We start from the raw sequence: 230,686 nt of genomic DNA on the forward strand, positions 1-230,686 counted from the left end.
TTCAGGATAAGTTGGAGGTACAGCTCCATGAATTGTTAACTGAAAACGACTTGGACGCCGTTTATATTGAAACGACAGGCGCTGCACATCCTGTTGAAGTACTGGATGGTATCATGTCGCCGCTTTTCGCTAAAAGGCTAGAATATAAAGGGATAATAACAGTTGTCGATTTATTAAGGTGGCGCGATCGGGAAGAGCTCTCGCCGCAGCTGCGGCAGTTGCTTGCTGAACAAATTCACCATGCCGATTTCATATTATTGAATAAAGCGGATTTAGTTAGTGAGATGGAAGCCGCACAGCTGATTTATACGATTCAGGCGCTGAATACGGATGCTGTATGTTTATTGACAGAGTATGCAGCCGTTTCCTTGGCATCGCTGCAACAAATGCAACGAAAAAAACAAAAGGGAGTTCAAAAGCTTAATGTCCACGACCATTTGCATCTATCTGCAGTCGTTCATACTTTTGAAGGAGCTGTGGAACAAACTGACTTTGAAGATTGGCTTAGGTCTCTTCCGGAAACGGTCTATAGAATGAAAGGATACATTTCCTTTACCCATTCCCAATACCCTCATTTATTCCAATACTCATACGGAATGCCGATGTATATGAACGAAATGATAAAAATGCCATTGAATATCGTCATAATCGGTGAAAAGTTGGAGAGGGAGAGTATTATCAGTACGTTGAAGGCTATGGAAGCGAAAGCGGCTCAATAACGTTTACCGCCTATTTATGAAGGGAAATATAAAAGAGACTTTCTAAGGAGGCGGTATACATGCCATGGAATAATAATGATTACCCGGATTCAATGAAGAATTTAGATAAAGATGTCAGGGAAAAGGCTATTGAAATTGCAAATGCAATGTTGGAAGAAGGATATGAGGATGGAAAGGCCATTCCAATTGCCATAGACCGGGCTAAAAAGTTTGTGGGAAAAGATTGAAAAAGTGGTCAGACCCATTACTGGGTCTGACCATTTTTATTGCTGCATTCCAAAGGCGGCAAATGTCTTTTCGTCTTCTATTAATCCGCAAGCAGCACATTGAACCCGAACTTCAGGACCATTATATGCTAGATGGAATGGCTGAAGGGAATCGTTCGAATATTGTTCAACGATCTCACCGGATTGCGGATCCTTTTTAATGGGGGTTGCTACTTGCTGAATGAGATTGAAGCGAGATTTATTTGTTCGGCAATTTGGACAGCGGTATACTTGAGACATTGTACTCACTCCCTTTTGAATTTTTAAAAGCGTAATCGTATTATTAAGATAGTCTTTACAAGGTTGATTCATAATATGTATAAATTAGTAATGGATGGAAGGGATAAAATGAAAGAAACAGAAATGCAAGAAGAATTGTTGGAGGCTTATTTAAGTATATGGAATAATCGCAAGGTGACGGATGGAGGCGGAAGGGAAGTGTTATCTGAACTCATCCGTCGTGAGCTTTTGGATGAAAATGCACATCCCCGTGCCCGTAAACCAGTCTTGGAGAAGTTTTACCTCAGCATTAAACGTGTGATGCAATCTTCACTTTCTAACGAGATGAAAACCGCCATCGCCATGGCCTATGTCACTGAACTGGAAAGATTATGATCGCCATTCAGACATTGCGAACGCTGTTGGCAAATTTTCTTACCCGCTTCATACTTTTTTCACAACTCATTGTTAAAATTTTATAAAACTAGTTATTTAATGAATAAGGAGCTAAAAATATGAAGTGGAGCATTGCGCTTTTACTTGCCGTCTTACTGCTTACTGGATGTACTAGCAGTAATACTTTTACTAAAATAAACAAAGGTGAATCTTTCTTGGCGACCGTCAATATCAAGGATACTTCCCTTACTTTCATAGATGAAAACTATCATTCTTTTGCCACATGGGATATTTCAGAACCATTTACCGGTGCGTTGCTACTGGCAGATAAAGATACTATCTTGATTTATGGGAAAGAGATGGAGAAAGTCCAGGCGTATTCTTTATCAGCTGGAAAACTGATTAACAGTTGGGAAGTAGGGAAAGGAATCGTCAATATGCAGTTGTTGCATGATGGAAAAAGCATCGTGGCGGTCAATCAATCGAATCACTCCATATACTTTTTTAATGATGAAGGGGAGGAGCAGGATATCGTCAAGGTAGGTAAAAGCCCCTTGACCGTTCTGCAAGGAGTGGAGGAGAATCGTTTGTATGTCATTAACTTTGGTGATACCAAATGTTCAGTGATAAATCTTGAAACGAAAAAGGTCGATTTTGAATTTCCGATACATAGTTCTAGCACCGGCTCTTTATTAAGGGAGACAAAGGATGAAATATGGATAGGGGGCCATGGTGATGGGGACCAAGTGGAAGAAAATCTATATATTTATTCGGCAAGTACAGGAGAGTTGAAGAGTAAGTTGAAGGCTCCCACCATGCCGATAAAGTTCCTTGAGAATGATGAGGGCATTTTTGTCCTTAGTCACGGTACAAGCTCCTTATATAAATTAAATGATCAATATGAGGAAGTGAAAAGCAAAGTGGTCGGAGTCAATCCTTTTGAAATGGCGAACTTTAAGGAAGATGTGGTTGTGGCGGGGTATGATAGTGATGAAGTGTATGTGATGGATACTGAAACAGTCGATGTAAAAAAAACGATTAAAGTCGGCGAAGGTCCATTTCAATTCATGTTGAGGGAGTAGATTGACATGCATGTTTACACCATTTTAGTCGTTGATGATGAAGAAGATATGCGGAATCTAGTTGAAATGTATTTGCTGAACTCAGGTTATCGATGCCTTCAGGCTGCAAATGGAAAAGAAGCCGTAAGTATGGTTGAAAAAGAGGAAGTCGATTTAATTCTATTGGATATCATGATGCCAGGTATGGACGGTTTCTCGGTTTGTGAAAAAATCCAGGAAAATTGGGATATCCCTGTGATCTTTGTCAGTGCGAAAGGTGAAGAATGGGATAAAGTGAAAGGGTTGAAGCTCGGTGGGGATGACTACATCGTCAAGCCGTTCAATCCAGGAGAATTGGTCGCAAGAGTTGAAGCGGTATTACGAAGGACAGGAAAACTGTCTATGAATGAAGAAAGTCAAAACTATGTCCGATTCGGTAAAATCAGTTTAAACTTACAATCTAGAACGGTCTCGGTGGAAGGGGAACCGATCAATTTAACCTTAAAAGAATTCGAATTGCTTTTATTCCTAATGCGTCATAAAAGTCAAGCACTCAGCCGGGAACAACTTCTTGAAAATGTTTGGAGCGGGGAATATGGAGGATCTTTACGGACCGTGGATACCCATATTAAAACATTGCGGATGAAATTAAGGGCGGCCGATTACATCCAAACCGTCTGGGGAATTGGTTATAAGATCGAGGAGAAGAAATGAGAGCCAATTGGAAATCCCTCTCTTTTAAATTATGGCTGACCATCATCTCTGCCATCATCCTATCCGTTCTGTTCGCATACTCCCTTTCTCAATATTATTATAAAAATCTATATGTGGAAAAGCTTAAAACGGATTTAGTCAATGAAGCATCATTGCTTGGCGCGGATTATTCTGGTGGTGAAATCAGCGATGACTTCAAACAAAAGGTTGAATGGTTTAACAGCAAGAATGACAGCGAGGTCTTTGTCGTCAACAACCCGAGGGAATTGAGTGCCTGCCTTCCTTTTGAAATCAATTATGACACCCTAATATCTGAAGAAGAACGACAAATGCTTTTAGAAGGAAAAGCGGTTGAAAAAGAAGGCTATGAGAAAAGGTTTGAAAAGAATATCGTAGCGGCCATTATCCCCCTTATTGACGAAGACCGCCTCGAAGGCATCATCTATACATATATTCCAGTAGACTCAATTACGGTCTTACTTAAGGAATTTGCTGCAAAATGGATTGCAGCGGTTCTTTTGTTCTTGGTTGTCGCGATTTTTTTTACAACGAAATGGTTGAAAAAGCTAATCAGTCCGATTAAGGAAATCGAAGCTGCTGCTCATCGTGTCTCTGAAGGGAATTATGACATACAGGTTCAAGTAAGGAGTCATGATGAAATAGGTAAACTGGCACAAGCCTTCAATGATATGGCCAATTCCATCCATTTGGAAGAAGAAAGGAAAAAAGAGTTTCTTGAAAATGTTGCACATGAACTCAGAACTCCGCTAAGTTACGTAAAGGGTTACACGCAGGCTATATTGGATGGTGTCGTGAAGAATGATGAAGAGGAACGCAAATACCTTCAACTCATTTCAAGGGAAGCTCTTAGGCTGCAACGACTTGTAGGTGATTTGATGGACTTATCAAAATTGGATAGTGATTCATTCGTATTACATAAAACCCCGATTGCCTTTGCACAATTCATCGAAGATGTGCTTGTTAAATATGAACCGATCATAAAAGAAAAGCAATTGGGCCTTCAGCTCCAGCTAGACCCGGACCCAATTATTTATGGGGATGAAGGGAGGATGGAGCAAATCCTTCATAACATTTTTGATAATTGCATTCAGTATACCGATTCTGGAGGGTCAATCAATATTACCCTAATTCAGCATAAGGAAGATTGTGAGCTAATGGTTACTGACACAGGTAACGGGATCCCTGAAGCAGATCTGCCATATGTAATGAATCGTTTTTACCGAGTGAATAAAGCGCGCAGTCGTTTTGATGGCGGGTCAGGGCTCGGACTTTCCATCGTTAAGAAATTGGTGGAATTGCAAAATGGCAAAATAGAAATTGAAAGCAAGGTAAAAAGAGGAACAAAAGTCAGGGTTGTGCTGCCGACAATAAAAGAAGAATGGAATTCATAAAAAGGGGATACGTGTAAAGATGAAAAAAATCATGTTATTTTGCATGGCGTTAATTTTGTTGGCTGGTTGTGGCAAGGAAGAGGAAATCCCGCAAATGTTAAATGTCGATTTATCAGTCGTTCCTAATAAGGGCAAAGTGAATGAGCCTGTGAAGTTCCAGGCGAAAGTAACGTATGGCGATGAAGAAGTGACAGATGCAGATGATGTCAGTTTTGAAATTTGGCTTGCAAATAGTGATGATCATGACAAGATTCCTGCAAAACATAAAGGGAACGGTATTTATGAACTGGAAAAACCGTTTGAAGAAGAAGGGACCTATTATGTATATGCGCATGTAACGGCACGGGATATGCACAACATGCCCAAGAAAGAATTCGTCATAGGTAAACCAAGTCCTCCAGAACAAAATGACGATAAAAAGGAAATGGACGAGATGAACGACGAAGAAATGAAATGATTAAGATACCAAAACAATTCGGGTTTTATATCCGGATTGTTTTTTATTTTGTAAAAATGTTCATTGTAATAGGGTTGTGTGAAATAGATATGTACCTTTTCTTACAAAAGTAGGACAAAAAGTGAATTTAAAACGAAAAATTTGTAACATAAAAGTAATGAAAGTCATACTATTTAGCTTGGAGACGATATGTCAACTAAAAGTTATTAGTATTCCATGGAAATAGTTCTATGTAACTACCATTGACAAGGAATGTCTGGAAAAATATGAGCATTTATACTATTGGCAGAAACATAGATAGCTAAAGCATTCTTGCCTGCATTCTCTGATAATTGAATAATAATAGTTTCTCATTAGAATCCTGTGAATTTTGATGGAAATTGATGGTGCATATATTACAAAAAATGCATGATATGATAATTCCAGAAGCAAAGCACAACAAAAAACGAACATCACAGGAGGAAATACGAATGAAAAAGAAAATGTTTATGTCAGCAGCAGCGGCTGCAGCTATTATATTCACAGGAGTAGGAGCTAACCAAGCTGAAGCAGCCAACTGTGATACTGTTAAACCAGTAACTTTTAAATATACTAATAAAGAGGATATGCAAAAAGTCCTTGACCAATATCTAGCTAAATACAATATCACTTTACCTGCTGCACAGGTGCAACAGCAACAAAAACCAGTTCAAAAACCAGTTCAAGCACCAGTTCAGCAAGAAGCTGGAAAAACGAACCAAGCAAAACCTGAAGCTACACAAGCAAAACCTCAAGCACCAGAAGTAACACCGGAAAAATCCACTGATAAAAAACCAGAGACTAGCTCTGAATTAAGTGCTTTTGAACAAGAAGTTGTGAAATTAACGAATGCAGAGCGTGAAAAACAAGGATTGGCTGCTCTAAAAGTTGACACTGAGTTGAGCAAAGTTGCACGTATCAAGTCTCAAGACATGAAAGATAAAAACTACTTTGATCACAATAGCCCAACTTACGGCTCACCTTTCGATATGATGAAACAATTCGGAATCAGCTATAAAACTGCTGGCGAAAACATCGCTCAAGGTCAACAAACACCTGAAGAAGTGGTACAAGCTTGGATGAATAGCCAAGGACACCGTGAAAACATCATGAATTCTAGCTTTACTCATATTGGAGTAGGTTACGTAGAATCTGGTAACTACTGGACTCAACAATTCATCGGAAAATAATAGATTAATAGAAAAGTGCACCCCAAAAACATGGGGTGTGCTTTTTTTTTGCGGGAATAATTGATTTCATTTAATGGAATAAAATCAATTGTTATGGATGCTGTTTATAGTATGCACCAAAATTTAAAATAGTTAAGCACCAAAAAATAGCAGGAACCACACCTTATGATTAGTGTGGTCCCGATGAAGCAACTTAAATCTCGGATACATCGATTTCTGAATACTGGGTATTGAAACTTTTCTGAAGACGTATTTCCAATGTTGATTCTTTATATTGGGCTGATGCCCCTTTTTTCTTCACAATTGCGGGGAGTGTGATGACATGCCGATCCGACTCTTCTGGAATCCCCTCGATGATGGATTGGTTAGAGGTATGGTAAAGTTTCATTTTCTTTAGCCAAGATTCATCTTCTATGGGAATTCTTACAAAGACATATAAGTGGGTTTCAAATACATCAGCATGTAAAGGATGTTCTGTTCTGACATTTTCCTTATGTGATTTTTGTGAGCCGCTATCATGTTGATTCATCATACCTTGCATATTGTCAGGGATTACCTGTGAAAATACTTTTTCAATGAATGATTGAACATCACTTTGCTGCATATTTTTCATGAAATCCTTTTGGTTCGGGTTATTCTTAAAAGAAAAAAGTGAATTCCAGGGAAACATGTTGAATTCCTTTCTCCTGCATGTGGACTGACAGGGTTATTTCTTATATTTTATGCAGGCGAAAGCCTATAGGTTCGTTTTTATAATTACTAAATTATAGAAATTGAGCACAACTTATGTATAATTAAGTAAAATCCTTTAGATAAAGAGGGAAAGCCTGTGGATGAAAAAGTAGCTTTTATTACTGGAGGAGCAACGGGAATCGGCAAAAGAATGGCATTTTCACTGGCGGATAATGGAATGTCCATTATCATTACTTATCGAAAAAGTAAAAAGGCAGCTTTTGACTTGGTGGATGAATTACAAGAAAAGTATCATGTAAAGGCACTTGCGATACAAGGCGATGCTTCAAGGGAGAAAGATTGCAAAAATATCATTCAGTTGATTTTGGATGCCTTTGGCCATGTTGATATCTTCATTCATAACGCTGGGCCTTATATTCATGATCGTAAACCAATGACAGAGTATAGCAGTGATGAGTGGAAGTACATCATGGACGGTAATTTAAATGGTTTTTTCTATATGGCCAAGGAGCTTATTCCGCTAATGCGAAGACGATGTTGGGGAAGGGTCATTTCATTAGGCTTTGAACGGAGTGAAACCGCACCAGGTTGGATCTATCGTTCTGCTTTTGCCGCTGCAAAAAGCGGATTGACCTCCCTAACAAGAACATTAGCTGCGGAAGAAGCCACCTATGGGATCACCGTGAACATGGTCTGTCCTGGCGATATCATAGGTGATTGGAAAGAGGACGAGATTAAGGTTGCGAAAATGGTGAAAGATGCTACTGTTCCAATCGGCAGACCGGGTACAGGGGAGGATATAGCGAGGGTCATCACATTCCTATGTGATGAAAAATCGGATTTCATTACCGGAAGCATCATACCGGTTACAGGCGGGAAGGATGTTCTCGGGAAAATATATAAGGACTAGTGGTTTAGGTTGTGATCATCTGAATGAAAAAAGAGTGAGGCCATTATCCAGCCTCACTCTTTTTACGCCATTTTTTTAAATTTTACTTGCTGTATGAACCTTAAGCGCGCCGCCAATCCTATAGCTCCGAGAGCCAATCCGGAAATTAAGCCGATCCAATAACCGAAGGCTCCCAAATCCGAATACTTTGCAAAGAAAAAGCCAATGGGAAGCCCGAGAATCCAATACGAGACCAGAGACATCGCAAAGGTGACATTTACATCTTTATATCCACGCAATATCCCCTGTATAGGGGCTTGCAGAGCATCTGAAATCTGAAAAAAGATGGCATATATTAAAAAATGTGAAGTCAGCATCATTACGTCATGATCTTTAGTGTATGCAGAGGCAACAGGTTCCCGGAATAGAAATAATATAGTCGATAAGACAAGCGACATCGTCAGTGCCATGGAAATGCCAATCCAGCTGTACTCTTTGGCATCTTTATAACGAGCTGCCCCAATTTCAAATCCAATGACGATCGTCAATGCCATTGATATGCTTAACGGCATCATATAAAGCAGTGACGCAAAATTCATGGCAATCTGATGCGAAGCGATTGTCACGGTATCATACTTACTCATCAAAAGAGTAACGGCCGAGAAAATGCTTGTTTCGAAAAAGATAGCCAGCCCGATAGGCACCCCAATCAATAATAAGGATCTCCATTCTTTCCAGGAGACTAGAAAAAATTCACTGAAAACCTTATAAGTTGAAAATGGATTGATTTTCACCACTACGATTATGGCAACAAGGGCAATTACCCAATAAGTTATGGCTGTAGCATACCCGGAACCGACGCCGCCAAGTTCGGGGAATCCAAACTTCCCGAATATTAACAGATAATTAAATAGGACGTTAATTGGAAGTGCGCACAACGTAATGATCATGGAAATCCTAGTCTGACCCAGTGCATCTATGAAGGCTCTCAACGCATTATATACGAATAAAGGAATGATTCCGATGGAAAGGGCAATCAAATAATCATGCGCCACCCGATGCACCTTATCTTCTAGATTCATGGCATTCAATATGGGGTTCAAAGAAAACGCTCCAATGATTAAAATGACCAAGGCTAAAGTGATAGCTAAATAAATGGCCTGCATAACTGAAAAGGAAACGGATTTAGACTGTCTGGAACCAACGAGCTGTGAAACCACAGGTGTTAAAGCAATCAATATCCCGCTCAGCCCCGTGTATACGGGTGTCCAAAGAGAACTGCCAATCGACACACCGGCAACGTCCTGGGTACTGTACTGTCCCGACATCATGACATCAAAAAAAGTCATCGCATATAGACCGATTTGAGTGATTAAGATAGGAATCAATATATAAAATAATAGGCGGATCTTTTGTGATTTTGTATAAGTCTGTTTCATAGATGTACCTCAATATCAATATTTGTAATTTTCAACACAATGAAAGAATTATATCACATAAGCATGTGATGTATTAAGATTTTATTGTTGAAGCTAAAAAAGACTTGCCCTTGTAAGGAAAGTCCTAGACTGTCTTGAATTCGAACGTTGATTGGAACGTAAGGCACTCGTTTTCCCTCGGCGCCTCTGAGCCTGCGGGGTATCCCTTGGACGCGTATTCCAGCAGGAGTCTCGTACACCCGTTCCAATCAACTTTGTTTTGACATTTCGTGAGTACAAAACATCCAAAACAATTTGTGCGACTTGTTCATTTTTTACATTGTCCAGAAAGTGGTGATATGCCAAATTTGGCAAGAATAAATGGAAGAAGTAAAAACTATATATGTGTGTCGCAAAAAAGACAAAAAGGTTTCGGAATGAGACATTCCGAAACCTTTTTGTCAGTCGCGCATGGATTCAAAATCATTCATGGCTTCCATATTTGAGTCTTTCTGAAGAATGAAGGCTTGAGCAGGGATGGCAATTTGTACATCTTCCTGTTCCAATATCTCCATAATTTTAAAGTTCACATCTTCTTTGATTGATAAATATCCTCCAAAGTCAGTCGCTTTCGTGAAGAAATAAAGGTAGAGATTGAAACCGGAATGACTAAATTCATCAAATTTAACCAGAATGGTTTCCGGGTGTACATCTGTGTGATCAATCAACATGTATTCAATGTCTTTAATGACATTTTCCAACTTATCTTTTGGTGTTGTAACACTCACACCCAAATGGAAAGCAATCTGTCTTTTTCCCATTTTTGACCAGTTGATAATCGGTTCATTCGAAAGGGTAGCATTTGGTACGGTAACCAGCGCTTGGGCAAAAGTCCTGACTTTGGTGCTTCGGAAGGTGATGTCTTCGATGGTTCCCTCTACACTTGGCGTTTTGATCCAATCTCCTATGGTAAACGGTTTTTCGGTAACGATGACGATTCCTCCAAAGAAATTGCTGACGGTGTCTTTAGCGGCAAGAGCGAAAGCCAAGCCACCCAAACCAAGCCCAGCAACAAATCCATCAACATTGAATCCCCATTCTTCCGCAATGATGGAGGCACCAAAAGCAATGATGATCAATTTGATGATTTTCGTAAAGAACGGCATGACAATTTCATCGACTTCAAGGCCAAATTTACTCACTAATTTTGGGAATAAAATGGTTAAGATCGAACTGATATTGAAAATCGTCCAAAAGAATAAGAAAACAAAAAATGATCTGTATATTTTCGATCTTAGTTCGAGCGATGGTGTGTCAATCGGAAAATAGTGCATTGAAATAATTACACCAATCAAAACGATGAGCAATCTTACCGGCTGTTCTATAGCGAGCATTAAGTTGGCGGCAAATTCAACTTTATGTTTTTCTGCGATTCGAAGAAAGAATTTGAATATATATGTAGTAAATACTTTCCGAAGCAAAAGGAAGATTAGAAAAATACCTATTGATATTCCTAATTTGGTCCAGGCTTCAATTCCATCAAATTGATGGAGAGATTCAGAAACTTCTTGCAATGTATTACTCCTCCAATGTATCTTGTAGTATTGTAGAATACTAAGATTATAATATATTCATGCTGAAAAAGGAAAAATAATCGATGATTACATTCAGAAAAGGGTTTTACGGCTCACTTAATCCTTTTTCAAGTTATTAATGGCAAGAATATATGGTAATATGGATGCAAAGTGATTTTTTAAGTTTGGAAGGTGGAAATATTGACTAAGAAAATAGTGTTTACCGGAGGCGGTTCTGCCGGTCATGTATCAGTTAATGCAGCAATCATCCCAGAGTTTTTAAAGCATGATTGGGATGTTACTTATATTGGTTCAAAAAAAGGCATTGAAAAAAATATTATCGAAAAGGAATTTCCCGAGGTCCGTTATGAAACAATATCAGTTGGGAAATTCCGACGTTATTTGTCTGTTGAAAATATGAAAGATCCTTTCCGAGTAATAAAAGGAATTTTTGATGCACGAAAAATTTTAAAAAAGACCAAGCCGGATTTCATTTTCTCAAAAGGTGGATTCGTTTCCGTTCCCGTCGTTTTGGCAGGCAGGATGCTGAGAATTCCAATCGCGATTCATGAATCGGATTATACGCCTGGCCTGGCCAATAAAATTGCCATGCCGCTTGCATCAAAGATTTTCACTACCTTCCAGGAAACGGAAAAAGGCCTTCCGAAGGAGAAAGCCATGTATCTTGGAGCTGTTTTGCGCGATGGGATTTTTAAGGGGAAACCTTCTGCTGGTAAGGCATTTTGTGGATTCACGAATAATAAACCGGTGTTACTCGTTATGGGCGGCAGCCTTGGTGCCGTAAAAATCAATAACTTGATCACGGATAACCTAGATGCCCTATTAAAGGATTATCAGATCATTCATATTTGTGGCAAGGGAAATGTGAAGACTGAATTGAAACAAAGGGGATATGCTCCATTTGAATTCGTTCATGAAGAATTATTTGATCTTTTGGCGGCAGCTGATGTCGTTGTGTCTAGGGCTGGTTCAAATTCAATCTTTGAATTCCTTGGTTTGCAAAAGCCGATGTTGCTTATCCCTCTAAGTGCCAATGCATCCCGTGGCGATCAAATATTGAATGCTTCCAGCTTTGAAAAACAGGGCTTTTGTAAAGTCATTCAAGAAGAAGAACTAAATGATCAGATATTTAATGCTACATTAGCAGACTTAGTGAATCAATCTGATGAATATCAGGAGAAAATGCGTCAAAAACGCCCATTCAAAACGGCAACTGAAATGTATGATTTATTACTTGAAATCATGACTGCAAAAAAATAAGTATCAATCCCCTCTTTAAAGCATATCTTTTTCGAACAGAGGAGGGGGTAACATGGCATATGAATATTCAAAAGGATGGTTCATTCAGCAATTAAAAGCCGAAGGGATTAGCTATCATCCCATTGAGAAAAAAAAGCTGGAGCTGTATAAAACCCATATTCTAAGGCGTTTATACAGCGACCTGCAAAAAGATAAACCATAAAAAGAACCGCAACGTCATCGACGTTGCGGTTCTTTTTATAGGAAATGATTTATTAAAGGAAAGAAACAGGAAATGAGGATACCTGCGATAGCCATTGCCGCACCTGCAACTGCTCCAGTAAACTCACTTTCCTGGGCCGCTTGGGCTGTTCCGAGGCCATGGGCGATTGTACCATAAGCGATCCCACGGGCGAAGGGCATGGTAATGTTTAATTTATCCATCATTTTTGGTGCAATCATCGTACCCAGCACCCCGGTCAAAATAACGAAGGCTGCTGAAATATTAGCGTTACCACCATAAAGTTCCGTAATTTCTACCGCGATTGGCACTGTAATGGACTTAACCGCCAGCCCTTGAAGTATGAACTGCGGAAGTGAAAGGGCTTTTGCAATGGTGAAGGCAATGATCAATGTGACCATAAGACCAAAAATCATGCCGCTAATCGCCGGTATTGCATATTTGACAATTATCTTTCTGTTTTTATAAAGCGGTACAGCCAACGCAACGGTAGCAGGGCCCAAGAAATAGGTGATGATGTCTTTTCCTGGTGAATAATCATCGAAGTCCAAACCGCTGATCAGTAATACGAGAATAATCGAAACCGTACTGAAAAATACAGGCGTCGTAAAAGGTGATGGATGTTTAGCATAAATTTTTCTGCCAATGAAATAGGCTAGGATGGTTATCAAGATGCTATAGATTGTGATGAGCTCTGTCATGCTGATTAACCTCTCCTCTATGGGATAACTTCTGAACAGTCCAAGCTGAAACGATGAATCCAAAAATCAAGCTGACTCCCAAAGTAAGTGCCAACGGCAAACCAAATTCAATGAAAAGCCATCCCATGGTCATTAAACTGATCGAAATGGGAATGAAGAAAAAGGCCAGGTGCTTCACTAAGAATCCTGAAGTAAGTTCGATCCACTCGACTTTTAGAACCTTTGTCTGTAATAAAATGAATAACAGGATCATGCCGATGACATTGCCTGGAATCGGTAAATGAAGTAGATCAGCTAAATAATAGCCGAGCTTACAAATGATGAGCAACAGTATAAGTTGTACGATAAAAGCAAAAGTTTTTTTCATGATTAGATCCTTTCAATGATGCCTTTAATGTTGAATTGGTCAATTGTATTCATTATAAAAAAATATTTCTAAAAAGAATAGGGAATTGCAACAATCTTTCCTGAACATCTATGAAAATGGAAAAAAGAGCTTTCCAATTTTGGAAGCTCCCGGCCTTTATATGAAAAGATAAGAAAATTCATCTGTAATCAACTGCATTGTATTATCTTTTTATGCTTCAAGTAATTGCTGTTCGTCATCATCATGCTGCCTAAGGATATGAAAGGTGTATAAATCTTTAGGGATTTCATACAAATCGAAGATATCTCCTTCATGATTGATCTGATCATAAAGGGACTTTCTTGTTTCGTTGGCATTGACAGCATAGGGAAGTTTTTCTGCGGCTTTTATAGAGCGGATATTTTTTTTGCGAATACGCATGAAGACCGTTTCCAAACCGAGCTCGAAAAAAAGCTCTTTAAAAAAAGCGTCTTTTGCGATGGCATTATACCCTTTTCCATGATAAGGCTTGCCAAGCCATGTGCCTAAGAAACCTGCACCATTTTCAATATCGTATAAAGAAATGCAACCGATCGGATTTTCCCATTCATCCAAGATTGTTCGTGAAATGAGTTCCCCAGCATCTTCAGCCTCGATCGTTTGCTTAGTAATGAAAACATATTCTTCATATGAATCTACTTTATGGCGCACGAAAGGGAAGACATCTGGATGCGTCATTTGTTCATAAAGAGAAAAACAATCTGTGAAATCTCTCTTTTTTAACATTTCCGTCCCTCCGTTTGAGGGCAGATTTTATGCGTAGTCGCTGCCCACCCTCGAAATTTTTTAAGTCGTTCATCAAAAAATTTCGGGGTGGGAATCGAACCCACTAGAACCGGAAACCGGTGGCGCACCATTTGCCTTCCCTATTTTTATTGTCAGAAATTATATAAATCTAAAGAACCTTACGAAGGTATAATACTAAAAAAAAAACGGTTTGGGAATAGGTTTTTTGCCTTTTTTTTTCGTCAAATTCCAACTTTTTTTTGAAGGTTAAAATTGGAGTGCAAACGCCTGCTTTTTTTCTTGAAAAACTGCTTTTTTCGCCTGTTTTTAAAGGGGAATGGAAGCTTTTTAAAAATCACCTGTGAATTGCATGAATAAAATGATTGCTCCGAGTGACCATACATATATGGAGAATATTTTCAGTGAACGCTTCTTCAAGAAATCGATCATCCATACTACGGCAATATATCCGAATATGGCTGAAGCAAGTGTACCGACGAAAAGTGCGGTGATTGGAAGCCGTTCAACCTCTCCTGTAAATATTGGTTTCATTTGAAATGCAATGCCCCCTGAAATGGCTGGAATTGAAAGCAAAAAGGAAAAATAGGCTGCAGTGGCCCTATCAAGCTTGCAGAAGAGCCCAGCTGCTATCGTCAAGCCGGAACGCGAAAGAGCTGGCATGATGGCAGCTGCTTGGAAGGTTCCGATGATCAGGGCATCTTTAATGGAAATTTCATTCAGTGTTTTTCCCCCTTTTTTCACCCCGTCCGCTATCCATAAAATCAGTCCGGTTGCTAAAAATTCCCATCCGATGGTCAGGCCGGATTTTGAAAGGCCATCAAACCAATCACCGAGTAAAAGGCCGGCAATCACTGCAGGAATCGTTCCAGCAACGAGAAGCAGAGTCATTTTGGAGAAAGGTTTTTTTAAAATGGAGAGGATGTCATTCTTGTATACTGCCAATAATGCCAGCAAGGTTCCGATATGCAGCATGGTATCCAAAAAAATGCCGGCCTCGTCAAGATGGAATATATGCCGTCCTAAATATAAATGTCCTGTACTTGATATAGGTAAAAACTCAGTCAAGCCTTGAATGATTCCAAGGATGAAGGCTTGAAATTCGTTCAGCAATAAAAATCACTCCAATCTAGTAGGTATAGGACAATCCATTATTTTATCTGTATGCATAAGACGGATGAATATGTTCAGATTTTTCGTCATATGAATTACCTCAATGTTTTATGAAGAAAGGATAGTCCCATTTAAAGTTTTTCGAATATAATAAAAGGAAAATGAAACTATTTTTCATCTTATTCGTAAATATTTATAGGAGAGAGGAGGAGTTAACATTATGCCTACTAAAGATGAAAGAGTGTTTGCTGCCCTTATATATGTGATCAGCTTTTTTACAGCATTTATCGGTCCTTTGGTCCTTTGGTTATTGAAAAAGGAATCGTCACAATTTGTGGATTATCATGGAAGGGAATACCTTAATTTTTTCATTTCCTATACCGTATATTCGATTGTTGCAGGGATATTGACAATTGTATTGATTGGATTCTTGCTATTGCCGGTCATCGGGGTTGCTTTAGTCATATTCACCATCATTGCAGCCGTTAAGGCCTATGAAGGAACGGATTACCGCTTCCCATTGATTTTTAGGATATTATAGGATGATGAAAAAGGACTCCGATCCATTCGGAGTCCTTTTTATCTGGAATGAACCATTAGGGGGAATTGCCCTATTATTAAAAAAGGGAATAGATCACATTAAAGCGAATAAAGTATTATGATATGTACTTCAATGCACTTTAAGGGAAGTGGACGCCGGATCGGCTTGCGGCACACCTAAATCATTGGTTGCCATTAAGGTGGCAAGCTTTCTTGTAAGGAGTGAGGAGCAGAGCTGGATATGAATATACGCGAATATTATCAAAAAACGAGCAGTTCAAATTTTCATGCATCCTGGATTTCTCTTGGAATGGCCGTAATTTTTTTCATTTGTCATATTTTTTCGCTGATCCCAGGAAATATATTATTGATAACGGTTCCCTTTATTTTTTTTAGTATGGCCCAATATGTCAGTCATCGAATTTATGAAAATAGAGTCAAGGAATTGCCTATTGGACCCATCGAAACGAACGCCGGGTTATTAAAAACTGAATATGTTTTATTGACATTTATGCCAGCACCCACATTGCGGTTACTTCTCTATGCGCCTAATGGATCTTTAATGGGTGAGATCCGGGATGTGAATATGAAGTGGTTCATGTGGATGATTCCCAATTTTTTATCGATGCTTTTGGCCAAACGATATGAATTGGTGGACCATGGGGGTCGTGTACTTGCTAAATACCATATCAAAAGGGGTCTTTTCAATAAAATGACAATCATGGATGATCAAGATTGCCTTATTGGATCGTATCAAGAAAATAGATCGCTTCTGAAGATCAGTGGAATGATATATAAGGAAGACGGTACGGAATGGATGCCCATTCAAACACAGGGAAGTTTAAATTCTTTTGAGATGACGACAAAAGACGGGGAAAAGATCGTTTCATACCAAGAAGGCTGGATGCCTTTGGAGTGGGGGAAACGATTCAAGACAAATACACCTATACTTTCTTTTTCATCAAATGTTGCTGAAATTCCTAAAATCATCGTCTTTGGTTTCTGTGCAGCCACTCTGAATCATCGTTCAAATTGACTATGGTTACCCTTTAGCAAATCTTTTCAATATTTGATATAATCATAGTGGATACATAGATTAAATACATTTAAAAAGGTGGTAAATATGAGTTTACTTAATGAGATTCTGGATTATAATGAACAGTTTGTAGAAAAAGGTGAATATGTTAAGTATAGGACGGATAAGTTTCCTGAGAAACGTATGGTCATCATAAGCTGTATGGACACTCGGCTCGTTGAACTATTGCCAAAATCCTTGAATGTCAAAAATGGCGATGTCAAAATCTTGAAAACTGCCGGGGCAATCGTCTCCCACCCATTCGGAAGTGTCATGCGGAGTATCCTTGTTGCTATTTATGAGCTAAAGGCAGATGAAGTATTGGTCATACCTCACCATGACTGCGGGATGGCATCGGTCGATGCAGATTCTGTAGTGGACAAGATGGTCGAACGTGATATACCTAAGAGCACCATCGATACACTGGGAGCTGCAGGAATCGATATCCGCAGTTGGCTTCGCGGATTTGATGATGTTTATGAAAGTTGTAAGAACAGTGTGGAAGTGATTAAAGGACACCCTTTGATCCCTAAAAATATTCCTGTACATGGTCTAATCATTTCGCCTGATACAGGGAAGTTGGAATTGGTAGTCGACGGGTATGCAGTAGGACAAAAATAATAAATTCATCGAGGCTGTCGGGATTATTTCCGGCAGTTTTTTTCGAATTTTGATCTTTTCTATTTATTTTTATCCTTTTTTTTGTTAAAATCGCCAAGTGTAGTTTGTCACTAATACAAACGGGTGGGCGAGGGACAAATTTAATAAGGATACAACATGAAGAAATTAAACTTGGAAACGTTTTTTCATTTTTCCGACTACGGAACGAATGGAAAACGTGAAATCCTTGCTGGAGTGGTCGGCTATTTTACGATAGTCTATATTCTCATCGTGAATTCCATGATTTTATCGGAAGCGGGCATACCGATTAATGGTGCAGTGATTGCCACAATTCTTTTATCCGCTTTAAGCTGTATCATGATAGGGGTATGGGCAAATGTCCCGATCCTCCTCGTTCCAGGCATGGGCGTAAATGCCCTTTTTGCTTATACCATGGTTCAAGGAATGGGCCTATCTTGGCAATCGGCGCTTGGTGCTGTTTTTATCTCTGGGATTATTTTTGTAGTTATTGCCTTTACAAAATACTCTACGTTAATCAGTGATTCGATTCCAAGTTCGATAAAAGATGCCATATCTGTTGGTCTTGGCTTATTCTTGATGCTAATCGGTCTCGAAAAGGGCGGGATCATCACGGGAGGTTCATCATCTATCATCGCGCTGGGAGATTTAAGCGATCCAGCGGTGTGTGCGACGGTTTTGACCTTTTTACTGGCTATCACCCTATTCATCAAAAATGTCCCCGGTAACTTCATGATTACCATTCTGGCAGGTAGCCTTATTGCCTATTGGTTCGGGACGGTTCAACTAACGGAAATCCACTTTTCAGGCATAGACACAGCTTCCTACGGTGACCTCTTCTTTTCATTATCGTTCATGGAAGCGGACCGTATTGAATTTTGGATAAGTGTCTTTGCGATGACAATGGTTCTTGTTTTTGAAAATATTGGTCTTGTACATGGGCATGTAGACAGTATTAATCGCCAGGATGCCTATAAAAAGTCGCTTGCCGCGACAAGTGTCTCCGTTCTGTTTTCAGGTCTATTCGGTTCAAGTCCTACGGTTGCAACAGTAGAAACGGCAGCTGGTATAGCATCAGGAGGCAGAACTGGTTTGACCTCAGTGGTGACAGGTTTGCTATTCATATTATCACTGCTGTTCATCCCGGTGATTAAAGTAATCCCTGATAGCGCCATTGCTCCCATTTTGATTATAATTGGGATTTTGATGCTCGGAAACATTAAAAAGTTAGATTTCAGTGATTTAACCGAGAGTATACCTGCAATCATGATCATCACGATCATTCCATTTACGTACAGTATTGCAGATGGAATGGCCTTCGGTTTCATTCTGTACCCGTTCTTGAAGCTTGTAACCGGGAGAGCGAGAGAAGTCTCACCCCCGATGTATGTGAGTGCAGGAATGTTTATCGTCTATTTCATTGTTGGTATGATCGGTTAATATTTTGGAAGAGCGGTTGGAATGAGATAGTTCTTATTTCAACCGCTCTTCTTATTTTGTTTTTTCAACGGAAAAATGGATTCATTGTAATTTACTCGATGACACATCCATCCTGAAAATGCTATGATATAGAATATTAAAAAAATGATAATTGAAAAGCAGCATATTAGGGGATGTGACAGGATGATTATTGAAGGTTTAAAGAGCCATGGTTCAGGTAATGATTTCTTAATCATTGATGAATTGACAACGGCCTTGACGTTTACTGAAGAACAGCGGGAAAATTTAGCGAAGGCCCTATGTAATAGGGAAAGGCTTGGTGCGGACGGTATTTTGTTTGTGCTGAAAAGTGAACATGCTGATGCCAGGATGCGTGTATTTAATGCGGATGGCTCGGAAGCTTCGATGTGTGGGAATGGACTTCGCTGTGTTGCACGTTACGCGAATGACGTTTTAGGGCTTGATAAAATGATCGTGGAAACGATGAAAGCAAATTTACTCGTTGAGAAAACGGAAGATATCTTTAATGGAATTCCGACTTTCAAGGTGGAAATTTCTCCAGTTAGTTTCAATGTGAAGGATCTGCCACTTATCATTGAAAAAGAACAGTTGCAAAACGAAACATTGCCGGAACTTCATGATACCCTATTATTTTCGGCATTGGCGGTTCCCAATCCGCATCTAATTACGCTCGTCGATAGTGAAGTCTTACAAAGTGATTTGCAGGCAGCCCTTTCAACGAAGGTCAATCAACCGAATGAGCTCTTCCCTGATGGTGTCAATGTTAGTTTTGTGAAAGAGTTGGAACCCGGTAGCATTTATGTGCGGACATTTGAACGGGGAGTCGGCTTCACGAATGCATGTGGTACGGCGATGTCGGCTTCCAGCCTAGTAACATGTTCTGTTGGATTAAACGCATTGGAAAGTGAAATATCCGTCTACAATAACGGCGGAAAGGTTAAATGCGTCGTGCATTATGATGACGAAGGTCAAAAGTATTCAATAGATTTAATCGGGAATGCAACCTATGAATTCAAGGTATCGATCGACCTAGACTTAGCCCAACCGGAAAAATTTGAAATCCTGGAAAAACAGGACTTTGAAGCGGAAACAAGCTTATATGCTAAGTTGCAGGATGAAGTTCAAAGTTATTTGAAAACTACATTATAAGGAAAGTACCAACTAGGTGTTAGTCTTAGTTAAAAAGGGGTCCGGAATGTTTTAATTCCGAACCCCTTTTTTAAATTTGGTTAAAAGATTAGAGATTGTGCAAGGCCAAGTCGAAAATTACTAGATTGCGAAATTCACGAGTAAAAGTGCCAAACTTACGAGTAAAGTCTAAAAATCAAACGTAAACGTGCCAATCTTAAAGGGCATATGCCCGGTAGATTTCCGGGTTCATACCCTAAGGCCTGCTTAATTAAATGAAGTGTCAAACTTTTTGGGTAAACTTCATGAGTTGGTCTTTTTTTGTTTTAGAAAAGACAATACATCAAGAAAGGCAGGTCCGTTATCGAAATGTCGGTAATCTAAGAATGGACATCCGTCCCTTTTGATTCTATTTGGTACGGTATCAACCGTAAAGTCTTTAAGGTGGAGGGTTTCTTCCACTTCCTCCCAAAATAATGGTGTAGCAACTCCAGCGAAAGAATTTCCGCGTGGGGAATAAGGCACAATGATGGTTTTTCCTTCACTATGCTGTACAAAGTCCAAGTAAAGCCGATTATGCCGTTTAATTTTCAATCTTTCCACTGTAAAATCATCGGGATAGGAACTTGTTAAGTAATGACCTAGAAAATCGGTGAATATCCGTGTTTCCTGATAAGTAAATCTGTCTTCAGGTAAAGGGATGTGAATTTGCAGGCCTTTGTTACCTGAGGTTTTCACATAAGCTATTATCCTTAAGGAGTCCATCACCTTTTTTATTTCTTGTGCGGCTTTTATCGCCAAGGAAAAAAATTCGATCGATGGTGGATCTAAGTCCAGGACGATTTCATCGGGTCTTGTTTTTCCGGCTTTCTGAAATGGGGCATGGAATTCCAATGCCAGTTGGTTACCAAACCAAAGAAGCGTTTCAATGTCGTTACACAGCACAAATTCTATATCTTCATCCATGAATGTTTTAATAAATCCGGGGGCATAATCAGGCTTGTTTTTCTGGAAAAATTTTTCTTGACCCATGGTGCCATGAGGATAGCGGATCGTCGTCAACAGTTTATCTTTTAAAAACGGTAAGAAGAAAGCGGAAACCTCCCTCAAATAATGTAAGTATTCAACTTTTATCACCTGTTTATCGTCAGTTATCCATAGTGGTTTATCCGGTGAGGTTATTTGTACAGTATCGGGAAATGTGTATTGGTTTATCACGAATTTTTCCCAAGTACATTCAGTGGGAGACATGTGTAATAGCCAATTTGAAAACTGAGGTTCACGCAATTCATTTTCCTCATATACGTGTAAAAATTGTACCTCGATGCAAATGGATGGATGGATATAAAAAAATTTTGCGTCTTCATCTGTAGCATTTTGCTTGATCAGTTCATACAAGATCTTTTTATCTTTTGCACTCATTCCATTTTTGACGCTTCCGATTTTCGTTACCACACCTTCCTTGAACACTGCGAGGGAAACGTAACCATTTTCTTTATGCAATGCTGTGATGAAACAGGAGACAGTCTTCCAATTTTTCACCTTGATCCAGGAAGTGGAACGCTTTCCTTCTTGCCAAGTACCCCGGATTTCCTTGGCTACAACCCCCTCACCATCTAATAAGGTGACTGCATTTAATGCCTTATCCAAAACGTCGAAACTTTCAATTAATTGGATCAAAGCTTCAGAGGTGGGGTCAGGAGGCATAGGAAACCCAAGTTTTTTACCCAGATTCAACATGAATCCCCTTCGTTCTTCCATGGATTTAGTCGTTATGTCCATTCCTTTGATACGTAGCAGGTCAAACGCTATAAAACGGCATGGGGAAAAATGAGCTTTTTCGGAAATCAATGATTGTTTCCGAAGGCGACCACGCCACTGTATTTGAAAGAAGTCTGCTTTTGCTTGATTGGTTAGCCAGACCAATTCTCCATCGAACTGCAGCGGGAGATAATCTTCTATGTCCAGGCGTTTAATGAAATCAATGATTTCCGGGAAGAGGGGAGACAATTCCTTTTCGTTTCGACTTGAGATGCTAATCGTATCAAAGTCAATCGTTAAAATGGCCCTAAAACCGTCATATTTGACTTCATAACGCCAATCCTTGGAATTAGGGGCTTCGGTGTAATAGGTTGGCAGCATCGGTTTCATTTTGGGTAAATACCTCCGAAAAAAGTGATTAACATTATTTTGCCAAAAAAACGAAGTGTTAGAGTTGCCAAATGTTTTTTCGGTTTTTTTTTAATAAGGGGGAATAATAACAATTGTTCCTTCATTTAAAAATAAGTTATGAGGTGACGAATATGCATACGATGTGGAAGGGAAGCATATCATTCGGTTTGGTGAACATTCCGATTAAACTTCATGCTGCAACGGAAGATAAGGATATTTCTTTAAGGACGTTGCATAAGGAGTGTAATTCACCGATTAAATACGAAAAAGTATGTCCGGTCTGTCAAAAAGAAGTGGGGAAGGACGATATAGTCCGCGCTTATGAATACACAAAGGGAAAGTTTGTTGTATTGGAAGACAGTGAAATGGAACAGTTAAAAAAACAAAATGAAGAAAAAGCCGTGGAAATCGTGGATTTCGTAAAAATAGAAGAAATAGATCCCATTTATTTTAACCGAAGCTATTACATGTCCCCGAATGATGGAGGGATAAAAGCTTACTCCCTTTTGCGACAGGCCCTCAAGGAATCAAAGAAGGTGGGATTAGCGAAAATCATCATCCGCTCAAAGGAACAAATGGCGGTCATTCGAGTTGTTGATAATACTTTAGTGATGGAAACGATTCATTATCCGGATGAAGTCCGCTCCACAGCGGATGTTCCGAATATCCCTGCCACTGATTCCATAGTTGAAAAAGAAATCGAGACGGCCGTTTTATTGATAGATCAATTAACGTCTACTTTCGATCCGACAAAATACACCGATGATTATCGAACAGCGTTACTTGAATTGATTGAATCAAAGAAAACGGGACAGAAGACAATCACAACCAAAACAAAAGAACCTGTTTCCAGCAATGTAACCGATTTAATGGAGGCTTTACAGGCATCCATTGATCGAACGAAACATGAAGAACCGGTAAAGAAAAAGACGGCACGGAGGAAAGCGGCACCGAAGAAAAAGAAACAAGCCTAAACAAGAAGCTGAGCGGAAGCTTGAATCGCTCGGCTTCTTGTCGGGAATGGGCATGTATGAAAGAATGGATTGCTGAAAATACATATGTAAAGCATGTACAAATAGAAAAGCGGTATAGGATGCGGATAATGAACGAAATAAAGAGAAGAAATTGGTGGTTGAGAAAGAAGGCAAAAAAAATTCGCTCCCTAAAGAGCGACAATGAGGAATTCAATCGTGAAAATCAACATATAGGCGAACAGTTGTAGTTTTCGACTATATATTGTGTTCATATTCTATCATATTTAATTCTGAAATAGCAACAAAATTACAATAACTAACCTATGTTTTTTTCTGGTAATCAATGATATTAGGCCAATTTAATGGTTGAAGGGGGGCTTTTGCATTTTCTGATCTGGTAGATTCTTTCAAATCACTATAGAATAAAATGGATTTTTAGTATAATTTATTCATATTGGGATGATATAAATTCAATAGGATTGGAAGAGGCAAAATGGAAAATGGTAAAATCGTATCACTTCATGCAGGAAAGCCAAAACAGGAAAAATTTTCGAATGTTGATATCTTTTCAGCCATGGATAAACAAGCACAGGATAAAGTGACAGTGACTAAATTAGGCATAATTGGCGATGGGGTTGGTAATGTAAAGTTCCATGGAGGCACTGATCGGGCTTTGTGTTTTTACCCCGTTGAACATTATTCATTATGGAATGAAAAATTCGCTAAAAGGCTGGATATCCCTGCATTCGGTGAAAATTTAACTGTAGCGGGGATGAAGGAAGAGACAACATTTATCGGTGATATATATCAAATAGGTGAAGTAATTGTTCAAATTAATCAAGGGAGGATTCCTTGCTCGACGATTTCCCACTTTAACCAGGAACCTAAGTTTTTGGAATTCGTCTTTAAAACTGGTTACACTGGTTACTTTGCAAAAGTCATTCAAGAAGGAACGATAAAGAAACAAAATGAAATCGTGCTATTAGATCGTTTGCAAGAAAAAATCTCCGTTCATTATGCTACAGAGGTGATCCTTCATAATCGGGATGGGCTGGATGGGGCTTACACGTTGCTTACTCTAGATTCGCTTGCGGAAGACTGGAAACAGAGGGTAGAAAAGAGGGTTCAAGCTGCAAAGGATTGAATGATTTTTGGAAAAAGTAAAAAAAATGATGATTAAGGTATTGAAATTGACAGATTATTGATGTAAATTAAATATAAATTAATTTTGAAATCTTGTGACAATTATATAAATGGATCTTATCGAGAGAGGTGGAGGGACTGGCCCGAAGAAACCTCAGCAACCAGCCTAGGCAAAGGTGCTAAATCCAGCAAGCAGAGCTTGATAGATGAGGAGAATGTTTCAAAAAACCTTCTTCTTTGAGAAGGTTTTTTTTCTTTTCTCTCATACTCATAAAAAACGACAAAAACAGGATTGTTTTTGAGAGAGGGTGTAATGATGAATTTTCGTAAAGAATTAAAAGAAAGAATGTTAGTTGGCGAAGGGGCAATTGGAACCTTATTGTACTCTTATGGTATCGATCAATGTTATGAGGAATTAAATTGCACGAATCCACATCAAATAGAATCCATCCATCGCGCCTATTTAGAAGCAGGCGCAGATATCCTTCAATCGAATACATATGGAGCCAATTTCAACAAATTGAAACGGCATGGACTTGAAGATGAAGTAAGCAGGATCAATCGCCAGGGAGTCATCCTGGCTAGAAAAGCGGCAAAAGGCAAGGCATATGTCTTCGGTACGATAGGGGCGCAGCGGAGTATACGGAAATCGGATTTAAGCATGGAAGAAATTAAGCGAGGTTTTCGTGAACAGCTATACAGTCTGCTGATGGAAGATCCGGATGGAATTCTCCTTGAAACATTTTATGACCTGGAAGAACTGGAAACCGTGCTGCAAATCGTTAAAAAAGAAACGGAACTGCCAATCATCGCAAATGTTTCAATGCATGAACTGGGTAACCTACAAAATGGAATCCATTTAAATGAAGCATTTCAAAGACTGGAGCAATTGGGTGCCGATGTTGTTGGAGTGAATTGCCGTCTCGGTCCACATCATATGATTCGTGCCTTAGAAGAAGTGAATTTGCCAAAGCAAGCCTCGATTGCCATTTATCCTAATGCCAGTCTCCCGGATTATGTGGATGGAAGACTTGTCTATAAAGCAGTGCCGGAATATTTCGGTTCAAGTGCCCTGGAACTTCGAGAGCAAGGAGCAACGATCATAGGAGGGTGCTGTGGAACGACTCCTCTACACATTCAAGCTGTAAAGAATGCGATTGAAAGTCTGGTCCCAGTGAAAGAGAAAATTACGAAATCCCGTGAGATAGAAATAATTGAAGTGAATGATAGGGAATTGGAACTCCCTCTGTACGAAAAAGCCAAAACGGAAAGAACAATTCTTGTAGAACTTGATCCTCCGAAAAAGTTGGGAATAGAAAGTTTCATGACTGGTGCGGAAGTTTTGAAAAATGCAGGGGTCGATTCGATTACTTTAGCGGATAATTCACTTGCTTCACCAAGGATATCGAATGATGCACTTGCTAATTTACTGAAGAATCAATTGAATATAACGCCAATGGTGCATATAACATGCCGTGACCGGAATTTAATTGGCCTGCAGTCACATTTAATGGGCCTGCAGACGGTGGGGCTGAACGAGTTATTGATCATCACCGGAGATCCCTCTAAAATAGGGGACTTCCCTGGTGCCACTTCCGTTTATGATTTATCGTCGTTTGACTTGATAAGCATGGTCAAACAATTTAATGAAGGTGTCTCCTATTCCGGCCAAAGTTTGGGGCAACGGTCAAATTTTAAAATTGCCGCAGCATTTAATCCCAATGTGAAATATTTGGATAAAGCCGTACAGCGGATGGAAAAGAAGATTGCCTGTGGAGCTCAATCCTTTTTGACACAGCCAATTTATTCAGTTGAACAGATCGAAGAAGTATATGAAGCGACAAAACATTTAGAAACACCAATATTCGTTGGAATCATGCCCTTGACAAGCACACGAAATGCCGAATTCATCCATAACGAAATCCCGGGTATCAAATTGCCTGATAATGTTAGAAGGGCTATGGCTTTAGCAGGGAATGACCCAGTAAAGTCAAGAATTGAAGGCGTAAATATCGCGAGAGAGCTAGTGGACGCAGCAAGAGAGAAATTCAAGGGCATTTATTTAATCACACCTTTCCTCCGCTACGAAATGACGGCGGAACTTACGAAATATATTAGAGAAGTCGATAGTAAACAGACATCAGGGGTGGCAATACATGAATAAAAAAGCGATTCAAGAGCAATTGGATTCTAAGATTCTTCTTCTTGATGGAGCCATGGGAACAATGCTTCAGGCGGAGAATTTAACAGCAGAGGATTTTGGCGGGGAACAGTTCGAGGGCTGCAATGAGTACCTATCATTGACGCAACCGGAAATCATTCAATCCATCCATGAAAAGTATTTAGCAGCAGGTGCTGATATCATTGAAACAAATACCTTCGGAGCCACAAGCATCGTACTTGACGAATACCAAATAAGCACGATTGCTTACAAGCTTAATAAAATTTCAGCAGAGCTAGCCGTTAAAGCTTGTGAAAAGTATTCAAATGATGAATGGCCGAGATATGTAGCTGGCTCGATGGGTCCCACTACAAAAACGCTTTCCGTAACAGGTGGAACGACTTTCGATATTTTAACCGAGTCTTATGAAGAACAGGCACTCGGCCTATTGGATGGCGGAGTAGACTTGCTATTGGTGGAAACCTGTCAGGATATGCTAAATGTCAAGGCTGCCTTTTCCGGAATCAAAGCAGCTTTTGCTAAAACCGGAAAAGATGTGCCTGTCATCATATCAGGTACGATCGAACCGATGGGCACGACACTTGCTGGCCAATCGATAGAAGCTTTCTATTTATCTGTTGAACATATGAAACCAGTGGCAGTCGGACTGAATTGTGCAACAGGCCCGGAATTCATGATAGACCACATTCGTACGCTTGCAGATATAGCAAACAGCGCCATCAGTTGTTATCCGAATGCAGGACTCCCTGATGAAGAAGGTCACTATCATGAGTCACCGACTTCCCTTGCAGAGAAAATGAAGCAATTTGCTGAAAAGGGTTGGGTCAATATCATTGGGGGATGTTGTGGTACGACTCCTGAGCATATTAAGGAACTATCCAGGGTCCTTGAGGGCATCCAGCCCCGTACAATAACGGAATCTGCCCATGGCCATGCCGTATCAGGCATAGAGCCGCTCATTTATGATGATTCTATGCGTCCTTTATTTGTAGGTGAGAGAACGAATGTTATCGGATCTCGAAAGTTCAAAGAGCTAATTCGTGGGAAGCATTACGAGCCAGCTGCGGAAATAGCGCGTGCCCAGGTGAAAAAAGGCGCCCATGTCATTGATATTTGCCTTGCTGATCCTGATGGGGATGAGCTTGGCGATATGAAGGAGTTCGTAGAAGAGGTCGTCAAAAAAGTCAAAGTCCCATTGGTCATCGATACTACTGATGAAGCCGTACTTGAACAAGCGTTAAAACATTCACAAGGAAAATCCATCATAAATTCCATTAACCTTGAAGATGGTGAAGAACGCTTTGAAAAAATTGTACCATTCGTCCATCAATATGGTGCTGCCGTCGTGGTAGGGACGATTGACGAAATTGGGATGGCCGTCGATGCCGAACGGAAAATCGAAGTGGCTACACGGTCTGTGGACTTACTTGTTAATAAGTATGGAATAAACAAAAGTGACATCATTTTTGATCCACTGGTTTTTCCTGTTGGTACGGGAGATGAACAGTATATCGGATCTGCGTTAGAGACAGTGAAAGGAATTAAGGCTATCAAAGAAAAGTTTCCGGAATGCTTAACGATACTTGGCATTTCGAATGTTTCTTTCGGTCTGCCAGCAAGGGGAAGGGAAATTCTAAATGCCGTTTTCCTCTACCATTGTACAAAAGCCGGTCTCGATTATGCGATCGTGAATACAGAAAAACTTGAACGTTTCGCTCTAATACCTGAAGAGGAAGTGAAATTGGCTGAAGCACTCCTGTTTGATACATCTACAGAAACTTTAGCTATCTTTACTGAGTTTTATCGTGGAAAAAAAGCGGAGAAGAAGGACAATGGTGTCATTCTGCCATTGGACGAACGTTTAGGTAATTATATTATCGAAGGAACGAAAGAAGGATTAATTGAGGATTTAAATAAGGCCATTGAGCGCGGTGATACCCCATTGGAAATCATCAATGGACCATTGATGGATGGAATGAGTGAAGTGGGACGGTTATTTAATGACAATCAACTTATAGTTGCAGAAGTACTTCAAAGTGCAGAGGCAATGAAGGCGGCAGTATCTCACCTTGAGCCACTCATGGAAAACTCTGAAGATAGTGCTAAGAAAGGAAAAATCCTTTTAGCGACAGTCAAGGGAGACGTACATGACATCGGCAAAAACCTGGTGGATATCATCCTATCCAATAATGGCTATGAAGTCATTGATTTGGGAATCAAGGTCGCACCGCAACAAATCATTGAAGAGGTCCGTAAACATGAACCAACCATCATTGGCCTATCTGGTTTACTTGTTAAATCAGCACAGCAAATGGTTTTAACCGCACAGGATTTAAAACAAGCGGGAATAGACACCCCAATTTTAGTGGGAGGGGCAGCTTTATCCCGTAAATTCACCGATTTTAAAATATCACCAGAATATGGCGGCTCGGTTTTATATGCCAAAGATGCGATGGACGGTTTGGCTGTAACCAATATTTTGCATGATACGGACAAAAAAGTGGTGTATTTAGAGGAGTTGGTCGAGAAAAGAGAAAGATCGAAGGCTAATGCCGCTATTGCAGCCACATTGGAAAAACCAGTGCGGAAGCAGTCCACTGCTGCTCCTCTAAGCAATGTTCCTGTCCAAATACCACGTGATATCAAGCGTCATGTCCTGAAAAACTATCCATTGGATGTCATTCAGCCATACATTAATCGGCAAATGTTGATTGGGCATCATTTGGGGCTAAAAGGCAAAGTTGCCGAATTACTAAAACAGGGGAATGAAAAAGCAGTACAGCTGAATAGTCTTATTGATGAATTGATTGAATTCTTAAAGAACGAACCGGACTACGGCTTACAAGCGGTTTATCAATTTTTCCCTGCTCAAAGTGAAGGAGACAGGCTATTGGTATACAACCCGGATAATCATAAGGAAGTTTTGGAGACATTTGACTTCCCACGGCAAGATACGAGTCCGCACCTTTGTTTAGCTGACTTCGCCAAGCCGGTCTCCTCAGGTGAAATGGATTATGTCGGCTTTTTCTTGGTTACTGCCGGAAAAGGGATCAGAAAATGGGCAGAAAAGCTAAAGCTTGAAGGTGATTTCTTGAAAAACCATGCCCTTCAATCACTTGCTCTCGAAACAGCTGAAGGATTCGCGGAAAGAATACATCAATTAATGCGTGATGATTTAGGTATAAGCGATCCGATAGAAATGTCTATGAAAGAGCGTTTTGCAGCTAAGTATACGGGACAAAGATTTTCATTTGGTTATCCAGCTTGTCCTAATCTGGAAGATCAGGAGAAGTTATTCCGCTTGTTACAGCCTCAAGATATTGGCGTGGAATTGACTGAAGGATGCATGATGGAGCCTGAGGCTTCCGTTTCAGCCATTGTATTTGCTCATCCAGAAGCTCGCTACTTCAATGTCGATCGATAACACGAAGGTAAGGCAGCGGTATTTTTTACCGCTGCCTTATTGCGCATGAAACCCCTCGATTGGTACATCTTAATGGTCAAAAGGAAGGGGATGCAATTTATGAAGGATCTGCTTAAAATATTTCTTTCCATGGTGAGTTCTTTCATTATCATTTTGTCCATGACCAATGTGCAGGCCGTTAAAGTACATGCAATGGTTCCCGAAGAGATGACACCGCTCGTAAAAAGTAAAGAAGATCAGAAATTCGCTTATTTGACTTTCGATGATGGTCCATCTTTGAATACCATGGATATATTAGATATTTTGGACCGCTATCATGTTAAGGCAACATTTTTCGTAAAAGGTAATGAAGAACCATACGCAAAGGAATATTATCAGGAAATGATTTCCCGGGGTCATGTGATTGCCCTCCATTCCTATACACATGATTATTCCATCGTTTATCGATCAACTGAAAGTTTCTTTCAAGATTTGAATAGGCTTGAAACCATGCTGCAAAAAGAGTTTGGGATAAAAACCCGTATTGTACGCCTTCCTGGCGGCTCGAATAATCATCTTCGGCATCAGGCTGCAACCAAGCCCATCATAAATGGAATCCTTCAACAATTATCGGAAAAAGGGTATATTTACTTTGATTGGACCATCGATTCAACAGATGGCATCAGTCCATCAATAAGTGAACAACAAATCATTAATTCCGTACAAAAAGGGACGAAAGATCAAAAGCATGTTAATATCTTATTGCATGATATCAATAGTATGAAAAATACAGTGAAAGCATTGCCGGATATTATAGAATACCTAAAAAAAGAAGGGTATAACTTTGATACTATTGATGAGACAACTCCAAAAATACAATTTAATTGATGAACACATTGATTATATATAGTAAATTAAGGTATAAGGTATTGAGATTACATTGCGAAAGGATTTATCGTTTCTATGATGCCATCATTGTTTTTATCACATGGAACACCTCTATTAGCGTTGGAAAAGAATAGCTACACTTCCTTTTTGAAGGATTATATGAAAGATATGAATAAACCTGCTGCCATCGTTATATTGTCTGCGCATTGGGAAAGTGAGGAGCAGTTAATTTCGGCAGTGAAAAAGCATGAAGTCATTTATGATTTTGTTGGTTTTCCTGAAGAGATATTCCAGATAACATATCCTGCTCCGGGATGCCTGGAGCTGTCAGATCAAATATTGACCTTGTTGTCCAAGATAGATGTATGGGGCGAACTTGATGAAAGGCGCCCCCTTGATCATGGAGCATGGGGGCTTTTACACATCATGTATCCAAAAGCTGATATCCCGATCGTATCTTTGTCGATTAATCCTGACCTTCCATTAGACAAGCAGTATGAAATCGGGAAAGCTTTGAGGGAATTAAAGGAAAGTAATGTCCTGATCATCGGAAGTGGTGGAATTGTCCATAATTTCACCCATTTACAGAAGGATATGCTTGTGGCTGAGGGTTGGGCTATCAATTTTGAGAACTGGGTCGAAGATAAAATCATGAATTGGGATTTGGAATCTTTGTTTAATTATGAACAAATTGCTCCTTTTAGTACTGATGCTGTACCTTCCAAAGAACATTTCATTCCATTGGTCATCGCTATGGGCTCAGGAGATGACAGCAAAAAAGCGGCTCTCCTGCACAGGACTTTTCAATATGGGAATCTGAGTTTAACAGCTTGGAAGTTTGAGTGACTTAAAGTTTTTATTCTAGTTAAAAATACAGGAAATTGATCATTATACAAAAACTTTTTTTTAGCGAAAAATGACTTAAATGAGCAAAAAAGTCAATTAAAAGCGTATTATGACGAATTAAACAGAAATATAGTTGCAAAAAGGTTGCATAAAGTGGTTTAACCTTTGGATATTTCGACAAAAACATGTTAATATAACATCTGAAAACGTTTTATCCTTTAAAATTTTATTATTCAAATACCAAAGTTATTAATTATAAAAACATATATTTGGGGAAAAGTTAGAAGAAAGAAATTTGGGGATGGATAAAACGAAATGCAAAAAATTATGAGAGAAATTTGGGGGTTTACAAAAATGACCATCAAGGATGCTAAGGCATACGACCCATGGAAAGCTTTTTCTGGTCCAAACCTTGGGTATGTCATGGAGCAGTACGATCTATTTCAAGCCAATCCGGAAGAAGTAGATCCGGAACTGAAAAACTTCTTTGAAGTATCAGGTCCTCCTTCATTCGATGTATCGGCTGAAACAACAATCGAAAGTGCACCAACTGTACAATCTGGAGAAGTTCTTCCAATGAAGAAAATTATGTCTGCAGTAACGTTAGCGGAAAACATCCGTGCATACGGACATCTTGCTGCAACTATCTATCCTTTAAAAGAAGAACCACTGGACACTGAAGAAATTCACTTTGAAAAATATGGTTTGACTGCAGATGATTTAAGAAAAATACCGGCTGATTTAATTTGTCCAGAATCACCTGAAGACGTGAAAGACGGATACGAAGCCGTACAATACCTAAAACAACTTTATACAAAAACGATAGCCTTTGAATTTCACCATGTTAATGACTTGGACGAAAAGCAATGGCTTACAGATATGGTCGAATCCGGAAGCATGTTCCCGGAAGTGTCCAAAGATAAAAAGGAACTATTACTTAAGAGATTGAATGAAGTCGAAGGTTTTGAAAAGTTCCTTCATCGCACATATGTAGGACAAAAACGTTTCTCTATTGAAGGACTGGATACATTAGTGCCGATTTTAGATGAAATGATTTCACAAACTGTTCAAAATGGAACGGGTAATGTGAATATTGCCATGGCTCATCGGGGACGTTTGAATGTTCTTGCACATGTACTTGGAAAGCCTTATGAGGTCATTTTCTCTGAATTCCAACATTCACCTAATAAAGATTTGGTTCCTTCCGAAGGTTCAACAGGCATTAACAACGGTTGGACTGGTGATGTTAAATACCATTTAGGTCTGGATAAACAGATTACTAAAGCAAATATACAAAAAGCAAGAATTACACTTGCCAATAACCCAAGTCACTTGGAAGTAGTCGGTCCAATCGTGGAAGGGTATTCTCGTGCGGCACAAGAAGACCGTTCAGAAAAAGGATTCCCTGTTCAAGACATTTCCAAATCACTTGCAATCCTAATTCATGGTGATGCAGCATTCCCTGGTGAAGGAATTGTACCGGAAACGTTTAACTTAAGCCGTTTACGCGGTTATCAGGTTGGCGGAGCTATCCATATCATCGCCAATAACATGATTGGTTTTACAACGGAAAGTGAAGATTCACGTTCAACCAAATATGCTAGTGATTTGGCAAAAGGCTTTGAAGTGCCGATCGTACATGTTAACGCAGATGATCCAGAGGCATGTATTGCCGCTGTGAACCTTGCGAACCAATATCGCGAAAAATACAAAAAAGATTTCTTGATCGACCTGATCGGTTACAGACGTTTCGGCCATAACGAAATGGATGAACCGTTGGTGACACAACCTGAAATGTATGCATTAATCCATAAGCACCCAACCGTTAAAGAGCTTTATGGTAAAAAACTCATTCAATCCGGCGTGTTCACTGAAAATGAAGTTAAAGCAGTTGCTGAGCAAGTGGATACAAGACTTGCAGATGCGTATGCGAAAATTTCCGGAAATAAACCGGAAGCTTCTAAAGAGTGTAACCCTCCTGGCATTATTGAAAAAGGACTTCCAGCCATTGAAACGGCAGTTTCGAAACAAGAACTGGTTTCAATTAACGAAGAACTTGTTAAGTGGCCTGAAGGATTCACCCCTAATAAAAAATTAGGAAAGATTTTATCACGTCGTTTAGATTCCTTTGGTGCTGACGGTAAAATTGATTGGGCTCATGCTGAAACACTTGCATTTGCATCCATCTTGAGTGACGGTACTCCAATCCGTTTGACAGGACAAGATTCAGAACGTGGAACATTTGCCCAACGTAATATCATGTTACATGACAGTGTTAATGGAAAAACATATTCACCACTTCACACACTTGATACTGCTAAAGCTTCTTTCGCTGTTCATAACAGCCCGCTTACGGAAACGGCAGTTCTTGCTTATGAATATGGTTATAATGTATTCGCACCTGAAACACTTGTACTATGGGAAGGCCAATTCGGTGACTTTGCAAATACAGCACAAGTGATCTTTGACCAATTTATCGCGGCAGGCCGTGCAAAATGGGGACAAAAATCAGGTCTTGTCATGCTGCTTCCGCATGGTTATGAAGGACAAGGACCAGAGCATTCCAGTGCACGCCTAGAACGTTTCCTTCAATTGGCGGCTGAGAACAACTGGACAGTTGCTAACTTAAGTTCGGCAGCTCAATATTTCCATATCCTTAGAAGACAAGCCAAGATTTTGGATCAAGAGCAAGTACGTCCACTTGTCATCATGACACCTAAGAGCATGCTTCGTAATCAAGTGATGGCCTCTACAGCTGAAGAATTCAGTGAAGGCTCATTTGAGTCATTCGTAGAAACAAAAGCACTAGGCAAAAAACCTAAATCGGTTGAACGCATTGTTTTTGCATCAGGTAAATTAGCGGTTGAACTTCGCGAAAAAGCGGCAGCTGAACAAAAAACGGATTGGTTGCAAATCATCAGTATCGAAGAAATCTATCCATTCCCGTTCACTGGCGTTCAAGAAGCGTTGAAAAAATATACAAATCTTAAAGAAATCTTCTGGGCTCAAGAAGAACCTAAAAACATGGGGGCTTGGACATTTGTTGAACCACGCCTTAATGCAGCGGCTCCTGGTAACCTTTCAGTAACATATATAGGAAGGAAGCGCAGATCAAGCCCGGCTGAGGGAGATCCACTTGTCCATAAAAATGAACAACAACGGATTATGACTCAAGCAATAACACGCAATAATGAGGGGGAGAAATAAAATGGCTGAAGTAAAAGTACCTGAATTAGCAGAATCAATTTCTGAAGGATCTATTGCGCAATGGTTAAAACAACCCGGTGACCACGTTGAAAAAGGGGAATATGTCCTTGAACTGGAAACGGATAAAGTAAACGTAGAAATCATTTCAGATTATACGGGTACACTTTCGGAACATTTAGCAGAAGAAGGCGATACTGTCCAAGTTGGACAAGCTATCGCTATCGTTGATGAAAATGGATCAGCTGCAGCAGCTCCAAAAGCGGAAGCTCCTAAGGCTGAAGAAGCCAAAGCAGAGCCAGCTAAAGCGGAAGAAGCTCCAGCTCCAGCTCCTGTTAAAGAGGCTCCTAAAGCAGACACGAAAGAAGCATCATCCACTCAACAAGTTATTGCTTCACCAGCTGCAAGGAAATTGGCACGTGAAAAAGGAATCGACTTGACTCAAGTTCCTGTAGCCGATCCACTTGGTCGTGTACGTGTACAAGACGTAGAAGCTGCAAGTAATGCACCTGCGGCACCAGCTGCAGCTCCAAAACAAGCTCCTGCAGCCAAACAAGCAGCAGCTCCTGTTGAAGTGAATGATGATCGTATTGAAGTGGTTAAAATGACTCGCCGTCGTCAAACCATTGCCAAGCGCCTAGTTCAAGTACAATCCGAAGCAGCCATGCTTACTACTTTTAACGAAGTCGATCTTTCAGCAGTCATGGAATTGCGTAGCCGCCATAAAGATTCTTTCGTGAAAGCAAATGATGTTAAACTTGGTTTCATGTCATTTTTCACTAAAGCAGTCATTGGCGCATTGAAGAAATATCCGTTATTGAATGCAGAAATCAAAGGCGACCATATCCTTAAAAAGAATTTTTATGATATTGGTGTAGCCGTATCCACTGACGAAGGTTTAGTCGTTCCGGTTGTAAGGGATGCTGACCGCAAAAGCTTCGCTGAAATCGAAAAGAACATTTCGGATTTAGCTGTTAAAGCGCGTAACAATAAACTAGGACTTTCAGATTTATCTGGTGGAACTTTCACCATTACAAACGGAGGGACTTTCGGTTCCCTATTATCTACACCAATCTTGAATGCCCCTCAAGTTGGAATCTTGGGCATGCATACAATTAAGACACGCCCAATCGCTGTTGGAGATCAAATCGAAAACAGACCAATGATGTACCTTGCATTATCTTACGATCACCGTATCGTTGATGGTAAAGAAGCAGTTGGATTCTTAGTAGCAATCAAAGATATGCTTGAAGATCCAGAGCAACTTTTACTTCAAGGTTAATGAAATAATATGTAAAAACCCCTCTGTCATAATGACAGAGGGGTTTTCTGTGTAAATAAAAAGGCGTATTTTAATAGAAAATAAAAGATAGGGAGACTGGATGAATGGTTTTGAAAGAAATTTTGAATGAATTTGAATATTTTTAAACGTTTGTGATTGATTATTGTTACTTTTTCATATATGATGATGATATTAAAGTGAGGTGGGCGGATTGCTGACAACTGAAAGGCACCAGATCATCTTATCGATCCTTAAAGAACAAGGAACGATAAAGCTTCAGGAGCTTGTAGATCAATTACAAGCCTCGGAGTCGACCATACGTAGAGATTTAGTGCAACTAGAAGAAATGAAGCTCTTGAAACGTGTGCATGGCGGGGCCTCTTTACTTCAAAGAAAAGGCCTTGAACCAACTACTATGGAAAAGCTAAATAAAGCAATTGCTGAAAAACAAGGGATAGCAAAGCTAGCGTCTACATTCATTGAGAAAAATGAATGTATATATCTTGATGCTGGTACTACAACTGCAGAAATGATTCCTTATTTAAAGGATAAGAATGTAACTGTCCTGACAAATGGTCTTATGCATATTCCAAAACTGATCGAATTGGAAATCAAGACCGTTTTAGTTGGTGGAACGATAAAATTCTCGACAAATGCAGTTATTGGAAGTAATGCTGTACAATTTTTAAATGAATACCGTTTTGATAAATGTTTCTTGGGAATGAACGGAATCCATCAAGAATTGGGTTTTACAACTCCGGACCCGGAAGAAGCTCTACTGAAGAAAATGGCATTACGCCTTTCTAATGAAACCTATGTGCTTGCTGACAGTTCAAAACTGAATGATGCCACTTTCGCAAAGGTTGCAGATGTAAGCGATGCCATCATCATTACTGATTGCAATGATGAAGAGGCGATTGCTCAACTTCATAAAAATCCTCAGGTAAAGGTCGTGACCATTTAATGATATATACAGTGACACTAAACCCATCCATCGATTATCTGGTCGAAGTGGAAAGCTTTCAAATAGGCAAGGTGAATCGAACTAGTTATGATGCCAAATTCCCAGGAGGGAAAGGGATAAATGTTTCCCGAGTGCTTAATAGACTTGGAAATGATACGACAGCTTTAGGATTCATCGGGGGACAAACTGGTGAATTTGTAAAAAGATTTTTAAGACAAGAAGAGATCTTCACCGACTTTACAGAGATAGCGGGAGATACAAGAATCAACATTAAATTGAAAACTGGGTTGGAGACCGAAATTAATAGCCAAGGGCCAGTTATATCTAAAGGGAATTATCAACAATTATTTAGCCAGATTGAACAGTTGCAAAATAATGATATTCTCATTTTGTCAGGCAGCATCCCTTCAAGCGTTCCTTCGGATGTATACGAAGCCATGGCTAAATCTTGTTCAGATAACGGCATTAAAGTGGTGGTAGATACAAGTGGTAAGGAATTATTGAATGTCCTTCCACATCGGCCATTTCTGATAAAGCCTAACCATCATGAATTGGGTGACCTTTTTTCTACTGAAATTAGAACTGTGGATGATGCTATCGAATATGGCACTAAATTGGTTGAAGCAGGAGCACAGAATGTCATTGTTTCAATGGCAGGACAGGGTGCCGTGCTTTGCTCAATGGGGGAGTCATATTCGGCAAATGTACCAAAAGGAAAAGTCATTAACTCAGTGGGCGCCGGTGATTCCATGGTGGCTGGTTTCATAGGGACATATGAAAAAACTGAGGATATATTATCTGCTTTTCGATTCAGCCTTGCAGCAGGGAGCGCAACAGCCTTCTCATCCGATCTTTGTACTTTGGATAAAATCGAAGAGTTATTACCGCAAATTGATATCGTTCAACTAACAGGAGGCTGACTCTATGAAGATTACAGATCTATTAAAATTGGATACAATCATAATCAATTTACAAAGTGTTACAAAGCAAGCTGTCATTGATGAACTATCAGGGCAGTTAGCCAAGGCTGACAGATTAAATGATGGGGAGGCTTTCAAAGCCGCTATCTTAAAACGTGAAGAACAAAGCACAACAGGGATTGGTGAAGGGATAGCCATTCCACACGCTAAAACAAGTGCTGTAAGGATTCCTGCCATCTGTTTCGGTAAATCAGTTAATGGAGTGGATTATGAATCGCTGGACGGCCAGCCAGCCCATCTGTTCTTTATGATTGCAGCAAGTGAAGGTGCGAATGCGGATCACTTGGAAACCCTTTCCCGGCTTTCATCACTTCTGATGGATGATACATTCAGAGCCAAATTGATGTCGGCTTCCTCTGGTGAAGAAGTGTTAGAGATCATCAATCAAAAAGAACTGGAAGCGGATGAAGAAGAAAGAGAAGAGAGGCAATCAAATAACGGTGATAGCAGTAATAAAAAAGGAAAAATCCTTGCCGTTACAGCCTGTCCAACAGGAATTGCCCATACTTATATGGCAGCTGATGCGTTAAAGGCGAAAGCGAAAGAAATGGGAATTGATTTCAAAGTAGAAACAAATGGTTCAACAGGAATCAAGAATGGTTTAACATCTGCCGAAATTGAAGAGGCGGATGCAATTATCGTTGCAGCGGATAAGCAGGTGGAGATGGATCGTTTTAATGGAAAACATGTCATCATTGTTCCGGTTGCCCATGGGATTCGGAAGACCGAGGAGCTATTAACAAGAGCTTTGAATCAAGATGCCCCTGTTTATAATGGAAATGGAAATGATAAAAGTGATGAAGGTGACTCTTCAAAAGGAGGGCTTGGGATATACAAGCACTTGATGAATGGTGTAAGTAATATGCTTCCATTTGTTGTCGGAGGCGGTATCTTGGTTGCGCTTTCTTTCTTTTTTGGAATCGAGGCAGCCGATCCCGCTAATCCGGATTATAATCCCATTGCCAAAGCATTAAGTGATATCGGGGGTGGAACGAGTGGTGCCTTCTTCTTACTTGTCCCTGTCCTTGCCGGATTCATTGCTTCGAGTATAGCCGATCGACCAGGTTTTGCTCCTGGTATGGTTGGGGGATTATTGGCAGCACAAGCGAATGCCGGTTTTCTTGGTGGACTAATAGCCGGTTTCCTTGCAGGTTATGTCGTCTTACTTTTAAAGAAATTGTTCTCCAAGTTACCACATACACTCGAAGGCATTAAACCAGTTTTACTTTATCCTGTCTTCGGAATGTTAATTACAGGTTTGATCATGCTATTTCTCATAAATGAACCAGTAACCGCAATTAACATGGGCTTGACCAATTGGCTGCAAGGTTTATCTGGTACGAACGCAATCTTCCTTGGATTGATTCTTGGGGGGATGATGGCTGTAGATATGGGTGGTCCCCTAAACAAAGCTGCCTTTACATTTGGGCTAGCGGCCATTGAAGCTCAAAGTTTCGGACCGCATGCTGCTGTAATGGCTGGTGGAATGGTTCCTCCTCTAGGGATTGCCTTTGCCACTACATTCTTTAAAAGCAAATTCACTGAAATGGAAAGAAAATCAGGATTCACTAATTACTTCATGGGTGCTTCGTTCATTACAGAAGGAGCCATTCCTTTTGCGGCAGCGGATCCATTGCGTGTTATCATCAGCAGTGTTGTCGGTGCAGCGACAGCGGGAGCACTATCAATGGCTTTTAACGTGACTCTCCCTGCACCACATGGTGGAATATTTGTTATCCCACTTGTCAATCACCCATTTCTCTATTTGCTGGCCATTTTAATAGGATCCCTCATCACCGCCTTACTATTGGGGTTCTGGAAAAAGAAACAGATATAAAAAACACTGAAAGAAAGCGGGTCCAAGTACATTGGATTCGCTTTCAGTTTGTAGACAAAAAGGTTTCGGAATGGTCTCATTCCGAAACCTTTTTGATTTTTTATTGGATTTGAAGCAGTTATAGATAGAGGCTCTAAGAATGGCTATCATGCTTATTGTCGGCTGCCGCATGAAACGAATAGTCAAACGGTTTTGCTCTCTTGCACATAGTAGCCACTCTTTAGAATCAGTTGTACTTTCTTTAATCTCTTTGTTTTTTTCATCGAGCTTTGTCTAATTGGGTTTTCACAATATTGAAGTGATAATGTATCTATAAGAAAAATCATTGTAGATAGATGTTTGTTACCGATTAACGAAACTTATCAGTCATTAAGAACGTACAATATTGTAATGATGACCAAAAACAGGGAGGGAGAAAGTATGGACTTGACCCCAAAACAACGAAGCTTGTTGCTATCATTAACCACTGATTGGCAGACACCGATGCAAATTGCCGGCCGTCTTCCGAAAGAATGGGGAAATCTATCCAGTGTAAATCAGTTGCTTAAAGATTTATTGCGTGAAGGATTGGTGCAAGCTAATCCAGTTATGTTCGGTCTGTTCCGATTAACCACGGATGGCACGACCATAAAGGAGTTAGAATTGGGTGAGAACTAATGAAAAATCGGCAACGTACACAAGAGGATAAAATTCATTTTATTCGATTAGCTGTTTTTTTAATCGTAAATCAACAATAAAAATTAACATAGCCTAAAACAAAAAAGACTGTAAACAAAAAGAGTTCTATCTAACATGTTAAAACAAAGTTGATTGGAACGGAAGGTGCGAGACTCCTGCGGGAATACGCGTCCAAGGGAGACCCCGCAGGCGCAAAGGCGCCGAGGAGGCTCCCGGACCGCCCGCGGAAAGGGAGTGCCTGGAGGGGAAATCAACATATACAAGCGCTAGATGGGATTATTCGCGCAGTCCTCAATTGATCAATCCGTATTCAAACCATATTCCCCCATAGCTTTTAAGGCTGCAGGTTTCTCTTTTAACAATATAATCTCCGAGAAAAACTTCCTCAATCGGTCGAAGAGGCTAATTGGAATTGTGATTTAAAATACCCCCTCATTGCTAATAAATCCAATATTAAAACAAAAAAATAATAAGGGTGGCTTAATCTTTTGATTACAGTCGATAAGTTTTGCTAATCTTAATATCGACTGGTTTATTAAAGCATGAATTTTTATGTTTATGGGTAAAGGAATATCTAAACGAACAAAAGGAGTGAACGGACATGTTGAAGAAAAATATCTTAAAAACGACTAAAAGGGATGATATGATTGATGTTACGACAGAAGTACAGGCATTCATCTCGGAAAGCGGGATTCAAGAGGGGATAGCTCTTATTTATTGCCCACATACAACTGCTGGGATCACGATTAATGAAAATGCAGATCCAGATGTCAAAAAGGATATGCTTAGACGATTGGATGAGCAATACCCATGGAATCATACTTTGGATTTACATATGGAAGGAAATACAGCAGCCCACTTGAAATCAAGTACGGTTGGTTCTTCACAACAGGTGGTCATTCATAAAGGGAGTTTAATCCTTGGTACATGGCAAGGGGTGTATTTTTGTGAATTCGATGGCCCTAGAGAGAGACAATATTTTATAAAATTAGGTGTCGACCGGTAAAATCGTAGGTTCACAAAGGATGAAGTGGGAGGAAACGGATTGGATGATGTTTGGATTGAAGGAAGCAGAGTAATATTGAGGAACGTTAAACAAGCCGATTTAAAACGTTTGTGGAGCCTGAAATATGGAGAAGTCAATCCAGAATGGAAAAAGTGGGATGCCCCTTATTACCCTCTTGAACTCATTGATTTCAATACGTATACCGATAAAGAAACGAAGCATAGAGCCTATGATGAGAAGGTGGGAGCTTACTCCGAGCTTTTGATGGAGAAAAATAATCAAATAATCGGTTCGGTTGTATATTATTGGGAACATGAACCATCACGTTGGCTTGAAATCGGCATAACGATTTTTAATCCTAAGTATTGGAATGGCGGTTATGGAACCGAGGCATTAAAGATGTTTATAGGCTATTTGTTTGAACATATGATTATTGAACGAGTAGGACTGACGACTTGGTCAGGTAATGAGCGTATGATGGCTGTTGGAGAAAAAATAGGAATGCAGGTAGAGGGAAGAATGAGAAAATGCCGTTATGTTAATGGATTTTATTATGATTCAATCAGAATGGGAATACTGCGTGAAGAATGGGAATCTTTAAAATATCGAAGTTAACTGATCTATGTAATTATTTTCCTTGTTTTCCTTGGAAAAAATTTAGCACTGTTTTATCTAAAAGGGTCTGTTATCCTAGGTAGATGCTTAACGAGGAGGTTACAGGATGAAATTATCAATATTAATACCCGTGATAATAACTCTAAGCGTCATCGTTCTTGGGATAGTTTTTCCTAAAGGAACGACCAGTAAAGCTTCTGATGGGGCAACCGAACATGTCATCAAACAAGGTGAATCGATATGGGATATTGCGAAGCAGTATGGAGTACCAATCGGAAAGTTAAAAGAAGTCAATCATAATGTCAATAATGTTGCCGAGCCTGGTAAAACATTGATTATTCCACATGTAATGAATGAAAAAGATAAAGAATTATTGGCAAGACTTGTGCACGCAGAAGCAAAAGGGGAGCCATACAGAGGAAAGGTAGAGGTAGCAGGAGTAGTTTTGAATCGCCTTGATAGCAAAGAATTCCCTGATACGGTCCGGGAAGTAATCTATCAAAAAAATCAATTCTCGCCTGTTGGTGATGGCAGCATAAACAAACCTGCCGGAGCTGATGCCAAGAAGGCTGTCAATGAAGCGTTAGCAATTCATGGTTACACAAATGATGCATTGTATTTCTGGAACCCGAGTATTTCGGACAGTGAATGGATGAAACATTTGGAGGTAATCAAAATTATCGGCGGCCACCATTTTGCTATATCAACTTAAATGAAGAACCGGCACACCCGTGTTAAGGGAGAGCCGGTTTTTTACCTATAAAAAGGTTTATTAAACGATATCAGCCCACATTTCTCGGGGATTCAATTCATATATGCTGTTTTCGCGGTACATGATGCTGCCGATAATGAGTTCACGTCTTATTGTTGCATAATCATCATGGAAGGTCTGGATGAATTCATTCAATTCTTTTTCTGAATACTTTCGCCCGTTTTCCAATGAGCTGGCTATATGATAAAGAACGATCATTTTCTTTTTTCTTTGGGCGGGGATGGTTTTTAATCGACCATCTGCTGTAAAAAAATTATTAAGGACCTTTTTATGCTCTAAAATCAGCTTTTGATTATCCACTTTATTAGAATCCTCCTTATTTGAAACCATATTAGGTAATGCTGCAGAATAATGCTCCAGGACATCTTCATTCAAAAAATAATATACAGTATTTTTTTCCCTACGGTCCGTCACTAAATTAACGTCCTTCAATTTCGTTATATGGTGTGATATGGTTGGAGCTGTTAATTTTAATATTCCGGCAAGTGCCTGGCCGTGTTTTGGACCATTTGCAAGAATGGATAGAATCCTTATCCTAGTCACATCACCTATCGTTTTATGGAAAGCGACCAATTTTTCTAATTGCACTTTTATCCCTCCTCTAGTTAGATCGTTGTCTAATTAGATGATAATCTAACTAGTCAGTGGTTTTCAAGTTAATTTTTACTTTTCTATAATGCTTTGAAGAACTAATGTATAATTGAGATGTATAGTAATAGATATTTATCCGTTGATTAAGGAGCTGTAATATGGCTAATACGCATGTTTATACAAAAAAAGAAGAAGTGGTCAATGCGATAACTCACGGTGTCGGTGCTTTGCTGAGTATTGCCGCTCTTGTATTTTTAATCATTTTCTCAGTCCAGAAAGGAACGCCTTGGCATGTAGTCATTTCAGTCATTTATGGAGTTTCGATGCTTCTTTTATATGTCTCATCTACTTTAGTGCATAGTTTTCCACCGGGAAAAACGAAGGATATATTTGAAATCTTTGATCATTCAGCCATATATATTTTCATTGCGGGAACATACACACCGATCATGCTGCTAGTGATACGAGGATCACTCGGCTGGACATTGCTTGGAATCATTTGGGCAGTCGCAATCATTGGCGTCGTCTTCAAAGCTTTCTATGTGAAAAAATTCCTATTCCTTTCAACCATTCTCTATATTGCGATGGGGTGGATGATCGTTATCGTATGGGGACCGCTTTCAGCTACGATGCCGTCAGCTGGTATACAATTACTGATTGCAGGCGGGTTACTTTATACGTTTGGGGCTATCTTTTATGTTTGGCGCGGTTTTCCGTTCCATCACGCCGTTTGGCATGTATTCGTGCTTGGGGGGTCTGTTACGCACTTTTTTGCTGTATTGCTTTATATCATTCCACTGTGATCAATCCTGAGGGATTCTTGAGGTTTTAAATTAACCCTTTTAGGAAATAGATAAGGTATATAGACAAAGGAGGAAGTGCTAATGAGAAAATCCATCAAAATATTAACAGTCCCGTTTGCCGCTATGCTTGTTTTGGTTGGATGCGGGGAAGAAAATGATGAAGTGAAAAATCCTCCGGTTCAGGAAAATGAAAATCAAGCGGAAACAAATCCTGAAACGGGGACGGATAATAATGAAAAACTGCCTTTCACTTACAAGGATTTTCAATTGGAAGTTGATTATGCGGGCAATGATAACGAATATGAAGCTGAATATGATACAATGGGAGCTCAAACAGAAGCTTCAATCGATGACAAACTAAACAAACATGAAGTTCAAGGTGATGAAGCAATGGCAGAATTGACACCCATTTTAGAAAAATTGACATTCACCAAGGATTCAACAGAGGAAGAAGTCATTCAAGAAGTGACAAAAGCTTTTGATTTAAAGGATGACTATGAAGAATTCGACTTAGAGGTCGTTTTCGATGATAATACGAAAAAAGAATATAAAGTGAATAATAAATAACTAAAACCGTTACTATCCTCTTCTTAAAGTGAAAAAATGGTAATGCTTATTCGCAACAGTTGTCAAATAGCTGTTACTATAGTAAAATAGGTACGGTTAGCAAAGGGGTTCACATACGATTGCTATTCATATTCGGACTTATGGGGATAGGACCGCAATAAACACTTGTAAAAAAAGATTCTTTTTATAAGAGTCTTTTTTTTGTATAAGTGGTCTTTTTTAAAATTATGGTACCAGTAAATAGTAACAAGATGAAAGAGAGGGTACCGAAAAGCGGTACCCTCTCTTTCATTCAAATAATGATTCTCATTGGGAAATTGTTGGGTTTTCTTTTGGCAGCATGTTAGCCGACGCTAACCTTGAACGGATTGTGATACCAAGCCATGATGCAAGGAAGGCCTTCAGAATGCCTACAATAATAAATGGAGCAAAACCACTGGAAAACGCTACTGTCCATGATAATGAGCTCATATATTTTAACCAAACCGTACCGATGATCAAGGTGAGGATCATCCCGATAATATTGGCAACAAAAGCCATAGCAACTGAAAAACGAGTTTTTTCCAGTATCAAGCCGGTTATATATACTGTCGGGATATAGGATAATAAATAACCACCAGTCGGCCCGAATATTTTGGCTAGTCCGCCAGACATTTCAGCGAACACGGGTACTCCTGCAGCCCCTATGAACAAGTATAATAAAACGGAAGAAGTTCCATAGCGTGAACCTAGTATCGTGGCAGCCAGTCCTACAGCTAGCGTCTGTCCTGTAATGGGTACCAAGGGCAGTGGAATTGTAATTTGGGCAAGTATTCCGATAAGTGCTGCAAATAAGGCTGTAACCATCATCATTCTTAACTTCTCATGACTTTCCTTCATCGTGCTTCCTCCTATTGTAAACCTATTATCGAACGAGTTAACATATAATGAATTTTAATATGTTAAGCAAACACTGTCAATAATATTATGAATTTTATAAAGCAGTTTGTTAAATGATCGAGTTGTAAAAAAACAAAAAAATGGAGCGTATCTTCAAACTTGGAAAAATATGAAACTTCTTGATGCTGTTATTCGTATGAATGGTAAGCAAAGAAATGGGAGGGGATTATGAACATAGATTTTACATTAGGAAGATAAAACGCTTAGCCTAGGTCGTAAAAAGGATGCGGCTTAGAAAAATCAAATTTAAAGGATGAAAGAGATGGATTTATTTGGAGTTCCATTTGAAACAGTCTATTTATATGGATTAATCATATTCGGAGGGCTAACTTTCTTATTTATCTTGTTTAATGATATATTTTCTGGCCTGGAATTACCGGATATATTAAATCCAACGCTCATTTTTAGTTTTTTGACCGTATTTTTTGCAAGTGGTTTTTTGCTTGAATCACTTACAGGACTGAATAGTGGATGGAGTGCTGGCATTTCACTGCTTATTTCATTTTCCATCGTCACCTTATTGAATGTATTTGTTTTGATTCCCATCTCATCAGCGGAAGAAAGTCTAACATTTCATGAAAATGACCTGAGAGGAAGGGTTGGCAGGGTCCTGACATCTATCCCTGTTGACGGATTCGGGGAAGTCCTGATTGAAAGTCTCAGTGGAAACATCGCGAAAACTGCGGCCAGTTATAAAAATGAAGGAATTATTTCGGATACAAAAGTCTTGATCATCGAAGTTAGAAATGGGGTTGTCTACGTATTGCCCCATCAGGATTAAAAAAAGTAGGAGGTAGTTTATGTTTAATTTGATTTGGGTTGTCGTCGCCATTGTGGCATTTTTACTTATCGCACTTATTGCTGTCTTTATTACGAAATATCGCACGGCCGGTCCTGATGAAGCATTGATTGTGACCGGAAGCTACTTAGGAAGCAAAAATGTACACATCGACGAATCAGGAAATAAAATCAAGATCGTTCGTGGTGGAGGTGCATTCGTTCTGCCGGTGTTCCAGCAAGCAGAACCATTGAGCTTGTTGTCAAGCAAACTTGAGGTCTCAACTCCCGAAGTATATACAGAACAGGGTGTTCCAGTCATGGCTGATGGCGTGTCAATTATCAAGATTGGCAGTTCGATCACGGATATTGCCACAGCGGCGGAGCAATTTCTTGGCAAATCGAAAGATGACCGAGAACAGGAAGCCCGTGAAGTATTAGAAGGACATCTTCGTTCCATACTTGGTTCGATGACAGTAGAGGAAATTTATAAAAATCGCGAAAAGTTTTCCCAGGAAGTACAGAGGGTAGCCTCACAGGATTTAGCTAAAATGGGGCTCATCATCGTATCATTCACAATAAAAGATGTTCGTGACAAAAATGGATATCTTGAATCCCTAGGTAAGCCAAGAATTGCACAAGTGAAGAGAGATGCAGATATAGCTACCGCAGAAGCAGAGAAAGAAACGCGAATCAAACGTGCCGAAGCATCGAAGGAAGCACAGCGAGCCGAACTTGAGAGGGCAACAGAAATTGCCGAAGCCGAAAAAATAAACAAACTGAAGGTAGCTGAGTTCAGACGTGAGCAAGATATTGCCAAAGCCCGGGCTGACCAAGCATATGATCTTGAAACGGCCAGATCCAAGCAGGATGTAACGGAACAGGAAATGCAAATCAGGATCATCGAACGACAGAAGCAAATCGAGTTGGAGGAAAAAGAAATCCTTCGCCGTGAAAAGCAATATGATTCAGAAGTGAAGAAAAAGGCCGATGCCGACCGTTATGCGGTAGAGCAAGCTGCCTCCGCTAACAAGATGAAACAAATTACAGAAGCGGATGCCGATAAGTATAAAATTGAAGCCATGGCGAAAGCAGAAGCGGAACGTGTTCGAATGGATGGTCTTGCTAAAGCGGACGCACAAAGAGCACAAGGTACCACTGAAGCGGAAATCATCCGGTTAAAAGGGGTAGCCGAGGCTGAAGCCAAGCAGAAGATCGCTGAAGCTTTTGAACAGTTTGGTCAGGCAGCCGTTATGGATATGATTTTGAAAATGCTGCCGGAGTATGCTAAACAAGTGGCAAGCCCGCTTAGTAATATCGACAAAATTACTGTTGTGGACACGGGTGGAAGCGGTGCGAATGGCGGGGCTAATAAAGTGACCGGGTATGCAACGAATTTAATGGCGACATTACAGGAATCATTAAAGGCATCTTCGGGCATTGATGTCAAAGACTTACTTGAAAATTTCTCAGGAAAGCGCAATTTCCCATTTTCCTCCATCAATCAAGAGAATGTTGAAGCGAATAAGAATTTGGCAGCAGGCAAGGAAGAGTAGCAGGGTGAGAAATAAAGTTAGGTAAGAGCGTTATTTATGCTCTTACCTTTTTTGAATAGTGTTTGTTTAAAAAAGGAAGGACCAGGGTAATCGAAACCATAAGAATTTAAAAGAGTCCTAGTTCCAGGTGGAATAATGGTCATTTTTTACGAAATGAGTGATATATCAATAGTTTCAGAAAAGCTGAAGTTGAAACAACAAGGAATAGGAATTTGGGAAAAAACCAATCCTGTCCCAATTAATGCGAAAGTAAATTATTTGTCAAACTCAAGAGAATATTTTATTTCCTATACTAAAGGGATAAAAAGAACGTTTAATTCTTATTATGATAGGGCTTCTTATGAAGCACCTATAGTTAGTGGAAAAGCGAGATTTCACCCTTGTCAAAAGCCAGTTGCTATTCTCGAAAAAATAATTGTAACTCATTCTAATAAAGGTGAAACAGAATTAGATTGTTTTATGGGTTCAGGATCAACAGGACAAGCTGATATAAATCTAAATCGGAACTTTATTGGCATCGAGTTAGATAATACCTACTTTAATGGAGTATTGAATGCTTTGAATAAAGATACGGCAAGTATAAATGGTGTTGTTGCTGCTAAAACCTCTGAAGACATCAGATTACACCTCTCGTGACAATTACAAATTGGACTACTCAAGGCTTTAACCATGAACATAACAATTCGAATTTAACACCGTTTCCCGGGGGGATTATATTAGTAATTCTATATCTAATGCTTAATAAGCGTAAACCGAGAATTATTTAGATTTATCTATTCCTGATTTTCGCCAAATCCCTATCCTAGAGATAATGATGATTTTACATAGGATCATGGTGAAGTAAAATACCTGGGCGTATATGCTTTTTCAAAAGAGGAAAATAAGTTTAACCGAAGTAGATATCCTATTGACTATTAAGAAAAAAGGCTTTAGTAGGAGACAGTTCATCAGAATCCAGTTCATGAAATAATAAAAGAAGATACCGGGAGAGTAGTAAGAATTAAGTAGTGATAAGTGTAACCTAATGACACGTTGGAAAATCCTAACTTGAAGGGGGGATTCCCCCTTCAATCACTTCTACTAATTAATCAAATCATAACATGCTGATCAAGTTTAATAGGACTGTTTCTTTTCACAGATTCAATACTTGCTAGTGCAATTTTCAAAGCCCATCGAGCATCTTCCGCAGTTACTAATGCTGGTTTATTATGAATCACACAGTTTACAAAACCTCTTAATTCTGCAATGTAAGCATCAAACAATAAATCTTGATCATATCGACATGTATTAAAACTTACCCCGTTATGATTATATCTCGTCATGCTAGATTCACGGATTCCCCCTGCAGTAAGCATACCTTCAGATCCGAAAACCTCTGCCCTAACATCATAACCATATACTGACTGGAAATTCGCTTCTGCAGTTCCTATCGCACCATTATCAAATTTTATCGTTACAACAGCAGTATCTAGTAATCCATTACACTTTAAATCTGGACGAATTAATGCATCTGCCATCGCATACAATTCAACAGGCTTTGCACCAGGATTCAAATACATTAATGCATCAAAGTCATGGATTAAGGTTTCTAAAAAGATCGCCCATTCTGGAATTAATTCCGCTCTATTTAGCTTTGGATCTCTTGTTGTTGATTTTAACAATTGTGGCATACCAATTTTACCAGATACAATTTCTTCATGGACAGCTTTAAAGCCTTTTTCAAACCTTCTATTAAAACCAACTTGAACCAAAATATTACTTTTTTCACACTCTTCAACAATTTCGTTTGCTTCTTTTAAATTAACAGCCATAGGTTTTTCACAAAATACCGCTTTACCTTGTTTCATAGCAGCAAGGACATGACTAGCATGTGTACGTGCTGGTGAAGCAATCACCACGGCATTTATTTCAGGATCTTGAATTAATTCAATCGGATCTGTGTATGCTTTTGCATTTATGTCTAATTGATTTATAAATTTTTCTGCAGCACCAGGTGAAGGGGATGCAACCGCATATAATTTAGCTTGTGGTAATCGATAGGCAAGCGTCTCCCCATGAAAAGTTCCCATTCTTCCAGCACCAATTAAACCAACTTTTAGTTTATTCATAAAATAACCTCCTGAGAATTTATGTAGTATATACATTTACCTATTTAGGAAAGTCCCTGTTTTCAACTCAAAGTGTGAGTGGCACCTTACGAAAACAAGCTAAATCCCACACCCTCAAAGGATACAGTGAGACAGGAACGATTGCATGGTATTTTACACTCTGGAAGATAGGGGCTGTCGATTGATAGTCTCTATTTGTCTTGTATATCTTTAGGCAGCCTGAGTAGTTACTTATGTATATTTTTAGAATAGATAACTTCAGCTTCTCAAATATTTCATTTCTTATGTCAGCTCATCATTTTTTAAAGAACTGCTCCTTAGTTTGACGGGCATAGGACAGGCCCTCTAATGATAAATTTACAAATGTTTCTTTTTCAATAGACTTAAAACACGCCTCAATAGCATTCATATTTTGAATGGTATCTTCTAAAAGACCCTCTTGCATTTTCCCTTCTAATATTAATTGAGAGAAATACTCTACTTCTAAAGTGTATTGCTGTCCATATAAATCTTCTACCCTATAATTTCCACTTTCATCAACTATAACAATATGCGCATTTCCATTTTGAGGTATAAAGGCTCTTGGTGCTTGAACGGTTCCTTTTGTCCCAATAATTTCATATTGACCCACTCTTGTTCGGTCCATTGCAGCATCAAACTCTGCTATAATCCCATTTTCAAGCTCAAATATTCCCGTTACTGACATATCTACTTTATTAGATATGTCATTTTGAGTTGAAGCAAAAACCCGTTTAGGTTCGGTATTTAAAATATTTCTAATTGAATGAATACAGTAACAACCGACATCATAGATACTGCCTCCGCCTAATTTTTGATTCATTCGAATATTTCCAATTTGATCCTCAAGGAAAAAAGAAAGGCTCACCCTCATAATCTTTACTTCACCAATTTCACCGGAAGCAATAATTTCTTTTACTCTTTTATGTTGTGGGTGAAATTGATACATAAAACCTTCCATAAACATAACGCTGTTTTTCTTACATACTTCGATCATTTCTTTTGCTTCTATTACAGTCAAGGCTGCGGGTTTCTCACAAAAGACATGCTTTCCTTTCTCAGCTGTTTTCTTTACCCAGGTTGAATGGAGTGCATTTGGTAAAGGAATGTAAACTGCATCGATATCTGGATCATCTAACAACTCCTCATAAGTCCTGTAAATCTTAGGAATCCTAAAATTTGAAGCAATTTCGAATACCTTATTATTTGAACTGGCGATTGCAACTACTTCTGTATTAGATGCATCCGTAAATGCTGGAAGTAATTCATCTTGAGCAATGTATGCAGTGCTTAAAATTCCCCAACGAACTTTTGTAGCCATTTCTTCCAACTCCTTTAATTAGCTTTATAAAAAGGTATCTGTATAAATAAATCATTTTTATTTATACGATTAAAAAAGCTATTTATTTAAATAATTGTTTTTGTTTTGCGAATAGGAGGGGTTTATCAAGCTTAATCTGCTGAACCCATCTGGTCTTTCTTCTCCAAACTAAAGTTTCACTAGCTTGAACAGGTGTATTTCACCAAATAAAGCTGAGATATCCCCCTTATCATTTCTGCTTTTTTCTAAGAAACATCGGCAACCGAAGGTTTTGAAGTAAAAAACTTTTTTCATTACATGCTTTGCAAGGTTCACTTTATCTATTTTAAGATACACAGGGCTTTGCTAATTTTTCTTTTTGATGCAAAAATACCCTTATGTAATCGGTTTCTTTTTAAAAAATTATAATGATTGATGATTTTTCCTATTAATTTAACTAATTATATAAAAACATATAATAATAGTAATTGGGTTTTGAAGACATGTTTTTACACTTTAAAGACTTCCTTTAAAGAAGCTGGGTAAGTGTGACAAATTGTTCAGTTCAAAAGGTTCTAAATGGAAAACATCGTTATGGTACAAATACCATGAAAGTGGAGAGAAGCGTTATCTGCTCTTACAATATGTTTTTTCTACTTAGGTAAAGGAAGGGGGAAATTGAATTCCCCCTAAAACTACCTAAGAAAAGATATGTAATTTTGCGTAGGTAACCCGGCCCCTTTCGATAAGCCTTACTCCATTAAATGGCCCAATTGTTGAATATGCAAGTAAATATAAAACCCCTGTATTACATTTTAATACAGGGGTCTGTTCGAACATTTTTATAAACGGTCAAACTTTTTTTAAAATAGAACCTCATATAATTAGAGGAATTCAGCTATTAGACCTTCGGAATTTGTCCAGACAACAGGAAAGAAATGTTCCTAGATTTAGCCTAATTAACGGTTTTGTGAAACAGAGAAAAATCCTTCCAAAAGGGGTTTGGAGGGTTATTTAGCATGGCCAAAAACAGTATATAATAAGGAAAATGAAATTTTTAGAGAAAGATATTGACATCCTATTCGCTGGTTTAGTTGATTAATGAACCAAAAATTCTCAATCTTTTTAATAAAAGAATAATCCATTTAAATAGTATAAGGACATGTTTTGATTAATCTTTTTTCTAAACATGTCCTTATACTATTTGTTCAGTTATCAAGGTTTCGTGTATTAATTTGATCAAATTTTGTTTCAAAGTTACAATAACACTTTATTTACTTGAGATTCTATTGGTCTATTAGGCAAGACACCTTGCCCAATAGACCAATAGATGAAAGAATTTAATAATCGATACCGGCAGCTTCAGCTAAATATTCAATTAGATGAAGGGCGCGCATTGATTGTGTGAGTCCTTCACGATCAATACCAAGTTTCATCTGTAATAGGCAGCCAGGATTTGTTGTAATAATAACAGCTGCCTCTGTGGCTTTAGTGTGCTTCATTTTCTCGTCAAGAATCTGCATGGATGAATCATAATTTAAAATATTATAAATGCCTGCAGATCCACAGCACATGTCAGCCTGATCCATTTCAATAAGTTGTATTCCAGGCACTTGTTTCAATAATTCGACTGGTTCTTGCGTTACTTTTTGAACGTTCGTCATATGGCAAGAGCGCTGATACGTAACTCTCTCGCCAGCTCGGGCTGCTATCTCTGGTAATCCGCATTCAACAAGAATTTGGCTGATATCTTTTGACTTAGCTGAAAAAGCTCTTGCTCTGTCTGCCCATTCGCTGTCATCTGAAAGTGAATGACCGTATTCATCCAACATGGCGCCGCATCCTCCAGCATTATTGACAACAAAATCAGCTTCCACTTTTTCAAAAGCCAGAATGTTTTGTTTCGCAAGATTGCGTGCTTCATCCATTTCTCCAGAATGGGCGTGCAGTGCGCCGCAGCATGTTTGTTTCGGTACAACGACAACATCACAGCCCGCTTCTGAAAGAAGCTTAATGGATAATTGGTTAATGTGGTGGAACATCGCATCCATAATACAACCGGTGAAAAAGGCAACTACATATTTCGGATTCAATTTTGCTTTCACCTCTGTCAGGGCACGCCCTCGTTCCACCGGTGAAACCGGTTCCGGCATGATTGCTTCGAATGCACCAAGATTATAAGGTAACTTTTTCATAATACCTGATGAACGAGTCACTTTTTGCAGCCCACTTTTTTTGTACAGCCAAATGGAGTGTCCAGTGACGTTCATCATCTTCCTACTTGGGAAAACCTTTTTCAGCATTGATTTTCGAAGTAGTCGCACAGGAATAGAAAAGGTTTTGCGTTTGACAAGTGCTGCGCGAGTGGATTCTAAAATAGAACCATATTCTACACCTGTCGGGCAGGCTGTTTCACACGCCCTGCAGCCTAAACACAAATCGAATGGTTCTTCGAGAACAGATAAGTCTGTAATTTTTCCTTCACCGACCATTTTCACTAAGTTAATTCGACCACGTGGTGAATGTGTCTCTTTTCCGAATGTTGTATAAGTCGGACACACAGGCAAACAATAGCCGCATTGGACGCAGTTATTCGTTTTGTCGTATTGAAGTTCTGCTCTTAACTGTTTAAGTGATGTTTCCATGTTAGCTCAACTCCAATTTTTGTCCCGGTTCAGGGAAAATTTTCCCTGGGTTCATAATGTTATTTGGATCCCATACTTCTTTAATCCGTTTCATAATATCGAGGCCAGCTGCCCCTAGCTCCATTTCCAAAAAGGGAGCTTTCATCATTCCAATGCCATGCTCGCCGGACAAGGTTCCTCCAAGCTCAATTGCCGCCATAAAAATATCCGCAACAGCTAGTTCAACGCGACTCATTTCTTCTTTATCCGTTTTATCACAAATAATGTTAGGATGAAGGTTACCATCACCTGCATGCCCAAAAACAACGAGATGAACACCATACTTGTCTCTTATTTTCTGCAGTCTTTCACACATTTGAGGAATTTTGCTGCGAGGAACGGTGGCGTCTTCTGAAATTTTCGTAGGCTTAATCCGAACAATGGCCGGAGATACGAGCTTTCGTGCTCTCCATAGTTCCGCTTCTTCGACTTTGTCCTTTGGAATTCTAACTTCTCTTGCTCCTACGGCACGACATAATTCAGAAGCCTGGGCAACTTCTTCTTGCAAAGCAAGTGGATGGCCATCCATTTCAATTAAAATAAGTGCAGCCGCATCAACAGGTAAGCCAAGTGGCTCAAACTGTTCAACTGCTACAATGGATGCCTGATCCATCAATTCCATTTTTGAAGGGAAGATACCGGCAGAAAGAATTTTGGAAATCGCACTTCCTGCATCTACTAAACTATCAAAAATAACCATTATTGTTGCAGTAGCCTTCGGTTTAGGAATGAGTCTGAGCACTGCTTTCGTAATGATGCCGAGTGTACCTTCTGATCCGACAATCAGCTTCGTTAAGTCGTATCCGGTCACATTCTTAACGGTACTCCCGCCTGTTTTTATGAGTTCTCCTTCAGGTGTAATCACTTCAAGGCCAATAACATAATCTTTCGTTACGCCGTATTTCAGCCCCCTCGGCCCTCCAGAGTTTTCAGCTAAATTGCCGCCAATTGTCGAGACGTGAGAACTGCTTGGGTCAGGTGGATACATAAATCCTTTTTGTTCAGCTGCTTTATGTATATTCGATGTCAAAACACCAGGAGAAACCACTGCTACAAGGTCCTCTTCGTGAATTTCCAGAATATCATTCATCACAGATAAATCGAGGACGATGCCCCCTTTAACCGGAAGCGGCCCGCCACTTAAACTAGTAGACTGGCCCCGTGGATAAAGAGGGATTTTTTCCCGATTCGCAAACTTCACGAGGGATACTAGCTCTTCTGTACTTTTTGTCTGAATGACGAGGTCCGGCAAATACGTCCCGAATGAAGCATCGAATGAATAGCTAAAGCGGTCACTTTCAGCTGTATAGACTTTTCCCGTTTTTATAATTACATCGATTTCCTGAATGTGATTGGCGGTTACTACTTTCATTTCATTATCATCCTTTCTGTTTTGCTATACTGTATAATCCTGTAAAAATAAACTTAATTTTTTCTCGGCGTTTCTTAAATGAATCTGGCATTGAAGTTTAGCCAATTCGGGCTCTTCTGCTTCAATTGCCTGAAGAATGCTTTGATGTTCATCGTAGACTGCTTTACGTTTTCGTTTTAATTGTTCGTTTGGACGAAGAGTAATGTTTAACGCTTTTTCATAGAGAGTAGATAAGCTTTCAAGCGTTTGAATCATAATCGGATTTTGCGTAGCCTTAATAATGGAACTGTGAAATTCTATATCAGAATGGATGGCTGTAGTTCCTTTTTCAATAGATTCTTCTTCCATTCTTTTTAAAATATTCTTCATTTGGTCAAGGCATTTTGGTGTACGTCTTAGGGCAGCTAAATAGGCCGCTTCAGGTTCCAGAATCTTTCGCATCTCAAATAGATACTTAATATTTTCAACATCATCTCTTTCAACTTGTATGCGATGTATGAATGTTGAACTTGTCGTTTCTTCCACATAGCTTCCGCCTCCTTGACGGGAGTTAATGACACCAGCAGCACGCAGCATGCTTAATGCCTCGCGTATGGGTGCTCTGCTTACAGAAAAATGAGCCGTTAACTCCTTTTCCGTTGGCAGCTTAGAACCTGGACGGAACTGCCCTGTTTCAATCATGTTTAATAATTCACGGGAGATCATTTGAGAAACACTTTCTTTTTGGGACAAAATAATCTATCACCTTTCATGTTTTATCTCAATAGAGAAGGATAAAAGCTAATAATTTGTATGACATATTTATGGAATGCATTGAGATTTTATTCTAACTTTTAGAAATATATCGAATCGAAAGCGCTTTCAATTTGTTTATAATAAAGAAAAACCTTTAATTAAACTACGAAAAACGAATATTTGTATTACAAATATTGTATAAAAAACTGTTGAGTTAATCAAGAGTTTTCTTTAATGACTACAACCTGGTTTCGCAAACTGTAAAACTTAATATTAAAAGGGAAGAACTTTAGAAACTATACTGATGTAAAAGGGTACTTTTAAGTTGTTTTCAGTCCTCAATTAATGGAATGTTATTTAGCTTATTCTCATTAATAAATAAATTGAGGTTTTTGTTTTTAAATATTTAAATTTATGAGGGAGCGACATGAGCAATGCAACTATGTTTAGAAAGACAAACGACTAGAAAAGTGAAAAGACGAATTGTACCATTTCTTATTGTCTTGTATGTAATCGCATTCATTAACAGAGCGAATTTAGGTTATGCGGCTTTGGACAAGAACGAAGCACTGGCACTAACAAGCCAGATGTTTGGAAGCGTTTCTGGTATTTTCTTTATCAGCTATTTCTTGTTTGAAATTCCAAGCAACGTGTTGCAGGAAAAGTCCGGTGCGCGAAAATGGATTGCACTTATTCTTGTTACGTTGGGAGCCGCCGTAGTGTTGACATAAATAAAAAAACATTCCATTGCATAAAAATACAAAATAATATATTTTTATAATAAACATTCTAAGATCTAATAAGGAGATAAAATATGGATATTTATCATGCAGTAACTAGTGATGTTAAAAATATTTATAATTTAATACAAATTCACGCTGAACAAGGAGTAGTTTTACCTCGTACAAAATTATCCCTATATCAACATTTACAATGTATGTATGTCATGAAAGAGGATAATAAAATACTTGGGGTTGCCGGATTACATGTTTTAGGCCAGGACCTGGCAGAGGTACGTTCATTAGTCGTTGCTCCAAGTCATTCTGGTCAAGGGATAGGTCGTAAATTAGTTAATCATATTATAAATGAAGCCTCACGACTTGAAATTAGCAGATTAATATCATTAACATACGAAACGGAGTTTTTTAAAAAATGTAATTTTGAAATTATTTCAAAGGATACTTTGCCAGAAAAAGTGTGGATTGATTGTATGAATTGCCCCAAGTTTAACTCTTGTGATGAAGTTGCAATGATTAATTATATTGGATAAAAAAATTATCATCAGTCCATTCAATATGGCTGTCCTGAATAAAGGCGGATTACACATTTCCGTTAATGTTATTTTAAGTAGAAAGCACCTTATGATAAGAGGTTAGAAAGAGAGGGTGACACACGAGAGTGATGAGTATCTTTAAGTAAAATATGTATTTATAGCTCTAAAATATAAAAGTAAAGGTTACGAGAGAAAGAGAATGGCCCCCTAACGATGGTGCCATTTTCTTCGTCCTTTCGGAGAGAAATTAACGCCGAAAAAACAATTTTGGAATAAATTCTAAATCAAGTACTAGCGATTGAATTAGATATTACAAATTATATAAAGATTAAAACAAAAAAGATTGTCAAGAATAGTACCTGGCAACCTGAAAAATAATGCTCTTTTTACTATAGGGATATTAAAAAAATAATAGACTAATAATATTATGTTGTATAATCTTTTATTCGTACGTAGTCGTAGGAAGATCAAAACCCCATACGGTCGCACTTTCTTTACCTAAATTAAGGGGTACTCGAATTACATCTCAGATCCTTGTAGATAGTTTTTAACTTTTGTTAATTCTAAGTCGTTTAGGGGTTTTCCTTCATAAATTGCCCAAAGAAATAGATATTGTTCCAGATAGAATTTCTAATTTTTTGTCACATTTACCGATAGCCATTGCTAACCGCCTTAGTCATTATGGCAACAGTTTAAACGCAATAGTTATTTTTTTTTTGATATTTGTTCTTCGAATATAAAGAATAGTAGCTCTAACTTACCAAACGTCAAATCATATTTCGAAATCTAGGAATATGTTTAAACTCAACATCAGCTAGTGTCCGTGCAAATACATTAAGAAAGCAAAAGTAAAATGTGTTTTTTTACATAACTTTGAGGTAGCGTACCTAGTCTGATCCCGAAGAAGACGGTATTTATCACAAAGATTCATAAAAAATACAAATGCGAAAATGGGATAATTTTTAAGAAAAAAAAAGATTGACAAAGGCAAGTAGTTAGTTTAATTTTTAATTAAGAATATTCTGATTAATAAAAAAATTTTTAAACTTTATTCTGATTTACACACGGTCGACTGGAAAATGGTGGTGTATTTGAATATCTTTTTATAAGATTACATCAAGAACTAAATAACATATTATTTTTTTAAAACATTTGCTTTTTCTGGTTATACTGGTAATACCGGTGTAACCAATAAAAGAAATAAGGTGATTAAAGATGAGTGGAAATTTATTATATTTTGAAGTAGCTGAAGAAATAGAGAACAAAATTAACAAAGGAATTTATGAAGAAGGAGAAAAACTTCCTTCTGAGAGAGAGTTAACACAATCATACAATGTAAGTAGGAATGTGATTAGGCAAGCACTCACTATTCTCAGGTAAAAAGGGTTAATTACCATAAAACCAGGAAAAGGAGCTTATATTACAAAGATAAAAGATACATTAGTTACTGAAACTTTGAAAAGAGTAATTGACAAATATGACTCCTCTATTGAAGATATCCAGGAGGTTCGTCATGAACTTGAAACTTTAGTCATTAAATTAGCTGTTAAAAAGGCTAGTAGTGACAATATCGAAGAATTAAAAAGCATTTGTAACCAAATGGATGAAGACATCAGTATCAGTAGTTTTTTAGACTGGGATTTAAAATTTCATAGGACTTTAGCTAGTTCAACTCAAAATCCAATTTTTTCTGTTTTAGTTAATTCATTCTTTGATATGACTGAACATACGACTTTCTTATTAACTAACTATACAAGTAGTTTTATCAATGTAATGGATAAAGCTCAAGAACATCATTGGATGTTGATAAAATCAATTGAATCAAGAGATGTTGATCGTGCGATATTAGTCATGCATGATCATATGAATTTATTCGGTGAAGAAATCAGTTTACTCAAGATTGATAAACTAATTTAAATAACTACTTTGAAAGGGGTGATGTACTAAGGTTTTAGTTGTACGAAAAAACAAAAAAGGGGTTGTAAAAAGTGGATAAGAAGCTACCGATTTTTCACCCTGGGATTCCAGCTACAGTAAGTATTGTAATTGCGGTAATTACTGCATTGTTATGTGCAAACTGGCTAGACAATATTATGAAATTATAGTTAGGAGTGAAAAAGTGAAACCACCTTTAAAGTATTCTATTTATTCAATTTTATATTTTTCCGAAGATGGAATTTGGGAGTATGAAATATACCAAGGATTAAAGAATCATTACAATAAACAATCGCTAAGTAAAATTCGCTCTATATTACTTGAGTTATCGAATAAAAGTTGGACAGATGAAGTGGAGGTGGTAACTCACAATGACTCTATTTTAAGGAAGTATAAATTACAAGCACGTCACAAGGAATTTATTGATTACCAACTCTCACCTCGAAAAATTATTGATGAATTAGGTTTAAAAATAGGAAATCTAATTACGGGGAGGGGCACTGCATGAGCGCCGAGTCTTTAGAAAAAATTAAAATGTTGCAAGAATCTCGTAAAGTTCGAATAGGGATGGTGTATGCAGCACTTGGTGCTCCGATGCTAGGAGTAGCTTTTGGTTTTGCAGGTTCAGCAGGGACTTTAGCCCCTTTTAATATGGCATTCCCTACAGGTTCAATGGCATTTCAATTTTTTGAATATATGTTTGGTCTGCTTGCTATCTTTATCTATTCTTTTATGGTTGGAAGCGCAAAAGATAATTTTAGAATTTTCAAATCAAAAATTTCATGGTACGGAGTTTTTACCGCCATGACGGGTATGATTGGCGATTTTCTATTCTTTTCAGCTTCTGCGATAGTAGGAGGAGCAATTGCTGGTCCTTTAGCAGCATTGTTTGGATTTTGGGGAGCTGTCATTACTTCGCTAGTCTATAGGGAAAAGATACTACAAAAGTGGACAATAGTAGGAGTTATCTTTATAGTAGCTGGAATTTGGGTTGCATCTGGTGGAATGAGTATTGCAGCTCCAGAGGGTGTTTCGGGAACAATTGTTTTGATAGGTGCTGCTATGGGACTGCTTTCTGCCATCATGTATGGAGTTGAGAACTTTGCGATTGCTGCTGGTTCAGATATGATCCCTGAAGAAAGTACATTGTTTTGGAGAGCTGGCTGGGCATTAGTCGCTTTGATTATTCTTAACTTCACAATAATGCCTAAGTTTACAGATATTGCTAGTATAATGTTTCAAGAACCTATGTGGTGGGCATATGCTGCAGTAACTGGTGGTGCTTGGGGAGTCTATATGATTGTCGCTCTATATATAGGAATAAATACAGCAGGAACAGTTGGTGGAGGATTATTAGCGAGTACAGGGTTTGTATGGACAACACTTCTTTCGATGACTGTTTATGGCGGGACTTGGAGCACTTCATTATTAATAGGTTCCCTAATCATGTTTGCTGGAATTAGTGTTATGTTATTAAGGCCGTCCAATTCAATAAGTAAATTAAGAGAATAGAAAAGGAGTAATGCCAATTGGATGAGATCAAAAACGAATATTTAAAGATATCTAAAAAAGAAGCCAATTACTTAATTCGTGGTGTCCTTGCAAGTTCAATGGTATTTGTTATTCCATTTATCATTATTATTATAAATGGTTGGTGGGAACCGTTAGGTACTTCACAAGACGGCTGGCGTTGGGTCGCTACTTCAACAGTACTTATTGCTTTAGTATATATAGCGTTAATCTTTGATAAGAAGTATAGGAAACATTAATTTTTGAATCAGTAACGGATTTCATTTCTTTAAACGGTCAAGTAACTATATAGATAAATTTTGTAATATTTAAAATAGTTAGAATTAATAAGGGGGAACAAGTATGAGTAAGTACATTTGCGGCATTGACATGGGAGGTACATTTACTGATTTTGTATCTTTTAACACAGAAACACAAGAAGTAGAAGTTTGGAAAAATCTATCTACTCCTAAACAACCTATTAATGGTTTATTGACTGGATTAAATAATTTTGATGAGCTAACAAGTGTAGGTCAAATACGTCATGGCACAACCATTGCCACAAATGCAATTTTAGAAAGAAAAGGGGGAAATGTGGCATTTATTACAACAAAAGGCTTTAAAGATGTCCCATTTATTCAACGGGGAAATCGAAAAAAACATTATGATATCAGTTGGATTAAGCCTGAACCACTGGTAAAACGGAGGAATTGTTTTGAGATTACAGAGCGATTAACTCATAAAGGCGAAGTATTACAGGAAATAAATGAAGAAGAAGTAAAACAAATCGCAGAAGAAATAAGAAATAGAGGCGATATTGATTCTATTGCAATTAACACTCTATACTCCTATGTAAATCCCTCACATGAACAACAAATAAAATCTCTCTTTAAAAAATACCTACCTGAAATTCCAGTTTCGATTTCATATGAAGTTCTCCCAAAATGGAAGGAATACGAAAGAGGCAGTACAGTTATTGCAGATGCCTATATTAAACCGATTGTTTCAAACTATGTGAAAACGTTAGAAGAAAACTTTGAAGATATGAACATCACAAAAAATGTAGGAATCATGAAATCAAATGGTGGAATTATGACCATCGATGCTACTGATCAAGCTCCGATTAACACTGCAGTTTCAGGCCCAACTGGAGGAGTTGTAGCTGGAAAATCAATTGCAAATCTATGTGGAATTGATAATCTTGTCACACTTGATATGGGTGGAACTAGTACAGATGTAGCGGTAATCGTAAACGGAGAAGAACAATTTACGACGAACTTTGAAATTGAATGGGGAATCCCTATTCAAGTACCAATGATAGATATTCGTACAATTGGTGCAGGTGGCGGAAGTATTGCTTCTATAGATAAAGGCGGAATGCTAAATGTTGGACCAGAAAGTGCAGGTGCACATCCAGGACCAGTGTGTTATGGAAATGGTGGAGAGAAACCGACTGTAACGGATGCCAATTTAGTATTAGGCCGTTTAAATCCACAAAATTTCCTTGGTGGAAAAATGAAACTTGATTATGATGCTGCGTATAAAGCTATCGAAAAACTGGGTGAACAAATAGGAATGTCTGTAGAAGAAACTGCACTGGCAATTGTGAAGATTGCCAATAACAATATGGTTGGAGCATTAAGAATGGTATTAATTGAACAAGGATATGATCCACGTGACTTTACAATGCTCAGTTTCGGTGGAGCGGGCCCTGTACATGCAAGCGACATTATTGATATCGCTGGTATTCCAAATTGTATTGTTCCAGTGTACCCAGGACAATTTTCGGCGTTTGGCTTTGTCCAATGTGATGCCCGAGTGGATTTGCAGCGAACTGTCCAAATGACCTCTAAGTTTTTTGATATTGATCGAGCAAATCGAGTATTCCAAGAATTAAAAGAAACCGGTATGAATGACTTAATTTCACAAGGATACAGAGAAAATCTTGAAGTTATTACATCCATTGAAATGAGGTATTTAGGCCAAAACTATGAATTAGATATTCCTTTTACTTATGCCCAAATTAATGAAGATAATGTTCAACATATTTGGAATACTTTCCATGATATGCACAATGATCGTTTTGGTTTCAAAATTGACGGTGAAGTGATGGAGATTGTTAACTACAAAGTTACAGTCATTAGTAAACCTGAGAAAGCAAAATTAAAAAATATTGACTTAGCAAATGGAGGAATCGCAGTTCCAAAAGATGAACGTTTAGTTCGATTTGATGATGAATTTTTGGCAACAGCTATTTATGATCGAGATACACTATTAGCCGGTCATAGAATTGCTGGTCCGGCAATTATTGAGGAAAGTGCATCTTCAACTGTAATTAGGCCAAATCATATCGTAATAGTTGACGACTTTGGAAATCTTCATATTAAAACAAAGGAAGGGTGTTAATAAATGGATTATGTAACAATGAATATTATTAATTCTGCAATGATATCAATTTGCCGTGAGATGGGAATTACTCTCATGAAAACCTCTTATTCTACTATTTTTAATGAAGCTTTAGATTTTACATGTGGTCTTGCAAATACAAAAGGGGAATTAATAGCAGTTGCTGACTTCTGCCCTGCAATGATTGGTGGTATGCCAGTTTTAATTGATAACTGTATCAAAGAAATACCTGTTTCTGAAATGAAGCCTGGAGATGTCATTCTTCATAATGATCCATACAGAGGGGGATTGCATATTCCAGAACATACATTATTTAAACCTATCTTTGTAGACGGGGAAGTGGTTGGTTATGCGGTCGCCATTGGACATATAGCAGAAATTGGTGGAATCGTTCCAGGAGGTTTTGCTGCAGAAGCAACGGAAGTATTTCAAGAAGGGATAAGATTACCTCCTGTGAAAATTATTAACGAAGGAAAAGACAATGAGGCTGTGTGGAAAATTATGCTAGCTAATGTAAGGACACCAAGACATAATTACGGTGATTTAAGAGCGTTAATCAGTTCTGTTAATTTGGGTGAATCAAGATTATCAGAGCTAATCATTAAATATGGAAAAGAAATCTTTACACAGACAGTAGATGATCTATTGGATTACTCTGAACGTCGTATGCGTGCAGAATTAAAGGAAATTCCAAATGGTTATTATGATTTTGAAGATTATATTGAAAATGATGGAATTGAAGATAAGACTTTCACGATTAAAGCAAATGTGTATGTGGAAGATGAAGAAGTCATTGTAGACTATACGGGAACTTCACCACAAGCACGTGGACCGATTAATGCTACTTATGGTGTATCTGTTTCAGCAGCTTATAATGCCTTATTGCATATTACAGATCCTGAAATTCCAAAGAATTCTGGATGTTTTAGACCTATTAAAGTAGTAGCTCCTCCAGGAACAGTAGTAAATGTTGATTTCCCAGCACCGGAAGTAGGGGGCAATACGGAAACACATCCAAGAATAGCATTAGCTATTATAGGAGCTTTCTCTAAGGCAGTGCCAGAGAAGGTCATGGCTTGTGAAGGTGGTACTCATCTAAACTTTGTATTTGGAGGGCATCACGATGACTATGATGAATATTATGTTTGCTATGATTTAGAAGCTGTAGGATGGGGTGCGCGCCCATATGCTGATGGAAATAATATGGTTGACTCGATAAACGGAAATTGCCGTACGACACCAACTGAAGTTTTTGAAACGAGATTTCCATGGCTTATAGAATCTTTTAATTTAAATCAAGATTCTGGCGGCCCTGGAAAGTATCGTGGTGGATTGGGTGCTGAAAAGGTTTTAAAATGTGTGGCCCAAGAAATAACTGTAAGCCAAATGTCAGATCGACATCAAATTGCGCCGTTTGGATTATTTAACGGTCAAGAAGGTGGACTGGGTGCAACGCTCGTGATGAAAAATGGAGAGAGTGAATGGAAAAATGTAAAAGAAGCTTATGGAAAGGTTTCTTCAAGTAAATTCTCCAATCTTACGTTGAAAAAGGGAGATAGAGTAAAGATAGTTACACCTGGTGGTGGCGGATATGGAGATCCATGTGATAGAGATAGAAGTAAACTGGAAGAGGATATTAAGGATGGTTTTGTGTCCGAAGGAGCAGCATTATCAATCTATTAAAATCCCTGAATGTTAAAACATTTAATTATGAGGAGATGATTTGATGAAATTCTCGAGTAATGGTTATTACGTGGAAAAATATGAAAAATGTTCAGTATGCGGAAAATTAGTTTATGAGAATAGAATTGAGACATTAAATATCCATGGAGTACAATCATTATTTTGCTCAGATTGGTGTGTGGATTGGGAAAAGATTAGGGTTCAAAAAAAGAAACAAGCCCAAAAATTATTAATCTAAATAAAAAATTACAGTAGTGGATATGATAACAAATTACTAATAACACATTAAATAAGGGCAAGAAAAACGTCATACATGGCCTTTCATACCCAAATGAAAGGCCATGTATGATATGAAAATAAATGAAGTTGTAAATTGTGTAACGGGAGGTCTAAAATGGAAATATTAAAGTCTCCAAAAAAATATCAGCTATTTATAAATGGGGAGTGGAAGGATTCAATTTCCAATCAAATTATTGAAGTGGTAAATCCAGCAAATGGAAATGTTGTGGGGCAAGTCGCTTCCGGAAACATGGTAGAGACAAAGGAAGCAATAGATGCTGCTTGTAATTCATTTTTGAGTTGGTCAAAAGAGACTCCTAAAGCAAGAGCGGATATTTTATTAAGACTCCACTCCCTTTTATTAGAAAATGAAGATCATTTTGCGTCGGTCATTACAAATGAAATGGGAAAACCTATTGTTCAGGCACGTAGTGAAGTGCAGATTGCTGCTGAACATTTTCGTTGGAATGCTGAAGAAGCACGGAGAATTTACGGTCAAACGATGCAATCATCTGAAAAGCAAAAACGTCTTTCCATTATACGTCAATCAGTTGGACCGGTTGCAGCAATCACACCATGGAATTTTCCTCTTTCAATGGTGGCTAGAAAATTAGCACCCGCACTTGCTGCAGGTTGCACAGTCGTATTAAAACCAGCCGAACAAACCCCTATATCTGCTATTGAATTTTTTAAACTAGCAGAGAAGGCTGGAGTTCCTAAGGGAGTTATTAATCTTGTGATTGGAAATCCAAAGGAAATAGGAGATATCCTATTAGAAGATAAACGAATTAGGAAGATTACTTTTACTGGTTCAACAGAAGTGGGAAAACTTTTATATAAAAAAGCAGCTAACCAAGTTAAACGAGTTTCTTTGGAACTTGGCGGACATGCACCAATTATTGTATTTGAAGACTGTGATTTAGAGAGTACAGTGAATCAAGTAGTAAGGAGCAAGTTTAACAATACAGGGCAAACTTGTGTATGTCCTAATAGAATTTATGTACAGGAGTCAATTAAGGATACATTTATTAATTTATTTAAGGAAAAAGTCCAATCTCTAAAAATGGGGTATGGAATAGATGAAAATATTGATGTTGGACCAGTGGTGAATAAAAGTGGGCTAGACAAAGTAAAAAAACATGTAGAGGATGCTCTGCAAAAAGGGGCCACCTTAGTAGTTGGAGGGAAAGTTTCTGATAAAGATCATCACAAAAATGGTTATTTTTATGAACCTACAGTCTTAGATTGTGTAAATGAACAAATGTTAATTGCTAATCAGGAAACATTTGGTCCCGTCGCTCCTATATTTAGCTTTGAAATTGAGGAAGAAGTAGTAAAAAAAGCGAATAATACAGACTATGGTCTGGCGGCATATATATTTACAGAGAATCTTTCTCGTTCAGTTAGAGTTTCTGAGGCATTAGAATACGGAATGGTAGGGATTAATGATACAGTATTCTCGCAAGTAGAAGGATCTTTCGGTGGAATAAAAGAAAGTGGCATCGGGAGAGAGGGCGGCCCTGATTGTCTAGACGATTTTCTGGAAATGAAATTGATTACTACAATTATTCGAGATTAGACAATGTGTTGACAAATGAAAAAAACAGTAGAGAACTTTCTTAAATGGTAATACCAGTAGCACCATTTAACAAATTTTAGATAGAAAGGGTGTTAGTCTTATGAGTAATAAAAATAGATTTCAAGAGTTGGCCGAGTTAGATAAAAAACACTTTCTACATCCTACATCCTCGATAAAACAACAACAAGAAGATGGTCCTGCTTTTATTTTTTCTGAAGGAAAAGGTATTTATCTTTATGACATATTAGGGAATAAAGTTATGGATGGAATGTCGTCACTTTGGAATGTGAATATAGGACATGGCAGAAATGAAATAGTAGAAGCTGCAGCGGAACAAATGTCAAAGTTAGCATATAGCTCATGCTTTAATACATTTAGTAATGAGCCTGTTATTAAATTAGCAGAGAAAATTTCTCAAATCACACCAGGTGATTTGAATACGACTTTTTTCACTTCTGGAGGATCGGAATCAAATGATACAGCTATTAAACTAGTACGACATTATTGGATATTGAAAGGCGAAAAAGACCGAAAGAAGATTATTTCTAGGAAAAAATCCTACCATGGTTTAGCAATGGGAGCCACTAATGCTACAGGTCTAAAACCATTTCGGGATTTTTCAAACACATTTTCTCCAGACTTTTTCCATGTAGAAGATCAATCAATAGAAGCACTTGTTGATTTAATTGAAAAAGAAGGACCTGAAACTATTGCTGCATTTATTTCGGAACCTGTTCAAGGGTCTGGAGGGGTGCATGTTCCTCCTGTGGATTATTTTAAAGAATGTCGAAACGTATGTGATAAGTATGGAATTCTATTTATTGCAGACGAGGTTATAACTGGATTTGGAAGAACAGGGAAATACTTCGGGATGGAACATTTTGGTGTTATGCCTGATATTATGAGTATTGCAAAAGGGGTTACAAGTGGATATGCACAATTAGGTGGTGTGGTAATAAGTAAAAAAATTCATGAAGATCTAATTGAGCTTTCTACGGATACGTTTCTTCACGGGTATACTTACAGTGGTCATCCAACTGCATGTGCTGTCGCTTTAAGAAATATCCAAGTTATTGAAGAAGAAAATTTGATTGAAAATGCTAGATTGATGGGTGAAGAGATGTTGAAGGGATTCAAGTGGATTCAACAAGAACAAGAAATTGTTGGAGAAGTACGAGGGCTAGGTTTATTAGGAGCAATTGAATTAGGAAAAGGTCAGAGTACAAATGAAAGGTTGAATAACCCTCTAGCACCTTTGGTTGTAAAAGAAGCTGCAAAAAGAGGATTATTGTTTAGATCGGTTATTTTTGAAGGCCAAGATACGCTTGTATTTTCCCCTCCTTTAATTATTAATAAGCATGAGGTTCATAAAATGATAGAAATTATATCTGATTCTATATCTGCAGTTAAAATGAAGCATAACGAAAAAGAGCTTATCTAAAATATTAAGGTATAGATTCAGAGAAATGAGACAGATGGTATTAATTCATGAAGTAATTTTTTTCTTATGATGGAGAAATCTTATGATTATAGGAGCACCAAAAGAATTAATAAATAACGAAAATCGAGTTGGAATAACTCCAGCTCGTGTAACAGTATTTAATAGTAATGGACATGAAGTTTTTGTTGAGACAAATGCTGGTCTAGGAAGTGGCTTAATAGATCTCTTTCATATTCTAGATAATTATTCCAAGTTTTTTGCTCTTTATCCGTAAATGATAGTACCCAAGCTTTTCTATTATCGTTAGATGAAGATTTTCTATTGATTCTACCGACTTGTTGAATTATCGAGCGATCATTTTTAAATGAATTATAAAAAAATACTATTGAAAATCTATTATTATCAATACCTTCGACTAATTTATATTGATGAATAAAACACTTTATATCCTCGTTATTTTTTATAGAACTATACTCTTTATAAGCTAAAATGGGGCTCATCATCGTATCATTCACAATAAAAGATGTTCGTGACAAAAATGGATATCTTGAATCCCTAGGTAAGCCAAGAATTGCACAAGTGAAGAGAGATGCAGATATAGCTACCGCAGAAGCAGAGATAGAAACGCGAATCAAACGTGCCGAAGCATCGAAGGAAGCACAGCGAGCCGAACTTGAGAGGGCAACAGAAATTGCCGAAGCCGAAAAAATAAACAAACTGAAGGTAGCTGAGTTCAGACGTGAGCAAGATATTACCAAAGCACGGGCTGACCAAGCATATGATCTTGAAACGGCCAGATCCAAGCAGGATATAACGGAACAGGAAATGCAAATCAGGATCATCGAACGACAGAAGCAAATTGAGCTGGAGGAAAAAGAAATCCTTCGCCGTGAAAAGCAATATGATTCAGAAGTGAAGAAAAAGGCGGATGCCGACCGTTATGCGGTAGAGCAAGCTACCTCCGCTAACAAGATGAAACAAATTACAGAAGCGGATGCCGATAAGTATAAAATTGAAGCCATGGCGAAAGCAGAAGCGGAACGTGTTCGAATGGATGGTCTTGCTAAAGCGGACGCACAAAGAGCACAAGATACCACTGAAGCGGAAATCATCCGGTTAAAAGGGGTAGCCGAGGCTGAAGCCAAGCAGAAGATCGCTGAAGCTTTTGAACAGTTTGGTCAGGCAGCCGTTATGGATATGATTTTGAAAATGCTGCCGGAGTATGCTAAACAAGTGGCAAGCCCGCTTAGTAATATCGACAAAATTACTGTAGTGGATAGGTGGAAGCGGTGCGAATGGCGGGGCTAATAAAGTGACCGGGTATGCAACGAATTTAATGGCGACATTACAGGAATCATTAAAGGCATCTTCGGGCATTGATGTCAAAGACTTACTTGAAAATTTCTCAGGAAAGCGCAATATCCCATTTTCCTCCATCAATCAAGAGACTGTTGAAGCGAATAAGAATTTGGCAGCAGGCAAGGAAGAGTAGCAGAAAAGAATTAAAAAACAAAAAAACATATTATTTTGAATAAGTTTCGGCAACTCTCAAAACCATTACAGATAGGTATTTGAATTTACTTTTTGAGAATAAAATAACAGAGAGCCATTTTCAGCAAGACATAGATCAATTGACCAATAAAATTGATCTATTACTGAATGAAAAAGTTGAAATAGAACTAAAGATTCGAAGGTATAGTTATTGAATAAATTTGGTAAAACAATACGGCTCATTAATTGATGTTTTATTAGAGAAAAGAGTAATGCTGGAGAGTTAATTGGAGAATGTTGGAGTATCAAACACAGGAGACTTTGTTAGCTTTAAATAAAAATAAACAACCAAGGATGTTTGGTTGTTTATTTTTTGCTTTTTAATAAAAGCCTTTATTGATTTTTAGTTGCGCTAGTACTAAATGTTTGAAACTTAAAACTTTATTTATTTAATCAACTGAACATAATTGCATTGAGTTATAAATTTTAAAAGAAAAAGGTTTTTACTTATTTTTGATGTTTCACCCTATATATTGCAATCAAAGAAATATCATTTGAAAAAACACGGAACATAGATTGAATTTACAATCATTTGGCTTTAGAATCGTTCAATAAAGAAATGCCAGTTTCTTATATTGTTGATTATCTTAAAGGAGAACCCCATCTGATACTGAATTCTATTTAAACTTCCAGAACCGGGATTTTACAAGGTCAGCACAAACGAAATATATCTTAGAAATGATAGAAAATAATCTAACAAACAACACAAGAGAAAAAACTATAAGTGGTAGGAGTGATTCATGTGTTTTTATTTTTTACTTTGTAAGCGTTGACTATTTTTGAAATCGTGTTATATTTAAGTCAAATCAAATGCAATTTTAGGATTGTGACTGTTCGGCAGGCGATACCTAAACCCATTCTAGTAGGAATCATTGTGTTCTTCTACCTAGATGCGGTTTAGGTATTTTTTTATGCCCAAAAGGGAGTTGAGAATAAAAAAGTTAGGAAAAGAAAAAAAATGAAGTCTAAAATCAAATCCATTTATTAATAAGGGAGATTAAACAAATGGGGAAATTCTCGAAATTAGCCACTGAGATTGTTGAGAATATTGGAGGAGCGGATAACGTCTCTGACTTGTATCATTGCATGACAAGATTACGGTTTAAATTGAAAGACAATAGTAAAGCAAACAAAAAGGGAGTCGAGCAACTCGATGGTGTAATAACAGTCGTTCAAGGAAATGGCCAATTTCAAGTAGTCATCGGAAATGATGTAAATGCTGTTTATACAGAAATTGCTACTCAATATCCAATACGAATGTCTAGTGAAAAAGATCATCAAACAGAGAAGACAGGGAATATTATTACTCGCTTCTTCAATACGATGTCTTCTATTATGACACCGATTGTACCAGCTTTAGCTGGCGCTGGTATGTTAAAAGCACTTTTAGTTATCTTAACAACATTTGAGTTGTTATCGGCAGAAAGCGGCACGTATAAAATTTTAGCAGCAGCATCAAGTAGTGTATTTTACTTTTTGCCACTTTTATTAGCTATTTCAACAGCAAGAACCTTTGATGCAAATATGTTTATCTCACTGGTAATTATGGGCGCCTTGTTAGAGCCGAACTTTACAGGATTGATGGAGAAACCAGGGGATGTAACAAGTTTTCTTGGTATCCCAGTTATTTTAATGTCTTATTCGGCAACGTTAATACCAGCTATGTTGTCAATCTGGGCATTCTCACATTTAGAGAGATTTTTAAGGAAAATAATTCCACAAAACCTTCAAATTTTTGCTGTAGCATTAATTTCACTATTAATTATGGTACCGATAACAGCAATGGTGATTGGACCGATTGGAGTATTTTTAGCTAATAACATCGCTTCAGGTCTTGGGTTCTTAATTGAAAAAAATGGATTACTTACAGGCGCCTTAATTGGTGGCGGATGGACTTTCTTGGTAATGTTTGGTCTCCATTGGGGCGTCGTACCGGCTATGATTAATAACATTTCTATTAATGGTTATGACGTAATCAAACCGCCAACTGCAGCAGCAACCTTTGCTCAAGCAGGTGTTGCCCTAGGCGTATTCCTAAAAGCAAAAGATAAGAAATTAAAAGCGTATGCACTATCTGCTTTAATGCCAGCAATCTTAGCGGGTGTAACAGAACCAATTGTATACGGACTTTCAGTTAAGCTGAGAAGACCTTTAATCGCGGCTGTAATCGGTGGAGTTATTGGTGGTGCTTTTATAGGAGCAATGCATACTACTGTAATTGCCTATGTATTTCCGGCTTTAACTACACTTCCAGCTTTTGCAACTAGCACGTTTATTTACTATATCATAGGTATCTCAATTGCGTTTTTTGTAACTGCTGCACTAACCTATATTCTAGGGTTTGAAGAAGACGTACAAGTGGATGAAGAGTCTAATGAAAAAGTTACTCCAGTAGTTAAGCAGGCTGATACGTTAGCAACACAAACATCTAGTATTATGTCACCCATCAAGGGGAAAATCATTTCATTAACTGACGTTCCGGATGAAGTATTTTCTACAGAGGCAATGGGACGTGGAGTTGCAATGATTCCTGAAGATGGAAAAGTATTTGCTCCAGTTTCCGGTACAGTTACGGCGTTTTTTAAAACTGGTCATGCAGTTGGCATAACATCAGATGAAGGCGCGGAGATCCTCATTCATGTTGGCATTAATACAGTTGAACTTGAAGGGCAACACTTCCGACCAGCTATCTCACAAGGGCAGCGGATTGAGAAGGGCGATTTGTTGCTTGAATTTGATCTTGATCTGATAAAAAAAGCAGGCTACGAAATAATAACACCAGTGATTATTACCAATACAACAAAGTACGCCGATATAATCGCAACCGATAGCCATCATGTTACTTGTAACGATAAGCTCTTAACACTTGTAAACTGAGTGAGAAATGTACAATCTTTCCTAATTGATAATTCTTAATAATTTGAATAAATAAATTTTGGGGGTATATTGTGATGGAACATAAAACAAAAGCAACTTTTCCAAAAGATTTTCTTTGGGGATCTGCTTCGGCAGCTTACCAGGTTGAAGGTGCATGGAATGAAGGTGGAAAAGGTCCTTCTGTGTGGGATATCTACACAAAAATTGAAGGTACTACTTTTAAAGGAACAAATGGTGATGTAGCGGTAGATCATTATCATCGCTATAAAGAAGACGTTCGTTTAATGGCTGAACAAGGTTTAAAAACGTACCGTTTTTCTGTCGCATGGAGCCGTATTTTCCCTAGTGGAAAAGGAGAAGTAAACGAAGAAGGGCTGCGATTTTATAATAATCTTATTAATGAATTACTTGCCAATAAAATTGAACCAATGATTACTCTATATCATTGGGATATTCCACAGGCATTAATGGATGAATATGGCGGTTGGGAGTCACGTCAGGTAATTGAAGATTTTGACCAGTATGCTATTACGTTATTTAAGCATTATGGAGATCGCGTAAAATACTGGATTTCATTAAATGAACAAAATTATTTTGTTAGTTACGGGTACGAAACCGCTTTGCATCCTCCAGGAGTTAAAGATCGAAAAAGAATGTATGAAGTAAACCACATTGCCAATTTGGCAAATGCAAAAGTGATTCAATCGTTCCGTCAGTATGTTCCGGAAGGAAAAATAGGACCTAGTTTTGCTTATAAGCCATACTATCCAATGGATTCCAATCCTGAAAACATCCTTGCTTTCGAAAATAGTGAAGACTTGAATAACTATTTCTGGATGGATATTTACGCATGGGGACGCTACCCAATTACAGCTTGGAAGTATCTCGAAGAAAACAATTTAACCCCAACGATTCAAGAAGGTGATTTTGAATTGCTGGCTTCGGCAAAACCAGACTTTATGGGTGTAAACTATTACCGCACAACAACGGTTGATAAAAATCCATTAGAAGGTGGCGTTGACCTCGGTGTTAAAAATACAACGGGTAAAAAAGGGTCTTCTAAAGATTCAGGTATTCCGGGCATGTATAAGTCGGCGAAAAACCCTTATTTGGAAGCAACAAACTGGGATTGGGAAATCGATCCTCAAGGTTTACGAATCGGGTTGAGAAGAATCGCTAATCGTTATAATTTGCCGGTTCTCATTACAGAAAATGGACTTGGAGAATTTGATAAGTTAGAAGAAGGCGATATTGTAAACGATGATCATCGGATTGATTATTTAAAATCTCATATTGAAGCGATTCAAGATGCCCTTTCAGATGGTGTTGAAGTTTTGGGTTATTGCTCATGGTCTTTCACCGACTTATTAAGCTGGTTGAATGGTTATCAGAAACGTTATGGTTTCGTATATATAGACCGGGATGAAGAAAGTGAAAAAGATCTTCGTCGTATTAAGAAGAAAAGCTTTTACTGGTATCAAAATGTAATTGAAACAAATGGAGAATCTTTGCAAGGGCAATCATTAGCACAGCAAGGGGAAAATCCATATGAGTAAAGATGTTTTTCCGAAAGACTTTTTATGGGGTGGCGCTATTGCAGCCAATCAAACAGAAGGCGCTTGGAATGAGGATGGGAAAGGGCCTTCCATCAATGACGCGATTAGAAATGGAATTGTCGGTGGTTCATTGGATAACGAGATTGTAGATGGAAGATATTATGCCAGCCATGAGGCTATCGATTTTTACCATCGCTATAAAGAAGATGTAGCTTTATTTGCTGAAATGGGGATGAAATGCTTTCGAACATCTATCGCATGGTCTCGAATCTTTCCAAACGGAGATGAGACAGGGCCCAATGAAAAAGGACTGCAATTCTACGATGACTTATTCGATGAACTATTAAAGTATGGAATTGAGCCTGTTATCACCATTTCCCATTTTGAAACGCCACTGTACCTGGTTAAAAAATATGGAGGCTGGAAAAACCGTAGGTTAATCGGATTTTTCACGAATTATTCTGAAGTGATTTTTAGACGCTATAAAGAGAAAGTGAAATATTGGATGGCGTTTAATGAAGTCAATCATCTGCACACTATTCCGTTGGCAGCCGGTGCGATTGAACTGAAAAATGAAGAAACAAAACTGCAAGATATTTATCAGGCCAGCCACCACATTTTTGTAGCGAGCGCGCTTGCTACGAAAATGTGCCATGAGATTATTCCAAATTCACAAATGGGTGCCATGTTATCTCTTAGTCCTATCTATCCAAATACATGTAATCCTGATGATGTATTCGATGCTTATGAACTTAGAAGAAGATCTTTATTCTATTCAGATGTATTGCTGAGAGGCTATTATCCAAATTATACAAAGCGTATTTGGAAAGAGTATAACATTCAGGTTGAAATGGAACAGGGCGACGAAGAAATTATAAAGCAGTATACGGCTGATTATCTTGGCTTCAGCTATTACCGCAGTACAACACACCAAGCCGGGATGCCAATTTTGGGGAATACCGGTGGTATCATGGGTCTCGACAATCCTTATCTGGAAAAAACTGATTGGGGCTGGCCAATAGACGCAAAAGGGTTACGGTATGTTTGCAACGAAGTATATGACCGCTATCAAAAACCATTGTTCATTGTTGAGAATGGGTATGGCGGTCATGATGAGATCAATGAAGAAGGTAATATCATTGATGATGCCCGGATGGATTACCTGAATAAGCATTTGATTCAACTTTCAGAGGCCATTGAAGATGGCTGTGAGATTATCGGCTATACATGGTGGGGCCCAATCGATATTGTTAGTGCAGGTACCGGAGAAATGAAAAAGCGTTATGGTTTCGTCTATGTCGATAAAGATAACGAGGGTAACGGTACATTGGAAAGACGCAAGAAAAAGAGTTTTTATTGGTACAAACAAGTCATTGATACAAATGGAAAAGTTTTATTTGAAGATAAGCTGGTTCAAAAAATTTGATGAGGGAGAGTGTTTTCGTGCACGAAAACACTTTGTTTTAGCGGCCGAATCCGGTATTCAGGCTCGTCCAGCAACCGTATTGGTACAGCAGGCAAGCCAATTCAATGCGGATATCAATCTAAATTACAATAATAAAGTCGATAATATAAAATCCATCATGGGTGTTATGTCTTTAGGGATTCCCAAAGGTGCTGAAATTAAAATTTCAGCGAAGGGTTCTGATGCAAAGCAAGCTCTTGGTGCTTTAGAAGTAATCATGAAAATAGAAGGTCTGACAATTTAATAGCCGAAGAAAAACCCAAACATAGGACTTTTACCGGTAAAGCAGACAAAACCTAAATCATTGATTAATGGGGATCAATGTTTGGGTTTTTTCTTTTCAAAATAACTGATACGAAATAATATAATTAAATTAGTAATTCCTATTCAATTTTCTTTATAGAGAAAAATAGTACTGAAAAACAGAAAGTTAATTAATGAAGTAAATAATTCTCTTTGAAAACGGTTTCTAATTATATTATAATAGATAAAAATAAATGAAAAATAGGGATTGTGACTGTTCGGCAGGCGACACCTAAACCAGCATACAAATAGCAAAAAAATTGTTATTTGTATGCTGGTTTAGGTTTTTTATTTTCCAAACTTAATTGGTAGGTAGGTGAATAAAAGATGAGAATCAAAAAGATTTTCAACAATAATGTTCTTTTGGCGAAAAATGACAATAAAGAAATTGTTATCATGGGAAAGGGAATAGGGTATCTCAAAAAAACAGGTGATAAAGTAGATATGTCGATTGTTGATAAGACATTCATTTTGGAAACAAATGGACTATCTGAAAAGTTGGCTCAACTGGTTAGCGAGATTCCAGCAGGATATTTAGAAATTTCAAATGAGATCATCCAATATGCAAAGCATAAGTTGGATGCATCTTTCAATGATAATATCTACCTTACATTAACGGATCACATTAGTTTCGCTATTATTCGATACGAACAAGGTATCGAAATGAAAAATGCACTGCTATGGGAAATAAAAAAGCTTTACAAAAAGGAATATAATGTCGCTTTAGAGGCTTTGGAGCTAATTGAAAAAGAAACAGGAGTAAGACTCCCAGAAGATGAAGCCGGGTCAATTGCTATGCATTTTATAAATGCCCAGCAAGGAGGACGCGGTATGGAACAAACGACGACAATGACCAAAATCATTAATAATATTTTAAACATCGTTAAATACCATTATGGCATAGACTTGGATGAAGATTCTCTGAACTATAACCGTTTTTTGACGCATTTAAGGTACTTGGCTTATCGTTTACTAAACCGAGAGCTAATTTCTGAAGAAGAAAATTCTTGGTATGACCAGGTGAAAACTAAATACGTTGAAGCATTTGAGTGTGCTGAAAAAGTGAAATTATATTTAGAGAAATCATATGATACTAAGATTACAAAAGATGAAATGGTCTATTTTATGATACATATTCATCGAGTCACAGGTAGAGAGCAAAAGTAAAACTGATAGGAGGATTTTAAATTGTGTATTGTGTTACTTAAGGCCGTCAATTGCCGAACTGCCGGTACATCATCTCATCAGATAATGGCGGCAAATGAAGAAGGGGATTACTGGAAAGTTTGAAGTATTTAAGAGTGCATTCGGGAGATCAGGATGTATCGGAACAAGATACAATTTTGGAAAAAAGTAAGAACCATTGCAGAGCATTACCGTAATGAGAGGTCACTTCTTATGATGTGGAAGGCGGGCTTAATGGGACGGAGCGGAATGCAAAGAGAACATTAAGTGTGTTTGTCACTTTCGGCGCTATTTTGCGCTAGTTTTGTAGTTTTGAGTGCTATAACTTTAAAACCCAGCTACCTTCACATGAGAAGATTAGCTGGGTTTCTTAATTATTTATTCAACAATCGCGCCCATTGCGGAATAGAGTAACCGTTGCTTATCACTTTACTACCCTTTTATAATATGGGTATTTTTAACAATCGTCGTAACAAAAATAATCTATTCAGTTGCAACCATACCACTATTTTGATATGGCAAATCATTTTTTATGTCTTCTTATTGCGGGTGGTAACAACTTTGCTGGTATTACCCCATGCTGTAGGCACGGTCCTACCCGATGTTAACCTGTAATAACTTTCTCTTTTGGATAATGATAATCATCTTCCTTATAGTCTTCTCCTCCGATGATAAAAAAGAAAGAAGTCAAACCAATTCTTCCAATAAACATTAAAATCATAAGAATACATTTCGCAAAAATACTAAGATCTGGGGTAATCCCCATGGATAAGCCTACTGTACCGAAGGCAGAGCAAACTTCCAAAAAGATAGCAACAAGCTGCTGCTGATTATCGGAAATACTTATAGCAATAACCGATATGAAGCACATGACGATAGCTAAAAACGTAATGGCTAATGATTTCAAAATATCATACTGATGAAGTTCACGATTAAAGACTTTGATATCACGCTTTCCTTTCGCAAAGTTATAAATAAATAATAAATTTAAAGCGAGCGTAGTCGTCCTGATTCCACCGCCCATAGAATTGGGAGATCCGCCTATAAACATGAAAATACTCATAACTAGAAGCGTAGGCATTGAAAATTCTGTAATATCCATTGTAGTAAATCCGGTGCTTCTTGTAGTCGCTGATTGGAAAAAAGCATAAAAAAACGCTTTATGCCATGACACATCCTTAAAAAAATGTTGAAATTCAAGTAGCAAAATAAGGATTGTCCCAATAACAAGAAGAACTCCGTATGTAATTGTCGTTAACTTTGTAAATAATGAAAAACGGAAAGGGTATTCACTATTTTTCCTAGATAAATATTTCTTCACTTCTATTAATACAGGAAACCCAATTGCTCCAATGATAATTTGTATAATCGTTATCATTTGCACAAAATAATCATTCGCATAAGGAATATAAGATTCTCCGGTTATATCCATACCAGCATTTGTCGTCGCGCAAACCGATGCAAATAGGCCTTGAAGAAATGCTTCCTTCCAAGAAGGATAATAATCCAAGAAATGAAATCCCAAAATGAGTCCTCCGAAAAGTTCAATAAAGAGAATCATCTTTAGAATATCCCGAACTAAACGAACGAGTCCTGATAATTCAAACTGATTATTGTCAATCATTATTAGACGCCGTTTTTTTAATCCAATTTTCTGGCCCAAAAGTATCCAAAAAAATGTGCTCATGGCCATAATGCCAATGCCCCCAAATTGTAACACGAGCATAATAATAAAATACCCAAATACGCTATAAGTTTCCGATATATTAAATATGGTCATACCTGTGTCAGTCACTACACTGACAGCCATGAAAACTTTATCGAAAAAAGACACTTCTACCCGAGGTTTATAAACCTCGGGAAGGCTAAATAGTAGAATTGATATAATAATTGCTAGTAAATAATAGCCTGTAATAATTTGGGCAGGCGAACGTTTTTCCAGCCAGACTCGTACTATACTCAAATTGCACCCCCTCCAATTTTTTTCGTATTCCTTTTATTACTTAAATATATTATGTAGCTTTAAGTTTTTTTTATACAAAGTAGGGGTAACACTCAAGGGCGAGAAAAACAGACAAAGGTTTTAAACTCATTCAGAAAAAAGCCATTTGTCAAAGTCATGATGCTACTCCTTTAGTTACTTAGCCCTTAAAATTACTCCTGATGGATATTTATAGAATTTGTTCCAAAACTCGTTCCAAAACTTGTGTGTTTTCGGTATTGAAAAAGGATCTTCATCGAAGTTCCTTTCAGAATGTAGACAAACTCGATGAAAATCGAGTTTGTCTACATTTTTTTATGGCTTGTACAATTTGGCCTTTGATTTCCACTCCAGGCACTCGCTTTCCCCGGGGGGGGCCGGGAGCCTCCTCGGCTTTCGCCTGCGGGGGGTCTCCCCTGGACTCGCTTTTCCCGCAGGAGTCTCGTACCTTCCGTTCCAATCAACTTTGTTTCAACTTTTAGATAGAACACTTTAGTCATTTTTGTTTCAAAATGGAAAGAAGCCTTTTCTACCAGATAAATTTGATAAAGAAGAGCCCAAAGAGATTAAAGAAAGTACAACGCTTATAAAACACCAGCGATTACAAGCTACCTATTTAACAAAGAAATCATACCGGCTTTACCTTATACACGTCCTCGCACAAAAGAAGGATTCTTCTACAAACAGGACTATGTATACGATGAATATTTTGATTGTTACCTTTGCCCTTCAGGAGAGCTATTAAAGTACTCAACAACAAATAAAGAGGGCTTTCGCGAGTATAAATCCCCAAAACACATCTGTGCAACATGCTCATTTTTATCTCGGTGTAAGGAATTTCAAAAGGGGTTCGGAATTTTTTAATTCCGAACCCCTTTCAGTTTGTTTAATTAAATTCTTCGGATTAGTACCAACCAGTCATTCCTGAGGCTATGCCCCAATTGATATAGCCTTTAGCCTTAGCTTTATACCCAGCACCATTATACACTTGAGCGGTATAACAGGAGGTTTGACCTTTCATTATCGCCCCGTTACCACCACCACTAGCACAAGTATATCTCTTTCTGTAAGTACCACTACTAGTGTAACTATACAGCGTTGCATTCGCATAGTAAGCACCGTTATCGTACGGAGCGGCACGATAAAGATTTATTTTACCCCAAGATGTTTTACACTTCGCACTCCATTTCAGCTCCATTTTTCCATAAATATTATCGTCACTGTCACCAATATAACTATAGGATTTGGTGACTGCATCATTTGCACAACCTGTTGAAACAGGGTCTGAACCATCATAAGATAGGGCAAATGCTTTATTTATTGGTGTAATTGCAAAAAACAGACCAAAGACCAGAGTAACGATCATCCCAATATTTAATAATTTTTTCATTATAACAAACTCTCCTAAAAACATTACCATGTAAAAATTTGTATTACGATGAACTAAGGAACTATTTACATTTATATAAAAACGACCATTTTTTAGACAGCAACTAAGCAAAAAAGCTACTAAAGTGTTAATTTTCTGAAATTAAATTAAAAAAGAAATCAAATGATGAATACTATATATAAATCTAGTTACTTATCGGCATGACAATTACTTAGCAAAATTCTTGATACAATTGCGCTCGTTTATAGATAAAGCACACCAATCCTATTAATCTTCGATGCTTACCAGTTCTGCTTTGACAATTTGATACTTGCTCAATACAACTTTTTTTCCATCGGCATCTTCCACAGCAATAAGATTTACTGCGATACCTGAAAGGTTCCATTCAAGCGAACCTTCAATTCGAATGTTTTGGAGCAGTTCACCGTTTGTTAATGTAATATGGTAGATATGAACCTTCTTATTATCCTTCTTATTCAAAATGTATGTTCTCCTCTCAGCTTTTTGATGAATTTTATGGTATTTCTATAGTTCGATAGTTTAACAGAATCTCCTGCTATTGAGTATTTGATGGATAGTTGTACTGTATATCTTATTCACTTCCAGTTAACATATACAGGGGTTATCGGTAGTTAATTAGGTTCAATTTCCTCGGCAGTAAAGACAACACTACTTATAAATTCGTCCTGCGCAGGAGCAGTTGAACGGTTCAAAAATCCATCTATCTTCACATAAGGAAAATAGATGGGTTTCTTAATTATTTACATCCAATCATTTATAGAACCATTCTGATCGGTTTAATAATAAATCGACTGCTCATTGTTCGGCAATTGCACCCGTTTGCGGAACATCTTAATTTTAAACAGAAACGGCATTTTGTCACCTGCTCATCCGATGTGAATTTTTATAAACAGTATATCTTTTAAAGTCTGAATGTTTATAACAAAGTTCGGTCAAAAAATCTGTGCTGATTGCAGGATCTTTTTAGCTCAGCAATCGGGCCAAATTGCAGATGTCGTATGGCAGGTGTATTTTCTTAATAAACCTTCTTCAGAAGCTCAAAAACCTCTTCTATGGTAAGGCCAAGGGATTTGTAATAAGAAGTGTCAACAACCATTTGCTTCATGATCATTTCATTACGTTTTTGAAGCATATCACCGGGTGAGAGTTCGGCTACAAAACACCCTTTACCAGTTATAGTATAAATCAAATCACTTCGTTCAAGTTCTTCCCAAGCTTTTTTTATAGTGATAACACTAACGCTCAATTCTTTGGCTGCTTGTCGTATTGGGGGTAAACTATAACCTTTTTCTATCTCACCCTTGAGAATTTTAGCGCTGATTTGTTCAAAAAGCTGCTGATAGATTGGTTTTTCAGATGTGTTTGAAATAGCTATGTTCATTAAATATCCACTTTCTCCAATCGTTTAATGGCTATATTGCAGGCTGCAATAGTGAATACTGTAAATATTGCAATTCCGGCAATCAGAATTGATATTTGAAGCGCTGTACTATCGGCACCAGAACCATTGAAAATGTCAAACACAAAAGAATTCTGGATTCCCAACCATTGTGCACCTCCGGAAAAAACCAAAGCAGCCGTAATGGATGCAGTCGCCGCAAGACCATATTTATACGCCGTTTTGTAATATAAGGAGATAAAGATAATGTTGAAGATTGCAAGCATGACAAAACACAGCCCCCAAAAACCCATATGTGGTGCGAAGAAATAGTAGGTCATATCCGGGTACAAGTGAATCGTGAACAAACCAAAGATCATTGCTATCACAATATGCAATAATTCCAGGATAACAATAACGGTTACTCTTGCCTTCACTATGTCTTTTCTGGATACAGGCATTGTCGTGGTAAATATTAGATCGTTCTGCGCTTTAAATTGAGCACAAATATTTGGCACCGAGATCCAGAAAAAATACTGAAGAACGATAAAATAAATCCAGCTGGGAATAAGCATTAAGGCGCCTGCAAAAAAAGGCAGTGCCAGAAACCAAGGACTTATTCCTAATCTTAAATCCTTCATCACTAATTTATACATACATATCCTCCTTTTTCGCGAAATAAATCATGATTTCCTCGAGACTTGGTATGGTTGCTTTTATATCAGAAGAGGTATCGAAGTCGCATGAGCGGATCAATCCCGTAAAGCCGAATGAATTGATTTTATATGAAATCAACCTCTCTTTCACCTGGTTCAGCTGGGTTTCATTTCCGTTCAGCAGGCGATAGGATTCCTTAAATTCTTCTTTTTCCGAGCTGTGGATGATTTGGCCGTTTTCGATAAAGGTAATTAAATCCGCGCATTTCTCCAAGTCAGATGTAATATGCGTAGAGAAGAGAATGCTGATTTCACCATTTAATACGAGTTCTTGAAAAATATCCAACAAATCATCTCTTGCGACCGGGTCGAGTCCGCTTGTTGGCTCATCGAGAATGAGAAGATTCGCACCATGGGACAAGGCAAGGGCTAAGCTGTACTTTACTTTCATTCCCTTTGACAAGTCGACGATTTTTTTGTTTTCGTCCAGCTTGAATCTTTTCAGATAGTTGTAATAGGTTTCATCATCCCAATTCTTATAGAACTTCTTGATCACATCGGTCAATTTCTTGATTTTGCTTCGAGTATAGAAATCGATGCCGCCAAATGCGAATCCGATGTCCTGTTTCAATTCGAGTTCATGTTCAGCCATGTTCTTGCCCAGAATGTGCACCTCGCCGCTTTCCAATTGAATCATATTCAAAATCGATTTGATGGTGGTTGTTTTTCCTGCGCCATTGGCACCGATAAAACCCATAATATAACCCTTTTCCAGCTGAAACGATACATCCTTTAAATGAAAATCTCTATACTTTTTATTTAAACCTTTAACCTCCAAAGCGATCATATGGCATCTCCCTTGTGTATATCGTATATGTACAATATATGCTTTAGTGTGCAATAAGTTGTTGAAAAAAAATACTTTATTTCAAAACTTCATTAAAGTTACTTAAACTTTATTTCAACTCTCCATTATGTGCATAATCTGTTACTCAACAATATGATCCGTTTGCTGAAAATAATTAAAAACGCCCCTTAAGCTATCTGCTAATTTTTATTATTTGTTCCAAAACTCGCCCTTTTCTGAACACGCAACATTGCCTTTTGAAAAGGGAGTTTTTTATTACCATTCACGTTATAAAACCCTGCATTATTCTACGTCCATTAACCTATTAAAATCCTTCTAATATTACAATTAAATCAAAGGGGAAATGAGAAATGACGACCTTGGTTGACGATTATTTTAGATGATTACAGCCGAGCAGCGATTTGACGTAAATAATGAAGAAACCCAGCTAATCTTCTCATGTGAAGGTAGCTGGGTTTTAAAGTTGGATGTGCAAAATAACCCTTAAAATAATCGCAAATATCACCTAAAATAACAAACACTTCTTCTTTTAACAACACTTCGTTTACATTCCATAAATCTTTCATTAATAGCTTTATAAAGATAGCTATACAAATAATATCCAAAGCTATAATTAATACTGTCTTTTTAGATTTATAAATATACTCCACCTTGTACAACAATCTTCCTAAAAGAAATTATTCTTAATGAAACAATACTTACCCGTTAGTTCCATAAGAAAAGGAGCTGATGATCAGCTCCCGGTAATGAAGTAAAGCACCTGTAAGTTTATAAAACTTATTGTTGAGTTGCCACAAACTGTGCGTTAAGCAAAATTGAATAAATCAAAAAATTACTTTATTTAAACTAGATTTGTATAACGTTTTCATTCGATCCTATGAGGTCTTCTTCAACGGGGTATTTTATTTTCTTGATTTAATAGACAAATTATTATAAGTTGAAATGGTGCATTGGTACTTTAATATAGTATCAGGTATAAGTTTGTCAAAAAACATATAGAAGTTGGAGAGAAATGAATAGTATAGAGAACTTAACAAAACGACTATCTGCTGCTCAAATAATTGTTTTTTATTACCTAGTAGCTGTAGTGGTTTCAACGATTTTATTGCTGCTACCTATTACTCAAAAGCAGGATGCAGAACTCGCATTTATTGATGGGGTATTCATTTCTATTAGTGCGGTAACTGTAACAGGATTATCTACGGCAGATGTAAGCCAGCTGCTTAGTGTTCCCGGTACGTTTATTTTTACAATCATCCTCCAGTTTGGGGGAATTGGGATCGTGGCTTTCGGAACAATACTGTGGCTATCAGGAAAGAAAATAGGACTCAGGGCAAGAATACTCATGACGACAGAACAAAACAGCCCCACTTTTTCCGGGATAGTTCGGTTCATACGAATGATTTTCTTTTTCTTTGTCATGATTGAACTATTAGGGGCTGTTGTCTTCGGTACATATTTTTTAAAGTATTTCCCAACATGGCAAGAGGCTTATTTGCAGGGTTTCTTCGCCTCTGTGTCTGCTACGACAAATGCTGGTTTTGATATCACAGGAAAATCACTGATTCCGTTTGCAGACGATTATTTTGTCCTGACCCTAAATATAGTACTCTTTATTATCGGATCCCTTGGGTTTCCTGTTTTAATGGAAGTAGGTCAGTGGCTCAGGCATAAGGGAAAGACACCATTCCGGTTCTCCTTGTTCACAAAAATTACAACCGCAACTTTTTTCATACTGATCGTAATTGGAGCCATTCTCGTTTATCTGTTTGAGTACAGTCATTTCTATTCAGATAAGACTTGGCATCAATCCTTTGTCCATTCTTTGTTTTATTCGACATCTTCAAGGACTGGCGGAATGGCAATCAGCGACGTCAATCAATTTTCAGTACCTACCCTTTTGTTACTGAGTATTTTTATGTTCATAGGGGCATCCCCCAGCAGTGCTGGGGGTGGGATAAGAACCACCACGTTTGCTGTGATGCTGCTTGCCATTTACAACTATGCGAAAGGGAACAGAACAATAAAAATATTCAAAAGGGAGATCGATGAGGAAGATATCATCAAGTCATTCATCGTTTTTACTACAGGTATGATACTGTGCAGTGTGGCAGTTGTCATTCTTACATGCATTGAATCTGCCTTTTCCCTAATGGAAATTTTATTCGAAGTTTCCTCTGCTTTTGGTACTGTAGGCCTTTCGCTTGGCATTACACCGGAATTGAGTACTGCTGGGAAGGTCGTAATCATGATTTTAATGTTTATAGGGAAAATCGGGATGTTTACCTTCTTATTCAGTATGGGGGGCAAACCAGTTAAACATGCGTATCACTATCCCAAAGAGCGCATCATTATAGGGTGAAAAATGTACTATTGCAAAGGTAATCCAATAATAAAGGATAAAAATGGTAATCCACATACAAAAGTGCATCAATTGTCTGAAGAAATAGTGTTAACTACCTACCGAATATGTAACGAAGTAAAAAAACAACATTCATTGCGAAGTTAATTTGGAAATTTAGAGATGGAAGATGGAAAATGTTTTTTCACCAAGGTACAAAACAACTCCTTCGCTTTAGTTTCTTACTGAACTAATGGGTGCGTGAGCTTAAGATCGGAGCTGTCTTTAAGGCAGCTTTTTCTTTATGCAACTAACGGGGCAGGTTAGTTGAAGAAGAAATGATATTAGTGAGGGTGTTATTGGATGAATTTATAGAATTATATAAAGAAATTTTATTGCATCTGTACTGATATCAAATGGTATTATTTAGTTATAGATAATGTGTAACATTTTACCAATAACGAGTGCGTTCAGATGCAAATTGAAGGTAATTCTATAAGAAAAAAGGTGAATGAATGACCAGTTGGAAGAATCCTATTCTTTTAATATCAGGAATAGGGGTTTCATATTTAGGGAATTGGATTTACTTAATTGCACTTAATATTTCGATATTAAACTTAACTGGCTCTGCAACAGCAGTTGCGGGGCTCTATATTATAAGGCCTATTGCCGTATTAATCACTAATACGTGGTCCGGGAGTGTCATTGATCGTGTTAATAAACGAAGATTAATGATTTCTATTGATATTATAAGAGGTGTCTTAATATTTGTGATTCCTTTCTTATCATCATTATGGACTATATATACAGTCCTTTTATTAATTAATATTGCCGGTTCATTCTTTGGTCCAAGTTCATCCGTTTACATAACAAAGCTGGTACCTCCTGTAAATCGAAAACGATTTAATTCGATTATGAGTTTGGCCAGCTCCGGTGCATTTTTATTAGGACCAGCTATTTCAGGGATACTTATTATGTATGTAGGGACAGAATTATGCATTGTAATTAATGCGATTACTTTTATAATTTGTGCATTTTTCATCTATCTTCTTCCTGACGTTGATGAAGATCTAGATAATATAAGAGAGCCAGTACGGTGGAAAACTCTCATAAACGATTGGAAAGCAGTTAGGGAATTTACTAAGTTTGCAAAGTTCTTTGTATCCGTTTACTTATTGTTTCAATGTGCAATGCTAATTGGCTTTGCACTAGATTCACAAGAGGTTACTTTTATTAAACAGCACTTGGAGTTGTCTGATAGTGATTATGGCTTAATTGTAAGTATTACTGGTATTGGGGCATTGGGAGGAGCCACTGTCGCTGCCGTTGTATCTAAGAAGTTGCAACTAAGGTTATTTATAGGTGCTGGAATGTTACTGACAACAATAGGATATGTTTTGTTTTATGCATCTTTTAACTTTATAACCGCAACATTGGCCTTTGTATTATTAGGCTTCTTTATGGCATTTGCGAATGCAGGATATGCTACCTTTTTTCAAAGTAATGTACCAGTAGCAATTATGGGAAGGTTCGGTAGTATCGCAGATATGGTTCAAGGTATAATTCAAATTGGATTGACACTGCTCTTAGGGTTTACAATAGAATGGTTTTCATTACAAGTTGTTTGTATTATTTTTTCTATTGTCGGAGCAATTCTTGCAACCGTACTTTTCATTACAATATTTATTCCTTCAAAGGCTGGTTATTTTGAAGAAAATAAAAAATAATTACTGTTTAAACTTAAAATATCTTAATGAACTAACGGGATGCGTTAGCTGAAGATCGGAGCTGTCTCTAAGGCGGCTTTTTCTTATGGAACTAAAGGGGCAGTATAGTTGTTGAATAAACTGAACTTGTTTTTATGTATATAGAAAGAGTGAATACGAGATTATTGGAGTCATTTGATCTTGTTTTAATGGTAACGGATTCATACTATGATGATTTTAGGCTGTTTGAAACACTAAATAATCGAGGATTGTCTCACGAGGGTGATTAGGAGTTTGAGATTTTCAAGTATTGTACTATTATAAAATTAAAATTATTTGAGTTGGGAAGGGGATGGGATGGGACAGTGACCCTTACTCTTACACAATTTAGAATTACTTAAGGAGTGGTAAAAATGGCACGTGTTTTATTTATTAATGGTGGATCAGAAGGACATATCAATCCAACTATTGGAGTGGTGCAAGAGCTTATTTCGCGTGGAGAAGAGGTAGTGTACTTTACGATAGAAGCTTTTCGAGAGCGTATTGAGAAGACAGGGGCTACTGTACGAACATTTGACGGTCAAAAATTTTTAAAAGCCTTTATCTCAGGTGGAAGAAATTATTTACTCGAAAGAATCAACGGTCTTTTACATACGGTAGATATCGTCATACCTAGCGTCCTTGAACAGATCAAAGGAGAGCATTTTGATTACATCATCCATGATTCCATGTTTGGCTGTGGACGTTTACTTGCCCAAATCCTTAAGCTTCCCGCCATCAATTCTTGTACTTCTTTTGCGCAGACAAAAGCATCATTCGATAAAATGCTGGAACAGCTTTCTAAAGAAATTCCTCCAGAAATAGTTAAACCTATACACGATGAATTTCAAAGACTGACGGTAATGGTGAAGGAAGAATATGATGTGGAGATCCATTCTACTTACGAAGTTTTTTGTAATCCTGCACCACTTACCATTGTTTATACAACTAGGGAGTTTCAACCTTTTAAAGAAGCATTCGACCAAACTTACAAATTTGTAGGTCCATCCATCTCTTCACGATTAAAACAGGATAACTTTGACCTCGCTACGATCAAAGGAAAAAGTCCCATTTACATTTCTCTCGGGACAGTTTTTAACCGTGATGTTGATTTTTATAAGCTTTGTTTTAAAGCATTTGGAAATAGCGATCACACGGTTGTAATGTCGATCGGGAAACAAACCCCACTAATTGATTTAGGAGAAATCCCCCAAAACTTCATTGTAAGAAATTATGTTCCACAAACGGAAGTGCTAAAATACACTAAATTATTTATCACACATGGTGGAATGAATAGTACCAATGAGGGCCTCTACTATGGGGTTCCGCTAATTGTCATCCCACAAAGCGCGGATCAGCCGATGATTGCAGGGCAAGTTGCCAATATCGGAGCCGGTATTAAATTACACATGCAAAGCTTGACTGCAAATCAACTACGTGAGGCCGCAGATCATGTGTTAAACGACCCAACTTTCCATAAAACTGTTGCAAGTATAAGGGAATCCTTTCAAAAATCGGGTGGATATCACCAAGCCGTGGATGAGATTATTGAATTTAAAAGTAAATATGATATCTAATTTCTATTGATTAAGGAACTTAAAAATGAAAGGGAGTAGTCAGGAAAATGCGGATATACAACGTTAAGCATATTTCCTGGCGATTACCTTGATTATAATAACATTAAGAAACTTTTGGGTTGGCTGCTGGAAGTATTGAAGGTGCTGGTTCCTTCTCTAATATCTTGTTGATGATGCTTTTTGTAAGTTCCACCTTTGTTCCTGTCGATCGAGTGCCAAAGGTAGTTCGCCTCTTTGCAGAAAATCAACCAATGACACCAATTTTCAATCAATCAGAAATCTATTAAATTCACATGCTGTTGGAAATGATTTATGGGTGTCTATTGGTTGGATGCTGTTAATTATAAGGATTTCAAATATATTTGGAATGAAAGTTTATAGGAGAGTATAAACAATTAACAATATTTATTTAAATTCACTCGGAGCTATAGTGGTTTTGAAATAAAGTCCCTATGTTTTAAAAAAAGATGTGATGTTTTACCCCTTCGGATATATGGATCTGAAGGGGTGTTTAATAAAAGTTAGGAACATAACGGTAAAGTTGACCGGGGCTGCATTAGTCGCGATTGCTGTATTTAATGTACTGACTTCTTAGCCATATACATTAATACCTGTATAGAATCCTATCATGCCCTATTAAAAAAGGAAGAAGTCAACTACGTACAATATCTAGGCTATCAAACAGCTAAATTAGCGATGTTCCAAATTATTGAAGGTTGGTATAACCGAAAAATAATTCATAGAAGCTTGGTCTATCAAATCCCACAAGTCATTGAAGATTGAATAGGAATACAGCTTAAGATTTAACTTTTTGGTGTCCAAAATATATTTTCCTTTTCGGCACTCTCCACGAATATATTTCCTTCAGCAACAAGTTGTTCATATGCTATTAAAAGTATACGGCTTATATGTAAGGAATCTGCAAGTTAAAGAATGGCGGGTAATTGCTCATTCGCCAAAATGTCTCCTGGTTCAATCTATGATTTAAATTTCTCATAGATTTGTTTGTATTTTTGGGACTTATCATTAAAAGTAAAAATGGTATTATTCATTTACATTCCATCTGACATGTATATTTGTTTATTATTGTATCTTTCTTCATGTCAATTTGTATAATATTATTTTTTTATCGAATATTTTTTTTTATTGCTTATATTTTTAAAAACTCAAATACAAGTTGAAAGGATGATTTTTGTGTACATTCCTAAGCAATATCGTATGAAAAATGAAGAGGCAGTTCAAATTATGAAGTCTAACCCATTTGCCTTAATGATTACTGTTGATGAACATCGTCCCTTGGCTACGCATATTCCTTTGGAAATTCGGGAAGATGAAGGGAAAATCTATGCGACTGGGCACATTGCATACGGGAACATGCAGAAAAAAACTTTAGACAATAATAGCGATGTGTTACTCATTTTTCAAGGGCAGCACGCTTACATTTCATCAAGTTGGTATCAGTGCGAAGAGGTTCCTACATGGGACTATCTAGCTGTACATGCGTATGGAACAGCACGTGTTATCACTGAAGACGAGCTGAAATCGTCTTTGGAAACTATGCTTAAACACTATGAGTCTCACCGAGAAAATGGCCGAATCTGGGAAACTTATGATCCAGAGTTGCTTAAAAATGAAATGAAAGGAATAGTTGGCTTTGAAATTGAAATCACTTCTATTCAAGCTGCAGCCAAAATGAGTCAGAATCGTAATAACACCGATTACAAATCGATTCTTACAGAGCTTGAAAAATCAAATGAACAAGGGGAAATTCAGGTTGCTAAGTGGATGCGTGAGCAACGGAAAGGGTTATTTAAATGATGGCCTAATTATTACGTTTTGCTGGTGGCACCCCTAAAAGTAAAAACTGGTGTTTATCACTTTTTATCTCATTGGCCTGTGCATTTTTTCAGTATTGTACCAAAAAAAGTGTAACCTTGCTTTCACCGTTCAAGGAGGAGCCCAATCAAATCATGTGCAAAAATAAAACAAGGAGTTGCATTTTATGGAGTTTTCAAATATTTGGCTATTTGTAATTACAGCTGCTACATTGTTAATAATACCTGGACCAGCTGTGTTGTATATTATGGCAAGAAGTATAGATCAAGGGAAGAAAGCGGGCCTGGTATCAGTTCTTGGTGTATCTCTTGGTGGTTCTGTTCACGTTTTAGCTGGAGCAATTGGAGTTTCTGCGATCCTTATGACATCAGCAACAGCCTTTAATATCGTTAAATACTTGGGTGCTGCATATCTTATCTATCTGGGGTGTAAGACCTTATTTTCTACATCTAATAGAACGACTTCAGAAATTCCAAAAGCCCCTCGCAAAAAATTAGTAAAGATTTTTTACGAATCAGCGCTCGTAGAAGTAATGAATCCTAAGACAGCACTCTTTTTTTTAGCCTTCTTTCCGCAATTCATATCACCTTCTGCTGGATCAGTCACAGTACAATTTTTACTTTTAGGAACTATATTTATTATCCTAGCTTTTATTAGTGATGGTCTGTATGCAGTTCTTGCAGCGAGTATTAGAAAGCGGATTCTGGGTAGTAAAGCGAATTCGAAGTTACAGAATCGGATAACTGGTTATTTATATATTGTTCTAGGGGTATTCTCCGCCTTTGCGAGCCCCTCCAAAACATAAGAATGTTATGATGAAAATTTATCGTGTTGTTACACTACAAATAGCGATTCTACTAAGACAATAAGGAATGGAGAGATAATTTATGCCTAGATTTATCATTGAAGATGATTTTTGGTCGTTATTCCCTCATGCCAAAATAGGCACCGTTATCTGCCAGGGGGTTGATAATTCAATAAAGGACGTTGATTTCTACGAGAAGCTGCTGCAGGAGGCAGAGAAAGAAGCACATAAATTTCTCAAACTGGAGGAGTTCAGTAGTAATCCAGTCATATTCGTTTGGCGAGAAGCTTTTCAGAAATTCAAAACTAAGAAAGGGGCAAGGTGTTCCATTGAAGCTTTATTAAAAAGAGTGAAAAATGGCAATCACATCGGAACAATAAACCCGCTTGTTGACATCTATAATTCAATTTCATTGCGTTATGGGCTTCCATGTGGCGGAGAAGATATCGACACTTTTGTAGGTGATATTCGGCTAATGCAGGCAAATGGTAACGAACCGTTCATCCCGTTGGGAAATGATGAAAATGCTTCACCATATGAAGGTGAAGTTGTTTATAAAGATGATGACGGTGCAATATGCAGATGCTGGAATTGGCGTGAAACTCTGAGGACGATGCTAACAGAAAATACGAAAAATGCATTCCTCTGTATTGAATTAATAGATGAAACAAGAAGTGATGAGTTTCATATGGCGCTTAAAGAATTGTCTGATTTAGTGTCACATAAACTTGGTGGTATTGTGAAGATTGAAGTGTTAGATATTAATAATAGGGAAATTACAATCTTTGATTAGTCAAATAGCGTTTAAAAATGATACTTTGCTTTGGAAATGTTATGGAATTCGATTCATAGTACGATTTATCCAATGTTTTCAACGCGGCCAAGTTTTAATATAAGTGACCAGTGTATCTTAAAATTAAGAGGTGGTATGGTGTGAAGAGAGTAGATGTTGTATATGCGTTAATTTATGACGAAATATCAGAAAAAGTATTAATGGTTAATAATCAGCATTCAACTTGGTCACTACCAGGTGGGGCAGTTGAAATAGGAGAAACCTTAGAACAAGCTGTTATTCGGGAAACAAAAGAAGAAACAGGTTTAGTAATTGAAGTAGGAAGTATTATTGCGGTTAATGAGGCATTTTTTTCAAAGCAGGGACATCACGGTTTAATGATTACATTTGAAACAAAAGTTATTGATGGAGAAATTACAATTGAAGACAAGAATGAAATTGCTGAGATTAAATGGGTGGACATAAATACTGCTAATAACTTAATGCCTTACCATAGAGATGGAGTAGAAAGATTACTAAAATCCTCGTCACCTTACACTTTTCAGGGTGAATGTTAATAAACAAATTTATAACATAGAAGGGGTGCTTTAGTTCATTAAAAGAAAAAAGGAGAGTACATATTATACATGACTAATATGTACCCTCCTTTATTTAATTAGGTTTTTTATAATTAGGTCTTGATAAACAATGATGTGACGAGTGTACAATTTTATTCGATCATCAAACTTAGAAAGTATTAATTTGATACCATCAATCTTCAGCTATCTCCATAATATTGCACAAAATTGATAAGACTTTCAATATAACATCTTGTCATACTGTAAGGTGAGAAAGTAGTGGGTTATATTTTACGGTTTATTATAGGTGGAAAAAATTCTGGTATCAAACCGCTCTGGTAACCACTGGAGCGGTGCTACTAATTAAATCTGGACGTATTCAGCAATTACAATATTTCGATATACCCTTCTGTCCCATGTACTCTAATTCGTTGCCCATCCTTTATCAGTTTGGTAGCATTTTCTACTCCGACAACTGCTGGTAAGCCATATTCACGTGCGATAACTGCTCCATGGGTCATCAGTCCACCAACTTCGGTGACTAAGCCTTTTATGGATACAAACAATGGTGTCCAGCTAGGGTCAGTAAAGGCGGTGACTAATATATCTCCATCTTCCAGATTAGCATCTTCCATGTTTAAGATGACACGTGCTCGCCCTTCTATAACTCCAGAAGAAACAGGTAGACCTACAATAGCTTCGGCTGGGAGATTTTCTCGTTTGTACTCACCTACAATGATTTCACCATCAGACGTAATAACACGTGGGGGAGTAAGTTTTTCATAAAAATTGTACTCGTCTTTTCGTTTGCTGATGATCTGGTAATCCAATTTATTTGTGCGGACGACTTCGTGAAGTTCTTCAAAAGTGAGATAGTATATATCTTCTTTTTCACGAATGACTTTGGCTTGCACGAGCTGTTCGGCTTCTTTCATCAAAGCCTGCTTATAAACGAAGTAACGATTAACCATGCCGTATTTTGGATATTCCCGATAACCGATGAAATTCCGGATTAGGCTGATCATTCGTTTTGTTTCTTTGGCTTTTTGTTCACCATCCGGTAATTGCTTCAATCGTTCTAATAACTCTTGTTCTTTTTTCAAAGCTTCCTGTCGCCCTTGCTCAAATTTCCGATCGCTGGCATTAGGCTCAAAGTTTTTGATATTACTGAGAATCATAGGGATGAGGGTAATTGGTTTTTCGCTCCAACGAGTTTTAGTAATATCGATTTCTCCGGTACATCGCATTCCGTATTTGCTGAGATAATCATAGATAGCGTCTTGGGTTTCCTGTCCACCATCAAACTTAACCAGTTCATCCAAAAAGTTATCATCATTTACATGTTGTAAATAACCAATTACTTCTGGATAAGGCCGAATCACATCTGCGAGCTCCAATAGCGCCAGACCCATTTCCGAAGTAATATTGTTTGGTACAGATTGAGAAAGGGTGTCGGCTGCGTTTTTTTCACCTAACCACTCGTTCATATTTTCATTGATCCATGATGAGGCATCTATAGCAGCCATAAACACAGCTGAACTTTGTGGGTCAAATAAAATCTTCTTTAATATCTGGATATCTTCCAGAATAAAATCAAATAAATCCGATCCTAATTTCGTTTGGATGTTTTGTTTTAACTTTTCTATCGATGTTTGACTATTCTTAATCAAATCAGAAACGATGGTCGGGTCGTTTTCGATTTTTGCACTAGAATCCGCAGAAGACACACTTTTATTGCTTTTACTGGAACTCTGTTCTTGCTTATCATTTGGTAAAGATTTTATGAAATCTCCTCGCTCTATTATGGTAATGAGTGCGTCTTTCATGAGCGGATCGTGTTGTCCCATGGCATCTAATAACATTTTTCTGCTGTCAGGTGAAGCCAGCCTATTTGTAACATCAACAAACAACCTTCCACCAGCTTTAAACCTGGGTCCAAATGATGTTAACTGGAATATCGACATTCCCAATGGTTTTATGGGGTCAGTCATCATTTGTTGATGACCGACAGATACGTAAACGTGATTTTCTTGATCATTCGCTTCTGGGATCGGGTATAAAGTAGTGATTGGCCGACTCTGGACAATATAAAATGTATCATCAACCAAACACCATTCAATATCTTGTGGACAACCAAAATAAGCTTCGATCTGTCTTCCTGTGCGTGCGAGCTGTAAAATTTGTTGTTCAGTAAGTGTTTGAGTCTTTTGCTGATCAGGATCAATCTGCTGAGTCTCTGTTCCGCCTTCTTTTAGTCCATAGATTGCCATTTTCTTGGTTGCTATCATCTTATCGACGATTTCCTCTTCCTGAACTTTATAACAATCGGGAGATACCAAGCCAGAGACCAGTGCTTCCCCAAGTCCAAAGCTAGCATCGATCGATAGTAGCTTTCGATTGGAAGTAATCGGGTCAGCAGTAAATAAAATTCCTGAAGCCTGTGGGAAAATCATCCGTTGAATGATAACGGATAGGTAAACTTGTCTGTGGTCAAATCCGTTTTGGATTCGGTAAATTACTGCGCGATCAGTAAATAGGGAAGCCCAACATTTACTGATATGCTGTAAAATTGCTTCTATTCCGATGATATTTAAATAGGTATCTTGTTGACCGGCAAAAGAGGCGTGTGGTAAATCTTCAGCAGTTGCACTGGAACGCACTGCATAAGCATATTCATCGCCAAACTGGGTGAGATTATGAGTAACAGCCTTCACTACATCGGAAGGAATCTCTACTTCCATAATGATTTTCCGAATCTTCCTGCTGATTTCACCAATTAGATCACGATCCTCAACTTTTAACATGGTTAGTTGATCCATCAATGCTTGAAACGTTTCGATATGTTCGATGGCTTTTTGATATCCCGCTGTTGTAACGCAAAATCCTTCTGGTACTTGTATTCCTTGAATTTTTGATAATGCCCCTAAATTCAACCCTTTTCCGCCAACGAGCAACAGCTGTGTTTTTTCTATCTCCTGAAAATCGAGAACCAAAGAATTCATCCTACATCTCTCCTAACCATTAATGTTCTATTGATTTTAGCAGTAGTAAATGAGAATAAAAAGTCTATATTAACCATTTTTTAAATGCTATAATTAAATTAGGAAGAGTTCAAAAAAATAGCTAGACCTTACTATAAAGTAAGCTGATGCCCCGGTTCATCTTCACGAAAGCAGTCCATATACCTTTTAGCCCACAATGAATAGGATTAAAATAAACTTTTTTCCATTTAATCTGTTTATTTCCCAAGAACACTTTATATAGAGATTTTAAGCTCTTATTAAACAAACCTGCTTAGTTAGTGTAAATACAATTCTTCACCTCTACATTTAAATTTACCATAGATTACCTAAGTTCAGTTTTTAAAGCTTCGAAGTTTGTTAGCTTTGGTCCCGGGTGATATAAATGCCACGAACCCGAAGCATTTATTATCATTGAAAAATTTTTGTACAAAACATCTTTTATCATGTTTTATTTAGGTACAGCTAAATAATTATGTACACGCAATAAATCATATAAAAACGTATGGTATATAATCATATGGATTTATTTTTTAAAAATGCTCGGCACTTTTTTTATTTCGTTTTCCATTGATCAGATTGCAAAATGAAGTTATCAATTTTTTTCATGCTACCTCCAGTTGTATTAAATCCATTTTAATTGGCTTTCCTAAAAGTATGAAAAATACACATATATTTATTTAGTTCACAGTTCGTATAAGATGCACAGTATCGCTAGTGTTTGCTTTCATAAATAGGGTTGCTTCGGCAACCTTTTTTCTTACGGAACTAAAGGGGCAGTATAGTTGAACAAGAACAAAGGGGAAATCCCATGACCCTAAACGTTTTAGCAACTGTAAAAGAAGGCCTTGTTTCTTACCACCATTTCGGGAACTATGTGCCAACATGCATTATGGGTTCCTACTGCGTAACATTCATGTGATTAGATGGTAGTTTATTATAGGATAAAGGTGATATATTTGATGGGCAAAATATTAGATGGAAAAATCCAAAAAGAAGGAAGTGCTAAACGATGAATTTAGAAATGGTTATACAGGAGCTTGAAGCTCTTGGCAAGGAACGAACTAAAAAAATGTACATATCCAATGGTGCGCATGAGCCGCTTTTTGGCGTGGCAACAGGCGCTATGAAACCAATTGCAAAGAAAATAAAAATAAATCAACGTTTAGCTGAAGAGCTTTATTCCACAGGGAACTACGATGCCATGTACTTTGCAGGCATTATTGTAGATCCAAAAGCCATGACTGAGTCGGATTACGATCGTTGGATGGATGCGGCATATTTTTATATGCTGTCCGATTATGTAGTGGCCGTAACTTTATCAGAATCAGATATTGCACAAGAAGTTGCTGATAAATGGATCGCAAGCGGTGAAGAGCTGAGAATGTCAGCGGGCTGGAGTTGCTACTGTTGGCTTTTAGGGAATCGACTAGACGTTGAATTTTCCGAAAGCAAGATTTCCAATATGCTTGATATTGTAAAAAATACGATTCACGATTCGCCAGAACGAACGAAATCCGCTATGAATAATTTTCTATACACCGTGGGGATTTCATATTTGCCGCTCCATGATAAGGCAGTCGAGACCGCAAAGGAGATAGGAACAGTAGAGGTTAAACGGGACAAGAAAAAAAGCAGTTTTCTAAATGCTTACGAAAGTATTCAAAAAGAAGTGGATAAAGGAAGGCTGGGTTTTAAACGCAAGTATGTAAGATGTTAACATTAGCCTTATAAAATTGAGGTGTAATTGTTCTAATGCAGAGTTGATTGGAACGGGTGTGCGAGACTCCTGCGCGAATGCGCGTCCAAGGAAGACCCCGCAGGCGCCGAGGAAAGCGAGTGCCTGAAGTGGAAATCAACTTTCGAACGATGATTTTAAAGAAACTGTACTTGGGCAATTATGTTTCAACCATTGTGAAAAAAGGTTATTACCTTCAAAATAATAATGCCAATATCTCGTATCGAAAGAAAAGACGGTTTATGTATCGTATATAGCTGAATGGCGGGCTAATAAAGTAACCAGGAATGCAACGATTTAATGGCGACATTGCAGGAATCATTAAAGGCATCTTCAGGCATTGATTTCAAAGACTTGCTTGAAAATTTCTCAGGAAAGCGCAATAAAAAATAAAAGGTTAATAATACTGCTCTTCACATGAAATTAAAGCTGATGCATTGGAAGAAGAAGTACTGCAAAAGACAAAAAAGAATTTAATAAAAGCAGGAGGGCCAAATCATATAAAAAGAAGCAACAGATATACGATCTGTTGCTTCTTCTTGTTGAAGTGCTTTGACATTTATTCTGTGAACTCGATTGTATATTCATAGTTGCTGCCGTTTGGTATTGTAGCGAAAACTGAAAGCCCACTGCCGTTTGTAATGTGGCCTTTCCCATCTTCAAAGTCGATTTTCATACTCTCCTGGTTTTACGATTCTATTATCTGTATCAGAGAAACCCTCTACATATTCTCCTTTGGTTGAATTTCATTTTTTCTGCACTCTCTGTCCCCAGGGCTTGAACACTGATATTATAAAAAGCGCTGTTAGAAAAATTATTTGTAAAATAACTCCTGTCATCAGTTGATAGTGGTTAACAAAGAAAGCATCACTTAATAACTTATAGTCATTTAAACCTTTCAAGGTCCAAAAATAGATAAATAAAAATCCCAATGCCATGCAAATTAACGTGATGATTTCCTTGAAAATAATCCAATAAAATTTAAGTAATCCCCATTTTGTTAGAATGGAAAGTAAAAATCCAGTAATAACTGTTCCAATAATCGAAACTCTACCTGCAGTTTGTTCTAGCTGCAACATACTTAAATAGTACGCTTTTATTATCCCAATATCTTTAGTCATAAGGACACTGATACTTAGGATTAAAAAAGTTACAGTAACGCCAAGCCAGATGGCTGAAAATAATATATGTGCAGTCAACCACCATTTTTTCTGAGTTAAAGATAAGTGTTTCAAATAAATCTCCCCTTAACTTATTTACAATAGGTATTTGTTTATTATGGCTATTAAAGAAATTATAGCATTGAGGAGGTAAGGTACAAGTATGAATTCTATCTATTACAGGAATTTAAAAACGAAACTTAGAACAATCTATTACAAACGGTTTTATGGGAAGAAGCAACCATGCATCATTACTTAGCCGAGAAATTTTGAATACTAATAATAATGATATCTTAGAAAGTAAGTAAAGATAGTCTTATTAAGTTGACCAGTGCGTTCGTATAATAAGGTCGACCAGTAAACAAAATTACTGGTTGACCTTTTTTTAATAGAATCTATTAGATCAGAAGCCAGGGGAGGACGTACGAGTGGAATATGAAAGACTTATATAATGCGTAAGATGGCGCTTGATAGCAGTCGCTAAGCATCTATTTTTCCGAGGCAACAATACAAAAATATGAAAAATTAGCTAAAACAGATTGACATTGATAATCATTATCATATAAAATACTAAATGAAAATGATTATCAATTTCAATTGATTCCCTTGCCATGTCTATCAAAAGAATTTCGACATTAAAAAGGCGACAATATTGAATAAACAGTTTTAGACCATGAAGAAAAATTAAAAAATAAGTCAACGTTAACAGAATAGACGGTTATTATGACATAAAACAGTTTGACTGACAAAGAGTTAAGATTGAAGAAGAATTCAAAAAAACTGAATGTGAGTGAAGGAGGAACACGTATGAATGAAGATTTTATAATATTAGAATTATTTCAGCATCAAGTAAGCTGCTGCTGTCCGGGGCAAAAGCACCAACATATGCTTGAGTTTCGTCAAGGTGATGTTTGGACAATTACAGGCGAACGGAAGTACGTTGATTGCCTAGGATGGCACTCTTTAATAGTTGTCAACAACGAGTTTCAGTTTTTTATTCACGTGGAAGATATTGAGGAACTGTATTCCAAGGGTACCATTTGCTCCATTTTGGATTTGAATCTAAAAATTAACCATTTGAGCTTTAAAGTAAACGAAGCACTCGATGCACATGATAGGGAGTCATTTCTTTCATTTGCCGATGAACTGAGCTACGTACAGAAAATAAAGAATAAAATGAACTCTGGAGATGTACATGCTGTTTAAGAAAACAGGGCAATTTTATGAACATATAAAATAAAAAGAATAAATCGTTCGAGAAGAGACTTCTTTCAAATGGAAGTTCAATAAAAAGGAAGAGCAGTATCTATAATATTTTTTCAATGTGATTCGGGATGCTATATCAAGAGAAACATGTTTTCGGTTTAGAAGTTGACAGTTATATGTCATGCCCTAGCAGTGAAGAAGTTTAAACTGTTATATGTAGGATAGGTAAATATGTCATGTTCAGTGCTTGTTGTAGGTGGAGATCATTGGTGCCTAAAAAATTATCATCTGCTAGCTTTGATGAGGTGTTCCATATTAGCGGACGTAAAGAAAAAATGCAAAAAAGGAATGCCCAATAACAAAGTGGTTAAAAAATTTTATTAATAATTGATAATAATTATCATTGTAAGAAGGGGAACGTATCATGTCTGAAATCATTATAATTTTTGCCAGTATGAGTGGAAATACAGAAGAAATGGCGAATACCATTGCAGAAGGAATCATAGAAATCAATGATGTGAATATCGAAAAGATAGATATAATGGAAGGTCCTGAAGCCTCCATACTTGGAGATTACGATGGTATCTTATTAGGTGCCTATACGTGGGGAGACGGAGAATTACCGGATGATTTTTTAGACTTTTATGACGAAATGGATCATATTGATCTAACAGGAAAGAAAGCAGCGGTGTTTGGTTCCTGCGATTCATCTTACCCACAATATGGTGCAGCCGTAGATATTTTGATAGAAAAATTAAGGGAACAGGGTGCTGATATCGTCCTAGAAGGGTTAAAAGTAGAATTAACCCCCGATGATGAGGATATCAAAAACTGCCAAAATTTTGGGAGGGATTTTATAAAGAAAAGTTTTGTCTCTTCAATAGAGAACTAGAAATTTTATGAGGAAAGAGAGATGTAGGCAATGATGGGTAAGGAACATCGGATTTCCATTGCTACTTTAACTGATTACCACTTACAAGATTTTATAAGATGTCCTTATCAATTTTACTTTCAACATATTGAAGGAAAAATCACAACTCAATTGGATAGGAGGAAGAAGGTTCAATTTGTGGTTAATCAAGTTGTAAGTCAATATTATAAACTTCCTCAAAAAAGTCAGACGACTAAGAAAGTTATGGAGCTCATAGATGATCATTGGAGTGCCATTGATGTACGTCAGTTCGAGTCAAAGGTTCATTATTATATGGCTCTTGCTAATATAACAGATCATTTACTCAAATTTTTAACTTCTAAAATAATTGAATATCCCCCTTTATTTTTATATGAAAAGTTTAACATTAATATTGAGGAGTTGGGGACCGAACTTTCCTTAACTTTTGATGTAGCAGAATGGTCAAGCAACTCATTCATCATAAAGAAGTATTTAGTTGATACAGATGAAGACATGAACCTTTTATTTAATAATATGATTTCGGTATTTTGTAAAAAGGCATTTGGTCAATTACCAGAAAGAATAGAGATATTCTCGCTTATGGAAGGTAAAATAGAAACTTATATTCCAACGATGAAGGATGTTTCGGATGGATTGGAATACCTCTACATAATGAAGAATCTTTTACAAGAACCCAAAAAGTATTTGAAAACGGATTCCTTAACAGTTTGCAATAGCTGCTCTTATCAAAAAAGATGTTATGAAGGTATTAATATAAACCAAGAAAGATGTCATAGTCATTAATCGTGTTCAGAAAACCTAGAATTATTGCAGTTGTGGACGAAGTTGACAGTGAACAATTACTTGAATGTTTTCCCCTCTTGCGTATAATGGATTATCTACTATTAATCGGGTTGAGATGAGGTAATTATTTCTAATGAGTATTTGATGATGAAAGGGGAGATGAATAACTTGCAAACTGGAAATTACATAATTTATCAATTGCGGATTATTCCATTAAGAGGATAATCCGCTCACATTATCATTCTAGTTTAGATAACCTATCCTATAGGTATTTAGATACCATTTAGCCTTACCAATTGTCAGAAGGATTGATGGTATCTTATGTTTTCATTACTCCCGCAGAAAGCGAGTGCCCTACGTTCCACACAACAGTCCTATTAAAAACCTAAAAAAACTGTAGACAAACTCCATTATTATCGAGTTTGTCTAAAAATAAACGTCAGGATTGCCAGTTCTTTTGTACTTAACAAATATGTTCATCATATTCGGTTTTTAAGTAATTTAACATCTTTTGCTTTTGGAAAGAATAATGAAAACAATTAAAGTAAAAGGAAAAGTCGTCAAAAAAGAGTGAATGTTTATCATCGAATCCATAAGAATGTAAAAAATCCGAAATTATCGTTTCTTGATCCACGTAGTCGAACAATCCGGATACATAAAATTGATAACTGAATTTATCATATAAAAAAAGGTATCCTGTATCCTCAAAAATATTTTTCACTGAATGCCCATCCAATCTAACTCACTCCTTTCTTACCAATATACCTTTTTATTCATGAATTTATTCAGTGCTCATTTGTGGTGGAATATTATTATATTTAATGCAGATCAATTAATATACCATCAATAAGTTGGAAGGATTAAAACAAATGCATGAAGGAGGGATGTGCAACGAAAAAAGCACATCCCATAAGGATGTGCCGCTATTGACAAACTTCTTATTTATACATTTCAGCCACTTGTTTTTGCAATTGGCTATTTTCAAGGTACTCATCATAACTCATTTGCTTATCTACCGTACCTTTTGGTGTAAGTTCAATGATTCGGTTCGCAACAGTTTGGATGAACTGATGGTCATGAGAAGAGAAGATCATTGAACCTTTAAAGCTGATTAAACCGTTGTTCAATGCTGTAATCGACTCTAAGTCTAAATGGTTGGTAGGTTCATCAAGCATTAGGACGTTAGAACCGCTTAACATCATTTTAGAAAGCATACAGCGTACTTTTTCGCCTCCTGAAAGGACACTTGCCTTTTTCGTGACTTCATCACCAGAGAACAACATTCTGCCTAAGAAACCGCGTAGGAAGCTTTCGCTTTGATCATTAGGAGAATATTGACGGAGCCAATCGACAAGGGTTAAATCGACACCTTCAAAGAATTCGGCATTATCTTTAGGGAAGTATGCCTGAGAGGTCGTAACGCCCCATTTGAAAGATCCGCTGTCCGGTTCAATTTCACCTGCTAAAATTTTGAACATTGTTGTTTTAGCAATCTCATCTTTGCCGACAAAAGCAATCTTATCACCTTTATTCATTGTGAAGCTGACGTTATCCAATATTTTTATGCCATCGATCGTTTTCGAAATTCCATCTACACGAAGCAAATCGTTTCCGATTTCACGCTCAGGAGTAAAACCGACATATGGATAGCGGCGAGATGAAGGCTGTATATCATCTAAGCTGATTTTATCCAATAATTTCTTACGGGATGTTGCCTGACTCGATTTGGATGCATTAGCACTGAATCGAGCGATGAAGTTTTGGAGCTCTTTGATTTTTTCTTCTTTTTTCTTATTGGCATCTTGTGTCAGCTTAAGGGCAAGCTGGCTTGATTCATACCAGAAGTCATAGTTACCGATATAAACTTTAATTTTACCGAAATCCAGATCCGCGATATGTGTACAAACTTTATTCAGGAAGTAACGATCATGGGAAACTACGATAACAGTGTTTTCAAAATTGATCAAGAACTCTTCCAGCCATTTGATCGCTTTTAAATCCAAGTGGTTGGTAGGCTCATCCAGTAGAAGAACATCTGGTTTTCCGAATAGGGCTTGGGCAAGTAATACTTTAACCTTGTCGCCACCGTTTAATTCAGCCATTTTTTTTGTATGCAGGTCTTCTTGAATACCAAGGCCTTTTAAGAGGATAGAAGCTTCAGGTTCAGCTTCCCAACCGTTTAATTCGGCAAATTCACCTTCTAGTTCGGCTGCTTTCATTCCGTCTTCGTCCGTGAAGTTTTCTTTCATATAGATGGCATCTTTTTCTTGCATGACTTCATATAATCTTTCATGTCCCATAATGACAACTTTAAGGACTTCTTCTTCTTCAAAAGCGAAGTGATCTTGTTTTAGGACGGCAAGGCGTTCGCCAGGCCCCATATGGACATCCCCGGATTGTGCTTCAATTTCACCGGAAAGGATTTTTAAGAACGTGGATTTACCAGCACCATTTGCACCAATTAGTCCGTAGCAGTTACCAGGCGTGAATTTTATATTAACATCTTCAAACAGCTTACGATCGCCATAGCGTAAACCAACATTATTTACAGTAATCATTTATTTACATTCCTCCAAAATACTTTTGTTTCAAAGTTTCCAACATTAGTTTAGGTCCATTACTTTTTTAAACTATGCCGTTCGTTAAATTGTATCTTATTTCTTAGGAAAATTAAAGTTAGATTAGCAAAAACTAAGCGTTTATAAGCAAAAATTAAAAATTGATATAGTTTTGGTCGGAAGTTTTATTTTTCGTTCCTTGAATGTTGAGGGTATAAAGACTCATTACGCATTACCCCGGTGATTGGGAAAATGAATATTATTCAACCTTTTTCGACTGTCTTTACATGATGATTATTCCGATACATGGCATTGCTATACAGTGGGTAAAAGGATAATGGGAATACGTATCGTAAGGGTCGATGGTGAAAAAATAGGTATAGGCACAATGCTATTAAGGTATGTAATTGCTGCTTTATTTTATGGGGATAGGGTTCGTTGTTATTGCACGTATGGTTGGCATAAGAAAAGATCACAGAGCCATACATGATTTTATTGCTGGTACATACGTGACTTCAAATAAACCTTGAATATTTGATAAGCGGTTTAATAGCTGCTTTTTTTGTGCGTTTGTGCGAAGGTACAAATTCATGGAAAACCCTTAGAGTCTTTTTTTTAAAAATAAATGAAAACCTAGTCAAAATAAAAAGGCAAAACGAATCAAAATTTGTTGTTTGGTGAAAAACGATTTAAATGAATATTTCACAGAAAACCACGGTAGAATATCTAATCCATTAAACATTGTGCTGTTAAAATATTTTTATAGTACTTTAGTGGTTATGCAAACGCACCAAAAAGCACTTAACAGTAATGGTTAAGTGCTTTTATTATTCAATACTTCTTTATTTTGATTAATGATGATTTTATTTCTTAAAATCATTTCTTTATTATTAAGTCCAACATTCTCTTCTGTGGTCTTATTCACCTTTTCTAGGAGTGATACTACGGATATTTCTAACAATTCAGGGATGGACATATTTGTTTTTGAAGATAATACTTCAAGTTCATGGATTAATTTAGGGGATAGCATTGGTTGTCTTTCATTGATCTCCATGATAGTACCCTCTTTCTCAGAAAATTGTTTAATTGTAATTTAAGTATATAATGTGAGTTTCGAATGAAACATTAAATTACAGTTATTTATATTAAGAATTGATGACAATTGTAGAAGGAAGGTTTAACAAGCACTTTACCGTAATGGGAGAGTGCTTGTTCGTGTTGTCTGATTCTCTTGTTGGGATCTAGATGAATAATCCTGGCTATAGCTGTTTTCCTGCTCTTTCTTAATCCCAGAGAAACGATAAAATAAATCTATAAGCCCGTTTCTCCATGGATATCGTGAAGTTCTGCTTAACCCATTCCATAACCTTTTGTCTGATTCAAATTGCAAAAGCTTGTATTTTTCATTTCGACGAAGCATTGGGCATGATAAGATCCCATTTCCAGGCCTTCCAGTTCGTAAAAGGGGTTTGAAGGGAGGACGGTGAAGGGTCATTTTTTTCCAATCGGGCTTTAAAAAATTTCACTGCATATCATTAAGAATAATGAGGTGAGTAAGATTACCATTTTATAAATTCCTCAGATTGTACGATCTTTTTTCTAAGTAGACATTCATTCTCCTCCTGAAAGCGTTGTGGTTCGCTTTTATCCATCAACATATGGCAATATCCACTCTGGAATATATAGTGTATTCCACTCATTATAAGTAATATTTAAGGGTGAATTTAAAGTATAAAACTCTATGTGTTCAGATTTGTCAACCATTGGGTTTTCTGATAGTATAAATATCCATTTCGTATAAGCATCGGATTTTTTAAATGATTAATTAAAGTGGAAGGGAGAGTGGGTTTATTGGGAAGCCACCCCGATTTTGAACAGGAACGCCAGCGGCTGGATTTTACGAAACGTTATATAGACGTAGTCATTAAAACATCAGAAACCAGCAAAGATCAATTTCAGAGGAATATGCAAGAAGCTTTTGGTGATGCCGATTGGTCCGAGTCCGGCTTATATTCTCAGTTGCTGACGACAGCCAACTTTTTTGAAATGTCAAAAACTGAATTAGAGGGCTTACGCAAAGCACGTAAAAAGCCATATTTTGCAAGAGTGGATTTTGAAAGGAATGATGGTGATAGCGGTGAAGTGCTTTATTTCGGAAAAACCTCCCTTTATCAGAGAGAGAGCCAGGAACAGATTATCGTCGATTGGCGATCCCCGATTGCAAACCTATATTATGAGGGCCGAATTGGTGAAATTGAATATGAAGCAGAAGGGGAAACATTTAACGGGAACATCACTTTAAAGAGACAGCTAATGATAGAAGATGGGGTCCTGGAAGAGGTAAGGGACATAGATTTAACAACTACCGATGAATTGCTTCAGGAATCCCTTTCTAAAAGTTCCAGCAATCGACTGACTGATATCATTACTACGATTCAGGAAGAACAAAATAAGATCATTCGTGCAGATTTGAATAAACCAATCATTGTTCAGGGTGCAGCGGGCAGTGGAAAAACAACAATTGCTTTACATCGGATCTCCTATTTCATTTACCATTATAAAGATTTGTTCGACCCAAGACAATTAATGATTCTTGCTCCGAGCCGGGTGTTCATCGATTACATATCTGAAGCGTTACCTGAATTGGGTGTTGAAAAAGTAAAACAATTCACATTTTCCGAATACGTACAGTTAGCGATAGGAAAGCAAATAAAGCTTGTAGCAGATGATAAATTAACTCGAATGCTGGAAAAGGATGATGAAGAAATCAAGGTCGCTGTCTGGATATCAGGTTTAAAGGGCTCCCCAGGATTTAAATTTATTTTGGACGAATATGTGAAGGATATTTTCAGGGGTTTTCATCCGGATGAGGATTTCTATTGTGATAAATATCGCATCTATTCCGCTAAGAAGTTCATCAGATTATTAGAAGAGGATTATTGGTACTTGCCGTTATACACCAGACTGGATAAACTGAAGGCCGTTTTAAAAAGTGAAGTGAAGTTGAAAAAGAAAATAATGCTTGACCGGGTTATTGATTTTTATGAGGCCAAAATTGAGAAGGCACTCTATAAGAATATCGATCCAGTCATACGCAAGGATTTTGTTACAAAATGCCTCGATAAAAAAGAAGAGCGGATCGAACAGGTTCAAAAGGCGATCCGTACTTCGGTAAAAGGCTATTTTAAACAATTTAAAATTAAGAATCTTCTAACGTACTATCAGGAATTATACGAAGACCCCAAGCGACTGGCCTTCTACAGTAACGGTAAACTTACTTTTGAAGATGCCTGTGCAATATGTGAGTATAACCAAAAATTATTTTCTGATAAAAGTTATGAAATGGAAGACTTGGGTGCATTATTGTATCTACAGGAGCGCCTTTTTGGTGTGGACAAAGAAAACAAAGCAAAGAATGTCGTCATTGATGAGGCACAGGATTATAGTTTCATGCAGTTGCAGGCACTCAAGACGGCAGTGGATACTGATATGTTCACACTTGTAGGCGATCTTGCACAAGGCATCCATTCATACCGGGGATTGCAAACATGGGAAGAGGTTCACCGTCGTATTTTCCCACGGGCGACGTATACTGAATTACAAAAAAGCTACAGAACGACTGTAGAAATCATGAAACAAGCTAACCGAATTCTTCAGTTATTAACATATGATTTCCCTGAAGTGGAACCTGTTGTCCGTCATGGCAGGGAACCGGAATTCATTTCCATTGAAAAGGATGGTTGGGAAGAAGAGTTGATCGAACTTATTGATAAGCTAAAAGGGGAAGGATTTAAAACGTTTGCCGTGATTGCCAAAACGATGAAAGATTGTAAACTGGCAAACGAGAAACTAACTGGAGTACATCAAGGCTTTCATTTAATTGATGAAGGGGGAAACATTCCGAAAGACAAAACGTTAATTGTCCCCTCCTATCTAGCCAAGGGTTTGGAATTCGATGTTGTATTTGCAATTTCCCTGGAAGAAGTGTATTGCCGTGAAAATGAACTTGATATCAAATTGCTTTACGTCACGATGACAAGGCCACTGCACCGGCTTTATTTTTTAGGCAATGATAATAAGGCTTTTCTTATAGAGAAATGAGAAGAGGAGGCTGATAGGTAAACGGCCTCCGCGTTACGCTTACAAATGCAACAGGATATCTTGAATGTCTTCCCACCCATAACCGACTTCGATGAGCTTGATGCCAGCCATTTTAACCGTTTTTTCAGCAATGACTCGACCACCGAGGGCCTTGTAAAAACCGCAAGAAGGATTATCCTTTAATGCCCAAATGATTAAATTCTTATGTTCCATTTTCATTAGCTCATGTATGACCGCTTTTATCATCTTTCGGCCGAGTCCTTGTCTTTGATATTCTTTTAAGATATAAATCGCATAAACTTCACCTTGAATTAGGGGTTCATGCGTTTGTTCAGGTCCGCCCGCAGCGAAACCGATGATTTCGCCTTTGGCATTTTCCGCTACAAAGGTGGCGCTATGCAGCATTTTTAAATTCCTTTTCCAATTTTTCTTTCTTGCTTCAATGTTCAAAGAAGACAAATATTGATTCGGCAATATTCCTGTATAAGTCGTTTGCCAACTGTTTATATGTACATGAGCTATTCCATTTACATCGTTTTCAGTGGCTTTCCTTATATTCATAAAAACACCTTCTGATTTTAGTATTTTTCTTAGAATATCATGGAAAAAGTGAATAAGCATTTAATTTATGTTTATAACTACACTAGAAAGGATAAGAAATAAAAGAGCGAGTCAACCAGATGAAGGGAAGGATGAGAAAGATGAAATTGAAAGTTGGTTTTTATTTTCCGGGTGGTAAAGAAATAGAGCATGAGGTAGAAGGCGATGACTCTACTCAAATGATTTCAAATATTCAAAAGCACCGCTATTATAATTTAGTTAAAGGCGATTCCCATTATGTAGTCGATACGGAAAAAGCAGCTTATTTTTCTGTAACGGAAATATCGGATTGAGAATAAACCGCATTGGACATTTACTCCAGTGCGGTTTATTCTTTTTGGTATGGGAATACCTGAAAAGGAGAAAAAGAACACATGAAAATTAATTTTACTAAGAAACAATATGAAACATTATTCAAAATGGTTCAGTACGGATATTGGGTTGCTTCCGATACTGAAAATAATAAAGAATTCAGTGAGTTGGAACAGTATCTCAATTCCTACGCCAAAGATTTCGGTATGGATGGAGTTCATTTTGTGAAGGAATATGAAATTTATGATTTAAGCAGGGAACTGGAGGATCAACTTCATCAAGTCATAAATGAATATGAAGAAGGGGTGTTCAGGGATAAACTAGCTTATCACATGGCGAGAAAAGAGTTTGCAGAGGAAGCGGACAACCATGAATATAGTCAAGAAGAAGCGTTTAAACGGATCATGGAGCTCGAAGAAAAATATCATGTTCATATTGAAGAACAAGGGTTACAGAAATTGAAACTAGAAGAATAAGGTAGAAGGATTAGGAGGGAGGACAGAAATAGTCCTCCCTCCTTTATTAAAAAGATTACACGTTCATACTATAATGGGAACCGCCTGTTTCGAGATGGTTTTATTCACCAGAATGTTGGCGGAATTTTTCAATTGTGAATTGGTAAAATGCGATTAAGTCATTTTGTGTTGCAAAACCTGCCTGTGCGACCTGTTCACTTCCTCCGCCTCTCCCATTAAACGGACCTAACTCAGCTTTAAAATATTGTCCGCAATGAACGGGGAAGGATCCGCTGTGCGAAAGCGTTACCTTTTGTTCCTTCCGTGATGCAAGTAATACGAGCACCTTTTCCTTTTTAACGATCGTAGCTGAAAGGTATTGCAGTTCTTTCAGTGTGCTATCTTCGAAAATATGAGAGATGAATCCTTCTTTATTTGCTGCAAGAATGGATTCAGCGAGAAAGTTTGCATTTTCAAGCTTTAGTTTTTCGTTTGCTGATAGCAGCTGAGTGTAGTCATTTTCCAGCTTCTCCACCCTATTGATGATCTCTTTCCGTCCGGTATTGAATTTATTCGATAAGGCTGAAAGAATATCAAGACTTTCGGAAAAATCGTTCAATGCCCTGAAGCCGCACTTAAAATAGAGGCGGGTAAGTTCTTTTTGCTTTTCTGTTTTGAGAATTTTAATTAAGCCAATCTCCCCGGTTCGCTCTACATGGGTTCCCCCGCAAGGGTTATACTCAATCCCTTCTATTTCAACAATACGGATGTTTTCAGTCACTTTTGGCATTTTGACGACAGGTAGCGTTTGTAACTGCTCTTTTGTCACATAATATGTGAGTAATTCGTGATTCTCAATGATATATTGATTAACCTGCTTTTCAGCAGCAATCGTATGTACGTCGGTCCATCTGGATTCAGTTATATCGATCGTTAAATATTCCTTACCAAGATGAAAGCTGACCGTTTCCGCATCAAATAATTCCCGGCAGACTGCCGAGAGTAAATGCTGGCCGCTATGCTGCTGCATATGATCGAAACGGCGAGACCAATCAAGTTCACAGTGAACCAACTTGGAAACTGGCCTACTCTCAACCTTGTGAAGGATATTTCCATCTTCGGTTTTTATAACGTCAAGAACAGTGATTCCTTCTATTTGGCCAGTATCTGAAGGCTGACCGCCCCCTTCTGGATAGAAAGCCGTTTCATCAAGAGTGATGTAATAAAATCCATTTTCTTCAACGCACTCCAGGATTTTTGCATCCCATTGGGAAGTCTTGGAGGACGTGTAATACAATTTTTTTGTCATAATGATACCCTATTCCTTTCAGTTAGTCATTAAATTATAACATCGTAATACCAATACATAAAAAGAAGGATTAGAAGGTCAGTCGGGTAAATAAGTAATCTACATGACATATTAAAAATTAATTGTGTTAGATGGCAAAATTTATATTTATAGACAAACCCTAATGATGTAAAATATTCCTGAAAGGGTATACTTTAGACCTAATTATCGTTAATGTAAAGTGATTTAATAGTTAAAAGGTCCTCTGATTTAAGTGATGCTATTAAGGTGACCTTAAAATTCACATTGGTAAATTAAGAAAGGGTCAAGTGATTAGAAGTGAATCTTGCAAATATGGAAAAATACAAAAATAGCTTATTTGAAAATATAAAAAACAAGCTTTCTGATTGGCTAGAGCTGGACGAGGCGGAGACGATTCCGAATCAAGAAATATTCCGTTTTCTGCATTCAATCAAAGGGACGGCAGGTACGCTGCAATTATGTGGACTTATGGCAATCATCGAAAAGCTATTGGAAGGGATTGATGAAGAAAGTGCAAGGGTCTGGAGTCGATCTGACCTTAGGAATTTTCTTTTTGATCTCATTGAACATTCATTTGAATATGAGCATTTTGATGAAGTTGAAATAAAAGAAAAGCCGGTCCGCGATTCTCAAGCCCCGCTCATTCAAATCATTGATGATGACATCTCCATGTTAATTTTATTGAAAGATCTTTTGGAGGAAAAGGGATGGATGGTTATCACGAATGCCGACCCTGTAAAAGCGACAAAGCAATACTTTGAAATGCAGCCGGATTGCCTGATTCTTGATATACAGTTACCTGCAAAGGATGGGTTTCAGATACTTCAGGATATTCACCTACATAATGAGAAATATTTCATTCCGAAAATCATGATCAGCATACAGAATGATAAACATTCCCGTATAAAAGCATTTAAGATGGGCGCGGATGATTTTATTGGAAAGCCGATTGATTTCGAAGAGTTTATTGTCAAGATGGAAAGGCATATCCAGCGAAAGAAGATTTTTGATCAATCGGTCCTAATCGATGAGTTGACACAGGTATATAACCGACGATTCCTGGAAGATACCCTTCCGCGTTATTTTAATGACTATAAACGATCAGGACAGCCATTTTCGATAAGCATGATTGATATAGATCACTTTAAAAGAGTGAATGATCTATACGGACATTCGGTAGGTGACCATATACTGGTTGAGTTTGCCCAATTCATTAAATGCAATATCAGGAGTTCAGATTTACTCTGCCGGTATGGAGGGGAAGAATTCGTCGTTATTTTCCCTGATACTTCGAATGAAGAAGCTAAAAACAAGTTAACAGGCTTAATCAAGGCCTTTTCCGCAAAGCAATTTATCCAGAATGACCAAACATTTTCGATTACATTTTCTGCTGGTGTATTTACGGTTGAAAATGAAAGTGTTACGCCGAGGGAGGCTTTTGAGGAAGCCGACAATTCTTTATATGAAGCGAAACGCTCAGGACGTGCGAAAGTGGAGAGTATTCAAAAAAACCGATTCAACAAGAAATCTCTCAATGTGTCAGTTATTGATGATGATATCATTATCCGGACGATCTTAACTAAAGCTTTGCATTCGCTTCAAATTCCCCACTTTGACTTGAATATTGCCGTGTATGAAGACGGTCATTCTTTTTTGAAATCCGATCGAGCAAAAGAAGATATAGGACATTTCCTAATCCTTGATGGAGTGATGCCCATCATGGATGGAATTGAAGTGCTGCAGAAAGTGAAACAAAGCAGAAATGCTGATTTATTTACCGTTTTAATGCTAACTGGTAGGAAAAGTACGGACGATATCGCAAATGCATTGAAACTTGGGGCGGATGATTATGTAACAAAGCCATTTAGCATTAAGGAACTGCAGGCAAGGATAGAGCGTCTGATGAAAAAGTTAATTTAAACCGTGCCATTATACGGATATATGGGGGGATTACGATTGAGTCTGATTGCTTTGAAGTAAAGAACCCCTTGTGCGAGAAATTGAAATTACCTCTAGGAGGGTGAATGATGAAACGGATTTTATTAGCGGAAGATGAGGATGTGTTGCGAATGCTCGTTGTGGACACTTTAGAAGATGAAGATTATGAGGTTGACGAAGCAGCCGATGGAATGGAGGCCGTACAGTTTCTCAGAAGCAAAACTTATGATCTTATAATTCTTGATTATATGATGCCTGGATATAGTGGATTGGAAATCATTGAAAAAATCAAGTCGTCCGAAATTAATAACCAAGGAAAAATCCTCGTGTTATCGGCCAAAAGCCAACAATTTGAACAAGAAAGAATATTGGAAGCGGGGGCAGATTATTTTATGGCCAAACCATTTAGTCCGTTAAAGCTAATAGAAAAAATAGAGGATATTTTGCATGAAGCTGAATCCTTATTTTACTAAGAGCCTATCCAGGCAAGTAGTGTCTTTAATGACGGGCTGCATCATATTATTTATAGTGGGAACTGGAATTTTATTTTACATATTGCAGTCATTAAATGCTGAATATATCCATCAGAGGCAAAGCATTGTAGAAAAACAATTATTGATGGATGAAATATTCGACCAATATAATACGGTATTTTTAGATATTAGGGGATATATTGCATTTAATAATGATGCATTAAAGGATAAAGCATTACATCAGGAAACCTCAATAAGGAAAAATATTGAACGGTTTAAGGGCATTACCGATTCCACGGCTGATATGAATATCTCCAACAAGCTTGAAACTTTTACTGATTACTACTTTAGTGGGGTTCTTCCATCCTTTTTGGCATCCCCAAAAAAAGGGGAGAAGATGGAAGTTGAAAAAATAAATAACTCAAAAATCACGGCACAAATTGCGGATTTTCGCAGTACTATTAATTCGTACTCCGGCACTTTAACGAAAAGGCTCGATAAAAATGTGAAGGACCTCACAAAAAATCAATCCATTATACAAGGAGCTTTTGTCGGATTCGTTCTTATCTTTTTATTCATCTTCCTATTCATCATAAGATCATTAATCAGGAACATCGGAAAGCCACTTGCGGATTTTTCAATAGCGGCGAATGAAATTGCTGCCGGAAGGGAAGCTGTTATTTCCGTCAATGAGAATCGTAAAGATGAGCTTGGGGTTTTGTCGATAGCTTTTAAAAAAATGTTTACAAGCGTTCAGGAAAAAGAGCAGGAATTGATGGCGCATAATGAAGAACTGCTGGCGCAGCAGGAAGAACTGCAAGCCCAGCAAAATGAACTTCAAGTCACCCTTGGAATCATCACGGATAATGAAAAAAAGCTAACCAGGAGAAATGAATTGATCAATGGGATATCCTCCACTTTAGATAAAAAGGAAGTATTAAAAAGTATTGTCTTTAATATGAGCAAATTAATTTCTGCTGATCGTGGAATGATCGCTTTAGTTCATGAAGACGCCTCTTCATCATTCGGAATTTCGGAATCTGGAGTAAAACAATTCCGTAATAATATCTCCAGCGGTTTGAATCATCGCCTTCTTGAAGAGAAGGAGCCATTCACGATAAAGAGAGAACAAGATATGGGCGAGAAAGGGTATCACGAAAATACGAATTACAGTTATGATTTATACCTTCCCGTTCTATCCACATATAAAGAAGTGGATGCCATAATGGTTTTCAGCAGGTATGGGAGTCCATTTAGTGATCAGGAAGTGAAAGAATGTGAAACGTTGGCTAAGCAAATCTCAACATCGCTTGACAAGATCAAGCTTTACGAGGAAACGGAAGATAATAGGAGGTTAAATCAAGATATCCTCAACACGATCCAGGAGGGCATCCAATTGATTGATCAGGAAAGAAAGGTTGTTCAAGTCAATCAGCCATTTTGCGATATTTTTAATTCAGGTTCATGTCCAGAACAAATAATAGATTTGCCGTGGGAAAAGTGGAGTGTTTCGTTGGCTGATCAAATGGAGGGAGAAAGGTTTTTATTTGAAATGGATGAGGCGATTAATAATATAGAAGAGGCAAACTACGAAGAACGAAGCTTTACTTTTAAAAAGAAAAAGACAAATCAGGTCATAAAGGTATATTTTGAGACTTTATATTATCGCGAAGTAGTCTTTGGTACAATTTTGGTTTATCGCGATATTACAAAAGAATATGAAGTGGATCAAATGAAGTCAGAATTTGTCAGTACAGTTAGTCATGAATTAAGGACACCGCTAGCAAGCGTTCTTGGTTTTACAGAATTGATGCTGAACAAAGCATTGAAACCCGAGAGGCAGGCCAAATATTTACAGACAATCTACAATGAAGCGAAACGACTTACTGCACTTATCAATGATTTCTTGGATGTTCAAAGAATGGAGTCTGGTAAACAGATATATGAAAAAAAATATGTAGAAATCATACCATTAATTCAAAAGGTAATTGAACATTTGGAAATAAATACAGCACAACATGATATTCAAGTCCAGACTGAAACCAAGGATTTGATGATTTTAGGAGATCGGTTAAAGATCGAACAAGCGTTTACCAACCTTTTAAGCAATTCAATCAAATATTCCCCCGATGGCGGCAGAATATTTGTCCGAGTATATAGCAAGAACGATATGCTTTCCATAGATATCAAGGATGAAGGGCTTGGCATACCCAGAGAATCACTGCCGCATTTATTCCAGAAATTTTATAGGGTCGATAATTCAGATCGCAGGAGGATTGGGGGAACAGGCCTAGGGCTAGCCATCGTTGATGAAATCATTAAATCGCATGGGGGCCATGTTACAGCGGTTTCAGATTACGGACAAGGAAGTACATTCACCATGTCTTTACCTAGAGTAAAAGAAGCAGGTTTTAACAATGATGGACAGGCAATGAAACAAAGCTATGATATTATGGTCATTGAAGACGATATAAATTTAGCAAAACTCTTAAAATATGAATTAATGGATAGCGGCTTCCACGTCAGCTATTTCAAATGTGGAAGACAGGCTCTCCAAAAGCTAAAAACCTCACCTCCGGACGCCATTGTATTAGATATCCTTCTTGAAGAGGAAGATTTGGATGGGTGGGAAATCCTGAGGGATTTAAAAGAATCCGCTGACTTGAAGGAAATACCTGTTTTTGTATCTACCGCACTTGATGAAAGGGAAAAAGGAATTTCATTGGGAGCTAGGGATTATTTAGTTAAACCATATAAACCGAGCCAATTATCTAAAGTGATCAAGCATTCCTTATTAGGCAATGGTAAACATGGACAGAATTTGATTCCTCAAACATTCAATGTAGATGATCAGGTGTGAAAAATAAAAAAACGTAATAGGTATACAGAACAACAAAAAAATGATAAATTCAATGATGTTGGAAAAAAAATAATTGGGTACAATTGTAGGTAAAGGTAAGTAACAGGAGGATTTATATACATGCAAAAAATTCAGGCCGGTATGGCTGTAGAGTTAGAAGTAGAGCGTAAGGCGGATTTCGGTTGGTTTTTAACTGATGGTTCAGAAGATGTCTTACTTCATCATAATGAAATGAATGAAGGAACCGAGATTGAGATTGGTGATGAAGTGACGGTATTCATCTACCATGATAAACAAGCCAGGCTAACAGCTACAATGAAAATTCCAGAAATTCAAATTGGTCAATATGGCTGGGCAGAAGTTGTCAATGTGAAAAAGAAACTTGGGGTTTTTGTGAACATTGGACTTTCCAAAGATATCCTTGTATCGTTGGATGACCTTCCGAATATTGATCGTTTATGGCCTGAGGTTGGCGATCGTCTATATGTATCTCTGAAGACAGATCGTAATGACCGCTTGTTTGGTAAACTTGCAACGGAAGATGTAATCCAGGAGATGGCTGTACAAGCTCCATTAAAGGGTATTCGTAACACAACGGTGAAAGGCAATGTCTATCGTTTGCTTATGGTTGGATCTTTCTTTGTTTCGCAAGAAGGGTATCGCTGCTTCATTCACGAAAGTGAGCGCAAGGAGGAGCCGCGTCTTGGTGAATTAGTTGAAGGACGCGTCATTGATAGTAAAGAAGATGGAACACTTAATGTTTCTTTATTTCCCTTTAAGCAAGATTTAATGGGCGAAGATGCCGAGGTAATTTTTACTTATTTAATGAATCGCGGCGGTGCGATGCCTTATGGCGATAAAACGCCACCTGATGATATCCAGTTTCACTTCGGTTTAAGCAAGGGAGCTTTCAAACGTGCTCTTGGTAAACTGATGAAGGAAGACAAAATTTATCAGGAAGATGGATGGACCTATTCTTCAGATCGTAAATAAATAAAAAAAGCAGCGGGAATTCCTCCGCTGCTTTTTTTATGTGAATCTCATTATTAAAAAAACTTCTTTTTACCTTTTTCTTCTTTTAATATTTCCACAGCTTCTCTGAACCTCATGGAATGGACAATCTCCCTCTCACGCAAAAATCTGAGTGAATCATTGATATCCGGATCATCCGAGATGTCAATCAGCCACTGATAGGTTGCTCTTGCCTTCTCTTCAGCGGCAATATCTTCATATAAATCAGCAATCGGGTCGCCTTTAGCTTGAATGTATGTGGCAGTCCACGGACTTCCTGCCGCGTTCTGATAAAAAAGAGCACTATCATGATTGACATAATGTTCACCTAGGCCAGCTGCTGCCATCTGCTGGGGGGTAGCGTCCTTTGTAAGTTTATAAATCATCGTGGCGATCATTTCTAGATGGGCGAATTCTTCCGTTCCGATATCCGTTAGCAGGCCAATTACTTTATCGGGAATTGTATAACGTTGATTTAAGTAACGGAGTGCTGCAGCCAACTCACCATCAGCACCTCCATATTGCTCTATCAAATATTTAGCCAATCTAGGGTTACAGTCCCTGACTTTAACCGGATATTGCAGCTTCTTTTCATAAACCCACATTGATATCTCTCCTTATACCTGCCATGGCCATGGGCCTTGGCCCCATTCCCATTTATTTTCACCGCCTGAACTGTTTCCAAATCCCAATAATGGACCATATTTAGGCTCAAAAACCGATTTCAATTGTTTGGAGTATTCATGAAATTGGTTGAATTGCTGCAATGCCTGCTGGTCGTTAGGATGTGTATCCAGATAATGAGTCAACTCGACCAGTACAAAATCCGCAGCCTGAATTTGCTCAAGCAACTGATAATATTCATCATCCAGTTTATTTTTCATTTATGTCTCCCTTTCCCGATACGGATTATCATAAAAATCGTAAAAGAATTTCCAAAGTGTTCCATACTTCAGAGCTTCTTCTGGTGTGAATTGTTCCAGATTAGGCGGTTGAAAATTAATATACAAATTGGGAGGTGTTCTATAGTATTTTCTCCCAATTGGAGGGCAAGGATCAAATTTGCTATGGAAAGGTTTATATGACTTGACTAAAGTAAACGTCTTTTCGCGTGTCAAAAAATATACCTCCTTTATAAAGATATAGCCTTTAATAATTATGCAAGAGTAACACTTTATATGACTCCAAGTGATTGAAAAGGAAGGGTCTGGTAGATGGTTAATTATCTGAATATTTAGACTAATCGTTATAGTCCCGTTATCTTACTGAGATGTTTGTCATCTATTCTTTATCTGTTTGTTCTTTGTATAGAAAAAAACTATGGTAAGATTGTTCTCGTAGCTTATAAAGCAGCTCACAAGGAGGTAACAACATATGAAAAAATCAATCTTATCGTTAGCGGCAGCGGCTGCTATATCCGGTGCATTCACAATTCCGGTACAAGCAGAAGATGTCAAAGTGAAAGATGGAGACACATTATGGGGGATATCTCAAACGTATAAAGTATCAATAGAAGATATTAAGTCTTGGAACGATTTGTCTTCAGACACGATTTATGCAGGGGAAAACATACATATTTCTCAAGAAGAGCACCATAAAGTCAAGTCTGGGGATACCTTATCGGAAATTGCAGACAAATATGATGTAGCGGTAAAGGATATTAAATCTTGGAACGGTTTAAGTTCAGATACAATCCATCCAAAACAGGAACTTGTCATTAAACCGGCAGCTAACAAAGTCGAAGCAGCGAGTGTAGGGCCTGAGCAGAAATCAGAGCAAGCTGCACCAGCTGAAAAAGAAGAACCAGTTGAACAAGCAAAACCGGTTGAACAAGCAAAACCAGTTGAACAAGCCAAACCAGTTGAACAAACAGAAAAAACAGACACAAATAATGAATCCAAGGATCAAGCAGGTGTAGAAAAAGAGCTAACGGTTAGAGCAACTGCTTATACGGCTAGCTGTCAAGGATGTAGCGGCACAACAGCTACAGGAGTTGACTTGAAAGCTAACCCGAATGCAAAAGTGATTTCCGTAGACCCATCAGTCATTCCACTTGGATCAAAAGTCTATGTCGAAGGTTACGGTTACGCGACGGCTGCTGATACAGGCAGTGCCATCAAAGGAAATAGAGTGGACATCTTTATTCCTAATGAACAAGATGCTAATAATTGGGGCGTTAAAAACGTTAAAGTGCAAATCCTGAATTAAATTAACCATGCCATACATGTTTATATATTGAAAAGAGTAGACAAAAAGGTTTCGGAATGGTCTCATTCCGAAACCTTTTTGATTTTTTATTGGATGTGGAGCAGTGATAGAGAATAGTGAATGGATGCGTAAAACAAAGTTGATTGAAACAGGTGTACGAGACTCTCGGACCGCACGCGGAAAGCGAGCGCCTGAAGCGGAAATCAACGGTCATATTTTTAAAACTTAAAAAAACTGTAGACACAGAGAATGTGTCTACTCTTTTTGTGCTTTTGGTTCATTGAAAAAGCAGGTACAATGAAAGTAATAAATCTTTATCTTTATATGTCCTTGCAAGGTAAATAGGAGGAGTAGTAAATTGATGGAAAAAGCACGTGAATATTTACAAAAATATTTTGGTTATGAATCATTTCGAAAAGGTCAGGAACAAATTATCCAACAGGTGTTAGGAGGAATAAATACAGCAGGAATCATGCCTACTGGCGGAGGTAAATCAATTTGTTATCAGATTCCAGCGCTTCTATTACCTGGCGTAACACTCGTGATATCCCCACTTATATCCTTGATGAAGGACCAAGTTGATGCCCTCGAACAAAACGGGATTGATGCCACATTTCTTAATAGCTCCATTTCAGGGTTAGAATCTTCCAATAGAATGAACGATATTAAACAAGGGAGGTATAAGTTGGTTTATGTGGCACCGGAACGGTTGGAAAATCCTTCATTTCAACAAGATTTAAATAACGTGGAAATTTCATTGGTGGCCATTGATGAAGCGCACTGTATCTCTCAATGGGGTCATGATTTTAGACCAAGCTATTTAAAAATCAAAACTTTGTTGAAAAATATGCCATCTGCTCCGACTGTTCTCGCATTAACGGCAACAGCCACTCCAAATGTGACAGATGATATATGTCAGTCGCTTGGGATATCAAGACAACATACCATTTCAACAGGGTTTTCCAGAGATAATTTGTTTTTTTCAGTCGTTAAGGAAGAAAATCGCGGACGGTTTTTAATGCGCTATATAGAGAAAAACAAAAATGAGTCGGGTATCATATATGCAGCCACGAGGAAAGAAGTCGATTCATTGTATGACAAACTTAATAAAGCTGGTTTTCTGGCAGGTCGATACCATGCAGGGATGAATGAACAAGACCGTTCGGAACAGCAAGACCATTTCATTCGTGATGACGTCCCCTTGATTGTTGCGACATCAGCCTTTGGGATGGGAATCGATAAGTCGAATGTTAGATTCGTGATCCATTACCAAACTCCAAAGAATATGGAGAGTTACTATCAGGAAGCGGGACGTGCTGGGCGGGATGGTTTGGATAGTGAATGTATTTTATTGTATTCCCCCCAGGATATACAGATCCAGCGTTTTTTGATTGATCAATCAAATCCGTCTCAGGAGAGGCAATCCCAGGAATTGATGAAGTTAAATAGAATGAAAGATTATTGTTTTACTGAAGGGTGTTTGCAAGCTTTCATTCTGCAATACTTTGGTGAAGAAAACCCTGAAGATTGCGGTCATTGTGAAAATTGTACAGATAAACGTGACTCTGTTGAAGTAACGACACAGGCACAGATGGTCCTTTCATGCATGTTTCGAATGGGCGAGCGATTCGGAAAAACGATGATCTCTCAAGTGCTTACGGGTTCACGCAATAAGAAAATAGAAGAGTTCGGTTTTCAAAAGCTTTCGACCTATGGAATCATCAAAAATCAATCGGCTAAGGATGTAGCTGATTTCATTGATTTCCTGACAGCTAAACAATATATCGAAATGACAGGCGGGCAATTTCCAGTCCTTAAAGTAACCAATGCTGGCAGGGAAGTGCTTTTAGGACAAAAGAAAGTCCTCCGTAAAGAAATAAAACAAGTAATCAGCATCAGTATTGATCATGGATTGTTCGAAGAATTGAGGCAGTTAAGAAAAGAAATGGCTGCTAAGGAAAATGTACCGCCATTCATTATTTTTTCCGATGCATCTTTGAAAGACATGGCCGCCAAATTGCCGAGGACGGAACAGGAATTCCTTGACGTCAAAGGGGTTGGTACCCAGAAATTCGAACGCTTCGGTGCCGTGTTCATAGAAGCGATTTCAAAATATGTACAGGCACATCCTGAATTAGAAATGAATACAATGGTTACAAAGGAAACGCTAAAACGAAGTACTGAACCATCTCATTTAGAAAGCTACCGCTTATATCAGGAAGGTAAATCGATCAAAGAAATCGGGATATTAAGAGGACTGTCTTCCATCTCGATTGAAAATCATTTATTGAAGTGTGCAGAAGAACACTTAGAGATCAAATGGGAAGAGATTTACTCGGAAGAAGAGTATCAGCTTGTATTGGAAACTGCCAAACAAATGGATTCTGAAAAACTGAAACCTCTAAAAGAAGCTTTACCTGAGCATTTCTCATACTTTATGATTAAAGCGATCATGATGAAAGCAGGATTAGAACAGGGATAGGTTATATAGTAATGTAATTTTTTTCATGGAATAAATAAGAATTTGATTTAATGCGTATACTAGGAATGATCAAAGGGTGAAATAACGTGCCTTTAATCAGAGTATTTATATAAAAAAGAGGAGGTTGCTCATGTATTTTGGAAAAAAGAATTCAGAGGAACCAGAAATCATTATGGAAGATACGATTGTATATGCGTGCGGATCGGATGATTGTAATGGATGGATGAGAAAAGATTTTGCTTCGGAAAACTATGATTGCCCAATGTGTGGAAGCCAATTAGTCGAAGAAGTCAGGGAACTTCCAAAAATTGAAAATGAATATAATGCGTTTAAATAAAAGAGGTGAATATTGCCTCTTTATTTTTTATTTTCATGACAAAAAAGAATGACGGTGTGTTACCTTTTCGTTATAGACTTTACATATAAATATAAATATGCTATTATAAAATTTCAGTGTTATTAAAAGAAAACACTAGAGGGTAATTGAAAGTAACATTTTTATTAATAAAATAATTTTCCATCATCATTTTGATGGAGTAGAATCAAGTTAAACACATCTAGAAAAAAGAAATACATGTAATCACCAAGTATTTTCCTCGATCCATTTTTGTTCTTCATTAACTTACTTCTATGTACCATTTATCTTTTGGAATTTAATTTACCCAATTGGAATTACGGACGGTTTAATTAATAAACATGTACTTATAAGCTTTTATCTGATTCTCGCAGGCACGGTCTAGGAACCGTATGGATGGGAGAGAGGCAGGGCTTTCATTGTTTTAGGTTTTGGCATTAAAATTACTCTCATGCTTGATTCGCTTTGAAAAATCATCCGAACGAGCAGGAAGAACCATATGAAATGGATTCTAAAATGGCGCAGTCTCGATTACCTATTTCGTAAGTCAGAGACTGTGTTTCATGATTTAAAAGGATTAAGAAAGCATGGATTTATGGAATCTTTTCTTCTTTGAAGCATTTACTCAAATAAAAAAAACATATATATGATATAATGGTATTTGGATATTAAAAATCCATGGTTTTAATTTCTAGTTCTTGGCACTTGGGAATTTGAGTGTGGGGAATATAAACAAATCTTAGATAAGCCAATGGATGCAATTTTTTTAGATTAATCGCCATCTATTCTTCTTTTATTTTTATGGCTTGGGATCTGTTATGCAGGACGGAGTTAATTCAATTCTAAGGAGTGAGATACATGTATAGAAGAAATAATACGGAAGAAATCATTCCTGAAGAAACTAAGGTGTGGGAATGTACATCAGAAGATTGCAAAGGTTGGATTCGCGATAACTTTACAAGTAATGATGAACACGTTTGTCCACTATGTAGCAGTGAGATGAAACCCGGCACTAGAATGCTTCAAGCCATCAACAATCCGAGAAATTATTAAGTCTTTATAAAAAAAGCTGAAGGGATTTCCCTTCAGCTTTTTTTATCTTTTTGTCAATTGTATGAAACAAAAAGCAGGAAAACCAGTTACAAGATCAGTGAATATCTTTTTTCTTGAACCTGCCCCCTCGCACTTCGGCGATATCCCCTACGGCAAGAAAAGCAGAAGGGTCGAAGCTTTTAACTATATCTTTAAGTTTGGCTTCCTCGAGCCTGTTAATTACACAGAAGATGACTTTTTTGTCATCACCAGAATAAGCTCCTTCGCCAGCTAAAAAGGTAACGCCCCGCCCCAGGCGATTCATTATAGCGTCGCCAATATCATCGAATTCATCACTGATAATCCACACAAATTTTGATTCATCCAACCCGGCAATGACGATATCCATCGTTTTATAAGCCACGAAATAAGCTATAATCGAATACATGGCACGATCCCAAGAGAAAACGAAACCAGCACTGCCAAGGATGAATAAATTAAAGAACATAACAATCTCTCCAACTGAAAAAGGAATCTTCTTGCTGGCAAGAATAGCTAGTATTTCTGTACCATCCAATGATCCGCCATATCGAATGACCATTCCGACACCAATGCCAAGAATCATTCCGCCAAATGCGGACGCCAGGAGGATATCTTGAGTGAAAGCTGGAACGTGATGAAGCAATGTAGTTGTAATGGAAAGGACCAAGATTCCATACAGAGTAGATAATGCGAAGGTTTTTCCAATTTGTTTATAACCAACAAAAAAGAAAGGAAGATTCAAAATGAAAAGGAAGATACCGAGTTTCCAACCAGTAATGTAAGATAACATTATCGATATACCTGTTATGCCTCCGTCGATAACGTTATTCGGCACTAAAAAAATCTCGAGGCCGACAGCCATCAAAACCGCACCAATTGTAATTAATAGACCTCTCTGTAAAATTTGCCTTAGCGTTAATTTTTTATGCTGGGTCTTTTTGTGCATAATTTCAGCTGTACTTGCACCTGCCAGGTCTGACATTATCATGCCCCCACTCCTTCTCTCTATATATGTACTATTTAATTATAAACCTATAGGTATAATTAAATAAAGGAATTAACATTCTTAATTAATATATTTCTGAATAATTATTTTAAATTTCATGTCAATGAAGGCTTGTAACTGCCATGCTCTTTTTATTTTACTCTATACAAAAGAATAGTATTTCTAAATTTATTGATTTTATGAAAGAAACCTGCAATTTATTTGAAAATGGAATATACCGGAAGATATAGAGAGTAAATAGATCGGTGTAAAGAAATAAAAAACCTTAAAATACTATGAATTCCCATTAAAATATAGGAAAATAGAACAATGGTACGATCAATTGTATCACTAGGCACCATCCTATTTATGATTGCAGTGTATTAGAACATACCGGTAGTGGAAGCAAATGAAAACGTCTTTCTTATAGGAAGCGGCCGCTCAATGGGAGTGGCTTTTTATGTGCCAAATTGCGAACGATAATTCAGGAATGCCAAAAAAATTTTTCTACAATAATTCTTTAAATGAAAATAGACTTGTGGATCCGGAAATAATTATGATGAAATCAATTATATAAATGTGAGAGTGGAAGAATTCTTTGCCATTGGCCAAACCACAGTCCTTGATTTTGGATAAGAAGAACATGGAATCATCTTTCAAAACATTTTACTAACGGAACCACACTTATCTCGCACGAGGAAATCATCGTTCGATCTGAAGAGAATCGTTTAAAACAGGTTGTAATACTATTCAAAATTAGGTTGTTGTATATGGAGTCTGGGTAGAAGATAAACTGTATGGGGGAAGCTGGATTTGGAAAAACAAAAGCATGCTAATATTATAAGTTTGAAGGTATTTTACTTATTTTCTTTTTTTTCAGTGGGAAGTTTAACACCACTTTTAAGCGTTTATTTAAACAATGAGGCAGGGTTGTCAGGTATTGAAATAGGTACGATCATGTCGGTTGGACCGATAGTGATGATCGTTTTTCAACCTTTTTGGGGAATTGTCTGTGACTGGAGCGGAAAACCAGCAAAAATACTGGCACTGACATCATTTCTAGCTGGTTTATTCGGGTTAGGTTACTTACTGTTTGAGCCCTATTTCCTTTTAGTATCCGTTGCAATTGCTTTGGCTGTTTTTCAAAGTGCCATTATTCCAATTTCAGATAGCATCACTCTTCAATATACCACAAGGATCAAATCGAATTATGGAAAAATCCGTTTATTCGGTTCACTTGGTTACGGTCTGGCGGTTTTTGTAATGGGGAAGTTATCGGAATCAGTAATTGGTCCATCCGTTATATTTTACGCCTTTTTCTTCGGTCTATTGATTGCGGCTCTTTTAGCTCTCCGCTTACCCGAAGAGCCTTCTCGAGAAAAGGTAAAACTTTTTAGTGGAATTAAAGAATTGATTACCATGAAACGTTTCCTTATCTTTCTTGCAATCACGTTTTTGCTTTTTGGTCCAAATCTTGCAAATAATGTATATTATGGTTTGTTTGTTGAAGCAAGAGGTGGTACATATACGGGGATTGGCATTGCGTTCCTGTTAGCAGTATTGTCGGAAATTCCATTTATGAGAATGGCAGGCAGCTGGATTCATAAAATGGGATTGATGCCTATAACCTTATTGGCGGGAGCGGCTTCGTTGGTTCGCTGGAGTTTGTATTTTACTGAACCAAGTTTGACTACCGTATACGTGACTTCCATCATGCAAGGTTTTTCCCTTGGCTTATTCATTCCTGCGGCTCTGCAATATATCCGGGAAGTCGTACCGGCCCATATAACCGTTACTGCCATAACGCTTTATTCCGCAATTGGCAATGGGTTAGGAAACTGGTTCAGTACCTTCAGCGGCGGGATTATTTTGGATAAGTCAGGGATATATGCGGTGTATTTATTTTACGCTATGCTCACATTGATTGGGATGCTGCTTACAATATGGCTCATGGGACTGGATAAAAAACAAAAAGTATGGGGAGAAAACACGTATAGTAGAAACCTGAGTTGAATATCTTTTTTACAAAATTTTAGAAAGTAAGAAGCCTCTTCACCTTACAACGTGAAGAGGTCAGACTGTAGAAAAACTCGATGTTAATGGAGTTTTTCTACAGTTTTTTTTAGATTTTTAAAATTTGACCGTCGATTGTAGCGTAGGGCACTCGCTTTCCACGGCGGTCCGCCTTCGGCACTCTTTGCTCCTGCGGGGTCTCCATTGGACGCGTATTCCCGCAGGAGTCTCGTACTCACGTTCCAATCAACTTTGTTTTATCGGTTAGATAGAAGTCCCTTTGCCTACAGTATTTTTCGATTATAAAAATATAAGTATTAAAACTTGAGGTGATAAGGATGCTTACCTTCCACACATGTGAAAGCAAGTGCGAATAAGCGGCAAGTAGGAATATATATCAAGATCGTGAAAACAGACGAAAGAAGCCTTTTCCACCAGATAAGTTTATCAAGGAAGAATAAAGAGGAGGTTAAAAGAGTTCAACTTGATTTCATGAATCTCTTTTAGCCCTTATTACTTACTTATTGAGGTAATGCAAACGAATAGGGGACGGAAGTTTCCGGAATTTTTCTTACCAAGAGCAATCAGTTTTTTTGTTTTTGGAAAAAATATGATTTAATGGAAGGTAGAGAATGAATGGAAGGATGAGTGTTTTTGAGCAAACCAAAAGTATTGACCGCTACCATTGTATCAGCTTTTATCGGGCTGTTTTGTTTATTTTGCCTCGGTTGGACTATTATTGACCATTATGGAAAAAAAACTTCTGATATGGGAGCTAATGAAACGACCCCCATGAAAAAGAATCTTCCTGATGACTTTACGGTAGTGGCGTTGGGTGATTCATTGACACGTGGTACAGGTGATGAAACAGGAAAAGGTTATGTTGGACTTGTTATGGAAGATTTGGAGAGTGAATACCATAGAAAACCGCTCATTCATAATCTCGGCATTAATGGACAAGTGTCTCAAGAATTGGTGCAGCAAGTGAAACAAACGGAAGTGAAGCGTCAAATCCAGGCAGCTGATGTTATTTTAGTTACTATTGGCGGCAACGACCTCTTTCAAAAGGGACAGACCTTGATTGATTATGATAGGGAGGCTGCATCCGCTTCACAAAAGAAATATTTGGAAAATTTGCATGGAATTTTAAAAAATCTCAATCATGTCAATGATACAGCCACCATATTTTTACTTGGCTTGTATAATCCATTTATAGATTTGGACGAAGACTTGGATACTAACCGCATAGTACGGGACTGGAATAATGAAACGGCAGAAGTAGTGGCTCATTATAAAAATGCAATTTTCGTACCAACATTCGACTTATTTCAATTATCGGTAAATGAATATTTGTATTCAGATAAATTTCACCCTAATAAGGAGGGTTACCGTTTAATTGCTGATAGGGTTGCTCCTTTAATAAAATGGGAGGATGAGGAACGATGAAACAAGTAACATTGTCAGTTAAGGGCTTGAAAAAAAAGATTGGTAAAAGGGAAATTATTAAAGGTATAGATTTTGAGCTGAATGAAGGTGAGGTTTTCGGCTTTTTAGGACCGAATGGCGCCGGTAAAACGACGACGATCCGCATGTTGGTGGGTCTGATTAAGCCAACATCGGGATCCATCCATATATGCGGATATGATGTGCGTAAGGAATTCACGAAAGCCATGCAGCATATGGGCTGTATTGTAGAAAATCCAGAGTTATATCCATTTTTAAGTGGTTGGGATAATTTGCTCCACTTTGCAAGAATGTTACCAAAAGTTGATGAAGCAAGAATGAATGAGGTTACAGAACTCGTCGGTCTACAAGCGAGAATTCATGATAAAGTGAAGACCTATTCTCTAGGTATGAGGCAGCGCCTAGGAATTGCGCAGGCGATGCTGAATAGTCCAAAGCTATTGATTTTGGATGAACCAACCAATGGTCTAGATCCTGCTGGGATCCGTGAAATGAGGCAATTCATCAGAAAGTTGGCTGAAGAAGAAGGTATGAGTGTTCTCGTATCTTCACACTTATTAGGTGAAATCCAGCAACTATGTGACCGGGTCGCAATCATAAAAAATGGAGAAATAATCAAAACCGATACAGTGGAAAGGCTATTATCCACACAAGAGCGGATAATTTGGAGGGTAGAGCCCTTACAAAAGGGTGTGGAGATCCTTAGCGGTTACACCGATATTACCGTAGAGCAAAACTTTATCATTACAGCTTATGATGAAGTCGAAACTCCTGAATGGAATGCTGCACTGAACCAAGCAGGGGTTAAGGTGCATGAAATGAACCGAAAACTCCCGGGATTGGAAGAATTATTTTTGCAGGTAACCGGTAGCGGAGGTGCACGTATTGAATAATTTGATCCAAAATGAAATGATGAAGTTGTTGGCAAAAAAACGGTTAGTCATAATAGGTATCATCGTTGGCATTTTAGTGATGATGTTCACCTATGCACAATATAAACAAGTGAAAGAGCAGCAGGAGAAGTTGGGTACTTCTGATTGGCGTTCTGCTCTTCAACAGCAAATCATCGATACTCAAAATCGATTGAGCTCAAATAGGATGCTGGATGAGTGGCGTGAACAACTAGAAGTCAGTCTAAAACAGCAGCAATATTACCTGGATCATGACATAAACCCCTCAGAACCAGGTGCAGCTACTTTTACACGCATGTTTTTGGAAAATGCCATTGATTTGTTCATTCCGCTGCTGATCATGATTGTAGCAAGTGATTTGGTTTCTTCCGAAAATAGTCAAGGTACAATTAAACTCCTGTTAACAAGGCCAGTGGAACGCTGGAAAATTTTAATGAGTAAATATGTAACATTATTATTGTCGGTTTCGCTAATTGTGGCGATGACAGCTTTACTCTCGTATTTGTTATCGGGACTTGTTTTTGGGTATCAGGGATGGGGAGCACCCGTCATAACCGGATTTGAATTGAAGGGCGCTGATGTGGATGTCAGTCAAGTTAGGTTAGTTGAACAATGGAGATTCCTATTGATGGATTTGGGACTTGTTTGGCTGGTTGCGGTAGTAGTAGGGACCCTTTCTTTCATGCTATCTGTTTTGGTGCGCAGTACACCCGCTGGCATGGGCATCATGCTGGCTGCTTTGATTTCGGGGGCTATCCTGAATAATATGGTTTCATCATGGGATTCAGCGAAATATTTTTTTATGGTGAATTTGAAATTGACCACTTATATTAGCGGTACGGCTCCGCCAATCGAGGGAATGACCTTATTATCGTCCGTCATTACATTGCTCGTCTGGTGGGTGCTAGCATTAATTGTATCCTTTGCAGCATTTACCAAAAGGGATGTTTACTAAGGAGAGGCAGCCTATTAAAATAATTATCCTTGTGTAGGGGAAGAATTGGAAGCGGGTTTATCGAAGCTTGCTGACGAATTCGACTCTTTAGTTAAACCGGATCATGGGAATTATGTGGAATGGATCCTGTTTGAAGCTGTTGAATAATATCTCTTAAAAGGCCAACAATAAACAAGCAACTAATGAAATACTGAAATATGGAGGGAAATCCATGACTACACTAAGAGATATTATGACAACAGATATTGACTGTTGCACAGCGGAGGATAATATATATGAAGCAGCAGTCAAAATGAAGGATGACGATGTTGGAGTCATTCCTGTATTGGAGAATAACCATTTAATTGGTGTCATTACAGACAGGGATATCGTTATCCGCTGTGTGGCAGAGAAAAAGCCAAACTCGACGAGAATAACTGATGTTATTTCCACCAATCTTGTAACGGGTACTCCTGATATGTCAGTTGATGAAGCTGAGGAGTTAATGGGGAATGAACAAATCAGAAGACTCCCAATAGTGGAAAATGACAAGCTCGTCGGAGTTGTGGCATTAGGAGATCTTGCTGTACACCGTCAGACTAATTCTATCGCGGGTAATGCTCTAAGTTCAATTTCCGAGGACAGAAATCAAATTCAACACTAAAAACAAAACTCTGTTAGCGAATGCTAACAGAGTTTTTGTTATTAAAAATATTTATTGAACCATCCTTTGATTTCTTCTACGTGTTGCAGACGCATTTTGGGAGATCCGCTTCGGGAAATTTCATGCGTTTCATCCGGGAAGGAAACAAGTACTGCTTCTTTGTTTTGCCGTTTTAAAGCGACAAAAAATTGCTCACTCTGTTCAATGGGACATCGGAAATCTTTTTCACCGTGAAGTATGAGTAAAGGAGTATTCACATTGGAAACATACTTTAAAGGTGAGTGCTGCCACAATTTATCAGCCGAGTTTATGATATCGCCGCCAATTTCCCACTCTGTAAAGTAATAGCCAATATCGCTGACACCATAAAAGCTTAACCAGTTACTAATGCAACGCTGAGTCACTGCAGCCTTGAAACGGTTGGTATGCCCGATTATCCAATTTGTCATGAACCCTCCATAACTTCCGCCGGAGACACCCAAATCTTCATGGTTTATAAAATCATATGTAGCTAAAACATGATCCACTCCAGCCATTAAGTCCTGATAATCCATGCCTCCATAATCACCTCGGCAGGCATTTGCGAAGTCCTGACCATATCCCAAACTGCCACGCGGGTTAGTGAACAAAACTGTATACCCTTCATTAGCCAAGGTCTGGAATTCATGGACATAGGTATTGGCATACATCATATGAGGACCGCCGTGAATTTCCAAAATGAGTGGATATTTATGATTTTCATTAAATTCGGTCGGCCTCATGATCCAGCCGTGGATGGTCTGTCCATCGGCAGCGGGAAAAGAAATGGGTTCAGCTATGGATAAATGTTTATTCCTTAAAAATTCATCATTCACAAAACTGATTTGTTCTTTATCCCCATTCGTAAGGTTATATGCAAAGAGGTCGCCTGGATGGGCGGGTGTACTTATGGCCACGACGGCACGATGGCTTTCGGGATCTATGGTCAGTCCGTATATATGCTGTGGATCAAGGATGGATGGATACATAGCGCCCTCAATCGAACCATAATAAACTCCAGTATTCCCATAATCGCTTATTAAAAAATAAAAGCCTTGGCTATCGTTTGTCCATAAAATACCTGGGTCGACTGCCCCGATTTGGAAATCCCCGATTGCGGAATCCCCGATTTCGACGTCCCAGCCATCCGTTAAGCACTGAATCGTTTGATCGGATATGGAGTACAACCAGATATTTGAAAAGGTGGCACCTGCAAATTCTTTATTATGTCCAATGAAGGAAAGATATTCACCATTTGGAGACCACTTCGGATCTTTAAAGAAACCCGTACTATCCGTAATCTTCTGTAAAAACTTCGTTTCAAGATCCATGGTGAAAATATCAGAAAAAAGTTCATCATCACTCCTTTCTGCATCCCCGCTCATGAAAGCAATGTGCTGACCATCAGGGGACCAAGCATTAGGGTGATGATCAATATTATTTTCCGTTAGCAATACAGATTCGTTATGAAAAATATTCACTACAACGAGCTGTTGATATAACTGATCGAAATAGCCTCTCCCGTCCCATTTATATTTTATCCGGTCATACCGGTGTACTTCTTTAGACAAATCATTTTCCTTTACTGTATGAAGGGTTTCGCCGTCTTTTAAACCGGTAGATAACAACAACTTGGTGGAACATGGTGACCAAATCGGTTTGGTTACACCGTTAATGAAATGGGTAAGCTGACGTGCTTCGCCACCAATGCTCCCAATGAGGTGAACTTGTTTTTTTCCTGATCTGTCTGATATAAAGGCGATATGCTTTCCATCAGGAGACCATGCTGGAGATGTATCACGATTATCTCCAAACGTCCATTGCTTTGTTTCATTCGTAATCAAGCTGTACATATACAGATTGGAAATGTATTTTTCTGTTTTTTCATCAATTCTCGTTTGGACGTAAACCGCCATGCTGCCATCTGGTGATAGCTTTGGATCAGTCACTGATTTCAAGTGAAATAAGTCTCTTGCTGTTATCCCTATTTTGTTCATCCTTTTCACCCTTTCATTTCTCATAATTATGTATTTCGCTAAAGAGAAATATAAATCCTTTAGTAAATAGTAAACACGTAAGGTTTATTTATCAAGAAAGAAAGAAATGAAAAAAATCCGGCCTTTTTTAAGGTCGGATTAGTATGCTTCATAGGTAAAGAACATAAAATTACTCATGCATATGTCGTGTATGCGGACGATGCGGTGGGATTTGGAAATTATGTTCTTCCATCATTTTATAATGTTTTTCAAAGTGAGATAACATTTTATCTGCTTCTTCCTTCGAAAGCGCACCAAACTCCACGTATTTTTCAATCAATTTCTTTTTGTCCGCGAGTATCTGCTTTTGGATCTTTGCAATTTCTGATTTTTGAGCATCAGTGAATTGTACGCTTTCCGGTTTTGCTTTAGTTTCCTCTGCGGCCGGGTGGTTCAGGTTAACCAAGAAAAGGGAACAGGCAGTTAAACAGATGACTAAAAACTTTTTCATGAATGAACGACTCCTTTTATATTTTCTTGTAAAGCGCTATCCTTAGGACCTTTAAAACTGATAGTCTCTTCCTTCGGAGAATTAAGTTTTTTTGCAACAGAAGGAAGATTCCTTTTTTCTTTATTATCTTTTACAGGATTTACAGCTTTATGTAATATTTTTTTGGATTTCCCACTAAAGGGTTTGTGAAAGAAAGATATGGGTAATTTAAATGTAAGCCAAAAATAATGGAGGAACTTCTATTAAAGAAAGTTCCATTAATGAGATTAGTAAAAAGAAAGGGGAGATCATTATGCTTTGGACAATTATTGGCGCCATAATATTATTATGGGTACTTGGTTTAGTCTTTAAAGTGGCAGCTGGCTTTATACATATCTTGCTCATCATCGCGGTCATTCTCATTCTGGTTAAAGTTTTTAAAGGAAGGAGCCGAATGTAGATATACATCTGAGCCCAAGGCTTACCAAGGAACATATAGGAATGGAAAGGGCGTCCTGGTAAACAGGTCGCCCCATTTTTTTATACATTAAGGTTTCGGAAGGTCTTATTAGGTTAGGGTTTCCATGATAAAGTGCCACACTTCTTTACGTTAGGTAAAAATTATGAACGCCGCTATAAAGATACTGACCTGTTTGAACAGATTTTCTATCTAAGTACAGAGTCTCTTTCGTTTATTCCACACATGTGAAAATTTTAGAACAAAAAAGACTGTAGGAAAAAGGAGTTCTATCTAACTGTTAAAACAAGGTGATTAGAACAGGTGTGTGAGACTCCTGCGGGAATACGTGTCCAAGGCAGACTCTACAGCCGGAAAGTGCGTCCCTCCCGGACGGCCCGCGGAAAGCGAGTGCCTTCAGTGGAAATCAACGGTCAAATTTGAAATGCCTAAAAAACTGTAGACAAACTCAATTATTATCAAGTTTGTCTACAGTCTGGTAAACAAGTCGCCCTTTTAATTTTTAACGCGGCGCTTTAATCATAAGGAAGTGGCTGGCCCAGCAGTCTCTTATGAATCCAAATAGCTGCCTGGGTCCCATCACCCATCGAAATGGTTACTTGTTCAGAGTGCGCAACGAGGTCTCCGCCGGCCCAAACTCCCTCGATATTCGTTTCTTTAGTACGAGGGTGGACCACCACATGATTGTTTTCGTTTACCTCCACACCCAATTGTATGGCGAGTTCATTATTCAGTTTGTTTCCTTTAAAAGCAGTGAATGCCTTTTCAGCTTCAATTATTTTACCAGTTATTAATTGTATCGCCGTCATCTGTTGTTTAGCATCAACAAGAACTTCTTCAACTTCTTCTTCAAACACGGGAATCTGGTTTTTCATCAACTTTTCCCTGTACTTATCATCAATTTTTGATTTCAAATGATTTACGTAAATGATATCTTTTGACCAATATAACAGTGTAAGGGCCATACTTGCTCCCGTATTCCCACCGCCAATGACAACGGTTTGCTTATCCATGATCTCATACCCATCACAGTCTGGGCATATATAGGTGGATGTCCCAAGCGTTGAATAAATATTTTTGATTGGAGGGATGTTATCGGTAATTCCCGTTCCAAGAAAAATCGTTTTTGCTTGATATTCCGCGTCATTCTTTGTTTTGATAAAAAACTCGTCATGTTTTTTTTCAATAGATACCACAGTATCATCCAAGAATTCAACATCGAATTTTTCAGCGTGCTGTCTGCCCAAAGTCCTTAAATGATTGCCGCTTACCCCATCAGGCCATCCAAGGATGTTATGGTAAGCCTTGGCTATGGAAGAGCGGCCCTGTGCAGAATCAATGACGAGTATACGATGTTTATATCTTCCGAGCTGGATGGCTGCCTGAATACCGGCTATACCGCCACCAATTACTATGCAGTCTGCTTGCTTCATGAATTCACCGCCCATATAATTTAGAATAAACCTAGTGTTATTCTATCTGTAAAAAATATACCACTAGTCGTGAGCGGTTAAACAAAAGCAAAAGGAAAAAAGGGAAAGTCAGCCAGCTGGCGAACATTCCCCTTTTTTCCTTTTGCCTATGTTATTGATTCTGTATTGGTTCGAGCCATTCTTGAGCCCAGTTTTGAATTTCTCTCATTACCGGTGCAAGTGCCTTGCCTTTTTCAGTTAATGAATATTCAATCCTGACCGGTGTCTCTGGATATACGTCCCTTTTTACAATACCTTCAATCTCCAAGTCCTTTAAACGCTCAGAAAGAATCCTCCCACTGATCGGGAAGGCAGATTCAATATTACAAAACCGTTGAGGGCCATTAAGCAATTGATTGACAATCAATCCAGTCCAGCGTTTACTCAAGATTTGCATCCCTTTTTCAAATCGCGGACAAAGTGTCGTATTATTCATCATATCACCCCATATTATTATATTATAATCCATTTACCGCTTCTGTAACAACTTTACCGATTATTATTTAGTTACTAGAGATATTATAATATAAAAAATTTATGAACTTACTTTAAGTATCGTGCGGAAGAATTATTTCCGCCTCGGAATTGCCACATTTTAAAAGAAATTGCTCATTCAGAAAGGTGTTCCTTTAGTGATACTATGAGAAATATGTTACTTTATTAATGAATTCAAAGTTTTGCAAATGGAAGGATCCGTGGGAAAGATGAGTGATTTACTGCAAGAGGCCGTATCCTTTATAAGGACAAGCTATTCAGAAATGTTGAAAACGGAAGAGGAAATAACTAGTAGGATTGAACAAATCAAAAAAGAAATTAATGAAACAGACAAATATGAACATACATATGAAGAATTAGTACATGGTGCTAAATTAGCTTGGCGGAATAGTAATCGTTGCATCGGACGTTTTTTTTGGGAGTCGCTTCGGGTGATTGATAAAAGGTTGATTCAGAACGAAGAAGAGATTGCATCGGCCCTTTTTGAGCATATCGATTACGCTACGAATAATGGAAACATCAGGCCTGTAATTACAATTTTCAAACAGAAAGATCATGATGGAAAAATCGATATTTGGAATCATCAGCTTATTCGTTATGCAGGATATGAGTCGGAACATGGTGTAATTGGCGATTCAAGTTCAATCGAATTTACGAAGCAATGTCTTACATTAGGCTGGAAGGGGAAATATGGTCCATTCGATATATTACCACTTGTCATCCAATTGGACGGACAAACCCCTAGTATTTATGAAATTCCTGATGGACTGGTTAAAGAAGTTCCAATCACCCACCCAGAGTTTACATGGTTCAAAGACCTTCAAATCAAATGGTATGCAGTTCCAATCATATCTGGTATGAGACTGGAGATCGGCGGCATTACTTATTCAGCTGCACCATTCAATGGGTGGTACATGGGAACGGAAATTGGTGCGAGAAATCTTGCAGATGAAGATCGCTACAATATGCTTCCAGTAATAGGGGAGCGAATGGGCTTGGATATTAAACGAGATTCTAATTTATGGAAAGATCGAGCATTGATCGAATTGAATGATGCAGTCCTGCATTCGTTTAAAAAATCTGGTGTCAGCATTGTGGATCACCATACAGCGGCTAAACAATTCAAGAAATTCGAAGAAAAAGAAGCATCATTTGACCGGAAAGTAACGGGGGACTGGTCATGGTTAATTCCCCCGGTCTCTCCAGCTACGACACACGTTTTTCATAAACCGTTTAATAATGAAATAATGACGCCTAATTTCTTTTATCAAAAGCCTCCATATAAATAGGTTTACAATACGCAGCATCGGGTATATATATATTAATCCAATTTTTAAGGGGGAAGGTAATGATGGCATTAGGAAGAAATGTAGTACTATTAGGAGTCGGAGTTGCCGGAGTCTCATTTTTATCAACGAAAACGAACAGAGGAAAAGTGAAGGGTATATGGTCCAATGCAAAAGATAAGGCAATGAGCTTTTTGAATAGGAGAACTTCAGAGCTAGACCCTGTAATTGAAAAGGCAGGTCACCCGGATCCATATGATCATGAAGATAATAAAATGGTAGATGAAGGCGCAATGTATGGTGTTCACTATTATAATCAGACAAAGCATGGATAATGAAACAAGAATCGCTTGGGGATTCCCAAGCGGTTTTTTTATTTTTTCAGATAAGTCTAAATATAAAAGTGAGTATTCAAGGTGGTAAATTCGTTATTGTGCTTTAAAAGAATAAGGATTAAGATTAAAGAATCGAAAGGAAGTGGATACGAGTGAGCAGCAGTTCTTATGATCCTGAACCCAGTAAGCAAGAGGAAGCCAATATGATGCTAGAAGTCGAGACTGTTATACTTCCTGAGTATCTGCTCGAAGAAGGTAAATAAGGCTTTCTCTATAGAAGAGGAGGTCAACGAATGATTGAAATCTACAAGACGAATGAAAACCGTCTCCTAAACAATATCGAGGAAATGACAAAAGGTTCCTGGGTGAATATTGTCGCGCCCACAGAAGCCGAAATAGAATATATATGCACAACTTTAAAGTTACCGATTAATTTTATGAAAGATCCGCTGGACGATGAGGAAAGGCCTAGAATTGAAAAAGAGGATGACAATGTTTTAATTATTGTCGACTTCCCATATTTGACCAAGGACGAAGCTAACTTACCCATCTTTGAAACGATACCGATAGGGATGATCTTTACCAAGGACTGTTTCATTACGGTCTCTTTGAAGGAAACACCCATATTGGCAAATTTCAAAAACAATAAGATCAAAGGATTTTTCACTAATAAGAAAACTAGATTTGCCTTACAATTATTATTTGAAATTTCATCCTATTATTTACGGTACCTGAAACAGATTAACAAAATGACGAATGAAGCGGAACGTGAATTGCACCAGTCAATGAAAAATAAAGAACTATATACTTTTTTGGCTTTGGAAAAAAGCCTGGTTTATTTTACGACATCATTGAAATCCAATCGGGTTGTACTTGATAAAATCCTCCGTTTTAATTATTTGAAAATGTATGAGGAAGATAAAGAATTACTTGAAGATGTAATCATCGAAAATGCACAGGCAATCGAAATGGCGGAAGTGTATCTCTCGATTCTCAGCGGGATGATGGATGCATTCGCTTCGATTATCTCGAATAATGTCAATAATGCCATGAAGTTTCTAACCTCGGTGACAATAATATTAACGCTGCCGACGATGGTGGCAAGTTTTTACGGAATGAATGTGGAACTGCCATTTGAGCATAATCCGTATGCTTTTATCTTTACTTTATTAATTGCGATTACTTTTGCGGGTACGACGGCGTTCATTTTTTGGAAAAAGAAATATTTTTAAAATTAACCGGCTTGTTAAGCCGGTTTTGTTTATTCCTCAAAATACTCTTCAAATCCTTCACTGTTAATCCGATCTGCATAAGGATTCTCATCATTTACATGTTTGGTATCCCAATTTGTTTTAATGACTAAACGGGGGCTCTGTGATGGTTCCCCGATTATACGGTCGTTCAACTCTTTAAAATCCGGTACATTTTTATTGCCAGCTTTGTTTGGTTCCAAAAAAACACCTCCATTAGTATTTTTGCAATAAATGATGGGGTGTATTCATGAATATCTTAGGTTTGGGGAGGATAATGGGACAAAGGAGGAGATCATGATGACAAAATGGAACGAACAAGCAGCTCCCGATAATAACTTAAAAGCAAGTGATTTAAACCAGGATGAAGCAAAGAAAGCAAAAACGGGTTCAGAAACCATTGATGGTGATCAATTAAATGATGTGAAGATCCAACAGGAAATCATAAAACAAAATATATGAAAGTAACTGAGTATTGGCGATGAAATAACATTGGATTGCAGAGGAAAACGCTTGGCAGTTAACCAAGCGTTTTTGAGTCACGTATTTGTCATGAATTTTCATCAAAAACCGTAATTTCCATGTTAGGTTCAAGGATTCATTTTTATCATGAACGCTTTTGTTTTTTTAGTGAAGATGGTTGAGTGAAGGACCCTGTTTCTTTCGTAGTGGTACCCTGCCCCTCTACCTGGGAAGAACCTAAACGAGTTTGTGTGGCATCTTTCTTGTGTTTTCCATTCATAGTTATCACCTCGATATTACTTTCCCTATTTCCTTTGCATCCTATACATATATTGAAGGTAAAAAGGACAGGTTAGAAAGTAGAGGAGGTGTGTGTTGATGTCAAAAATCGGTGTTGAAGAATCATTAACGAATATTCAGGAAGCACTTCGTGAAAAAGGTTTTGATGTTGTGGAGATTAAACAAGAAGCTGACGCAAGAAACTTGGATTGTTGTGTGGTAACAGGATTGGAAAGTAATGTGATGGGAATAAGCGATACTTCATTTAAAGCGTCTATCATAGAGGCTGATGGTTTAACGGCTGATGAGGTATGCCAAAAGGTTGAAAATAAAGTGAACGAAATTCAATAGTACAAAAGGTGCCTAACCCTATACCGGATTAGGCACCTTTTCTTCTTTCAGGTCTGCTGCGCTAAGGAAATTGTTGCGTTCAATTCCACAATTACATTTCCTTTGATCGCCCTGGAAATCATACATGAAGTTTCAGCCTTTTCTGCGAGTTTCCTCGCTTTTTCAATCACTTTTTCAGATGTATCCGAAGCCAATACAAGTGTTGGGCGATGAATGATTTTTTTATAGGTGAATACACCATTCGTAACATCCACTAAAGCTTCCGATTGCATGGTCAAGCTGGCTTTTTCTATATGGCTTCGCTCTAACATGGCAGCAAAGGTAATGATATAGCACGTGGAGGCGGCCCCAAGCAGCATTTCATCGGGATTGGTGCCGATCCCTGGTCCCTCCATTTCGGGAGGAATGCTTATGTGTGTTTGAAGATTTCCCGAATGGATCGTACCGATATCATTTCTCCCTCCTGGCCATTCCGCGGTTAAATGAAAGTGATGTATCGTCATTTTATAAACCTCCTTACTATTCTTTTAGTGTATACGATAAAACAAGTTTAGTATTCGTTTTTGCTCTAAATCACAAGGCAATCCAATGGAAATGTAATTTTTTATTTAGGAGAAAGGCTAGTGAAACAAAAGGCTAAGGCATTAGGCTATTTTAAGCACCATATTGGATAGGCTTTTCTATAATAATATAGATGGTTCTATATAAATAATAATTCATTATGGAAGGGCTGAAAAGTTGACTACATTGAGTAATATGTTCGATTTAACTAATAAGACGGCTATCATTACCGGTGGCGGCAGGGGGCTGGGAAAGCAGATTGCCATGGCGTATGCTGAGGCTGGAGCTAATATCGTCATTGCCTCAAGAAATCTTCCTGTATGTAAAGAGGTATGTGAACACTTGCGATCATTGGGTGTAAAAGCCCTGGCCCTTGAATGTGATATTACTGATGAGGGTGACATTGAACTTGTGGTACAGGAAACGATTGCTCAATTCGGTACGATTGATATTCTTGTCAATAATAGCGGCACGTCCTGGTCAGGTCCATTCTTGGATCTTCCTAGGGATAAGTGGGAAAAAGTATTGAATGTAAATGTTACAGGCACATTCTTGTTTTCTCAGGCTGTTGCGAAGGTCATGATACAGCAAAATTCCGGGAAAATCATAAATATTGCATCGGTGACAGGTCTTGGCGGGACGTTTCCTGAACTATTGGATACGATAGCTTATAACACAAGTAAGGGTGCTGTCATTACAATGACCAAGGATTTAGGGGTTAAACTCGCTAGATACGGCATCCAAGTAAATGCAATAGCACCAGGCTTTTTTCCGACAAAGATCACAAAGGGAATTCTTGAAAAATCCAACTATGACATTCTAGGTAATACCCCCGCTCGCCGGTTTGGCAATGAAGATGATTTAAAAGGAGCCGCCGTATTTTTGGGCTCACAAGCTTCAGACTATATGGTTGGTCATGTTTTAATCATTGACGGGGGAGTATCGGCATTAGTATAAACGGAGAAGAAAGGAAGATGAATATGGCGGCAAACTCAAATTTTTATAAGACGCTAAAACTGCTTGGCGCACAAAGAGAACAACAGCTAAATGGTAAAATCAAAGATTTGCTAAATAATCGTGAATTAATAGAAGCAGTAAGTGACAATGCACAAATGCAAGTTCCGAAAGTAAATAGGATGCACGAAGCCTCGGAAAGAATGTCTATCATTATGAATTACCCAACAAAAAAAGACGTAGCAAGTGTTGCTAAATTAGTCATTCAGCTCGAAGAAAAAATTGACAGGATTGAAGAGCTTCTATCTACGCTTGAGGGAAATGGTAATATCCGAAGTAACAATTCATCTAGCGGCAAGAAAAGGAAATCGAGATGGCAATCCAATGAAAAGGAAGGGACTAAAAAAAGAATATCGGAATTTTTAAATGACTCTTTATTGTTAAGTGCACGTTTACCTGAGTTTAAATCTTTTGGACAGGGGAATTCAAATGTCTAAACGGAAAATGCCAAAAAATCAATCCGATGCAATACCTAAATGGAAACATTTTTTGGATATTCCCAATCAGCCCATGCCTGAAATGGGATTGACACCGAAAATAGAGGTGTGGAAAAAAAACAAGTCTACTCTCTGGTATTATCCGTCGGAACAAAAAAAATACGATGTGCCGGTTTTTCTTATTTATTCACTAATTAACACTCCTTTGATTCTTGACTTGGCACCTGGAAATAGTTTAATAGAATCCTTTGTAAATGCAGGCTTTGATGTATATTTGCTTGATTTCGGAAGCCCGGGTTATGAGGATGGTGAAATATCGATCGAAGATTATATCGTCGATTATATTCAAAAAGGAGTGCAGCGTGCACTACGACACTCCGGAGCATCAGAAATTACTGTTATGGGATTTTGCCTTGGCGGTACAATAGCCGCAATATATGCTGCCATGGCAGACGAGCCGGTCAAGAATTTAATTCTCTCCGTTACACCGATAGATTTTAGTGCCTCGCCATTTTTTGATCAATGGCAGGAAGCCATAAAAGAAGGTACCGCGGATTTTGACGATACGATTGATATTTATCAAACGATTCCAGCCAGTGCAGTTAAATATGGAATCCGCTTAATGACATCCCCTATCTATATATCACCCTATTTATCTTTATTGAACCAAGCGGATGATGAGGAATACGTACAAAATTGGCGCCGATTCAATGCGTGGACCAATGGGCATGTGCCATTATCCGGAGCTGCTGCAAAACAGATAACCAAAGACCTTTTGATAAAAAATCGCTTGGTTAATGGGGGTTTTAAGGTTAGGGGGAAAAAAGCGAAGCTATCAAAAATTGATGCTAATGTTTTGGTCATAGCAAGTAAGCATGATCGATTGGTCCCTCAGGAATTGATTTATCCAGTCATGGAGCATTTAACATGTAAGGATAAGACATATATCCTACTGAAAAGTGGACATGCTGCTAAACAATACTCGGGTGGACTCCCATATTATTTGAAGGAATGGCTGCCAAAGCGATCTTCACCCATTCAATAGTGCTTTAGGGGGGTGTGAAATGAACGTCTTGAATGACAGTGAGTATATCAAACTCAGTCCTGTTGGAGAATATATAGGAATTGCTTCATCGGTATTTGCAGGTTTATTGCAACATTTCAGGATTATTAAAGTGTAATATCGTAAAGGGTTGGCTCGGTATGATGAGCCAACCCTATTGTATTATTGAAAATATTTCACTCGTTCTTCCAGTGGTGAGAAGTCTTTATCTCCAGGTTCTGCGGTCGGTTTTCCAAAGGGCATTTGGGCAATCAGTTTCCAGTTGCGAGATATGTCCCATGTCTTTTTCACTTCGTCATCAATTAAGGGATTATAATGCTGAAGACTTGCACCAAACCCCTCAATTTCCAATGAAGTCCATACGACAAATTGTAAAATGGCAGACGATTGGTTCGACCAAATCGGAAAGTTTTTGGAATATGTTTTGAACTGTTCTTGAAGCCTATCTATAATAGCCTGGTCTTCAAAGAATAAAACCGTACCATAACCATTCTTAAATGACTTCATTTTTTCTTCCGTTTTTTCAAAATCTTTGTTTTCAACTGTTTTTCGTAATATTTCTTTCGTGATATCCCATAATTTGTCGTGGCTTTGACCAGTTAAAACAATTACTCTTGCACTTTGGGAGTTGAAAGCGGAAGGGGAATATTGAACGGCATGATCGATAACTTCTTTAATCCTTTTATTAGGGACAACACGTTCCTTGCTAAGGGAATAATAAGATCGTCTATCTTCAATTGCGCTTAGGAAATCTTTTGCCATAAATCACACCTCCATTCATTATACCGACTTATTTTGACCTGTTTTTATTTTTTTTATTATAAGTGGATACGGTTGAAATATTTGAATGTAATGGTTGACAAATAAATCACTATCATTTATCTTTAAATCAAGATATCTGTATTGAAAGTATTATTCGCTTAGGTATATATCTTGAATTCGAGATATTATTCAAAGAGTAATTTCTCTCTGACTGGGGAGATTTAAAAAGATAGGAGGGGTACGGATGGAATTAAAAGGATTACATCATGTTTCGGCGATTACAGCTCGAGCGGGAAACAACTTTGAATTCTACACGAAGGTCCTAGGGATGCGATTAATCAAAAAAACGGTGAATCAAGATGATGTTCGTGTGTATCACTTATTTTATGGAGACCAAATTGGTTCACCTGGTACGGAATTGACGTTTTTTGAAATTCCCAATGCTGCCCGTACTCATGAGGGAAACAATAGTATTTCAGAAATTTCTTTAAGGGTGAGGGATGATGAAGCACTTGGATTTTGGAAACAACGATTTGAGGAATTCAATGTTGAGCATGATGAAGTATCGACCCGTTTTCAACGGAAGGTGCTTTCTTTTAAAGATCCTGAAGGGCAAAGGCTTCTTCTGGTTTCCGATCGGGATAATAATGGCGTTCAAGGAGGATTGCCCTGGGATAGGAGCCCGGTACCACAAGAGTTTTCCATCCTTGGATTAGGACCAGTAAAACTTACTGTACCCAATATTGAACAGACAGAAAGCGTTCTTACTGAGGTATTAGGGTTCAGGAAGTCAGGCACATACCCATCCTCCATTAGAGGGCAAAATCCGATTGTCGTATATGAGACAGGTGAGGGAGGAACAGGGGCGGAAGTCCATGTTGAAGAAAGGAATGACATACCTCGAGAACGGTTGGGGAGGGGCGGAGTACACCATGTTGCCTTCCGGGTGGAAAATGAAGAGGAACTGAGAAAATGGATAGAGAAAATTAGTGAATCGAATTACGTGAACTCTGGATATGTGGACCGTTTTTATTTTCGTTCACTCTATTTTAGGGAGGCGAATGGCATATTATTCGAACTAGCTACTGATGGACCTGGTTTTGCTGTGGATGAAGCGGAGCAGCACCTAGGTGAGAACCTTGCCCTGCCACCTTTTTTAGAATCGAAAAGGAAGGATATTGAATCCAATTTAAAACCATTGAATACAAAATCTACAAATTAATCAACGGGAAAGGGAGTAATCGGTATGCAAAAGCAAAATGCGGGAATACATCATATAACAGCCATTGTAGGTAATCCTCAAGAGAATGTGGATTTTTATGCTGGAGTATTAGGGATGCGTATGGTGAAGAAAACCGTTAATTTTGATGATCCAGGCACCTACCATTTATATTTCGGAGATGAATCAGGTTCACCGGGCACAATTATCACTTTCTTCCCTTGGCCTGGGGCATACAAAGGAACAATTGGCTCTGGACAAGTGGGGGTAACGACATATGCCGTTCCGGAAGGTTCAATGGGTTTCTGGGAAACGCGTTTGGATAAATTTAACGTAGACTTTGAAAAGGTTTCACGTTTCGGTGAGGAATATCTCGAATTTCAAGATCCCCATGGTTTGCAACTTGAATTGGTTGAGCGTAAAGAAGGTAAAAATAGCGCATGGTCATTTGGCGGTGTACCAGCAGATAGGGCGGTAAAGGGATTCGGCGGTGCCGTATTATTGACGTCAAAACCGATCAAAACGATGGAACTATTAGAAGAAGTGATGGGCCTGCAAAAGATGGGGGAAGAGGGCGATTTCATCCGCTTTAAATCCACTTCGGATATCGGAAATTTGATAGATGTTAAAAAATCAGTTTTGCCAAATGGGAAAATCGGAGTCGGAACTGTCCATCATCTTGCTTGGCGTGCAATCGATAATGAAGATCATAAAGAGTGGAGAGAGCATATCGGTAACCATGGATATGGTGTGACACCCTTTAAAGACCGTCAATACTTCGATGCCATTTATTTCAGGGAGGATGGAGGCATTCTCTTTGAAGTTGCCACAGATCCACCTGGATTTGCTCATGATGAAACAAAGGAAACGATGGGTAGTAAATTAATGCTGCCGGCATGGCTGGAAGAAAAAAGGGGAATCATGGAGAAAACGTTACTGCCGGCAGTGCCGAGAGTACTAGAGGAGGATAAATGATGAAGCATATTTTTCAAAAAGGAAGTAATCCGGAGGCACCGTTACTTTTGCTTTTACATGGTACGGGAGGAACGGAAACAGATCTCTTGCCGTTAGCGGAAATGGTTTCACCGGGTTCATCCGTATTGAGCGTACGGGGAAATGTACTTGAAAACGGAATGCCTCGATATTTCCGCCGGTTATCTGAAGGGGTTTTTGATGAAGAAGATTTGATCTTCCGTACGAAAGAGCTTTATGAATTCTTGGGCTTAGCGTCCGGAAAATATGACTTTGATCGTGACAAAGTGGTAGCATTAGGTTATTCTAATGGTGCCAATATAGCGGCAAGTTTGATGTTCCATTTCGAAGGGGCATTACAAGGAGCGATACTTCATCATCCAATGGTGCCTAGGCGCGGGCTTGCATTGCCTTCCCTCTCGGATATACCTGTTTTTATTGCTGCAGGTAAAAACGATCCGATTTGCCCGGCAGAAGAAACGGAAGAACTCAATCAACTATTACTGCAAGCTGGTGCTACAGTGGATGTTCGCTGGGAAAATTATGGTCATCAGTTAACACGTTCAGAGGTTGAGGCAGCAGGTTCATGGTTTCAACAGAAATTTTTATAAGAATGAAAGAGGGAATGAAGATGATTTCAGTTAATCCTGAAAGTCTGACTGAACGGGAAAATTATAAGTTTTTGACTGGAAGCATAATACCGAGACCTATAGCCCTTGTTACGACACAATCCGAAACCGGTACAATCAATATAGCGCCGTTCAGTTTTTTTAATATCGTCAGTTCCAATCCTCCGATGATTTCCATTTCTATTCAACGGAAAGAAGGCGTTTCAAAGGATACAGCCCGAAATGCCATTCAATCGGGTGAATTCGTTGTTCATATCACAGATGAAAACAATGTTGCTGATGCAAATAGAACGGCCAAGGAACTCCCACCGGACGAAAGTGAATTGGGACTTACTAATTTCACGCCGGCAGTTAGTGATAAGGTATCCGTACCAGGATTGCAAGAAGCGAAGATACGCTTTGAATGTATATTAGAGCATGCGATACCATTGGCAGGTTCCAAGAATAAACCTGGTTGTGATTTATTGATAGGAAAAATAGTCTGCTATCATATAGAGCAAGATATTTACCATAATGGCCGAATTGACCAGAATGGGCTAAAACCTGTAGCAAGATTAGCAGGTCATACTTATACCAAACTAGGGGAATTATTTGAAATAGAACGTCCTTAAGGAATAAGAAAGAAAGTGGTGACATTTTTTAAGATGTCGCCATTTTTCTTAAAACAAAAAAAATATTCCCGGTTAGTATTATCACCAATCAAATATGGTGAACGACTGTGCTAAAACAAGCAATCCTTTCATTTCTATGCCAGGGAATCAGACTTGTAGGAATTTAAAGGAAGTCTGAATTATCCAAAACAAAACTTGACAATTTTTTCATAGGTTGATAGAGTTATAAAAAAATAATTTCTTATCCAGAGAGGTGGAGGGACTGGCCCTATGAAACCTCAGCAACAGGTCTTCAAGGACACTGTGCTAATTCCAGGGGGTGAAACCTTGATAGATAAGACCGAACGTTTTTATTTGTCAGTAACGCACTCTTTTTTAGAGTGCGTTTTCGTTTTTTCTGGATGCAAGATAGAGGAGAGTAGGAATGGAAAACAAAAGGAAGCATGATTTTCAAAGGGAAATGCAAGCACGTCATATAATAATGCTATCGCTTGGCGGGGTGATTGGAACTGGTTTATTCTTAAGTTCGGGTTATACGATTCAACAGGCTGGCCCGTTTGGTACAATCCTTTCGTATCTGATTGGAGCATTAGTGGTCTATCTAGTCATGTTATCTTTAGGTGAGCTGGCAGTACAAATGCCCGAGACAGGTGCGTTTCATAGCTATGCAGCGAAATACATAGGACCAGGGACAGGATATACAGTAGCCTGGTTGTACTGGCTAACTTGGACTGTCGCACTGGGTTCGGAATTCACGGCTGCAGGATTGTTGATGCAGCGATGGTTTCCCTCAATCAATGTCTGGATATGGAGCGCTTTATTTGCCATTTTGGTTTTTGTCTTAAATGCGTGGACTGTTAAGTTTTTTGCTGAATCCGAATTCTGGTTTGCCTCTATAAAGGTATTTGCGATTGTGATATTTATTATGTTAGGAGCTGCGGCAATGCTAGGTTTTATCCCCGTCAATCATTCGCAATCAGCTCCGTTGTTTTCCAATTTTACACATGCAGGATTATTTCCTAATGGGGCATTTGCCATTCTAATGACGATGCTTGCGGTGAATTTTGCATTTTCTGGAACTGAATTAATCGGAATTGCAGCTGGAGAAACGGTTAATCCAGAAAAAACGATACCAAAGGCAATCCGTATGACATTATGGAGATTAATTATTTTTTTTGTAGGAACCATCGTCGTATTATCCGCATTATTGCCTATTTCGGATGCAAGCGTATTAGAGAGCCCTTTTGTAGCAGTTCTTGAACGGATTGGAGTGCCATATGCAGCGGATATTATGAACTTTGTTATATTAACGGCCATTTTGTCTGCTGCAAATTCAGGACTATATGCCTCATCCAGAATGCTTTGGTCACTTGCGGATAAAAAAACTATATCACCAATATTTGCAAAATTGACAAAACGGGGTGTTCCGATATATGCGGTCATTTTCAGTATGTTGGGCGGTGGTTTGGCCCTGTTCTCGAGTATTATTGCTCCGGATACTGTATACATAGTACTGGTATCCATTTCGGGACTAGCCGTGGTTGTAGTTTGGATGAGTATTAGCGCGTCACAGCTTCTATTTCGCAGACGATATATAAAAGAAGGAAATTCAGTAAATGATTTGGCTTATCGTACACCATTATATCCACTCGTACCAATCGTTTCCTTCATGCTATGTCTTGCTTCTTGTATAGGAATAGCATTTGATCCTACACAACGAATTGCACTATATTGTGGTATTCCATTTATTTTGTTTTGCTTTGGAAGTTATTATCTAACACAAACTATAAAGAAAAGAGGAGTAGGCCATGAAGAATAAAATGAATCCGATTGATGCTATTTTACGAGATCATTCAGTCATGATTTTGGACGGAGCTCTAGCTACAGAGCTTGAAAGGCATGGGTGTGATTTGGATGATCCCCTGTGGTCCGCGCGTGTATTAATTGAAAATCCAGAAGTGATTTATCAGGTTCACTCTGACTATTTTCGTGCTGGAGCAGACTGTGCGATAACGGCAAGCTACCAAGCTACTGTTGAAGGTTTCGCCCTCCGTGGAATACAAGAAAAAGAGGCTTTGGAGTTAATAAAGAAAACGGTGTTACTTGCCAGAAGAGCAAGGGATGAGTTTTGGAAGGAAGAAAATCAAACGATTAGACCTAAGCCATTGGTCGCTGCATCCGTTGGACCTTATGGGGCTTTCCTTGCAGATGGTTCAGAGTATGTAGGGAACTATGGTGTTTCAGATGAAACTTTAGCGTATTTTCATCGCTCAAGAATATCTGCTTTAATTGAATCAGGAGCTGATCTCCTAGCATTTGAAACGATTCCTTCCCTGCAAGAAGCAAAAGTATTGGATTCATTATTGAAAGATTATCCAGATGTGTATGCTTGGCTATCATTTTCTTTGAAAAATGAGAAAGAGATAAGTGACGGTACCTCCCTGGAGGAGTGTGCGAGATTGTTTGAGAGCAGTGAGCAAATTGCAGCAATTGGCATTAACTGTGCCCCAGTATCAGGTATCACGGAAGCCATCAAGTTGTTGAGTGCAAACACACAAAAGCCAATAATTGTTTATCCTAATTCTGGTGAAACCTATAATCCAGAAACTAAAACTTGGCATGGCCAAGAATCATGTAACAGCCTCGACCTGAAATCTGAAGAATGGCACCATGCAGGGGCCCGTTTAATTGGAGGATGCTGCAGAACGGCACCTCATCATATTGAAGAGATTTCAAGAAAGTGGCGACCATCTGAGGTCGTGTCCTCATAGCCAATTTTAATAGAAAACTTTTTTAAGGTGTGTAAGAAGAAGGGATGCTCGTAAATAGTCATAAAATGAAAACAAAAAGAACAGGAATGAAGCAACCTGTTCTTTTTGGTATCTTTATTCAGGTTCAGTTATGCTGCTCGCAACAAACCGGATTTCAATTACATTTCGATGGGAACAGATCTCAACTTTCCCGTGACACACTGCTTATGTGTTTATATTTCCTTATGAGGTTCATAGAATAATCCACCTACAATACCCTAGCTCAATGGATCATTTGGATCATTTTGTTTATAGCGATTTACTTCCACTTCCCGCTTAGCTCTAATAAACGCAATAAAGTGAATCATTTCTTCTTCAGAAAGAGAGGTTCCATCGACAGCTAGCTCCAAATTTGTTGAAAAATCCGTTAATTCCCTGACTTGACTCGATTCTGTCGAAACCCCTTCAGGCTTATAAGCTGTATCATCAATTCTGCCTAGAATGTAATCCGTGGACGTCTCATATAAGCCAGCTAATAAATTAATCGTTTCCAATGAAGGGCGGCGATGACCCGATTCATAACCGGCATAAGTACTCTTGGCGATTCCGAGTCTGTCAGCCGTATATTGCAAAGACCACCTTTTGCCCTTTCTTAATGTAGTTAATCTATTTAAAATCATCCTTATTACTCTCCTTTGTATGAAGCTATTATAACATCATATGACAATAAAGTGTACGCGTAATGAATAACTTCCGCTTGATTTCACACGGGTTCATGACTATAATTACATGAGATGTACGCGTAACGTAGACGATTGAGAAGAATTCATCCTTTTCTGAGATGCATAGAATGATGGCGATTCGGGGAGGCTTATGGGAGGTAGAATGGTGGAGAATTTGAAGGTAAAAAAGAAGAAGTTGATGTTGATTACTACCGGTGGGACAATTGCTTCGTTAGAAGGGAAAAACGGACTTGTTCCAGAGATGAAAGCTGAGGAAATTTTAGGGCACCTACCAGGTTTGGATTTACTATGTCAGATTGATAGTAAGCCTTTGATGAATATTGATAGTACAAATATGCAGCCGGAAGATTGGACAGTAATGGCAAAATCCATCCATGAGCACTATCATGATTACGATGGCTTTGTTATCACCCATGGAACAGATACAATGGGTTACACTTCAGCTGCACTCTCATATATGTTACAAGATTCAGGAAAACCAATTGTTATTACAGGTTCTCAAATCCCAATTGCCTTTAAAAAGACAGATGCCAAAAGAAATATCTCTGACGCGATTCGGTTTGCTTGTGAAGAGATTGGCGGAGTATATGTGGTTTTTGATGGTAGAGTCATTCAGGGTACAAGGGCCATTAAGCTGAGAACGAAAAGTTATGATTCATTTGAAAGTATTAATTATCCTTATATTGCTTCTATATACAAAGATAAAATTGAGTATGGTAAGCCTGTTCCTTTACCGAATAATAAGGAAGTTAAGTTGGATACTTCCATTTGCACGGATGTTGCTTTGGTAAAGCTGCATCCCGGAATTAAGCCAGAATTCTTTGATTTTCTGAAACATCAATATCGAGGTATTGTCATTGAAAGTTATGGGAGCGGCGGTATTCCATTTCAAGGTAGAAATATTCTAGAGAAATTGAATGAGCTGGTACAGTGTGGAATATCCGTTGTCATTACTACCCAATGTTTAGAGGAAGGGGAAGATATGGATATATATGAAGTGGGACGAAAAGTAAATCAGAATGTCATCATTCGTTCCCGAAATATGAATACGGAAGCTATCGTTCCCAAGTTGATGTGGATATTAGCCAAGACACAGGATTCAAAGAAAGTGAAGGAAATGATGGAAACACCGATAGCAGAGGATATTACATGATAAACATACAAAGGAGCAAGGGGAAGTATTCCTTGCATTCAATTTATTGCAATTAATTAGCCTTATGAACATGCTTTCAATGTCTTTACATTTTATTGTTTGGAAGGCTATAAAGCAAATGAGCAACATTTAAAAGATAATGTCGAACAAAGGTCGGAGTGATTACGGCAGTCAATCCGCACCTTGGTTACGAAGTGGTTTCACGTATTGTGCGTGAAGCGATGTTAAAAGGCATCAGTTCACGAACTTTGTCTACAAGATGATGTGTTGAAAGAAGAAGAATTGGATTTGATTCTAAATCCTTATGAGATGACAAAACCCGGTATAGCGGGAGCTTCTCTTTTTGATGGTAATAATCGTATAGTAGTTGAAAACATTAATCTAAATGATTTTTGATGTAATGACTTTGCCTTTAGGACCCACCGTAGGTTTTAAGGCATAGTCATTAATTATATACAACTAAAATGAAAGTTTCCCCAAACATTCATAAGCTGCGTAAGAGTATCGCGAATTGAATATTCGAAAAAGTTCACGAACATTCCATGTAATTGCAAAAACCACTACTGCCAGAACACAAGAAATCGTTATTAATGTAAAACCTGCATTCCAACATGCAAAGTCTACTACATATCCCATAATAGCATTAGCCGCTACAGATCCACCCAAATATCCAAATATGCCAGTCAGTCCTGCTGCAGTGCCTGCAGCCTTTTTAGGAACTAAATCAAGTGCTTGCTTGGCTTCAAGTTAACTAAGTTCTGATTAGGACTAGTTTTTGATCAGGATAAATATATAAATAGAAATACAGCTCACTTGAAATGGCTTAATCAGTTTTAATATTTCATTTAAGGTTTTTTTCTGAACCAATGGTATGTGTCCAAAGTGCCAATGAATAGTAATAGTAAAGGTAAAACCAGAATGACATACGCAATTTTTCATCTTTTTTTAGATATTTTAAAAAATGTAATTAGTCATTTTTAGGTGGGAAAGGGAGGATAGCTTTGAAACAAGTGAATCGTTTTATTCGAAGCGTTACATTTTTAATGCTAGCATTGCTTATGTTTAGTGGGCAGGCCGCTTGTGCTTCATCAGATTCAATATCATCGCAATCTACGCCAGACCTTTTGATTCGGCAAATCATGGGTTTAGCCTATGAATCCCAGCAATCCATTAACAGTGGACCATTTTCTGTAGGTGATTCGTTGAAGAAAGTGGAAAAAGCCTGGGGTGCACCGGAAGATTTAAGTACCGTTGCAGCCAATTATTGGAGCCGGAATGTCCGATTCCTCTATGACGGTTCAACAGGTAGAAAAACGATTACCGCCATTGATGATTTTGATCCGAAATTGCAAACCATTCATTTATCCATGTTGAAGGGATTGATTGGTGAGCCTGTAAGTGAAGTGGAGCAAGAAGGGATGTACTATGTCACTTATACCGATTACTCAAATTATAAAGTGGTCTTCGTGTTTGAAAGCGCCTGGATTAACCCTGATCCAAGATTGAATATGTATACGGTTGAATTTGCGACAGATTAATAAGTAACCACCACACAAAAGAAATCGTCCCTTTATTGCAGAGGGGCGATTCTTTGCTGTTATTATCTTTTTCTTACCACCGGGAGAATTCTATTTAAGAATCTATTCTTACCGTTCTAATCAATATTGTTCAGCCATACATTAACAAGATGGAAGTAAAATGATTAAGGGGGAACTGCTTTGTCAGAAGGATTGCATAGTATCATTTTACCGGTTTCAATAGACACCGTATGGGGGTTTGTAAGTGTCATAGATAGTTGGGCACCTCTTGTACCAGGGTATATCAATCATGAGATGATTAATGATGGGACACTTATATGGGAGTTTAAAAGCGATTTAGGATTGATGAAAAAGAAAATTAAACTTGAAGTGAATATTTTGGAATGGAACGAACCCGACAAGGTAACATTTAAACTACGGGGATTAAATCAAAAATTTGATGGGTATGGCTATTTTTTAGCAGAACAGTGCGGTATCGGACAGACTAAAATGACTGGCTGCTTGGCGATAACGGCAAAAGGAGCTAAAGCCCCGATCGTTAATGCTTTGTTAAAAACGTATGTTCCCCAAATGACGATTGAGTTTTCTGAAGCCATGGCACAAAATCTTCTCGTGCAAAAATAGAAATTACATATCGATCAAGCAATTTTGGGTATTGGCGCTTGACAATTATACCTAAGGGGTATGTATTATAAATTGTAAGATTTTTATCAAGCTTCATTTCAAGTTGAATTAGATTTGGTATGATGTCAGGATGAAAATTATAAGTTATAGGGGTAGGAGGTCCACCTCACATGGAATATGAAAAGCAGATGAAAAATAGAGTCAAACGAATTGAAGGGCAGCTTCGTGGTATTTTGAAAATGATGGAAGAAAACAAAGATTGTAGAGATGTAGTAACGCAGTTATCTGCCACTAGATCTGCGATCGATAGGACAATTGGGGTAATTGTAAGCTCGAATCTTGTAGAATGCGTACGGGAAGCTAATGAAACCGGAGAAAATAATCCCGAGGATCTTGTTAAAGAAGCCGTGAATTTATTAGTGAAAAGCCGGTAAGACATTTTGTGTTTTTTGGTTAATAATTGGATAAGGCATCCTCCCATATTGGGAAATTTTAAGGTTCGGTGGATGTTTTTTTAAAAATGGGCCTCCATAGGAAGAGGCCCATTTTTGTGAATTCTCGGTTTTCTTTTTCAAATAAGCAAATCCTTTGATATAAAGAATTGGCATGTTATCCTTAAAGGGATAAAAATTGAGTGAGGTTATGCTATGGAATTTACGCATGTTACATCGGTTTTGCTCGGCCTCGTTATCATTCTTAATATATTATTCGCTACGATCGTTATATTTTTTGAAAGAAGGGAAGCGAGCACGACCTGGGCTTGGTTATTGGTATTATATTTTTTGCCTGTAGTCGGTTTTATTTTATATCTTCTTTTTGGAACGAGTTTGAGGCACGCGCACTTATTCCAATGGGAGGATAAGAAGAAGATAGGGATTGAAGAAATCCTTGATAAACAGATGGAAGAGCTATCTACGGATCATTTTCCTTTTCGAAATGCGTCTTCGAGTAATTATCGTGATTTGATTTATATGCACCTTCGAAACAATGATGCCGTTATTACGGAAGATAACCAAGTTGATATCTTTACGGAAGGAAAAATGAAGTTTGAACAGCTATTTAAAGATATCGAAGAGGCTGAAAACCACATTCACATACAATATTACATTATTCAAAGGGACGGTCTTGGTAAACAATTCATTGATGCTTTGACTAAAAAAGCCAATGAAGGTGTCAAAGTTCGCCTGCTTTACGATGAGTTGGGATCAAGAGGAATGACCAAAAGATTTTTTAGGGAATTTAGGCAGGCTGGCGGCCGTGTGGAGGCATTCTTTCCATCCAAGTTAAAGTTTATAAATCTACGGTTGAATTTCCGTAACCATCGAAAGCTAGTCATCATAGATGGAAAGGTAGGGTATGTCGGCGGCTTTAATGTAGGAGATGAATATTTAGGGCTTAATCCGAAATTTGGATATTGGCGAGATACACACCTTCGGATAAAGGGAGCGGCAGTCAAAGCCATTCAAACCCGTTTTATCCTGGACTGGAACCAGGCATCAAAGCACCATGATATCATTTATCAGCCCCATTATTTTCCTACTTTAGAGCCTCAAGGCAATATAGATTTGCAAATTGTGACAAGTGGGCCGGATTCTGAATGGGAACAAATTAAAAACGGCTATATTAAATTAATTTCTTCAGCTAAAAAATCGATTCTCATTCAAACACCTTATTTCATTCCGGATGCAAGTTTATTGGATGCTCTCAGGATAGCCAGCTTGTCAGGATTGGATGTAAAGATCATGATACCCAATAAACCTGATCACCTTTTCGTATATTGGGCGACAACTTTCAATGCAGGGCAGTTATTAAGAGCTGGGGCTAAAATTTTCATCTATGATAATGGATTTATCCATGCGAAGATGATTGTCGTGGATGAAGAGGTCTCTTCGGTGGGGACCGCAAATATTGATGTCCGAAGTTTTAAATTGAATTTTGAAGTCAATGCCTTCATATACGACGAAGGCATGGCCGAAACACTTACGAGGATTTTTTATAAGGATGTAGAAGTGTGCAGGCAACTTACCATTGAAGAGTTTGAAAAGCGTTCAAAATGGATTCGTTTTAAAGAGTCCATCGCAAGACTGTTATCACCCATTTTGTAATTATAAAAGAAGCGGCCCATTACTATATGGGCCGCTTCTTTTGGTACAATGGAGAATAAACAATAAAAGGGGGAACTGCTATGAAAACTTTCATTATCACAGGAGCTTCAAAAGGTTTAGGTGCTGCCATTGCCAAGAGATGTTTGCAGACAAGTGATCATTGCATTTTAATTTCTCGTACAGCCCATCCTGATATGGCTGAACTGGCTGCTCAATTCGGGACGAAGCTTACTGTTATTTCCATGGACTTAAATGAAACGGAAAAGTTAACTTCGTTGATTATTGAGGTCTTGGCGGTAGTGGATCAAAAAAGTGACATATACTTCATTAATAATGCAGGTGTTATCGAACCAATCAAGCCAATTGGAAATCTTGGCCAGGAAAACTTGGAAATCAGCATGCGGGTGAATTTCTTGGCACCCATCGTATTGGCAGATGAATTCATCAAACAAACAAAGGATTGGAACAGCAAGAAGGTAATGGTCAACATATCTTCAGGTGCAGCAAAGAATCCTTATCATGGTTGGGCAGCCTACTGCAGCACAAAGGCGGGGCTTGAAATGTTCACGAGGGTAGCGGGGGTGGAACAGGATAAAGTGTCCTTCCCTACGTCTCTCATTTCTTTTTCACCAGGTGTAATGGACACGGAGATGCAAGGAACAATCCGTTCTGCAGACGAACATGACTTTTCCGACCGAAACAAATTTCATGAATATAAAGAAAAGGGCATGTTAAGGAGCCCTGAATTGGTGGCAGAAAAACTATTGAAGTTACTTGAAGTGGAAGAACTGGAGAACGGGAAGTTTTATGATATAAAGAATTTACTTTGATGTGTCATTGAAGAATGGGTTGGAACGAGAAATCGAATGATGGTGTATAGTATGAGGTTGTCCTTTTGGATAACCTCTTTTTGATGGCTGTAAGGACTTGATGTTTTAGACTTTAGACAGCTTTTGAAATATACATGTACAGGATATTCATCCTATGAAAATGTAATAATTCGTTCTATCTAAATACATAGATAACATAAACTTTTTGGAGGGAGTTTGGAGGGTTATGAATGACGATCATCATTGTGAAAAAAGGTGAGAGCCTATGGGAAATCGCCAAGAAAAATAAAGTTGACCCGTCAAGGATCATCGAAGTCAATGGATTGGAATCAACAACTTTGGTTCCTGGCCTGGCGTTGTATATACCAGATGCAAATGTGGTGAATCGAAGGTATCTAATAAAAAGTCTGGATAGCCTCGATGGAATCGCCAATCGTTTTGGCACGAGTGTAGCATCCATCATGAAAGCCAATCCCGGAATGGATGCAAATTCACTAGATGTCGGTACGGAAATCATGATTCCGTCTCCTTACAAAAATCAATTGATCACGCTTGGTTTTGCTTTCCCTAGTTCAGAGGGAGTGGTATTTGAAACACTTGAGAATAATGGTGATAAATTATCCTATTTAGCCATTGTTGCTTATTCCTTTAACGAAGAAGGTTATGCTTTCGTTGATGGTGATGATCTTCCCCTTATTGCTAAATGTGAACAAACCGGGGTGACGCCGCTATTGATGATCCGGAATTTTCAAGACGGTGATTTTGATGCTGACTTGGCTGGTGGAGTACTAACTAGTTCAGTTTATAGAAGGAATTTAATCAATAGTTTGCTGAATTTCGTAAGGGAGAAGGGCTATGGGGGAGTCAGCATGGACATTGAATTCATCCCTCCAGCAAGACGTTCTGATTATGTGGTTTTTTTAAAAGAATTAAAAGAGGGTTTGAACGAACTAATTCTTCATGTTAACGTACATGCAAAAACAGCAGATAATCCTGAGAATCGAATTGTAGGCGGTCATGATTATCAGGGGATTGGCGAGGTAGCCGACCTTGTTGCCGTGATGACCATTGATTATGGATATCCAACGGGCCCACCCGAACCAATTTCCCCACTTTGGTGGATGGTCGAGGTACTCCGATATGCTTTGACGAATATCCCTGAGTATAAATTGCAGTCGGCATTTCCTATGTATGGATACGATTGGATTGTACCAAGCAATGAGACGAAGGCATTATCAGCTAAAAATGCCCAAAATCTTGCCATTGCAACCGGTTCTGAAATCACATTCGACACTTCAGCGACATCACCTACCTATTCTTATAGAAGAGAAAACTCGGATCATGTCGTCTGGTTTGAAGATATTCGCTCGATAAGCGCAAAATATGAAACGATTGATTCATATGAACTGATTGGTGCAACTTATTGGCAGATTGGTTTGGAATTTCCGCAGAATTGGGCGTTCATAAAGCAGAATATAATGACCATTAAATAGAATGATTTCGTGTAGGCGGTGAAATGAGGACGTAGTACTTCTTTTATCAGGGAAATTTCAAATGGTTTGGCTCGTGTAGATGAGGGACTTCTGTCAGGACCCATCCAACTCACACCAGGTAAGATAATGAGAAGAGTCAATCGTGCCCGAATCTGCCTTGAATCCATTAAAAAGAAAAGGAGCCTTGAAATGAAGGCTCCTTTTCATATACGGTGAACAAAATGAATGAAAGATCAGTTAAGTAAATAAGATGAGTTGAGCATGATGATCATACTTCCTTCCCTTGTAATTTCTTTCTTTTAAAAATCGCATAAAGAAAGGCCAGGAATATCAAGGTTGAAGAAAATTGAAACGTTGTTTTGACACTGTATGTTTCTGTGATATAGCCTAATAGCAAAACAGAACCGGCAAATGTTAGATTGATGACCGCTCCCCAAACTGCATAAATTTTCGCTAGAGTCTTTTCCGATGCATGGTCTTGGAATAGCTTGGTGTAAATCACTTCCCGGATTTGTTCTGGGAGACCGTAAAGACATGCAAACAACAAAGCCAATGCTGGAATACTCGTCGATCCGAAAAGAAATGTCAGAAGTGAACTGAGAAATAGCCCGAAAATAATAAAGAAGCCGACATGATTTTCAAGTAACTTGGCAAAACGGATGACGATCAATCCACTGATGATCATGCCGATAAAGTAGCTAGTGTTAATATAACCCCACCACTCTTCACCTAGTTGTAAGTTCTGTTCTACATATACATATATTACGGCAGCCACCCAAACGCTTGAAGCTAAAGTTGATATAAAATCTAGTGAAATGAGTGTACGTATAGTTGGGATTTGGCGAATCGCCACCCATCCGGATATTATCGAATCACGGTTTGATGTAGGAACGTTATCCGTTGTTTGTTCAGAGACTTCGATTTTTATTGCATAGATCAATGAAACGGCAAATAGTATAACCGTAAGCCAAATGATGAAACTACTGTTGGTACTTATTAATAAGACAGAACCAAGCGGCCATCCAGCGACAAAAATCGTCTGGGTGATAACATTCAAGAAACCATTCGCTTTCATCCGCTCTTCTTTTGGTACTAATTGAGGAACCAAAGCTGCACTAACCGGGGCAGCGACTCCATCCAATAAGGAGATCAAGGCGATGAAGGATATAATGACAACAGCGAAACCTTGATTGAAATTTGTAATATAGATTCCCAGGATAACAAGTAAAATGGTCTTCCACCATTGCGATTGTACAAGAATTCTTTTTAAAGGAAACCTGTCGATAACGAGTGGTGCAAGTAAACTACTGATAAACCGAAAAATCGTTGTTGTGAACGGAAGCAAACTCAAATAAAAGGCAGATCCAGTTAAGGCATATATAAGTGAAATCAACCCGACTACATAAAATATATCCCCTAGATTTGCAAACGCCTGAGAAATCCAAAGGCGTCGAAACGATTTATTTTTCATGTATACCATCCTTTTGCGAGATATAAGTCCATTGATTTTTAGATGGGTTTTTTATTTACACGGGATTCACTCCTTAAACGAATAAATTGTATGAGCCGGGTTGGGTTGCTCTATACAGATAATCTTACCATGATTTAAGCATGGGAACCTGAAATGCTTGCTGATTATTGAATATACAATTATACTCCTTAATATATGTAAAAAAGGAGAAAAATTTGATGATTCGACGTTTTGCTTCGTATTACCTGCCGCATAAGCGGTTATTCATTATTGACTTCTTCAGTGCAGTGGTTGTTGCTGTACTTGAACTGGCATTCCCGCTAGCCGTTCAGTGGTTTATAGATACACTGCTTCCTGGCGATGATTGGCCTGCAATTGTATCAGTAAGTGCCGGTTTATTACTTCTTTATATCATTAGTACCTTGTTACAGTTCATTGTAGGGTACTGGGGTCACAAATTGGGTATCAATATTGAGACTGATATGCGTGAGGAATTATTTGAACATGTGCAAAAACAATCTTTTCGTTTTTTTGATAACACGAAAACCGGCCATATCATGAGCCGGATCACCAATGATCTGTTCGATATAGGGGAACTTGCTCACCATGGGCCCGAAGATGTATTTATTGCCTTCATGACTTTTATAGGCGCGTTTTGGATTATGTTGACAATCAATGTGAAACTGGCACTCATCTCTGTTTGTATATTACCGTTCCTCGTTTTGATAATTGTCATAAGTAATTTAAAGATGAATAAAGCCTGGAAGCAAATGTATACCGAAGTTGCGGATGTAAATGCCCGTGTGGAAGACAGCGTCTCAGGAGTGAGGGTTGTACAATCCTTTACTAATGAAACATACGAAATGGACCGATTTACCGCGAATAATCGCAGATTCCGTAAAGCGAAACTCCTTGGATATAAGGTAATGTCCTTTAGTCTATCAGGCATCTACATGATGACAAGGTTTATGACCCTTGCCGTATTGGTGATGGGAGCTTGGCTAACCTTTCATGGGCAGCTTTCATATGGAGAACTAGTTGCATTCGTTTTATATGTTAACGTCTTATTTAAGCCAGTTGACAAGATCAGTGCGCTGATGGAACTCTATCCGAAAGGAATGGCTGGTTTTAAACGTTTTACAGAACTTTTGGATGTAGCGCCTGATGTCGTGGATAAAAAGGATGCAATCGCGGTCACTTCCCTTTTGGGGGATATTTCCTTTAAAGACGTTTCTTTTAAATATGAAGACAAAAAAAACGTTTTAAAAGGAATTGACCTGAATATTAAAGCTGGTGAAACCGTCGCTTTTGTGGGGCCATCAGGAGCAGGCAAAACGACCATATGTTCATTGATCCCGCGATTTTATGATGTTAATTCCGGCTCAATTTCCATTGATGGAATTGATATTCGGGAGATGACGAAAAAGTCGCTGCGGTCACAAATTGGCATTGTTCAGCAAGATGTGTTTCTTTTTACAGGCACTTTAAAAGAGAACATTGCTTACGGAATGCTTGATGCAACGGATGAACAAATTTCTGAAGCTGCAAGAAAAGCCCATTTGGAGACTTTCATTGAAGGACTTCCGGATGGCTATGAAACACAAATAGGTGAACGTGGTTTGAAATTATCGGGAGGACAGAAACAAAGAATTGCAATAGCGAGGATGTTCTTGAAGAACCCGCCAATATTAATTCTCGATGAAGCCACCTCTGCACTCGATACTGAGACGGAAAGAATCATTCAGCAGGCTCTTACTGAACTTGCTGAAAACAGAACTACATTGATCATCGCACACCGATTGGCGACTATTCGAAACGCTGACAAAATCATAGTTGTTACGGAAGAAGGAATTGCCGAAGAGGGACGTCACGATGACTTACTCAAGCAGGGAGGCATCTTTGCCAATCTGCATCAATTACAATTCCAAAAATGATAAAAAGCTATATGTCCTCACAAGGATATATAGCTTTTTTAATAGACTGATATGGAGTTCAATCAATAATGATTTCAGGAAAAAAGTCTATAACTGTGTCTAGGACAGGGTCGTAAGCGCAGGCTATAAAGGCGGTTATTTGTTTAAATAGACCGAAATCTAATAGGTTAGCCTATATCAACAGGATTGGCAGTGCATACAATAAAGGGTAGACGGAGAGGCCATATACCAGAAAAGAATAAGGAGTGCAAATCGTGAAAGTAATGACCATTTTAGGGACCCGACCTGAAATCATCAGATTAAGTCTCATAATAAAGAAATTGGATCAGTACGCTGATTCACATATTCTAGTACACACTGGACAAAATTTCACTACATCCTTAAGCGAAATATTCTTCCAACAGCTACAGGTAAGGAAACCTGATTATGTCTTGCTGAATCAACAAAAAACCCTAGGAGAACAGTTAGCGGCCATTTTCATGAATTTAGAAACCATCCTGTTAAATGAAAAGCCGGACAAAGTATTAGTGTTAGGGGATACGAACTCCGGGCTTAGCTCCATCCTGGCAGAAAGACTGGGGATCCCGGTCATTCATATGGAAGCGGGAAACCGTTGCTTTGACCTGGAAGTGCCAGAAGAAAAAAATCGCCGGATCATTGATGCTGTTTCAAGCTTGAATTTACCTTACACTCCACAAAGTAAGGAGAATCTTTTGAATGAAGGTATCCCAAGTAAAAGAATCTATTTATCGGGGAACCCAATTTACGAAGTTTTGAACCATTTCAACAATGAGATTGAGCAAAGTGTCATTTTGGATAAATTGAATCTGGATAAGGAGGATTATTTCCTCGTTACGGCCCATCGTGCTGAAAATGTAGACTATGAAGACCGTTTGCTGGAAATTATGAAGGGCATTAATTTAGTAGCCGAAACCTATCAAAAAAGAATCATTTGCAGTTTACATCCCCGGACAAAATCCCGCATTGAACTCAGTCCCAATTTAGATGTACATCCACTGATAGAATTCCATGAACCCTTTGGTTTCTTCGACTTTGTAAAGCTTGAAAAAAACGCTTTTTGTGTACTGACCGATAGTGGAACCGTCCAAGAAGAATGTTGCTTGTTCCATGTACCTGCCGTTACAATTCGAAAAACTACGGAACGGCCTGAAACGATTGAGTCGGGCAGCAATATGTTATCGGGAATTGATGCAAAACAAATCGTCAATTGTGTAAACATTATGGTTAACCAGCAAAAAGACTGGACTTTTCCAGAAGGCTACGACCATAGAAACGTTTCGGATAAAGTGCTTAAAATAATACTGGGAGGCCATGAAATTGATTAAGAATCGAACAATCTTGGTAACAGGCGGTACAGGCTCATGGGGTTATGAATTGGTTAGACAGCTATTAGAATATGAACCAAGCGAAATCCGTATTTTTTCAAGGAATGAGTCCAATCAATTCACAATGAAACAGGAGTTTGATAATAATCCGAAATTGCATTTCATTATCGGTGACGTAAAAGAGAAGGAAGCTTTATTGGAAGCATGCCAAGGTGTTGATTATATCTTTCATTTGGCAGCGTTAAAGCATGTACCTGTTTGTGAGGACCAACCCATTGAAGCATTAAAAACAAATGTGACTGGAACACAGAATGTCATAGAAGCAGCCATTAGCTGTAATGTTCATTCAGTTATAAATATTTCTACAGACAAGGCTTCAAATCCATCCAATTTTTATGGCCTTTCAAAAGCGATGGCAGAAAGGCTGATCATTCACGCTAATACATTAAACACGAAAACTAGGTTTGTATGTATCCGCGGCGGAAACGTTTTGGGAACTAATGGAAGTGTCATTCATGTATTCAAAAAGCAAATCAAAGAAAAGGGAAAAATCGGTATAACGGACTTAAATATGACGAGATTCTTTCTAACCATTCAAGAAGCGATAAAATTGGTGTTCAAGGCAACATTTGAAAGTGTCGGCGGAGAAATATTCGTGATGAAAATGCCTTCCTGTAAGATTATTGACCTAGCCGAAGTGTTGATAGAAGCATCCAATAAAGTAGATGTGGAAGTGGATGTCCTAGGCATCCGTCCAGGTGAAAAACTCCATGAAATCCTTCTTTCAGAATACGAAAGCACAACGGCAATTGCCTATGATGATGAATATTATGTTATACTGCCAGCCATTCACATAGAGGGTATAAAGGAGCATTATTCCAAATACCAGTCTGTTAGTTTGGAAGACTACAACTCTGGCACAGGACTAATGGAAAAAGCCCAAATTAAGGAAATGTTAAAGAAAGGGGGCTTCATTTAACATGAAGGTACTAGTCCTTGGTGGACAAGGGATGGCAGGCCATGTAATAAAGGACTATTTCACAGGGGACCCCAAGTATCAGGTTAGCTATACATCAAGGGATCGGAATGATAAAAAGGGTTTATATTTGGATGTAACCGATTTAACGGGTCTTGAGGAAATTATGGACAAAGTAAAACCCGACGTTACGATAAATTGTATTGGCATTTTAAATGATCATGCAAATGATAATACGAAACTCGCTTTTCAGGTAAACAGTGTTTTTCCCCACCAGCTTGTTAAATTGACAGAACGTAATAATGGAAAATTGATCCATATAAGTACAGATTGTGTATTTTCGGGTAATAAAGGAGATTATACCGAGGATGATATTCCTGACAGTTCGACCATTTATGGTCAATCCAAACATTTGGGGGAAATTATTAGTGAAAAACATTTGACAATACGCACCTCCATAATTGGCCCGGAGCTAAAAGAAGATGGAATTGGTTTATTCCTTTGGTTCATGAAGCAAAAGGGAGAAATAAAAGGATACGAAAAAGTGCTATGGAATGGTGTAACGACTCTCGAGCTGGCTAAGGCACTGGACACGATGATCCAAAAGAACATTACTGGGTTATATCATCTGGGTGCAGATGAAAAAATATCAAAAGCGGCCCTATTAAAATTGATGCAGCAAACCTTTAAGAAAACGGATGTGGAAATCATTCCAGATTCAATAATCAAACTGGATCGATCCATAAAAAATACAAGAAATGATTTTCAATACAAAATGCCTACTTACGAAAAAATGTTAGTGGAATTAAGAGATTGGATGAAAAAGCAGGAAGAAAATAGAAGAATTCGCTAAATGAATCATGATGAAAACGATTTGTATGGAGTCTGGAAGAACAAAACCACCTAAGTTTCTGGTGGGGCAGGCAAACAAACCATTGAAGACTAAAAAACGAGATATACTTATTTTTTTGTAATGTAAAGATCTCTTCGTGTAAGAAACTTCCTTTCGCATAGAAGTATTCAGTCAAGAAAAGTTACATCCAAAGAAATGTGAAAGGCTAGTTACCTTCCGAGGAGTCTTTTTCCTGAATGAACAACTAGTATTAATGGTCAAATACTTTGAGGGGCTAATAGTATATTACATAATAAGTTCCATATTGAAAAAGAAAAAATAGTAGCATCATTTTTGGCTTTTACTTCATAGAAGAATCTTTGGCTAGAGGAGATTGTAAACTAGTAATCTGTCAAGAGAATTGTAAGCGTTATTCTATTTAGCGGGCTGCCTTATGATTGATGGGGTAACTCACTTGGAAGGAATAATAAATGGACAATTAAACTTGTCCAAACTTAGGGGCATCATCGTTTAATGAATCCTTTCTAGATGCTTGCCCGTTCAATACTGCTAATAATCTCCCGAAACAAAGGTATTCGGGAGATTATCAGGATAAAAACACAGCGTCTTTTTTTATCCGGTTTTATTTATGAACTGTTCCTGCGGTATAAAGTGTAAAGTCAGAAACGATACACTTTCATTCAATGAATAATTAACTTAACTCCAGATAAAAAGTCTCCTCATTCACTCCACAGATCAGTAAATGGATAAATTGAAAATGTAAAGTAAGGGATTAAATATCCTGAAAATTGGTGGTTTTAGTGAGGGCGGACATATATGTGGATTATCGATTGAACTATTTTTTAGTTGAGAAAGAATACGTTTCGGATAACCCTTGGAAAATATCGGTCTTTGGATACCAATTCAGCGATTGCCGTGCTTTCCTGTTATCAAGGCAGCTGTGTTTAATATCTCCTGTTCTTGCGGCAGAATGGACCGTATCCACCTTGGAGCCATGAATTTGTGTTAGCATTTTCAATAGGTGATTTACAGATGTTTTCTGTGCAGTGCTGACCTGGATTGTTTCTTGGTTTCCTCGATTCACTGAAGCGATATTTGCATGTACGATATCTTTCACATATATGAAATCACGGGTTTGTTCACCATCACCGTGAATGCTTAGAGGCATTCCTTTTTTGAGTTTTTCTAAAAAGACTGCAACGACTCCGCCTTCGCCTTTTGCTGTTTGTCTAGGCCCATAAACGTTTCCATACCGGAGAATTGTATACGGAAGCCCATAAAGTTGATGAAATAAACGGATATATGATTCGGCAGTTAATTTTGATAAACCATAATAAGAAATGGGTCCTGTCAGGTCATTTTCGGAAATCAAGTCTTTTTGTAAATTACCATAAACACCGGAGGTAGAAGAAAAGATCAGCTTCCTTACAGATGATTCATGACATGCCTTGAGAATGTTAATTGTTCCGTTGATATTAACATCGGCATCATATTGAGGTTCGAGAATGGAGCGGCTCACATCCGCCTGTGCAGCCAAATGGAAAACAACATCAGGCTTTTCCTTAACAATGATTTGTCCAGCTGTCTCACTACATATATCTTCAGTATGGATGATGGCATTGGGATGTACATAGTCCGTGTATCCAGATATCATGTTATCCAATACATGTACCTCGGCACCATTTGAGATAAGTTCTTCAACGAGATGGGAACCTATGAACCCAGCCCCTCCAGTCACGATAGCCTTCATACATCATACTCCTTTTATATGTTTTTATTATTGTATGTTATATGAATAATAATGGTTTAAGCAGTTACCTAGCATTCTCTAAAAAGAGGAGGAAGAAAGAAGCTGACAACATGGAAAGTGGCAGTATCATATTAGTTACTTCTTTTTTTGGAAAGGGCACTTTCATATACACTTAGCACTTTTTGAACGGCTTTATCAGGGGACCAATGATCAATACCCCATTTTTTGGCATTTAATCCAAGGTTTTTCATGTATGATTCATGCTCCAATAAGTAATTAATATGGGTTGTTAACATTTGTTCATCCCCGGCAGGTGATAATACACCCGTAACTCCATGTTCAATGATTTCAGGAACTCCTCCCACATCACTGGCAATGACGGCCTTTCCAGTAATTTGTGCTTCTATTACTGATAAAGGCTGATTTTCCATCAAGGTTGGCAGAACGAAAATATCCGAAATGGATAACAAATAAGGAATATCATCCCGTCTTCCCAAAAAGATCACGTCAGTTTCCAGCCCCATGGCCTTGCTTTTACTTTTCAATTCCTTTTCCTGGGGACCGTCCCCAATTATCCAACAAACCCAATCATTTCTGGTTTCCTTTAATTGCATAAGTGCGCCTATTAAATGGTGCACTCCTTTAAACTCATTCAATCGACCTGTATAAATAATCACTTTTTTATCGGCTGGGCGTTGAATATCGGATTTTTCGTCCACTCGCTTCAGGAAGGATTCGATATCATATCCATAATGAAAAACACTTAGTTGTTCTTTCGGAACTTTAAATTCTTCTGTTAAAATATTTCTCATCCATTCATTGGCTACAATCGTATGATCAGCTGAAGTCGCGCCATCAAATTCAAATTGATTAAAATAATGACGCCCTTTTTTTGCGATGCTTTTTTTTTGCGTTTTGGAGGTGTAATACGCGTTCTTAAGCTCGTGGGCAACACAACCATGAAGGGTGGCGACTAGAGCAGTCTTTTCGGATCTTATTCTGTTAATGCAGACGGTGGAAAAAATATCTTGTGTATGAATGACATCATATTTTTCCAACCCTAAATGTTTGGCTCCTAGCTGGAAAAAATTACATCGTGTTTCGTAATAGTGGATCACTGGGTCTCCATGAGTGGGGGCATTATGTTGCTCCATCAATATGGAAATTTCCTCAGGCGGCAGTGCATCTCTATATATCCTGCGATTTTCGTTAATGATATGAACATATTCATGGTCTTCACCATAGCTTAGGAAATCGACCTCATGACCTAAAGTTTCAAGCTTTTCCTTTAATTGCTGCATATAGTTCCATACACCGCCCACATGTGGCGTTACCCAAAAAGTGGCAAGTAATATTTTCACGGTAATCTCTCCTTCATTCATACTTTCGATTATCCATTTTAAGTTATCTCTTTATAATTATTCGGGGGAAATTTGATGTACTAGACGAATCACATGATTTTATGTAGCTTATTTCTAAGACATCCTAGTTTTTTTAATATCGATCTCATTAAAAAAAAGCAAGTACTTGTCCAACAAAAAAGTACTCGCCATTATAAAACTTGAGATTCTATATTCATTGCCATTCAATCAAGGGACGTAATCAATTGGAATAGGCAGCTGCGAAAAAGCTTTCGGGGCCAGTACGAGTTGGTGCAATGACAGTTCCGCCAGGTATACTGATGAACGATTGATAAGTTAAAAAGTTATTTGGGGAGGGTGGATTAAAGTCCGCACCTGCTAAGGTGACTATCGTTTCGGAGGCAACTCCTAAACCTGCAACAGGTAATGTTTGTTGTCCTGAATAGACAAGTACCCTGCCTGGGCCTGTCCCCCTATAAACTTCAATGTTAATCGGAGTTAATATGGCAGCTATAGAGCTTAGAGTTGCGGTGAAAGTGAATTCTACCCGAATATTCGGTCCAGCACTCGTAGTGTTAAGGCCCAATGTGCCGAAGAGTGCCGATGTAGTGGTAACTGGTATCGAGATGGAGTCCCTATAACTGGCATTCTGTGAAATTTGTGCATCTAAAAATGTTCCCAAATTGTAACACCTCTTTTTTTTGGAATACTCTAACATATTAATGCGATGAGGATTTTGTATTGACAAGTTATCCATTTTATAAAAAATAGTTAATACAAAAATCGCTTGCTTTTTCTCTTCATTAATCTTTATCTATATAAGCATCTCGTTCGACCCGGCATTTTGCCACGTTACATATAACGTCCTGAAATAAACAACATCCTTACATACCCGTGGGAAACGAGCACTCGCACCATTTAAAGCATCCAAAGACTCGCGATAGGAATCTAGGAGATTAAGCGAAACATCGTTCAAACATAAGTAAATGGAAAGGGCCCTTTTAACAGTAGATGTGAGAGAAGCCCATAGCAACAAGGGGGAATAAGACATAATGTAATAGAGAGTCTGTGTTTTGGTGAAAGATGAAATATATGAGGATTAAAGAGGTTTGATGGTGTCAGGGTTTGGATGAGGTCAGTATAATCCGAAGTGACTTTATTGAATGTAACACCTTGTAACGTATGAGTTGATGATAATGGTTATTAATATAAATAACGATTGGATGAGAAATCAATGAATCAACGAAGTAAATTAATCATCACTGGGGCTAGTGGGTTTACGGGCCAGCATGCATGCGAACACTTCCTGAAATCAGGATATGATATAACCGCCGTTTCAAGAAAAAAGATGAATATCGAAGGTAAGATACAAGCAGAATGTTGTGATCTGACTAATAGAAACGATGTAAACAACCTCATCAAAAGAGCCAAACCTCAATACCTTCTTCATTTAGCTGGACAAAACCACGTTGGGGAATCATGGTCGGAACCCGTTTCAACCCTTGAGGCAAATGCGATGTCCACTGCATACTTAATCGATGCCATTCGTAAAGAAAGTCCAACCTGTAAAATCGTGATAGTTGGATCAGCTCTTCAAATTGATCCTAGTTCCATCTCCTCAATACCCCATCCTTATAGTTTAAGTAAAACACTTCAAGTACTTATAGCACAATCATGGGCAGTTTTATATAAATTGGACATCATCATTGCAAAACCATCCAATCTAATTGGACCTGGAATATCCAATGGAGTTTGTTCTATTTTTGCACAAAAAATCGCCAATATGGAAAAAAACGGAACGGAAAAGGTGCTTGAAGTCGATAATCCGAATGTTCAACGTGATTTTCTGGACGTAAGAGATGCAGTGAGAGCATATGACCTTCTTTTGAAAAGGGGGAAGCCTGGCGAAACGTATGATGTTGCTTCTGGCAATAATCGATCCCTGGGAGAAATCATTGAAGGATTTAGGGCAGTAACGACAGATGAAATAAAGGTGAAATCACAACGAAATGATTTAATCGAAAATAGTAGAGCCATTGCTCCGATTAAGCTAATGAACTTAGGGTGGAAGCCAAGTATCCCACTTGAATCATCTTTAATGGACATCCTTGCCTTTCATCGAGGATTAAAGGAATAGTGAATAAAACAAATGAAAGTAGTTGGATGAATCCTTTTTATAAAATGTTTTTAGGAGGTAGAAGATGGAGCCGAAAGTATCAATCATCATTCCCTTTTATAATTGTTCCTATATAGATCATGCCATTCAAAGTGCGCTTGATCAAACCTATAAGAATATAGAGGTAATTGTTGTGGATGACGGATCAACAACTTTCAATGAAAAAATCCAGCCGTTCTTGGAGAAGATCCGTTACTTAAAAAAAGAGAACGGAGGAACTGCTACAGCATTGAATCATGGGATACAGGCTGCTACGGGGGAATATGTCGCTTGGTTAAGCTCAGATGATTTTTTTCTACCTGAAAAGTTGTCCAAGCAAATTTCGTTCATGCTCGATCATGATGCAAATGTGAGTTTTACGAATTTTGATAGTATCGACAAAAATGATGAAGTCATTCTTTCTTGGACCGGAGAACGCTTTTCTGATATTGAAAACGGAGTGTATCATGCTTTTTTACTTCGTAATGCGGTGAATGGCTGTACTGTGGTATTGAAAAAAGACGTATTCGATGAGGTGGGTTATTTTAATCCATATCATCGGTATACACATGATTATGAAATGTGGCTTCGCTTATTGGTAAATGGCTTTAAGATGTATTATTTAGATGAAGTCTTAACAAAATTCAGGATACACGAAGAATCGGGTACAAGCAGGTTCCAACCCGAAATGTTAGAAGATATCCTCACGATTGAAACCCATTACCGACCACTTCTTAAAAAAAATCTGGAGAATTTATAAAGCACGCTTTTTATGACATGAAATGGAGGAAATCATCTATGTCCGAATATCATCTGGATATTTTTATGCATATTCCCAAAACAGGGGGAATGACTTTAAATGAAATATTTAAAAAACAATACAAGCTTAGTGAAATATATGATCATGACTCTTTCCAAAAGAAGATGATGAATATGGACGAATTAACGGAAGTGGAAAAGAGGAATATCAAAGCGATTACAGGACATTATTTTTATGGAATACATCAGGAGTTTTCACGGCCCTTCAATTATTTTACGATGTTGCGTGACCCGGTAGACCGTGTCATATCATCCTATTATTTTTTGAGGGATTATCCAGGATATGAAATGGTAAAAGACATGACTTTGGAGGAGTTTGTAGTCAAAGGTCCTGAAGCACCTAATTTACAAACATTAATGGTATGCGGCAGCCAGGAAATTCCTGACATTGAAATAGCCAAAGAAAACCTAAAGACATTTTCAGTGGTTGGAGTCACCGAATTGTTCAATGAAACACTTTTTTGCCTTAAAAAGGAATATGCTTGGGGAGATATTCATTATACTAGAAAAAATATAACTAAAAATCGTTTGGCAAAAGATGAAGTGCCATCAGATTTAATAAATTTAATTAAGAAATATAACGCATTGGATATAGAACTATATGATTTGGCTAAACAACTTCTTAATGATAAACTTCAATCACTTACAGAAGATGAACAAAATCAATTGAAAAAGTTCAACCTGGAACAAAGCTTATAAAACTAGTTCCCTAGTTTAACTCTACCCTTTAAGACAGCCGGAATGCGAAAATTCCGGCTGTTTCTTGTTATTCAGAGTGAATTCCTAAGGATTCAAGCATATTGATGAAATTTCGAGCATACAAATCAGGACTAAAATTAGTCTTTACATGCTCAAGGGCATTCGATCGGATACTTTCTCTTAAGGTCTGGTTATTCATTAATTCCTTTGCCTCTTTGACGGCATTATCGAGGTTTCCTAACGTGTAAAACTTTCCAGTTTGATTATGAATGATTGAGCTCCTTACACCATCGGAATCCGTCGTCAGCACAGGGCATCTACAACTCATCGCTTCTAGGAGTGCGTAAGGGGCTCCTTCCACTTTGGAAGTGGAACATAAAAAGCCTCCGGAATCGCCAATTATGGAAAAATAATCTGCCATTTGGGAATTTGGAACATTGGAGTGTAAAGTGAGCTTTGTGCTTAAACGTAATCGGTTTATTAATTTATAAAATTTCATTCTCTCTTCAGGGTCACTTAACGTGGGATCCTCGAACATAAGTAATTGTATTTTAGGATTATGATTGTTTATGAGTTGATAACCTATTTTGAGGAATTCACTCCAATTTTTGTTATCCTCGATTCTTCCTATCCAGGCAACTTTTCTAAAGCCATCTAATGGTAATGGTTTGTAAGAGAACTTATTTGTATCAAAACAATTATTAAAACTGAATGTTGGGAACGAAGGGTAAAGTTCATCTAATAATTGCATGATGTGCGGAGTTTTTGGGTTAAGAAATCCATCAGCATGGGCATTGACATGGCGGATGGCATGAGTAAATACCTCTCTTGCAACATTTTTCGGCCCGTATCCCTGAATTTCTATAATCATTTTTCCTTTATAACCCAGAGACCTGAATCTTGGTAGTGCTTGGAAATCTGAAACGACAACGATAGCGGAATAATCTCCATCTTTTAATATTTTTTTGATTTCAGCATCATCGTTCGTTATAAATGTTGGCGCCCCGTGGTCATTCAAGAAACTTCTTCTATTATCATAATAAAGAAAATGTGCATGGATACCATGTTCTTTAAGAGCTTTAAATCGTTGTCGATTTAATGTTTCAACTCCACCACTTGGAACATAAAAAACAAATAATATATTCATTTTTCCCCTCCTTTTTGAATGGGTGTGACAAAAAGCCTTGTAATATACGTATGATTCTCATTTGGGATTTATAGCCAATTTGGGGAATGACCCAAATGGGAATAGAACATATCTTATAGAGTGTGCCGTAAATATAAAGAATGAAAATGAATCATCACTATTTATACGCATTGATAGACAAGAAGTGCATGGAAGGAAAGCGTAAATACTTGAAAGGGCGGTTCAAATATGTCAAAAGTATCAATTGTTGTTCCATTCTATAATTGTCCATACATTGATAAAGCATTGGAAAGTTTAATCAACCAAACCTACAAGAATATTGAAATTATCGTAGTCGATGACGGCTCTACATTATATTCAGAAAAAATCGAACCGTATCTAGATAAAATTTTGTACATCAAAAAGGAAAATGGGGGAACGGCAAGTGCCTTGAATACCGGTATTGAACATGCAAGAGGTGACTATTTATGTTGGCTTAGTTCGGATGATATCTTTTACGCTGAAAAAACGGAAGTCCAGTTGGACGTAATGAAAAGGAATAATGCCCAATTTAGTTATACTAGCTATTATTGCATGGATGAAAATGGAGAAATCATTACTCCGATTATAGGGATCGACCCACCTAATCAACTTGAACTTATTAAAGCAATGATCAGAGGAAATATAATTAATGGCTGTTCGGTCATGATTCAGCGGAAAGTATTTGATCTCATCGGAGTTTTTGATGAAAAGCTTCTGTACACACACGATTATGATTTATGGCTGCGAGTCCTGCAAAATTTCAAATTATACTTTGTGCCTCAACCTCTATTACTTTATAGAATTCATACACAAATGGGCTCTATAAGGCATGAAGGAAGTGTCAAAATCGAAAATAGGCTTGTGGTTAATCGACATCATGCCAAAATGAAACAATTATTGGTAAATGAACTTAAGAAACAGTAGATGATTTGATGGAAGTGAGGGTCCTTGTTATTTAACAGGGCCCTTTTTTAGTTGACTGAAGGGTTGTTTTTCTTCATCAGGCCTAGGAAGTGGACCGTTGAATTTTCCAACTCCATAAATGAGTCTATAACATCCAAAGCGTTCTTTGCATATCTTATAGAAATCATACAATTACCAGATCTATAGGGGATTGTCACCAACCAATTTGAAAAAGCATTTGTTAGGACATTTTGATAACCGACGTCGGACGAGCATCAATTGTCTTACAAAAAGAACAAGCTAGGAGGAGAAAATGAGAAAGCTCATTATATTCGCGTTTATCGGATTTCTGGCTCAACTGATCGATGGTTCATTAGGTATGGCATATGGGGTAACATCAACATCGATGCTGCTGACATTCGGAATCGCCCCAGCAGTGGCATCTGCATCCGTTCATCTGGCAGAAGTTGTGACAACGGCGGCATCTGGTATTTCTCATATAAAGTTCGGGAATGTCGATCGCCAAGCACTTTTCAAATTAATCATCCCTGGATCTATTGGTGCATTTGCAGGAGCGTGTTTTTTAAGTAATTTACCGGGTGATTTAATAAAGCCATATATTTCACTATTTTTGCTGATCCTTGGGGTGTATGTCCTTTTTCGCTTTTTAATGACGACTAAGACGAAAAGGGAAAAGAAATCAATTAATCTTTCAAGAAAGAAATCAATAATATTGGGATTAATAGCGGGTTTCTCAGATGCAACGGGCGGGGGAGGATGGGGACCCATCACAACTCCAGTCCTATTATCACAAAAAGGTGTTCCTGTCAGAAAAGTGGTTGGGACAGTTGATACAAGTGAGTTTGCTATAGCCATTTCCGCAACCTTAGGGTTTCTCCTTGCGTTAGGTTGGCAGGAGGTAAACTGGTTTTGGGTAATCTCCCTGATGGTGGGTGGAATTATCGCTGCTCCCATTGCGGCTTGGATCGTTACGAAATTGCCATCATATTTATTGGGTGTCCTTGTAGGGGGTTTTATCATATTGACGAATGCTAGAACGTTGATTATCACATCGACCATTCAAGATTTTTGGGCCCCTATCATTTATATGCTGATATTGATCGGGTGGGCTGTTTCTTTAATCTTTGTCATCCGTAACAACAAAAGCGAATAAAGGGGAGATAGTGTGAGTCAGCAAGAGAATATTCATCAACATTCATTTTCTATTACAAAAGAACTTAGGCAAGCTCTGCATGGACATAAAAGCTATATTCTTTGGTTTACAGGCTTATCTGGGTCAGGTAAGTCTACAATTGCGAATATGGTTGAGAGTAGACTTCATGATATGGGAATTTCAACATATATTTTAGATGGAGATAATTTACGCAATGGCTTAAATGAAGACCTTGGTTTCAGCTCGGATGACCGTAAAGAGAATATAAGGAGAATTGGGGAAGTCTCCAAGATTTTTGTTGATGGCGGAATTGTCGTATTGGCCACTTTCATCTCGCCTTATGCCAGTGACAGGGAGAATGTCAGGAAAAAGGTACAAAAGGATGAATTTATTGAGATTTATGTAAAGTGTCCCATTGAAGCCTGCGAAAAACGAGATCCAAAAGGATTGTACAAGAAAGCTAGAATAGGGGAAATCACCCACTTCACAGGCGTTTCCGCTCCTTATGAAGAACCGGAAAATCCGGAGATACTTATAGAAACCAGTCAATATACCATTGAGGAATGTGTGCAGCAGGTTATGAACTATTTAAAGGATAATGGCCTTTGACATGCACATATCCGAATTTGAAAAGGAGAATATAAAACAAACCATATCTAATGAATGAGGGGTTATGAATGAAGGTTCAAAGAACCAGTATCGATCCACATGGCGGGAAACTGATTCAACGTGAATTATCAGGAAATGACCGTGAAGAATATTTGGAAAAGTGTAAAAGCTTATCGTCCCTGACCATCTTGAAATGGAATGTTTCCGATCTGGAAATGATTTCAAACGGAGGGTTCAGTCCGCTTGTAGGATTCATGGGTAAAGAGGACTACCGAAGCGTCATCAAAGATATGCATCTGGCAAATGGCTTGCCATGGACAATACCGATCACTCTTCCTGTCACGAAGGAAGAGGCAAGTCGGCTGAACATTGGGGAAGAAGTAGCTTTATACAGTGAGGAAGGGGAACTTATTGGTATCATACAGGTTGAGGAGACTTTTGAATACGATAAACGGGTGGAAGCCGAACTCGTATATAAAACAGTCGATTCCAATCATCCTGGGGTTAAAAAGCTGTTTGAACAAGGGGATATATATGTTGCTGGCCCAATATATTTAATAAATAGGTCATCACATGGGCCATTCGATGAATTTCATATGACGCCTTCCGAAACGAGAAAGAAGTTCACGGATTTAGGGTGGAATACTGTTGTCGGATTTCAAACAAGGAACCCTGTACATCGGGCTCATGAATACTTGCAAAAAACAGCATTGGAAACCGTTGATGGACTATTATTGCATCCTCTTGTCGGTGAAACGAAAAAAGATGATATACCCGCGGATGTTCGGATGGAAAGCTATCAAGCCTTACTAAAAGCCTACTACCCGTTGGATAGGGTCTTACTGGCGATATACCCAGCGGCAATGCGCTATGCAGGACCAAGGGAAGCTGTATTTCATGCAATTGTACGAAAGAATTATGGGTGCACCCATTTTATTGTCGGCCGAGATCATGCGGGTGTAGGCGATTATTATGGCACATATGATGCCCAAGAAATCTTTAGCCAGTTTGATCCGCTGAAAATAGTCATAAAACCACTGTTCTTTGAACATAGCTTTTACTGCAAAAAATGTTTGAACATGGCTTCCATGAAAACATGCCCTCATAAAGATGAAGATAGGTTTATATTAAGCGGGACCAAAGTCAGGGAAATGCTCCGGAGTGGTCTTATCCCTCCCCTTGAGTTTACGCGTCCTGAAGTGGCTGAGGTTCTTATTAGAGGCATGAAGTCAAATGAAGGCGAGTAAGCTATTGTAAGACGTTTAAAGCGATTATTCAAAAGTTGATCTTTTCTTGGATAGGATCCGGAACTATGCAATGAAATTGCAAAACAAAACATTCTAGAATACTTGTTAACTTCATTCCTATTAAAAATGGCGGACACTTTCATTGCGATGGCCAGAATTGTTTATTCTTAATTTACTGACGGAGCAGGTTTGTTTAAGGATAATAGAAGATTCGTAGTTATTACGTGACGAATTGAGGAGGATTAATGAAAGCAATCGTGTACACAAAGTACGGTCCCCCCGAGGTTCTACAACTGAAAGAATTGGAAAAACCTACTCCCAAGGAAAATGAAATACTGGTAAAATTTTTTTAACGTATTGTTAGATTTTTTTAGTATAGTGAAGTATCTTACATCAAAAATTAAACAACTATATTTTTAATCCCGTCCTAAATTTAGAACGGGGTTATGCTTGTTTGAGCTTTTAAAATTAAATAACTTTATTGTCTTTTTACAATTTTCTCGGTAGAGTAAGCGAGAAATTAGGCTTTTTCTTCAAAATGCCAGTCAGTGGTCGGTGTAGACTATAATAAATTATAGTCTAACCTTAACCTCAGTACCGTCCTTAGCTTTGACATCTACTAGCACGATCCCCTTATAAATTTTCAGTTCCTTGACGATAGGCTTAAGCGTTTTTTTGTCTATTAGTGGAATGGTAAAGTCCAGTTTTTTTCTTTCGAAGTGCTCTTTTGTCCATTTGTTTGCATTTTGCTGAATGAATTTTGAAGACAAAATTGAAATAACAATGTTTAAAATAGCATACGGAATTGGGATGGTAAACCGAACGCCTTTCGCTTTCACTTTTACATGCATCATAAGCAAATCACTAATCAATGATGACCGAAACGGTATCTCCGTTTGCTGATTTAATATCAACAATTTGGCCATCTAATTCGTTTTCGATTGCTTCAATAATAAGGCTTATGTCTATATCTTTAACGTATTTTTCCGATTGAGGAATACTCGCTGCGATGCTATGTCCAGCCACTAATACTGCCTTGACAAGTTTTATAGGCAAATTGACCGTGACGTTATCATTTTCGGCTGATACAACACGAACTTTTAATGTTTTATCTAAATATTTAGTAGGTTTTTCAAGAAGCTTATTACCTGTTTCTTCTTTCTCTTTTAATATTTGAATCAGTTCTGATCCCTTATCTGCATCAATCTTCCCTTCTTGAACCATTGTTAACACTCTTGTAATTTCCTCTTTCATGATAAATTCCTCCCTATTCCTCTTTTAAGAGCTTAATGGCTTCTTCTGGTGTGATTTCGCCATTTTCCAACATGGTGACAATTTTTTTCTCGTTTACTTCATTTTTTTTCTTCTGCACATATCCAAGAGATGAAATGATGTCTGTTAGCTTGCCTCGAACAGTGGGATACGAAATGCCCAGCTCCTTTTCAACTTCTTTGATATTCCCCCTGCATGTTAAAAATACTTCCACAAAATGAAGCTGATCCTTTGATAAGGATGCCAGCTTAGATAATTCAAACTCATTTTCAATCGTAGTGTGACAATGAGAGCACTGCAACTTTGTAATTTTCAATGTTTTACTGCAGACAGGACACTCTGTGATTACTTTATAAGCCATAATGGAATGCAATTCCTCCCTTTTAGTTGACTCGATTATATAACAAGTAATTAAAAATATAAATAGTAAAATTAATTTTTGAAATTAAAAAATCAATAATATTAATTTGTTATTTAATATTATTGATTTTCCGTTTTAATTATTCATTCAATTATAATATATATTTACCATAATGGTTGAAATTGTTGACATTCCTCTTGGGGAAATTACCCAGTTGCATAATGAGCACGATTACTTAGTCTTTGAGATGCTTGATTAATAACCATGGATATTTGATATTAATATTCCAACTATGTTGATTCAGCAGTCGTTGGCATTGATGTATCATTTAATGATTTAGAACTTGAACTTACGGGTTGATTAATCTCCGATTATGCAGTTATTTGAGGACATAGTCTTTATTTTAGTTATTCCAGAATAGGGCGCTATTGTTGAATAAAACTTAGACTTTTAAACGACTTTATTGATATATTTTTAAGTACAGTGAAATATCTTATATCGAAATTTAAACAACAATACTTTAACCCCGTCCTAAATTTAAAACGGGGTTATGCTTGTTTTAGGTATTAAAATTAAATACTTTTTGCGCATCAAAAGGTTTATATTATGTGCAAACTTGATTTACAAATACAGATCAAGTAAAGCAAATTATTACGAATTTTTCAAACGATTTTGATGAGAAACGTAGAATTAAATGGTGAATTGAAAGGGAAGGATCGCATTATTGCAATGGTGCTTTTTTTGACCGAATAACATACGCTAAGCAAATCCGAGCTTTCCATCGTTTCCTATTATTTAAGGTCTCGCCACACAACGATTTATAATGGATACTCGCAAAGGAAATTGATAGGTTCACAGACATAAGGGGAGATGGTTATCTGTTTTATGGGAAAATTCAGGATGAAGGAGTGTAAAATCCTCATTTCAAAAAAAAGAAAATTCAGATATATATATTTAAATATTCATTGTTTTCCTGTAAGATAACCATATATAAAATTCCCTGTCGACTTACTTAGAAACCATGAGGATAACATAATTATGGATTTTGAAAAAAGTTTTGAAAAAAATTGGAGTAATCAAAAAAACATAGATTTAACAGCGCATTTACAGAAAATGAAGGGAGAAGCTAGAGAAAAAGACAGGATTGATTATGTAGATTCCTTTGTTTCAGCTATAGGTGGGCTCATAGCTATTATTATAATTAGTTTTATAGCTGTCTATATAGGATATCCTATGGCATTAGCACCTCTTGGGGCGAGCTGTGTCATTGTTTTTTGTGCCATAAAAGTCTCTTGTCTCAACCTCGTAATGTTATTGGAGGATATATAATCTCCACTACTTCAGCACTTATCATTTGGAGCATCTTTGGTAAAAGCCTATTCATAATCGGTCTGGTATTGGCTATTGTACTAATTATCATGACTTTTACAAAAACTGTTCATCCTCCAGCAGCAGCAAGTGCCATTGTTTCTATCAATTCTCAAGCTGGGAGGGGATTCCTGATTTCGATTGTAATAGGAACCTTTTTATTAGTTTTTATATCAATGATTTATAATAATTTATTTCAAAAAAGGCAATATCCAAAACACTGGTTATGAAAAATTCACAACATATGTTATCTAAAAAGGTGCTATTATTTGTAAATGTTTACAGCTCCATCCCCATTGTTGTAACATCTTTAATTCAATAAGGGAGGTTACTGCGGCTTTTTCCTACTAATAAAATTGGCAGCCTAAATCCGTGACCGTGACGTAACCACGACCATTCGAAAAGAATCAAACAACAATTATATCGAAACATCTGCTTATCCGTTTATTAGGTGGACTTGAAAGGGTTTAGAAGGTAAAGAAATTAAAAAGAGATAGCAAACGTAAACAATAAAGATCGTGAACGTTCTCTGTTGAGATGTCTTCCATTGCCGCATTAGTAAACCTGGGGCTTGAAACTTACTTAAAATTGAAAGTTATTTATTTTTTCGCTAGCTGTTGGAGAACTTATAGGGACAAAGATCTTTGTATTTCCAAAGAATAAGTCCAATTGGAATCTCGTTACATAATAAAACACACTTACCATGATATTACATAATAATAGCGTTTAATAACGATTTGCTAAAGTTTGATGGGCAGTGGTAAAATCCCAGTAAAAAAGGTGAATGTTCATGTCTGAACCAGTAATCGAAGATTCTTATCAAATCAGTTTGCAAAATATTCGCCATCACTCACAGCATATCCATTTAGGAATTGAAATCCTTTTCGTTATCCGAGGAGAAATTGAGGTTATGGTCAATCAAGATTCCTACACATTGGCGGAAAATGATCTTTTGCTTATTAATGCGAATGATGTTCATACCGTTAAGGGTCATGAGGACAATGTAGTCTTATTGTTGCAAATTCCCCTTCGTTCCATCGAGCAGCATTATCAGGATATTCATATGTGTTATTTCGACTGCCATTCAACCAAAGTGGATAATGGGTTATACCTTCTTATTGATCAAATCCGTCAACTCCTGGCTGAAATTTTGATTGCATATTACCAAAAACAGGATGGGAGCGAACTTGAAATCAACAGCTTGATTTACAAGTTAGTAACACTCCTGATTAGAAATTTTAAAACCACACATCTCGGGCAGAATCGATTTATTGAAATGAAGGATGAAAGAATTAGGGACATCCTTACTTTTATTGAAAAAAATTATCGCAAACCGATGTCATTTGAAGAGATAGCCAAGCGGCAATATCTATCCTTATACTATTTGTCCCGTTATTTTAAGCAGGCAGTAGGTGTAAGTTTTTCACAATATGTAAAACAAATCCGGTTAAAGTCAGCTGTACATGAGCTGTTATATACGGATCATAACATTATGAAAGTATCGTTAAATAATGGTTTTCCAAATGTGAAAGCCTTTAACAAAGCTTTTAAGGAAATGTACAATCAAACACCTGCCGAATATCGTGGTCTACATAAAAAAGAACCTTTAGATTTACAGGAAGTAAATAAAATAAGCGATCAATATACATTGGTGAAATCGCCACAATTTTTAATTGAATTGAGCAAGTATATTTCGTCAAAGGACCGAAGTGATTCGGTGAAAGAACCGGGGGGGTCGGCGGTAAAAATCAACCTGCCGCAAGAGCCTGTTCTTGTACGGGATAAACCGCAGCGATTACTAGTGATTGGACAGCTGGACTATGCCTTAAATGAAGAAGTCCAAGCAGAATTAAAGCTTATCCAGGAGCATCTCGATTTTGAATATGCCTATTTCACGAACCTATTTTCGCCCACTTTTACGACAGTGGACCCACTTTTGCAAATAGGAGGGCCGTATTATAAGATTGATGCGTTATTTAACGAGTTTCGAAGGCTGGGTTTAGTTCCATTCATTAGCGTGGAGATTGAAAAGGAAGTCGAAAGCGTCCCTGATTATTTAAAGATGTTAGATGAATTTTTAAAGCATGCTGTCAATTTTTTTGGCGATAACTTTGTAGGAAAGTGGCATTTTGAATTGGTTTTCTCTGAGTGGAAAGAAACATCCCGCACCTTTTATCAAGAATATTTTCAAACTGTGAAAAAAAGGGCTTCCACCGCAAAAGTCGGGGTTCATCTGCCATTTTCCTTAGAAAATGGATTATCAGTCCCTGTTACTGAATTTTTAAAGCAAATGTCGGATCAATTTGACCTGGTTTGCTTTAGCTGCAATCCTAATGAACAAGTTGACTTTACCGATATGGATAACAGTTCCTTTAAGGGAGTAAAAGATTATATAAAAAAATCGTGTATCGAATTAAAAGCAAAGCTTTCGTCAGCGGGGTTGGCTGGCACACCCATTTACCTGACAAATTGGAATACACTTTACGGTAATACAGTAAATTTAAGTGGATCTTTTTTTCGTTCAGCCCTCATTTTTAAAGACATGCTGGATGTTATAAAAGAGATTTCCGGTTTGGGATTTTGGGTTGATACCCATTCATTGGAAAAAAATAATATGGATAATGAAAATATTGCAATGAATGGAATTGCCCTGCTTTATTATTATCAAATAAAGCGTCCGGCGTTTTTTAACTTACAATTAATTGCAAAAATTGGCCTGCAGATTTTAGCCGAAGGTGAGGACTTTGTGCTGACGAAGGGGAAACAAGGGTACCAATTAGCCATTTATAACAATTCCTATGTTAATCCTACTTATTCTGTCGAAAGTTTCTTTTTGCGCTCCTTGACAAAGGAAAAGCAAATCATGATTTCAGGGCTGCCTTCTGGCACATATCAAATTCGCAAATACATTCTCGATAGAAATAACGGTGCTTTTTACTTTGACTGGCTCAATCTCAATCAGCAGTACCTCTATGATCAAGAAATCATTACGTTTCTCAAGCAACGAGCCTATCCAGATTTACAAATCTATGAGGAGAACATTGACTCGGAGCTCTTTTTACAATCTACATTAACGTTAAATGCCATTCATCTCTTCGAAATTAGGCCATTAGGTTAAAACTTAATGGTCTTTTTTTGTTGTTTGGTTAAGCCAAGTAATGAAAAAGGGCAAAAGTAGGGTATGTTTTCGACAATGAATGGAATGTTTTCAATACTTAAAAAATTTATAATTAGGTCAAGAAAGCGATTACATAAATAATATTTCGGAGGTAGCCTTTTATGTCTGTTTCTCAAGGAACGATTAAGAAGCAAAGCGAAGCAAAAATTTCGGTATCAAAGGAGAAAAATACCGGTGGAGTTTTGTTGACTACAGCTTTAATGGCTGGTTATTCCATGATTTACATGGACAAAAACATGATTTCTACTGCCATTATCCCGATTGCAGAACAATTCCATCTAACAACAAGTCAAACCGGTTTGATAATGAGTTTATTTTTCCTGGGCTATTCGTTAATGCAGATACCTGGGGGATGGCTCGCGGATAAGATTGGATACAAAAAGGTACTCATGCTTTCGCTTTCGCTTATTACAATATTTTCATTCGCATTTGGCCTTGCTGGAAGTTTATTGATGTTCATTTTGATTCGTTTCTTGGCTGGTATTGGCCATGCAGGCTACCCTCCAAGCTGTTCAAAAGGAATCGCCGAAAATTTTCCGAAAGAAAGACGAACTTTTGTTCAATCGCTCATTTTGTCAACGAGTGGAATTGGCGGAATTTTGGCTTTTGTGATTGGGGCAAGGCTGATTGACTTAAATTGGCACTATGCCTACTATGCTCTGGGGACATTCTTTGCCATCTCGTTCTTTTTGGTTGCATTTTTGGTACCTAATACCATCCCAACTGCCAAAACGAAGACTGAAAAGAAGCAAGTTAGTTTTAAATCGGTGATTTCTAATCGTAATGTAATCGTATTATTCGTTGCTATGCTGCTTGCGAATGTGGCTTTTTATGGAAATATGTCATGGCTGCCAACTTTCTTAAAAACAAAATTTTCACTTTCCATCAGTACGGTTGGGGTCATCCTTGCAGTGAACGCTATCGGAGGAACACTAGCCTCCATATTTGCAGGTGTATTATTGACGAAATATTTTGCCAATAAAGAAAAAGTCCTGCTTATGGGCTGTTCAGTCCTTTCTTCCTTGTTGTTTCTTGGTTTAGTATTTTCAGATTCATTGGCCCTTTCCATTGCTTTCCTATATGTGCTTACATTTTTACTGACCACGATCTTTGTGGGGATTTTCTCTTGGCCGCACAAGATATTGCCTGAGAAAGTAATTGGGTCATCAATTGGGATTGTCAATACGGGTGGAACGCTTGGTGGTTTTATTGCTCCAATGGCATTCGGTGCTTTAATTACGATTGCTGGTGGATCGTTTTCAATCGTATTTATCACCTTGGCAATAGCCATAGTGATATGCGGTCTAGTGGCACTTACCGTTAAAACAGAAAAATAATAGGAGGGAAAATGATGTTAGATCAACTATTCCAAAAACTTGAAGAGAAAAAAGAAAGAATGATAGAAATTCGCAGATATCTCCATCAACATCCTGAATTATCTTTTAAAGAAGAAAAGACAGCTCAATACATTGCTGATTTTTATAAAGATAAAAATGTAATAATACGGACAAATGTAGGCGGATATGGAGTGGTTGTGACAATCGAAGGTGGACTCACAGGTAAAACGGTTGCCTTGCGTGCAGATTTTGATGGGCTGCCAATTATGGAAGAGGCAGATGTACCATTTAAATCGAGTAATCCAGGTGTTATGCATGCATGCGGTCATGATGGTCACACTGCCTATTTAATGATTTTAGCCGAAGCGTTAATCGAACTAAAAGACCAATTAAGAGGAAACGTTGTTATTTTGCATCAGCCTGCGGAAGAAACGCCTCCTGGTGGAGCAGTTGCTATGATTGACGATGGATGTTTAGAAGGTGTGGATAGTATTTTCGGTATTCACCTAATGTCCCCATCAGTGACCGGGGAAGTCTCTTATCGTGCTGGAGAAATGCAGGCCGGACGTTCATATTTCAAAGTGAAAATCCAAGGAAAAGGCGGACATGGTTCGATGCCGCACACAAGCAACGACAGTATTGTCGCCGCAAGCCATTTTGTTGTGGCAGCCCAGACGATTATCAGTCGCCGGATTAATCCTTTTGATATGGCGACAGTAACGATTGGCTCGTTTGATGGAAAGGGATCTTTTAATGTTATAAAGGACAGCGTGGAACTTGAAGGGGATGTCAGAACCATGTCTAGTGAAGTTCGTGCTACTGTGGAAAAAGAATTCAAGCGTATTTTAGCGGGGCTTGCCCAGGAATTTGACATTACCTATGACTTAATATACTCACATGATTATCCTGTTTTAGTGAATGATAATGCCATGACTGAACTGGTTGTAAATGGGATCAAAAAGGCTGGAATTCCCGAAATCAAATCGTTGGTAGAAACATCGCCAATGTCTGGGTCAGAGGATTTTGCATACTATTTGCAAAAAGTTCCTGGTAGTATGTTTTATGTTGGAGCAAAGCCGGATGATGGTCCTGCTTTTCCTCACCATCATCCTAAATTCGTCATTAATGAGGACAGCCTGATCATCGCGGCAAAAGCAATGGCAGCAGTTGTTGCAGAATATTTTGGACAAGAGTAAATAAAGTTAAAAGGGGACGGTTCTTATGCTTTCAGCGTGGGAGCCTTCTTCTTTACAGGAGTGATTATATGTCTTTTACAAATTTAAAAGAGTTAATTGAACTAGCAGAGCAAGATAAAACAACTATTTCGGAATTGATGATCAAAACGGAGGTACATCAGAAAGGTTATTCCAGGGAGACGATTATCGAAAAAATGTCGGAACAATTTACTGTAATGGAGGAGGCTGTCCGCAGAGGAACAATGAGTCCAGTTATGTCACGTACTGGTTTGACGGGAGGAGATGGAAACCGTCTTTATCAGTATGCCCAAAACGGGAATTCCTTCGTGAATCCTAGTACACTAAATGCTGCAGCAAATGCGCTCGCGGTATCAGAAGTTAATGCAGCAATGGGGCGGATAGTAGCGACACCAACAGCTGGGTCCGCGGGAATCTTGCCAGCTGTCCTCGTTCACGCCTTTGACACCGGGAAATATACTAGAGAGCAGATTGTACAGTCCCTATTCACTGCCTCAGCCCTCGGCCTGGTAGTTGCAAATAAAGCTTCGATATCAGGCGCAGCCGGCGGGTGCCAAGCTGAAATCGGTTCAGCGACTGCAATGGCTGCCGGCACACTAGTAGAGCTTGCCGGTGGAACACCAATGCAGGTTGGAAATGCCGTCGGAATTGCTTTGAAAAATTCACTGGGGTTAGTTTGTGACCCGGTTGCTGGCCTGGTGGAAATCCCGTGCATCATCCGCAACGGTTTACATGCTATTACAGCCCAAGCTGCTGCAGATATGGCTTTAGCTGGAATAGCCAGCGTAATCCCACCAGATGAAGTGATCCATGTGATGCATGAAGTTGGACAGCAAATGCCTGAATCGTTGAGAGAAACCGGGATAGGAGGTCTTGCCGGAACTCCAACAGGGCAAAAATTAAAAGAGCAGATTCTTAGCGGAAAAACTAGTGGTTGTGGACCAGCAAAATATCAAAGTGCGTATGAGATCATCGGTCCTGTAATGGTTGGCCCTTCGAGTTCGCATACAGCTGGGGCTGTAAGAATCGGGAATATTGCCCGCCAGCTATTAAATGAAAATCCACAATATGTAAAATTCTCGCTGATGGGTTCTTTTGCCGAAACCTATCAAGGCCATGGAACAGACCTAGCTCTATTAGCAGGTGTTCTTGGGTTATCTACAATGGATGATGGCATTCCAGATGCAAAAAAAATTGCTGAAGAAAATGGCTTACAATATGAATTCACGAAACGGGTGCTTGGAAGCTATCATCCGAATACCGTTCTCGTCGAATTGACAGGGGTTACACGTACTGTAAAGGTTTTGGCCAGCTCTTTAGGCGGTGGTAAAGTGGAGGTTCAGGAATTCGATGAGTATCCATTTAAATTTTCAGGAGAACGGCCAACACTTGTGATCCGCCATTCTGACCGAAAAGGGGTTATTGCTGAATTATCGGATATTCTTTATCAAAAAGGCTTTAACATAGCCCGTATGGCAAATGAACGTTCCAAAATCAATGGTGCTGCCATAACGATTTGTGAGATTGACAATATGATCGAGGACACACTCTTACCTTTATTAAAAAGGGAGATTCCGATTATTGAAGAAATTGTCTTGGTTCAAACTAAGTAGTTACCTGTAAATTTTCCATTAAGCTCACTTTACATGGAAGGCGGAAGCAAAGAGCAGCTTTAACAGACATCGTCCCTTACAGGAAATTACCTGAAAATATTGAAAGAGATCCTCCACATCCGAAGTTTTTGGAAACCGTTTGGAAGGCAGGGTATCGTTCAATAGTTAAATAGCGTTTTTTATGTCCCGTCACAAAGGTGGCGGGATTTTTTTTTCTAAACATTAAGAAATTTTATGAATAAGTTAATCTTTTTTTAAGAAATTGTTTAGATGGAGTTTAAGGTTAAGTACTAACATAATGAAGACGGAATAACAAAGCTTGACTAAAAATTAAAAGGGAGTAAAAAATCCGCATGGGAACCTCAAAAACCTTTTTGAACAAGCCATTTTATTGACACGTTATAATAACTAAAAATCTTTTTGGTGCTGTAGATGTACACGAGGTATCGGCACTAATGATGCATGGAAAGGAAGGTGTGTTCATGTGGATACGGCTAACAATTGTCATTGGATGCCTTTTCATCCTTCAAGGCTGTGTCTTAGATAACGAAAGAGAACTAAAAATACAAGAAAAGAAGGCAGGAAAGGGTATGAATGAACAACTGATTCAAGCTGTAGAAAGTAAAGAAACGGAAACGATAAGCAGATTGATTGAGCAAGGTGTGGATATTAATACACAGGACTCAAAAGGCCGAACCGCCACTATGATAGCGACTTATAACAATGATGTAAAGTCGGCAAAAATCCTAATTGAAGCGGGTGCAGATGTCAACATTCAAGATGACATGAAAAATAACCCCTTCTTGTATGCCGGTGCAGAAGGTTATGTAGATATTCTAAAACTTACGATTGAAGCAGGTGCCGACCCGTCAATAACCAATCGGTACGGAGGAACAGCTTTAATCCCTGCTTCGGAACATGGATATGTTGATGTTATTAAAGAACTTGTTACGAATACTGATATTGATGTAAATCATGTTAATGATCTCGGTTGGACAGCTTTGCTGGAAGCTATCATTTTGAATGATGGTGATGGAAAACAGCAGCAAACAGTGCAATTGCTAATAGATCATGGGGCAGATGTCAACATTCCTGATAATAATAATGCGAGCCCTTTACAACATGCACGCGAAAAAGAATTTAAAGAAATGGAACAAATTTTACTAACAGCAGGAGCAAAATAATCAGAGAATAGATCATATAAAAAAATTGCAGGACTGAATATCTACAACCACACTATACAATGAGGAGCAGACAAAATGAATAAAAAAGCTAAAGTCTCATCATCTATTTTACTCGGGTTAACATTGGTCATAACAGGATGTAACACAAACGCACAAGACAATCCTAGTGCACAGAAGCATGAACAAACTGCTAAAGAGAATAAAAAAGAAAATAAGTTAACTGCAGGACAGGAAATGACTGAAATTCTTAGTAGCACGAATTGGCAAGGTACAAAAGTTTATGATAAGAATAATAATGACGTAACAAAGGAGAATGCAAACTTTATTGGTCTTGCAAAATATGACGAAGAAACATCTAGATATGAATTTTTTGATCAAAATACAAAAAAAAGTCGTGGTGATAAAGGAACTTTTTTTATCACTAATGATAAGATTCGAGTGTTAATTTCAGAATCAATGGGTTACCAAGCCGTTGTTGAAATAACGAAACTAAATAAGGATATGTTTACCTATAAAAGAATGGGGAAAGATGCAAAGGGTAACGACGTAGAGGTGTTTGTTGAACATATTCCTTATAATGAAACAGAACTTTCATTTACTGATCCAGATAAAACCTTGGAATCTTTCACAGGAGAAGTAGATACAGACGTTGATGGAGACAAAATTCTATCTAGCACCCCATGGCAAGGAACAGTGGCGTTGGATGAAAATGGAAATGACGTATCAAGCTATAACTCGAATTATCTAGGGCTAGCAAAATATGATGATAAAACGAATAAGTATGAATTTTTTGATGCTAAAACTGGTGAAAGCCGCGGTGATTACGGCTATTACGATATTGTTCATGGAAATAAGATAAGAGCCCATGTTTCACAAGGGGAGAATAAGTATGGTGCAGTTCTTGAACTTACAGAGCTTAATGAAAATAAATTCACTTATAAAAGAATCGGTAAAGATAAAGATGGAAAAGAAATAACGATAACGGTCGAACATATACCTTATGAAGGTGATTTGAAATTAAAATTAACTAAGTAAAAATATTTAAAAAGGGATTTTGCTTTAATGGCAAATTCCCTTTTTAATATAGTAATAGAATAGTGGATCAAGATATCCACGCGTAAATAGTTGTTTCTGGGTCATTTGATAGCTTTACCATGTAGAGGCTGAAAAGGGGATGTCCTCCATGGATTTTGCTTGTTGTTCGGTTGGTTGTGACACTTGCTCCATAATAGTGAATATTTCTTGAATCCGAATACAAAAGTGATTTAAAAATTTTTTATCGTCTGTTTAATTGTGTCTCGTGTATGGAGGCCAATTTTTTTCCTCCAACAACCATTATAGTTCCAGTCATCATTTCAGCCTTTGGAGGTAAAGGCATTCCACTGTACTTTTATATATTAAAGGCAGATTCCCAATTTATACTTATTGACAAGGAAAAATGAAACAAGCGTTTTTCCCGCAATTGAAGCGGAAAGTCAAAAATGCAGATTTTATTTGATATCCCGAAAAACAATATGTAACTATAAATACATCTTGTTTTCTTTCGAAAGGTCTATCTTTTTACAGGAAGATTAATGGCTTTTAAAAAAAACTATCGATGTGCACTAATCATTAGTCCATTATGTCGCCCTATCCAAATGGAAGTAAAGCAAATCCTTATAGTCAGATTAGGTAAAACAACATTCACGATTAAAACCTCAGTAAAAGTGTGTAGGATAATGTACTTTAAGGGTCCCTTTTTGATTTGTGAATTTTCTATCCTTTAAGTATCGTAGTATAGTAAAAAAACTAATTTTACCTTTCCTCTTCAGATTCCAAAATATCTGACAGGTAAGGAGGAGCTGAAAAAAAGTAGATGATTCAGCAATTGATTTGTGAAAAAAAGAGTATGTTTTAAATTGTAATAAAATTCAAAAAAATGGTTTGACATTAGTAAAAATGGAAGCTTATAATCAACGTAAGAAATCAAATATAAAACCGAGTTTTATATTATAGAACAATTTAAATCTTTATTTTTCTAATTAGGAATGTAATCGCTTAATAAATCATGAAACAACAGTAAATATAATGAGCGGAAAAGTGTTTTCCTTACTCCGAATAAAACGAAAACGGAGTTTTATATTATAAAACAATTTACCTTTTGCTTAAACAAAGAGTAAGGAAAAGTTCTTAATATCAGTTAGTAATGATAGCGCTTACAAATAAGGAGGGATTTAATTGAAAAAAAGGAAGCTTTTTGTATTCGCCACAGGCTTCACTCTTGCAATGACATTACTTTTAGCAGGCTGTGGTGGAGGTGAGGGAGAAAAAACTAGCGGATCTGGTGTTGAAAAGAAAACGATTAAAGTGGCAAATTATTTTGCTGAAAATCATCCTCAGAACATTGCATTAAAAGAAAAATTTAAAAAAATGGTTGAAAAGGAAAGTAATGGTGAACTAGAGGTCCGGATTTATGCAAACAGTACATTAGGTGCTGAAAAAGAATTTTATGACGGGGTCAGGAACGGAACCATAGAAATGGGTGTTCCAGGATTAATTATGCAGTCGGACATTCCGAAAATGGGCGTCCCGGAATGGCCCTTCCTTTTTAGGGATTACGACCATGTAAAGAAGGTATTGAATGGACCAATCGGAGAGGAATTGACAAAAGAGCTTGATCCGAAACATGGAGTAACCCCGCTCGCATGGAGTGCAAATGGATTTAGGATGTTTTCTAGCAATCGTCCAATTAATAGTTTGAAAGACTTTGATGGACTTAGACTCAGAATGCCAAACATCCCGAATTACATAAAATTAGGCGAATCATTAGGAACGAACGTTAACCCATTACCTATTTCAGAGGTTTTTACTGCACTTGAACAAAAGGTAGTTGATGCTCAAGATAATCCCATTGCTACGCTGAGGTCCTCGGGATGGTATGAAGTTCAAAGTGATGTACTGGAATCCAAGCATATGTTCAGTCCGAATATTTACATTATAAATAGCAAATTCTTTAACGGTCTAACAAAGGAGCAACAAAAAATCATTCAAAAAGCAGCAAAAGAGTCTGCTGCATATGAGTTTGATTTAATGGAAAAAGGTTATGAAGATGACAAGAAATACCTCGAGAAAAATGGAATAAAGTTCACAACGCCTGACGAAGAATTTACACAAAAAATGATAAAAGCGTCTCAACCAGTTTATGATGAAGTCTTTGAGGAAAATGACTGGGCAGAGGATCTCGTTGGAAAAATAAAAGCACAATAAAGCAGGTGCTTTAGATTGGAAGGAGGAGATGTAGGTGAATAAAATATCCAGAATCTTAGAAAATACATTGAATATTATTATGGCTGCTGCGTTAGCAATAATGGTCGTTCTCGTGTTTGGTAATGTAGTTCTTCGTTACTTCTTTAATTCAGGGATTACTTGGTCAGAAGAAATGTCAAGGTATCTCTTCATTTGGTTGACTTTTCTCGGCGCCATCGGAGCTTTCAAAAATAAAGAACACTTAGGTGTTGACATGGTCATCAGACGGCTCCCAAATAAGATGAAAAAAGTCGTCCTTGTTATTAGTGATTTGTTGATGTTATTCGTTCTCATTCTTATCCTGGATGGTAGCTGGAAAATGACGTTGATAAACATTGATAGTACAGCACCAGCTACTGGAATGCCACTGGCACTTGTATATGGGACAGGTATTCTTGTAAGTGTGTCAATGGGCAGTATGATCATTTTCAATTTATATCGAATTTTCTTCAATAAAATTAAAGACGAAGAATTAGTAATGATAAGTGAGTCAGAAGAGTTAATTTCTCTCCATTCTGATGACTTTGCTTCGGATATTAGGATAGGTAAGGAGGAGAAACAGGGATGATAGGTGTATTTGTCGGATCTTTACTGGGAGCCATGGGACTTGGAATACCTATTGCCTTTGCCTTACTTGTGAGCAGCGTAGTGCTTATGTACTTTCTTGGTATTTTTGATAGTCAGATCATCGCACAAAACCTGATCAGTGGTGCGGATAACTTTCCTCTAATGGCGATACCGTTTTTTATGCTTGCAGGAGAGGCGATGAATCGGGGCGGATTATCACGGCGCATCGTCGAGATGGCAATGAAGATGGTTGGCCATATCAAGGGAGGCCTTGGCTATGTAGCAATCATTGCGAGTGTGTTGTTTGCAAGCTTATCCGGATCTGCCGTTGCCGATACGGCCGCTCTTGGGGCGATATTAATTCCAATGATGGTGAAGTCTGGTTATGATGTGAACCGGTCAAGTGGCTTGATTGCATCAGGTGGTATCATTGCCCCGATCATTCCGCCAAGTATTGGCTTTATCATTTTTGGGGTCGCGAGTGGTGTGTCCATAACAAAGCTGTTCATGGCAGGTATCGTACCAGGTATTTTACTTGCAGTAGGACTCACGGTTACCTGGTCCATTGTTGCACGAAAAGATAAAGTCGCCGTTAATCCTCGCGCTTCAGCAAACGAAATTCTTACTTCATTCCGACAAGGTATATGGGCTCTGTTTCTGCCGGTCATTATCATTGGGGGATTGAAATTCGGATTATTTACACCGACTGAAGCTGCGGTAGTAGCTGCCGTGTATGCAATATTTGTCGGTCTAGTAATCTATCGCGAAATGAAAGTGACAGATTTGTACGATGTCTTTGTTCATGCTGGAAAAATGACAAGTGTGGTCATGTTTCTGGTCGCCGCAGCACTTGTGTCATCGTGGCTGATTACTGTAGCTGATTTACCTGGTCAGGTAATTGGATTGCTGGAACCATTTATGGATCACCCATTCCTTCTATTAATAATGATTAACTTACTGGTTATCGTAGTTGGAACTGCAATGGATATGACGCCGACAATCCTTATTCTTACACCTGTCTTGATGCCACTGGTGAATGCTGCAGGAATTGATCCAGTATACTTTGGTGTCCTGTTCATCCTGAATAATGCAATCGGTTTACTTACCCCACCGGTCGGAACCGTCTTAAATGTCATGTGTGGCATAAGTAAAATTAGTATGGAAGAAATCATGAAGGGAATTTGGCCTTTCTTGCTTGTTGAAGTGATTGTATTGATCTTGTTGATTCTGTTCCCTTCCTTAGTGCTGGTTCCACTAGGATGGTTTACCTCCTAACGGAATTAAACTAGTAATTCGGTTTGTATGCTGATATTCATTTTAATTAATAGGAGGAAAATGATAATGAATAATATGTTCAAGCGTTTGGCGGTGGGGGTTTTACTGCCAGCCGTATTGCTATTAAGTGCCTGCGGAAACCAAAATGAAAGCGCTTCAGCTGACGGTATTCAAAAACGAACAATCAAAGCAGGAATCGGGAATAGTAAAATGCATCCACAAGGGCAAGGAATGGAGAAATTTAAAGAACTGGTTGAAGAAAAAAGCGGGGGGAAAATGAAGGTCCAAAACTTTTTTGATGCCACCCTCGGGGATGATCAGAAAATGACAGAAGCACTTCAAGGTGGTTTACAGGAAGTAACTGTTCCTTCAACCTCTCCACTTGTGGGAATGATTAAGGAATTTGGAATTTATGACTTTCCGTTTGTCTTTCATAATGAAGAAGAAGCTTATACCGTACTTGATGGTGCAGTAGGCAAAAAACTTTTGGATAAATTACCGGAACATGATTTAGTAGGTCTAGGATATTGGGAAAATGGTTTCCGAAACATAACCAGCAGTAAACACCCTGTTAAAACGGTTGAGGATTTCAAAGGCCTTAAAATTCGTACCATGCAAAATGAAGTGCATTTAGATGCATTTTCTAAATTGGGTGCTAATCCATCGCCGATGGCTTTCTCTGAAGTATTTACTGCGTTGGAAACAGGTACTGTTGATGGTCAAGAGAACCCACTCGCAACCATTCAAACGCAAAAATATAATGAAGTGCAAGACTACTTAAGTCTAACTAATCATGTTTATACACCATTTGTATTCCTTGTAAGTAAAAAGTTCTGGGATGACTTATCTGAGCAAGAGCAAAAAATCATGAGTGAGGCTGCAAAAGAGGCAGGGAAATACCAACGGGAAATCAATCAAAAGGAAAATGAAAAGGCACTTAAATATCTAAAAGAAGAAGGAATGAAAATCAATGAAGTCGAGCCGGCTGAAATTGAAAAAATGAAGGAAGCCATTCAACCAGTAACGGAAAAATATGCTCAAAAATTCGGTCCGGATCTGGTAGAGGAAATGTTGAAAGAAGTTGAAAAAGTACGTGGTCAATAATCCAGAGACAGTTTGGAGGAATGAAAATGGATATTATCTCTGAACTTTTACGTGAAATCCCATTACCAAAAATGGTCAAAGTGAGGCAGAAATTTCGTACACCTCAACTAGTTGATGTAGCTGGTGAGGTGAAGAAAGCGATAAAAGCTGCAGGTGTCTTATCAAGAATAACGAATGGTGACAGGGTGGCGATTGCAGTAGGAAGCAGAGGGGTGGCGGACCTTCCTATACTAGTAAGAGAAACGGTAGCTGCGGTCATGGAGGCTGGTGGCGATCCATTTATCGTACCTGCAATGGGAAGTCATGGGGGTGCTACAGCGGAAGGGCAAATTGATGTGCTGCTGCAACTAGGTATTACAAATGAATCGGTTGGAGCACCAATATTGTCATCGATGGAAGTTGTGAAACTGGGTGAATTGCCAAATGGGCTCCCTGTATATATTGATAAGCTAGCATATGAATCTGATAAAATCATAGTCATTAATCGGATAAAACCGCATACTGCATTTCGTGGGCCGGTTGAGAGCGGACTAATGAAAATGATTACAATCGGTTTAGGCAAGCAAAAGGGAGCCGAAGCTGCACACGCATACAGCTTTAAATATATGGCAGAACATGTGCCTGGAATGGCGAAAATTTCCTTAAAAAAAGCTCCTATCATATTCGGCCTTGCAACCATTGAAAATGCCTATGATAAACCAGCGAAAATCGTCGTTGTTCCAGCAGAGGATCTGGAAGAAGTAGAGCCGGGACTATTGCATGAAGCAAAATCATTGATGCCAAAAATACATTTCGATTCGATGGATGTGCTTATTGTAAATGAACTCGGAAAAGACATTTCTGGGGATGGGATGGATCCGAACATAACGGGCAACTTCGCCACCCCATATGCAACCGGGGGGCCAGATGTTAAACGGACCGTTGTTCTGGGGCTTACTGAAAAAACTCACGGGAATGCAAACGGCATCGGCATGGCTGATATGACGACGAAAGCCGTCATGGATGAAATCGAATGGGAAAAAGGGTATGCCAATGCACTAACGAGCACAGTGACAGATGTAGTAAAGCTGCCGATGTTTTTAAATACTCAGGAATTGGCTGTTAAAGCTGCCATCAAAACGTGCAATGCCTTCGATTTAAATAAAGTAAGGGTCGTAAGAATAAAAAATACACTTGAAATCGGTGAAATTTGGATTTCTGAAAGCATGATCGAAGAAGCTTTAAAAAATGACAATATAGAGATTTTGTCAAAACCAGAAAAATTGATACTAGATTAGAAAACTCCGACCATTCTTCATATATTTTTATAGAATGGCAGAATCGATTAGGAATCAGAAAAGGAGTGCTTAAATGACACAGCTATATCCGCTCATTGATAATGAAGTAAACCCTTACCGCGATAATGTACAGGGAAAAGCAAATGAACCTATTACGGTTGCGGGGCTGTTGGACCGCTCAAAGCTGACGCTTGGCTCCACATATGAAGGTGGCAAGCCGGATTGGACGCTGGAAGAAATTTATATGCGGCTAGAGAGGAATGCCCCGCGTATCGCAATTATCGGTGGTTCATCCGATCACCCAGCCCATATAATGGATTACCAAACGTCAGCACGGGCAGCCATCCGCATCTGGCAAAACGGCGGCGTCCCGTTTCATTTCTCGACACCTGTAATGTGTGATGGCACTGCGCAAAACAATCAAGGAATGAGTTACTCTCTCCAGAGCCGAAACGCGGTTGCACAAATGGTTGTCAACCAGCTAGAAGCGCACAGTTATCATGGTGCATTCGTCATTCAAGGATGTGATAAGCAGCCTCTTGGTGTAGTGAGTGCACTCGCTCATGTTGATCGTGTACGCCGCAACCGTGGTGAAGCACCCTTTTTTGCAACATTCGCACCTGCTCACGTATTAGAAGGCGGTTCGATTCCAGCAGACGTTATTGAGGAATTGGAAACTCTTGCGAAAAAAGCTGAAAGTAAAGGCGCAGCCGATGTAGCCGTTGATTTACGAGATACGATGGCATATATATTGCAATGTTCATCGAATACTGCATTTCAGGGCGTGTTTGAACGGGCCTATGAACGAGGAATATTGACGAAGGAACAGCATAAATATTTTGAAATGAGACTTGCAGTCGCAACATGTGACGGGCAGGGAGGTGTATGTGCCTTCAATGGTACGGGGAATAGTTCACGTCATTTAGTGGCAGGCATGGGTCTCGTTCATCCAGCTGTTGAGCTATTAACGGATCCACCAACACAACGCCAGATTAACTCGGTACTTGATAGCTTTGCAGGTATGATAAACGATGAGCGTTACGGCGTGGCCAACATTGTCGCTGCGAACATAAAAAATGCAATCCGTATTCACAGCGCTTCGGGTGGTTCTACTAACTTAATGATGCATATTGTCGCAGGCATGCTTTATGCGGGATACAAATTCAGTTTATGGGACCTTGACCGCATTCACCATTTACATCCAATTCCTGACTTATTTGATTACAGTTTGACAGAAGGAAGGGACATATATTCACTTGCAATGCAGTGTTGCAGCGGGAAAAGCAGGGGAATGGAAACACTTTTTTATGAACTGATTGAAAATGGCGTACCAATGGATCAGGATGCGCCGACTGTAGCCGCAAAAACTTGGAAAGAACGGCTTGCAATTACAAGTAGCCTGAAAGCGGTTAACGTTAAGGAAAACCAAGTTATTTTATCCAATCCACGCCGTGGATTCAGCGGTGTAGATGTATTAAAAGGTAACTTCTTTGAAAGCGCCGTTGTGAAAATCAGCGGAATGCCGACACCACAGCTTGACCAATTCGATAATAAGCTGGCATTTGTCCTTTATTACGAAAATGAAGATGATGCAAATAAAAGTCTGCTCGATTCAAATCTGCTTGGGAAAATTAAGGAGCAAAAGCTTTTCGAGCATAATCTACTGCTAGAATCTCTTAAATACAACAATGAGCCGGAATGGTCGCTTCTTAAAGAAGCAACCTATGACGAGTTATTTGACAGGATGGTTGAAGCTGGCAGTTTGAAAATTGCGGTCATTATCTCGGGGCAGGGGCCAATAGCATTTGGGATGCCTGAAATGTTTACTCCAATGCAACACATCAATGCAAACCGTATTATGAAAAAAATCGCAACAATCATTAGCGACGGCCGCTATTCAGGAGTCACATATGGTGCTGCTATCGGACATATGACCCCTGAAGCGTATGAAGGTGGCGGCATTGGTTCACTCAAATCAGGTGATGTCATTCATCTTCAGCTTCGTGATCGACGTATTGATTTTGTCGATTCCGCTCAACTGCATTTGGGGAAGGTCGTTCATGATTTTGCAGATCTGATTAAAGAAGAAAGACAATCATTGGTAGAGGAACGCAAGCAGCGTATGAAAGTTCGACAAAAAATGGTTGCGGCCAGTAACAGGATGTTTGGACATACTGATGCAGCAAATGGGGTTGTCCCAATCGCTGTCATTGATGATGCAGTGCTTGATTATGAACAGGATATTTTGCTTCAGGAGAAAAAAGTAGTAATAAAGTGAGGAATGCTTGTCATAAATCCGATAAGATAAAGGTAGACAGAATAGAAGGAGTGAGGAACGATGCCTATCATCCAATCGGTGGAGCGTGCCTTGAAAATATTGGATTTATTTGATGAGCGAGAGCGCGAACTAACTATCACAGAGATAAGTAAACGAATGAATTTACATAAAAGTACGGTTCATTCGCTATTAAAAACCTTACAGGTGCATCACTATATTTCACAAGGTGAAGAAAATGGAAAATACTCGCTAGGATTAAAGCTGTTGGAGAGAGGAAGCGTTGTTGTGACCCATCTCGATCTGCGCAATGTAGCAAGAAAACATCTTGAATGGCTTTCAGCGACAACAAATTTAACGCTACATCTTGTCATACTGGACGGGCATGAGGGTGTATATATCGATAAAGTGGAGGGCGCCGGGGTAACGGTCTTGTATTCACGTATTGGCCGGCGTGTTCCGATCCATACGAGTGCCGTTGGCAAATCACTTGTGGCAACCAAAACGGATAGTGAATTGGATTTGCTCTTGGAAGGCTATGATTATACGGGACCGACTGAAAGATCAATTAGATCCAAAGAGCAGTTTTTGGCGGAAATCGAAAAAGCACGCATTGCTGGCTATTCAATGGATAATGAAGAAAACGAACCGGGCATTTTCTGTTTGGCTGTACCGATAAAAGATTATTCAGGCAAGGTAATCGCTGCTATGAGTGTATCGATGCCTGCCTCGAAAGTAAGCGAAGAAATACGAGAGTATTACGTAAGTATCTTAAAGGAATGCAGCAGTAAAATTTCGCAGGAGCTCGGTTATGAATATCAAAAAATATAATAAGTGGACTGCCATTTAGGAGGAACTAGCAAATGAGAATAATTCGCTATGTAAAAGAAAATAAGAAACAACTTGCAGTGATAGCAAATGAAAATAATGTGGTGGACCTCCCATTTACAGATTTTATGTCGTTGATTACAACGGCACGTCATAACAACAAAACAGCGTTTGATATTGTAAAACAATTTGTGGCCGATGGAGAGAAAAAGCCATTGGAAGGTCTTCAATTAACAACCCCCATCGACGCACCAGAAGTATGGGCATCAGGCGTAACGTATAAAAAAAGCAAGGAAGCACGTAACTACGAAGCGACACAAGGAAAGCTAGACCGCCAAACGTTCTATGACAAAGTGTATGATGCAGTTCGTCCCGAGATTTTCTTTAAATCGACGGCAGCAAGAACTGTGGGACCGAATGATCCAGTTTATTTACGTTCAGATTCCAACTGGCAAATCCCGGAGCCAGAGCTTGGTCTTGTCATCGATAAAGAAGGTACAATACTTGGATACATCGCAGGAAATGACATGAGTTGCAGGGACATTGAAGGGGAGAATCCCCTTTATCTTCCACAGGCAAAGGTATGGAAAAACTCTTGTTCCATCGGACCTGCCATCTTATTAAAAGAGGCTGTTCCGGATCCATATGAGCTTAAAATAATCTGCCGTATCTATCGAAAAGAAGAAAAGGTATTTGAAGGTGAAGCAAAAGTACATCAACTGAAACGGAAGCTGGAAGAGCTTGTAGAGTATTTAGTGTTAGATAACATTATTTTTGACGGTACAGTTTTGCTTACAGGTACGTGCGTGGTTCCACCGAATGAATTTACCTTGAATGACAAAGACCGGATAGAAATTGAAATTCCAGGTATTGGTGTATTAAACAACCCGGTTATCCAAAGTAAAGCCGTTCAAACAATTTAAGGGGTGACAAAATGAGCGAGTATAAAACACTGTATTTAAGTAATAAAGATAGTGTAGCTGTCGCTTTAGCCGAAATCCCTGAAAACACATCAGTAGTTGTGATGGCAGGCCAAGAAGAATTCGTCGTATCCGTATTGGAACCGATTCGTTTTGGACATAAGTTCGCAGTCAGAGACATTGATCAGGGGGCAGATATCATTAAATATGGGGAAGTCATAGGGGCAGCTTCAGCTTTTATTCCCGCTGGTGCACACGTTCATGTACACAATTTAGAAGGTAAAAGGGGAAGGGGTGACAAAATTGCTGAATGAAAAAATGCAGTTTTGGGGCTACCGCCGTCCAGATGGCCGAGTAGGTGTCAGGAATCATGTACTGATTTTACCAACGATAACTTGCGCAACTCAAACAGCGCAGCGCGTAACAGAGCTCGTTAGCGGAACAGTTACATTTATTCATCAGCATGGCTGCGCGCAAGTGGGCACAGATTACGATCAAACGGCCAGAACCTACGCAGGAATGGGAATGAATCCAAATGTATACGGTGTCATTGTACTGGGACTTGGCTGTGAAACACATCAGGCGCATCGTATTGGTGATGAAATTGCCAAATGCGGTAAACCAGTAGAAACGGTTTCGATTCAAGATAATGGCGGCACACTTCAAACGATTGCGGAAGTAGCTAAAATTGCCGTCAAAATGGTACAGGATGCCTCAATGGTGCAACGTGAATTATGTGATTTTAGCGAGCTGATCGTCGGTACAGAATGCGGAGGGTCGGATGCATGCTCCGGCTTATCGGCGAACCCGGCAGTTGGACGTACGAGCGATTTGGTCGTCCAACAGGGGGGTACCGCTATATTAGCGGAAACGACCGAACTCATCGGTGCGGAGCATTTGATCGCTAATCGGGCAGCAAACGACCAGGTCGCTAAAAAAGCTTATGCGGTTATTAATATGATGGAAAACCGCTCCATTCAAATGGGCGTAGACATCCGCACGGGAAATCCAAGTCCAGGAAACATTGAGGGTGGTCTCAGCTCACTCGAAGAAAAATCACTGGGAGCCGCAACAAAATCAGGTACAACCAGGCTGGAAGAAGTCATTGACTATGCACAGGTGCCCACCAAAAAAGGGCTCGTTTGGATGGACACGCCCGGCCATGACATTGAGCAATTGACCGGCATGGTCGCAGGCGGTGCCCAAATCGTTCTCTTTACAAGTGGACGAGGCACACCGACTGGTTCACCGATTTCACCTGTCATAAAAATTTCAACCAATACGCCAATGTTTGACCGAATGAATGAAAATATGGATTTAAATGCAGGTACGATTGTCGATGGTATTGAAACCGTTGATGAAGTGGGCCAGCGCATTATGGAAGAAATTCAACACGTTTCAAACGGTAAACTAACAAAAGCGGAAATCTTAAAACAGCATGACTTTGGGATTTGGAGAATTGGACCGACCTTCTAAAATGAAAAGGGGCTAAAGACAATGATGACAACTACATTTGCAACGAAAACATATAAAAATTTTATTAATAATGAGTGGGTGAACGCCTCTTCCGGGGATACGATCGAAAGTATTAATCCTGCAGACAAAGAACCGGTTGGCTACGTTCAAAGTTCAACGGAAGACGACTTGAACAAAGCGGTAGCATCTGCGCATAAAGCAAAGAAAGCCTGGCGCAAGCTCGGGCAGTCTGCACGTGGTCAAATCCTTTTCAAAACGGCCAATATATTAGAAGAAAACCTAGATGAAATTGCCGAAACAATGACTCGTGAAATGGGTAAAACGTTGCCAGAAGCAAAAGGAGAAACGGCTCGAGGTGTTGCAATCCTGCGTTACTATGCAGGGGAAGGTATGCGCAAGGACGGCGATGTTATCCCATCATCTGATAAGGATGCCCTTATGTTTACAAAACGTACCCCACTAGGTGTCGTCGGCGTTATCACGCCATGGAACTTCCCTGTTGCCATTCCCATTTGGAAAATGGCCCCAGCCCTTGTATATGGTAATGCAATCGTATGGAAACCTGCTACGGAGGGAGCCGTTACAGCCGCGAAGGTGATGGAATGCTTCACAAAAGCAGGCTTCCCTGAGGGGGTAGTGAACTTCATTACCGGTAAGGGTTCCATCATTGGCCAAGGTCTCATCGACCACCCCCTTTTAAATGCAATCACATTTACTGGTTCTGAGAGTGTCGGGCAGAGTGTAGCAAAGTCAGCTTCCGCGCGTGGCATTAAATATCAGCTTGAAATGGGTGGCAAGAATCCAGTTATCGTGACGAAAGATGCAAACATTGATCAAGCAGTCGAGGCGGTGATCAGCGGTGGATTTCGTTCTTCCGGGCAAAAATGTACAGCTTCAAGTCGTGTTGTCGTTGAATCGGCGGTCTATGATGAATTTAAACAAAAACTAGTAGAAGCAACAGCAAAAATTACGGTCGGAAACGGTCTGCAAGAGGGAATTTGGATGGGGCCTTGTGCGAGCGAAAGCCAGTTCAATACGGTGACAGAATACATTGAAAAAGGTAAGCGGGAAGGAGCTAAACTCATACATGGAGGCGAGGTATTATCGGGCGGTGACTACGAAAAGGGTTTTTTCATAACACCAGCGATTTTTGAAGATGTGACGACGGATATGGTGATAGCCCAAGAAGAAATTTTTGGACCCGTTATCTCGCTTATTAAAGCAGCCGATCTTGTCGAAGCGATTAACATGGCAAATAATACGAAATACGGATTGAGTGCATCGATTTTCACATCAAATATTAGCTCCATTCTAGAATTCATCGATGATATTGAGGTAGGTCTTGTCCGTATTAACGCAGAAAGCGCAGGTGTTGAGTTGCAAGCACCATTCGGAGGCATGAAGGCATCAAGCTCGGGTACACGAGAGCAAGGTGAAGCGGCGAAAGAATTTTATACAGCCATAAAAACGGTTTTTATTAAAGGTTCTTAACAAAGTGAAAGGGAGGTTTCCTTGTTTGGAAATCTCTCTCCTACCATAAAACATTGTGAGGTGCTTGATGAAAATCACAAAAATTTCGTTATTCAAAGTCCCACCCCGCTGGCTGTTTTTAAAAATCGATACGGACGAAGGCATTTCTGGCTGGGGAGAGCCAGTTGTTGAAGGCCGTGCTGACACGGTTAGAGCAGCAGTTAACGAACTGACAGATTATTTGATCGGGAGAAATCCGAACGACATTGAAGACATCTGGCAAACGCTTTATCGAGGTGGATTTTATCGAGGTGGTCCTATATTAATGAGTGCCATTTCTGGCATTGAGCAGGCACTTTGGGATATAAAAGGAAAACATTTCAATATTCCCGTATACCAAATGCTCGGCGGAAAAGCACGTCAAAAAATTAAAGTGTACTCATGGATAGGCGGAGATCGACCAGTGGATGTCGTTGCTGCCGCGAGAGAAAAACAGAACGAGGGCTTCCTTGCTGTCAAAATGAACGCATCAGAAGAAATGAATTACATAGACAGCTTTTCGAAAGTAGAAGCGGTCATCGAACGCGTAGCATCAATCAGGGAAGCGGTTGGCAAAGACTTTGGCATTGGAGTGGATTTTCACGGGAGGATTCATAAAACGATGGCAAAGGCGATTGTGAAAGAACTTGAGCCCTACAGACCGATGTTCATTGAAGAGCCGGTGCTGCCGGAAAATAATGAAGCACTTCGGGAGATTGCCCGGCATACGACTTGCCCGATTGCGACGGGTGAAAGGATGTATACTCGCTGGGGGTTTAAACAACTTCTTCAAGATGGTTATGTCGATATTATTCAGCCGGATCTGTCTCACACAGGTGGTATTTTGGAAGGGAAAAAAATTGCAGCAATGGCAGAAGCTTATGATGTAGCTATTGCACCCCACTGCCCGCTCGGCCCGATGACTCTCGCTTCATCGGTTCATCTGGACGCAACGACACCGAACTTCATTATTCAAGAACAAAGCCTGGGTATTCATTACAACGAAGGCATGGACATTCTCGATTATATGAAAAATCCAGAATTATTCGACTATGAAAATGGTTATGTGAACATACCAGAAAAGCCGGGTCTTGGTGTGGAAATTGATGAAGAAAAAGTGAAGCAAGCAGCAGAAAACGGACATGATTGGAAAAACCCAATTTGGCGTCATGAAGACGGGAGTATCGCTGAATGGTAATAAAAGGAGGAAAAACAATGAACTTTCATGGCATCATTCCACCGGTAGTCACACTTTTTGATGAAGCGGGGAACTTAGATTTAGCCCTGAACAGAAACTATATCGATCTATTAATTTCACGGAATATTGACGGTATTTTATTGATGGGAAGTTCAGGTGAGTTCTCATCACTTACAACAGAAGAAAGAAAGCTCTACGTACGCGAAATGATTAAGCACATTAACGGTCGAGTGCCGGTTATGGTTGGCGTCGGCCATACCGCATTGAAAGAGGTACTTGAATTAACATCTTATGCAGAAGAGCATGGAGCGAACGGAGTTCTGGTAGTTAACCCGTATTACTGGAAGCTGTCTGACGAGCAATTATACCGACATTTCTCCAGTGTGGCGAATCATACGAAGTTACAAGTCTTCATTTATAACATACCGCTCTTAACTGGACAAAATTTATCAATTGAGTTGATAAAAAAATTAGCCGAAGATCATTCAAACATTGCTGGTATTAAAGAGACGGTCAGTGATTTCGGCCATCTTCGTCAAGTGCTGACAGAGATGAAGAAGGTCCGCAGTGATTTCCGCGTCTTCTCTGCGTTTGACGAGCATTTGCTACCTGCACAAATGATAGGTGCAGCGGGGAGTATTAATGGAAGCGCTGTCTTTGCGCCGGAAATATCCGTGGATTTATATGAATCATATCATAAGGGCGATCTTGCTGAAGCACAGAAAAATCATCAAGTTATTTCAAAACTGATGGATGTGTACAATTACGGTCCGACATTTTTTACTGCCATGAAAGAAGCCGTTCATCAGCGCTGGTTTAACGTGGCAGCTGGACATCGTGCTCCGTGTGATGTATATCCAGCTGATTTGCCTGACAAAGTAGCTGCTCTTTTAAAAAATATAGATATGAAAGAAGGCGTCCAAAAATGAAGGAATCACGAGAACTGCTCGAACAATTAGGATATCCATCAACAGATCTTAAAGAACTTCCGACATCAACGAAAAGATTTCCAGATGGTGCGCAATACCGCATTGAACTCCCAAGTGTAGAAGGTCCGACTGCATTAAAAGAAACATTGAAAGAAATTGACCGACTCGGTTTGACCATACACCGAATATCTCAAGGCAGCGGCATCATGCTTCAAACGGATGAAGAAATTAAAGAAATGTGTGAGCTGACAGCAGAACGTGGCATGGAGCTAAGTTTGTTTGTCGGCCCTAGGGGATCGTGGGATGTCAGTGCGGGACCGCTTACGCCAGGAGGCAAATCACAGGGAATCCGCCATGAAGGTTCCGACCAGCTAGTTTATGCCATGGAAGACCTGAAAAGAGGAGCTGCACTTGGTCTTCGCGGTGCTTTGGTTGCGGATGAAGGACTTCTTCTTTTAACGAAAGAAATGAAAAAATACGGACAGCTACCCGAAGATTTTGTGGTAAAAGTATCGGTCCAGATGGGATCAGCCAATCCAGTATCCGTTAAATTAATGGAAGACATCGGTGCGGATACCTACAACGTGCCACCAGCATTAACGCTGTCTAAACTTGCAGCGATCCGACAATCTATAGACATTCCAATTGATTTATATGTAGAAGTACCGGATACTTTCGGCGGTTTTCTTCGTTATTATGAAATACCAGAAATTATCCGTGTATTGGCCCCTGTTTACATCAAATTTGGGCTTCGTAATCACCCTGATGTATACCCGTCAGGTAAACAGTGGGAAAGTACGAACATATCACTCGCTCAAGAACGTGTACGCCGTGCCGCAATTGGTATTCAAATGATCGAACGATACTTTCCTGAAGCAAAAACCTCGAAGCTCGGTGCTGAAGGACTCGGTATTGCGAAAGTTGAGAAAGCAACAGCGAAATAGATGATTTTCACCTGAACGGGATAGATCCCTTTGTTTTACAGGAGTTCATTACCATATATAGGAGCTGAGATCAAATGGCCTTTAAAATATTATTAACGGATTACGAATTTGAGCATTTGCAATTTGAAGAAGACGTTTTTCAAGAAAGCGGTTTGGAAATCGATTTCATCAAGGCGCAATGCAAAACAGAGGAAGAAGTTATTGAGCAGGCGAAAGATGCGGATGCGATTCTAAATCAATATGCTCCTATCTCACGCCGAGTCATTGAGTCACTTGAAAACACTAAAATCATTTCCCGATATGGTGTTGGAGTCAATACGATTGATCTCAACGCCGCTAAGGAAAAGGGGATTACTGTCGCCAACGTGCCGGATTATGGCATGGAAGAAGTATCGAATCATGCTTTGGCGCTATTACTTTCATCTGCACGTAAAGTGACACTGTTAAACAAGGAAGTGAAAAAAGGTAACTGGGACTTTAACGTTTGTGTGCCGATTCATCGATTTAACGAGCAAACGGTTGGCGTTCTAGGCTTTGGTCGTATTCCGCGACGTTTCATAGAAAAGGTGAAACCGCTCGGTTTTAAGACTGCTGCGTACGATCCATTCGTATCGGCAACAGATATGGCAGCGGTAGGCGTTCAAAAAATGGAACTCGATGAAATAATACGTGAAGCCGATTATTTGTCGGTCCATGTACCACTTATTGACGAAACGTACCATCTGATTAATGAAGATCGCCTCAAACAAATGAAGAAAAACGCGATCATCATTAACACGGCGCGTGGACCGATAATCGATGAAACAGCACTTATTGAAGCACTTGAAAAAAGGACAATTGCTGGGGCAGCACTTGATGTGACAGAAAATGAGCCAGTCAGCAACGATAGCCCCCTTCTCAGGATGGACAATGTCATCATCACACCGCACAGCGCTTGGTATTCTGAGGAAGCGATGGTTGAACTTCGTCAAAAGGCTGCGAGAAATATCATTCAAGTCTTAAGCGGCGAAAAAACACCCTACGCATTGACGTAAGAGAGGAGAATATATGAAAATAGCGATTTTTTCCGTACAATCCGATTCTCACATTGGGATTGTCCAAGATGAACAAATAATTAGCTTAACGGCACTCGATCCAGATGAATTTCCTGCTTGTTTGAAAACATTTATAGATCGAAGCAGTGAGTTGCGAACACGTGCTGAAAAGTTAATCGAGAAAAGGGTAAATGATGATGCAATATTCAAACTGTCAGAAGTAAAGATCCTCCCGCCGATCGCACAGCCGGAAAAAATCATTTGCGTGGGGCTTAACTATATGGATCATTGCAAGGAAACTGGTATGGAGCCACCAGATTCGCCCGTCATTTTTTCAAAATATGCGAATGCGATAGTCGGCCATAATGATGCCATTGAAATCCCAATTAATTCAACCGAAGTCGACTTTGAGGCAGAGCTTGCGATTGTCATTGGAAGAGAAGCGAAACATGTGTCAGAAGAAGAGGCGAATGACTACGTCTTTGGCTATACAATCATGAATGATATTAGTGCCAGAGATTTGCAATTTCAAGACGGCCAGTGGTCACGAGGGAAAACGGCGGACACATTTGCTCCATTCGGTCCTGCGGTCGTTACAAAAGATGAAGTGGATGATCCGCATAATCTTGCGATTTCCCTTGAATTAAACGGAGAAATGATGCAGGAGTCCAATACGGGAAACTTAATTTTTACGGTTCCGAAAATCATTTCATTTTTATCGCAGTCGATGACTCTAAAGCCAGGTGATTTAATTGCCACAGGTACACCTCCAGGCGTGGGAATGGGACGTAACCCGAAAGTTTGGTTGAAAAACGGTGACAAGATGAATGTCAGGATTGAAAGGATCGGAATGCTTTCTAATCATGTTATAGGTTGACGAAAAGAGAGGGAAGATGATGACATGGATGTTGTAACAATCGGAGAGACGATGACATTATTTACGCCGAATGAAGGAGGGCCACTTCGCCACGCAAGCTCATTTTCAATGAAATTCGGAGGTGCGGAATCCAATGTCGCAATCGGCTTAAGCCGTCTCGGTCACAGTTCGCGTTGGATTAGCCGTCTCGGAGAGGATGAATTTGGCCATGCCATGCAGGCGTTCATTCGTGGTGAAGGGGTTGATGTCTCATATGTGACACGAGACCCTGATGCGCCTACAGGAGTCTTTTTTAAAGAATTCAGACGGCTGAATGATACTCGTGTTTATTATTACCGGAAAGATTCGGCAGCTAGCAAAATGACGGCCGAATTATTATCGGAACATTCAATTCAAGACGCCTCATACCTTCACATTACCGGTATTACTCCTGCACTTGGGAAGTCGTGCCAGTTACTCTTGGACAAAGCGATCCACATTGCCAAAAAAAATGGAACAAAAGTCGTCTTCGATCCAAATATTCGCTTGAAAATATGGGCAGATGAGAATGAAGCACGTCACTTCATTACAAAGTACGCATCGGAAAGTGATATCGTCATGCCTGGTGTGACCGAAGCCGAATTTTTATTCGGTTCCCACACTCGGGAGGTGTTAGTCGATCGATTTCATGAACTCGGTGTCGAAACAGTTTTGCTGAAATTGGGCAAAGAAGGTTCTTACATTTCATCTCCACCTATAACGAAAACATTTGTACCTGGTTTTTTTGTAGAACGAGTCGTTGATCCTATCGGTGCTGGAGATGCTTTTGCATCCGGTGTACTTTCAGGCCTACTTGATGGATTGTCGCTACAGGAGGCTGCCCGGCGTGGAAATGCCATGGGAGCAATGGCAACGATGGCAAATGGCGACGTTGAGGGTTTGCCGGTCCGTGCCGACCTCGCTTTGTTCATGAGTGGCGGCGCCGATGATGTGACGAGGTAGAATAGGAGGAAAAAATGACTAAACTAGATGAGCTTAAACATAGGAAACTGGTTGCCGTTATTCGCGGTGCACGCCCCGATCAAATCATACCAATCGCTCGAGCCCTGAAAGAAGGAGGCATCCGAACACTTGAAATTACAGTAGAAACACCCAAAGTGTGCCATTTAATTGAAAGAGTAAAAGAGGAGTTCGGTGATGATATCATAGCGGGGGCAGGAACAGTATTGGATCCGGAAACGGCCCGTGCGGCCATCATGGCTGGAGCGGAATTTATCTTTTCTCCAACCGTAAATGTCGAAACGATTAAAATGGCGAAGCGCTATGGCGTGATAAGCATCCCCGGGGCGCTCACGCCAACGGAAATATTGACTGCTTACGAGCATGGAGCGGACATTATCAAAGTTTTTCCGGCAAATACACTGGGGGTTAGCTACTTTAAAAATCTTAAAGGCCCGCTCCCTCACATCCCTCTTATGCCAACTGGCGGTGTCAACCTTGAAAACATCGCTTCTTTTTTTAAGGCAGGGGCCATCGCGGCGGGACTTGGTGGTTCTTTGATCAATCCAACGAAATTGATTTCAAATGAAGACTATACGATGTTGACAGAAACGGCAAAAAAATTTTCTGCCATCGTACTAAAGAGCTAAAGCAAGCCGGCGCTTTTGCGGGTGTCCCTTAAATAGGTGATTGAAATAAAACCTCCCTTTACGACAATTTTGGCAATTGAACATCATTTAATCTTTAAGTAGTCCAATATGTGTGTTTTTGCTTGTGAGCAAAGCAGATAATTCAGAAATGCCCAAACAGAAAGGAGACAAGGTGGTATGTTACTAGAAAAGTACAAGAACCTGCAGGATATTATCCAAAAAATGGAGAAAGTTGTGGTCGCATTTTCAGGTGGGGTGGACAGCACTTTTTTGCTTAAAGTAGCGATTGATACATTGGGTTATGATAATGTGTTAGCCGTTACAGCAGATTCGGAAACCTATCCGTCTAGCGAATTGAAAGATGCCCTCATGCTATCAAAATGGATTGGTGCCAACCATCGTATCATTCAAACTTCGGAGTTAGCCATTCCCGGATATACAGCAAATAACCAAAATCGCTGTTACTTTTGTAAAAGTAGTTTATTTGATCACTTGCTTCCTATTCTTGAAGAATATCAATTTAATCAAATAATTTATGGGGTTATTGCTGACGATGCTAACGAATTTCGTCCAGGCATGAAAGCTGCAAAAGAAAAAGGGATCAGGGGCCCTCTTCAGGAAGCCGATTTATTTAAAGAAGAAATAAGAATTTTGTCAAAGGAAGCCGGTTTGCCAACCTGGGATAAACCGTCATTTGCTTGCCTATCCTCACGCATAGCCTATGGAGATATTATTACGAAGGATAAATTGACGAAAGTGGATAAATCAGAGGCTTACTTAAAATCATTAGATATTAACCAAGTACGAGTTCGGACTCATGGAGATACAGCCAGGATTGAAGTTGAACCCGAAGATATGCCAAGAGTGCTTCAATTTCATGTTGCGATTACGAAACGGCTGAAGGAATTCGGTTATAAGTATGTATCATTGGATCTCACGGGCTATACAAGCGGAAGTATGAATATAGTGCTTGAAAAGGAAGAAATGTTATGATTGACGATATTTTGGAACAGGTCCAAGATGGCTCATTGACTGCAGCGGAAGCAAAGGAAAAACTTGCATCCTATGAAAATTTAGGGTTTGTAAAAATCGATCATCATCGTAAAAGGAGACAAGGGTTTCCCGAAATTGTGTTTGGGGAAGGGAAAACGGCTGAACAAATTTTAGCGATTGTCCGATCGCTACGGGCAAGGAATGATTCTGTACTTGTGACACGTATTACTCGGGAAAAAGCAGTATTTGTCCAAAAAGAATGTAGTGATTTTGAGTATAACGAGATTGCACGGACACTTGCATGGGTTAAGGAAAAGCCGAAAATTGGTAGTTCATATATCGCAATTGTGTGCGCAGGGACATCAGATTTGCCCGTTGCAGAAGAAGCTGCTGTAACGGCAGAAACTTTAGGTATACCAGTCCGCCGTATTTACGATGTTGGTGTTGCTGGACTGCACCGCCTCCTTGATAATATTGACGAGATACGAAGTGCTACTGTTTCAGTTTGCGTCGCGGGAATGGAAGGGGCACTACCGAGCGTGTTAGGAGGGCTTGTCATGAATCCAATTATTGCTGTGCCGACAAGTGTCGGGTACGGTGCGAACTTTAATGGATTATCGGCACTTTTATCGATGCTCAATTCATGCGCATCAGGTGTGAGTGTGGTGAACATCGATAATGGATTTGGTGCAGCCTACAATGCAGCGCTTATATATAAACTTGTACATAAAAAGGAGATCAATGATGATGAGGACATTATATTTTGACTGCTTTTCCGGCATAAGCGGAGATATGGTAATTGGTGCGTTGATTGATGCAGGTGCAGATCCTTTTCAAATGCAAGAAGAGTTAAAAAAGCTGAACATAGAAGAAGAATATACCCTGTCATGGGGAAGTGTTGTCAAAAATGGCATTACCAGTACTAAATTTGATGTCATGCTCACGAGAAAACCAGAGCAACCATATGACCACGACCACACTAATAGCCATTTACATGACCACAATCATGACCACGACCACAATCATGGCCATGACCATGAACACAATCACGACCACAACCACAACCACGTTCATCATCATCATGGAAGCCGTACGTACAAACAAATTGTCGAGGCAATCAAAGAGGCCGCCTTTAATGATTCGGTATCGAACATGTCGCTCGCCATTTTTAAGAAGATTGGTGAAGCGGAAGGGCACATTCACGGGCTACCTCTCGAAAAAGTTCACTTTCACGAGGTAGGTGCAGTTGATTCAATAATAGATATAATAGGTGCGGCCATTTTAATCAATCAACTAGGTATTGAATCCATTCAGTCATCAGCCATTCCAACCGGGTCTGGAAGTATACATATTGATCACGGCATATATCCGGTTCCTGCACCAGCCACACTTGAAATATTAAAAGGGGTACCGATTGCGGCAAACGATATTCGTTCGGAATTAGCTACGCCGACTGGTGCTGCCATAGCAGCGGTTTTAGCTGAAACATTTGGCCCGCTTCCGGCCATGACTGTCGAATCAATTGGCTATGGTGCGGGAACAAAAACATTTAAAAATCATCCAAATGTCCTTCGCATCATCATCGGTGAAATTCAATGAACGGCCCTCCTGATCATGAGCATATTGATGAACAAATGGTCAAAATGGAAGTGAATCTAGATGATATTTCTGGTGAATGGCTTGGATATGTTTTGGATTTACTGATTGAATCAGGCGCAAATGATGTATATTATACGCCGATCTTCATGAAAAAAAATCGTCCGGGGATACTATTGCAACTTCTCTGTTCACAGCAGATGATACCAAAAATGAAGAAGATATTATTTGCTGAAACAACGACGCTGGGGATACGCTACTATCCTCTTACCGTACACCGGCTCGAACGCTCTTTTTTCAATGTGCATACACAATGGGGGAACGTGACGATAAAAAGAGGGTTCCATCAGGGCTTGCCCATGCAGCATGCACCTGAATATGAAGATTGCCGGAAAATTGCCGTACAGAACGATATCCCGCTTAAACGGGTGTATGAAGAAGTATGGAAGTGTCTTGGGGAATAGGCCATACATGTACGCTTTTTCTTATAGGGATGCTGATTATTTGGTTGAAGGGTGAAATCCCGGGGTCTTTAAGCATGACACTTGAATTCGGCATTGGGGTAATACTGCGAGCAAAAAGTTTTGTCGACCGTAACCGGTTTAGGTGAAGGATCCATCTCTATCATCATATTTGGAACAGAGACGATTATTGGTATGTTGTGCATTCGGACTTTATATATATATAAACTGGGTGTAACAGAAGGATTGTTTGCGTTTTGGGCAAATTAAAATGTTCTCTTTAACGTAAAATTGGAGACTAAACGAAACGTAAGGACAGTCTATTTTATATGTATTAATAATCCTAGTAAAAAACCAAGACCCTATGAAACTAAATTCCTTCTCTAAAAAAGGGATAATAGCTTCATAGGGTCTATTATTTTTAGTACGAAGTCTGTCATTTTTATAATTGTAGTAAGACATGGAATCCTGGTATTGCGGCTGCCACTAGGCAGAGATATCTTTATTCTTTCTTTGAAGAATCCAGATTTCAATTGCCCCGGATCCAAGCAATACTCCGGAAACAATGAAGATCAGTCCAATGAAATGTTCAGGCACAATTGCTTCATTTAGAAAAATGGCTGCACCTACAAGAGAAAATAAGGTGTTTAAATTAAGAAATATAGATGATTCGGCTGCACCTACCATGCCAATTGCATAATTATAGCTCATGTGCCCAAGGGCAGTGGCGATAATAGCGGAGAAAAAGAAAGCTCCCCAGATGGAGGGGGGGGAAGATGCAAGTGACGATAAGCCATCGGGTTCCTTCCATAGGCTGATGGCAAAAAGAATAAAAGACCCGATAAGCATCATGTAGCCGGTTAATAATCGTGGATCCATTGTTTTAGAGGCTTTATTAATAAGAATGAAACTTAAAGCCTGTGAAAGAATGGATAGCAATATATCCACATCTCCCAGATTAATAGAATGAATTCCTCCACTTCCTGCCATAACGGTAAAACTCACACCTAAGGCACCGCAAATAAAGCCGATAAGACGAATTAATGTTGGTTTATTACGAAAGAAAATCATCGTCAGGATGACAGTCAATATGGGACCCATGCCCAAAATCAGACCAGCATTCGAGGCGGAAGTTTTCGTTAATCCTTCAGCTAAAAAATAATGGTGAAAAACGACACTCAAAAATGCCCCACCAAAAACGTAAAAAAGTTCACTTTTTTTAGGAAGACGTATTAGACCAAAAAAGAAACACAATGTAATGACTATAAGTGCAGCTGTAAAGATTCTTAAAGATGTTATAGTTACGGGCTGTGTATTTGCAACTAAAACCTTAATAACTGAAACGTTCAATCCCCATGTAATCATAATTACGGTAAGCAAGATATAAATTTTCACATAACTCATTCAAAACAACCTTTCAACATTATTAACAATTGATATATTATACAACTTTCTCCAAATTAATAGCAAAGAGTAAAATTTGATACAAGCCAAATGGAGAAAATCAGAAACTGCTAATCAATAAAAATAGGGGACGAAAAATGCGAATGCGCTTTCCCATTAAAACGTTTTATTCGTTTATAATTACCGATATATGTAATTTAAAGTGATGAATAATAATAAAATTATAAATTATCAAACTTTTCTATTGTTTTTGGTAGGGTTTTCATTTACAATTTCCTTATGAATTACCAAACCGGTTTAGTCCTTTACTAAACCGATTTAGGATCTGATAGAAATTCGATATGATCAAATGTTTTACCTTTATTTGTGAGTGTTCGAAAGAAGGAGGTACTGTATTGTCATCAAAATATGGTGTTTTAACGCTGGGTGACGCCATGATTACGCTAAATCCGGAAGAAACAGGACCTTTACGATTTGTCACCCGATTTGAGCGAAAAGTAGGAGGGGCTGAACTGAATTTTGCCATTGGCTGTGCAAGGCTTGGGATGCGGGCAAAATGGTTAAGCCGTTTAGGAAGGGATGAATTCGGTAGGGTTATATATAATTTCGCTCGTGGGGAAGGCGTTGACATGAGTGATGTTGCCTATGTAAATGGATACCCAACATCCCTTAACTTTAAAGAAATTCGCGAAGATGGTTCAGGAAAGACCTTTTATTACCGTTATCAATCGCCCATTTTAACACTAAATCCTGAAGATATTACGGAGAAGATGTTTGAAGGGATTGATATAGTCCATCTCACTGGTGTTTTTTTGGCTATAGACCCTAAAAATGTAGATATTGCCATGAGGGTTATGGACATTGCAAAACAAAAAGATATTCCCGTTTCATTTGATCCGAATATCCGCCTAAAGCTATGGTCCATCGAGGAAGCGAGATCAGTATATTTCAATATTTTTCCATATGTTGATATTTTACTTACAGGTTTAGATGAAATAAGATTGATCACCGGAAATGACTCTGAAGAATCATTGGCGGCATTCGCAAAAGTGTTTGACATTGAGCAGCTTGTCATCAAGGACGGGAAACATGGTTCAAAACTCTATACAAAAAGTGAATGGCATAAAAAAGAAGCCTTTCAAGTCATACCGGTGGATACTGTTGGTGCGGGGGATGGTTATGATGCCGGTTATATATATGGATTTCTTCATGGCTTGTCCATCGATGAAAGATTGACATTTGCAAATGGTGTGGGGGCTCTTGTCACCACAGTTTCAGGGGATAATGAAGGTTTACCATATTTGGATGAAGTAATGCCTTTCATACAGAGAGAGGCTGTGATTGAAAGATAGAAGAAAAAAGGAAATGGGGATAGAAAATGACAACAGTTTCGATACAAGCGGAGGAAGCAAAACAATTAGTCATAAAAAAGCTGACCAAAGTGGGTTTAAATGAGGAAGATGCCGGAAAAGTCGCAGAGGTATTGATTCACGCAGATCTAAGAAATGTCAATTCCCATGGTGTATTGCGAACGGAGCATTATGTAAATCGTTTAAAGGCAGGAGGCATAAATCCTGACGCGCAGATTTCCTTCGAAAAGACAGGGCCAGTAACGGGTGTGGTTGATGGAGATGATGGATTTGGGCATGTCATTGGTGAAGTGGCCATGGAACATGCCATTGAAATGGCCCGAAGTAATGGTGTAGGCATGGTGACCGTTTTTAATAGTAGCCATTGCGGAGCATTAAGCTATTTCGTTCAAAAAGCCACTGATGCAAAGTTAATCGGCATAGCGATGTCACATACTGATAAAATTGTGGTTCCATTCGGAGGAAAAACATCATTTCTTGGTACAAACCCTATTGCTTATGGGGTTCCTACAAAAACAAAGAAACCTTTTATTCTTGATATGGCAACTTCCAATGTTGCATGGGGGAAAATTCTTCAAGCGCGCGAAGAAGAAAAGGAAATCCCTGAAGGTTGGGGAGTGGATGAAAATGGAGCAACAGTCACGGATCCAAATAAAGTCGTTTCCCTTTCCACTTTTGGAGGACCGAAAGGCTATGGCCTATCCGTAATTGTGGATGTATTTTCTGGATTATTGGCAGGAGCGGCATTTGGCCCGCATATTGGGAAAATGTATGACGATCTTGATAAGAAGCGGAAGCTGAGACATTACTTTTGTGTAATCAATCCTTCGTTCTTTACCGATACTGATTCATTTTTAGAGCAAATGGATCAAATGATTGAAGAGCTGCAACAGATTGAACCTGCTCCAGGGTTCGATCGGGTATATGTACCGGGTGAGATCGAACAAATCAATGAAGAAAAAAACCTGAAACAAGGTATTACGATAGCCTCAAGTGTTCATGAATTTCTTACAAAGGAAGATGTTTTATGAAAGCGGTTCAAGTAAGGAAAGCACGTGATCTTGTTCTTCAAGAAATGGATAAACCAAAGATTTCGAACACAACGGATGTCCTTGTGAAAGTAAAAAGAGTCGGCATCTGTGGATCGGATATGCATATTTACCACGGCACGAATCCTCTTGCCACGTTGCCGCGAGTGGTTGGGCATGAAGTGGCCGGAGAAGTTGAGGAAATTGGGCAAGGTGTCACGGGCATTAAAGTTGGGGACCACGTGGTTATTGAGCCGATCAATTATTGTGGAGAGTGTTATGCCTGCCGTAAAGGTCGCCAAAATGTTTGTGAAACTCTGTCTGTTTTTGGTGTACATGAGGATGGTGGGATGAGGGAATGGTTCGTTCTTCCCGAAAAACAACTACATGTTGTGGATCCAGATTTAGCTTGGGATGAAATAGTATTGGCTGAACCTTATACAATCGGTGCACAAGCGGTATGGAGAGGTGACGTAGAGGAAGGCGACACAGTACTTATCCAAGGAGCAGGCCCTATTGGGATATGTATATTAAAAATGGCAAAGCTTCAAGGTGCATCGGTAATGATCACGGATTTAAGTGATGAGCGATTGAAATTTGCTAAAGAATGTGGTGCTGATATCACCGTTCATGCGGGAAATGAAGATGTTCGACAGCGAGTAGAGGAATGGACGAAGGGAGAAGGGGCAAATGTCGTCATTGATGCTGTCTGTTTGCCGATGACGTTTGAATTATCCTTTGAAGTCGTTTCAACGGCTGGCAGTATTGTCGTACTCGGTTTTGATGAACGTCCCGCATCGATTTCCCAGCTTCCAATCACTAAAAAGGAAGTATCCGTTAAAGGTTCTAGATTGCAAACCAACCAGTTCCCAAAAGTGGTAAAGCTTTTAAATGAAGGCAGACTCAGGCATGAAGGATTAGTTACCCATTCTTTTTCCCTAGATGATGTCCAAGAAGCTTTTGATTTTGTTGAAAGTCATCCAGAACAGGTTCGAAAAGCGATCATCGTATTTAATTAAGGGGGTTGAGGTAATGGATAAACATTCAATAATTCATCAAATAAAGGAAACGAAGGTTGTAGCTGTTATCAGGGGACAGGATGCAGCAGAAGCGGCACTACTGTCTAAAGCAGCTGTGGAAGGCGGTATTCGGGCAATTGAATTGACTTATACAACACCAAGAATTGAAGATGCTTTCAAGGAACTGCAAAATACGGATGCGCTTTTAGGAGCAGGATCAGTATTGGATTCTGAAACAGCACGCCATGCGATTTTGGCTGGTGCCAATTTTATTGTCAGTCCTTACTTTGTAGAAAGTGTTGCGACGCTTTGCAATCGATATGGCATTCCCTATATGCCTGGTTGTATGACAATTCGGGAAATGGCTATAGCGCTTGAAGCAGGCTGTGATGTTTTGAAGTTATTTCCGGCAAACCATTTTGAACCTTCTTTCATCAAGTCCGTCAATGGTCCGCTGCCTAATGTAAGGATTATGCCAACCGGCGGAATTAATATGGACAATATGAATGACTGGCTGAATGCAGGTGCAGTGGCAACTGGAATTGGAAGTGACTTGAATAAAGCATATAAGAATGGTGGCTATGAAGCGGTTGTTGAATTAAGTAGAAAGTACATGCAGAAAATTGCGGAATGATGGAGGTGCATGATGAATATTACATTCAGATGGTATGGGAAAGACAATGACACCGTAACGTTGGAGCATGTTAAACAAATCCCTGGAGTAAAGGGAATTGTTTGGGCATTGCACCAAAAACCTGTTGGTGCGATATGGGAAAAGGAAGAAATAAGAAAAGAAATCGAGTATATCCAATCATTTGGTTTTCATACGGATGTGGTGGAAAGTGTAAATGTTCATGAATCGATTAAATTAGGAAATGAAGATCGTATGATATATATCGAGAATTACAAACAGACGATCCGTAACCTTTCAGAAGCTGGAGTAAAAGTGATTTGTTATAACTTTATGCCGATTTTTGATTGGACCCGAACAGAAATGTTTCATCCTTTGGAAGATGGCTCAACTGCCCTATTTTATGAAAAAGCAAAAGTGGATACGTTAGATCCACAAGAGTTAATTCGTACTGTAGCAGAAGCTTCAGATTTAACATTGCCTGGTTGGGAACCAGAAAAGATGGAGATAATCTCTGAATTATTCGAAGCATATAAAAGTGTGGATGAAGAACAGCTATGGGCGAATTTGGGAATTTTCCTAAAGGAAATATTACCTGTTGCGGAAGCATGCGGCATTAAAATGGCAATCCATCCGGATGATCCACCGTGGTCCATTTTTGGCTTGCCACGTATCATCACCGGAGAATCGAGTTATGAAAAACTGATCTCGATTTCGGACTCACCATCGAATGCGTTTACGTTGTGCACTGGCTCGATGGGTGCTAACCCTAAAAATGATATGGTTCAAATAGCTAAAAAGTATGCTAATCGTTCTCCATTCTCCCATATCAGAAATGTGAAAATTTATGAAAACGGTGACTTTGTGGAAACATCCCATTATACACAGGATGGATCCATCAATGTGCAGGGTGTTGTAGCAGAATTGAATAAGCAAAATTATTCTGGATATGTCAGACCAGACCACGGCCGCCATATATGGGGAGAGGTTTGCCGCCCAGGCTACGGTTTATATGATCGGGCCCTAGGAATCATGTATTTGCTTGGATTATGGGATGCTCATGAGGCTACTAAATTAGGTGAACGATCATGATTCCCATCCATGAAAACTTAACGAATAGGGTGGCAGTGATCACTGGAGGCAGCGGTGTCCTATGTTCCAAAATGGCTGTGGAATTGGCCCGTCATGGTGTCAAGATAGCTATATTGAACAGAACGGCGGAAAAAGGGCAAGAAGTGGTCGAACTGATTGAACAAACAGGGGGCACTGCGATATCCATCGCTGCAGATGTTTTGAATAGAACCTCATTGGAGAATGCAAGAGGGAAAATAATAGAAACGTTCGGACGAGTGGATCTATTAATAAATGGAGCGGGAGGCAATCACCCTGATGCCATTACAGCTCCAGAGAAGTATGGGGAGGAAGCAGAAGGAAAATCATTTTTTGATCTGGATGAAAATGGTTTCTCCCAAGTTTTTGCCAGTAATTTCACCGGTACATTTTTGGCCAGTCAGGTTTTTGGGAAAGAGTTATTGCAAGTGGAAGCGCCAGTTATCGTAAATGTATCTTCCATGAGCGCCTACGCTCCAATGACTAAGGTGCCAGCATATAGTGCTGCCAAAGCTTCGATAAATAATTTTACCATGTGGATGGCTGTTCATTTTGCCGAAGAAGGTTTACGGGTGAATGCCATTGCACCAGGATTCTTTTTGACGAAGCAAAATCGCGATCTTTTGCTAAATGAAGATGGCAGTCTGACGACAAGGTCCAATAAAATCATTACTTCTACACCCATGAAGCGTTTCGGGAAACCAGAAGATTTACTTGGTACCTTGCTTTGGCTCGTTGATGAATCCTATTCGGGTTTTGTCACAGGTATTACGGTACCAGTCGATGGCGGCTTCATGGCATACTCAGGCGTCTGAATTCAGATTCAATAATCAAGGAATCGAGTGACCGATTGTACGTTAGTTGATTAAATTAGTTCCACGGTATGGGAAATGGACTTTAATACTGCATCAGAAGGTGATTGTAAAGCTTTACTTATTATAATAGAATATTCCTTATAAATCTAAGCCATTTTGGTATTAGGCAGAGAAATGAAACCACATGACAGGAATGAATGAAATGAAAACCATTACAATTACTGATGTCGCCAATCACGCGAAAGTATCAAAAAGCACAGTTTCCCAATACCTGAACAAGCGATACGAATATATGAGTGAAAAAACAAGGAAAAAAATTGAAGCAACTATAGAAGAGTTAAACTATCAGCCTAATATAATCGCGCGCAGTTTAAAACAAAAATCCACTTTTACTGTTGGGGTAGTGGTTGCCAATATCCTTCACACGTTTTCAACTCAAGTTATTAGAGCGATAGAAAACTACTTTTATGAACAAGGGTTTCATATTATCGTATGTAATGCAGATGACAATCCTGAAAAGGAAAAGAATTATATTGAAATGCTACGAGCTAAACAAGTGGATGGAATCATCATTTTCCCTACAGGGGACAATCTTGATTTATATCAACGTATGAAGAGTGATCAATTCCCGATTGTTTTCATGGATAGGACGATCGAAGAATTGGATATTGCAACAGTCATGCTGGATAATCACCTTGCTTCCAAGTTAGCGATCGATCGGTTTATTGAAAAGGGTTTTGAAAACATTGCTATCATAACCACTTCAATAATACGCGATATCAGTCCTAGAATCGAACGGATCCAAGGGTACAAGGATTCACTCGCGACACATGGGATACCATTCAATGCTGAATATATTAAAACAGTGAACGCAGATGAAATTCCGGTTGCGCTTTCAGAATTTTTCGAATTGGAAAAGCCGCCTCAAGCCATTTTGGCAGGAAATGATATCGTACTTAATGAAGTATTGCGTTATATGAAACAGCACGAAATCAATATACCGGATGACATGGCGGTCATAGGAATCGATGAGGTACCGTATGCCAGTTTCTATACACCGACCATCACAACGGTTAATCAGCCAGCCATTGAAATGGCCAACTTGGCAGCAAAGTTACTGCTTAGCCAAATCAATAAAACAGGAAAAGAGGATACAAGTGTGCATCGCTTGAAACCGACTTTGCTTTCAAGGAATTCTTGCTAGAGCCGGATGTAAGAATTTTCGTGAAAAAGAAAGCGCTTTTTTACGAAAATTCTAAACCGATTTAGTTTAAGGTCGTATAGGCTTTACTCTTGGTTAATAAATGGAAGCGTTTCCAAAAATGCAGTTGCATTTATTGAAGCGTATAGGGGGGTACTTCATGTTTTCAAATGGTAGAGGAATGATCATCGTTTTCTTGTTCTTGGCTGGTGTAATAAATTATCTCGATCGTTCTGCACTTTCAATAGCAGCTCCGTTCATTCAAGATGATTTATCTTTAACAGCAACACAGATGGGGATTATTTTTAGTAGTTTTTCCGTTGGGTATGCCATATTTAATTTCCTTGGTGGAATGGCGTCCGATAGATTTGGTGCAAAGTTAACGCTTTTCGTAGCGATGATCGTTTGGTCTTTATTCAGTGGTGCACTTGTACTGGTTGTCGGATTTGCCAGTATGATCGTCATCCGCATCTTGTTTGGAATGGGTGAAGGCCCTCTTTCGTCAACCATCAATAAAATGGTCAATAACTGGTTCCCTGCTAATCAACGGGCATCCGTCGTTGGCTTGACGAATAGTGGAACACCGCTTGGTGGTGCCATTGCAGGTCCAATAGTTGGTTTTATTGCGATCTCCTATGGATGGAGAGTTTCATTCATTGCCATTATGGTGATTGGTCTTATATGGGCCATTTGCTGGTGGAAATTTGCTAAAGAAAAACCTAAAGACTCCAAAGTACAGGATAATATGGGTAAATCATATGTAGCTGCAACAACGGAAGGTAAGTTGAAATTCACCTTTTATTTAAAACAAAAAACCGTTTTATTTACAGCACTTGCGTTTTTTTCTTACAACTATATTCTATTCTTTTTCTTAACATGGTTCCCAAGCTATTTGGTGGATGCACGCGGCTTAAGTGTAGAAAATATGAGTATCATTACAGTGATTCCTTGGATTTTTGGATTCATCGGACTTGCTTTGGGTGGATTCGTGTCGGATTTCTTCTATAAAAAATTCGCTCAAAAAGGTGTTTTATTCTCACGGAAGCTCGTGCTTGTAACATGTTTGTTCTTATCGGCGGTATGTATCGGATTTGCCGGACTTGTAACCACCACGGTCAGTGCTGTAACGCTTGTCGCACTTTCCGTCTTCTTCCTATATTTGACTGGTGCCATTTACTGGGCAATCGTCAACGATGTTGTCGACCCTGGCAATGTTGGATCTGTTGGAGGTTTTATGCATTTCTTGGCAAATACAGCAGGAATCATCGGACCGACGTTGACAGGATACATTGTCGATACGTCAGGCACATACACAGTTGCCTTCTTGCTTGCAGGTGGATTGGCCATCGTTGCATCGCTTGCAGTCATCCGTTTTGTAAGACCGATAGTAAAGCCTGTGTAATAGATTGTTAGTATGGAAGTGTCTCCCAAAGACACTTCCATTTTTAATGGATTAATATTATTCATGTTTACTAGCCATGCCTAGCCAATTTGATTTTCTTTTCGAAATGCAGCAGGTGTCAGATCAGTGTACTTTTTAAATGTACGATAAAATTGGGGCATACTTTCAAAGCCACACATATCGGCAATAGTAGCAACGGTGTGATTCGTTTCCAGTAAAAGTTCCTTTGCCTTGATGATTCTTTTCGTATTTAAATATACTATTAAGCCAATTCCAGTTGTTGCCTTAAAAACTCTGCTGAAATGAGCGGGACTTACCAATGCTTTTTGTGCAAGTGTCGTCAAAGTCAATGCTTCATCGATATGTTCATTAATATAGATTAAAATATCTTTGATCCATTCTGAACTATAGCTGCTGCCTTCGGGTAAATCTTCTCTGCCATTTATCCGGGTACGGGATAAATCAAGTATGATCTGGTGAACGGTTAGCAAACAAGCATGCCTCGAGCCCAGTGATTGGCTAGTTTTTTCTTGCAGGATGAGTTGTAGCTGTTCCTCCATCTTTACTTGTTTCTTTTCCGGCAACGACATTTTATAATTCTTACTCTTTTTTGTCAGGTCAAACAAATGTAAATAGGAAAAAGAATCATCAACCATATCTTTATATATCAATGTGGGACTGAAAAAGATAATAGTGGATGTAACAGGGTCGTCCTTATTGGGTAAAGCCCTATGAATGGTATTATTCGGGATCAGGAATACATCCCCTTGCTGCATATCATAAAACACATCACCGATAAAAAAGGTCCCTTTACCGTTATAAACATAAACAATTTCATAATAGTCATGCATATGATCGGACAATTCATTCTGAGGGCTTTTCGTATCTTGATAGACAAAAGAAAATGGGAAGAGTAAATCATGATTTAATGCATTATGGATTTTTTTCATTTCGTTCATCTCCTGAAAGTATAATACAACAAGAATGAGTATATTTATAGCAAAATATGCAATTTAGATTTCAGAAATTGATGTTAAAATGATAATAGATTCCATACAAAGCTATTTCATTTTTAAAAAATGAAAGGGCTTTCTACATATTTACTTTTGGTCGATGGACGCCATCACTCAAGATAAGGAGGGGACAAAATGAATAAATTTGTGCAATTGAATTCAAATGATGATGTTGTTATTTCCTTGGAGGGGATTCATAAAGGACAGAGCCTCCAGATTCAAACGGAAGATAGGGGAATGATCAATATAAAGGCAAGTGAAGACATTCCTAAAGGGCATAAGATATTAGTGAAACCGGTTAAACGAGGGGAGGACGTAATCAAATTCGGCTATTCGATCGGAAAAGCTAAAGTTGATATCGCCATTGGCGATTGGGTTCATACCCATAATCTAGTATCCGGTTTGCAGGGTATATTGGATTATTCCTATCAGCCCAGCATTGCATATACAGAAGCGGATCGTTCCAATCAAACTTTCCAAGGATATATCCGTGAAAATGGGGTAGTGGGTATCCGGAATGAAATCTGGATCATCAACACGGTTGGTTGTATCAATAAAACATGTGAGGTTCTCGCTAAAATGGGGAATGAGCAGTTTAAAGATCGACAAATCGATGGGGTTCATCACTTTTCCCATCCATATGGCTGTTCTCAATTGGGAGATGATTTGACACATACTCAGAAACTATTGGCGGCGTTGGTTCAACATCCGAATGCAGCTGGAGTATTGGTTGTAGGATTAGGATGTGAGAACAATCAGATCGAAGCATTTAAGGAAGTAATCGGCGAATTTCCTCCAAATCGCATAAAGTTTTTAAAAGCCCAGGAGGTTCAAGATGAATTGGAGAGCGGCCTACGTTTAATGGGAGAATTAGTGGAATATGCGGAAGGATTTGAACGGATGCCCGTACCGGTTTCCAAGTTGAAAATAGGATTAAAGTGTGGAGGCTCCGACGGTTTGTCAGGCATTACAGCTAATCCATTAGTGGGCGCAGTTTCCGATCTTATTGTAGAAAATGGCGGAACAACGATTTTGACAGAGGTTCCTGAGATGTTTGGAGCTGAAACGATATTGATGAACAGGGCAAAGGATGAAGAAACCTTTAATAAAATCGTTGAACTTGTTAATGACTTCAAAAGATACTTCATTCGCCATGGCCAGGAAATTTATGAAAATCCTTCACCTGGAAATAAGGAAGGCGGCATTAGTACACTTGAGGAAAAATCCCTTGGTTGTACGCAAAAAGGCGGTCATGCCCCTGTTGTTGACGTTAGTCCATATGGAGAAAGAGTTGTGAAGCAAGGATTGAATTTGATTAATTCTCCCGGTAATGATCTGATTTCGGTGACGGCCTTGGCAGCAGCAGGCGCACATATCGTATTATTCACTACAGGAAGAGGCACACCTTTTGGCGGACCGGTGCCAACTGTGAAAATAGCTACGAATACAGAATTGGCCGATCGTAAAAAACACTGGATTGACTATAATGCCGGACAGTTGATTGAAGGTCAAACGATTGATGAATTGAAGGGCGATTTATTCCAATACATACTTGAGCTTTCATCCGGTAAAAAGAAAACGAATAATGAAAAATTCGGATATAGGGAGATAAGCATTTTTAAAGAAGGAGTCATTCTTTAATTGACGTAATTTTCGCGAATTTTATATTTTTTTATAAAAAGGAGTGTTATTCAATGAAAAGTATCGTTTGTGAACAACCTTATGAATTTAAGATGATCGAGTCTGAAAAACCAGTTCCAAATTCAGGGGAAGCTTTGATCAGGGTGCGCCGCATAGGGATATGTGGAACGGATATTCATGCCTACGGAGGCAATCAACCCTTCTTTAGCTATCCAAGAATACTTGGCCATGAACTATCAGGTAATATTGAAGCCATACCAGAAAACGCAACGGGACTGAATGTCGGGGATCAAGTATCGATCATTCCTTATATAGAGTGTGGAAAATGTAGCGCTTGCAGAAATGGAAAAACGAATTGCTGTACGAATATGAAAGTGTTAGGTGTACATGCAGAAGGTGGCATGTGTGAATGGATTACGGTTCCCTATGATCATTTGGTGAAAACTGACGGCCTCTCACTTGACGAATCAGCCATGATCGAGCCTTTAAGTATAGGGGCTCATGCGGTTAGACGTGCTGACATTCATGAAGGGGATATTGCACTTATCATTGGTGCGGGACCAATTGGCTTGGGAGTCATGGCATTTGCTAAAGAACAAGGTGCGAAAGTAATTGCAATGGATGTAAACGATGAACGTCTTGCGTTTGCTGGCAAATGGGCAAATGTAGATCATTTGTTGAACGTTTTGGAGAATCCAATGGAGAAATTAGCCCAGTTGACAAATGGGGATATGCCAAGCGTGGTGTTTGACGCAACAGGTAACGCTAAATCAATGATGAATTCATTTAATTATCCTGCTCACGGCGGAAAATTGATTTATGTAGGTCTAGTGAAATCCGATATTTCCTTCAATGATCCTGAATTCCACAGTAAAGAGCTTACATTAATGGGAAGTCGAAATGCTACCAGGGAAGATTTTGATTATGTGGTGAATACGTTGAAACATAATAGGTTGGATTTGAGTCAATATATTACACACCGCACACATCTGGATGAAATGATCCATCAGTTCGAGGGATGGTTAACTCCTGAAGCTAAAGTGATCAAAGCCATCGTCGAAATATAAGCTTAAAGGTACAGGTAACCACATGAAGATTAGATAATTATTGAGTGAAAGGAGTTAAGCCATCATGAACATAAATAAAGGCCACCTGAAGAATATTAATAAAGATACCAAGACTGTTCAATATTCACAAATGATGGATTATCCCATAAAAGTGTTGCAAATCGGTGAGGGTAATTTTCTTCGTGGTTTCTTCGATTGGATGATTTCTGAATGCAATAAGCAAGGTCATTTCCAAGGAAGTATCGCTGTTACACAGCCACGCCCCACTGGAAAGGGAAAAATAGAAGAATTAAAAGAGCAAGATGGACTCTATACGCTATTGTTGCGAGGGTTTCATCATGGCGAGAAAGTGGAGCATTCAGAAATCATTTCCGTTTTTTCAAAGGTAATAAATCCATATGAAGAATGGATGGAATTTTTGAGGGTGGCGGAAAACCCTACATTGGAATTTGTAGTATCCAACACCACCGAAGCCGGAATCAAATATGTGCCAATTCCTTGGGAAGAAGGCGTACCGATTGAATCTTTTCCAGGAAAGCTGACGGCCTTATTATATCGGCGTTATCTATATTTCAACGGAGAAGCGGACAAAGGTCTAATCATGCTTCCATGTGAGCTTTTGGAGAGAAATGGTGATACATTGAAGCAATGCGTACTAGAGCATAGCAGGGATTGGGGTTTACCAAAGTCATTCATGGATTGGGTGGAGCAAGACAATCTATTTCTTAACTCGCTCGTAGACCGTATCGTAACAGGTTTCCCGGCTAATGAGTCGGAAAAACTATTTGAGAAATGGGGATATGAGGATACGCTGCTAAATACGGCTGAACCTTATCATTTATGGGCTATTGAAGGCGACCCTTCTATGGACAAGCGTCTTCCTTTGCAACAATCGGGCATAAATGTGCATTGGGTAAAGGATATAGTACCTTATCAAATGAGAAAGGTAAGGATACTAAATGGTTCGCATACATTAATGGCTCCTCTGGGAATATTATCTGGCTTGGAAGAAGTAAAACAGGCAATCGATCATCCGGGTTTCAATCGATTTCTCCGTAAGGCAATCGAAGAGGAAATCATTCCATCTTTACCTTTTGATCAAAGTGAGATGATCGTATATGGGGAAAGCGTTCTGGAGCGATTTATGAATCCCTTCGTACACCACCAGCTAGCCGATATATCATTAAATAGTGTTTCGAAGTTTAAGGTTCGGCTCCTACCTACCTTAGAAGGTTATTCCGAAATGAAAGGTAAACTGCCTGCCTCTATAGTTAGAGGCTTTGCGGGACTGATTCGATTTTATAAGGTACAAGAAGTAGAGGGGAGATATATAGGGAAAAGCTTTGAGGGTAAAGAATATGTCATTAAAGACGATACAAAGACAATTGAATTTATTAAAGAACAATGGCACCGTTATGAAATGGAAAAAATTTCTCTTAGACAATTGATAGAATCGACATTAAGTAATCAATATTTATGGGGAAAGGATCTGAATAAGATCTTGAACCTGGCAGATGAATTAGGCCATTACTTAGAAACGATGATTGACTGACTGGCTGAGAGGAGTTGGGCTCTTATATAATAGCCCGACACCGTTCCCATACCATGTACGTATGTTCAAAATGATGCAATAAAAATAATTGTCTATCCTATCATTATTTTTCCTTTATTTTATTCGTAATTCTGGTATAATATATGAGTGATAGATTTACCTGGTATATTCCTTAGGGAAGGGTACCAAAAGTGATGAATACTATATAAATCTTTATTCCCGTGAAGGGGAGTAGCGTCAGGTATAACCTGAAATAAAGTCGTCATTACGTGGAATTTCCACCGGCTTTATTGGCCTAATTACTTTAGTGCTTAGCGAGACCTTTGCCATTTATGGCAGAGGTCTCTTTATTTTTGTATAAAAGGAGGAAGAAGTGGTGGATTTTTTAACTGGTGAATTTATTTCAGGACTTTTAGCAATCATTATGATAGATTTGGTTCTTGCTGGTGATAATGCTATCCTTATTGGATTGGCTGCAAGAAAGCTACCAAAAGATCAGCAAAAAAAGGTGATAATCTGGGGAGCTGTCGGGGCTATCGTGATCAGGATCATAGCAACGCTGTTGGTTGTTGTAATCTTAAAGGTGCCTGGACTGCATTTAATAGGGGGATTACTTCTTGTATGGATAGCTTATAAGCTCCTTATCGATGAAGAAGAACCTGATTTAAAGCCTGCGGACTCCATGTGGGCAGCCATTAAAACGATCATTATTGCAGATGCTTTGATGGGATTGGATAATGTCCTGGCTGTAGCAGGTGCTTCTCATGGTAACTTCACTTTAGTGGTAATTGGCTTACTTGTATCTATTCCAGTCGTGATGTATGGAAGTACTTTGATCTTGAAACTGATCGAACGTTTCCCATTCATTATAATTATTGGTGCGGGAATACTAGGCTGGACAGCTGCTAAAATGATCGTAGCTGAACCTTTCATGCACAACTATTTTGCTAATCCTTTCTTGAAATATGGATTTGAAGCTTTAGTAGTGATCGGGATCCTAGTGGCCGGAACTACGAGACAGCAAAAAGTAGAAAAAGAAAAAGCGAACAGAGATAAAATGCAAATCGAACGAAATGGATAATGTGTGGCAAAAAGGGACTTTTCGAAAATGAAAAGTCTCTTTTTTTTTAATATAACAGCAAAAGAGAAGCTGTTAAACCGGTAGAACTAATTCCATGATATAAACGGTGGTTGTTAAGACGATACTAATTTAACATTTCCTTTATTAACCATGAAAGGGTAAGATACTTGTATCCTTCACTGTTTTTTGAGCGATATGTAATGGAGGCTCGACTGATTGAAGGTGAACATAAAGTATAAAAGGGTAAGTAAAAACTAATGTTCATTTTATTTTTTGTTAGCGCTCTGCGTACAAAACGACGAACTGAATGCTACTTCCAGACATTTCGTTTATCAACCTTATTTTGAATAATGGAGAAAAGGATAATAGTTTTAATAATCATGCGGAGGAGTGAATGCAATGAAAGAAAAAATAGTAGAAGAGTTAAAGAGTATTGAAGAAACCTATGATGTAAAAGTCTTGTACGCTTGTGAATCCGGAAGTCGTGCATGGGAATTTCCATCAAAAGATAGCGATTACGATGTTAGGTTTATCTATTTACATAAAAAAGATTGGTATTTGTCAATTGATAAAAAAAGAGATGTAATCGAACTGCCGATTAATGAATTATTGGATATTAACGGATGGGAACTAACTAAAGCTTTACGTTTATATAGAAAATCCAACCCGCCACTACTCGAATGGTTAAACTCAGGGATCGTATATCATACAGCTTATTCTGTCATTGACAAGATGAAGGAAATGAGCAGCCAGGTTTATATACCTACCGCAGCTTTATATCATTACTTGAATATGGCCAAGGGGAATTATAGAGACTATTTGCAGAATGAACAAGTAAAAATTAAAAAATATTTTTATGTTTTACGCCCAATACTTGCTTGCATTTGGATCGAAAAATATAACACGATCCCTCCATTAGAATTTCCGTTTTTATTGGAAGAGATCATTCCGGACGGACAATTAAAAACTGAAATTAGAAAATTATTAGCCAGAAAAATAAGTGGTGAAGAGTTAGACCTTGAACCTAGAATTGATGTTATTAATGAATTTTTGGAAAATGAAATCGAACATTTGGCCAACTATGTTAAAACAATAGATATTAAAATAGAAGATCCGACAGAGGCATTAGACCAACTATTTAAAGCAGCCTTAGAGGAAGTTTGGAAATAACCCCATTTTTCTTCAATTTAGAAGTGGCTAATTCGACTTTGTGAGTAGGTAATTTAAATGAAATTCTCTCTAAACCAATTGACTCCATGCAATTGGTTCTTTTTTATATCGAAACTTACTTACCTACATTGGCTGGAGCTGGATTTTTTTATGTAGATGAAGGACACTTGGCCAAATTAATCAATTAAGATGAGATAGACAGCCTTACCTCGGGGACGCAAAATTTTAAAATGGAATTACAAGTATGATGGATATGAAGCTACAAACGATGCAATCAAAAATGGGTGACTAAAGTAGAAGCTGATAAGTTAGATGTAAAATTGGAAACGAATTTGCAGCAGTTAAAGTCA

General features: G+C 38.5%; 208 protein-coding genes, 11 pseudogenes and 2 riboswitches (1 of these 221 running past the window's edge). Of the genes and pseudogenes, 165 read left to right on the forward strand and 54 right to left on the reverse strand.

Translation table 11 applies throughout. The features are described 5' to 3' along the window. Together ACQKMH_RS07575 and ACQKMH_RS07580 are read left to right on the forward strand one after the other, a co-directional pair. Window positions 1-719 carry the 3' portion of a CobW family GTP-binding protein gene (locus ACQKMH_RS07575; RefSeq protein ID WP_427586794.1) on the forward strand. It extends 208 nt beyond the left edge of the window, so the window shows 719 of its 927 coding nt (coding positions 209-927); its start codon lies off the left edge, out of view; the stop codon is at window positions 717-719. Window positions 720-778: 59 nt separating this feature from the next. Beyond that, window positions 779-946, forward strand: a complete 168-nt coding sequence (locus ACQKMH_RS07580) for a hypothetical protein (RefSeq protein WP_427587579.1) — start codon at window positions 779-781, stop codon at window positions 944-946. A 36-nt stretch (window positions 947-982) separates the two neighbouring features. Here the strand turns inward: ACQKMH_RS07580 and ACQKMH_RS07585 are convergent, their stop codons facing one another. Then, window positions 983-1,225 carry a hypothetical protein gene (locus ACQKMH_RS07585; protein WP_048688669.1) on the reverse strand — a complete coding sequence of 81 codons (243 nt, stop codon included), beginning with the start codon at window positions 1,223-1,225 and terminating at the stop codon, window positions 983-985. Between the two features lie 75 nt (window positions 1,226-1,300). Between ACQKMH_RS07585 and ACQKMH_RS07590 the strand changes: the two genes are divergently transcribed. The 6 genes from ACQKMH_RS07590 to ACQKMH_RS07615 all read left to right on the forward strand — a co-directional run bounded on the left by ACQKMH_RS07590 (window position 1,301) and on the right by ACQKMH_RS07615 (window position 6,452). After that, entirely contained in the window at window positions 1,301-1,600 is a 300-nt protein-coding gene (locus tag ACQKMH_RS07590) for a hypothetical protein (protein WP_427586795.1), read from the forward strand. A gap of 119 nt (window positions 1,601-1,719) precedes the next feature. Then, complete coding sequence (locus ACQKMH_RS07595; protein ID WP_427586796.1) at window positions 1,720-2,682, forward strand: WD40 repeat domain-containing protein; 963 nt, start codon at window positions 1,720-1,722, stop codon at window positions 2,680-2,682. Window positions 2,683-2,688: 6 nt separating this feature from the next. Further along, the gene (locus tag ACQKMH_RS07600) at window positions 2,689-3,375 is read left to right on the forward strand and encodes a response regulator transcription factor (RefSeq protein WP_427586797.1); all 687 of its coding nucleotides are present in this window, start codon (window positions 2,689-2,691) and stop codon (window positions 3,373-3,375) included. Further along, on the forward strand, window positions 3,372-4,787 hold the full coding sequence (locus tag ACQKMH_RS07605; protein WP_427586798.1) for a sensor histidine kinase: 1,416 nt from the start codon (window positions 3,372-3,374) through the stop codon (window positions 4,785-4,787). Before ACQKMH_RS07600 ends, ACQKMH_RS07605 begins: the two co-directional genes overlap by 4 nt. Before the next feature lie 19 nt (window positions 4,788-4,806). Further along, window positions 4,807-5,244 (forward strand): FixH family protein, encoded by a 438-nt coding sequence (locus tag ACQKMH_RS07610; protein ID WP_427586799.1) that lies wholly within the window; start codon window positions 4,807-4,809, stop codon window positions 5,242-5,244. A gap of 470 nt (window positions 5,245-5,714) precedes the next feature. Next, window positions 5,715-6,452, forward strand: coding sequence for a CAP domain-containing protein (locus ACQKMH_RS07615; protein WP_427586800.1), 738 nt, complete (start codon window positions 5,715-5,717; stop codon window positions 6,450-6,452). 193 nt (window positions 6,453-6,645) lie between these two features. On the opposite strand, the gene ACQKMH_RS07620 is transcribed toward ACQKMH_RS07615, so the two are convergent. Then, complete coding sequence (locus ACQKMH_RS07620) at window positions 6,646-7,065, reverse strand: Hsp20/alpha crystallin family protein (RefSeq protein WP_427586801.1); 420 nt, start codon at window positions 7,063-7,065, stop codon at window positions 6,646-6,648. Between the two features lie 216 nt (window positions 7,066-7,281). Here ACQKMH_RS07620 and ACQKMH_RS07625 point away from each other — a divergent pair, with 216 nt between their 5' ends. Next, on the forward strand, window positions 7,282-8,055 hold the full coding sequence (locus ACQKMH_RS07625) for an SDR family oxidoreductase (RefSeq protein WP_427586803.1): 774 nt from the start codon (window positions 7,282-7,284) through the stop codon (window positions 8,053-8,055). A 62-nt stretch (window positions 8,056-8,117) separates the two neighbouring features. Here ACQKMH_RS07625 and ACQKMH_RS07630 read toward each other — a convergent pair whose 3' ends face one another. Together ACQKMH_RS07630 and ACQKMH_RS07635 are read right to left on the reverse strand one after the other, a co-directional pair. Further along, a complete protein-coding gene (locus ACQKMH_RS07630; protein ID WP_427586805.1) occupies window positions 8,118-9,473 on the reverse strand; it encodes an MATE family efflux transporter in 1,356 nt (451 codons plus the stop codon). A gap of 440 nt (window positions 9,474-9,913) precedes the next feature. Further along, window positions 9,914-11,026, reverse strand: coding sequence for a mechanosensitive ion channel family protein (locus tag ACQKMH_RS07635; RefSeq protein WP_427586807.1), 1,113 nt, complete (start codon window positions 11,024-11,026; stop codon window positions 9,914-9,916). Between the two features lie 192 nt (window positions 11,027-11,218). On the opposite strand from ACQKMH_RS07635, the gene ACQKMH_RS07640 reads away from it, so the two are divergent. Both ACQKMH_RS07640 and ACQKMH_RS07645 read left to right on the forward strand, forming a co-directional pair. After that, a complete protein-coding gene (locus ACQKMH_RS07640; protein WP_427586808.1) occupies window positions 11,219-12,307 on the forward strand; it encodes an undecaprenyldiphospho-muramoylpentapeptide beta-N-acetylglucosaminyltransferase in 1,089 nt (362 codons plus the stop codon). Window positions 12,308-12,359: 52 nt separating this feature from the next. Next, window positions 12,360-12,509, forward strand: a complete 150-nt coding sequence (locus tag ACQKMH_RS07645) for a DUF2639 domain-containing protein (protein ID WP_427586809.1) — start codon at window positions 12,360-12,362, stop codon at window positions 12,507-12,509. Window positions 12,510-12,544: 35 nt separating this feature from the next. On the opposite strand, the gene ACQKMH_RS07650 is transcribed toward ACQKMH_RS07645, so the two are convergent. From ACQKMH_RS07650 to ACQKMH_RS07665, 4 genes are all read right to left on the reverse strand, one after another. Next, window positions 12,545-13,228, reverse strand: coding sequence for an LrgB family protein (locus ACQKMH_RS07650; protein WP_427586810.1), 684 nt, complete (start codon window positions 13,226-13,228; stop codon window positions 12,545-12,547). Beyond that, window positions 13,203-13,595 (reverse strand): CidA/LrgA family protein, encoded by a 393-nt coding sequence (locus ACQKMH_RS07655; protein WP_427586811.1) that lies wholly within the window; start codon window positions 13,593-13,595, stop codon window positions 13,203-13,205. Before ACQKMH_RS07655 ends, ACQKMH_RS07650 begins: the two co-directional genes overlap by 26 nt. 210 nt (window positions 13,596-13,805) lie before the next feature. Then, a complete protein-coding gene (locus ACQKMH_RS07660; protein ID WP_427586812.1) occupies window positions 13,806-14,360 on the reverse strand; it encodes a GNAT family N-acetyltransferase in 555 nt (184 codons plus the stop codon). A 348-nt stretch (window positions 14,361-14,708) separates the two neighbouring features. Continuing rightward, window positions 14,709-15,488, reverse strand: coding sequence for an undecaprenyl-diphosphate phosphatase (locus ACQKMH_RS07665; protein WP_427587537.1), 780 nt, complete (start codon window positions 15,486-15,488; stop codon window positions 14,709-14,711). A gap of 223 nt (window positions 15,489-15,711) precedes the next feature. On the opposite strand from ACQKMH_RS07665, the gene ACQKMH_RS07670 reads away from it, so the two are divergent. The 5 genes from ACQKMH_RS07670 (at window position 15,712) to dapF (ending at window position 20,355) form a co-directional block, all read left to right on the forward strand. Further along, window positions 15,712-16,032, forward strand: coding sequence for a DUF4870 domain-containing protein (locus tag ACQKMH_RS07670; RefSeq protein WP_427586813.1), 321 nt, complete (start codon window positions 15,712-15,714; stop codon window positions 16,030-16,032). A gap of 240 nt (window positions 16,033-16,272) precedes the next feature. After that, on the forward strand, window positions 16,273-17,067 hold the full coding sequence (locus ACQKMH_RS07675) for a hypothetical protein (protein ID WP_427586814.1): 795 nt from the start codon (window positions 16,273-16,275) through the stop codon (window positions 17,065-17,067). Between the two features lie 87 nt (window positions 17,068-17,154). After that, window positions 17,155-17,727, forward strand: a complete 573-nt coding sequence (locus tag ACQKMH_RS07680) for a beta-class carbonic anhydrase (protein ID WP_427586815.1) — start codon at window positions 17,155-17,157, stop codon at window positions 17,725-17,727. Window positions 17,728-17,883: 156 nt separating this feature from the next. Next, a complete protein-coding gene (locus ACQKMH_RS07685) occupies window positions 17,884-19,185 on the forward strand; it encodes an NCS2 family permease (protein WP_427586816.1) in 1,302 nt (433 codons plus the stop codon). Between the two features lie 183 nt (window positions 19,186-19,368). Continuing rightward, complete coding sequence (gene dapF, locus ACQKMH_RS07690) at window positions 19,369-20,355, forward strand: diaminopimelate epimerase (protein ID WP_427586817.1); 987 nt, start codon at window positions 19,369-19,371, stop codon at window positions 20,353-20,355. A 282-nt stretch (window positions 20,356-20,637) separates the two neighbouring features. Here the strand turns inward: dapF and ACQKMH_RS07695 are convergent, their stop codons facing one another. Further along, the gene (locus ACQKMH_RS07695; protein ID WP_427586818.1) at window positions 20,638-22,485 is read right to left on the reverse strand and encodes a DNA ligase D; all 1,848 of its coding nucleotides are present in this window, start codon (window positions 22,483-22,485) and stop codon (window positions 20,638-20,640) included. 152 nt (window positions 22,486-22,637) lie between these two features. On the opposite strand from ACQKMH_RS07695, the gene ACQKMH_RS07700 reads away from it, so the two are divergent. The 15 genes from ACQKMH_RS07700 (at window position 22,638) to ACQKMH_RS07770 (ending at window position 43,220) form a co-directional block, all read left to right on the forward strand. Further along, window positions 22,638-23,480, forward strand: coding sequence for a Ku protein (locus ACQKMH_RS07700; protein WP_427586819.1), 843 nt, complete (start codon window positions 22,638-22,640; stop codon window positions 23,478-23,480). Between the two features lie 493 nt (window positions 23,481-23,973). After that, window positions 23,974-24,624 (forward strand): MOSC domain-containing protein, encoded by a 651-nt coding sequence (locus tag ACQKMH_RS07705; protein ID WP_427586820.1) that lies wholly within the window; start codon window positions 23,974-23,976, stop codon window positions 24,622-24,624. Window positions 24,625-24,737: 113 nt separating this feature from the next. Next, a riboswitch (SAM riboswitch) is annotated at window positions 24,738-24,836 on the forward strand. Between the two features lie 103 nt (window positions 24,837-24,939). After that, on the forward strand, window positions 24,940-26,787 hold the full coding sequence (locus tag ACQKMH_RS07710) for a bifunctional homocysteine S-methyltransferase/methylenetetrahydrofolate reductase (protein WP_427587538.1): 1,848 nt from the start codon (window positions 24,940-24,942) through the stop codon (window positions 26,785-26,787). Continuing rightward, window positions 26,780-30,229, forward strand: a complete 3,450-nt coding sequence (metH, locus tag ACQKMH_RS07715) for a methionine synthase (protein ID WP_427586821.1) — start codon at window positions 26,780-26,782, stop codon at window positions 30,227-30,229. Before ACQKMH_RS07710 ends, metH begins: the two co-directional genes overlap by 8 nt. Before the next feature lie 99 nt (window positions 30,230-30,328). Continuing rightward, complete coding sequence (locus ACQKMH_RS07720) at window positions 30,329-31,096, forward strand: polysaccharide deacetylase family protein (RefSeq protein WP_427586822.1); 768 nt, start codon at window positions 30,329-30,331, stop codon at window positions 31,094-31,096. A gap of 75 nt (window positions 31,097-31,171) precedes the next feature. Continuing rightward, window positions 31,172-31,942: a dioxygenase family protein gene (locus tag ACQKMH_RS07725; protein WP_427586823.1), complete on the forward strand. Its 771-nt coding sequence runs from the start codon at window positions 31,172-31,174 to the stop codon at window positions 31,940-31,942. A 354-nt stretch (window positions 31,943-32,296) separates the two neighbouring features. After that, a complete protein-coding gene (locus tag ACQKMH_RS07730) occupies window positions 32,297-35,149 on the forward strand; it encodes a 2-oxoglutarate dehydrogenase E1 component (RefSeq protein ID WP_427586824.1) in 2,853 nt (950 codons plus the stop codon). Between the two features lies 1 nt (window position 35,150). Further along, complete coding sequence (odhB, locus tag ACQKMH_RS07735) at window positions 35,151-36,428, forward strand: 2-oxoglutarate dehydrogenase complex dihydrolipoyllysine-residue succinyltransferase (RefSeq protein ID WP_427586825.1); 1,278 nt, start codon at window positions 35,151-35,153, stop codon at window positions 36,426-36,428. 211 nt (window positions 36,429-36,639) lie between these two features. Beyond that, window positions 36,640-37,392 carry a DeoR/GlpR family DNA-binding transcription regulator gene (locus ACQKMH_RS07740; RefSeq protein WP_427586826.1) on the forward strand — a complete coding sequence of 251 codons (753 nt, stop codon included), beginning with the start codon at window positions 36,640-36,642 and terminating at the stop codon, window positions 37,390-37,392. After that, window positions 37,392-38,312, forward strand: a complete 921-nt coding sequence (pfkB, locus tag ACQKMH_RS07745) for a 1-phosphofructokinase (protein WP_427586827.1) — start codon at window positions 37,392-37,394, stop codon at window positions 38,310-38,312. The genes ACQKMH_RS07740 and pfkB overlap by 1 nt, the downstream gene beginning before the upstream one ends. Before the next feature lie 4 nt (window positions 38,313-38,316). Further along, window positions 38,317-40,209, forward strand: coding sequence for a PTS fructose transporter subunit IIABC (locus tag ACQKMH_RS07750; RefSeq protein ID WP_427586828.1), 1,893 nt, complete (start codon window positions 38,317-38,319; stop codon window positions 40,207-40,209). A gap of 420 nt (window positions 40,210-40,629) precedes the next feature. Then, on the forward strand, window positions 40,630-40,866 hold the full coding sequence (locus ACQKMH_RS07755) for a hypothetical protein (protein ID WP_427586829.1): 237 nt from the start codon (window positions 40,630-40,632) through the stop codon (window positions 40,864-40,866). Between the two features lie 622 nt (window positions 40,867-41,488). Next, entirely contained in the window at window positions 41,489-41,893 is a 405-nt protein-coding gene (locus tag ACQKMH_RS07760; RefSeq protein ID WP_427586830.1) for a secondary thiamine-phosphate synthase enzyme YjbQ, read from the forward strand. A 39-nt stretch (window positions 41,894-41,932) separates the two neighbouring features. Further along, window positions 41,933-42,508, forward strand: a complete 576-nt coding sequence (locus tag ACQKMH_RS07765) for a GNAT family N-acetyltransferase (RefSeq protein ID WP_427586831.1) — start codon at window positions 41,933-41,935, stop codon at window positions 42,506-42,508. A gap of 106 nt (window positions 42,509-42,614) precedes the next feature. After that, on the forward strand, window positions 42,615-43,220 hold the full coding sequence (locus ACQKMH_RS07770; protein ID WP_230155426.1) for a cell wall hydrolase: 606 nt from the start codon (window positions 42,615-42,617) through the stop codon (window positions 43,218-43,220). Window positions 43,221-43,280: 60 nt separating this feature from the next. Here the strand turns inward: ACQKMH_RS07770 and ACQKMH_RS07775 are convergent, their stop codons facing one another. Next, window positions 43,281-43,868, reverse strand: coding sequence for a metalloregulator ArsR/SmtB family transcription factor (locus ACQKMH_RS07775; RefSeq protein ID WP_427586832.1), 588 nt, complete (start codon window positions 43,866-43,868; stop codon window positions 43,281-43,283). A gap of 161 nt (window positions 43,869-44,029) precedes the next feature. Between ACQKMH_RS07775 and trhA the strand changes: the two genes are divergently transcribed. Both trhA and ACQKMH_RS07785 read left to right on the forward strand, forming a co-directional pair. Continuing rightward, a complete protein-coding gene (gene trhA, locus ACQKMH_RS07780; protein WP_427586833.1) occupies window positions 44,030-44,674 on the forward strand; it encodes a PAQR family membrane homeostasis protein TrhA in 645 nt (214 codons plus the stop codon). Window positions 44,675-44,755: 81 nt separating this feature from the next. Further along, the gene (locus tag ACQKMH_RS07785; RefSeq protein ID WP_427586835.1) at window positions 44,756-45,241 is read left to right on the forward strand and encodes a YusW family protein; all 486 of its coding nucleotides are present in this window, start codon (window positions 44,756-44,758) and stop codon (window positions 45,239-45,241) included. Window positions 45,242-45,547: 306 nt separating this feature from the next. Here the strand turns inward: ACQKMH_RS07785 and ACQKMH_RS07790 are convergent, their stop codons facing one another. Then, a complete protein-coding gene (locus tag ACQKMH_RS07790) occupies window positions 45,548-46,120 on the reverse strand; it encodes a biotin transporter BioY (protein ID WP_427586836.1) in 573 nt (190 codons plus the stop codon). Between the two features lie 322 nt (window positions 46,121-46,442). On the opposite strand from ACQKMH_RS07790, the gene ACQKMH_RS07795 reads away from it, so the two are divergent. The 3 genes and pseudogenes from ACQKMH_RS07795 to ACQKMH_RS07805 form a co-directional block, all read left to right on the forward strand. Continuing rightward, window positions 46,443-46,961 (forward strand): hypothetical protein, encoded by a 519-nt coding sequence (locus ACQKMH_RS07795; protein WP_427586837.1) that lies wholly within the window; start codon window positions 46,443-46,445, stop codon window positions 46,959-46,961. 19 nt (window positions 46,962-46,980) lie between these two features. Then, the gene (locus ACQKMH_RS07800; protein ID WP_427586838.1) at window positions 46,981-48,513 is read left to right on the forward strand and encodes an SPFH domain-containing protein; all 1,533 of its coding nucleotides are present in this window, start codon (window positions 46,981-46,983) and stop codon (window positions 48,511-48,513) included. 114 nt (window positions 48,514-48,627) lie between these two features. Next, a pseudogene (locus ACQKMH_RS07805) lies at window positions 48,628-49,149 on the forward strand (DNA-methyltransferase); the annotation flags it as partial. Between the two features lie 452 nt (window positions 49,150-49,601). Here the strand turns inward: ACQKMH_RS07805 and ACQKMH_RS07810 are convergent. The 5 genes from ACQKMH_RS07810 to ACQKMH_RS07830 all read right to left on the reverse strand — a co-directional run bounded on the left by ACQKMH_RS07810 (window position 49,602) and on the right by ACQKMH_RS07830 (window position 56,727). Beyond that, window positions 49,602-50,621, reverse strand: coding sequence for a Gfo/Idh/MocA family oxidoreductase (locus ACQKMH_RS07810; RefSeq protein WP_427586839.1), 1,020 nt, complete (start codon window positions 50,619-50,621; stop codon window positions 49,602-49,604). A gap of 295 nt (window positions 50,622-50,916) precedes the next feature. Continuing rightward, window positions 50,917-51,960 (reverse strand): Gfo/Idh/MocA family protein, encoded by a 1,044-nt coding sequence (locus ACQKMH_RS07815; protein WP_427586840.1) that lies wholly within the window; start codon window positions 51,958-51,960, stop codon window positions 50,917-50,919. A gap of 1,319 nt (window positions 51,961-53,279) precedes the next feature. After that, complete coding sequence (locus ACQKMH_RS07820; RefSeq protein WP_427586841.1) at window positions 53,280-54,584, reverse strand: (Fe-S)-binding protein; 1,305 nt, start codon at window positions 54,582-54,584, stop codon at window positions 53,280-53,282. 1 nt (window position 54,585) lies between these two features. After that, window positions 54,586-55,995, reverse strand: coding sequence for an FAD-binding oxidoreductase (locus ACQKMH_RS07825; protein WP_427586842.1), 1,410 nt, complete (start codon window positions 55,993-55,995; stop codon window positions 54,586-54,588). Between the two features lie 24 nt (window positions 55,996-56,019). Further along, window positions 56,020-56,727 (reverse strand): FadR/GntR family transcriptional regulator, encoded by a 708-nt coding sequence (locus ACQKMH_RS07830; protein WP_427586843.1) that lies wholly within the window; start codon window positions 56,725-56,727, stop codon window positions 56,020-56,022. Between the two features lie 437 nt (window positions 56,728-57,164). On the opposite strand from ACQKMH_RS07830, the gene ACQKMH_RS07835 reads away from it, so the two are divergent. From ACQKMH_RS07835 to licT, 19 genes and pseudogenes are all read left to right on the forward strand, one after another. Continuing rightward, window positions 57,165-57,461 (forward strand): hypothetical protein, encoded by a 297-nt coding sequence (locus ACQKMH_RS07835; RefSeq protein ID WP_427586844.1) that lies wholly within the window; start codon window positions 57,165-57,167, stop codon window positions 57,459-57,461. An 83-nt stretch (window positions 57,462-57,544) separates the two neighbouring features. Beyond that, window positions 57,545-58,000, forward strand: coding sequence for an N-acetyltransferase (locus ACQKMH_RS07840; protein WP_098369600.1), 456 nt, complete (start codon window positions 57,545-57,547; stop codon window positions 57,998-58,000). A 1,218-nt stretch (window positions 58,001-59,218) separates the two neighbouring features. Beyond that, window positions 59,219-59,383 (forward strand): GntR family transcriptional regulator, encoded by a 165-nt coding sequence (locus ACQKMH_RS07845; RefSeq protein WP_427586845.1) that lies wholly within the window; start codon window positions 59,219-59,221, stop codon window positions 59,381-59,383. Between the two features lie 75 nt (window positions 59,384-59,458). Further along, window positions 59,459-59,920, forward strand: coding sequence for a FadR/GntR family transcriptional regulator (locus ACQKMH_RS07850; RefSeq protein WP_427586846.1), 462 nt, complete (start codon window positions 59,459-59,461; stop codon window positions 59,918-59,920). Window positions 59,921-60,122: 202 nt separating this feature from the next. Continuing rightward, a complete protein-coding gene (locus tag ACQKMH_RS07855; RefSeq protein WP_098369602.1) occupies window positions 60,123-60,446 on the forward strand; it encodes a hypothetical protein in 324 nt (107 codons plus the stop codon). Then, window positions 60,443-61,450, forward strand: a complete 1,008-nt coding sequence (locus ACQKMH_RS07860; protein WP_098369603.1) for a DMT family transporter — start codon at window positions 60,443-60,445, stop codon at window positions 61,448-61,450. Before ACQKMH_RS07855 ends, ACQKMH_RS07860 begins: the two co-directional genes overlap by 4 nt. 17 nt (window positions 61,451-61,467) lie before the next feature. Further along, window positions 61,468-61,707 (forward strand): hypothetical protein, encoded by a 240-nt coding sequence (locus tag ACQKMH_RS07865; RefSeq protein WP_427586847.1) that lies wholly within the window; start codon window positions 61,468-61,470, stop codon window positions 61,705-61,707. A 103-nt stretch (window positions 61,708-61,810) separates the two neighbouring features. After that, window positions 61,811-63,853: a hydantoinase/oxoprolinase family protein gene (locus ACQKMH_RS07870; RefSeq protein ID WP_427586848.1), complete on the forward strand. Its 2,043-nt coding sequence runs from the start codon at window positions 61,811-61,813 to the stop codon at window positions 63,851-63,853. A 3-nt stretch (window positions 63,854-63,856) separates the two neighbouring features. Further along, window positions 63,857-65,536, forward strand: a complete 1,680-nt coding sequence (locus ACQKMH_RS07875) for a hydantoinase B/oxoprolinase family protein (RefSeq protein ID WP_427586849.1) — start codon at window positions 63,857-63,859, stop codon at window positions 65,534-65,536. 43 nt (window positions 65,537-65,579) lie between these two features. After that, window positions 65,580-65,774 carry a hypothetical protein gene (locus tag ACQKMH_RS07880; protein WP_144527680.1) on the forward strand — a complete coding sequence of 65 codons (195 nt, stop codon included), beginning with the start codon at window positions 65,580-65,582 and terminating at the stop codon, window positions 65,772-65,774. A gap of 156 nt (window positions 65,775-65,930) precedes the next feature. Further along, a complete protein-coding gene (locus tag ACQKMH_RS07885; RefSeq protein ID WP_427586850.1) occupies window positions 65,931-67,394 on the forward strand; it encodes an NAD-dependent succinate-semialdehyde dehydrogenase in 1,464 nt (487 codons plus the stop codon). Between the two features lie 100 nt (window positions 67,395-67,494). Beyond that, on the forward strand, window positions 67,495-68,835 hold the full coding sequence (locus ACQKMH_RS07890; protein ID WP_427586851.1) for an aspartate aminotransferase family protein: 1,341 nt from the start codon (window positions 67,495-67,497) through the stop codon (window positions 68,833-68,835). 82 nt (window positions 68,836-68,917) lie between these two features. After that, window positions 68,918-69,058: pseudogene (locus ACQKMH_RS07895) on the forward strand (alanine dehydrogenase); the annotation flags it as partial. A 260-nt stretch (window positions 69,059-69,318) separates the two neighbouring features. After that, window positions 69,319-70,327, forward strand: a pseudogene (locus ACQKMH_RS07900) (flotillin family protein); the annotation flags it as partial. Between the two features lie 1,064 nt (window positions 70,328-71,391). Then, window positions 71,392-73,263, forward strand: coding sequence for a beta-glucoside-specific PTS transporter subunit IIABC (locus ACQKMH_RS07905; RefSeq protein ID WP_427586852.1), 1,872 nt, complete (start codon window positions 71,392-71,394; stop codon window positions 73,261-73,263). A gap of 74 nt (window positions 73,264-73,337) precedes the next feature. Continuing rightward, window positions 73,338-74,819, forward strand: coding sequence for a glycoside hydrolase family 1 protein (locus tag ACQKMH_RS07910; protein WP_427587539.1), 1,482 nt, complete (start codon window positions 73,338-73,340; stop codon window positions 74,817-74,819). Then, complete coding sequence (locus ACQKMH_RS07915) at window positions 74,812-76,245, forward strand: glycoside hydrolase family 1 protein (protein WP_427586853.1); 1,434 nt, start codon at window positions 74,812-74,814, stop codon at window positions 76,243-76,245. The genes ACQKMH_RS07910 and ACQKMH_RS07915 overlap by 8 nt, the downstream gene beginning before the upstream one ends. Further along, window positions 76,223-76,528, forward strand: a complete 306-nt coding sequence (locus ACQKMH_RS07920; protein ID WP_427587541.1) for a phosphocarrier protein HPr — start codon at window positions 76,223-76,225, stop codon at window positions 76,526-76,528. The genes ACQKMH_RS07915 and ACQKMH_RS07920 overlap by 23 nt, the downstream gene beginning before the upstream one ends. 386 nt (window positions 76,529-76,914) lie before the next feature. Next, window positions 76,915-77,754, forward strand: coding sequence for a BglG family transcription antiterminator LicT (licT, locus tag ACQKMH_RS07925; protein ID WP_427586854.1), 840 nt, complete (start codon window positions 76,915-76,917; stop codon window positions 77,752-77,754). Between the two features lie 622 nt (window positions 77,755-78,376). On the opposite strand, the gene ACQKMH_RS07930 is transcribed toward licT, so the two are convergent. Next, window positions 78,377-79,735, reverse strand: coding sequence for a TrkH family potassium uptake protein (locus ACQKMH_RS07930; protein WP_427586855.1), 1,359 nt, complete (start codon window positions 79,733-79,735; stop codon window positions 78,377-78,379). 600 nt (window positions 79,736-80,335) lie between these two features. Between ACQKMH_RS07930 and ACQKMH_RS07935 the strand changes: the two are divergent. Next, a pseudogene (locus ACQKMH_RS07935) lies at window positions 80,336-80,590 on the forward strand (IS5/IS1182 family transposase); the annotation flags it as partial. 67 nt (window positions 80,591-80,657) lie between these two features. On the opposite strand, the gene ACQKMH_RS07940 reads toward ACQKMH_RS07935, so the two are convergent. The 6 genes from ACQKMH_RS07940 to ACQKMH_RS07965 form a co-directional block, all read right to left on the reverse strand. Further along, window positions 80,658-81,143: a DUF2690 domain-containing protein gene (locus ACQKMH_RS07940; protein ID WP_427586856.1), complete on the reverse strand. Its 486-nt coding sequence runs from the start codon at window positions 81,141-81,143 to the stop codon at window positions 80,658-80,660. Between the two features lie 267 nt (window positions 81,144-81,410). Next, the gene (locus tag ACQKMH_RS07945) at window positions 81,411-81,623 is read right to left on the reverse strand and encodes a hypothetical protein (RefSeq protein WP_427586857.1); all 213 of its coding nucleotides are present in this window, start codon (window positions 81,621-81,623) and stop codon (window positions 81,411-81,413) included. Between the two features lie 556 nt (window positions 81,624-82,179). Beyond that, window positions 82,180-82,545, reverse strand: a complete 366-nt coding sequence (locus ACQKMH_RS07950; RefSeq protein WP_427586858.1) for a GntR family transcriptional regulator — start codon at window positions 82,543-82,545, stop codon at window positions 82,180-82,182. Further along, complete coding sequence (locus ACQKMH_RS07955) at window positions 82,545-83,198, reverse strand: ABC-2 transporter permease (RefSeq protein ID WP_427586859.1); 654 nt, start codon at window positions 83,196-83,198, stop codon at window positions 82,545-82,547. The genes ACQKMH_RS07950 and ACQKMH_RS07955 overlap by 1 nt, the downstream gene beginning before the upstream one ends. Then, window positions 83,191-84,045, reverse strand: coding sequence for an ABC transporter ATP-binding protein (locus tag ACQKMH_RS07960; protein ID WP_427586860.1), 855 nt, complete (start codon window positions 84,043-84,045; stop codon window positions 83,191-83,193). Before ACQKMH_RS07960 ends, ACQKMH_RS07955 begins: the two co-directional genes overlap by 8 nt. Before the next feature lie 404 nt (window positions 84,046-84,449). Further along, on the reverse strand, window positions 84,450-84,725 hold the full coding sequence (locus ACQKMH_RS07965) for a hypothetical protein (RefSeq protein ID WP_427586861.1): 276 nt from the start codon (window positions 84,723-84,725) through the stop codon (window positions 84,450-84,452). Between the two features lie 353 nt (window positions 84,726-85,078). On the opposite strand from ACQKMH_RS07965, the gene ACQKMH_RS07970 reads away from it, so the two are divergent. From ACQKMH_RS07970 to ACQKMH_RS07990, 5 genes and pseudogenes are all read left to right on the forward strand, one after another. Further along, a complete protein-coding gene (locus ACQKMH_RS07970) occupies window positions 85,079-86,428 on the forward strand; it encodes a TrkH family potassium uptake protein (RefSeq protein ID WP_427586862.1) in 1,350 nt (449 codons plus the stop codon). Window positions 86,429-86,922: 494 nt separating this feature from the next. Beyond that, a complete protein-coding gene (locus tag ACQKMH_RS07975) occupies window positions 86,923-88,134 on the forward strand; it encodes an MFS transporter (RefSeq protein ID WP_427586863.1) in 1,212 nt (403 codons plus the stop codon). 392 nt (window positions 88,135-88,526) lie between these two features. Further along, complete coding sequence (locus ACQKMH_RS07980; protein WP_427586864.1) at window positions 88,527-89,729, forward strand: macrolide family glycosyltransferase; 1,203 nt, start codon at window positions 88,527-88,529, stop codon at window positions 89,727-89,729. 119 nt (window positions 89,730-89,848) lie between these two features. Continuing rightward, window positions 89,849-90,016, forward strand: a complete 168-nt coding sequence (locus tag ACQKMH_RS07985; protein WP_427586865.1) for a hypothetical protein — start codon at window positions 89,849-89,851, stop codon at window positions 90,014-90,016. Between the two features lie 313 nt (window positions 90,017-90,329). Next, window positions 90,330-90,512 (forward strand): annotated as a pseudogene (locus ACQKMH_RS07990) (IS3-like element ISBce13 family transposase); the annotation flags it as partial. A 39-nt stretch (window positions 90,513-90,551) separates the two neighbouring features. Here ACQKMH_RS07990 and ACQKMH_RS07995 read toward each other — a convergent pair. Then, a pseudogene (locus ACQKMH_RS07995) lies at window positions 90,552-90,781 on the reverse strand (GntR family transcriptional regulator); the annotation flags it as partial. 133 nt (window positions 90,782-90,914) lie between these two features. Between ACQKMH_RS07995 and ACQKMH_RS08000 the strand changes: the two are divergent. The 4 genes from ACQKMH_RS08000 to ACQKMH_RS08015 all read left to right on the forward strand — a co-directional run bounded on the left by ACQKMH_RS08000 (window position 90,915) and on the right by ACQKMH_RS08015 (window position 93,720). Next, window positions 90,915-91,547: an FMN-binding negative transcriptional regulator gene (locus tag ACQKMH_RS08000; RefSeq protein ID WP_427586866.1), complete on the forward strand. Its 633-nt coding sequence runs from the start codon at window positions 90,915-90,917 to the stop codon at window positions 91,545-91,547. 184 nt (window positions 91,548-91,731) lie between these two features. Next, window positions 91,732-92,370 (forward strand): LysE family translocator, encoded by a 639-nt coding sequence (locus ACQKMH_RS08005; protein ID WP_427586867.1) that lies wholly within the window; start codon window positions 91,732-91,734, stop codon window positions 92,368-92,370. An 82-nt stretch (window positions 92,371-92,452) separates the two neighbouring features. Continuing rightward, a complete protein-coding gene (locus ACQKMH_RS08010; RefSeq protein WP_427586868.1) occupies window positions 92,453-93,163 on the forward strand; it encodes a B3/B4 domain-containing protein in 711 nt (236 codons plus the stop codon). Window positions 93,164-93,303: 140 nt separating this feature from the next. Next, entirely contained in the window at window positions 93,304-93,720 is a 417-nt protein-coding gene (locus ACQKMH_RS08015) for an NUDIX hydrolase (RefSeq protein WP_427586869.1), read from the forward strand. A 386-nt stretch (window positions 93,721-94,106) separates the two neighbouring features. Here ACQKMH_RS08015 and ppsA read toward each other — a convergent pair whose 3' ends face one another. After that, the gene (gene ppsA, locus ACQKMH_RS08020; protein WP_427586870.1) at window positions 94,107-96,722 is read right to left on the reverse strand and encodes a phosphoenolpyruvate synthase; all 2,616 of its coding nucleotides are present in this window, start codon (window positions 96,720-96,722) and stop codon (window positions 94,107-94,109) included. Window positions 96,723-97,752: 1,030 nt separating this feature from the next. Here ppsA and ACQKMH_RS08025 point away from each other — a divergent pair. Both ACQKMH_RS08025 and ACQKMH_RS08030 read left to right on the forward strand, forming a co-directional pair. Continuing rightward, window positions 97,753-98,460, forward strand: a complete 708-nt coding sequence (locus tag ACQKMH_RS08025) for a DNA alkylation repair protein (RefSeq protein ID WP_427586871.1) — start codon at window positions 97,753-97,755, stop codon at window positions 98,458-98,460. 286 nt (window positions 98,461-98,746) lie between these two features. Further along, window positions 98,747-98,871, forward strand: a pseudogene (locus ACQKMH_RS08030) (hypothetical protein); the annotation flags it as partial. 353 nt (window positions 98,872-99,224) lie between these two features. On the opposite strand, the gene ACQKMH_RS08035 reads toward ACQKMH_RS08030, so the two are convergent. Further along, window positions 99,225-99,713 (reverse strand): hypothetical protein, encoded by a 489-nt coding sequence (locus ACQKMH_RS08035; RefSeq protein ID WP_427586872.1) that lies wholly within the window; start codon window positions 99,711-99,713, stop codon window positions 99,225-99,227. Between the two features lie 732 nt (window positions 99,714-100,445). Between ACQKMH_RS08035 and ACQKMH_RS08040 the strand changes: the two genes are divergently transcribed. The 3 genes from ACQKMH_RS08040 (at window position 100,446) to ACQKMH_RS08050 (ending at window position 102,540) form a co-directional block, all read left to right on the forward strand. Then, entirely contained in the window at window positions 100,446-100,844 is a 399-nt protein-coding gene (locus tag ACQKMH_RS08040; protein ID WP_427586873.1) for a hypothetical protein, read from the forward strand. A gap of 424 nt (window positions 100,845-101,268) precedes the next feature. Further along, entirely contained in the window at window positions 101,269-101,736 is a 468-nt protein-coding gene (locus tag ACQKMH_RS08045; protein ID WP_427586874.1) for a flavodoxin, read from the forward strand. 30 nt (window positions 101,737-101,766) lie between these two features. Continuing rightward, entirely contained in the window at window positions 101,767-102,540 is a 774-nt protein-coding gene (locus tag ACQKMH_RS08050; protein ID WP_427586875.1) for a hypothetical protein, read from the forward strand. A 938-nt stretch (window positions 102,541-103,478) separates the two neighbouring features. Here ACQKMH_RS08050 and ACQKMH_RS08055 read toward each other — a convergent pair. After that, window positions 103,479-105,098 (reverse strand): ABC-F family ATP-binding cassette domain-containing protein, encoded by a 1,620-nt coding sequence (locus tag ACQKMH_RS08055; protein WP_427586876.1) that lies wholly within the window; start codon window positions 105,096-105,098, stop codon window positions 103,479-103,481. Between the two features lie 337 nt (window positions 105,099-105,435). Between ACQKMH_RS08055 and ACQKMH_RS08060 the strand changes: the two genes are divergently transcribed. Then, the gene (locus ACQKMH_RS08060) at window positions 105,436-105,588 is read left to right on the forward strand and encodes a hypothetical protein (RefSeq protein WP_427586877.1); all 153 of its coding nucleotides are present in this window, start codon (window positions 105,436-105,438) and stop codon (window positions 105,586-105,588) included. A 324-nt stretch (window positions 105,589-105,912) separates the two neighbouring features. On the opposite strand, the gene ACQKMH_RS08065 is transcribed toward ACQKMH_RS08060, so the two are convergent. After that, a complete protein-coding gene (locus ACQKMH_RS08065) occupies window positions 105,913-106,152 on the reverse strand; it encodes a hypothetical protein (RefSeq protein ID WP_427586878.1) in 240 nt (79 codons plus the stop codon). A 788-nt stretch (window positions 106,153-106,940) separates the two neighbouring features. Here ACQKMH_RS08065 and ACQKMH_RS08070 point away from each other — a divergent pair. Continuing rightward, entirely contained in the window at window positions 106,941-109,199 is a 2,259-nt protein-coding gene (locus tag ACQKMH_RS08070; RefSeq protein ID WP_427586879.1) for a HelD family protein, read from the forward strand. A gap of 39 nt (window positions 109,200-109,238) precedes the next feature. Here the strand turns inward: ACQKMH_RS08070 and ACQKMH_RS08075 are convergent, their stop codons facing one another. Further along, window positions 109,239-109,760, reverse strand: a complete 522-nt coding sequence (locus ACQKMH_RS08075) for an N-acetyltransferase family protein (protein ID WP_427586880.1) — start codon at window positions 109,758-109,760, stop codon at window positions 109,239-109,241. A gap of 140 nt (window positions 109,761-109,900) precedes the next feature. Here ACQKMH_RS08075 and ACQKMH_RS08080 point away from each other — a divergent pair, with 140 nt between their 5' ends. Further along, complete coding sequence (locus ACQKMH_RS08080; RefSeq protein WP_230155527.1) at window positions 109,901-110,092, forward strand: hypothetical protein; 192 nt, start codon at window positions 109,901-109,903, stop codon at window positions 110,090-110,092. 81 nt (window positions 110,093-110,173) lie between these two features. Then, on the forward strand, window positions 110,174-110,587 hold the full coding sequence (locus ACQKMH_RS08085) for a hypothetical protein (RefSeq protein ID WP_427586881.1): 414 nt from the start codon (window positions 110,174-110,176) through the stop codon (window positions 110,585-110,587). Between the two features lie 100 nt (window positions 110,588-110,687). Here ACQKMH_RS08085 and ACQKMH_RS08090 read toward each other — a convergent pair whose 3' ends face one another. Beyond that, the gene (locus tag ACQKMH_RS08090) at window positions 110,688-111,875 is read right to left on the reverse strand and encodes an alanine--tRNA ligase-related protein (protein ID WP_427586882.1); all 1,188 of its coding nucleotides are present in this window, start codon (window positions 111,873-111,875) and stop codon (window positions 110,688-110,690) included. Between the two features lie 318 nt (window positions 111,876-112,193). Between ACQKMH_RS08090 and ACQKMH_RS08095 the strand changes: the two genes are divergently transcribed. The 4 genes from ACQKMH_RS08095 to ACQKMH_RS08110 all read left to right on the forward strand — a co-directional run bounded on the left by ACQKMH_RS08095 (window position 112,194) and on the right by ACQKMH_RS08110 (window position 118,160). Beyond that, window positions 112,194-113,816 (forward strand): GGDEF domain-containing response regulator, encoded by a 1,623-nt coding sequence (locus tag ACQKMH_RS08095; RefSeq protein ID WP_427586883.1) that lies wholly within the window; start codon window positions 112,194-112,196, stop codon window positions 113,814-113,816. A gap of 107 nt (window positions 113,817-113,923) precedes the next feature. Further along, window positions 113,924-114,307, forward strand: a complete 384-nt coding sequence (locus tag ACQKMH_RS08100; protein ID WP_427587542.1) for a response regulator — start codon at window positions 113,924-113,926, stop codon at window positions 114,305-114,307. After that, the gene (locus tag ACQKMH_RS08105) at window positions 114,282-117,167 is read left to right on the forward strand and encodes an ATP-binding protein (protein ID WP_427586884.1); all 2,886 of its coding nucleotides are present in this window, start codon (window positions 114,282-114,284) and stop codon (window positions 117,165-117,167) included. Before ACQKMH_RS08100 ends, ACQKMH_RS08105 begins: the two co-directional genes overlap by 26 nt. Before the next feature lie 120 nt (window positions 117,168-117,287). Beyond that, window positions 117,288-118,160: a CvfB family protein gene (locus ACQKMH_RS08110; protein WP_427586885.1), complete on the forward strand. Its 873-nt coding sequence runs from the start codon at window positions 117,288-117,290 to the stop codon at window positions 118,158-118,160. Window positions 118,161-118,213: 53 nt separating this feature from the next. Here ACQKMH_RS08110 and cotJC read toward each other — a convergent pair whose 3' ends face one another. From cotJC to ACQKMH_RS08125, 3 genes are read right to left on the reverse strand one after another with little or no spacing between them, the layout of a single operon-like run. Then, a complete protein-coding gene (cotJC, locus tag ACQKMH_RS08115; protein ID WP_427586886.1) occupies window positions 118,214-118,783 on the reverse strand; it encodes a spore coat protein CotJC in 570 nt (189 codons plus the stop codon). Window positions 118,784-118,795: 12 nt separating this feature from the next. Beyond that, window positions 118,796-119,062: a spore coat protein CotJB gene (locus ACQKMH_RS08120; protein ID WP_214786996.1), complete on the reverse strand. Its 267-nt coding sequence runs from the start codon at window positions 119,060-119,062 to the stop codon at window positions 118,796-118,798. Then, window positions 119,063-119,296: a spore coat associated protein CotJA gene (locus ACQKMH_RS08125; protein WP_063234475.1), complete on the reverse strand. Its 234-nt coding sequence runs from the start codon at window positions 119,294-119,296 to the stop codon at window positions 119,063-119,065. A 256-nt stretch (window positions 119,297-119,552) separates the two neighbouring features. On the opposite strand from ACQKMH_RS08125, the gene ACQKMH_RS08130 reads away from it, so the two are divergent. The 5 genes from ACQKMH_RS08130 (at window position 119,553) to ACQKMH_RS08150 (ending at window position 124,276) form a co-directional block, all read left to right on the forward strand. After that, entirely contained in the window at window positions 119,553-120,386 is an 834-nt protein-coding gene (locus tag ACQKMH_RS08130; protein WP_427586887.1) for a LysM peptidoglycan-binding domain-containing protein, read from the forward strand. A gap of 103 nt (window positions 120,387-120,489) precedes the next feature. Further along, the gene (locus ACQKMH_RS08135; RefSeq protein WP_427586888.1) at window positions 120,490-120,615 is read left to right on the forward strand and encodes a hypothetical protein; all 126 of its coding nucleotides are present in this window, start codon (window positions 120,490-120,492) and stop codon (window positions 120,613-120,615) included. 129 nt (window positions 120,616-120,744) lie between these two features. After that, window positions 120,745-122,868, forward strand: a complete 2,124-nt coding sequence (gene recQ / locus ACQKMH_RS08140) for a DNA helicase RecQ (RefSeq protein ID WP_427586889.1) — start codon at window positions 120,745-120,747, stop codon at window positions 122,866-122,868. A gap of 130 nt (window positions 122,869-122,998) precedes the next feature. Then, window positions 122,999-123,205, forward strand: a complete 207-nt coding sequence (locus ACQKMH_RS08145; RefSeq protein WP_230155547.1) for a cold-inducible protein YdjO-related protein — start codon at window positions 122,999-123,001, stop codon at window positions 123,203-123,205. An 876-nt stretch (window positions 123,206-124,081) separates the two neighbouring features. Further along, window positions 124,082-124,276: a cold-shock protein gene (locus tag ACQKMH_RS08150; RefSeq protein ID WP_034307294.1), complete on the forward strand. Its 195-nt coding sequence runs from the start codon at window positions 124,082-124,084 to the stop codon at window positions 124,274-124,276. A 94-nt stretch (window positions 124,277-124,370) separates the two neighbouring features. Here ACQKMH_RS08150 and ACQKMH_RS08155 read toward each other — a convergent pair whose 3' ends face one another. Further along, window positions 124,371-125,243: a YitT family protein gene (locus ACQKMH_RS08155; protein WP_427587543.1), complete on the reverse strand. Its 873-nt coding sequence runs from the start codon at window positions 125,241-125,243 to the stop codon at window positions 124,371-124,373. Window positions 125,244-126,095: 852 nt separating this feature from the next. Here ACQKMH_RS08155 and ACQKMH_RS08160 point away from each other — a divergent pair. The 5 genes from ACQKMH_RS08160 (at window position 126,096) to ACQKMH_RS08180 (ending at window position 131,268) form a co-directional block, all read left to right on the forward strand. Then, window positions 126,096-127,295, forward strand: a complete 1,200-nt coding sequence (locus tag ACQKMH_RS08160; RefSeq protein ID WP_427586890.1) for an MFS transporter — start codon at window positions 126,096-126,098, stop codon at window positions 127,293-127,295. 654 nt (window positions 127,296-127,949) lie between these two features. After that, a complete protein-coding gene (locus ACQKMH_RS08165; RefSeq protein WP_427586891.1) occupies window positions 127,950-128,741 on the forward strand; it encodes an SGNH/GDSL hydrolase family protein in 792 nt (263 codons plus the stop codon). Next, on the forward strand, window positions 128,738-129,652 hold the full coding sequence (locus ACQKMH_RS08170; RefSeq protein WP_427586892.1) for an ABC transporter ATP-binding protein: 915 nt from the start codon (window positions 128,738-128,740) through the stop codon (window positions 129,650-129,652). The genes ACQKMH_RS08165 and ACQKMH_RS08170 overlap by 4 nt, the downstream gene beginning before the upstream one ends. Beyond that, window positions 129,645-130,625, forward strand: a complete 981-nt coding sequence (locus ACQKMH_RS08175; protein WP_427586893.1) for an ABC transporter permease — start codon at window positions 129,645-129,647, stop codon at window positions 130,623-130,625. Before ACQKMH_RS08170 ends, ACQKMH_RS08175 begins: the two co-directional genes overlap by 8 nt. A gap of 211 nt (window positions 130,626-130,836) precedes the next feature. Beyond that, window positions 130,837-131,268 (forward strand): CBS domain-containing protein, encoded by a 432-nt coding sequence (locus ACQKMH_RS08180; RefSeq protein WP_427586894.1) that lies wholly within the window; start codon window positions 130,837-130,839, stop codon window positions 131,266-131,268. 41 nt (window positions 131,269-131,309) lie between these two features. Here ACQKMH_RS08180 and ACQKMH_RS08185 read toward each other — a convergent pair whose 3' ends face one another. Further along, window positions 131,310-133,283, reverse strand: coding sequence for a S9 family peptidase (locus ACQKMH_RS08185; protein WP_427586895.1), 1,974 nt, complete (start codon window positions 133,281-133,283; stop codon window positions 131,310-131,312). Between the two features lie 169 nt (window positions 133,284-133,452). Further along, complete coding sequence (locus ACQKMH_RS08190; protein WP_427586896.1) at window positions 133,453-133,773, reverse strand: YckD family protein; 321 nt, start codon at window positions 133,771-133,773, stop codon at window positions 133,453-133,455. Between the two features lie 292 nt (window positions 133,774-134,065). On the opposite strand from ACQKMH_RS08190, the gene ACQKMH_RS08195 reads away from it, so the two are divergent. Further along, window positions 134,066-134,212 (forward strand): lmo0937 family membrane protein, encoded by a 147-nt coding sequence (locus ACQKMH_RS08195; RefSeq protein ID WP_230155562.1) that lies wholly within the window; start codon window positions 134,066-134,068, stop codon window positions 134,210-134,212. A gap of 533 nt (window positions 134,213-134,745) precedes the next feature. Here ACQKMH_RS08195 and ACQKMH_RS08200 read toward each other — a convergent pair. After that, window positions 134,746-135,663 (reverse strand): NAD(P)/FAD-dependent oxidoreductase, encoded by a 918-nt coding sequence (locus ACQKMH_RS08200; RefSeq protein WP_427586897.1) that lies wholly within the window; start codon window positions 135,661-135,663, stop codon window positions 134,746-134,748. 151 nt (window positions 135,664-135,814) lie between these two features. After that, window positions 135,815-136,138 carry a winged helix-turn-helix transcriptional regulator gene (locus tag ACQKMH_RS08205; RefSeq protein ID WP_230155565.1) on the reverse strand — a complete coding sequence of 108 codons (324 nt, stop codon included), beginning with the start codon at window positions 136,136-136,138 and terminating at the stop codon, window positions 135,815-135,817. 268 nt (window positions 136,139-136,406) lie between these two features. Here ACQKMH_RS08205 and ACQKMH_RS08210 point away from each other — a divergent pair, with 268 nt between their 5' ends. The 3 genes from ACQKMH_RS08210 to ACQKMH_RS08220 all read left to right on the forward strand — a co-directional run bounded on the left by ACQKMH_RS08210 (window position 136,407) and on the right by ACQKMH_RS08220 (window position 139,050). Continuing rightward, window positions 136,407-137,486 carry a nitric oxide synthase oxygenase gene (locus ACQKMH_RS08210; RefSeq protein ID WP_427586898.1) on the forward strand — a complete coding sequence of 360 codons (1,080 nt, stop codon included), beginning with the start codon at window positions 136,407-136,409 and terminating at the stop codon, window positions 137,484-137,486. A gap of 59 nt (window positions 137,487-137,545) precedes the next feature. Next, window positions 137,546-137,818: a hypothetical protein gene (locus ACQKMH_RS08215; RefSeq protein WP_427586899.1), complete on the forward strand. Its 273-nt coding sequence runs from the start codon at window positions 137,546-137,548 to the stop codon at window positions 137,816-137,818. A 293-nt stretch (window positions 137,819-138,111) separates the two neighbouring features. Continuing rightward, a complete protein-coding gene (locus ACQKMH_RS08220) occupies window positions 138,112-139,050 on the forward strand; it encodes a magnesium transporter CorA family protein (RefSeq protein ID WP_230155572.1) in 939 nt (312 codons plus the stop codon). Window positions 139,051-139,079: 29 nt separating this feature from the next. Here ACQKMH_RS08220 and ACQKMH_RS08225 read toward each other — a convergent pair whose 3' ends face one another. Then, window positions 139,080-139,271, reverse strand: coding sequence for a hypothetical protein (locus ACQKMH_RS08225; RefSeq protein WP_427586900.1), 192 nt, complete (start codon window positions 139,269-139,271; stop codon window positions 139,080-139,082). Between the two features lie 94 nt (window positions 139,272-139,365). Between ACQKMH_RS08225 and ACQKMH_RS08230 the strand changes: the two genes are divergently transcribed. Further along, window positions 139,366-139,530 carry a hypothetical protein gene (locus ACQKMH_RS08230; RefSeq protein WP_427586901.1) on the forward strand — a complete coding sequence of 55 codons (165 nt, stop codon included), beginning with the start codon at window positions 139,366-139,368 and terminating at the stop codon, window positions 139,528-139,530. Between the two features lie 145 nt (window positions 139,531-139,675). On the opposite strand, the gene ACQKMH_RS08235 is transcribed toward ACQKMH_RS08230, so the two are convergent. After that, window positions 139,676-139,810 (reverse strand): YuzL family protein, encoded by a 135-nt coding sequence (locus ACQKMH_RS08235; RefSeq protein ID WP_427586902.1) that lies wholly within the window; start codon window positions 139,808-139,810, stop codon window positions 139,676-139,678. 98 nt (window positions 139,811-139,908) lie between these two features. On the opposite strand from ACQKMH_RS08235, the gene ACQKMH_RS08240 reads away from it, so the two are divergent. Beyond that, window positions 139,909-140,160, forward strand: a complete 252-nt coding sequence (locus ACQKMH_RS08240) for a YkuS family protein (protein ID WP_230155578.1) — start codon at window positions 139,909-139,911, stop codon at window positions 140,158-140,160. A 47-nt stretch (window positions 140,161-140,207) separates the two neighbouring features. Here the strand turns inward: ACQKMH_RS08240 and ACQKMH_RS08245 are convergent, their stop codons facing one another. After that, on the reverse strand, window positions 140,208-140,663 hold the full coding sequence (locus ACQKMH_RS08245; RefSeq protein WP_427586903.1) for an OsmC family protein: 456 nt from the start codon (window positions 140,661-140,663) through the stop codon (window positions 140,208-140,210). 253 nt (window positions 140,664-140,916) lie between these two features. Here ACQKMH_RS08245 and ACQKMH_RS08250 point away from each other — a divergent pair, with 253 nt between their 5' ends. From ACQKMH_RS08250 to ACQKMH_RS08260, 3 genes are read left to right on the forward strand one after another with little or no spacing between them, the layout of a single operon-like run. Then, complete coding sequence (locus tag ACQKMH_RS08250) at window positions 140,917-141,678, forward strand: SDR family oxidoreductase (protein WP_427587544.1); 762 nt, start codon at window positions 140,917-140,919, stop codon at window positions 141,676-141,678. Between the two features lie 17 nt (window positions 141,679-141,695). Next, the gene (locus ACQKMH_RS08255) at window positions 141,696-142,172 is read left to right on the forward strand and encodes a hypothetical protein (RefSeq protein ID WP_427586905.1); all 477 of its coding nucleotides are present in this window, start codon (window positions 141,696-141,698) and stop codon (window positions 142,170-142,172) included. Continuing rightward, on the forward strand, window positions 142,165-143,217 hold the full coding sequence (locus tag ACQKMH_RS08260) for an alpha/beta fold hydrolase (RefSeq protein ID WP_427586906.1): 1,053 nt from the start codon (window positions 142,165-142,167) through the stop codon (window positions 143,215-143,217). The genes ACQKMH_RS08255 and ACQKMH_RS08260 overlap by 8 nt, the downstream gene beginning before the upstream one ends. Window positions 143,218-143,397: 180 nt before the next feature. On the opposite strand, the gene ACQKMH_RS08265 is transcribed toward ACQKMH_RS08260, so the two are convergent. Further along, a complete protein-coding gene (locus tag ACQKMH_RS08265; RefSeq protein ID WP_427586908.1) occupies window positions 143,398-143,997 on the reverse strand; it encodes a nitroreductase family protein in 600 nt (199 codons plus the stop codon). Between the two features lie 244 nt (window positions 143,998-144,241). On the opposite strand from ACQKMH_RS08265, the gene ACQKMH_RS08270 reads away from it, so the two are divergent. From ACQKMH_RS08270 to mmuM, 6 genes are all read left to right on the forward strand, one after another. After that, window positions 144,242-145,219 carry a ring-cleaving dioxygenase gene (locus ACQKMH_RS08270; RefSeq protein ID WP_427586909.1) on the forward strand — a complete coding sequence of 326 codons (978 nt, stop codon included), beginning with the start codon at window positions 144,242-144,244 and terminating at the stop codon, window positions 145,217-145,219. Window positions 145,220-145,243: 24 nt separating this feature from the next. Next, window positions 145,244-146,191 (forward strand): ring-cleaving dioxygenase, encoded by a 948-nt coding sequence (locus tag ACQKMH_RS08275; RefSeq protein ID WP_427586910.1) that lies wholly within the window; start codon window positions 145,244-145,246, stop codon window positions 146,189-146,191. After that, window positions 146,191-146,799, forward strand: coding sequence for an alpha/beta hydrolase (locus ACQKMH_RS08280; RefSeq protein WP_427587545.1), 609 nt, complete (start codon window positions 146,191-146,193; stop codon window positions 146,797-146,799). Before ACQKMH_RS08275 ends, ACQKMH_RS08280 begins: the two co-directional genes overlap by 1 nt. 20 nt (window positions 146,800-146,819) lie before the next feature. After that, entirely contained in the window at window positions 146,820-147,428 is a 609-nt protein-coding gene (locus ACQKMH_RS08285) for a flavin reductase family protein (RefSeq protein ID WP_427586911.1), read from the forward strand. A 238-nt stretch (window positions 147,429-147,666) separates the two neighbouring features. Next, a riboswitch (SAM riboswitch) is annotated at window positions 147,667-147,769 on the forward strand. An 83-nt stretch (window positions 147,770-147,852) separates the two neighbouring features. Then, the gene (mmuP, locus tag ACQKMH_RS08290; protein WP_427586912.1) at window positions 147,853-149,247 is read left to right on the forward strand and encodes an S-methylmethionine permease; all 1,395 of its coding nucleotides are present in this window, start codon (window positions 147,853-147,855) and stop codon (window positions 149,245-149,247) included. Next, window positions 149,237-150,199 carry a homocysteine S-methyltransferase gene (mmuM, locus tag ACQKMH_RS08295; protein WP_427586913.1) on the forward strand — a complete coding sequence of 321 codons (963 nt, stop codon included), beginning with the start codon at window positions 149,237-149,239 and terminating at the stop codon, window positions 150,197-150,199. The genes mmuP and mmuM overlap by 11 nt, the downstream gene beginning before the upstream one ends. Before the next feature lie 257 nt (window positions 150,200-150,456). Here mmuM and ACQKMH_RS08300 read toward each other — a convergent pair whose 3' ends face one another. Beyond that, the gene (locus tag ACQKMH_RS08300; protein ID WP_427586914.1) at window positions 150,457-150,858 is read right to left on the reverse strand and encodes a helix-turn-helix domain-containing protein; all 402 of its coding nucleotides are present in this window, start codon (window positions 150,856-150,858) and stop codon (window positions 150,457-150,459) included. Between the two features lie 241 nt (window positions 150,859-151,099). Between ACQKMH_RS08300 and ACQKMH_RS08305 the strand changes: the two genes are divergently transcribed. Together ACQKMH_RS08305 and aspA are read left to right on the forward strand one after the other, a co-directional pair. Next, window positions 151,100-152,074, forward strand: a complete 975-nt coding sequence (locus tag ACQKMH_RS08305) for an asparaginase (RefSeq protein ID WP_427587546.1) — start codon at window positions 151,100-151,102, stop codon at window positions 152,072-152,074. A 22-nt stretch (window positions 152,075-152,096) separates the two neighbouring features. Then, window positions 152,097-152,470, forward strand: a pseudogene (gene aspA / locus ACQKMH_RS08310) (aspartate ammonia-lyase); the annotation flags it as partial. 63 nt (window positions 152,471-152,533) lie between these two features. On the opposite strand, the pseudogene ACQKMH_RS08315 reads toward aspA, so the two are convergent. Beyond that, window positions 152,534-152,809: pseudogene (locus ACQKMH_RS08315) on the reverse strand (hypothetical protein); the annotation flags it as partial. A 275-nt stretch (window positions 152,810-153,084) separates the two neighbouring features. Between ACQKMH_RS08315 and ACQKMH_RS08320 the strand changes: the two are divergent. The 6 genes from ACQKMH_RS08320 to ACQKMH_RS08345 all read left to right on the forward strand — a co-directional run bounded on the left by ACQKMH_RS08320 (window position 153,085) and on the right by ACQKMH_RS08345 (window position 158,664). After that, complete coding sequence (locus ACQKMH_RS08320) at window positions 153,085-153,612, forward strand: DUF4309 domain-containing protein (RefSeq protein WP_427587547.1); 528 nt, start codon at window positions 153,085-153,087, stop codon at window positions 153,610-153,612. A gap of 180 nt (window positions 153,613-153,792) precedes the next feature. Further along, entirely contained in the window at window positions 153,793-154,236 is a 444-nt protein-coding gene (locus ACQKMH_RS08325; protein WP_427586915.1) for a CoxG family protein, read from the forward strand. Window positions 154,237-154,406: 170 nt separating this feature from the next. Beyond that, the gene (locus ACQKMH_RS08330) at window positions 154,407-154,670 is read left to right on the forward strand and encodes a metal-sensitive transcriptional regulator (RefSeq protein WP_230155606.1); all 264 of its coding nucleotides are present in this window, start codon (window positions 154,407-154,409) and stop codon (window positions 154,668-154,670) included. A gap of 213 nt (window positions 154,671-154,883) precedes the next feature. Continuing rightward, window positions 154,884-156,341: a cardiolipin synthase gene (gene cls / locus ACQKMH_RS08335; RefSeq protein ID WP_427586916.1), complete on the forward strand. Its 1,458-nt coding sequence runs from the start codon at window positions 154,884-154,886 to the stop codon at window positions 156,339-156,341. A gap of 80 nt (window positions 156,342-156,421) precedes the next feature. Beyond that, window positions 156,422-157,171: a (S)-benzoin forming benzil reductase gene (locus ACQKMH_RS08340; RefSeq protein WP_427586917.1), complete on the forward strand. Its 750-nt coding sequence runs from the start codon at window positions 156,422-156,424 to the stop codon at window positions 157,169-157,171. Window positions 157,172-157,401: 230 nt separating this feature from the next. Continuing rightward, a complete protein-coding gene (locus ACQKMH_RS08345; protein WP_427586918.1) occupies window positions 157,402-158,664 on the forward strand; it encodes a glycosyl hydrolase family 18 protein in 1,263 nt (420 codons plus the stop codon). Between the two features lie 268 nt (window positions 158,665-158,932). Here ACQKMH_RS08345 and ACQKMH_RS08350 read toward each other — a convergent pair whose 3' ends face one another. After that, window positions 158,933-160,135 carry an MFS transporter gene (locus ACQKMH_RS08350; protein ID WP_427586919.1) on the reverse strand — a complete coding sequence of 401 codons (1,203 nt, stop codon included), beginning with the start codon at window positions 160,133-160,135 and terminating at the stop codon, window positions 158,933-158,935. A gap of 218 nt (window positions 160,136-160,353) precedes the next feature. Between ACQKMH_RS08350 and ACQKMH_RS08355 the strand changes: the two genes are divergently transcribed. The 4 genes from ACQKMH_RS08355 (at window position 160,354) to ACQKMH_RS08370 (ending at window position 165,244) form a co-directional block, all read left to right on the forward strand. Further along, the gene (locus ACQKMH_RS08355; RefSeq protein WP_427586920.1) at window positions 160,354-162,069 is read left to right on the forward strand and encodes an ABC transporter ATP-binding protein; all 1,716 of its coding nucleotides are present in this window, start codon (window positions 160,354-160,356) and stop codon (window positions 162,067-162,069) included. Between the two features lie 254 nt (window positions 162,070-162,323). Further along, complete coding sequence (gene wecB / locus ACQKMH_RS08360; RefSeq protein ID WP_427586921.1) at window positions 162,324-163,415, forward strand: non-hydrolyzing UDP-N-acetylglucosamine 2-epimerase; 1,092 nt, start codon at window positions 162,324-162,326, stop codon at window positions 163,413-163,415. Continuing rightward, entirely contained in the window at window positions 163,408-164,394 is a 987-nt protein-coding gene (locus ACQKMH_RS08365) for an SDR family NAD(P)-dependent oxidoreductase (RefSeq protein ID WP_427586922.1), read from the forward strand. Before wecB ends, ACQKMH_RS08365 begins: the two co-directional genes overlap by 8 nt. A 1-nt stretch (window position 164,395) precedes the next feature. Further along, a complete protein-coding gene (locus ACQKMH_RS08370) occupies window positions 164,396-165,244 on the forward strand; it encodes a dTDP-4-dehydrorhamnose reductase family protein (protein ID WP_427586923.1) in 849 nt (282 codons plus the stop codon). An 835-nt stretch (window positions 165,245-166,079) separates the two neighbouring features. Here the strand turns inward: ACQKMH_RS08370 and ACQKMH_RS08375 are convergent. The 3 genes from ACQKMH_RS08375 to ACQKMH_RS08385 all read right to left on the reverse strand — a co-directional run bounded on the left by ACQKMH_RS08375 (window position 166,080) and on the right by ACQKMH_RS08385 (window position 169,037). After that, the gene (locus ACQKMH_RS08375; RefSeq protein WP_427586924.1) at window positions 166,080-166,994 is read right to left on the reverse strand and encodes an NAD-dependent epimerase/dehydratase family protein; all 915 of its coding nucleotides are present in this window, start codon (window positions 166,992-166,994) and stop codon (window positions 166,080-166,082) included. 131 nt (window positions 166,995-167,125) lie between these two features. Next, on the reverse strand, window positions 167,126-168,355 hold the full coding sequence (locus tag ACQKMH_RS08380; RefSeq protein WP_427586925.1) for a glycosyltransferase family 4 protein: 1,230 nt from the start codon (window positions 168,353-168,355) through the stop codon (window positions 167,126-167,128). A gap of 241 nt (window positions 168,356-168,596) precedes the next feature. After that, window positions 168,597-169,037 (reverse strand): hypothetical protein, encoded by a 441-nt coding sequence (locus tag ACQKMH_RS08385; protein WP_427586926.1) that lies wholly within the window; start codon window positions 169,035-169,037, stop codon window positions 168,597-168,599. A gap of 552 nt (window positions 169,038-169,589) precedes the next feature. On the opposite strand from ACQKMH_RS08385, the gene ACQKMH_RS08390 reads away from it, so the two are divergent. The 3 genes from ACQKMH_RS08390 to ACQKMH_RS08400 all read left to right on the forward strand — a co-directional run bounded on the left by ACQKMH_RS08390 (window position 169,590) and on the right by ACQKMH_RS08400 (window position 172,028). Continuing rightward, complete coding sequence (locus tag ACQKMH_RS08390; protein WP_427586927.1) at window positions 169,590-170,492, forward strand: NAD-dependent epimerase/dehydratase family protein; 903 nt, start codon at window positions 169,590-169,592, stop codon at window positions 170,490-170,492. Between the two features lie 64 nt (window positions 170,493-170,556). Continuing rightward, a complete protein-coding gene (locus tag ACQKMH_RS08395; RefSeq protein ID WP_427586928.1) occupies window positions 170,557-171,270 on the forward strand; it encodes a glycosyltransferase family 2 protein in 714 nt (237 codons plus the stop codon). Between the two features lie 38 nt (window positions 171,271-171,308). Then, window positions 171,309-172,028 (forward strand): sulfotransferase family 2 domain-containing protein, encoded by a 720-nt coding sequence (locus ACQKMH_RS08400; protein ID WP_427586929.1) that lies wholly within the window; start codon window positions 171,309-171,311, stop codon window positions 172,026-172,028. 67 nt (window positions 172,029-172,095) lie between these two features. Here the strand turns inward: ACQKMH_RS08400 and ACQKMH_RS08405 are convergent, their stop codons facing one another. Further along, the gene (locus ACQKMH_RS08405; protein ID WP_427586930.1) at window positions 172,096-173,175 is read right to left on the reverse strand and encodes a glycosyltransferase family 4 protein; all 1,080 of its coding nucleotides are present in this window, start codon (window positions 173,173-173,175) and stop codon (window positions 172,096-172,098) included. Window positions 173,176-173,403: 228 nt separating this feature from the next. On the opposite strand from ACQKMH_RS08405, the gene ACQKMH_RS08410 reads away from it, so the two are divergent. From ACQKMH_RS08410 to ACQKMH_RS08430, 5 genes and pseudogenes are all read left to right on the forward strand, one after another. Further along, entirely contained in the window at window positions 173,404-174,120 is a 717-nt protein-coding gene (locus tag ACQKMH_RS08410) for a glycosyltransferase family 2 protein (RefSeq protein WP_427586931.1), read from the forward strand. Window positions 174,121-174,412: 292 nt separating this feature from the next. Further along, complete coding sequence (locus tag ACQKMH_RS08415; protein WP_427586932.1) at window positions 174,413-175,273, forward strand: sulfite exporter TauE/SafE family protein; 861 nt, start codon at window positions 174,413-174,415, stop codon at window positions 175,271-175,273. A 12-nt stretch (window positions 175,274-175,285) separates the two neighbouring features. Then, a complete protein-coding gene (cysC, locus tag ACQKMH_RS08420) occupies window positions 175,286-175,882 on the forward strand; it encodes an adenylyl-sulfate kinase (protein ID WP_427586933.1) in 597 nt (198 codons plus the stop codon). Window positions 175,883-175,950: 68 nt separating this feature from the next. Then, entirely contained in the window at window positions 175,951-177,129 is a 1,179-nt protein-coding gene (sat, locus tag ACQKMH_RS08425) for a sulfate adenylyltransferase (protein WP_427586934.1), read from the forward strand. Window positions 177,130-177,374: 245 nt separating this feature from the next. Next, window positions 177,375-177,473 (forward strand): annotated as a pseudogene (locus ACQKMH_RS08430) (NAD(P)-dependent alcohol dehydrogenase); the annotation flags it as partial. Window positions 177,474-177,701: 228 nt separating this feature from the next. On the opposite strand, the gene ACQKMH_RS08435 reads toward ACQKMH_RS08430, so the two are convergent. The 3 genes from ACQKMH_RS08435 to ACQKMH_RS08445 are packed head-to-tail and all read right to left on the reverse strand — an operon-like array spanning window position 177,702 to window position 178,762. Next, window positions 177,702-177,983, reverse strand: a complete 282-nt coding sequence (locus tag ACQKMH_RS08435) for a hypothetical protein (RefSeq protein ID WP_427586936.1) — start codon at window positions 177,981-177,983, stop codon at window positions 177,702-177,704. Between the two features lie 10 nt (window positions 177,984-177,993). Further along, window positions 177,994-178,383 carry an SHOCT-like domain-containing protein gene (locus ACQKMH_RS08440; RefSeq protein ID WP_063236560.1) on the reverse strand — a complete coding sequence of 130 codons (390 nt, stop codon included), beginning with the start codon at window positions 178,381-178,383 and terminating at the stop codon, window positions 177,994-177,996. Between the two features lie 13 nt (window positions 178,384-178,396). Next, window positions 178,397-178,762 (reverse strand): DUF2089 domain-containing protein, encoded by a 366-nt coding sequence (locus ACQKMH_RS08445; RefSeq protein ID WP_427586937.1) that lies wholly within the window; start codon window positions 178,760-178,762, stop codon window positions 178,397-178,399. A 1,113-nt stretch (window positions 178,763-179,875) separates the two neighbouring features. Here ACQKMH_RS08445 and ACQKMH_RS08450 point away from each other — a divergent pair. The 29 genes and pseudogenes from ACQKMH_RS08450 (at window position 179,876) to larC (ending at window position 212,835) form a co-directional block, all read left to right on the forward strand. Further along, window positions 179,876-180,360: pseudogene (locus tag ACQKMH_RS08450) on the forward strand (HPP family protein). Window positions 180,361-180,920: 560 nt separating this feature from the next. Continuing rightward, on the forward strand, window positions 180,921-183,248 hold the full coding sequence (locus tag ACQKMH_RS08455) for a helix-turn-helix domain-containing protein (RefSeq protein WP_427586938.1): 2,328 nt from the start codon (window positions 180,921-180,923) through the stop codon (window positions 183,246-183,248). A gap of 161 nt (window positions 183,249-183,409) precedes the next feature. Next, entirely contained in the window at window positions 183,410-184,645 is a 1,236-nt protein-coding gene (locus tag ACQKMH_RS08460) for an MFS transporter (protein ID WP_427586939.1), read from the forward strand. Window positions 184,646-184,659: 14 nt separating this feature from the next. Next, window positions 184,660-185,841 carry an amidohydrolase gene (locus ACQKMH_RS08465; protein ID WP_427587548.1) on the forward strand — a complete coding sequence of 394 codons (1,182 nt, stop codon included), beginning with the start codon at window positions 184,660-184,662 and terminating at the stop codon, window positions 185,839-185,841. Between the two features lie 68 nt (window positions 185,842-185,909). Beyond that, window positions 185,910-187,472: an L-serine ammonia-lyase, iron-sulfur-dependent, subunit alpha gene (gene sdaAA, locus ACQKMH_RS08470; RefSeq protein WP_427586940.1), complete on the forward strand. Its 1,563-nt coding sequence runs from the start codon at window positions 185,910-185,912 to the stop codon at window positions 187,470-187,472. A gap of 482 nt (window positions 187,473-187,954) precedes the next feature. Continuing rightward, entirely contained in the window at window positions 187,955-188,656 is a 702-nt protein-coding gene (locus ACQKMH_RS08475; protein ID WP_427586941.1) for an ankyrin repeat domain-containing protein, read from the forward strand. A 75-nt stretch (window positions 188,657-188,731) separates the two neighbouring features. Next, the gene (locus ACQKMH_RS08480; RefSeq protein ID WP_427586942.1) at window positions 188,732-189,691 is read left to right on the forward strand and encodes a DUF4822 domain-containing protein; all 960 of its coding nucleotides are present in this window, start codon (window positions 188,732-188,734) and stop codon (window positions 189,689-189,691) included. A 1,182-nt stretch (window positions 189,692-190,873) separates the two neighbouring features. Then, complete coding sequence (locus ACQKMH_RS08485; RefSeq protein ID WP_427586943.1) at window positions 190,874-191,902, forward strand: TRAP transporter substrate-binding protein; 1,029 nt, start codon at window positions 190,874-190,876, stop codon at window positions 191,900-191,902. 34 nt (window positions 191,903-191,936) lie between these two features. After that, complete coding sequence (locus ACQKMH_RS08490) at window positions 191,937-192,509, forward strand: TRAP transporter small permease (RefSeq protein ID WP_427586944.1); 573 nt, start codon at window positions 191,937-191,939, stop codon at window positions 192,507-192,509. After that, window positions 192,506-193,783 (forward strand): TRAP transporter large permease subunit, encoded by a 1,278-nt coding sequence (locus tag ACQKMH_RS08495; protein WP_427586945.1) that lies wholly within the window; start codon window positions 192,506-192,508, stop codon window positions 193,781-193,783. Before ACQKMH_RS08490 ends, ACQKMH_RS08495 begins: the two co-directional genes overlap by 4 nt. A 60-nt stretch (window positions 193,784-193,843) precedes the next feature. Then, the gene (locus tag ACQKMH_RS08500; protein WP_427586946.1) at window positions 193,844-194,887 is read left to right on the forward strand and encodes a TRAP transporter substrate-binding protein; all 1,044 of its coding nucleotides are present in this window, start codon (window positions 193,844-193,846) and stop codon (window positions 194,885-194,887) included. Between the two features lie 26 nt (window positions 194,888-194,913). Continuing rightward, complete coding sequence (locus tag ACQKMH_RS08505) at window positions 194,914-196,164, forward strand: lactate racemase domain-containing protein (protein WP_427586947.1); 1,251 nt, start codon at window positions 194,914-194,916, stop codon at window positions 196,162-196,164. 73 nt (window positions 196,165-196,237) lie between these two features. Further along, window positions 196,238-198,442, forward strand: a complete 2,205-nt coding sequence (locus ACQKMH_RS08510) for a dihydroxy-acid dehydratase (RefSeq protein ID WP_427586948.1) — start codon at window positions 196,238-196,240, stop codon at window positions 198,440-198,442. A 60-nt stretch (window positions 198,443-198,502) separates the two neighbouring features. Further along, window positions 198,503-199,270 (forward strand): IclR family transcriptional regulator, encoded by a 768-nt coding sequence (locus tag ACQKMH_RS08515; RefSeq protein ID WP_427586949.1) that lies wholly within the window; start codon window positions 198,503-198,505, stop codon window positions 199,268-199,270. Window positions 199,271-199,302: 32 nt separating this feature from the next. Then, window positions 199,303-200,190, forward strand: a complete 888-nt coding sequence (locus ACQKMH_RS08520) for a fumarylacetoacetate hydrolase family protein (protein ID WP_427586950.1) — start codon at window positions 199,303-199,305, stop codon at window positions 200,188-200,190. Window positions 200,191-200,201: 11 nt separating this feature from the next. Then, window positions 200,202-200,501: a UxaA family hydrolase gene (locus ACQKMH_RS08525; RefSeq protein WP_427586951.1), complete on the forward strand. Its 300-nt coding sequence runs from the start codon at window positions 200,202-200,204 to the stop codon at window positions 200,499-200,501. A gap of 4 nt (window positions 200,502-200,505) precedes the next feature. Further along, window positions 200,506-201,663 (forward strand): UxaA family hydrolase, encoded by a 1,158-nt coding sequence (locus ACQKMH_RS08530; RefSeq protein WP_427587549.1) that lies wholly within the window; start codon window positions 200,506-200,508, stop codon window positions 201,661-201,663. Between the two features lie 24 nt (window positions 201,664-201,687). Beyond that, the gene (gene gucD, locus ACQKMH_RS08535) at window positions 201,688-203,154 is read left to right on the forward strand and encodes an alpha-ketoglutaric semialdehyde dehydrogenase GucD (protein ID WP_427587551.1); all 1,467 of its coding nucleotides are present in this window, start codon (window positions 201,688-201,690) and stop codon (window positions 203,152-203,154) included. A gap of 67 nt (window positions 203,155-203,221) precedes the next feature. Beyond that, window positions 203,222-204,370 (forward strand): galactonate dehydratase, encoded by a 1,149-nt coding sequence (dgoD, locus tag ACQKMH_RS08540; RefSeq protein ID WP_427586952.1) that lies wholly within the window; start codon window positions 203,222-203,224, stop codon window positions 204,368-204,370. Window positions 204,371-204,387: 17 nt separating this feature from the next. After that, window positions 204,388-205,299, forward strand: a complete 912-nt coding sequence (locus ACQKMH_RS08545; RefSeq protein WP_427586953.1) for a dihydrodipicolinate synthase family protein — start codon at window positions 204,388-204,390, stop codon at window positions 205,297-205,299. After that, the gene (locus ACQKMH_RS08550) at window positions 205,296-206,243 is read left to right on the forward strand and encodes a U32 family peptidase (RefSeq protein ID WP_427586954.1); all 948 of its coding nucleotides are present in this window, start codon (window positions 205,296-205,298) and stop codon (window positions 206,241-206,243) included. The genes ACQKMH_RS08545 and ACQKMH_RS08550 overlap by 4 nt, the downstream gene beginning before the upstream one ends. A gap of 74 nt (window positions 206,244-206,317) precedes the next feature. Then, window positions 206,318-207,277, forward strand: a complete 960-nt coding sequence (locus ACQKMH_RS08555; protein WP_427586955.1) for a C-terminal binding protein — start codon at window positions 206,318-206,320, stop codon at window positions 207,275-207,277. A 13-nt stretch (window positions 207,278-207,290) separates the two neighbouring features. Further along, window positions 207,291-208,154: a fumarylacetoacetate hydrolase family protein gene (locus tag ACQKMH_RS08560; protein ID WP_427586956.1), complete on the forward strand. Its 864-nt coding sequence runs from the start codon at window positions 207,291-207,293 to the stop codon at window positions 208,152-208,154. 24 nt (window positions 208,155-208,178) lie between these two features. Beyond that, window positions 208,179-209,135 (forward strand): sugar kinase, encoded by a 957-nt coding sequence (locus ACQKMH_RS08565; RefSeq protein ID WP_427586957.1) that lies wholly within the window; start codon window positions 208,179-208,181, stop codon window positions 209,133-209,135. A gap of 14 nt (window positions 209,136-209,149) precedes the next feature. Continuing rightward, a complete protein-coding gene (locus ACQKMH_RS08570) occupies window positions 209,150-209,782 on the forward strand; it encodes a bifunctional 4-hydroxy-2-oxoglutarate aldolase/2-dehydro-3-deoxy-phosphogluconate aldolase (RefSeq protein ID WP_427586958.1) in 633 nt (210 codons plus the stop codon). 177 nt (window positions 209,783-209,959) lie between these two features. Next, window positions 209,960-210,775, forward strand: a complete 816-nt coding sequence (gene larE / locus ACQKMH_RS08575; RefSeq protein WP_427586959.1) for an ATP-dependent sacrificial sulfur transferase LarE — start codon at window positions 209,960-209,962, stop codon at window positions 210,773-210,775. After that, window positions 210,772-211,542 carry a nickel pincer cofactor biosynthesis protein LarB gene (gene larB, locus ACQKMH_RS08580; protein WP_427586960.1) on the forward strand — a complete coding sequence of 257 codons (771 nt, stop codon included), beginning with the start codon at window positions 210,772-210,774 and terminating at the stop codon, window positions 211,540-211,542. The genes larE and larB overlap by 4 nt, the downstream gene beginning before the upstream one ends. Then, on the forward strand, window positions 211,523-212,374 hold the full coding sequence (locus ACQKMH_RS08585; protein WP_427587552.1) for a LarC family nickel insertion protein: 852 nt from the start codon (window positions 211,523-211,525) through the stop codon (window positions 212,372-212,374). The genes larB and ACQKMH_RS08585 overlap by 20 nt, the downstream gene beginning before the upstream one ends. Then, window positions 212,371-212,835 carry a nickel insertion protein gene (larC, locus tag ACQKMH_RS08590; RefSeq protein ID WP_427586961.1) on the forward strand — a complete coding sequence of 155 codons (465 nt, stop codon included), beginning with the start codon at window positions 212,371-212,373 and terminating at the stop codon, window positions 212,833-212,835. Before ACQKMH_RS08585 ends, larC begins: the two co-directional genes overlap by 4 nt. A 483-nt stretch (window positions 212,836-213,318) precedes the next feature. Here larC and ACQKMH_RS08595 read toward each other — a convergent pair whose 3' ends face one another. Continuing rightward, entirely contained in the window at window positions 213,319-214,236 is a 918-nt protein-coding gene (locus tag ACQKMH_RS08595) for a DMT family transporter (RefSeq protein WP_427586962.1), read from the reverse strand. A 395-nt stretch (window positions 214,237-214,631) separates the two neighbouring features. On the opposite strand from ACQKMH_RS08595, the gene ACQKMH_RS08600 reads away from it, so the two are divergent. The 8 genes from ACQKMH_RS08600 to ACQKMH_RS08635 all read left to right on the forward strand — a co-directional run bounded on the left by ACQKMH_RS08600 (window position 214,632) and on the right by ACQKMH_RS08635 (window position 222,812). After that, a complete protein-coding gene (locus ACQKMH_RS08600; RefSeq protein WP_427586963.1) occupies window positions 214,632-215,588 on the forward strand; it encodes a sugar kinase in 957 nt (318 codons plus the stop codon). 26 nt (window positions 215,589-215,614) lie between these two features. Beyond that, window positions 215,615-216,637 (forward strand): ureidoglycolate dehydrogenase, encoded by a 1,023-nt coding sequence (gene allD, locus ACQKMH_RS08605; RefSeq protein ID WP_427586964.1) that lies wholly within the window; start codon window positions 215,615-215,617, stop codon window positions 216,635-216,637. Next, window positions 216,634-217,653, forward strand: a complete 1,020-nt coding sequence (locus ACQKMH_RS08610; RefSeq protein ID WP_427586965.1) for a zinc-binding alcohol dehydrogenase family protein — start codon at window positions 216,634-216,636, stop codon at window positions 217,651-217,653. Before allD ends, ACQKMH_RS08610 begins: the two co-directional genes overlap by 4 nt. Before the next feature lie 13 nt (window positions 217,654-217,666). After that, the gene (locus ACQKMH_RS08615; RefSeq protein ID WP_427586966.1) at window positions 217,667-218,287 is read left to right on the forward strand and encodes a bifunctional 2-keto-4-hydroxyglutarate aldolase/2-keto-3-deoxy-6-phosphogluconate aldolase; all 621 of its coding nucleotides are present in this window, start codon (window positions 217,667-217,669) and stop codon (window positions 218,285-218,287) included. Window positions 218,288-218,299: 12 nt separating this feature from the next. Then, entirely contained in the window at window positions 218,300-219,376 is a 1,077-nt protein-coding gene (gene uxuA, locus ACQKMH_RS08620) for a mannonate dehydratase (RefSeq protein ID WP_427586967.1), read from the forward strand. After that, window positions 219,373-220,209, forward strand: a complete 837-nt coding sequence (locus ACQKMH_RS08625; protein WP_427586968.1) for an SDR family oxidoreductase — start codon at window positions 219,373-219,375, stop codon at window positions 220,207-220,209. Before uxuA ends, ACQKMH_RS08625 begins: the two co-directional genes overlap by 4 nt. 202 nt (window positions 220,210-220,411) lie before the next feature. Next, complete coding sequence (locus ACQKMH_RS08630) at window positions 220,412-221,413, forward strand: substrate-binding domain-containing protein (protein ID WP_427586969.1); 1,002 nt, start codon at window positions 220,412-220,414, stop codon at window positions 221,411-221,413. Between the two features lie 157 nt (window positions 221,414-221,570). Continuing rightward, window positions 221,571-222,812, forward strand: coding sequence for an MFS transporter (locus ACQKMH_RS08635; RefSeq protein WP_427586970.1), 1,242 nt, complete (start codon window positions 221,571-221,573; stop codon window positions 222,810-222,812). 80 nt (window positions 222,813-222,892) lie between these two features. Here ACQKMH_RS08635 and ACQKMH_RS08640 read toward each other — a convergent pair whose 3' ends face one another. Further along, a complete protein-coding gene (locus ACQKMH_RS08640; protein WP_427586971.1) occupies window positions 222,893-223,762 on the reverse strand; it encodes a helix-turn-helix domain-containing protein in 870 nt (289 codons plus the stop codon). 198 nt (window positions 223,763-223,960) lie between these two features. Here ACQKMH_RS08640 and ACQKMH_RS08645 point away from each other — a divergent pair, with 198 nt between their 5' ends. The 5 genes from ACQKMH_RS08645 to ACQKMH_RS08665 all read left to right on the forward strand — a co-directional run bounded on the left by ACQKMH_RS08645 (window position 223,961) and on the right by ACQKMH_RS08665 (window position 230,336). After that, window positions 223,961-225,466, forward strand: a complete 1,506-nt coding sequence (locus tag ACQKMH_RS08645) for a UxaA family hydrolase (RefSeq protein WP_427586972.1) — start codon at window positions 223,961-223,963, stop codon at window positions 225,464-225,466. A gap of 53 nt (window positions 225,467-225,519) precedes the next feature. After that, window positions 225,520-226,533 carry a zinc-binding alcohol dehydrogenase family protein gene (locus tag ACQKMH_RS08650; RefSeq protein ID WP_427586973.1) on the forward strand — a complete coding sequence of 338 codons (1,014 nt, stop codon included), beginning with the start codon at window positions 225,520-225,522 and terminating at the stop codon, window positions 226,531-226,533. Between the two features lie 64 nt (window positions 226,534-226,597). After that, window positions 226,598-228,085 (forward strand): tagaturonate reductase, encoded by a 1,488-nt coding sequence (locus tag ACQKMH_RS08655; RefSeq protein WP_427586974.1) that lies wholly within the window; start codon window positions 226,598-226,600, stop codon window positions 228,083-228,085. Between the two features lie 376 nt (window positions 228,086-228,461). Beyond that, the gene (locus ACQKMH_RS08660; protein ID WP_427586975.1) at window positions 228,462-229,166 is read left to right on the forward strand and encodes a TerC family protein; all 705 of its coding nucleotides are present in this window, start codon (window positions 228,462-228,464) and stop codon (window positions 229,164-229,166) included. Between the two features lie 399 nt (window positions 229,167-229,565). Then, window positions 229,566-230,336 (forward strand): nucleotidyltransferase domain-containing protein, encoded by a 771-nt coding sequence (locus ACQKMH_RS08665; RefSeq protein ID WP_427586976.1) that lies wholly within the window; start codon window positions 229,566-229,568, stop codon window positions 230,334-230,336. The last annotated feature ends 350 nt before the right edge of the window (window positions 230,337-230,686 follow it).

Source organism: Peribacillus sp. NPDC097895, assembly GCF_050277555.1.
GTDB lineage: Bacteria > Bacillota > Bacilli > Bacillales > DSM-1321 > Peribacillus.

What these genes read in the sequence shown, in the direction of transcription:
- ACQKMH_RS08370 (WP_427586923.1), top strand. Translation starts at nt 164,396, where the DNA reads ATGAAGGTACTAGTCCTTGGTGGACAAGGGATGGCAGGCCATGTAATA.
- ACQKMH_RS07700 (WP_427586819.1), top strand. Translation starts at nt 22,638, where the DNA reads ATGCATACGATGTGGAAGGGAAGCATATCATTCGGTTTGGTGAACATT.
- ACQKMH_RS07660 (WP_427586812.1), bottom strand. Translation starts at nt 14,360, where the DNA reads ATGTTAAAAAAGAGAGATTTCACAGATTGTTTTTCTCTTTATGAACAA.
- ACQKMH_RS08630 (WP_427586969.1), top strand. Translation starts at nt 220,412, where the DNA reads ATGAAAACCATTACAATTACTGATGTCGCCAATCACGCGAAAGTATCA.
- ACQKMH_RS08505 (WP_427586947.1), top strand. Translation starts at nt 194,914, where the DNA reads ATGGATATTATCTCTGAACTTTTACGTGAAATCCCATTACCAAAAATG.
- ACQKMH_RS07790 (WP_427586836.1), bottom strand. Translation starts at nt 46,120, where the DNA reads ATGAAGGAAAGTCATGAGAAGTTAAGAATGATGATGGTTACAGCCTTA.
- ACQKMH_RS08010 (WP_427586868.1), top strand. Translation starts at nt 92,453, where the DNA reads ATGCCTAGATTTATCATTGAAGATGATTTTTGGTCGTTATTCCCTCAT.
- ACQKMH_RS08350 (WP_427586919.1), bottom strand. Translation starts at nt 160,135, where the DNA reads ATGAAAAATAAATCGTTTCGACGCCTTTGGATTTCTCAGGCGTTTGCA.
- ACQKMH_RS08355 (WP_427586920.1), top strand. Translation starts at nt 160,354, where the DNA reads ATGATTCGACGTTTTGCTTCGTATTACCTGCCGCATAAGCGGTTATTC.
- ACQKMH_RS08220 (WP_230155572.1), top strand. Translation starts at nt 138,112, where the DNA reads ATGATTGAAATCTACAAGACGAATGAAAACCGTCTCCTAAACAATATC.
- ACQKMH_RS08085 (WP_427586881.1), top strand. Translation starts at nt 110,174, where the DNA reads ATGAAAATTAATTTTACTAAGAAACAATATGAAACATTATTCAAAATG.
- ACQKMH_RS08555 (WP_427586955.1), top strand. Translation starts at nt 206,318, where the DNA reads ATGGCCTTTAAAATATTATTAACGGATTACGAATTTGAGCATTTGCAA.
- ACQKMH_RS07695 (WP_427586818.1), bottom strand. Translation starts at nt 22,485, where the DNA reads ATGAAACCGATGCTGCCAACCTATTACACCGAAGCCCCTAATTCCAAG.
- ACQKMH_RS08190 (WP_427586896.1), bottom strand. Translation starts at nt 133,773, where the DNA reads ATGAAAAAGTTTTTAGTCATCTGTTTAACTGCCTGTTCCCTTTTCTTG.
- ACQKMH_RS08445 (WP_427586937.1), bottom strand. Translation starts at nt 178,762, where the DNA reads ATGGCTTATAAAGTAATCACAGAGTGTCCTGTCTGCAGTAAAACATTG.
- ACQKMH_RS08640 (WP_427586971.1), bottom strand. Translation starts at nt 223,762, where the DNA reads ATGAAAAAAATCCATAATGCATTAAATCATGATTTACTCTTCCCATTT.
- ACQKMH_RS07845 (WP_427586845.1), top strand. Translation starts at nt 59,219, where the DNA reads ATGAGTGGAAATTTATTATATTTTGAAGTAGCTGAAGAAATAGAGAAC.
- ACQKMH_RS07725 (WP_427586823.1), top strand. Translation starts at nt 31,172, where the DNA reads ATGATGCCATCATTGTTTTTATCACATGGAACACCTCTATTAGCGTTG.
- ACQKMH_RS07705 (WP_427586820.1), top strand. Translation starts at nt 23,974, where the DNA reads ATGGAAAATGGTAAAATCGTATCACTTCATGCAGGAAAGCCAAAACAG.
- ACQKMH_RS07655 (WP_427586811.1), bottom strand. Translation starts at nt 13,595, where the DNA reads ATGAAAAAAACTTTTGCTTTTATCGTACAACTTATACTGTTGCTCATC.
- ACQKMH_RS08170 (WP_427586892.1), top strand. Translation starts at nt 128,738, where the DNA reads ATGAAACAAGTAACATTGTCAGTTAAGGGCTTGAAAAAAAAGATTGGT.
- ACQKMH_RS08405 (WP_427586930.1), bottom strand. Translation starts at nt 173,175, where the DNA reads ATGAATATATTATTTGTTTTTTATGTTCCAAGTGGTGGAGTTGAAACA.
- ACQKMH_RS07860 (WP_098369603.1), top strand. Translation starts at nt 60,443, where the DNA reads ATGAGCGCCGAGTCTTTAGAAAAAATTAAAATGTTGCAAGAATCTCGT.
- ACQKMH_RS07605 (WP_427586798.1), top strand. Translation starts at nt 3,372, where the DNA reads ATGAGAGCCAATTGGAAATCCCTCTCTTTTAAATTATGGCTGACCATC.
- ACQKMH_RS08305 (WP_427587546.1), top strand. Translation starts at nt 151,100, where the DNA reads ATGTTGATTACTACCGGTGGGACAATTGCTTCGTTAGAAGGGAAAAAC.
- ACQKMH_RS08635 (WP_427586970.1), top strand. Translation starts at nt 221,571, where the DNA reads ATGTTTTCAAATGGTAGAGGAATGATCATCGTTTTCTTGTTCTTGGCT.
- ACQKMH_RS08005 (WP_427586867.1), top strand. Translation starts at nt 91,732, where the DNA reads ATGGAGTTTTCAAATATTTGGCTATTTGTAATTACAGCTGCTACATTG.
- ACQKMH_RS07955 (WP_427586859.1), bottom strand. Translation starts at nt 83,198, where the DNA reads ATGTATAAATTAGTGATGAAGGATTTAAGATTAGGAATAAGTCCTTGG.
- ACQKMH_RS08230 (WP_427586901.1), top strand. Translation starts at nt 139,366, where the DNA reads ATGATGACAAAATGGAACGAACAAGCAGCTCCCGATAATAACTTAAAA.
- ACQKMH_RS07950 (WP_427586858.1), bottom strand. Translation starts at nt 82,545, where the DNA reads ATGAACATAGCTATTTCAAACACATCTGAAAAACCAATCTATCAGCAG.
- ACQKMH_RS08545 (WP_427586953.1), top strand. Translation starts at nt 204,388, where the DNA reads ATGAACTTTCATGGCATCATTCCACCGGTAGTCACACTTTTTGATGAA.
- ACQKMH_RS07800 (WP_427586838.1), top strand. Translation starts at nt 46,981, where the DNA reads ATGTTTAATTTGATTTGGGTTGTCGTCGCCATTGTGGCATTTTTACTT.
- ACQKMH_RS08625 (WP_427586968.1), top strand. Translation starts at nt 219,373, where the DNA reads ATGATTCCCATCCATGAAAACTTAACGAATAGGGTGGCAGTGATCACT.
- ACQKMH_RS08410 (WP_427586931.1), top strand. Translation starts at nt 173,404, where the DNA reads ATGTCAAAAGTATCAATTGTTGTTCCATTCTATAATTGTCCATACATT.
- sat (WP_427586934.1), top strand. Translation starts at nt 175,951, where the DNA reads ATGAAGGTTCAAAGAACCAGTATCGATCCACATGGCGGGAAACTGATT.
- ACQKMH_RS08520 (WP_427586950.1), top strand. Translation starts at nt 199,303, where the DNA reads ATGAGAATAATTCGCTATGTAAAAGAAAATAAGAAACAACTTGCAGTG.
- ACQKMH_RS08390 (WP_427586927.1), top strand. Translation starts at nt 169,590, where the DNA reads ATGAATCAACGAAGTAAATTAATCATCACTGGGGCTAGTGGGTTTACG.
- ACQKMH_RS08510 (WP_427586948.1), top strand. Translation starts at nt 196,238, where the DNA reads ATGACACAGCTATATCCGCTCATTGATAATGAAGTAAACCCTTACCGC.
- sdaAA (WP_427586940.1), top strand. Translation starts at nt 185,910, where the DNA reads ATGTCTTTTACAAATTTAAAAGAGTTAATTGAACTAGCAGAGCAAGAT.
- ACQKMH_RS08050 (WP_427586875.1), top strand. Translation starts at nt 101,767, where the DNA reads ATGATGGGTAAGGAACATCGGATTTCCATTGCTACTTTAACTGATTAC.
- ACQKMH_RS07835 (WP_427586844.1), top strand. Translation starts at nt 57,165, where the DNA reads ATGCAACTATGTTTAGAAAGACAAACGACTAGAAAAGTGAAAAGACGA.
- ACQKMH_RS08075 (WP_427586880.1), bottom strand. Translation starts at nt 109,760, where the DNA reads ATGAATATAAGGAAAGCCACTGAAAACGATGTAAATGGAATAGCTCAT.
- ACQKMH_RS07580 (WP_427587579.1), top strand. Translation starts at nt 779, where the DNA reads ATGCCATGGAATAATAATGATTACCCGGATTCAATGAAGAATTTAGAT.
- ACQKMH_RS08585 (WP_427587552.1), top strand. Translation starts at nt 211,523, where the DNA reads ATGAGGACATTATATTTTGACTGCTTTTCCGGCATAAGCGGAGATATG.
- ACQKMH_RS07940 (WP_427586856.1), bottom strand. Translation starts at nt 81,143, where the DNA reads ATGAAAAAATTATTAAATATTGGGATGATCGTTACTCTGGTCTTTGGT.
- ACQKMH_RS08375 (WP_427586924.1), bottom strand. Translation starts at nt 166,994, where the DNA reads ATGAAGGCTATCGTGACTGGAGGGGCTGGGTTCATAGGTTCCCATCTC.
- ACQKMH_RS08245 (WP_427586903.1), bottom strand. Translation starts at nt 140,663, where the DNA reads ATGACGATACATCACTTTCATTTAACCGCGGAATGGCCAGGAGGGAGA.
- ACQKMH_RS08090 (WP_427586882.1), bottom strand. Translation starts at nt 111,875, where the DNA reads ATGACAAAAAAATTGTATTACACGTCCTCCAAGACTTCCCAATGGGAT.
- ACQKMH_RS08500 (WP_427586946.1), top strand. Translation starts at nt 193,844, where the DNA reads ATGATAATGAATAATATGTTCAAGCGTTTGGCGGTGGGGGTTTTACTG.
- ACQKMH_RS08300 (WP_427586914.1), bottom strand. Translation starts at nt 150,858, where the DNA reads ATGATTTTAAATAGATTAACTACATTAAGAAAGGGCAAAAGGTGGTCT.
- ACQKMH_RS08045 (WP_427586874.1), top strand. Translation starts at nt 101,269, where the DNA reads ATGTCTGAAATCATTATAATTTTTGCCAGTATGAGTGGAAATACAGAA.
- ACQKMH_RS07590 (WP_427586795.1), top strand. Translation starts at nt 1,301, where the DNA reads ATGTATAAATTAGTAATGGATGGAAGGGATAAAATGAAAGAAACAGAA.
- ACQKMH_RS08080 (WP_230155527.1), top strand. Translation starts at nt 109,901, where the DNA reads ATGAAATTGAAAGTTGGTTTTTATTTTCCGGGTGGTAAAGAAATAGAG.
- ACQKMH_RS07880 (WP_144527680.1), top strand. Translation starts at nt 65,580, where the DNA reads ATGAAATTCTCGAGTAATGGTTATTACGTGGAAAAATATGAAAAATGT.
- ACQKMH_RS08395 (WP_427586928.1), top strand. Translation starts at nt 170,557, where the DNA reads ATGGAGCCGAAAGTATCAATCATCATTCCCTTTTATAATTGTTCCTAT.
- ACQKMH_RS08130 (WP_427586887.1), top strand. Translation starts at nt 119,553, where the DNA reads ATGAAAAAATCAATCTTATCGTTAGCGGCAGCGGCTGCTATATCCGGT.
- ACQKMH_RS08665 (WP_427586976.1), top strand. Translation starts at nt 229,566, where the DNA reads ATGAAAGAAAAAATAGTAGAAGAGTTAAAGAGTATTGAAGAAACCTAT.
- ACQKMH_RS07685 (WP_427586816.1), top strand. Translation starts at nt 17,884, where the DNA reads ATGAAGAAATTAAACTTGGAAACGTTTTTTCATTTTTCCGACTACGGA.
- ACQKMH_RS07890 (WP_427586851.1), top strand. Translation starts at nt 67,495, where the DNA reads ATGAGTAATAAAAATAGATTTCAAGAGTTGGCCGAGTTAGATAAAAAA.
- ACQKMH_RS08040 (WP_427586873.1), top strand. Translation starts at nt 100,446, where the DNA reads ATGAATGAAGATTTTATAATATTAGAATTATTTCAGCATCAAGTAAGC.
- ACQKMH_RS07905 (WP_427586852.1), top strand. Translation starts at nt 71,392, where the DNA reads ATGGGGAAATTCTCGAAATTAGCCACTGAGATTGTTGAGAATATTGGA.
- ACQKMH_RS08215 (WP_427586899.1), top strand. Translation starts at nt 137,546, where the DNA reads ATGATGGCATTAGGAAGAAATGTAGTACTATTAGGAGTCGGAGTTGCC.
- ACQKMH_RS07840 (WP_098369600.1), top strand. Translation starts at nt 57,545, where the DNA reads ATGGATATTTATCATGCAGTAACTAGTGATGTTAAAAATATTTATAAT.
- ACQKMH_RS08460 (WP_427586939.1), top strand. Translation starts at nt 183,410, where the DNA reads ATGTCTGTTTCTCAAGGAACGATTAAGAAGCAAAGCGAAGCAAAAATT.
- allD (WP_427586964.1), top strand. Translation starts at nt 215,615, where the DNA reads ATGACAACAGTTTCGATACAAGCGGAGGAAGCAAAACAATTAGTCATA.
- ACQKMH_RS07980 (WP_427586864.1), top strand. Translation starts at nt 88,527, where the DNA reads ATGGCACGTGTTTTATTTATTAATGGTGGATCAGAAGGACATATCAAT.
- ACQKMH_RS07820 (WP_427586841.1), bottom strand. Translation starts at nt 54,584, where the DNA reads ATGGAAACATCACTTAAACAGTTAAGAGCAGAACTTCAATACGACAAA.
- ACQKMH_RS07870 (WP_427586848.1), top strand. Translation starts at nt 61,811, where the DNA reads ATGAGTAAGTACATTTGCGGCATTGACATGGGAGGTACATTTACTGAT.
- ACQKMH_RS07885 (WP_427586850.1), top strand. Translation starts at nt 65,931, where the DNA reads ATGGAAATATTAAAGTCTCCAAAAAAATATCAGCTATTTATAAATGGG.
- ACQKMH_RS08260 (WP_427586906.1), top strand. Translation starts at nt 142,165, where the DNA reads ATGTCTAAACGGAAAATGCCAAAAAATCAATCCGATGCAATACCTAAA.
- ACQKMH_RS07610 (WP_427586799.1), top strand. Translation starts at nt 4,807, where the DNA reads ATGAAAAAAATCATGTTATTTTGCATGGCGTTAATTTTGTTGGCTGGT.
- gucD (WP_427587551.1), top strand. Translation starts at nt 201,688, where the DNA reads ATGACAACTACATTTGCAACGAAAACATATAAAAATTTTATTAATAAT.
- ACQKMH_RS07970 (WP_427586862.1), top strand. Translation starts at nt 85,079, where the DNA reads ATGAATAGTATAGAGAACTTAACAAAACGACTATCTGCTGCTCAAATA.
- ACQKMH_RS08105 (WP_427586884.1), top strand. Translation starts at nt 114,282, where the DNA reads ATGAAGCTGAATCCTTATTTTACTAAGAGCCTATCCAGGCAAGTAGTG.
- ACQKMH_RS08000 (WP_427586866.1), top strand. Translation starts at nt 90,915, where the DNA reads ATGATTTTTGTGTACATTCCTAAGCAATATCGTATGAAAAATGAAGAG.
- ACQKMH_RS07785 (WP_427586835.1), top strand. Translation starts at nt 44,756, where the DNA reads ATGAGAAAATCCATCAAAATATTAACAGTCCCGTTTGCCGCTATGCTT.
- mmuP (WP_427586912.1), top strand. Translation starts at nt 147,853, where the DNA reads ATGGAAAACAAAAGGAAGCATGATTTTCAAAGGGAAATGCAAGCACGT.
- metH (WP_427586821.1), top strand. Translation starts at nt 26,780, where the DNA reads ATGAATAAAAAAGCGATTCAAGAGCAATTGGATTCTAAGATTCTTCTT.
- odhB (WP_427586825.1), top strand. Translation starts at nt 35,151, where the DNA reads ATGGCTGAAGTAAAAGTACCTGAATTAGCAGAATCAATTTCTGAAGGA.
- larB (WP_427586960.1), top strand. Translation starts at nt 210,772, where the DNA reads ATGATTGACGATATTTTGGAACAGGTCCAAGATGGCTCATTGACTGCA.
- ACQKMH_RS08435 (WP_427586936.1), bottom strand. Translation starts at nt 177,983, where the DNA reads ATGATGCATGTAAAAGTGAAAGCGAAAGGCGTTCGGTTTACCATCCCA.
- ACQKMH_RS07810 (WP_427586839.1), bottom strand. Translation starts at nt 50,621, where the DNA reads ATGAATAAACTAAAAGTTGGTTTAATTGGTGCTGGAAGAATGGGAACT.
- ACQKMH_RS08650 (WP_427586973.1), top strand. Translation starts at nt 225,520, where the DNA reads ATGAAAAGTATCGTTTGTGAACAACCTTATGAATTTAAGATGATCGAG.
- ACQKMH_RS07675 (WP_427586814.1), top strand. Translation starts at nt 16,273, where the DNA reads ATGAATATACGCGAATATTATCAAAAAACGAGCAGTTCAAATTTTCAT.
- ACQKMH_RS08065 (WP_427586878.1), bottom strand. Translation starts at nt 106,152, where the DNA reads ATGGAGATCAATGAAAGACAACCAATGCTATCCCCTAAATTAATCCAT.
- ACQKMH_RS08210 (WP_427586898.1), top strand. Translation starts at nt 136,407, where the DNA reads ATGAGTGATTTACTGCAAGAGGCCGTATCCTTTATAAGGACAAGCTAT.
- ACQKMH_RS07595 (WP_427586796.1), top strand. Translation starts at nt 1,720, where the DNA reads ATGAAGTGGAGCATTGCGCTTTTACTTGCCGTCTTACTGCTTACTGGA.
- ACQKMH_RS07750 (WP_427586828.1), top strand. Translation starts at nt 38,317, where the DNA reads ATGAAGATTACAGATCTATTAAAATTGGATACAATCATAATCAATTTA.
- larC (WP_427586961.1), top strand. Translation starts at nt 212,371, where the DNA reads ATGAACGGCCCTCCTGATCATGAGCATATTGATGAACAAATGGTCAAA.
- ACQKMH_RS07710 (WP_427587538.1), top strand. Translation starts at nt 24,940, where the DNA reads ATGAATTTTCGTAAAGAATTAAAAGAAAGAATGTTAGTTGGCGAAGGG.
- dgoD (WP_427586952.1), top strand. Translation starts at nt 203,222, where the DNA reads ATGAAAATCACAAAAATTTCGTTATTCAAAGTCCCACCCCGCTGGCTG.
- ACQKMH_RS07615 (WP_427586800.1), top strand. Translation starts at nt 5,715, where the DNA reads ATGAAAAAGAAAATGTTTATGTCAGCAGCAGCGGCTGCAGCTATTATA.
- ACQKMH_RS08530 (WP_427587549.1), top strand. Translation starts at nt 200,506, where the DNA reads ATGCAGTTTTGGGGCTACCGCCGTCCAGATGGCCGAGTAGGTGTCAGG.
- ACQKMH_RS08550 (WP_427586954.1), top strand. Translation starts at nt 205,296, where the DNA reads ATGAAGGAATCACGAGAACTGCTCGAACAATTAGGATATCCATCAACA.
- ACQKMH_RS08155 (WP_427587543.1), bottom strand. Translation starts at nt 125,243, where the DNA reads ATGCACAAAAAGACCCAGCATAAAAAATTAACGCTAAGGCAAATTTTA.
- ACQKMH_RS08570 (WP_427586958.1), top strand. Translation starts at nt 209,150, where the DNA reads ATGACTAAACTAGATGAGCTTAAACATAGGAAACTGGTTGCCGTTATT.
- ACQKMH_RS08495 (WP_427586945.1), top strand. Translation starts at nt 192,506, where the DNA reads ATGATAGGTGTATTTGTCGGATCTTTACTGGGAGCCATGGGACTTGGA.
- ACQKMH_RS08250 (WP_427587544.1), top strand. Translation starts at nt 140,917, where the DNA reads ATGTTCGATTTAACTAATAAGACGGCTATCATTACCGGTGGCGGCAGG.
- ACQKMH_RS07795 (WP_427586837.1), top strand. Translation starts at nt 46,443, where the DNA reads ATGGATTTATTTGGAGTTCCATTTGAAACAGTCTATTTATATGGATTA.
- cls (WP_427586916.1), top strand. Translation starts at nt 154,884, where the DNA reads ATGGAATTTACGCATGTTACATCGGTTTTGCTCGGCCTCGTTATCATT.
- ACQKMH_RS08100 (WP_427587542.1), top strand. Translation starts at nt 113,924, where the DNA reads ATGAAACGGATTTTATTAGCGGAAGATGAGGATGTGTTGCGAATGCTC.
- ACQKMH_RS08615 (WP_427586966.1), top strand. Translation starts at nt 217,667, where the DNA reads ATGGATAAACATTCAATAATTCATCAAATAAAGGAAACGAAGGTTGTA.
- ACQKMH_RS08195 (WP_230155562.1), top strand. Translation starts at nt 134,066, where the DNA reads ATGCTTTGGACAATTATTGGCGCCATAATATTATTATGGGTACTTGGT.
- ACQKMH_RS07585 (WP_048688669.1), bottom strand. Translation starts at nt 1,225, where the DNA reads ATGTCTCAAGTATACCGCTGTCCAAATTGCCGAACAAATAAATCTCGC.
- ACQKMH_RS08280 (WP_427587545.1), top strand. Translation starts at nt 146,191, where the DNA reads ATGAAGCATATTTTTCAAAAAGGAAGTAATCCGGAGGCACCGTTACTT.
- ACQKMH_RS08055 (WP_427586876.1), bottom strand. Translation starts at nt 105,098, where the DNA reads ATGATTACTGTAAATAATGTTGGTTTACGCTATGGCGATCGTAAGCTG.
- ACQKMH_RS08595 (WP_427586962.1), bottom strand. Translation starts at nt 214,236, where the DNA reads ATGAGTTATGTGAAAATTTATATCTTGCTTACCGTAATTATGATTACA.
- ACQKMH_RS08340 (WP_427586917.1), top strand. Translation starts at nt 156,422, where the DNA reads ATGAAAACTTTCATTATCACAGGAGCTTCAAAAGGTTTAGGTGCTGCC.
- ACQKMH_RS07645 (WP_427586809.1), top strand. Translation starts at nt 12,360, where the DNA reads ATGGCATATGAATATTCAAAAGGATGGTTCATTCAGCAATTAAAAGCC.
- ACQKMH_RS08025 (WP_427586871.1), top strand. Translation starts at nt 97,753, where the DNA reads ATGAATTTAGAAATGGTTATACAGGAGCTTGAAGCTCTTGGCAAGGAA.
- ACQKMH_RS07755 (WP_427586829.1), top strand. Translation starts at nt 40,630, where the DNA reads ATGGACTTGACCCCAAAACAACGAAGCTTGTTGCTATCATTAACCACT.
- ACQKMH_RS07875 (WP_427586849.1), top strand. Translation starts at nt 63,857, where the DNA reads ATGGATTATGTAACAATGAATATTATTAATTCTGCAATGATATCAATT.
- ACQKMH_RS07975 (WP_427586863.1), top strand. Translation starts at nt 86,923, where the DNA reads ATGACCAGTTGGAAGAATCCTATTCTTTTAATATCAGGAATAGGGGTT.
- ACQKMH_RS08120 (WP_214786996.1), bottom strand. Translation starts at nt 119,062, where the DNA reads ATGAAAAATAAACTGGATGATGAATATTATCAGTTGCTTGAGCAAATT.
- ACQKMH_RS08525 (WP_427586951.1), top strand. Translation starts at nt 200,202, where the DNA reads ATGAGCGAGTATAAAACACTGTATTTAAGTAATAAAGATAGTGTAGCT.
- ACQKMH_RS07915 (WP_427586853.1), top strand. Translation starts at nt 74,812, where the DNA reads ATGAGTAAAGATGTTTTTCCGAAAGACTTTTTATGGGGTGGCGCTATT.
- ACQKMH_RS08200 (WP_427586897.1), bottom strand. Translation starts at nt 135,663, where the DNA reads ATGAAGCAAGCAGACTGCATAGTAATTGGTGGCGGTATAGCCGGTATT.
- larE (WP_427586959.1), top strand. Translation starts at nt 209,960, where the DNA reads ATGTTACTAGAAAAGTACAAGAACCTGCAGGATATTATCCAAAAAATG.
- ACQKMH_RS08455 (WP_427586938.1), top strand. Translation starts at nt 180,921, where the DNA reads ATGTCTGAACCAGTAATCGAAGATTCTTATCAAATCAGTTTGCAAAAT.
- ACQKMH_RS08205 (WP_230155565.1), bottom strand. Translation starts at nt 136,138, where the DNA reads ATGAATAATACGACACTTTGTCCGCGATTTGAAAAAGGGATGCAAATC.
- ACQKMH_RS07650 (WP_427586810.1), bottom strand. Translation starts at nt 13,228, where the DNA reads ATGACAGAGCTCATCACAATCTATAGCATCTTGATAACCATCCTAGCC.
- ACQKMH_RS07620 (WP_427586801.1), bottom strand. Translation starts at nt 7,065, where the DNA reads ATGAAAAATATGCAGCAAAGTGATGTTCAATCATTCATTGAAAAAGTA.
- ACQKMH_RS08270 (WP_427586909.1), top strand. Translation starts at nt 144,242, where the DNA reads ATGGAATTAAAAGGATTACATCATGTTTCGGCGATTACAGCTCGAGCG.
- ACQKMH_RS08285 (WP_427586911.1), top strand. Translation starts at nt 146,820, where the DNA reads ATGATTTCAGTTAATCCTGAAAGTCTGACTGAACGGGAAAATTATAAG.
- ACQKMH_RS07720 (WP_427586822.1), top strand. Translation starts at nt 30,329, where the DNA reads ATGAAGGATCTGCTTAAAATATTTCTTTCCATGGTGAGTTCTTTCATT.
- ACQKMH_RS08610 (WP_427586965.1), top strand. Translation starts at nt 216,634, where the DNA reads ATGAAAGCGGTTCAAGTAAGGAAAGCACGTGATCTTGTTCTTCAAGAA.
- uxuA (WP_427586967.1), top strand. Translation starts at nt 218,300, where the DNA reads ATGAATATTACATTCAGATGGTATGGGAAAGACAATGACACCGTAACG.
- ACQKMH_RS08465 (WP_427587548.1), top strand. Translation starts at nt 184,660, where the DNA reads ATGTTAGATCAACTATTCCAAAAACTTGAAGAGAAAAAAGAAAGAATG.
- ACQKMH_RS08185 (WP_427586895.1), bottom strand. Translation starts at nt 133,283, where the DNA reads ATGAACAAAATAGGGATAACAGCAAGAGACTTATTTCACTTGAAATCA.
- dapF (WP_427586817.1), top strand. Translation starts at nt 19,369, where the DNA reads ATGATTATTGAAGGTTTAAAGAGCCATGGTTCAGGTAATGATTTCTTA.
- pfkB (WP_427586827.1), top strand. Translation starts at nt 37,392, where the DNA reads ATGATATATACAGTGACACTAAACCCATCCATCGATTATCTGGTCGAA.
- ppsA (WP_427586870.1), bottom strand. Translation starts at nt 96,722, where the DNA reads ATGAATTCTTTGGTTCTCGATTTTCAGGAGATAGAAAAAACACAGCTG.
- ACQKMH_RS08330 (WP_230155606.1), top strand. Translation starts at nt 154,407, where the DNA reads ATGGAATATGAAAAGCAGATGAAAAATAGAGTCAAACGAATTGAAGGG.
- ACQKMH_RS08275 (WP_427586910.1), top strand. Translation starts at nt 145,244, where the DNA reads ATGCAAAAGCAAAATGCGGGAATACATCATATAACAGCCATTGTAGGT.
- cotJC (WP_427586886.1), bottom strand. Translation starts at nt 118,783, where the DNA reads ATGTGGGTTTATGAAAAGAAGCTGCAATATCCGGTTAAAGTCAGGGAC.
- ACQKMH_RS07680 (WP_427586815.1), top strand. Translation starts at nt 17,155, where the DNA reads ATGAGTTTACTTAATGAGATTCTGGATTATAATGAACAGTTTGTAGAA.
- ACQKMH_RS08475 (WP_427586941.1), top strand. Translation starts at nt 187,955, where the DNA reads ATGTGGATACGGCTAACAATTGTCATTGGATGCCTTTTCATCCTTCAA.
- ACQKMH_RS08440 (WP_063236560.1), bottom strand. Translation starts at nt 178,383, where the DNA reads ATGAAAGAGGAAATTACAAGAGTGTTAACAATGGTTCAAGAAGGGAAG.
- ACQKMH_RS08645 (WP_427586972.1), top strand. Translation starts at nt 223,961, where the DNA reads ATGAATAAATTTGTGCAATTGAATTCAAATGATGATGTTGTTATTTCC.
- ACQKMH_RS08515 (WP_427586949.1), top strand. Translation starts at nt 198,503, where the DNA reads ATGCCTATCATCCAATCGGTGGAGCGTGCCTTGAAAATATTGGATTTA.
- ACQKMH_RS08560 (WP_427586956.1), top strand. Translation starts at nt 207,291, where the DNA reads ATGAAAATAGCGATTTTTTCCGTACAATCCGATTCTCACATTGGGATT.
- ACQKMH_RS08060 (WP_427586877.1), top strand. Translation starts at nt 105,436, where the DNA reads ATGGGAATACGTATCGTAAGGGTCGATGGTGAAAAAATAGGTATAGGC.
- ACQKMH_RS07730 (WP_427586824.1), top strand. Translation starts at nt 32,297, where the DNA reads ATGACCATCAAGGATGCTAAGGCATACGACCCATGGAAAGCTTTTTCT.
- ACQKMH_RS07670 (WP_427586813.1), top strand. Translation starts at nt 15,712, where the DNA reads ATGCCTACTAAAGATGAAAGAGTGTTTGCTGCCCTTATATATGTGATC.
- ACQKMH_RS08265 (WP_427586908.1), bottom strand. Translation starts at nt 143,997, where the DNA reads ATGGCAAAAGATTTCCTAAGCGCAATTGAAGATAGACGATCTTATTAT.
- ACQKMH_RS07910 (WP_427587539.1), top strand. Translation starts at nt 73,338, where the DNA reads ATGGAACATAAAACAAAAGCAACTTTTCCAAAAGATTTTCTTTGGGGA.
- ACQKMH_RS08110 (WP_427586885.1), top strand. Translation starts at nt 117,288, where the DNA reads ATGCAAAAAATTCAGGCCGGTATGGCTGTAGAGTTAGAAGTAGAGCGT.
- ACQKMH_RS08240 (WP_230155578.1), top strand. Translation starts at nt 139,909, where the DNA reads ATGTCAAAAATCGGTGTTGAAGAATCATTAACGAATATTCAGGAAGCA.
- ACQKMH_RS08480 (WP_427586942.1), top strand. Translation starts at nt 188,732, where the DNA reads ATGAATAAAAAAGCTAAAGTCTCATCATCTATTTTACTCGGGTTAACA.
- ACQKMH_RS08400 (WP_427586929.1), top strand. Translation starts at nt 171,309, where the DNA reads ATGTCCGAATATCATCTGGATATTTTTATGCATATTCCCAAAACAGGG.
- ACQKMH_RS08415 (WP_427586932.1), top strand. Translation starts at nt 174,413, where the DNA reads ATGAGAAAGCTCATTATATTCGCGTTTATCGGATTTCTGGCTCAACTG.
- ACQKMH_RS07770 (WP_230155426.1), top strand. Translation starts at nt 42,615, where the DNA reads ATGAAATTATCAATATTAATACCCGTGATAATAACTCTAAGCGTCATC.
- ACQKMH_RS08565 (WP_427586957.1), top strand. Translation starts at nt 208,179, where the DNA reads ATGGATGTTGTAACAATCGGAGAGACGATGACATTATTTACGCCGAAT.
- ACQKMH_RS07825 (WP_427586842.1), bottom strand. Translation starts at nt 55,995, where the DNA reads ATGAAAGTAGTAACCGCCAATCACATTCAGGAAATCGATGTAATTATA.
- ACQKMH_RS07630 (WP_427586805.1), bottom strand. Translation starts at nt 9,473, where the DNA reads ATGAAACAGACTTATACAAAATCACAAAAGATCCGCCTATTATTTTAT.
- ACQKMH_RS08255 (WP_427586905.1), top strand. Translation starts at nt 141,696, where the DNA reads ATGAATATGGCGGCAAACTCAAATTTTTATAAGACGCTAAAACTGCTT.
- ACQKMH_RS07815 (WP_427586840.1), bottom strand. Translation starts at nt 51,960, where the DNA reads ATGGCTACAAAAGTTCGTTGGGGAATTTTAAGCACTGCATACATTGCT.
- trhA (WP_427586833.1), top strand. Translation starts at nt 44,030, where the DNA reads ATGGCTAATACGCATGTTTATACAAAAAAAGAAGAAGTGGTCAATGCG.
- ACQKMH_RS08235 (WP_427586902.1), bottom strand. Translation starts at nt 139,810, where the DNA reads ATGAATGGAAAACACAAGAAAGATGCCACACAAACTCGTTTAGGTTCT.
- ACQKMH_RS08150 (WP_034307294.1), top strand. Translation starts at nt 124,082, where the DNA reads ATGTATAGAAGAAATAATACGGAAGAAATCATTCCTGAAGAAACTAAG.
- ACQKMH_RS08655 (WP_427586974.1), top strand. Translation starts at nt 226,598, where the DNA reads ATGAACATAAATAAAGGCCACCTGAAGAATATTAATAAAGATACCAAG.
- ACQKMH_RS08180 (WP_427586894.1), top strand. Translation starts at nt 130,837, where the DNA reads ATGACTACACTAAGAGATATTATGACAACAGATATTGACTGTTGCACA.
- ACQKMH_RS07960 (WP_427586860.1), bottom strand. Translation starts at nt 84,045, where the DNA reads ATGATCGCTTTGGAGGTTAAAGGTTTAAATAAAAAGTATAGAGATTTT.
- ACQKMH_RS07760 (WP_427586830.1), top strand. Translation starts at nt 41,489, where the DNA reads ATGTTGAAGAAAAATATCTTAAAAACGACTAAAAGGGATGATATGATT.
- licT (WP_427586854.1), top strand. Translation starts at nt 76,915, where the DNA reads ATGAGAATCAAAAAGATTTTCAACAATAATGTTCTTTTGGCGAAAAAT.
- mmuM (WP_427586913.1), top strand. Translation starts at nt 149,237, where the DNA reads ATGAAGAATAAAATGAATCCGATTGATGCTATTTTACGAGATCATTCA.
- ACQKMH_RS08345 (WP_427586918.1), top strand. Translation starts at nt 157,402, where the DNA reads ATGACGATCATCATTGTGAAAAAAGGTGAGAGCCTATGGGAAATCGCC.
- ACQKMH_RS07600 (WP_427586797.1), top strand. Translation starts at nt 2,689, where the DNA reads ATGCATGTTTACACCATTTTAGTCGTTGATGATGAAGAAGATATGCGG.
- ACQKMH_RS08145 (WP_230155547.1), top strand. Translation starts at nt 122,999, where the DNA reads ATGTATTTTGGAAAAAAGAATTCAGAGGAACCAGAAATCATTATGGAA.